The following is a 179,590-nucleotide window of genomic DNA, read 5'->3' as shown; positions in this document are numbered from 1 at the left end:
ATCATGTAATTTATTGGGAAAAATGGAGAATCAAGATTTTGTGACGATGTCAGCTATTAATTTTTTGAAGAAGGGGTGGCCGCTTCCAATTCTTTCAATGAATTTTCAATTTCTTGAACGTTCTTCAATAATTCATTTTTATTGGGTTCGATTTCCCGCTTCCAGTTCTCGATGACGACCTGAACATCCGAAATGAACGTTTTTACCGTTTCTTTGCTGATTTGTGAAGCTTCCATCGTGTCATCTTTAATATTTAGCATTTTTACCTTTAACTCATCAATTGTATTCTTAATATCTTCGGTATTCGTTTTGATGCGGGTCCGTAGGTCTTTACCTGAACTTGGTGTTGAAAGTAAGGTTGCCGCACCAGCTACTACTGTTCCGGTCAAAAAGCCAATTAGTAATGATTTTGCTTTCATTAGGATCACCTCATTTTATATTATGTTTTCGCTTTCCATGGTCTGAATCCCTGCTGAAAAAAGCATCAATTGGAAATTATGATAAATAGGGAGAGAAATACTATTGATATCAAAATACCATAATTTTCATCCTTATGGAAGAGTATCGACCATTTTATCTTTATATCACAAAAATATTTTTTTAAACTTAGAGAGTAAATATATAATATTTAAAAATAACTTGAAGCTTTAATAATATTGCTTCATATAAAGGGAAGAGCAGCATATAGATAATAAAAACAAGCTGTCGGAACATGGATGGCACTGGTGGGTAAAGAATGAAAATCATTTTTTTATTAGGTCTGGTATGCATGTGCGGAATGGGGTATTTTCTAAGGCGAGCTAAAACTCCTGGCATCTATCCGCCTAAGAGGGTGCTCCAGGCTAGAGCCTTCGCTATGGGCCTCCCCGGGGTTTTACTGCTTTTCATTTGGTTTATGTGGATATTGATTCACTGACAGATGAAGGATGATTCTGACTAGAGTTCCAGATTCATAAGATTGGAAAAAAAAGCACCGGATATTCCGGTGCCTTTTTAGGTATGATGATCCTGCTGCTTAAGCATTAATGGGTATATTTGATTTTCTTACGATGCCGTTCACAATTGGATAAATGATGACCATCGCAACTGTATTTAACAGTACGGCAGGAAGTACAACAGCGCCGAAAAGTGCAACGAAAGGCCCTGGAAGGGAAACGATATAATAAGCCGAACCAAGGAAGACAGCGCCGGAAATCATTGTTCCTACGGCAGTCAAGATACTAACGGTGACAACGGATGTTGAAAACTTCTTAAGACTGATGAATAAAAGGTAAAACAGAAAGGCTGTTGCCAATTTGTCTATGATATTTGGAATCTGTCCACCAGGAAATGTAGTCGTCATGGCAGAGATGGCTCCAGCAGCCAGGGCGACAATGAAAACATTCTTCTTCGCGGGAAACAGGGTAATCGCCAAAAACATCATCAACAGCATCATATCCGGTTTCATTCCAAGGAAGAATCCAGGTACGATAAAATGCAGGGCAGCCCCAATCCCGATTAATAGGGACAGTGACACAAGGGTTTTCGTTTTCATTTACTCATCTCTCCTATTCTCATCTCAACTAACATCTTTTCTTCAACAATGCACTATTGCCTGTTGCAAGAAGTTTAAAATAGTATATCATAAGACCTATTTTTTTAGAAGTTATATTTGTTTGAATTAAAGGATTTGAGCTTCCTTCGCTTTATACGATTCCTGGAATTTCTTCATGAAATCCGCAAGTTCCTGGCAATGGGATAGAGGGACAGCATTATAGATGGATGCTCTGCAGCCACCGATGGAACGGTGACCGTTCAGTCCTACGAATCCGGCTTGCTTTGCCTCTTTAAGGAATTGTACTTCCGCTTCTTCTGACGGAAGCGTGAACGTCACATTCATTAATGAACGGCTGTCCAGTAGGGCATGGCCTTTATAAAAACCATCGCTGCCGTCAATGGCATCATAAATGACTTTTGCTTTTTCAGCATTGACTTCAGCAATCTTTTCAACGCCGCCCTGTTCTTTTGCCCAATCCAACACAAGGGACAATAAGTAAATGGCCAATGTCGGAGGCGTGTTGTATAAAGAGTTATTTTTCGAATAGATAGAATAGTTCATCATGGATGGGATTTTGTCATTATCCGTAATTAAATCTTTACGGATGATAACGACCGTGATTCCCGATGGCCCCAGATTCTTTTGTGCACCCGCATAGATGATGCCGAATTTACTAACATCAATTTTTTTACTGAGAATATCACTTGACATATCAGCAACTAAAGGAATGCCGCCTGTTACCGGGAAGTCCTTCCATTGCGTTCCGTAAATCGTATTATTGCTTGTGATATGAAGGTATGCAGCATCATCATTCAATTGGATGTCTTCGACTTTAGGGATGAACGTATATTTTTCATCTTTGGATGAAGCGACAACAGCCGTTTCACCAACCCTTTTGGCCTCTTTTAATGCCTTTTCCGACCAAGAACCAGTTAGGACATAATCTGCCCTTTTCCCATCATTCAAAATGTTCATGGGAATCATGGAAAATTGTAGGCTTGCTCCTCCTTGAAGCAGGAGAACTTCATAATTTTCAGGAATTTCCAAGAGTTCTTTTAATGATTGAATGGCATGGTTATGAATTTTTTCGAATTCCGAACTTCTATGGCTTAATTCCATGACCGACATACCTGAATCCTCAATATTCAACCACTCGTTTTGGGCTCTTTGTAAAACTTCTAAGGGAAGGGCGGCTGGCCCAGCGTTAAAATTGCGTGCACGTTTCAATTTTTTTCCTCCTATGCGACTATGCGATAAAGTATTTGGGACTATTCATATATCCTACCAGAAAACTAAATTCAATAGGAGGAAAATTTAGAATTTTAGGGGACATTTCGTTTTGATGAGGGCCAATGCAAAAAGGTCCTCCACTTTGTGTGGGGACCAAATCGGGATCTTTGTTTTTCATGCAACCAGCGTGAGCTAGCGTTCAATTGCCGATCCTTTTAAAAGATAGGCTGTTTTCGCATACTTTGTTGCTATTTACCAAGTAAAGCGGTGTGGTTGATTTCCCCTTCAGATGCTCGCTTTCCGCGGGGCGGGCGGTGAGCCTCCTCGGCGTAAACGCCTGTGGGGTCTCACCTGTCCCGCTGCTCCCGCAGGAGTCTCGCACTTCCACTCCAATCAACCTTAAATAGTCTCGTTTTAAAAACAACAATCTTAACGAAAAGAGCCAAAAGCTATAACGAGAGGAAAAAGAAACCTGCATTGACCATCACGGTCTCATTTTAAATGCTGTGCAATGGAGTCGGCGATTTGTTTCAGGTCATCTGGTGTATAGTCGCTCGTATTCGTTTTCCAAACAGCCCCAAAGCCGTCTCCTTCACCATGCCGAGGAATCAAATGCATATGAAAGTGGAAAACGGACTGTCCTGCGGCTTCACCGTTATTATTTAGAAGGTTCAGGCCTACAGGTTGGAATTCCTGCTTCATGGCGCGGGCAATTTCCGGCACCACTTCAAAAAGGTTCTTGGCAATCTCAGGTGTCAACTCATAAAGGTTTTCCTTATGTACTTTAGGTATTACCAGCGTATGGCCTTTTGTTACTTGACTGATATCGAGAAAGGCCAATACATGTTCATTTTCGAAAACTTTGGAACTTGGGATATCCCCATTGATTATTTTGCAAAAAATGCAATCACTCATTAAAAACGCCCCTTTAAATAAATGTATTTGGTTAATCGTACCATAGCTTGAATCCTTGGGAAAAGGAAAAATCATAAAAACAGGATGCAACATAAGTTGCACCCTGCCTGTTGAAAAAGGGGTTTTTGCTTCAAAATTCGCATTAGCATAAATTCTCTGCGACAAACACCTCATCTACGGTTTAGTAAAATATGGTTATTATCTGATTAGAGATTTTCCATTCAAAGCAACCATCTCCTATATCTTTAAAGTTTCATCAACTTTCAAAGCATAATTGATAATTATTGAATGATTTTTCTGCTTTTACGTGCAAGAGAACCATCTCCTTGCTCGAAACGATTTTTTTAATGAAGCTTCTGGTTTAATTCAGTTATGCGTCTTTAACTGACACCTCATTTACAATATGATGTAAATCATTTGTAATAAAACATTTGGGTATTTCAGTGTAATACGTCTTTAACTGACACCTCATTTACAATATGATGTGAATCACACGTAATGACTAACCCCTTCTTCCTTATTTATGATGACCACCAAGCAGGGAAAATATAATTAGTTATTTATGGAAATTCAGTTCCGGGAACACTCGACTATATAAAAGCAGGAGAATTTGATAAAATGGAAATGAGAACCTCTATATAGAAAGGATCGTTTATATGTCCTTATTGGAAATAAAGCAATTAGTGGGTGGATATACGAAAACGCCCGTTTTAAAGGGAATAAGTTTTGACATTCAACCAAATGAGCTAGTGGGGTTAATTGGGCTCAATGGGGCTGGGAAAAGTACGACAATTAAACATATCATCGGACTTATGGAGCCGAAAGGCGGAAGTGTCTCGATTCATGGAAAAACTCTTGCACAGGACCCGGATACATATCGGAAACAATTCACTTATGTTCCAGAAACGCCAATCTTGTATGATGAGCTTACACTTGAGGAGCATTTAAAGCTTACGGCCATGGCACATGGTTTGGCGGAAGCCACATATAAGGAAAGGATGGGCGTTCTATTAAAGGAATTCCATATGGAAAAAAGGCTTAAATGGTTTCCGGCCCATTTCTCAAAAGGAATGAAGCAAAAGGTCATGATAATGTGCGCCTTTCTAGTACAGCCGTCATTATATATCGTCGACGAACCCTTCGTAGGTCTTGATCCATTAGGCATTCAATCCCTGCTCGATTTGATGAGGAAAATGAAAGAGAGCGGAGCGGGAATTTTAATGTCTACACACATACTGGCGACAGCCGAGAGGTATTGTGATTCTTTCATCATCCTGCATAATGGGGAGATTCGGGCAAAAGGCGATCTTGAGCAGCTTCGCAAACAATTTTCCATGCCGGGGGCAACTCTTGATGATTTATATATTCAATTGACGAAAGAAGAAATCGGTCATGAATAGTCAAAATCTCTGGAAGGAAAGATATTTAGGCTATATAAATGAAACGCAAAAATATCTGCGCTATATTTTTAATGGCCATCTAGTTTTTGTCATGGTATTGGTTCTTGGTGGTTTGGCCTATTATTACAGTGATTGGGTGAAGACATTGGACAGTGATTTCCCTGCTGAATTGATCATGGCCTTTGTTTTATCGATCATTGTGACCAGAAGCCCGATTAATACTTTTTTGAAAGAACCTGATACGGTATTCCTGCTTCCGCTTGAAACGAAGTTGAGTAGCTATTTCAAGAATTCACTGATATTAAGTTGGGTCATGCAGGGGTTTATTCTTCTGGTTGTCCTCATTGCATCCATTCCGATGTATTCGAAGGTCACGGGTGCAGGAGGCACTGACCTTGGAATCATCCTTGTCGTTTTGCTTATTTTGAAGTTCTTGAATTTAACCATGCGCTGGCAGGTGTTGAAATATCAGGATACATCAGTGAGCCATTGGGACTCTTTCATCCGTTTTTTACTTAACGGAGTGATTCTTTATTTCATCTGTTCGAGGGCAAATATACTGTTTGCACTTATAACATTTTTATTATTGTTAGGACTTTACATGTATTACCGAAGCGCAACTAAAGGATTTGTGCTTAAGTGGGAACGGCTGGTGGAGCTGGAAAACAAGAGGATGAATTCTTTCTATCGAATAGCAAACATGTTTACTGATGTTCCCCATTTGAAAGGAAAGGTAGCAAGAAGGAAATGGCTGGACTGGCTATTATCATTCATTCCGTATGGTGAAAAATCAACGTATACCTATCTTTATGCCCGTACTCTGTTGCGATCGAATGATTATGTGGGACTATGTTTTCGCTTGACTATCATTGGGTCAGTGATTTTAAGCGTATTCACTAACATATGGGCACATTTGATTGTAACCTTCATGTTCCTATTCATGACAGCCCTGCAACTGCTGCCGGTATGGAAGGCTCATGAATGGAAGGTATGGGTCTCATTGTATCCATTGCCAGCAAAAATGAGAGAATCTGCAGTCATAAAGCTAATTTCTTATTTCCTATTATTTGAGGACCTTGTCTTCGTTTTGATCCTCCTGGTAAAAGGGGAATGGATGTCCGCTGTAGCCGCCTTGGCAATGGGGCTTGTTTTCTTGCTCGGTTTTAAAATTTATGCAGCAAAGAAAATTAAAAACTTTTAAACAGAAGCTGATTTTTCATAAAATCAGCTTTTTCTTTTAAGAAATGAAAATTGAAACTAAAAGCCTCATATGTGGTATATACATATTTAACGGAGGTGTTAACTGATGGATGAATATGGACAAAAGGCATTATCGGAACTAATATCATGGAAAAAGAAAGTAGCCAAGAAAACCGGCAAGCTTGAGCGGTTGTCCAAAAAGGCGCAAATCAAAATGAATAGTTATATCCCAGACCGAGTGCACAAAATGATTACTGATAGTATTAAAGGGATGATTGAGGCCGTATTATCAGGTTCAAAATATATGTCTAAAGAAAAAAATGTAGTGCTTCTATCCTTACAGCAAAAAGAAGAATGGGTTGCGGAAACTGTAACGGCCTATCGGAAAACGGCCGTTATAGAAGGTGCGGGAACAGGAGCTGCAGGGCTTTTGATTGGATTGGCCGATTTCCCATTACTGCTTAGCATCAAGATGAAGTTATTATTCGAAATATCCCGTATATATGGTTTTGATCCAAATAAATATGAGGAACGCCTGTTCATACTCCATATCTTTCAGATGGCATTTTCGAGTGAGGAAAAAAAACTGGAAACATTACGGGTAATAGAAGAATGGGAATCAGGGAAATGGCCGGAAATAGACTGGCAAGAATTTCAGCAGGAATATCGCGACCACATCGATGTCATCAAAATGTTCCAGCTAGTCCCAGGGTTTGGGGCAGCTGTCGGTGCATATGCAAACCATCATTTGTTGGAACAACTTGGGGAGACGGCTGTCAATTGTTACCGAATCAGACTTCTAAAAGAGTAAGGGACGGGGGAGAACCCGTCCCTTACTCTTTACCGTAATAAAGATTCATTCCCCTTTTGCGATGATTGTTTCTTATTGTGATAGGTTACAGCTGCAGTGCCTAATATCTTGGCTGCAATGAGCATCGCTTTTTCATCGATGTCAAACAAAGGATGATGATGCGGATATGTATGTTCATTTTTTGGCTTGGCCCCCGTAAAGAAGAATGTACCTTTCACATTTTGTAAATAATAAGAAAAATCTTCACCTGTCATATCCGGGTCAATTTCCTCTGTAATTAAAACTTCCTTGACGGATTCAGTGCTTTCGATGAGGAATTTAGTTTCCTCAACATGTGGAATAACAGCTGGATAACCCTGAAAGTATTGATATTCATAAGTGCAGTCGGCAGCTAGGCAGGTTCCTTTAACAACCCGCTCCATTTCTTCGCTTATGAATGAACGGACATCTTCCTTGAAAGTGCGGACGGTTCCGATTATTCTAGCCTTATCCGCAATGACGTTAAAGGCATTATCCGCTACAAAGGAACCGACGGTAATGACTGCAGAATCTATTGGGTTAAGTCGGCGGCTTACGATTTGCTGTAGGGCCGTGACTAGCTGGGAGCCGACTACGATTGCATCACGGGTTTTATGCGGCTGGGCTCCATGTCCGCCCTGCCCTTGAATGGTGATTTCAAAACGGTCGGCAGCGGCCATAATGGGTCCATATGCGTATTGGACTGTTCCGGTAGGGATCGTGGCCCATAAATGGGTGCCGAAAATTACATCCACCCCATCAAGGCAGCCAGCCTCAATCATCGGTTTGGCACCTCCTGGAGCATATTCTTCAGCATGCTGATGGATAAATATATATTCACCTTCGAGCTCATCCTTCAGAACATTCAGGTTTTTTGCAAGGACAAGGAGTGTCGCTGTATGGCCATCGTGTCCACACGCATGCATTACCCCGGGTACGCAAGATTTATAGGGAACTTCTTTTTCATCCTGAATGGGTAAGGCGTCGAAATCAGCGCGCAAAGCCACGGTTTTACCAGGCTTATTGCCTGTTATCTTGGCAATAACACCATTACCGCCTACATTCGTCCGATGTTCGATTCCAATTTTTTTATAATATCCAGCGATGAAGGAAGCCGTTTGTGTTTCTTGAAAGGAAAGTTCGGGATGTTGATGGAGATAACGTCTGATGGAAACCATTTCTTCATATGAACCATCTAGAAGATCGTGTAATCGCTGTATCATTTTTCGCCTCCTAATGATTGGATTAATTGTAAATAGTATATCATATTCTGAAAGATCCAAAGTGAATTAAATACCTTGAGGAGATATATATCATGATTAAATATTCCTGGATTGCAATGGTTTTGATTTGCTTGCTGCTATTCTTTTTTTTGATGCAAGAAGTCCAGAGTGGGAAGCCTTTAGCATTCGATACATATTTTACGAAACTTATTTCCGTAGGTGAGAATACTTTTTCGTTCACATTCTTCAAGTCCATTATCCATCTTGGGAAATCCAAGTTCATTGGTTTTGGAAGCTTATTTTGTGTTCTATATTTGTGGATAATAAAGAAGGATTATTGGACCATGGCCATCTTCTCTATCGGTATGGCCGGGGGTGATGTATTAAATGAGTGGATAAAAAATCATATTAAAAGAGTGCGCCCAGAAAATCATTTAATGGAGATGGCTGGCTTCAGTTTTCCAAGTGGCCACGCAATGGTGGGCCTTATTTTCTTCAGTATGGTTGCTTATTTAATCATGAAAGAAATTAAAGGCAACTATTTGAAATGGGCAGTGGGGCTCGGTTTCGTTAGTCTGGTTCTGCTAATAGGGGTCAGCAGGATCGCTATGAAAGTCCATTTTCCAACTGATATCCTGGCAGGCTTTGCATTAGGAGCGGCATATATTTTAACCTTGTTTAAATTATATAAATACCCCGGGCTAAAGTACTTTGAAAGAAGGATTCAGATAAAATAATTGTAAATACCCGTTGCATTTCCCCGGAAATAAAGAAGGAATTTGTCGGAAGGTTATAGGTTCATATGACTTTTGGGCCGTCCCAAATAACGCTCTGTATTACTATGAATTCAAAGAGGCCCATCCATGAGGATGGGCCTCTTATAGAGCAAGAATGGATTATTCTTCAGAATCCTTCACCAAAGTATACTGCGTTACATAAGGTTCACCTGAAAACATCTTCTGGCTGGAATTCGTAACGGGAGCTTTGGAGTCGCCGATATGCGCCTTCTGAAAAGAACTGGATTTCTTCCAGTGCAGGAAATCGGTTTGTTTCTCCCAAATCGTTAAGATTACATAAGTTTCAGAGTTGATTGGCCGCAGTACACGAAGTGCGACGAAACCTGGTTCATTTTCAATGAATCCTGCCCTGTTTTTAAAACGATGTTCGAATACCGGCCTTCCTTCTTCACTGACCGGTATATTGTTCATGACTACATACCCATGATCCTGAAGGGTCCCTTTCCCATCAACTACTTCATACTTGCGTGGAGAGCTGAAGATCGTTTTACCTTCCGTTTCATGTAAAAGTACTGTAGTGTCTGGGTTTTGCATAAGTAATATATTTTCATTCGGATGCTTATCTTTTTTGCTTTTCAAAAAATTGAAACTGCCTGATGTGATGAATACATTCATAAATTCCCCTCCAATATCTATATAGTACCTGTATACCCATTTTACCCAATCAATATTGCTTTTACCATTTTCAATCTAACCAATAGACTTTGATACCGGTAAGATACTTATAAAAAAAGTCGATTTTCTGACAAATAAATAGGTTGGCTATACTTCTATTATAGAAAAGGCTATAGTTTAAGGAGATTCGATTTGAAATTCAACATCCTTCTGATATTCTATGTAGGTAATGAATAAAAATAGAAACGTGATTGCTTGAAAGGTGGATATTAATGTCTAAGGAAATTACGAATGATACATTTTTAAAAGCTGCAAGAGGAGAGAAAACGGATCATGTGCCTGTTTGGTATATGCGTCAGGCTGGCCGTTCACAGCCGGAATACCGTAAGTTGAAAGAGAAGTACTCCCTTTTTGAGATTACTCATCAGCCGGAATTATGCGCTTATGTGACTAGATTGCCAGTCGAACAATATGACGTAGATGCTGCGATTTTATATAAAGATATAATGACACCGCTACCAGCCATTGGTGTGGATGTTGAGATTAAGTCTGGAATCGGTCCAGTCATAGCCAACCCGATCCAATCGGTGACAGATGTTGAAAAATTAGGTGAATTGAACCCAGAGAAAGATATCCCTTATGTGTTGGACACGATTAAATTATTGACCACGGAGCAATTGTCCGTTCCTTTGATCGGTTTCTCCGGGGCACCGTTCACCATTGCTTCATACATGATTGAAGGCGGCCCATCCAAAAACTACAATAAAACGAAAGCTTTCATGTATTCCGAGCCAAAGGCCTGGTTTGCATTAATGGATAAGCTAGCGGATATGATCATTGTATATGTCAAGTCACAAATTAAAGCCGGCGTTAGTGCCATCCAAATCTTTGATTCATGGGTAGGTGCTTTGAACGTTGAAGATTACCGCGTTTTCATCAAGCCGATCATGACTCGTATCTTTTCTTCATTGCGTGAAGAAAATGTACCGCTAATCATGTTCGGGGTCGGCGCAAGTCATTTGGCACTTGAGTGGAATGATCTTCCGATTGATGTAGTAGGGCTCGATTGGAGACTGCCAATTACAGAAGCAAGACAAATGGGAATACAGAAAACGGTACAAGGTAATCTTGATCCTGCCCTTCTTTTATCATCATGGGATGTTATAGAAGAACGGACGAAAAGGATCCTGGATCAGGGCATGGAACAGGATGGCTACATCTTTAATCTGGGACATGGGGTTTTCCCTTCCGTAAATCCGGAAACGCTGAAGAGGCTGACTGCTTTCATTCATGAATATTCATCAAAAATGAAGTAAGGTGAGCGAACCATTTGCTAAAATTCCTTAGTTGGATGCACAATAAAAGAACGAAATCTTTAAATGAGGTGTAATTCCATGTCAAGAAAAAAAATGGGCCTTTTAGTCATGGCTTATGGTACTCCATATACTGAAGAGGATATTGAAAGATATTATACACATATTCGTCATGGGAGACGGCCAAGCGATGAATTGATTGCCGACCTAAAAGGCAGATATGAAGCGATTGGTGGATTATCCCCGCTTGCAAAAATAACGGAAGGACAAGCTGAAGCCCTTGAAAAGGAATTGAATTCCGTTCAGGAGGAAGTTGAATTCAAGGCTTATCTTGGACTGAAACATATTGAACCTTTTGTTGAAGATGCAGTGAAACAAATGCATGAAGATGGAATCAAAGAAGCGGTCAGTATAGTATTGGCACCGCATTTTTCAACATTCAGCGTGAAGTCTTATAATGGACGTGCCCAGGATGAAGCCGCTAAATTGGGGGACCTGACCATCACTTCCGTTGAAAGCTGGTATGATGAGCCGAAATTCATTCAATATTGGGTAGACCAAGTAAAAGAAGTAATCGGGAAAATGACCTCGGAAGAACGCGATAACTTCGCTTTGATTGTGTCGGCACATAGCCTCCCTGAAAAAATCCTGCAATCAGGAGATCCGTATCCAAATCAATTGAAAGAAACGGCAGACATGATTGCTGAAGGCGCAGGCGTTACCAATTATGCAGTAGGCTGGCAAAGCGCTGGACAAACACCTGAACCATGGCTGGGACCCGATGTACAGGATTTAACCAGAGATCTTCATCAAACAAAAGGTTATAAAGCTTTCATTTATATTCCTGTTGGCTTTGTTGCCGAGCACCTTGAAGTTCTTTATGATAACGATTATGAATGTAAGGTTGTGACGGAAGAGATTGGTGCAGGCTACTATAGGCCGGATATGCCCAATGTTAAACCTGAATTCATCGATGCTTTGGCCACAATCATTTTAAATAAATTACAGGAAAAATGATCAATCCATAGGGGAGATTGGTTTAACCATGCTTACAATGTGCACTACATATTTTCATATGAAATTGATAGATGCCATACACCAGGAAAAGCGAAGCTTTTTTTACGTTACCTGATTGATTTAAATAAATACCCTTTGAAAGAGTGGCTGTCCATTAATGAGGATGGCCATTTTTTCTCTAAAAAATTTAAAATTTAATTGAAAAGACTGAATACTTTTGATATGATATCGTTGAACATAATGACTATTTTGTCCGTTTGGTCAGGATCGAGGTGGGAAATGTCTGTTGATCGTAAAAAATTAATTTTAGAAGCCGCGACCAAGTCGTTTTCACTTTTTGGATATAAGGCAACGACGATGGATCAAGTCGCTAAAATTGCCAATGTGGGAAAAGGGACCATTTATACCTTTTATAAAAATAAAGAAGAGCTGTTTAAAGAAATCGTTCAGCGGATGATAGAGGAAATGAAATATGAAGCGGAACAATCTTTGGATGACCAACTCTCCTTTTTTGAAAATCTGCATCGGGCCGTATATCGAATTCTGGAGTTCAGGCAGGAACATCAATTATCTTTAAAACTTCTTCAGGAAGAGCGGGATATTGGTACGCCGGCCGTTCAGGAAATGGTTAATGAAATGGAAGAAGCCATTGTATCCTACATTAAGGAAAAACTAAAAATAGCGATTGATAAGGGCTATATACAGCCTTGCGATCCAGAGATAACAGCTTTCCTGATGCTAAAGATGTACCTTGCCCTGATTTTTGATTGGGAAAGGAACCATGCCCCATTAGAGAAAGAGGAAATTGCTGAACTATTTAAAATATACTTGTTCAAAGGATTATCCGTAAATTGATAATTCTATTTTTTTGCTGAAAGGCAATGAATCCCAATAAAAAGAAGAGATACCGTTCCTCGGTATCTCTTCTTTTTATTGGGGATGTTTTTCAGCTGCGAAACTGAAGGTTATATAAATTCATCCTGCTATTTGGGAAGCGGATGGTGGAACACAAGAATACTACTCTCCAGAAAGGCAATGATCACAGTGGTTTCCATAACATTCGTGCTGTTCTTCGATTTTTTTTCCGCATTCCATGCATTGTTTCGGAGGCAGGTTTTTAAAGAACTCAACGCTACTTTGAATCATGAACATCATCTCCTGAATTATTATTTTTATTATTCGCTTTTCTATGGTTTTATTGTATTATAACAGAATCTATATGTCAATGAATGTTTTATAACATAAGTAAAAAAGGTGAAATAAGGGCTAGAATAGTTTATATTAATGGGGAAGTCATTGAGAGAAAAAAAGGAGTGCCTAAGCATGAAAATCACCGTAATTGGCTGCTGGGGCGGTTATCCAGCTAAAAATGAGGCAAGTTCCGGCTATTTGCTTGAATATGAAGATTTTCGCATTCTGCTTGATTGTGGCAGCGGTGTTCTATCACAGCTGCAAAACCATATGAAGCCGGAGGATCTTGGTGCTGTTGTATTATCCCACTATCATCCGGATCATGTAGCGGATATTGGTGTCCTGCAGCACGCTGCGTTCATACAGCAGATATTGGGCAGCGAAAAAAGGACGATTCCCATTTTTGGTCATGATTTGGACGAAGTCGAGTTTGGTAAGTTAACTTATAAAGACGTGACAAAGGGGATAGCCTACACTGCTGATCAGCCTTTAACCATTGGACCGTGTAAATTTACGTTCATGAAAACAAATCATCCAGTCCCTTGTTTTGCAATGAGGATTGAAGCTGAAAATCATGCGATAGTTTACACAGGGGATAGTTCATATATGGATGAGCTGGCGGATTTTGCTAAAGATGCAAACGTTTTATTATGCGAAAGTAATTTTTACAGTGATATGGATGGTTCAAAGGCGGGGCATATGACGGCAAGAGAAGCGGGCATGCTAGCGGAAAAGGCTGACGTCCAGCTATTGCTGTTAACTCATCTCCCTCATTATGGGAATCTTGATCAACTGAAAAAAGAAGCATCCAAGGTATTCAAAAGGGAAATAGCTGTAGCTAAAACCAATCTCGAATTCCAACTATAAATGAAACATCAGTGATATGAAGTCTACAAGGAGGAACAACTGTGCTTTTTATTGATAATAAGGGAATTACCGATCCAAGAATTAACCTCGCCATCGAAGAATATGCGCTTAAACATTTAAATATAGATGAAACCTATCTTCTATTTTACATTAATCGTCCTTCAATCATCATAGGAAGAAATCAAAATACGATTGAAGAAATCAATGCCGATTATGTAGATGGAAATGGGATTACAGTTGTTCGCCGCCTTTCCGGGGGTGGAGCGGTTTATCATGACATGGGGAATCTCAATTTCAGTTTCATTACGCGGGATGATGGGGATAGTTTCCATAATTTTAAAAAATTCACCCAACCTGTAGTGGAAACGCTTGAAAAACTTGGAATACATGCTGAATTGAGCGGTCGTAACGATATTCTGGCTGAAGGAAAGAAAATCTCGGGAAATGCGATGTTTTCAACGAAGGGCAGAATGTTCAGTCATGGGACATTGCTGTTTCAATCAGAAATGGATCACATTGTATCCGCTTTAAAAGTGAAAAAAGATAAAATCGAGTCCAAAGGGATAAAATCAATAAGAAGCCGTGTCGGTAATATCGCTGATTTCTTAAAAGAACCGATGTCTGTTGAAGAGTTCCGTACATTCCTCCTGCAAAATATTTTCAAAGATAGCGGAAAGGTTACAGAGTACGTTTTAACGGAGAAGGATTGGGAGAAAATTCACAAAATCTCTGAAGAAAGGTATCAAAACTGGGAATGGAATTACGGAAAATCGCCTAAATTCAACTTGCAAAACTCACATAGATTCCCTGTGGGGTCTGTTGATATCCGCCTTGAAGTGAACAGGGGAATCATTGAAAATTGTAAAATCTATGGCGATTTCTTCGGGGTCGGAGAGGTTGCGGATATTGAACAAAAGCTTACTGGAACACGTTATGAAAAGGAAGCTATCAGCAGGGTACTAGATGAGACCGATGTTCGTCATTATTTTGGCAATGTAACGAAAGAAGAAATATTGGCACTAATATATTAAGCCACAAAAGCCGTCCCGACTTAATAGGACGGCTTTTGTGCCTAATAATGACAGTAATTGCTTGAATATGGATAAAATTGTTGCTGTAATAGCTTTCTTTTAATATAATAAAAATGTATTTAGTTCACCAAAAAAATGAATGACCATTCATTCATGGTATTTGCAGGGGAGGGAGAAAGTTGAATTTATCTGAACAGCTTCATCAAATGGCTATAAAAAAGGCGAATAAGCCAGCATATTACTTTATGGATCAATCCACTTCATATGGGGAATTGGATAAAGCCGTTACGAAGTTCGCAGACGAATTACATAGGCTTGGTGTTTCAAAAGGTGATAACATTGCGCTGTTATTGGGGAACTCTCCACATTTCATCATTTCGTTGTATGGGGCTATGCGAGCAGGGGCAACCGTCATTCCCGTCAATCCAATTTACACACCTGACGAGATTGGTTATATCCTGAATAATGGCGATGTAAAGGTTGTTGTGGCATTAGATAAGCTTTTGCCCTTACTAGAGAAAATGAACCCGATCCTCTCAAGCGTAGAACAATATGTTATTTGTGAAACGCAGCAGGATAATGGGGATATTAGCGAATTTAATATCTATCCGAAAATGAAATCGTTTACAAAAATGATCGAATCGGGGGATGACGGTTTTAAAGGGCCAGAACTGGATCCTGAAGATACGGCAATCATACTCTATACTTCCGGAACAACAGGGAAACCAAAGGGGGCCATGCTCACACATACCAATATATTTTCCAATGCGCATGATATTGGTGAATATTTAAAAATCTCGGAAAGTGACCGCGTCATTACGACATTGCCAATGTTCCATGTTTTCAGTTTAACGGTAGTTGTGAATGCCCCATTGATAAGCGGAGGTACGCTTTTAATTGTCCCGCAATTCAGTCCAAAGGAAATATTCAGGCAAATCAAAGAATATGGTGCGACCGTTTTTGCTGGAGTGCCTACGATGTATAACTTTCTTTTCCAATACCCGGATGCAAAAGAAGATGCTTTGAAGTCGTTGCGGATATGCATATCGGGCGGATCCGCCATGCCAGTGTCCCTTCTTGAATCATTCGAGCGAAAATTTAATGTCAGGGTTTCAGAAGGATATGGCTTATCAGAAGCTTCCCCTGTTACCTGCTTCAATCCTTTGGATCGTCCAAGGAAGTCGGGATCCATCGGAACCTCCATCCTTAGGGTGGAAAACAAAGTGGTCAATGAGCTTGGAGAAGAAGTGCCGATCAATGAGGTAGGAGAATTGGTTGTCAGAGGTCCGAATGTAATGAAGGGTTATTATAAAATGCCTGAAGAATCAGCTGCTGTCTTGAAAAATGGCTGGTTATATACAGGCGATTTAGCCAGGATGGATGATGAAGGCTATTTTTTCATTGTAGATCGTAAAAAGGAGCTTATCATCGTCGGTGGCTATAATGTCTATCCACGTGAAGTGGAGGAGGTTCTGTATGCCCATCCTGAAGTAGTTGAGGCAGCAGCCATAGGCGTTCCCGATCCCAATCAAGGGGAAGTGGTTAAATGCATTGTAGTAAAGAAAAACAATGCATTGACGGAAGAAGAACTGCTCGCCTATTGCTTGAAACACTTGGCCAAATATAAGGTACCGGCAAAAATCGAGTTTTTGGATGAACTTCCTAAAAATGCGACTGGTAAAATATTACGCCGATCCTTGAAAAACCATGTACTGCAAAACTGAATATTCATTGACCATCAGGGATCATTGCCTATAACCGGCATGGTCCTTATTTTGTACAAGCAAAGTGTAGCGGGCTGCATAAAATATATTGGAGAATCTTAAAACCTTGATTCTTGTTTCGAAAAGAGTTATGATTGTCATTAAAAATTTCCACATAATTGTAAGGAGGGGTTAGATGAGAGATGTAAAGCTTTTGGATATTTTTACACATCCCATTGCTCAAAAATACTTGAACCGTTCAGGCCTGGCACATGCAATTGCAGTAGCATACCATGCGTTTCACTTGGCAAACGAATATAATGTCGACCCTGATATTGCTGCTAAAGCTGGACTTTTGCATGATATGGGGCATTTCACCTGGTATCGCAATGGTAAATGGGATTATGATTTGTATAAACAAAATGATATTCACCCCATCAAAGGTGCAGAACGAGCACATAAACTGTTAATCCGCTTGGGAGAAAACCCGATAAAGGCAAAGACCATTTCCCTCGCCATTTTATTTCACACCGATTCGTTCTTACCTTCAAATGATATTATTCGTACACCGCTTCAGCAAGTCGTCAAATGGGCCGACGAAAAAGATGAAGAAGAAGGTGGAAAACACCATTATCGCAAAATTGATTTTCCCCGGGCAAAGGAGAGCATCATGAAACTTGATACGCTCATAGATGAGGAACAAAGAAAAAGGCTATCATCCTGAAGGTAAACGGATGATAGCCTTTTTACTGTCAGGAGGTACACTTTTTAAGCATTTTACAGTTTAAATTTGTTATCAGGTGAATTAATGATGTAAAGTATAGACCAATAGAACTATTCGCGGCGGCAATTTTAAAAAGTTATCGGATTAATAACAAATAATGAAAGTTATAGGTGATGTTATGAAGTCGATTAAGCTATTGATATATGGTGGTCAGGGAGGAATTGAGGAATTCATCGAAAAAGAAGAAGACATTAAGGCCATAGGGGTGACTGGAAATGAAATGGACGTTCTTGATTTTAATCACACATCATCAGTCATGCCAGATGTCATTCTTATTGATGCCCGGTCATCAGGGAAGTATGGACAGGAAGTCATGCCAATCTTAAAGGTAAAATATCCATCCACTCCTTTCATCATTTTTACTGCCCATTCAGAAGGTCATTATCTTATCGAAGCGATATGCCATGGTGCAGCAGGTTATGTGTTACAGGATGGCGGAATGAAACAGGTGCTGTCGGCAATCCGTCAATGTGCCAACGGTCAGATAGTTTATCCTGCTTCATTTAAAACAAATTTAATGAAGAAGCTGCAGCAGGATGCTGAAAGGTCAACAGTAACTTTGGATAAGGCAATCGAAAAATTGGGGGGCTTTTCTAAACGTGAGTATGAACTGCTTATCCTGCTGACCCAAGGTGAAACAAATCAGCAAATCTCAAAAAAGCTTTTTCTATCCGTCGGCACGGTAAAAAACTATATAAGCCGCATTTACAGAAAACTGAATGTTAATAATCGACCGGAGCTTATGGCACTTTTGTATAGTCTTCAAAAAAACGGGATAAAGGGGTGACTAATCCTACTCATGCCCGCCGTTCCGTAGTCGGCTTCTGACGAATTCACATTCCAAAAAATTTGATGAAACGAATTACATCAAATCAATTAGGTGGCGGCAAAGGGATTAATTCGCCGTTGCCTTAAACCTCCCGGCCCTCCGGTTTTTATAAAATATCCCTGCATATTCATCATTTCACCTCCTCGTATGCCCATACTATCCCGGAAGTGCATTTTTGCCTGAAGGAGTATTCTGTTAAATCATAAGGTTGATAATAGAAAATAAAACTAAACAAAATGATGGAGAGTGAAAGGAATAAATAATATAGAAGGGAAATGGGGTTCTAACCTGTCCATTTTGGATTAAACTATTAAGAGGGAGATTCGTTTAAGGAGGGGCAACATGGTTAGAAAATGGGCTGGAAGAGCGATTCTGTTATATATCCTTTATGCAGCGGCAATGTATTGGTATATTTTTTATGGAGCTGATACCTCGATTCCCGAAGCTTTGCGTGGAACTGCAGCAGATCCTGCAACATTCCTTAATGCAAGGGAACTAAAGCTTAGCGAAGAGTATTCAGGACTGCGGAATTTTATTTTTTTCGTATCCACGCCATATGAATGGCTGCTGTATTTCTTCATTTTATTATTCGGATTTTCAAAAGCATTTGAAAAGTCTTCAATAGCAGTCTCGAGGTGGAAAGCGGTCAGAACGGGCATCTACTTATTCTGGCTTTCCGTTATTTCTTACCTGGCACTGTTTCCGATCAGTTTCATTGGATATCGGATGAGCAGGAGTTACCATATAAGTACACAAAGTTTCACCTCGTGGATGAAGGATGGAGTCATCGAATTCTGGGTGAATTTCGGGATGATGTTCATCATCGTGTCCGTTTTGTATTGGTTAATGAAGAAAAGTGTGAAGAAGTGGTGGCTCTATGCTTGGATGTTGTCCATTCCATTTACCTTGTTCCTGATGTTTGTACAGCCTGTATTGATTGATCCGCTATATAATGAATTCTATCCGCTTAAAAATAAAGAGCTGGAAACGGAGATATTGGCACTTGCCTCACAGGCTGAAATTCCTGCTGAACACGTGTATGAAGTAAATATGGCGGAAAAGACAAATGCCTTGAATGCATACGTGACAGGCATAGGTTCCAACTCAAGGATAGTCCTTTGGGATACGACCCTGATTAAACTGAAGGAAGATGAAATCCTTTTTATCATGGCACATGAAATGGCTCATTATGTGGAAAAGCATATTTATATAGGGATTGCAGGTTATTTAGGACTGACTTTAATCGGTTTGTGGCTGACATCGAAAATCATGAATTTTATCATTAGACGCTGGGGCCACCTGTTAAAGGTTCGTTCTATTGACAGCATTTCTTCTCTTCCTTTATTTCTCTTAATAACGTCTGTGCTGCTCTTTGCTTCGAGTCCGCTGTCCAATTATGTTTCAAGATATCAAGAAACAAGGGCTGATCGTTATGCAATAGAAATGACCGGGGATAAAGAATCAGCAATCACGACGTTTCAGGAACTCACGAGGTCGGGCTTGAGTCAAGTCAACCCACCATTCCTGGTTAAATGGCTGCGGTATTCCCATCCAACCATGCTCGAGAGGATTTCAACGGTTGAAAATACAGATACAAAGGGTGATTGAAAGCCAGCTGAAAACCAGCTGGCTTTTTTCTTCTATATCGGAAAAATGTAAGTTTGTAAGTTGTTTTCAGAAAAAACTATTATTTTTAAAAATCTAAGGTTCTCTACTATAATAAATTAAATTCCCAGTTCGTTTTAAGGAGATCGGATATGTATAATGTACTTTTGATCACTATGGGCTCAGTGCTTGTTGCAGTAGCCTATAACTTATTTTTGATACCTCATTTAATTTTAAGCAGCGGACTTAGTGGACTTGCGATTATGTTCGGAATCATCACCCCGGTCAACACAGGGATATTGAATTTTCTGTTGAACCTGCCATTGCTCATTCTTGGATACTTGAAATTAGGGAGACGTTTTATCACCTATACGATATTATCAGTTGTCGTGATATCCGTCAGTTTATACTTCATTCCAGTTCACGGAATATCCACTGATCCGATTTTGTCTTCTTTATTTGGCGGAATCATATCGGGATTTGGTATAGGCATCATCTTTCGCGCTTCAGGTTCTTCAGGCGGTTTTGATATCATTGCCATGCTATTGGCAAAGAAGAGCGACTTTCCACTTGGTACATTGCTTTCAGTGATGAACGCAGTTGTGGTGGTTATCTCAGGCTTCATCTTTGGTTGGGATGCCGCCTTATATACGCTGATTTCCATTTATGCAGCAGGAAAGGTGATCGATACGATCCATTCCAATCACATTAAATTAACTTTGATGATCGTTACCAAAAAGAGTGACGAAATGAAAACCAAGCTCCTGACCAACCTTTATCGTGGGATTACAGTCATGGATGGTGAAGGTGCATATTCAGGAGAAAAGAGTAAAGTAATGATGACAGTCATAACACGTTATCAGTTAACCGATGTAAAAACGATGATAAAAGAAGTGGATCCGAATGCTTTTGTCAATATAACCGAAACAGCCGAGGTCATGGGGATGTTTCATAAAGAGTGATGATAATTAGAAAAGCCTCCCGACATTATGGGAGGCTTTTTTGATCATTAGGCTTTTTTTATTCATGCATTTTAATTGCCAAACTGTTTTAGTAAAACGTTCATTTCAGAACTTAGTTTTAAGAATAAAGGTTTGTTTTTCATATCCAAGGCTTCATCGATCTTTTTTGCAAGGATATTCTTTTTGGTAGTAAGGACGGCTTCCTGAATAATCATATCAATTAACATTTCCTGAACCACGGCATCGTTTTTCATTTCGCTCATTGATAAGGACTTCACTGACTCTGAATAAGATTTTTCATTTTTCAAAGTTACCACCCCTGACCCTTTTTATTATTATATGGATTTGAGTGGATAAAATCAACTGAAAATTTTAAAAATTTAAACATTATTAGAAAATGTGTCGTTTAGATGACGAAAAAGCCACTATATAAAAGAATTCTTAATTTTTTGTGAACTTCCTTTTTATGTTTAAGGGTTGTGCTATTATAGTGAGGAATTTAACATACATTTGCTATCCCCCTTCACTCTTCTTGGATAATGGGGAATGGAAGGGTACAAGCAATCAAGGGTATAAGCTTCGAAAAAGTAAAAGCGGTGTTTAGCAATGAGGAAGAGGTGGATTAAAATGAAGGAAAATAATCAGGGAATTATTGAGGAATTTGAAATTACGCCACATACACTAATGGTTTCACCAATCAATTACGGCAGTAAAATATATTCCCGTATCGTTGAAATGGAGGACGAGTTCATCTCCCCGTTTAAGCCCATGGAAATAATAAAGAAAAGCTGTGAGTTCTTCGGATCAAGCTATGAAGGACGCAAGAAAGGCACGAAACAGCTCATAAACATCACACATAAAGCACCGATCGCGATTGATCCGACCAGTTCGATTTTCTTCTTTCCGACTACATCTCCGTTGCGTCCTCAATGCATCTGGCTATCACATGAGCATGTGGCAACCTATGATCGCCTGGATTCCAAACATACAACCATCACATTCAGGAATAGACAAACCATCGATATAGCAGTATCATGCAGTTCTTTCGAAAACCAGCTGCACCGGACATCTTTTTTAAAAACGAAATTGATCCAGAGAATTGAGGAGACAAAGAGGAAATCCTTCTATCTGTTTTCCGATCCAAATGGGGCAAAGCCTTCAGAGGTTATGTCAAAGTATGTACCGCGTTAGAGGGTTTCAGGGATAACCATAAAAGAATGTAAATGGGATTCATTCAAAATTAAAGCAAGCCCTTCTTATTAAAGAAGGGCCCCGGAATTAATCCTCAAATAATTCATCCATTAAATCGTCAATCTCTTTTCTTAACTGCTTAGTGCCTTCTTTGGAAATGGTGATCGTATTACCATTGATAATCAGCATATCTCCTACTTTTGCTCCTTTGGGAAGGGCGCTTTTAGGAAAATCCTTTATGTCGCCGCCTTCGATTTCAACGACAGCGATCTTTCCCTCGAAGCGATCGATAATTCCTTGTATCATTTATTTCACCGTCTTTACAGTAATTTTCTGACCTGTAGAAGTAAAAATAATGTTACCTGATTTATCTGTGCGATAAGTTTTGGCTTTCACTGAATTCAACCGTTTTACAACAGTAGAAGTAGGGTGCCCATATCCATTTTTCCCTACACTGATTACAGCGTATTTCGGTTTTGCTTTGTTAATGAAAGCTGAACTTGTTGATGTTTTTGCACCATGATGGCCGACTTTGAGTACATCCACACTTGGTACCAGTTTTTTAGCCAGCATGTCTGACTCTGCTTTTACTTCAGCATCACCTGTAAACAAGAACGTTTTTTTGCCGTGTTTAAGTAAAAGGACTGCACTCCAATTATTTAAGTCAGACTTAGCATATTCTTTAACTGGTGCAATGAATTTAAGGGAATTATCCTTAGCTTTAGTGTTGATTTCCACGCCAGTCTGCGCCTTTTTTATTGTAAGCTTCTTCTGCTTAACAGCCGTTAAAAAGTCTTTGTATGCTTGTGTAGTATGAGAAACTTTAGGGGCATACACAGATTTAACATTAAGCGATTTAATCACATAAGCCAGACCGCCCACATGATCCGCATCTGGGTGAGTGGATACTAATGCATTAAGTGTTTTTACCTTTTGTTTTTTTAGGTAGGCTACAACTTCGTCGCCCTTTCCTTTACCGCCGCCATCGATTAAAACGTTTTCGTTACCTGTTTGGATAAGGATTGAATCCCCTTGTCCTACGTTGATGAAATGTACCTTCACATTTGAGGCTGCCTCGGTTGTTTTAAGTCCAGTGAATAAAGACAAAACAAGAACAGCGACCAGTAGAATATTTATTTTCTTCATTTTTTCCCCTCCAAATAATAATTTACCATGTTTAACCGAAAAAATGGGGATTTGGGCATGATTTTCTTGGTGATAAAAAAAGGGAGATGGGCGTCTGAATCATGGTTAGGTGAAATGGAACTAGGTATTTATGTCTAAGTGATAAAGCTATTAATTTACAGGTGAAAATCAATGGAAAATCTATTACTCCCAGAATTTTATAAGAAGAATGTTGAAAGTAATATAGAAAGTTAGGATTACCAACAAAATATTTTATTACAGAGAATGTTGATGAGTTTGTCTACTGCTTTTTTGGTTTGTACAATTTAAATGTTGATTTCCACTCCAGGAACTCGCTTTCAGCGAGCGGCCCCGGGAGCCTCCTCGGCGCTCTTTGCGCCTGAGGGGTCTCCCTTGGACACGCTTTTCTAAGCAGGAGTATCGCAGCTTTCGTTCCAATCAACTTTGTTTTAAAATTTAGATACAAATCCTTTTGGCTACAAATTAAACCATGCAAATAAAACATTGCATGGTTTTTATGAGAAATAAGGGATTGGGGAAATTTTTTTACGATTAAACAATGGGGGTATAAGTTTGTTGATGATTATTTCTTAATACAAAATATATAGACACCCACAATGCAACAACAATTTTGTTCAATGTTTCACAAACTATTCGCGAAAGGTTCTTATTTTTTTCTGAAAGTTCTTTTTTGATTTATACGTTTTATATCAAGAGATCGTTACTAGTAGATATAGGTATGGATATGCAATTAACAATCTTTTGCAAAAAAAACGTTATACGGACTCTAAAATGATAGTGTTGGCGAATGGTTATAATAGGCGTATAGGTGATTAAAATGACTAATTATGAACAGACGAGCCCGACCGGCCTATTATTCGTTAAGGAATGTGTCCTTAGAAATCGTTCAGTGCAAATCGTGAGTGATGTGATACACGGCAGGTAATGACATTGGTTACTTTAGCATTGATTTTTTTTTCCAAGCACCTCTTTCAATATAACTGTTTTCCTAACTTTCTCATCAATATGGGGAGTGCCCTTGGTTTGATGAGGGTGGAAACACCACTCCTACCTTTGCCAAGGAACATGTAGATAACTTTGATTTAAAGGTTCTCAAAACTAAAAGGTTAAGGATATATGCACTTTGATTACATAGGTTATGCCTTGATAGAAAAATGATATTTCATGGCGCTAATGTTTGTACTAGCCAATTATATTTTGATTATGGAATATTCATACAGGTGAATGTTACTTACAACGAAGGGCATCTGTATCCTTCCCGAAATGCTCCAAACACCCATATTTCACAAACATACCCATATTTCACAAACATACAAACATATAGTGGCGATGCCTGTAACCCGCTAATTCCTTGAACGGTGTTTTTTTTCGAAAAAGTAAGAACATAACAACTCTTCGGTTTTGTTGCGCAGGCGAGGATTGAAATAATTATGATGTTCCTCGTATCCTTTATATAAAAAACAATACATCGTGAAGGATTCATCGCGTTTGATTTCACTAACTTTAATATTCTCCTTGCGCAAATATCGCCTTACCTCGGCAAGTTCGTCTTGAACCACTTTTAAAATATGTTCGACTAGCTCCGAATAGGGCCTTTTTAATTTAAATGGACTAATTTCGATGACCTTGAGATCCCGGTTTAAGACTGTTATAACCATAGGGAGGTAGATGGCTTTTTCAATCATATTACGGTCATCTTCTGGAATGCGGGTCATCATGACCGCTCCTTTCTAATAGCACGGCTTTTAATATTAGTATGTATACCATGCAGGAAAAAGAACATTTGTTCTGTTTTTTATCCTAATGTATTTTCAGTGTATATGCAAGCTGATAAATCTAGAAATATTCGTTAACAAGATTATGTTTTCCGGAGTTAGGGAAAGTATGAAGGTATATGGGTAATAATTCTTGCAATTTCAGGGGAAAGTGATATATCTAAAATAAACAGTTTTTAATAAGTTTATGCTGCTTTGATAGCAGCATGTCGAGGGAGATAATTATGGATTTGGATACTATACGCGAGTGGTTTACACTTGATCATATATCTGCACTTATTCAGCAATATCGCTCATTCGGTCCAATTCCTGGGATCTTACTGCCGATGTTGGAAGCTTTTTTGCCCTTTTTGCCTTTAGTGGTGTTCGTGCTAGCTAACGCAACGGCTTTTGGGCTCTGGTGGGGCTTTTTATTTTCTTGGATTGGGGCGGTAGCGGGCTCTTATTTGATCTTTTGGATTATTAGAAGATATGGTCAAATGAGATTTTTCCGAGTTTTGCAAAAGCATAAACAGGTGCAGAGGTTGATGGTTTGGGTGGAAAGCCATGGATTCGGACCTTTGTTCATATTGCTCTGCTTCCCTTTTACACCTTCGGCCATCGTTAATATCGTGGCAGGACTTTCAAAAGTCAGTCCCTTGCAATATGGACTTGCAGTAGTGGGAGGGAAAGCGGTGATGATCTTTACGATCAGCTTCGTAGGTTACGATCTAGTATCCTTAATTCATAAACCTGTGCGTACGATCATTATCGGGATCGTCATCTTTATCCTATGGTATGTGGGGAAAAGACTTGAAGTCCGGTTAAATAAAAGCATGAAGAGGGAAGAGGGACAATAAATTAGTATATAAATGCAGTAGGGGTTGAACTAGATGGAAAAAACAAACAAGAATTCTTTATCCGATTGGATAAAACCAGCGATGATAGCTTTTGTTATTTACATCTTGATCCGTACATTTCTCTTTTCAAGCTATGATGTTGAAGGGAAGTCGATGCAGCCGACCCTAGAAGATGGAAATAAACTTGTCGTGAATAAAATCAATTACCATATTCATGATATCAACCGTTTTGACATTATTGTTTTTCATGCGAACTCACAAGAAGATTATGTTAAGCGAGTTATAGGCGTTGCAGGTGACCAAATTCGTTATAAAGATGATTGGCTTTACGTAAATGGTGAGAAAGTCGATGAGCCTTATCTTCAGAAATTCAAGGAAGGTTTCCCGGGACAGGATTTTACGGGTGATTTTACATTAAAAGAATTGACGGATGTGACCAAAGTTCCCGAGGGCAAGCTTTTTGTCATGGGTGATAATCGTCTTGAAAGTGCTGACAGCCGTCACTTTGGTTATATACCGGTTGAAAATGTTGTCGGTAAAGTGGATGTTCGATATTGGCCGGTCAAAGAATTCAATTATAGATTTACAGGTGAATGATCGTAGAAGCCCAAAAATTATGTGGGCTTTTTCTTTTGGGGAAAAACACGAACGTACGATTGGTGTTTTTTCAGGGGAAACGTTAAAATAATAGAAAGTAATTCTAATTGGAAACAGAAACCTAGTCATGGTTACTAAAGTATTTCTGGTATGATGGATCTAGATATTATGTTGTAAGGGGGAAAAAGAGATGTCACTCCGTTTTTTACTGGGAAGATCGGGTGCAGGGAAAACTTCGAATATATTGGGCGAAATTCGCTCCAAATTGGCAGAAGATCCCGAAGGAAATCCAATTATCTACCTCGTTCCTGATCAGATGACGTTTCTATCTGAATATAAATTAATTAAAACACCAGGCCTTGCCGGAATGATCCGGACACAGGTTTTTAGTTTTAGCAGGCTTGCTTGGCGCGTTCTTCAGGAGACCGGGGGGATGAGCCGGCTGCATTTGGACAGCGTTGGCGTTAATATGTTGATACGGAAGATCATGGATGATAAAAAGGAAGAATTAAAGATGTTTCGTCGTTCTGCTGATAAGCAGGGGTTCATTGCGCAGATGGAGCTAATGCTGGCTGAGTTCAAGCAGTATTGCATCCAACCTGATGACATTCAAAACTATTTGGCCGAAACCTCACAGGCCGGCAGCGGCATTCAGGATAAACTGCATGATCTTGAATTGGTCTATCAGGCTTTTGAGGATGAAATGGTTAACAAATATTTGGATTCCGAGGACTACTTCACTTTACTGATCGAGAAAATGGCTGATTCTTCCTATATAAAGGAAGCGGATATATATATCGATGGTTTTTATAGTTTGACTCCACAGGAATTATTGATTGTGGAAGAAATGATCAAGCTGTGCAGGAGTGTAACGATCTCGCTGACGTTAGATCAGCCCTATAGACAATATGCTCCGGATGATTTGCAGTTGTTCAGGCAAACGGGAAATCTATATCATCACCTTTATCAGGCTGGATTGAGGAATGGCATACCGATTTCAGAAGATCGGATCTTAAAAGGGACGGAAAGATTTGGAAAGAGCCCGGGACTGAATCATCTGGAAACTTATTTTGCCATTAGACCTGCCAAAGCGTTTGAGCAGTCGCCTGATGTAACGATCGCCCAGGCAGTTAACCGCAGAGCCGAGATTGAAGGAGTTGCCAGGGACATCTTGTCGCTGGTCAGACAGAAACAGCACCGTTTCAGTGATATTGCGATTTTAGTCCGGAATGGAGAAGCGTACGCAGATATTTTACAAACTGTTTTTCGGGATTATCAAATTCCCTTGTTCGTCGATTCCAAACGGACGATGCTGAATCATCCTCTAATCGAACTGATTCGTTCCACTTTGGAGATCATCAATGGCTATTGGCGTTATGAGCCGGTATTTCGTGCGATCAAGACGGAGCTTCTATTTCCGCTGCAAAATAACCATGATAGAATGCGCGAACAGGTAGATAAGCTGGAAAACTATGTGCTGGCCCGTGGCATTAAAGGAAGCAGGTGGACGTCCAAAGATCGTTGGACCTACCGGCGCTTCCGCGGACTGGAACTAGAGGACCGAAATCAAACGGATAAGGAAATGCAGCTTGAGCAAGAGTTGAATGAGCTGAAGCAATTATTTACCGAGCCTATCTTGAAGCTCTCAAAACGTGTTAAAAAGGCTGTTAATGGCAGGGAATTGTGTGAAGCCCTTTATCTATACCTGGAAGAATTGCATGTACCGGAAAAATTGGAAAAGCTGAAACAAGAGGCAGAAGAAGCAGGTGATCTGGTATCGGCAAGAGAGCATGAGCAAACATGGAATGCAGTTGTCGACCTATTGGACCAATTCGTTGAACTGCTGAGCGGGGAAGAGCTTTCCCTGAAACAGTTTGCAGTTATCATTGAAGCTGGTCTGGAGTCTCTTGAATTTTCTTTGGTACCTCCGGCAATTGACCAAGTATTGGTTGCCAATCTAGATTTATCCCGCCTGGATGATGTGAAGACAGCTTTTGTTATCGGCCTGAACGAAGGGGTTCTGCCAGGAAAAGCTGTATCTGATGGGATATTTTCAGATAGTGATCGTGAGGTGCTGCTGGCTGGTGGACTTGATGTTGCCCCAAGTTCAAAAGTGCGCCTGCTTGATGAGGAGTTTACAGCGTACAAAGCATTTACTACGCCTGCCGAGACCCTTTGTTTATCATATCCGCTTGCCGATGAGGAAGGGAAGGCACTTTTACCCTCATCCTATTTGAAACGGGTAAGGGACGTATTGCCCAACGTGTCCGATGTGTATTATATGAACGATCCGTCCGATCTTCCTGCTGAGGAACAGGTGAAATATGCTGCAAATCATGATGTGGCCCTATCGTACCTGGCTGCCCAATTGCAGCTGAAAAAAAGGAACTATCCAATCCATTCACTGTGGTGGGATGTATATAATGCCATTATGGATGATGAAACGGCCGGTCCCTCAGCAACTAAGGTTTTATCGAGCCTTTTTTATCAAAATAGAACAAAGAAATTATCTGGAGAAACAAGTAAGCAATTATACGGTGAGAGCATTCTTACAAGTGTATCCCGGATGGAAATGTTCAATAGCTGCCCGTTTTCCCATTATGCCGCTCATGGCTTGAAATTGAGGGAACGGCAAATTTTCCGATTGGATGCTCCGGATATAGGCGAGATGTTCCATGGCGCGTTGAAAATGATTTCCGATTATTTAAAGGAAAATGATATTCCTTGGTCTGCATTGACCCCGGAACAATGCTTGGAGCTTGCCAGAATTGCTGTGGAGAGACTTGCTCCTAAACTCCAAAATCAGATTTTGTTAAGTACGAACCGCCATCACTATCTACGCAGGAAACTGGAACATGTGATTGGACGTGCCTCTATCGTATTAAGTGAACATGCAAAGGTGAGCGGTTTTGCCCCAGTCGGATTAGAACTTGGATTCGGAAAAAATGGCGAGCTTCCCCCACTTTCATTCACGTTGAAAAACGGTACGAAGATGGAATTGATCGGGCGGATCGACCGCGTGGATAAAGCGGAAGAAGATGAGGGTGTCTATTTGCGTGTGCTCGATTATAAGTCGAGTGAAAAGGAACTGAACATGAGTGAAGTGTATTATGGACTCGCACTGCAAATGTTGACATACCTAGATATCGTCGTCACCCATTCCAAGTCGCTAATAGGAAAAGAAGCGGTTCCAGCCGGCGTTTTGTATTTTCATGTGCATAATCCCGTTGTCAAATCAAAGGGAATGCTCAGTTTGGATAAAATTGAAGAAGAAATTTATAAAAGTTTTAAAATGAATGGACTTGTACTAGATCATTCAAATGTCATTCAGATGATGGATACCACGCTTGATATTGAAAATTCGGGTAAGTCGGATATCATTCCAGCTGGATTTAAAAAGGACGGATCCCTCCTTGCGGCTTCCAAAGTTGCCAGCAGGGAAGAGTTTTCGCTTCTGAATCATCATGTGCGCCGTATTTATCAGGAAGCTGGTGATCGAATGGTCGATGGTGATGTGGATATAACGCCATATAAATTAAAGGAAAAAACACCGTGTACCTTCTGTTCCTTTAAATCTGTTTGCCAATTCGACCAGTCACTGGAGGAAAACCAATTCAGGAATTTGGCACAGAAGAAACAAAATGACGTTCTTGAGCTATTAAGGGGGGAGGGAGAGAACGATGAGTAAAACGAAAATTCCTGCTCTGCCAGGAGATGTGACTTGGACGGAAGATCAATGGAAGGCGATATGGGCTAAAGATCAGGACATTCTGGTTGCGGCCGCTGCAGGTTCGGGGAAAACAGCGGTGCTGGTCAATCGGATTATTCAAAAAGTCATTTCCGAAGAAGATCCAATCGATGTTGATGAACTGCTCGTCGTTACATTCACCAATGCCTCGGCTGCCGAAATGCGCCATCGGATAAGTGAGGCATTGGAAAAAGCGATCAATGATAATCCGCATTCACAGCATTTGCGTAAGCAGTTGAGCTTGATTAATCGTGCTTCGATTTCCACACTTCATTCCTTTTGTTTAGAGGTGATCAGGAAGTATTATTATCTGACGGATATCGACCCGGGCTTCCGGATTGCAGATTCTACTGAGATACAGCTGCTCCGTGATGAAGTGATGGAAGAGCTTTTCGAGGAGCAGTATGGCCAAAGTGATAATGAAGAGTTCTTTAATTTGGTTGATGCCTTCACAAGCGATCGAAACGATGATGCGCTTCAGAATATCGTTCGGTCGCTGCATGATTTTTCGCAATCGAATCCAGATCCGGCCCGATGGCTCGATGGTGCTGCTAGCATGTATGAGTTGGCAGATGATGATGGGATTGACGATCTTTCGTTTATCGATTCATTGAAGTTCGATATTGGCTTGCAATTGGACACTGCCAGGGACTTAGTGGAACGCTCGCTTAAGTTGACAAAAATCCCTGGAGGTCCGGCACCAAGGGCTGAGAACTATATAGCTGATCTTGCCCTGGTTGCTAAACTTTCGGAAGTGAAGGACCAATCCTGGAACGCTCTTTATGAAGAAATCCAAAATGTGAAATTTGGTACGGCAAAACGCCTTACTGGTGGAGATTTCATCAAAGAAGTTACGGATGAGGCTACCAAGTATCGTGATAAGGCGAAGAAGATCATCAAATCGTTACAGGAAGAGTTATTTTCCCGTAAACCCGAAAGCTATCTGCGGGATATAAGGGAGCTCAAGGGCTATGTCGATACACTTGTAATGCTTGTTAAACAGTTTGACGAGCGATTTTTTGCTGCAAAAGCAGAAAAGAACTTGGTGGATTTCGCCGATTTGGAACATTATTGTCTTCAAATTTTGACAGGGGAAACTGTGGATGGTGAACGAAAACCTTCAGCCGCAGCCGTAGAATACAGGAACCAGTTCAAAGAGGTACTCGTAGATGAGTATCAGGATACGAACCTTGTCCAGGAATCCATCTTAAAGCTGGTGACGGCTGATGGCGAATATAATGGGAATCTTTTCATGGTAGGCGATGTCAAGCAGTCCATTTACCGGTTCAGGCTTGCGGAACCGAATCTCTTCCTTGGAAAATACACACGTTTTACCCATGATGGTGTCGATTCCGGACTGAAAATTGATTTAAACCGCAATTTCCGGAGCCGTAAGGAAGTTCTCGATGGGACCAATTTTCTGTTTCAACAATTGATGGGCATTACAGTCGGTGAGATTGATTATGATGAAGATGCCCAATTGAAAAAAGGTGCTCCATATCCCGAAGACGATCCAAATCCGATTGAACTTCATTTAATCGATGGAACAGCCGATCCGGAAGCTCATTCGGAAACGGAAGGATCGGATGGCGGGTTTGAAGCCGAGGAGCTTGAAAAAGCGCAACTTGAAGCAAGGCAGATGGCCAAGCTCATCAAAAAGGCTATAAGCGAAAAGCATCGGATATATGATACGAAAACTCAAAAGTACCGATCTGCCACTTATCGAGACATGGTCATTCTTCTTCGTTCGATGCCATGGGCACCGCAAATCATGGAGGAATTTAAAAAGCAGGGCATTCCGGTATATGCCAATTTATCGACAGGGTATTTTGAAGCGACCGAAGTGGCCATCATGATTTCCTTATTGAAGGTGATAGATAACCCGCAACAGGATATCCCATTGGCTTCCGTTCTCCGTTCACCTATCGTTGGGCTGGATGAAGAAGAGTTGTCACAGGTGCGTTTATTCCATAAAGGAAGCTATTACGAAGCGCTAGCTGATTTTTACAGGAAGAGTGACCCTGAAGAACATCCGGGGCTTTATGAAAAAGCCTCTGCTTTTTATAAAAAACTCGTGAAGTGGAGGAAGCTTGCCAGGCAGGAAGCATTATCGGATTTGATCTGGCTCCTATACCGCGAAACGCAGTTTTATGATTTTGCAGGTGGGATGCCGGGTGGCAAACAGCGTCAGGCTAATTTAAGAGCGCTGTATGACAGGGCAAGGCAATATGAAGCAAGTTCTTTCCGCGGTCTGTTCCGTTTCTTGCGTTTTATAGAAAGGATGCAAGAACGTGGAGATGATTTAGGCGCAGCTCGGGCTTTAGGGGAACAGGAAGATGTGGTACGGCTGATGACGATTCACTCCTCAAAGGGGCTTGAGTTCCCGATCGTGTTCATCGCGGGCCTTTCCAAGCAATTCAATATGATGGATTTACGTAAGTCCTATTTACTGGATAAGGATTATGGCTTTGCGGCAAAGTATGTGAATTCAGAATTAAGGATCACTTATCCATCCCTTCCTCAAATGGCTTTCAAGAAAAAAAAGCAGCTTGAATTAATTGCCGAGGAAATGCGTGTCCTCTACGTGGCGCTTACAAGGGCTAAGGAAAAGCTTTATTTGATTGCCAGTATCAATGATGCTGAAAAAACGCAGCAGAACTGGAAAAGCAATGCGGCACATGGAGAGTGGCTATTGAAGGACTATGTACGGGCAGGTGCAAAAAGTTATCTTGATTGGATTGGTCCATCCCTTGTCCGGCATCGGGATTCTCTTGGTGGTGCTGGTCAAGGCTTGGAAATGGAGTCGCATCCATCGAATTGGTCCATTTCCGTCATTCCAAGTGAAGAGCTTGCTGTTCTGGATGAGGAAGAGGCGCTGGTTCAAGAGCAAATGCTTGATCATGTCCAGAAATCGGAGAAGGTCGGTATCACTTCCGAGTTTTATGATGATATCAAGGAACAGCTGGAGTGGGAGTACCCCGGACATGATGCGACGGTGTATCGTTCCAAGCAATCCGTTTCAGAACTAAAAAGGCAATATGAACTCAAGGACGAGCAAAGCTCCACAGAGTTGTTGCGTAAATTTAAACGGCCTATCACGAAGCGGCCGACTTTCATGCAAGAAAAGTCACTGACTCCTGCTGAAAGGGGTACGATTACACATTTAGTCATGCAGCATATCGATCTATCTAAAGAGATTACCATTCATTCGATTCAGGAACTGATCGTTGATTTGATTCAACGTGAGTTGTTGACGGAGGAACAGAAAGAAGCTGTGGACCCTGAGAAGATCGTCGATTTCTTTGACACTGAAATCGGGCAAAGAATGCAGAGGGCCGGGAACATTCGCCGTGAAGTGCCATTTACGATGTCGTTGCCTGCAAAGGAAGCTTACAGCGATTGGGCAGCTGGAGATGAAGAGATCCTTATTCAAGGTGTGATTGATTGTATCTTTGAGGATGAACTAGGTCTTGTGCTCCTCGATTATAAAACGGATACCATTACCGGCCGTTTTGCTAGCGGGTATGAAGGGGCTAAAGAGATTCTTGCCGATAGATACCGGATGCAGCTTCAGCTTTATACGCGGGCTGTTGAAGGGATAATGAATAAGAAGGTAACTGGCCGTTACTTGTTTTTCTTTGATGGCTCGCATATATTGGAAGTATAAGAGAGAAGGAGTGTCCCATTGATGTGGGACGCTTCTTTTTGGTTTAATAAACAGAATAGTTTGAAAAGACATAAGTGCTTACTATATACTAGTGGGGAAAAATACCTTTTTAAAGGAGTAGAGATGAGTATGACGAGTGAGATCAAGAGCAAGGGATACTTTGGTGAGTTCGGTGGAAGCTTCGTACCGGGTGAGCTTCAGGAAGTTATGGATACTTTGGAAACGGAATTCCTGAAATATAAGGATGACCCGGAATTCATTGAAGAGTTTCAATATTATCTGAAAGAATATGTCGGACGTGAAAACCCGTTAACACTTGCAAAGAATTTAACGAAAAAGGTTGGCGGGGCAAAAATATATTTGAAGCGTGAGGATCTGAATCATACAGGTGCTCACAAAATTAATAATGCGATTGGACAAATCCTGCTCGCTAAACGGATGGGTGCTAAACGAATCATTGCAGAAACGGGCGCTGGGCAGCATGGTGTGGCTACAGCTACTGCATGTGCGATGTTTGGCATGGAGTGTGTGATCTATATGGGTAAGCTGGATACGGAGAGGCAGGCATTGAATGTTTTTCGGATGGAATTGTTGGGGGCAAAGGTCGTAGCGGTCGAAAAGGGACAGGGACGATTGAAGGATGCCGTTGATGAGGCATTGAATGATTTGGTGCAAAACTATGAGAATACTTTTTACTTGCTTGGTTCAGCAGTGGGCCCGCATCCATATCCAACGATCGTTAAGCATTTTCAATCAATCATAAGTGAAGAATCAAAGCGCCAGATCCTTGAAAAGGAAGGAAAGCTGCCAACTGCCATCATTGCTTGTGCAGGAGGGGGAAGTAATGCAATTGGTGCTTTTGCTCATTATATCGATGAAGAAAATGTCCGTTTAATTGGTGTAGAGCCAAGTGAAGCACCAAGTATTTCGCAAGGTGTCCCGGCAGTATTGCACGGATTCAAAAGTTTGACGTTAGTGGACGAACAAGGGGAACCAAAACCGACATTTTCCATAGCAGCCGGATTGGATTACCCAAGCGTAGGACCCGAGCACAGTTTTTTGAAAGATAGCGGACGGGCGGAGTATGTAACGGTTAAAGGGGAAGAAGCTCTTGAGGCTTTTCAGGTAGTATCCAAAGCAGAGGGAATCATTCCAGCTCTCGAAAGTTCACATGCTCTAGCCCACGCCATGAAGCTCGCAAAAGAGTTAACAAGAGATGATATACTGATCGTCAATTTATCAGGCAGGGGAGACAAAGATGTCGAGCAAGTATTTAACATGTTAGAAAAATAGGCCGAATTTAAAAGCCTCCCTGGAAAGGGGAGGCTTTTTCTTAGACTAATTATTCCCTGCAATGGGCTGGTCGACCCCATTGACATCAAGGACATTACTACCATTCAGGCCATTGGCCGTAAAAACGATGGCAGCTGTGTTAGATGAACCAGATCCGGTGACAGTTTTGCTCGAAGATTTTGGCGAAATAACGGCTGCATCCCCGAATAGCAGGTTTCCTTCCGCGATATTGAATATTTGGACTGGACCGACAATAGCTGGCATATGAATTCCTCCTTTTAAAATTTAAGCGGTGGTGGTTGAATCCCCAATTGTTGTCTTTTCGGTCTTATTAGAAATCTCCCGAATGTGTTTCACTCTGGATTCCATACGTATATGACCGACATTCCCCACACCGACAACAGATGAGGTTGATATCCCGATTATATTGATATTGCCGACCCGTATGAAGGGATTCGGATTTGAAAAACTTGATATGACTGGTTCATTCAATCTAGGGATATAAATTGGTTTTTTAAAAATGTCATAGTCTTCGAAGTAAACATCCACTGAATCGAAAGTTTCGCTTTTCTTCTGGTCTGCCAAGGCAAATGATTTTCCGTCAATATAAGAACAGTCTCCAATCTGCAAGGTGGAGCTAAAAAGAACTGTCTGGGTAGATATAGACTTTACTTTGGACATTCTTGAAAACATCTCTTTTATCCTTTTGGAGCAAATGGGACGACTGGTCCGATGATAAGGGATTCCGGAGGTGTATCGAATGCGGAAGATAGTTGGACCGTTTGCACATCCCCTATTAGAAATAAAGCAGAGCTTGCTACACCGATAACTTTAATTTCACCTACGCAAAGCTGGTGATTGATTACATTAAACTCCATTTGGATTTCCTCCTGTCTCGGCTTGTGAATGGGTAATGAATTGAAATAATGCGTTTTGAATATCGGATTTTACCTTTTCCCTGATTTTTTCCTTGATATTATCCCTTTGCTCCGGGGCACGTTCCGCATAATTAAGATTATCGAAATACATATTGATTCGTTGATGAAGCTGGCGTTCGACGTCCTGCTTAATGAAGTCATGATAAGAGGGTTCCAATGATACTTTTACCTGGGTTTCCACATCGTGGATCATATTTTCCAAGTCTGAAAGTATATCGTTGTGAATTTCTTGGACAACGATTTCTCTGCCTGGAAATAGGTTCGGTGCAGGTGGAACGGGTTGGTTGTTGACGGCAAATTCATCAATGTTGTTTAGATCATTGGGATTTAAACCGATATTCAACGTTCCATCTAAAGATTCGACTTTTAACTGATCGAATTTATATTCAATTTTATCTACATGGATTGGCGGTTTATTTTTCAGCTCGGCAAGTTCATCTGTCAGGCGTTTGAGTTCGTGTTCAAGTTTCATGATCCGTTTATCCTGGGCTTCAAGAAAACACTGCATTTGTATGGAGTACGAATATAGATCCTGATTCACGATTCAACACCTCACCTTCAAAAAAAGTTAATTTTATATAAGACAGTATATGAAAAAGTTGAAGGTAGGTGAATGCCTATGAATTAGGACGATTAAATGGGACGAAACTGGTTACTGGGGTTACATCAGCTGCAACTCCGGGAGCAGGCTCAGTGAATCCACCGGTATTGGCTAATGTGGAATATGGTTTAATCACCCCGGCACTTCCTATTTGAAAAACGGATGAATTGGCGATGCTTTGAATTTTTATCATATTGATTTGTATGGTCTGGTGAATATTGAAGATCATGCTGACTCCTTTCTTAAAAACATTAGAGATTTAAGACCAGTGGCTGATCAATACCATCTGTATCATTTGTATTTGTGGTGCTATAGGCATTATATAGTGATATGGATTCACCTGTATTAAACGAGCCAGCACCCGAAAAAGTTTTCGCAACGGAATATGGACTAATTTTAAAGACGTCACCAATATGGACAATTCCACTGTTACTGGCATTGATGACTTGAACGATTCCTACGATGGCCGGCAAGAAAATCACCCTTTTTTTATTCTGGTTTTTCCCTTGAATCTCAGGCCATGAGCCTATCACTGAAGGGAGTTTCAATGTATTGTATGTTGACTCATGATTGATGTGATTCATCTGCCTACAAATATGTTGTTATATAACAATGGTGAATGTTATTGAAATCCCGATAACAGATATGGTAATATAACACTAATTCAGAATATTCAAATAAAATTAGAGGTGAGGAAATGAATGTACCATTAGTTTTATCGCATTTCTTGGATCGAGCAGCCTTACTATATGGCGATAAGAAAGCCATCATTGGAGATGACAAGGTTTTAACATACTTAGAGCTGAACGGCCGTGTAAACCAGCTTTCGAATGGTTTAAGGGACCTTGGAGTCAAAAAGGGTGATAAGGTGGCATATTTGGCACCTAACTCAATTGAAATGCTTGAAGGCTTTTATGGGGTCTTTCAGCTTGGGGCAGTAATCGTTCCATTGAATATCCGTTTGAAGCCTGCCGATTATGTATTCATTTTGAACCATAGCGATTCAAAGGTCCTTTTCGTAGATCAAGAATTGTATCATCTAATTTCCCCTGTCAAGGATGAACTTGAATCGGTGGAGCACATAATCGTTCATTATAAAAATGAAGAGATAAATGAAACCGATTACAACTATTGGCTGGAACGTTATGATAACAAGTGCTTCAACCGGGAGTCCGTGGATGAAAATGATGTTTCGAGCCTCCTTTATACTAGCGGGACCACAGGAAATCCCAAAGGGGTGATGCTGACTCATCGCAATAACTATTTACATGCCCTGGGTGCGATGCATCACTTCAGGGTCAATGACCGCGATACATATTTGCATGTACTTCCGATGTTCCATGTGAATGGGTGGGGTGCCCCATTTTATTATACGGCAAATGGTGCCACTCAAGTTTGTTTGAGGAAAACCAGCCCCGAAATGATATTTGAGGCATTGCAAAAACATAAGGTTTCCATAATGCATATGGCACCAACTGTTCTGAATTCCCTGTTTCAATATTATGAACGGAATGTTCCGAATCTCGAGCAGGATATCCGAATCGTCGTTGCGGGTTCCGCACCGCCACCTGCATTCGTTACAAGGGTGGAAAAAGAGTTAGGCTGGGAATTCATTCAAATTTACGGAATGACTGAATCAACACCGGTTAGTCTGATATCGCTGATTCGTTCTGAATTCGATGATCTTTCGGAAAAAGAAAAATACAGAATGAAGGCGAAAGCCGGTTATCCCATCATAGGCAGTGAGGTAAAGGTCATTCATGACAATGGTGAGGAAGTGGCCCATGATGGCGTGGATATCGGGGAGCTCATCGTCCGCAGTCATGGAGTGATGTTAGGTTATTGGAAAAATGAAGAAGCGACAAGACAGACACTGATAAATGGATGGCTGCATACAGGGGATATGGCCACAATCGATGAAAATGGCAATGTTGATATCGTTGACCGCAAAAAGGATATCATCATTAGTGGCGGAGAAAATATCTCTTCCATAGAAGTGGAAGGAATACTCTACGAACATCCTGACATTCTTGAGGCGGCAGTCATTGCCGTTCCGCATGAAAAGTGGGGAGAGACGCCGCATGCTTTCATTGTGCCAAAAACGGGCGTGAAATTAACGGAGGATGATATAAGGGCCTTTACACGAGAAAAACTAGCTCATTTCAAATCAGTTACCAGTGTGTCGTTCGTCGATGAACTCCCAAAAACGGCATCAGGGAAAATACAAAAAATCCATCTCCGTAATGATTACTGGGAATCTAAGGGGAAAATTGGCAGATTCGTTAATTGAAGCTCGCTAACGCTGTTCAGAAATGATCAGCGTTTTTTCTGTTCCCCTTTAAATTTCGGTTTCATTGTTGGATTAGGACGATCATTTTAGGAGCACTGGAATTGGAATTTGTTTCGATAAAAAGCTTCCTGTTTAGCGATAAAGTGTTACTATTATAAAATATTTCAAATTATTTCGATTTTTCTTTTTCATCATGTTGATTTTAAGAGTTTTGGATTGTGGGGGAGAGCATTGAAACGTATTCATTATAGCTGGGTTATTTTAATCATAACCTTCTTCTCGATTATTGTAGCGGGAATCGTTAGGTCATCATCGGGAGTATTCATCGTACCATTTGAAAGTGAGTTCGGGTGGGACCGGTCCGTCATTTCTTTAGCCTTCGCCATAAGTCTTTTTCTTTATGGATTATCGGGTCCATTCATGGCCGCTCTAATTGAAGTGCTTGGATTGAAGAAAATGATGGTATTGGCCATGTCCACTTTATTGGCAGGGATTTTCCTCACTTTTTTCATGGAGCATGAGTGGCAGCTCATTTTAATTTGGGGAATCATCATTGGATTGGGTTCTGGAGTGTTTTTAACGGTCTTGAGCCCATATGTGGCAAATCGTTGGTTCGAGAAGAGGCGGGGGCTGGCGGTCGGGATACTGACGGCAAGTACAGCCACAGGCCAGCTCATTTTACTTCCGGTTTTAGCCATCATCATTGAGAATTATTCATGGAGATGGGCGATCGGATTAATATTGATCCTTAGCTTGATCATGCTGGCAATCATCCTTTTATTCATGAAAAACAATCCGATGGAAGTTGGCACTCTTCCATATGGATTAGAAGAGGAAAGTCAGGAGGCAGTTATAGTCCAAAAGAAGAACCCCATCGCCATGGCTTTTCAGTCATTGATTGAAGCAGTGAGAGTGAAGGAATTCTGGTTATTGGCGGGGAGCTTTTTTATATGCGGACTTTCAACGAGCGGGTTGATCGGCACACATTTCATTTCTTACTGCATTAGTTTTGGTTTACCTGTTGTTACGGCAGCATCACTGCTATCTTTCATGGGAATTTTTGATTTGATTGGTACGACTGTATCCGGGTGGTTATCAGATCGTTTTGATAACCGTTGGCTGTTGTTTTGGTATTATGCTCTAAGGGGTGCTTCCCTCGTTTTACTTCCTTTTGCGCTAAATGAGGGCTCAATCGGTCTATTGATCATCTTCTCCGTTTTTTATGGCTTGGATTGGATCGCCACCGTTCCTCCGACCATAAGCATTTCAAGGCAAGTCTTTGGCATGGAGAAAAGCGGGATTGTATACGGTTGGATATTCGCGGCCCATCAGGTGGGGGCAGCAGTGGCGGCGTACGGTGGAGGGCTTATCTTCAAAATATTCAATTCCTATACATGGGCATTCTTCCTTGCAGGAATCTTTTGCTTATTGGGCAGCTTGTTTGTCATACTGATAAAAAAGCAAAAAGCGGTCACGAAAGTTAAAGATAGTGCAATGGAGTTATAGAAAAGATGTTAAATCCCTATGGATGAAAGGGGGTGTACCCTATGAAGGGCACAATGGTGCCATTGCAGGAAAATAAACGGATCGTAAGCATCGATGTTTTACGTGGATTAGCCATTTTAGGTATTTTTTTAGTGAATATGCCTTCTTTCCACTCTCCGCTCTTGTACATAGATGGTGAAGAGCGGTGGTCAGGGGGATGGGACAGGATTTTGTACAGATTCAGTGATATTGTCGCACAGGCCAGCTTTTATCCGTTATTCGCCTTTCTGTTCGGTTTCGGGGCAATCATACTAGCTGTAAGGACTGAAGAAAAGGGCATTTCATTTCCTTTACTATATATGAAAAGGCTAAGTTTCCTGCTGATACTTGGGTGCATTCATGCCTTTTTCATTTGGCATGGGGACATCCTCATTAATTATGCTGTATTTGGGTTTGCCTTTTTATTTTTTTATAAAATGAAGGGCAGGAATTTAATTCTGCTAGGCTCGGTTTGTTATGTCCTGTCTTTTGCGATATTGGGTGCACTATTTCTTATATTGGGCATTTTTGATAGGGAAGGGATGGCAATAACGACTGATTCGGCGATGATGAAACAGTCTTTGGAAGTTTATCAATCTGGTACATTTACGGACATAATGAGTCAAAGGGCACTGGATTGGTATATGGTGAACAACCCTTATAATGCCATTATCCTTTTTTTATCGATTTTTCCGTTTTTTTTAATTGGTGCAGGCGTTGCAAAACAAGGAATTCTCCAAAATCCAACCCAATATAAACGACAATTGAAAATGATTTCGATTGTAAGCTTGCTATTGGGCATGTCAATTAAGATTCTGCCATATGTGACGGTTTACCATTTTGGTACGATATTCGTGCAAGATTATTTGGGAGGACCATTACTTACGATTTTTTATATCACGGCAATTGCGCTTTTGGCGGAACAGGCAGGGGCTTTCCGCCTCTTACACCCGCTTTCGTATATCGGAAGGATGTCGATGAGCAATTACTTGTTCCAATCGATGGTAAGTACGGCCATTTTTTATTCATATGGACTTGGTTTATATGGATCCGTCTCTTATACGACAGGATTTGTTTTCTTAATAGCCCTGTTTTGCCTGCAAATTCTGCTTTCCTTAATGTGGATGGGGCTGTTTAAATACGGACCGATTGAATATATATGGCGTTTGGTTACATATGGTAAAAAACCGGTTATGCGCAGATAGGGACCTATTAAGAATATATGTAAATGATGTTCATTAAATTGTTGGTTTTTACCCATTCAGGTAGATCCTTAGTTTTGTTTTTTTGTAAAAGCCTATGATATGATGAAATGGAAACTGAACGGGGGGGCAAAAAAATGACACATATGCATATTACGGCTTGGGTTATCGGAATCATTCTTTTCTTTGTCACATATTCGATGCTTAAAGGTGGAAATCCGAAAGCGAAAATGCTACATATGATAACACGGTTGTTCTATCTATTGATTTTCCTGACTGGCGGTATGCTGATCACTGATTTTGGTGTTTACGCAGTAAAAATGATTGTTGGAATCATCGTGATTGCGGCGATGGAAATGGTGCTGGTCCGTACGAAAAAAGGGAAAAGCACAAGCGCCATGTGGATATTGTTCATCGTAGCGTTTGTATTCGTCCTTTATTTAGGGCTTTCGCTGCCACAAGGAATGGACTTTTTTTAATGCAGAATTGAAAACGGGTAAATGAGGATATCTCATTTACCCGTTTTCTTTTACCCATTATTGTGAATTCACTTTCTCAATGACGATCCTTTTTCCAGTGTTCAGGGTGAATTCAAAACGATCGTGATCCTTTTTCCCATAAGAAAAGTGGTGTTGGACGAGGCATATTTGGCTCTCGTTATCAAAGGTGAAGAAATTAACGCCGGACTGGTTAGGGACGGCCCTTAAAAAGGTGAGCTGGTTATAACTATATATACAATCATAAATAGAAAAATCAAGTGAATTCAATGTCGTTACAAATTGGAAAAAGGAATCATCGTTCAATTCTTCCAATAAACGTTCAAAAGAGTAGAGCAGTTTTTTGCGTATCCGAATGGGCTCATTTTCCCTTAAGAAGGTGATTTCCCGGTGAAGCAGGATTTTCCCCTCTTCTTCAACTACTCCTTGCTGCCAGCGCCCACCCCTGTACACTTCAATGATGCTATCAACGTGGTCTTCAATGGAGCAGGCCTCATCTGTTTCATCATCGAAAAAAATCCATTGTTGATTGATATTTTCCACTGTTCCTTCGGTAAAAGCTCTTGTTTGCCTGTTCATTAACTTGATTCGTTGTTGCTGACTCATACATATACCTCCAATAGTGGAATCCTCACCTACTTTTTAGTCAAAATCCAATGAAAATATAACTGTATATTTTAAAATATTATGGACAAATAACCATCTTTCCGTCTTTGCATAGGCTATGTTTAAACAAGGGATGCTTTGCTCAACAATTCATTAACAACGCCGGGCGATGTGGGCAGGGTAGTCCTACGGAATTGCTGATCGATACTTAGGGACTGTAAATCTTTTTTAAGACAGGGAGCCAATATATTTTTGTTGGTCCGGATAGAAAGGATGAAGTGTAAAATGTGTGGGATAACAGGCTGGGTGCATTTTCAAAAAGATTTACGGACAAAAACGAAAACAGTGGAAAACATGACAAAAACGTTGGCAAAGCGGGGGCCAGACGAGGAAAATGTTTGGAGCGAAGCCCATGCTGCCTTTGGTCATAAACGGTTAACGGTTGTCGATGCGGAAGGCGGAAAACAGCCGATGACGAAAAATCACGAAAACGGCAGATATACACTTTGTTATAATGGTGAGCTATATAACACCGAGGATATTCGTAAACAGCTATTATTAAAAGGATATTCCTTTAACGGTCATTCTGATACAGAAGTTTTACTAACTTCTTATATGGAATGGAAAGAAAAATGCATTGACTTGTTCAATGGGATTTTTGCATTTGCGATTTGGGATGAAAAGGAACAGAAATTATTCGTTGGAAGAGATCGCATGGGGGTAAAACCATTCTTTTACGCGGAAAGGGACGGCGGGTTCATTTTCGGATCGGAGCTTAAGGCCATCCTGGCCCATCCGGATGTTAAAACGGAGATTGACCGCGAAGGGTTGTCAGAAGTTTTTGGTGTTGGTCCATCCCGAAAGCCAGGTTCAGGCGTATTTCATAATATCCAGGAATTAAGGCCTGCCCATGCGCTAACCTTATCAAGGAAAGGCCTGCGGATTTGGAGATATTGGAATGTGAAAAGTGAAGAACATCGGGATACTCTTGATGAGACGGCCGATAAGGTTCGCTTCCTAGTCGAAGATGCAGTCACACGGCAACTTGTATCAGATGTTCCTCTTTGTACCTTCTTATCGGGAGGGCTTGACTCAAGCGCGATAACAGCCATTGCGGCTAACGCCTATCAAAAAGAAGGAAAAGGCCAGCTTCATACGTATTCCATTGATTATGAAGATAATGAGCGCTATTTTAAGGCAAATGATTTTCAGCCTAACTCTGATGGGTACTGGATTAAAAAGATGTCGGATACCTTTAACACGGTTCACCATTCATCAATCATCACTCAAGAGCAGTTGACGGATTATTTAACGGAAGCTGTCCTTGTAAAGGACCTCCCGGGCATGGCGGATGTCGATTCTTCTTTACTTTGGTTTTGTAAGGAAATCAAGCGGGATTTTGTCGTAGGCCTATCCGGCGAATGTGCGGACGAAATTTTTGGAGGTTATCCTTGGTTTCATCGTGAGGATGATTTGAATCGTGCTGGTTTTCCATGGATGAGATCGACCGGGGAGCGGGCATCTTTATTAAAAACGGAATGGCGTGAGAAATTGAAGCTGGAGGAATATGCGCAGGAAGCTTATTTGACCACCCTTGCCGAAACGCCTAAATTGGAAGGGGAAAGCGGTGTGGCAGCAAAACGGAGAGAGCTTTTCTATATGAACTTATTATGGTTCATGACGACGCTCCTTGACCGGAAGGACCGGATGAGTATGGGTGCAAGTTTAGAGGTGCGCGTGCCATTTGCCGACCATCGCCTTGTTGAATATGCATGGAACATTCCTTGGGAAATGAAAATGGAAGGCAACCGTGAAAAGGGTATTCTAAGGAAAGCGTTGGAGGGGCTGTTACCTGATGAGGTATTGTATCGTAAAAAAAGTCCATATCCTAAAACCCACAACCCTATATATACAGACCGTGTGCAGGCGTGGTTGCAAGACTTACTTACGGATAAAAACTCGGTCCTGCACGAGTTTTTCGATAAAAAGAAGCTAACCGATATAGTAGATTCCAAGGGTGCCGCTTTTAAAGTGCCGTGGTTCGGGCAATTGATGTCAGGTCCACAGTTGCTCGCTCACTTGGCACAAACCCATGTATGGTTCAAAGAATATGATATCCAAATAATCGATTGAAAAAAACGGGGCGGATGATTTTTCATTTGCCCCGTTTTCATTGCCTCAATAATTGAATGAGAGAATTTTATATTGATAACCACCCAATTCAAATTTACCTTCCTGGGTGGTTTCTTTTGTTCTTAAATCGGTTAATGTACGTCCTTTCAAATCAAAAGGAAGGGTAAAGGATTGCTGGACATCCGTCGGATTAATGAGGATCACGACAGAACGTTCTCCATTATACTTTTGGTAGGCCACGATATTTTCGTTACCGGCTGTATCAAGGAATTTGAACTTTCCATCATTGGCAAGTAATCTTTCTTCTTTTCGCAAGAGAATCAATGTCTTAATTTCTTTGAAAAGCTCAGTATTTTGTTTTTCTTCTTCCCAGACCATGCATTTTCGGCACCCTGGATCCATGCCTCCGGTTAAGCCGATTTCATCTCCATAGTATATACAAGGGCTGCCATTGAATGTCAAAAGAATTGCGTGGATGAGCTTGGCACGAGCTAGATCTTCCCCGCAATCCGTGAAAATCCGCGGTGTATCATGGCTTCCAAGAAGATTGAATGTCACGTCAAAAACATTGGTAGGATAACTGTGATAGATGGCTGTCATTTCTTCCGTGAACTCGCGTGCATTGATGGTTTGTGAAGCGACCAAGCGAAAAACTTGGTTGGTAAAGGGGTAATTCATGACAGCATCGAACTGATCGCCGCGAAGCCATGGCATCGAGTCATGCCAAATTTCCCCAAGAATATAAAGGTCAGGCTTTATATTTTTCACCGTTGTTCGAAATTCACGCCAGAATGGCTGATCGACTTCATTTGCCACATCGAGCCTCCAGGCGTCTATATCGAACTCCTTAATCCAATAAGCCGAGACCTCGAGCAGATATTCTTTCACCTCCGGATTCGCAGTATTCAATTTTGGCATCGATTCAAAAAAACCGAATGTTTCATAATTGGGCCTTTCCCCTCCCTTAAGTGGAAAGCTGTGCGGGTAGAACCAATCCTTATATTTTGATTTCTCCCCTTTTTCGAGTAAATCCTGAAAAGGGGGGAAGTAGTAGCCGCTATGGTTAAAAACGGCATCAAGCATGACCCGGATATTCCGTTTGTGGCATTCGGTTATTAGTGTTTTCAATGTTTCCTTCGTTCCAAATTGCGGATCGATACTCCGGTAATCAATTGTATCGTATTTATGATTGGAGTAGGCATGGAAGATTGGCGTGAAATAAATTCCGTTGATGCCGAGATTCTCAAGGTAATCCAAATGTTCAATGATTCCTTCGAAGTCCCCGCCAAAAAAATTATCCACGGCCGGTTCTTCACTTCCCCAGGGTATCACACCTTCCGGATCATTGTCGGGGTTTCCGTTCGCGAATCGTTCAGGGAAAATTTGATACCAAATTGTATCTTTGACCCATTCCGGTGCCCCGAAAACTTCATTTTGATGTAGATAGGGAATCGCGAAATAGCTTCCGGGATCTCGGGGGGGTTCTTTAAAGATGCCTTTTTCCGTGTAAATGGCACTTTCATCTTCCGAGGATACTTTGAACCCATATCGAATTCTTCGGTAGGGAGGCTTCACATAGATATGCCAATAATCATAACGGTTATCGCTGCCTGATAAACTCATGGGAAGTTCTTGGTACTGCCACTGACCATCACTATCTGAAATGTATGGATCCCCAAAGATCAATCCAGCTGAGGAGATATCTTGTTTCTTCGTACGTAGGCGGATATGTAGGGTTTCAGTGTTGATGGTATAGCCGTAATTGTCATTAGGTCTATGGTGTATGGATGAAAATTCCATTACAAAACCACTCCAATTCTATATGTATTTGGGGATGTGAAAAAGGAAACCTTCCGGCTGTTTATGAGGGGGGGGCACCATGAAGTTGCACTGAGCCAGGCTAAGTGTATTTCAATATGGTTATATACCCGATTTCAATTGAAAGAAGCACTTATTAACTAAAAAATAACAAAAAGTGTTCATCACTACAAGGAAATAAATACAACGAGGAAAATGTTGTAAAAACCAAAGGCGTTCATATAATGATAACAATAGCTTTGGCATCGCTTTCATTAAGTGGCTTTCTTTGAATGAATGAACTGAAAAACAGTATTATTTGGTGCTTTTGGACATGATAGAATAAACATTTTAAAAAGGAGAATGAAAGTGAAGAAGCTGATTTTTCATTTGTTCATGTCCATGTTTTTGATCGTTAGTGTAAGTGCTTGTGGTGCCAGTTCAGATTTGGAAAATGAAGTAGTAAAAGAAAATAAGAAAAAAGAAGACGAAGCAGCCAGCAATGAAGCGAAGCCGGAAAAATTGATCATTTGGGAGGAAAAAGGTAAAGCAGCGGCCCTAATGCCGGTTATTGAAGCTTTTGAAAAAGAATATGGAATCAAAGTTGAGCATGAAGAGCTTGAAATAGCTACCGAGATGTATGAGCGGCTTCGAAGTGATGGGCCAATCGGAAACGGAAAGGCCCCGGATGTCGTGACTTTTTCTCATGAAAAAGTCGGGCAAATCGTGAAGGAAGGCTTAATTCAGGAAATGAAGGTGAAAGATGAGGTATTGAATGCCTTCATTGAACCTTCAATTAGTGGGGAGATGTACCAAGATAAGGTATTTGGATTGCCTAAATCGGTAAACACATCCGTATTCATTTATAACAAAAAATTGATGGCTAAGGCTCCTGAGACGATGAATGACCTTTATAAAATGGCGAAGGAATTAAGAAAGGATAACGTGCATGGTTTCTATGCCAAATGGAATGACTTCCATGATTCTTATGGAGTGATCGCTGGAATGGGAGGTTATATTTTTAAAGATAAGAATGGAAAACTGGACCCTTCCGACATTGGTTTGAATAATAAGGGTGCCATAAAAGGGGCTGCGTACATCCAAAAATGGTATAGGGCGGGTTTGATTCCTAAAGGCGACAAGGCAGCGAACGAGAAGTTGTTCGTACAAGGGAATTTGGCTTCTATCATGAGTGACGGTGACTCATTTACCGGGCGAAAGGATACAGGAATTGCCCCCATGCCCGAATTGTCAAATGGTCAGCCAATGAAAACGTTGATGGTAATCAAAGGCTGGCATGTAACAGCATTCACAAAACATCCTTATTGGTCTACTAAGTTAGTTGAATATTTGACAAATGATGATAATGCAATGCAGCGTTATGATTTAACAGGGGAAATCCCTCCTAATAAATCAATCAAACACAATGCTGCCATCAATGAAAACGAAAGGGCACAAGCCATAAGCATACAATTACAATACGCTGAACCAGTGCCGAATATACCGGAAATGAATAGGGTATGGGGACCGATGAATGCAGCCATGGATGAAATAAGCACTCAAAAAGAAAAACCGAAAAGGGTCTTGGATAAAGCGGTTAAGACGATAAAAAAAGAACGTTGATCGTGTTCTGACTTTTCCGCTTATGTAACTATGACCAGTATCTCCAATTTGTCCCTTTAGTGTAAAGTTTTTTATAAATTGGATTTGACGTTAAGGGGTCAAAAGGCTAATCTTAAAGGCGTAAAGAGATAGCTAGGAGGAGAGCGGATATGGGAAAAAGAGTGTTATCACTCGCTTTAATTCCGTTGCTTCTTTTTTACGCCATTCCAGTAGGAGCAGCTGAAAAAGAACAACGAACTTGGAAGGATGAAATCGTATATTCATTATTGATCGACAGATTTTTCGATGGGAATACTCAAAATAACGGAGACGCGAACGTGAATGACCCTTCCACGTTTAATGGTGGGGATTTCGAGGGTGTCACGAAGAAACTGAATTATTTAAAAGATATGGGTTATACCGCTATCATCCTTTCACCGATTTTCGCTAATGATAAAAATGGCTATCATGGCGATTGGGTGGCAGATTTCTATAAGACGGATAAACATTATGGGACATTGAAAGAGTTTAAAAAACTCGTGAATGAGGCACATAAACGCAATATGAAGGTGATCATTGATTTTCAAGCAAATAATGTGGGTCCTGACTCCACGTGGCTGACCGATCCAAAAAAACAAGATTGGTTCCATGAAGAAAAAAAGATTTCCCAAGACAGTAGCCAAAAGGATTTGGAAACGGGCTGGGTCGATGATCTTCCAGATTTGAATCAAGATAATGAGGAAACAAGGAAATACTTACTTGATGCTGCCAAATGGTGGATAACGGAAACCGATATTGATGGTTACCGTATAAATAAAGTCCAATACGTAGCAAAAGATTTTTGGAAGGAATTTGTGGAAGCAGTCAAATCTGAAAAATCAAATTTCTATACAATCGGCGATGTACAAGGTGATGCAAATTTGATATCAAGCTACAAGAAGACGGGTATCGATGCTTTTATGGCTTATCCACAAAATGCTGAGCTACGGGAAGCATTTGCTGCACCCGATAAAGAATTGAAACCTGTTTTTAATGCGTTTGAGAAAAGCGAAGAAGAATTAGGGGGCAATGCCCAGCAGGCATTATTCATAGATACCCAGGGAATGCCCCGTTTTACAAAGGATGCAGCAGACCATAACGAAAATCCAGGTTCCAGATGGAAAATGGCGCTGTCGTATCTATATACGATGCCAGGGGTACCAATCGTATTTTATGGATCGGAAATTGCCTTAAATGGGGATATTGCCCCGGACAATCACAAGTTGATGAATTTTAAGACCGAACAGGAATTGGTGGAATATATAACAAAGCTTTCTGAGCTCAGAGACATGTACCCAGCGTTGGTTAAGGGGGATATGGAGCTTTTATATGAAAAAGGTGGAACTTCGGTATTCAAGCGTGTATATGGTGATGAAACGATTGTCGTCGCCATGAACAATACGACTGAAACTCAAATGATAAACCTTACTGATAAGGAACTTGAAAGAAATAAAGAGTTGAGAGGTATGCTGAATGGGGATCTGGTCCGCAGTAAGGACAACAGTTACTCTATCGTAATCGACAGGGAGACGACCGAAGTCTACACACTGTCACCTAAATCGATTATTAATATTCCTTACCTGTTTGTCATAGGATTGGTTCTTCTTATTTTTGGTATATTCATTGCATTGGTTATTAAGCGTTCAAAACGGAAACAACCAAAATAATCATATACCTCTCGATTGTCGGTAGCCGCCAAACATTGTCCCTAAGGCTTTGTGGAAAACAGGATCGGGAGGTTACAGCATGAATAAGACCTGGTGGAAAGAAGCGGTCTGCTATCAAATATACCCGCGCAGTTTCATGGATAGTAATGGTGACGGAGTCGGTGATATAAAAGGGCTGATTTCAAAGCTTGACTATTTGCAGGAATTAGGGATTGATGTTATTTGGATTTGTCCGTTTTATAAATCGCCCAATGCGGATAATGGCTATGATATTAGTGATTATCAAGCAGTTTCCGATGAATTCGGTTCAATCGAAGATATTGATCTGTTATTGAAAGATGTTCATGGACGTGGGATGAAGGTGATACTCGATCTTGTTTTGAATCATACAAGTGATGAGCACCCCTGGTTCGTAGAGTCACGTTCGTCCCGCGATAATCCGAAACGGGATTGGTATATATGGAGGGATGGGCAGGACGGTCGTGAGCCAAATAATTGGGAAAGTATCTTTTCCGGAAGTGCCTGGAAATTCGATGAAAGGACCAATCAATACTATTTACATTTATTTGCGGAAAAGCAGCCAGACTTAAACTGGAAAAATACTGATGTACGAAAGGCATTATTTGAAATGGTCAATTGGTGGCTAGATAAGGGAATCGATGGCTTCCGGATTGATGCGATCACGCATATTCATAAGCGTGATGGCCTTCCGGATATGCACAATCCTTATTGGCATCAGTACGTACCAGCGTTTGAAATGCACACCAATCAGGACGGGATTTTGGATTACCTTCAGGAGTTGAAAGAAGAGACTTTTTCTAAGTATGATATCATGACGGTCGGTGAGGCCAATGGCGTCAGGATTGAGCAGGCGGAAGAATGGGTCGGGGAAACGAATGGGAAGTTCAATATGATCTTTCAATTTGAACATCTTGGGCTTTGGAATAGGGGTCAGAATCACGACGTTGATGTTCAGGGGTTAAAGCGCACACTGACCAAATGGCAAAAGGGGCTGAAAAACAAAGGATGGAATGCTTTGTTTTTTGAAAATCATGACCAGCCAAGAAGTGTATCAACCTGGGGAAATGATCATCAATACTGGTTGGAAAGCGCAAAAATGATTGGGGCTCTATACTTTTTCATGCAAGGAACACCTTTTATTTATCAAGGCCAGGAAATTGGCATGACGAATGTCCAATTTGATTCGATTGATGATTATGATGATGTAGGAATGAAAAACTTTTACCGGATAGAGACCTCCAAAGGTCGTCCGCATGATGAAATCATGAACATCATCTGGCATAGCGGCCGTGATAATTCACGAACACCGATGCAATGGAATGATATCGAAAATGGGGGTTTCACGAAAGGAACACCTTGGATGAGGGTTAATTCCAATTATCGAGCCATTAATGTAGAACAGCAGAAAAATGACCCCTCATCCATTTATCATTTTTATAAAAAAATGATTGATCTTCGAAAAAAACATCAGGTCCTTGTTTATGGCGAATATGAATTATTATGGGAAGATCATCCTGAACTTTATATTTATACAAGAAACATGAATGAAAATTCAGTCATGGTAGTATGTAATTTTAGTATGAATCACCACCAAGTCGACCTCTCTTACTGGGGGGAAATGGAACTTTTGCTAGCTAATTATGAGGATTGTCCTCAGGTGCCCCTTATTGATTTACGTCCATATGAAACGAGGGTTTATCGCTATTAATTGGTAAATCACTTCTATGGTCTTGATTGGAAATCAGTTTAAAACCTATGTAGTTAGTCGTCTGACTTCTTGGTCTTCAATAGACATGCCATTTTTTTAGAAGCTGATCATACATCAGCTTCTTTTTGGATTTTAAAACAGAAACGAAAAAAACGGAAAAGTAAGTATTTTCTGAAAAATTAAACAAACATTTAAAAAAGTATGGATATAACTATCGAACTGAGTGTATTATGAATACATACAAAATGTATAAATATAAAACGAATATTAGAGAAGTGTTTATTGGTATTCACCTTGTATTAAATGAAGTCAATAAAGGCTAAGAGGGGAGAGGGGAAATGCATGGCCATAACAATAAAAGATGTGGCACAGTTAGCGAATGTTGCTCCTTCAACAGTTTCTCGAGTGATTGCAAACAATCCTCGGATAAGTGAAAAAACAAAGGTACGGGTACGTAAGGCGATGAGTAAATTAGGATACCATCCAAACTTCATTGCACGTAGTCTTGCCAATCAATCGACCAGGATCATTGGCTTGGTATTGCCAAGTTCGTCAAATGATTATTATCAAAATCCGTTTTTTCCGACGATCCTTCAGGGTCTAAGTGAAGGAGCTCAGGAAAATCATTATTCCCTGTTGCTAAGCACGGGAAAAACAGAAGATGAAATCTACGATGGAGTAGTGAATATGGTGCAGGGGGGGATGGTTGATGGAATTATCCTGATGTATTCAAGGATGAACGATCACATTCTGACCTATTTGAGAGCAAGGGCTTTTCCATTTGTGATCATTGGGAAACCCTATGATTTTCTCGAGGAGATAACGTATGTTGATAATGATAATGTCTTGGCTGCCGAACAGGCAACGGATTACCTCATACAGCTAGGGCATGAAAGGATTGGATTCATCGGAGGTGATGTAACCCTTGTGATGACCCTTGATCGTTTGTCAGGATATGAAAGGGCATTGAAGAGGGCTGGAATCGATCGAAGGGGGGAATATACCCTGCATGAAGATTTTTTGCATGAAGGGGGACAAGCAGCTGCAAAAATGTTACTATCCATCGATGAACCACCAACCGCTTTGGTGGTCAGTGATGATCTTATGGCACTTGGCATCGTGCATTCACTTCGCGAGATGGGCGTGCGCACTCCTGAAGAAATTTCAATCGTCAGCTTCAATAACGTTCTTTTCTCTGAACTGTCATTACCAGCCCTGACTTCCGTGGATATCAATATTTTTGATTTGGGATATCAGGCCGCTAAGGGCATCATTCAAATGCTGCAGACTGGAGATGCTCCCGCTGGGACCATCATTCCACATCATTTCGTGGAAAGGCATTCCTGCAGATCGATCAAGCAAGGTGCAATGGCGATGACTTATTAAACGAAAAGGGCATTGCATAAAAGCAATGCCTTTTTTTCCTAGAAATGTACACTGAAACTTTTGAATGCATGTACACCCGTTCCGTGTCTAACCAAATTATTCTCTTTAAGGTATTGAATGGCTTCAAGGACTTCCTCAAAGATCCCAGGTTCGAGGCCGAGTTGGTTGTGTCCGCCATATATTTTGGATACTGCCTTGATTTTTGCGATTTTTTCTAATGAATTCACAAGGTCTTCAGGGCTTGTAGAGGGATAAAACGCATAAACTGGAGTATCTGAATAAAGCAGGTCGCCAGTAAATAAATAACCTGTTTCATTATCCAAAATTGAGATGTGGCCAGGTGAATGCCCAGGTGTGTGATAAATGCCTAAACTGCGGTTCCCAAGAACAATCGTGTCCCCATCCGATAAGAGCCTATCAGGGGACCCCTGGTATGGCTTGTATGTAGAATGATCGAATGATTCGGGTATGGGGACAGTGATATCCCGGGCCATGTTCTTTCTTATTTGTTCCAAGGACAAACCTTCAATGCCGTTGATTAGCCAGTTGGCATCATCACCATGAACATAAATTGTATCATAATCCCCATGACTGCCAATATGATCCGCATGAACGTGTGTCGTCAGGACGATAATCGGAAGGTCGGTAAGCTGGTCTGTAATCCGCTTAATCGAACATATGCCTAATCCTGTGTCGATTAACGCAGCTCGGGTCTCCCCAAGTAATAAAAAGGAATGAACCTTCTCCCAATGACCATATTCACTGATTGCAAACGTTTCTGAGTCCAATTCCTGAACGGTGAACCATGGATCTACAATATTTTTCAAAAATGAATCCACTCCTTCCCATTCATATATTCCGCATTAACCGGAAATATCCTGCTTGAAAGATAAAAGCAGTGGATTTGTGATATCCACTGCTTTTGAAAGGGTAAAACTTATCCGTTTACCACGCTCCCGCCGTTTACGTGGATGACTTGTCCGCTGACATAGGATGAATCTTCACTTGCCAAATATACATAAGCTGGCGCTAATTCCTCTGGCTGCCCTGCACGGCCCATTGGAGTATCCTGGCCGAATTTGGCAACATCCTCTTCCCCGAATGAGGCAGGAATCAGCGGCGTCCAGATCGGTCCTGGCGCAACACCGTTCACTCTGATGCCATCTTTTGAAATGGAGTTCGACAGGGCCCTTGTAAATGCCAATATTGCACCCTTTGTTGAAGAGTAATCGATTAGTTTTGGGTTGCCTTGATAGGCTGTGATAGAGGTTGTATTTATGATGCTGCTTCCTTTTTTTAGATGCTTCAATGCAGCTTTAGTTAAGTGGAACATCGAGAATATATTCGTGCGGAACGTTTTTTCCAATTGTTCAGCTGAAATGTCAAGGATACTTGTTTGCACATGCTGTTCACCGGCGTTATTGACTAAAATGTCCAATCCGCCAAATTCATCAACCGTTTTTTTGACGACATCCTGGCAGAAGGCTTCATCACCGATATCTCCGGAAATGAGTAAACATTTCTGACCTTCTTTTTCAATCAATTCCTTTGTCGCTTTGGCATCCTCGTGTTCATCCAAGTATGCAACTGTCACATTCGCTCCTTCCTTGGCGTAATAAATGGCAACCGATTTACCGATTCCGCTGTCTCCTCCTGTTATGATTGCCGTTTTACCTTTTAGTTTGCCGCTTCCTTTATAGGCAGCTTTAACAGAATCAGGGTTCGGTTCCATTTTTGTTTCCAATCCAGGTTGATGCTGTTGATGTTGAGGTGGAAATCCTTGTTTGTTCTGATTTTGGTTTTGGTTAGTCATGATTAAAACGCCTCCTGTTTAATTATCTATGTTTTTTCTATTCCTTCTTTAGAAAAAAGAAAACATGGAAAAAATGACCAAATGATTATGGGTAATTATTTATATAACTAAGGGAACATGACTAGTCTTTCCATGTTACATGAAGGAGATTCATTTGAAGAATAAGGGGGAAGACGGCTATTGAGGCAATGCAAATAAAAAAAGACCCACCCAAAGGTGAGGCCTTCATACTTAGCGGTAATTTAAGAATTGTACATCAATGGAAAGATCAGCGCCCCGGATTGCGGAAATGATTCCTTGCAAATCGTCCCGGTTCTTACCTGTAACACGGATTTGATCATCTTGGATTTGGCTTTTCACTTTAAGACCGCTGTTTTTAATGATGGTATTGATTTTTTTTGCTTGTTCCTTATCGATGCCTTGAATCAGCTTAGCACGTTGGCGTACGGTTCCGCCAGAAGCTCCTTCTAATTTGCCATAGTCCAGGTTCTTGACTGGTACGTCACGTTTAATGAGTTTACTAATGAGAACATCCTTCAGCTGTTCAAGCTTATATTCATCATCGGACACTAAAACAAGATCTTCTTTTTCAATGGTGATGCTGCTTATACTCCCTTTAAAATCATAGCGTGTTTGTATTTCCTTCATAGCCATGGTAACTGCATTCGTTACTTCTGAAAAGTCTACTTTCGAAACAATATCAAATGAATTTTCCTTTGCCATCACTTACCTCCAGCAGGTTTTATTTCCTTTATTATAGAGAAAGTGTGATAGGAAGACAACTATCTAAACCATATTAAAAAAGCGAGGGGACAAGCCCCTCGCGTCATTTATGGTCTGTTTTCTTCGAATAGGAGTGCTTACCCGCAACAAGATTTTCCTGATAGGCGACATTTTTTTCAGCATTTCTCGCCTGGTTATCTTTTGGCCTTTTGTTGTCATCGGTTGTTTTTGACATAGAGAAAACTCCCTTCCATTATCTGATCAATATATATTGTTCACAATAATGAAAGGGAGTATGTATGTTTATGATTTCTCAGGGGTATCGTTTAAGAAGAAGAGAGCAATTGTACCAGGACCGGCATGTGCACCGATGACGGAGCCGATTGTATGGATCATGAAATTGGTTGTCCCGAATTCATTTTGAATGGCTTCCTTCCATTCCATGGCCGTCGCTTCATCATCACCATGACTGATGGCAATCGTTTGGTTTTTTAAATTTTTTCCTCTTTCGTGCATTAATTCGATTACACGTTTAATCAATTTCTTCTTGCCGCGTAACTTTTCCAGCGGAACAAGCTTCCCATCTTCTACATGCAATAACGGTTTAATGTTTAATAAACCGCCAACAAGGGCAGATGTTTTGGAGATGCGGCCGCCACGGGCCAAATAATCAAGGTTATCTACAGTGAATAGATGCTCCATATGCCGGGTTTGGAATTCTATGTCAGCTAGGATTTCTTCTTTAGTGGCACCGTTTGCTGCTAGATCTGCTGCTTTCTTCACAATTAATCCGACGCCCATCGAAGCGCATTTCGTATTGACGATTTCAATGTCAAGGTCAGGGTACTCTTCCTTCACCTGATTAAGAATCATCACTGCCGTTTGATATGTTCCTGATAATTCAGAGGAAAAGGCTATATATATCCCTTGTTTTTTCTCTTTGGCAAACTGTGTGAAAAGTTCTATTAAGCATTCCGGGGAAGCTTGCGATGTTTTCGGGGATTTTCCCTCAATCATCGCCTGATAGACTTCGTGAGAATTAATGGTAAGTAAATCTTCATAATTTTTCCCGTCAAGATGGACTTGTAAAGGAATTAATGAAACATTGTTTTCCTTATAGAAAGACAACGGCAAATCACATGCACTATCTGCAAGAATTGTGATAGCCATAATACACCTGCTTTCCTTTTTACAATTTTTAGAAAATGAGTGGACACTCTACAATTTAGTGTAGCACGTAACGGTAAAAATTCAATCTCTACGTAAATAGAATAAATAATTAAGGGTAAAAAGATAATAGAATAAGGGTGAAATGGAGGTTTTTAGGATGTACAGTGGTGAAATGAAGAAAATTATCATAGTTGTGGTCGGAGCATTACTGAATGCAATCGCAATGAACTTTTTTCTAATACCGGCAAACGTATATGCAAGCGGCTTTACAGGAGTGGCCCAGCTTCTATCGAGGATGATTGGTTCCTTTGCTCCTTTTAATGTATCGACAGGTATTCTATTGTTTTTATTGAACATTCCAGTAACGATCATTGCTTGGCGAAAGGTTGGAAAGTCTTTCACTTTTTATAGTTTCCTCAGCGTTGTCTTGATGTCCTTCTTTATGGAAATCATTCCGATTACACGCTGGTCACCTGACATATTATTAAATGCGGTATTTGGCGGCGTCATAGCTGCAGTAGGTGTGGGGATCACCTTGAAATACGGTGCATCGACTGGCGGAATGGATATTATCGCCATGCTCCTGTCACGGAAGAAAGACAAACCCGTGGGTACTTATTTATTTCTGCTGAATGGCGTGATCATTGTAACGGCAGGTGCTGTTTATGGACCGGAAAAAGCTTTGTACACACTTGTTACCCTTTACACATCGACCAGGGTCGTTGACGCGATTCATACACGACATGAAAAGCTTACTGCCATGATCATTACAAAGAAAAGCGAAGAACTTAAACAGGCAATCCATGCTAAGTTAGTTCGCGGGATCACAAGAGTTCCTGCAAAAGGGGCGTTCACCAACGAAACCAAGGAAATGTTATTGATTGTCATTACAAGGTATGAATTGTATGACCTTGAAAAGATCATTAAGGAAGTGGATCCACACGCTTTCACAAACATCATAGAAACTTCAGGCATTGTTGGAACTTTCCGAAGGGAATGATATGAACAAAAAATTAAGGCCATTACACTTCTATTACAAAAGGGAATATTTAGGCGCTTTAAGTTTAATGCCTGTATCAAACGGTTAAATCTTATATTGTAGCGCCAATTTAAAATCTTATGAAGGAGTGATAAAAATGGCTAACGACGAAAAAATGAGCAGACAGGAAGCAGGTCGTAAAGGCGGGGAAGCCACTTCTAAAAATCACGACAAGGATTTTTACCGGGAAATTGGGCAAAAGGGTGGAGAAGTCACGTCGGATAATCATGAGAAGGAATTCTATCAAGAAATAGGACAAAAGGGCGGAGAAGCCACCGCTGATTCCCATGGTAAAGACTTTTATAAAGAAATTGGTGAAAAAGGCGGTAAAGCACGAAATAACAATTAACAAAGCGAAAGCCTCCAGGAACCCTGGAGGCTTTCGCGTTATTTAGAGTGGTTTTCCAGCTCTTCCTGAAGTTCTCGCAGTTGTGCTTTTTCGGCCTCGCTCGTATTGGCAAAGGCTGATGAAAGAGCGTTTTTAGCGATTTCCTCTGTCTTGCGCTGGTCATCGTCATGCTCAGAGTGGAGAGCACTTTTAGCGATTTCCTCTGTCTTATGCCGGTCACCGTCATGCTCAGAGTGGAGAGCTTCTTCAACAAATTCCCTTGCCTTCTGGAATAAATTGTTTCCCATTAGAAGCCACCATAGCTTTGTTCTGACATAATTCTTAACCTGTCTTTTTCAGCCTCTTCAAACGTAGTGTGATAAGGGATTTTTTCGGCATGCCTGGCAACACTTTCTTTGCCTTGCTGTACAAATCGTTTAGATTTACTGCTTTTACCCATTCTTATCTCCTCCGATTCTGAGCGTTGTCGACAACGGAATGGAAGCTGTTGTCCATATTAGTTTGGCTTGAAAGAGAGATATTATGAAGGTAAAAAATGACGTATTAGGAATTAGGATTTTATGTTGAATTTTTCTTCGAGGAAGACCGCTATACCATCTTCTTCATTCGTCAATGTAGTCGTATTCGCTACCGTTTTTACAGGTGAAATCGCATTTCCCATGGCCACCCCGGTTCCCGCATAATCAAGCATTTCCAAATCATTATCTTCATCACCGAAAGCGATTATCCTGTTTTGAGGAATTTCCAGATAGTTGGATACACGTTTTAAACCTACGGCTTTACTTAACCCGCTTTTTATTATTTCGATGATATGAAAAGGCTCTGCCCAGCGGCGGTGATCGACCAATTCTGCATGGACATCGGATAAATGCTGGCGAATTTGCCCAACGAATTCACTATCTGTGTGAATGAGCATCGAAGTTGGGGAATCCTGAAGGTAATTGCGCAAGTCACCTGTCTTCATGGTCGGATTTCCTACATTGAACATGTTCATCAACTTTTCATCATGATAATGAACATAAACATCATCCCGGACTTCTGCGATGATGTTGTGATATTTAAACTGATCACACGCTTCAACAATATCTTTGGCAACACTTATATCCAATGGAGAGTGATATACCCCCCAGCTTGTATGTAATGGGTGATGGACGAAAGCGCCATTGAAATTAACGATGGGTGTAGTCAACCCCAATTCCCGGTAATAAAGTTCACTTGAGCGAAAAGGACGCCCGGTAGCGATCATAACTTCGTGTCCGTCTTCTTTTAGATTTAAGAGTGTTTTTTTAGTCCTTGAAGAAATGGTTTTGTTATCTGTAAGTAAAGTACCATCAAGATCCAATACGATTAAATGTTTCTCAGCCATGTACACACCTTCTGTTCTTTTTGATTTCATTATATGCAAATATTGTTAAGCCTATTTTAAAGTAAATGTAAATCTTTTTCATTCTTTATGCATTCCTGTATGATATTACTATATCCAAGATCATGATGATTAAAGCGAAGCTCAGGTTTAAGGAGTGGAATGATGAATGCCAATGCCATTTTGATAATGGTATTGAAAAGACCGGAACAAATTATTCGGAGGGGTTAACTTGATAATAATTGAAAAAGAACTAATTGGACATATTCCTGTATTGCACATAGGTGAAGGAACCACTTTCAATCAGGAATTGCCGGTTATTATTTTTATACATGGTTTCCAAAGTGCAAAAGAACACAATCTTCACTATGCTTATTTATTGGCAGAAAAGGGTTTTCGTGTGCTACTTCCCGATGTGATCCATCATGGGGAAAGGGGAGCTGGTTTGAGTGATTCCCAAATGATGCCCCGTTTTTGGGGAATGGTATTACAGACAATCCAGGATTTATCTTTGTTGAAGGATGATTTATTATCCCGAAAATTAATTGATCTTGGCAGAATTGGCGTAGCTGGTACCTCTATGGGGGGAATTGTGACTAATGGGGCCCTGGCTGCCTATGAGTGGATATCCGCCGGAGTCAGTTTAATGGGAAACCCATCATATGTCGCGTATGCAGAGCTCCAAATTACGGAGATTAAGAAAAGGAAAGTTAACTTCCCAGCTACTGATGAGGAAGTTTCCAATGTGATTGAACAGCTCAAGCCATTTGATTTGAGTCTGAATCAGGATAAGCTTTCAAACCGTCCGCTTCTTTTTTGGCATGGTGCCAAAGATCCGGTTGTGCCATATCAACATGCATATCGTTTTTATGAAGCTGTCAAAGCAGGGTATAATGAGGCAGATGAAAAAATTGATTTCATCCTTGATTCTAAGGCTGGACATAAAGTGAGTAGGGAAGGCGTAATTATGACTGCAGACTGGTTTGCAAAACATTTACTGTCAACTGTGCAAAATGCTTAAGTACTCACTCAAAATCTGTTATGATTCTAATATGGACATAAAAAATAGTCTAAAATGGACATAATGATGAAACCGACTATAAAACGAAAAGATTTTCCATAAAAGGAGTGATCGAAGTGGATCAAGATACAAAAGACATTATATTTGGAGCTTTGGAGCAGGTCATTGACCCTGAGCTTGGCATAGATATCGTTAATTTAGGCTTGGTATATGATGTGGATATGGATGAGGAAGGTCTGACTACCGTGACGATGACATTGACTGCCATGGGCTGTCCGCTAGCTGGCACAATCGTCGATCAGGTCAAATTGGTTCTGGAAGATATCCCAGAGGTAAAGGAAACGGATGTGAAGATTGTCTGGAGTCCGCCATGGACGAAAGACAAAATGTCCAGGTATGCTAAAATTGCATTAGGCATCAAATAATAACTCTATATAGAAATGAAAAGCCAGTCAAAAAACAGTGAACCCATTCAATTGAGTCACTTTTTATGGTCTGGTTTTTTCTAATACTTTCGGCTAGGAGTGGTTAATTGAACAGTCAAATTAAGGATTCATTGGACAGGCCACTAAGGGATTTAAGGATTTCAGTCATAGATCGCTGTAACTTTCGCTGCCAGTATTGCATGCCTGCTGAAATTTTTCATGAGAATTTTCAGTTCCTGCCTAAAAGTGAGCTATTAGCTTATGAGGAAATTGTAAGGCTTTCTAAAATATTCGCAAGCTTAGGGGTAAAAAAACTAAGGTTGACAGGCGGGGAACCATTACTCCGGAGAGATCTCACCACTCTGATTTCAAATCTCGTGAAAATTGAAGGTATTGAAGATATTGGACTGACTACGAATGGTGTCTTCTTGAAAAAACATGCCGTGAATTTGAGGGAAGCTGGTTTGCAGAGGGTAAATATCAGCTTAGATAGCCTTGATGATGAACTTTTCAAGAAGATGAACGGCAGGAATATCGGCATAAAGCCTGTTATTGAAGGCATCGCAGCTGCCAAGGAAGCTGGGCTTGGCGTTAAAGTGAATATGGTAGTGAAAAAAGAAACCAATGAATCTCAAATCCTGCCGATGGCCCGATTTTGTAAAGAAGAGGGCATTCAATTACGCTATATAGAATTCATGGATGTCGGACATACAAATGGCTGGCAGTTGAAGAATGTCATTACGAAAAAAGAACTGCTTGAAATGCTCCAAACCGAATTTGATTTAGAACCGGTTGAAGAAGATTATTTTGGAGAGGTGGCAAAACGCTACCGTTATAAGGGCACTGCTGCAGAAGTGGGCTTCATAACCTCGGTATCCGAGTCTTTTTGTTCAAGTTGTACACGTGCACGTCTCTCTGCTAATGGAAGTTTATATACATGCCTGTTTAATGGAAAGGGACATGACTTGAAGTCATTGCTCCGTTCCGGCATGGCAGATGAGGAATTGACCGGGTTCATCATTTCGCTTTGGAATCTTAGAGACGACCGCTATTCGGATGAGCGGACAGCGGGAACGGCCAAGAAACAGGAAAAAATCGAAATGTCATTCATTGGCGGGTAATATACAAATACTCCTTCTGAATAAAAAATGAAGGGATGGCAATTACGCCATCCCTTCATTTTTTATATAGTTAATTAGGAACTTCTAATGCCAGTCAATGGACGAAATCTAATTTTATGCTTTTTTTATGCATATTTATATTTTTTTATAGGAATCCATGGAAATGAAAATAATTAAATGGTCCTAGGGAAAATTCAGCCCTGAAATAAACGCCGATCATTTTCAGTCAGTACGGCATTATTTATTTACTGCTTTTTATGTGGGGTTTAATCGATGGTACAGATTTCTATTGGACAGTTTTCACAGTCGATTTCCTGTTTCAAAAAATCAAAGTCAAGAATCGTAATGCGTCCCTTTTTAATGGAGATGACATTGTTTTTCCTTAATTGAGATAGCATTCGATTGACTACCTCGCGGGATGTGCCGCAAAAATTGGCGAGTTCTTGGTTTGTAAAAGGAAGATTGATAACTTTTCCGTCTTCTGCTTCAGTGCCATAACTATTTGATAAACGGATAAGGGTGGAGTAAAAGGCACCTTTCTTGCCGTGCAGGAGCATATCGCGGAATTTAGCCTGATTTTTGCGGTTCTGAGCCGATAACCATGTCATCATCTCGACTGCAAGATGGCTATCTGAGGCGATTTTCTTTTCTAATGCTTCTTTGGAGATTACCGCAACAGATCCATCCTCCATCATCTTTGCATTCATCATATATTTAGGATTTGGAGAAAATAAGACTGTTTCCCCAACCAAATCATTCTCCGAACTAATGCGTATAGTTAATTCCCGACCGTCAGGAACAACCTTACTCACTTCTACTGTACCTTTTAAAATGTAATACAAATCACTTGCTGGGGTGCTCTCCTGAAAAAGGTAGCGCCCTTTTTCCATATGTTTAACTTGCTGTTTATTATCTAAAATGGAATGCATCCGATTAGATAACGATAATTCATTCATGCAAATGACCACCTTTCCAAATACCGTTAAAACTCACTTACTACCTTTGATTTAAACGGAAAAAACACTAACAGTCAACAACTTTGGATAATTCTAGGAGTTTAGGTGGATGAATTTTCATTTAAAATATTAGTTTAGAATTTTATAAAAATACATTTGATTTTATTTTTATTCAGTCTTATAATAATAGAATCAAAGAATGACAGGGACCTGAAATTATAGGAGATGGTTTTATGAACGTATCAATAGTAGGTGCAACGGGCTATGGGGGAATGGAACTAATAAGATTCTTGAATAATCATCCGCAATTAAAAATAAAATCATTGCATACGTCTTCCCAATTTGGCCGAAGTTTATCTGAAGAAAATGCACATTTAATGCATATGAAAGACAAATTAGAAGAAATTGTCCCGGAGGCGATTGCAAAAAAATCTGAAATTGTATTCCTTGCAACTCCTTCTGGTGTTTCCTCGCAAATGATTTCGGAATTTTCTGACCTCGACATTAAAGTAATCGACCTATCAGGTGACCTCAGGCTTCAAACTCCAGGTGAATATGAACATTGGTATAAAAAACCAGAGGCGCCTCGGCACATTATTGAAGAAGCCGTATACGGATTGTCTGAATGGAATGCCGAAGCAATAAAAAAAGCAGCGATTATTGCAAATCCAGGGTGCTATCCAACCGCATCACTATTAGGGCTTGCCCCTTTATTCACTGAAGGATTGGCCGGAACAGCTGCCGATGTGATCATCGATGCAAAATCCGGGGTATCCGGGGCGGGTAAATCACCCTCGGCAGTCACCCATTATAGTGAAATGAATGAGAACTTTAAGATATATAAGGTAAATCAACATCAGCACATACCGGAAATCGAACAACAACTTGGGAGATGGTCAACAGGTCTACAGCCGATTACCTTCAATACCCATCTTGTTCCAATGACAAGAGGGATTATGGCGACGATGTATATAAAGGTAAATCGGGAAACCTCAAATGTTGAATTAAAGGATTTATACGAAACCGTTTACGAGAACCACCCATTTGTCCGAATACAGCCCCTTGATCGCTTTCCATCAACGAAACAAGTATATGGATCGAACTTTTGCGACATTGGAGTTGATTATGATGAAAGAACAGGTAAGGTGACGGTGGTTTCAGTTATTGATAATTTAGTGAAGGGTGCTGCAGGGCAGGCCATACAAAATGCAAATATATTAATGGGACTAGAAGAAACGGCGGGACTATGGAACAGTCCGCTATATCCGTAAACTTTGGAGGGAAATAATGAAAACTTTACAGCCAGTTGAAGAAATCAAACAAATTCAAGAAGGGAACATTTTAATGCCCCAAGGGTTCAAAGCGTCAGGTGTACATGCAGGATTACGCTATTCCAAAAAGGACATTGGCATCATTTTAACGGATGTCCCAGCATCAGCCGCGGCGGTTTATACACAAAATGTAGTTCAAGCCGCTCCAATCAATGTAACGAAAGATAGCATTGCCGTTAATGGAAAACTTCACGGCATTGTAGTGAATAGTGCGTGTGCGAATGCTTGTACAGGTGAACAGGGTTTAAAAGATGCAAATGAAATGAGGAAGCTTGCGGCTCAAAAGTTCGGTTTGGAGGACCATTCATTTGCAGTGGCTTCAACGGGAGTCATAGGTGAATTCATGGAAATGGAAAAAGTAAAAAAAGGCATAGAGTCATTGCAGCCAGAAAATACACCTGAAGCTGCTGAAGCTTTTGGTACAGCCATTTTAACAACGGATCTTGTAACGAAGAGCTGTGGTTATGAAACCATTATTGACGGAAAAACCGTGAAAATGGGCGGTGCTGCGAAGGGGTCGGGAATGATTCATCCAAACATGGCCACAATGCTTGGTTTCATTACGACGGATGCTGTAATTGAACCGGATGATCTACAGCAAGCACTTTCCTCCATTACAAATGATACATTCAATCAAATCACGGTTGATGGTGATTGTTCAACGAACGATATGGTGTTAGTGCTCGCGAATGGAGAAGCGAACAATGAACCTTTGACACCTGACCATCCTGAATGGTCCATTTTCCTTGAATTATTAAAACAAACTGCCGAAAAACTCGCCAAACAAATTGCAAAAGACGGAGAAGGCGCCACAAAACTGATAGAAGTGAATGTTCATGGCATGCCAACGAAGGCAGATTCACAGATGATGGCGAAGACGATCGTTGGGTCGAATTTAGTGAAAACGGCGGCTTTTGGAGCGGATGCAAACTGGGGAAGAATCATTGCTGCAATGGGAAGAAGCGGAGTGGAATTCAATCCGGATCAAACAACGATCGTTTTTGGTGATATCGTCGTGCTTAATGATGGAGAGCCGATAATGTTTTCTGAGGTAGAAGCCAAAGCATACTTGGAGAATGAATGTATCATCATTAATGTTTATTTGAAAGATGGTAATGAATCAGGTACGGCATGGGGCTGCGATTTAACCTATGATTATGTGAAAATAAACGGGAGCTATCGTTCTTAAGAGGTGAAAAGTATGGACATATTAGTCATAAAGTGCGGCGGCAGCATCATTAATGAGTTATCGGATTCATTTTTCAATAGTGTTAAAGAGTTACAAAACAGCGGGTACCATATTGTCTTTGTGCATGGAGGCGGCCCTGATATAAATTCAATGCTTGAAAAATTTGAAATTGATCCAGTATTTGAAGATGGATTAAGAAAAACGACCACAGAAGTGCTGGGAATTGTGGAACTTATGCTGGCAGGCAAATCGAACCGCAGCCTCGTTCATAAATTGGAATCCCACGGCATCAAGGCAATTGGTTTAAATGGCTCTGACGGTGGAATTCTTACAGGTGATTATATCGATGAAAAGAAACTTGGAGCTGTTGGTGAAATACAACGAGTCAATACGGAATTATTCGGACTTCTATTCGAAAAAGGTTATTGTCCGGTATTGACGCCCATTTCAACAACCGAAGAAGGCACTAAATTAAATGTAAATGCGGATATGGCTGCAGGATCTGTAGCGAAGGCACTATCGGCCGATATGTGTTTATTTGTGACCGATGTTAAAGGGGTCTTGAAAAATGGGCAGATCATTGAGAGATTGAAAGAAACGGAAACGAAGAATTTAATAAAGGATGGAAGCATCCATGGGGGAATGATCCCGAAAGTCACTACAGCGTTGTCGGTGTTGAATAAAGGGATTGAAGAAGTGATGATCGTTAGTGGGAAAGATCATTTTTATCAAGGCGGACAATTCATCGGTACGAAATTTCTTCAGGAAGAAGGGGTATTTCAATGAGTAATATATTTCCAACATATGCAAGGTGGAACATTGAGCCAACAACAGCGTCAGGATTGAAGATTACGAGTATAGCAGGTAAAGAGTATCTGGATTTCACATCCGGAATCGGGGTTTTGAATCTTGGACATTGTCATGAGTTGGTAAAATCGGCCGTCACGGAACAGCTTAATAAATATTGGCATGTATCGAACATGTTTCAAAGTTCCCTACAGGAACGGACGGCAAAAATGCTGGCTGATGCCTCTGATTTAAGTCAGGTGTTCTTTGCCAACAGCGGTGCCGAGGCGAATGAGGCAGCTATCAAACTAGCACGTAAAGCTACCGGGAAAAGCAAAATTGTCACATGTCAGCAGTCTTTCCATGGCCGTACGTTTGCAACGATGGCTGCAACGGGGCAGGAAAAAATCAAGACTGGTTTCGGACCGATGCTAGCTTCGTTCGACTATGTTCCATTTAATGATAATGACGCCATGACTGCAGCCATCGATGAAAATACGGCAGCTGTCATGATTGAAATTGTTCAAGGAGAAGGCGGCATCCATGTTGTACAGCAATCATATCTGGACACAATTCAAAAACAATGTCAAAAACACGGAGCTCTCCTTATCATAGATGAAATTCAGACTGGAATAGGACGTACAGGCAAACCATTTGCATTCCAGCATTTCAATATCCAACCGGACATCATCACTACAGCAAAGGGGCTGGGAAATGGCTTGCCAATCGGGGCGATGATTGGGAAGGAAGCGCTATCTGAGTTCTTTAACCCTGGAAGTCATGGATCCACTTTTGGAGGTAATCCCGTTAGTGTCTCGGCAGCCGAAGCCGTGTTAAAGGAAATTTTCCAATCAGGGTTTTTAAAAGAAACCGTTAAAAAGGCCGAATACCTTGAAAGCGAATTGGCAAAAGCATTGAAGGACATGGAAGAAGTGAAAGAGATTCGCGGTCTGGGGATGATGGTCGGAATTGAATGTAAACAAGATGTCCAGGTGTTTTTAATGGAACTGCAAGAAGAGGGCTTACTTGTCTTGAGCGCAGGTCCTAAAGTGATTCGTTTACTCCCATCCCTGACAGTTACCGAATCGGAGATCGATATGGCGATAAAAAAAATTAAAAAAGTATTGGCAATAAAACAAACTATCTAAATTTATTGAATTTTTATGGAATGAAATGAATAATTATGCTATCGTATATATAAATATACATCATCTAAAGAGGTGGAAATCATGAAAAGCTATCTATATTTAGAGAATGGTTCCGTCTTTGAAGGGGAACTGCTGACTCAATCGACTGAAAAAACAATCACTGGAGAGATTGTCTTTTTCACAGGAATGACCGGATATCAAGAAGTGTTGACAGATCCTTCATATAAGGACCAGATTGTCATCTTCACATACCCACTGATCGGAAATTATGGAATCAATGAACATGATTTTGAAAGTAAGAAGCCGCATGTTGCCGGTGTGATTGTATATGAAGGGAATATGAGCCATTCCCATTATCAAGCTAAATATTCACTTGGTGAATATTTAGACAAGTGGAACATTCCTCTTTTAAGCCATGTTGACACAAGAGCGGTCGTTAAGAATATAAGACAGGAAGGTTCCATGCAGGCAGTCATCACAGCGGAAGAAAAATACACTGTCTTACCCGGACTAAATGGTTTATCAGCCCACGTTGCTGAGGTATCCACAAAGGTTGTCGAGTGCTTTGGGGAAGGCGACAAGCATGTGGTAATGATGGATTTCGGCTATAAAAAATCCATATTGGACTCATTGGTCGAGCAAGGCTGCCGAGTCTCTGTCGTACCATTCGATACTGAATTCGAACAAATAAAGGACTTGAAGCCAGATGGAATTTTGCTTTCAAATGGGCCTGGGGATCCAAAACAGCTTGAATACCTTTTAGGAAACATTAAAAAGATCATTACGAATTTTCCAACGATGGGCATTTGCCTCGGTCATCAATTAACGGCCCTTGCCCTAGGCGGAAATACAAAGAAAATGCTGTTTGGACATCGCGGTGCGAATCAGCCCGTGGTCGATTTGAAAACGAAAAAGGTGTATATGAGTTCGCAGAATCATAGTTATGAGGTTGATGAACCGAGCTTACAAGGAACATCGCTGCAAGTGAGATTCAGAAACGTGAATGATAACACGGTTGAGGGTCTCATGCATGAAGACTTGCCAATCTTCACTACCCAATACCACCCAGAGGCAAATCCAGGACCTATCGAGAGTTCATTACTATTCAACGATTTTTTACAAATGATAAATGATTATAGCGGGAGAGAAAAAGCTTATGCCTAAGGACGACACGATACAGACCATTTTAGTGATTGGTTCGGGGCCGATTGTCATCGGGCAGGCCGCCGAATTCGATTATGCAGGTACACAGGCCTGCCTTGCTTTAAAGGAAGAAGGATATAAAGTCATACTGGTCAACAACAATCCTGCAACGATCATGACTGATGATATGAATGCGGATGCTGTCTATTTCGAACCTTTAACGGTTGATGTTTTGGAAAAGATCATTTCCAAGGAAAAGCCGGATGGCCTGCTCGCTACATTAGGCGGTCAAACAGGATTGAATCTTGCTTATCAATTGGATGATGCCGGAGTACTTGAAAAATATAAAGTCAAATTATTGGGAACTCCGATCGACTCGATCAAAAAAGGGGAGGATCGTGAACTGTTCCGTGAGTTGATGTTTGAAATAGGTGAACCTGTTCCCGATAGTACAATTGTTCATACACTTGAAGAAGCGTTGGCATTTGCCGACAAAATCGGTTTCCCCATTATCGTTCGTCCCGCTTATACACTTGGCGGAACTGGCGGTGGAATTGCTGATTCACTTGACACCTTTAAGGAACTTGTACGGGGCGGGCTGCAAGAAAGCCCGATAACACAATGCTTGATTGAAAGAAGCATAGCTGGTTATAAGGAAGTAGAATATGAAGTTATGCGAGATGGCAACAATACGTGCATCACCATCTGTAATATGGAAAATATCGATCCGGTTGGGATTCATACAGGTGATTCGATCGTCGTGGCACCATCACAGACTTTATCGGACGATGAGTTTCAGATGCTGCGTGCCGCTTCCATTAAAATCATTTCTGCTTTAGGTATCATTGGCGGCTGTAACATTCAATTTGCACTTGATCCGAATAGCAAGCAATATTATTTAATAGAAGTAAACCCGCGCGTCAGCCGTTCATCGGCACTAGCTTCCAAAGCAACAGGTTATCCCATAGCCCGCATAGCTGCCAAGCTCGCTGTCGGCTACAATTTATCGGAGCTCATCAATCCAGTAACGAAAAGCACTTATTCAAGTTTCGAACCTGCTCTTGACTATGTAGCTGTGAAGTTCCCGAGGTGGCCATTCGATAAATTCACGAGCGCAAACCGCAAATTGGGAACACAGATGAAGGCGACTGGTGAAGTGATGGCTTTACACCGCAGCTTTGAGGGGGGAGTCCAAAAGGCCGTCGATTCTTTGGAATTGAAAACGATTGGGCTGCAGCTATCATCGCTGAAAAATAAAACGGTTCCTGAACTTTGGGGAAAGCTTGCCGAAAAATCTGATGAACGAATCTTTGTCATTTTTGAAATGCTTAGAAAAGGCGTGACGATTGAAGAAATCCATGAAGCGACAGCCATAGATTATTTCTTCCTTAAATCCTTTGCTACATTGATCCAAAACGAATTGGAAATTGAAGCTAAGGAAATCGATCTGGTAACAAGGGAAGAACTTCAATCCTACAAGGAAAAAGGCTTTTCAGATCGCTATCTTGCTTCTGTATGGAAAGTAAATGAAATGGAAGTGAGAGCACATCGGAAATCACTGGGCGTAACTGCTGTATACAAAACGGTTGATACATGTGCAGCCGAGTTCGAATCACATACGAACTATCATTATTCCACCTATTTTGGTGAGAACGAACAGAAAAAAACGGCTAAAAAGAAAGTGTTGATGATTGGCAGCGGCCCGATCCGCATCGGACAGGGAATAGAATTTGATTACTGTTCGGTTCACGGTGTTTATGCACTCCAGGATGAAAATGTCGAAACGATCATGATCAATAATAACCCGGAAACGGTCAGCACGGATTTTGCGACGGCAGACCGCCTATATTTCGAACCTTTAATTCTTGAATATGTTCTGAATGTAATAGAAGCGGAAGATATTGAAGATGTTATCGTCCAATTCGGTGGGCAGACTGCGATAAACCTGGCAAAAGGCCTGGAAGAATACGGTGTCAATTTGTTGGGGACTACATTCGATACACTTGATCAATTGGAAGACCGTGATCGTTTTTATCAGCTTCTTCAAAAACTTGATATCCCCCATGTACCTGGTTCAATGGCTAATGGTGAAGGACAATTAATTGCCAGTGCAGAGGCAATCGGTTTTCCAGTGCTCTTACGCCCATCCTATGTAATTGGCGGCCAGGGAATGGAAATCATCCGCTCCAAGGAAAGCTTATTGAATAGAATCTCAAATGGATCGGCACTTGTATATCCCGTGCTGATCGATTCCTATATTCCAGGGAAGGAAGCCGAAATCGATTTGATTGCGGATGGAAACGATGTATACATTCCCATCATTGCTGAACATATAGAGAAAGCAGGCGTCCATTCAGGGGATAGCATGGCATTATTGCCAGCTCAATCCTTGACGGATGATATCAAAGATAAAATGACCCTTTATGCTAAAAAACTAGTCAAGGAACTTGGATATAAAGGACTCATGAACATCCAATTTGTGATAGAGGGAAATAGTGTATATGTATTGGAAGTGAATCCTCGCGCCAGCCGGACAATTCCAATCATCAGTAAAGTGACCGATGTATCCTTGGTGCAAATAGCGACAAAAATATTGCTCGGGAAATATTCATTGTCGAATGTGTTCGATAAAACGGGTTTAATGGAAGAAATTCCATATGCTGTCGTCAAATATCCGGTATTCTCTACATTTGCACTAAGCGGACTTGATTCGAAGGTAGGTCCGGAAATGAAATCAACAGGTGAAGGAATCGCCATTGGAGAAACGGTAAATGAAGCGTTGACAAAAGTATTCCATGCTCAAAAATCTAAACATACTACAGGAGTTTATCAATCAGAATCGGTCCAATTAAGTGAAGAGTTGTTAGTGCAAATCAAAGAAGCAGGTTTGACATTGGGGAATTCAGAATTTGATAAATGGTTAAATGAAGGAAATGCGGCGGTCGTCTTGGCATATGGAACAACGGAAGAAGATAAGAAGCTAAGGTTACTTGCAGCGAAATACCGACTGCTTGCATTTACGGAAGAAGAGACTTTCAAAGCCTATCTAAAATCGGCAGAACGTGCTGATCCAGGGGTTACCTCGCTACAGGAATGGCTTGTACCATATTCGAAAGGAGTGTCACACGTATGAGTTCAATGACTGCACCGACACAAGCGAAGATTTTAAATGGAAAAGATTTTTTGACCATGAAAGAGTCTGCACCAACGGCAATTGCAGATTTGTTAAAACTGGCGCAGACCATTAAAGGCAAAATGCGAGCTGGTGAAGATTATACGCCTTTAAAAGGGAAAACGCTGGGGATGATCTTTGAAAAATCGTCTACCCGTACCCGTGTTTCTTTTGAGGTAGGCATGATGCAGCTTGGCGGTCACGCGTTGTTCCTAAGTGGAAATGACTTGCAAATTGGACGTGGTGAAACCATTTCCGATACCGCAAAGGTCCTTTCTGAATACATTGATGGCATCATGATTCGTACCTTCGAGCATGAAAAGATTCTGGAATTGTCAGAAAATGCATCTATCCCAGTCATAAATGGGTTAACAGATCTTGCACATCCTTGTCAGGTGCTTGCTGACTTCTTGACGATCATCGAGATAAAAGGGCAGCTAAAAGGCTTGAAGATGAGTTATATCGGTGATGGCAATAATGTTGCCAATTCATTGATGGTAGGCTGTGCAAAAATGGGAATGGATTTTTCCATCGGGTGTCCTGAGGCCTACAAACCTGATGAAAAGGTCGTCGCCTATGCCCAAAAAGTGGCAGAAGAGACTGGCAGTGAAATTGTGGTGACAACCTCAGCATCGGAAGCCATAAAAGATGCGGATATCGTCTATTCCGATGTATGGACCTCCATGGGGCAGGAAATCGAGAATAGTATCCGCTTAGAAGCTTTTAAAGATTACCAAATCAATGGTGAACTTGTAAAACTTGCTAAAGAGGATTATTTATTCATGCATTGCCTGCCTGCGCACAGGGAAGAAGAGGTAACGGCTGAAGTCATCGATGGACCTAATTCCGTCGTTTTCCACCAAGCTGGAAATCGTCTGCATGCCCAAAAGGCGGTTCTGGTGGATTTAATGTCATAACAAAAAAACGCCTGCTCCCTGAGCAGGCACTTTTTGATTCAAGCCGCTTTCCTGTATGTTCTTAATTTTTCTGACATGAATGTAAGGATACTGGTAATAATAACGGGGAAAGCATGTAAAAGGGGTGAAATCTATGGGGCAAAATCGCCAATTTAAGCCAGGTCAGAAGGCACCTAATAATGGGACCTACGTAGAAATCGGTGAAACGGGCAGCACGGTAGTGAATCCGAAAATGGTAAAGCTTGATGCAGGGGATTCTTTTCCTGAAACATCCAATCATAACCGGATTTGGACATATAAGCGGAAGCCATGAAACATCTAAAAGCAGGAAAAAGGAATGATCGCCATCCTTTTTCCTGCTTTTTCTATTCAAAGGAATAACCGAATATTTTCGAGATTTCCAAACAGCTCTTTCTTAAATAGTCGCTTAAGGGATCTTCATAATGATCTGGAATGCTTTCGGTGAACCCAACGGCAGTGATCGCTCCCAACAATTCTGAATTATAATTAAAAACCGGAATGGACATGGAGGAAACAGAAGGTACAAGAGGCTCTTTGGCAAAAGCTATTTTGTATTTCCGAATTTCATGATATTCATCCGTTTCTTTAAGGAAAGAGCCTGTAACATTACGATCTTTTTCAATCCATTCGGCTGTCAAGGAAGGATCCTGAAAAACAGTGAATACCTTTCCGGATGAGGATGATGGGGGAAGACGTGTACCTAACTGTGCCCCGATGTTTAAGTTTTGGTTGGAATTCCAAATTTTCGCCGTGATTGGTCCATCGTATGTCCAAACGGAAAAAAGGACTGTGCAAGAAGTATGGTGACTGATTTCCTGTAAGTAAGGAGTTATTCTGCTCGTGACATCCTCATTTCCTATTGCTGCCATGCCGTATTGAATCAGTTTGCTCCCAAGGTGATACATACCGGTTGTCTTATCGCGATATAGCAACTCAAGCTGAGTCAAAGTATTCAAATACTTATAGAGGTTACTTTTCGTTATTTCCGTTAATTCTTGAATATCAGAGAATCTTAAAGGAGTCCTTTGGGAAGCAAGTAAATCTATGATGCTCATCCCTATTTGTAATGATTGAATCGTCGAACCGGATTTTACGATTTCCATAAGTCAATCTCCCTAATCTGTTTTAATTTAGGTCTAGTATATCAGAATCTGTAAAATATAAATGGAATTTAACACGAAAAACCGCCGTCTGCTTGAAGCTATCAATATACTTTCCTTTTAAATAAAAAAATTCAGCTGATCCCGAAGTACTCATAATGGTGTAGATGATAACTTTTGCACAAAAATTCGCAATACTTCCTTGACAATATTCCGAAAATTAAGTTACTATTTATATAAATAGTGAACAAAGTTATCTATAAGTGAAAGTGATGAGTGTATAGCCATCCAAATGCTGGTTTGTGAAGTGAATCCAGCAGAATAGGATAGTTTGTGAAGTGAATCCAGCAGAATAGGATAGTGGCATCAAAGATTGGTTTTTAAAAAAATCTAGATGAAATAAAGGAGAATGAAATATGAAACTAGTAACATTCAGCAGTCAAGGATATAAACGTATTGGTGCAATTTACCCGAATAATGTAATAGTTGACTTGAACTATGCCTATCAAGCTCTACTTGAAAGCGAAGGGAAACTTCGCAGTGAACAAATCGCTGAAGCGTATGTCCCTGCAACAATGGAGGCGTTTTTACAGGGAGGGAATGAAAGCCTTTCCATCGCGAAAAAGGCAGCGGATTACGCATTGAACAATCGTGATTCCTTCAGACATAAATTGGTGCATGAAATTGAAAATATAAAGCTTGAGGCACCTGTCCAAAAGCCAGGCAAAATTATTTGTGTAGGACATAACTACCGTGAGCACATTGCTGAAATGGGTCGTGAACTGCCGCCGTTCCCTGTGGTATTCGCAAAGTTCGCTAATACAGTAATTGGTCCCCAGGATGATATACCGTTCTTCCCAATCTCTGAACAACTGGATTATGAAGCGGAATTCGCTTTTGTAGTCGGACAAAGGGCACGTAATGTATCTAAAGAAGATGCTCTTGATTATGTGGCTGGTTATACAATTGCGAATGATGTAACATACCGCGATATCCAACGGCGTACACTTGAGTGGCTTCAAGGGAAAACGGTTGAAGGAAGTGCTCCGATGGGGCCTTGGTTAGTCACTTCCGATGAACTATCCGATCCATCTGGCTTAAATGTCCGATTAACGGTAAATGGTGAAGAACGCCAAAAAACGAATACAGCCAACTTCGTATTCGATGTGAAGTATTTAGTTGAATTTTTATCGAATTTAATGACTCTTGAACCAGGTGACATCGTACTCACAGGAACACCTGGTGGGGTAGGAGTAGCCCGTGACCCACAAGTGTTCTTAAAAGATGGTGATGTTGTCAAAATCGAAATCGACAAAATAGGTTATCTTGAAAACCGTGTGCGACGTGTCGGGGAGGGAAAATAAAATGGCTTATCAGGAAATCGGGACATCAATTCAATCGGTTCAACAATCAATCGACCACATTCTTGAGACAGTGACAAACCTACCGGAAGAAACGATCAGATTTAAGCCGGCAGATGATGAATGGTCAATCATGCAGATACTTTCCCATTTAGCTGAGGCCATTCCTTATTGGTTAGGTGAAGTGGAAACTGTAATAGCGATGCCTGGAGCCAAATGGGGGCGTGGATTGCAAGATCCAGCCCGATTGGCAGCAGTTACCGATATTGACAAAATCGCTGTTGATGATGTCATGAAGCAAGTGGAGGAGCTTAAATATAAAGTGGAGAGCAGTCTCGGGGATCTTGATGAAGAAACACTATCCAAAGAATCGCCACACCGGAATTTCGCTAAATTCGGAAACAAACCAGTTTCTTATATTGTCGATCACTTCATCGATGAGCATGTTTCAGGACACTATGATCAAATTAAGCGAAATCTTTCTAAAATCCAGTGAGGAAAGATAAAAAAGAAAGCAGGGATAAATATGGCTGAAAAATCAGAATACATGGACAGTTCAATCGTAAAAGATTTTACAAAGGATATTCAGCAGTATAACCTTGGGCCACTGTGGGAAGCCATTCCCGCTTTGATGGACCATGAACCTAAACCTCATGCACATGCTTATTTATGGAAAGAAGAGCTTTTGACAAAAAAATTGATGGAAGCGGCTGAAATCTTCACACCTGACCGGGGAGGGGAGCGCAGGGCCATTTATTTTCAAAACCCTGGCCTCACTTATCGCCAGCCTTGGGGATGGGCTTCGACGACACAAACGCTTTATGCAGCAGTTCAGCTATTATTGCCAGGTGAAGTGGCACCTTCTCACCGTCACTCCCAAAGTGCACTTCGTTTCATTACGAATGGTGAAGGTGCCTACTCCATCGTGCAGGGAGAAAGGATATTCATGGAAGAAGGAGATTTCTTGATCACGCCTAAAAACCTATGGCATGGTCATGGACATGTTGGCGAAAAACCAATGATTTGGATGGATGCCCTTGATATCCCAACCATCTATTCCATAGGTGGCACTTTCTTTGAACCATATCCAGATCGGATTGAAACGCCTAAACGTCCGGATAATTTTTCAGAGCTCCGTTATCAAGGCGGAATGGTCCGTCCAGTATCCGACCGTTATTCACAAGTGGCACCGCTTGCCAATTACAAGTGGAAAGGCACAAAAGCAGCGATAGAAGGATTAATGAATTTCGAGCCGGACCCATATGAAGGTTTCGCCGTGGAATATATCAATCCATCAAATGGCCAAACTGCCAATCCGACGATGGGGGCATGGATGCAGAAACTTCCTAAGGGTTTCCATACAAAGGCACATCGCCATACCCATTCCACAATTTATCAAGTGCACCAAGGATCAGGCTATACAGTTATTAATGGAGTGCGTTTTGATTGGACCAAGGGAGATTATTTCGTCGTTCCGAATTGGGCATGGCATGAGCACGTTGCAGAAGCGGATTCTTACTTATTCTCGGTAAACGACCTACCAATAATGGAGAGATTCGATTTGGAACAGCAACAGGCATTAGACGCAAACAATGGTTACCAAAAGGTTGAAAGTGAATTCAAGCCTGTTTTGGTTTAAAAGTAATCTGTTTGGAACTTCAGCTTGCTCCTTATGAATATATGGAATGCCAGCCGAATGAAAACGCTTACTGTGGCATTGGTCCGCAACATTGGCTAACAGCAACTAATATAGGGGGAATTGATGATGAGCACAGAAAAAAAACCATTCATAGTTATCGGTGGGGGAATTGGCGGATTGGCAACTGCTTTAGGAATCGCAGAAACTAAACAGTATGTAAAGGTCCTTGAACAAGCTCCTGAATTTGGGGAAATTGGTGCAGGGATTCAGCTTGCAGCAAATGCCACCAATGTATTGCAGCGTTTAGGCGTCATGGATAAAATCAATGAAATTGCAGTATTTCCAAAAAGGTTGGTGCTGATGGATGCCTTTTCCGGCAAAGAGCTTTCCGCTTTGGATTTAGGTGATGTTTATAAAGAAAGATATGGAGCGCCGTATGTTGTCTTGCATCGTTCCGATTTGCATAAAGTACTGGCTGAAGCCTGTGAAAATAACCCGTATATTGAACTGGTTACGAATCAAACCATTATTGAAACAGTAGAAAATGAAGGTGAAGTTACGGTTACTGCTTCTAACGGGTCTAAACATTCAGGAACTGCTGTCATTGGAGCCGATGGATTATGGTCCAAGGCACGGAAACTTTTTGTGGAAGATCAACCGATCTGCTCTCAATATGTTGCATACAGGGGAGCGATTCCGATGGAAGAGGTTACAAGCCATGGAGATTTAGATGATGTATATATGTGGATTGGGCCAAACCTTCATCTTGTTCAATACCCGGTTAGAAGGGGGGAACTTTACAACCAAGTAGTGGTGTTCAAAAGTTCTCAATACACGGAAGAAAATGAAAAAACTGATCAATGGGGAACCCCGGAAGAAATGGACAGTGTATTTGCCGGAACATGTGAACTTGTTCAGAATGCGATTTCATTCATTCAAAGGCAACGCCGCTGGCCGATGTATGACCGGTTACCAATTGATAATTGGACTAAAGGAAGGGTTACGCTTACGGGCGATGCGGCACATCCGATGCTTCAATACTTGGCACAAGGGGCTTGCCAGGCTTTAGAAGATGCAGCTTATTTGTCAGATATGCTTCATATGCATGGGAATGACATTGAACGGGCATTTTTGGAATATCAAGAGGAACGTATTCCACGTACAGCTAATGTTCAAACGAGTGCAAGAATGTGGGGGGAAATCATCCACAATACGACCGATGCAGGCATCCTGCTCAGAGATACGATCCTTGCAGGACGCACGGATAAAGATTTCCAATTCGTCGATGAATTCCATGGTTATAATAAAACGGCCGTAAAAGCATAAGCCATTTTGTTACATCCAAATCAGGGAGTTTATACATTTTACAAATAGGTCTGCCTTTCTTCAATTTGAAGAAAGGTTTTTTCCGTTAATCCTCCATACCTCCTGCCTTTTTTATAACTTTCCTTTACATGGGGAAAATTAGAAGTATAATGAAAATATAAAGGTCAAAGTTGGTCAAACCGAGTGGTGATTCGTTCATGATATAGATGAATGGGAGGTTTATAAAAATGGATATTAACAATATGACGGAGAGAACCCAACAGGCGTTCATTGGCGGCCAGGAACTAGCCAAAGATAGAGGGAATCCCGAGTTGACGGAGCTGCATTTATTAAAGGCCTTAATGGAACAGGATGAAAGTTTATTAATCAGGATTCTATCGGAATCTGGTCAACCGATGAATCTATTTGATATAGAGCTAAATAAGGAACTGGATCGATTACCGGAAGTGAGCGGGAGTGTTTCCCAGGTTTACATGTCAACCTCCCTACAGCAAATTTTGACGGCTGCCGAAAAGGAAATGCAAATGTGGGAGGATGAATATTTATCTGTCGAACATATACTGCTTGCGTCGTTGCAGGTCAATAAAACGAATGTAAACAGGCTTTTTTCATCATATGGAATTGATTATGACAAAGCAAAACGGGTTATAAACGATATAAGGGGGAATCAGCGAGTGACTAGTCAAAATCCTGAAAGCACTTATGAAGTACTGAAAAAATACGGCAGAGATCTCGTTGCTGAGGTTAAGTCGGGGAAGGTAGATCCAGTAATCGGCCGAGATACGGAAATCCGTAACGTCATCCGGATCCTTTCACGTAAAACGAAAAATAATCCTGTATTAATAGGAGAACCTGGAGTAGGTAAAACAGCAATTGTCGAGGGGTTGGCACAAAGGATCGTCAGGAAGGATGTGCCGGAAGGTTTAAAGGATAAGACCGTTTTTTCACTAGATATGAGTGCACTTGTCGCAGGGGCCAAATTCCGCGGTGAGTTTGAGGAACGGCTAAAAGCGGTGTTGAGCGAGATCAAGAAGAGTGACGGTAAAATTCTTTTATTCATTGATGAATTACACACAATTGTCGGTGCAGGAAGAACGGATGGCGCACTTGATGCCGGAAATATGTTAAAGCCGATGCTTGCGCGCGGTGAGCTGCATTGTATCGGTGCAACGACTCTTGATGAATATCGGCAATATATTGAAAAGGACCCGGCTCTGGAACGCCGTTTCCAACAGGTTCTGGTTCCTGAACCGGATGTGGAAGATACGATTTCAATTTTGCGGGGATTAAAGGAACGGTTTGAAATTCACCATGGCGTCAGGATACATGATCGGGCAATCGTTGCGGCTTCTGTCCTTTCGAACCGATATATAACGGAGCGGTTTTTACCGGATAAAGCGATAGATCTTGTGGATGAAGCATGTGCGATGATCCGAATGGAAATCGATTCAATGCCATCCGAGCTGGATGAAATCACGAGAAAAGTCATGCAACTTGAAATTGAAGAAGCGGCCCTGAAAAATGAGGAGGACCCTCAAAGCAAGGCAAGGCTGGAAGTACTTCAAAAAGAACTATCAGAACTTCAGGATCAAGCGAATAGCATGAAATCAAAATGGCAAATGGAGAAATCAGCACTTCAGAAGGTGCAGGATAAACGTGAAGAGCTTGAGAAACTGCGTCATGAACTGGAACAGGCAGAGAATGACTATGACCTTAACCGGGCAGCTGAACTTCGGCATGGAAGGATTCCGCAGCTTCAAAAAGAATTGGAAACCATGGAAGACGAATTGGAAAAGGAAAAACAGGAATCACGATTGCTTCGCCAGGAAGTAACGGAGGAGGAAATTGCCTCGATTGTTGCAAGGTGGACCGGGATTCCGATAAGCAAGTTAGTGGAAAGCGAAAGGGAGAAGCTGCTTCGCCTATCTGATATCCTGCATGAACGCGTAATAGGTCAAGGAGAAGCGGTGGAACTCGTATCCGATGCCGTTTTAAGAGCAAGGGCGGGAATTAAAGATCCAAATAGACCAATCGGTTCATTCATTTTTCTTGGGCCGACTGGTGTCGGTAAAACCGAATTGGTAAAAGCTTTGGCAGAAACGTTATTCGATAGTGAGGAACATATGATTCGAATCGATATGTCGGAATATATGGAGAAACATTCCGTGTCCCGCCTTGTTGGTGCACCTCCTGGATATGTTGGATTTGAGGAAGGGGGCCAACTTACTGAGGCTGTCAGGAGAAACCCATACTCAGTCATATTATTAGATGAAATTGAAAAGGCACATCCGGAAGTCTTCAATATTTTGCTGCAGATGTTGGATGATGGAAGGATAACAGACTCCCAAGGCAGAACAATCAACTGTAAAAATACGGTGATCATCATGACTTCCAATATCGGTTCCCATTTCTTATTGCAGTCCAACCGGGAGGATGGTGGCATTGAAGAAGAAATAAAAGATCAGGTCTTTAAAGAATTAAGAGGCCATTTCCGTCCCGAATTTTTAAATCGCGTTGATGACATTGTTTTATTCAAACCTCTGACGAAACAAGAAATCGTTGAAATCGTGGATAAAATGGTTCATCAATTACAGGTAAGGTTAACTGAACAAAATATAGTCCTGAACGTCACAGAAGCGGCAAAGGAATTCATTGCGGACCAGGGATATGACCCAGTATATGGAGCAAGACCGCTGAAGCGGTTCATCCAAAAGCATCTGGAAACGAAAATCGCCCGTAAAATCATAGCTGGTAATGTTGAGCTTAAAGAAGGAATCACGATTGATCATGATCATGATGAATTGGTCCTTATATAAAAACGATGAAATGTAGTTTACACATAAGCAGAGTACGGTATAACAAAAAGGACATCCTAAAAAGGATGTCCTTTTTTGCTTCTTAATGTTGATGAGAGTCTTTAGCTGGCCCGGCAGGCAAGATAGCAGGGACGATACAAATCAGGATAGCAGCAGCTAATCCTAAAATCGTTCCCTGCGCAGCATCGTATGAAACTCCGATCATGGAAGAAACAACATATACAGTCATATGCATTAATAAGAATACCCAAAAAATTGCCCAAGCATAACGCATCGAATTTCACCTCATTCCACTACATTCATTTTTATCTTACCATAATTAATATACAGTTAAAACGTGTTTTTAATAATAACCTTTAAATAATCCAATACATTAAATCATAAGAGAACTTTTTCCGGCAGACAAGTTGGTTCCAAACTTCAAATGGGAACTCAAAGAGGAAAATAAAAACAAAAATCGTCCATGCTTGGTTAATTTAGGATAAAAAGTTAGGTGTTTCCACTTACCCTTTCTATATTTCTTCATAAATTAATATAGTAGTAATATTCCTTAAAGGAGTTTGAACGATGGAACAGCGAACTTTTCAAATTGATGACCAATGGAATATCATCTATTATCCAGAGCGGCCCAGTGGTTTTTCCGTAATGGTAATTGGAGACCGTAGTCATTTTGTCGAAAAAGACAGCAGCTTTTGGTTGCAGCATCCTGGCAGGCTGCAAATATTGGAATATTTAAAGGAATACGGATACACGCTATTTTCATCCAATTTTCACGGAGCCAACTGGGGCAGTCCTAAAGCACTGGACCTTTCCCTTAACCTATATATTCTTTTCATGAAAAAAGAAATAGTCAATCAAAGGGTTCATATATTGGCAGAGGGGACAGGCGCACTACTTGCCCTAAAGCTAATGAATGAACTTGGAAGTAAAATTCGGTCTGTTGTATTGATTGATCCGGTTTTTTCTTTGAAAGCACAACTTGAGAAAGAAAAGGAAAACAAGTTCTTCTATAAAAAGTGGCTGTCAGAGGTTGCTGCTGCATATGAGCTCGATCCGGCAGAATGTGAACAGCATATCCTGGACACTGAGGATTCAGTTATCGCAAAGAATATCCCCATGAAAGTGATTCAGGTTTTTGGAAGCTTACGGAAAGAGCAAGCCTCCCTTTATCGGCAAATCCAGCTGGCTAGGAAAGAAGATTTGCAACTGACGTATATATTGCCCGAAAAACGTTATAAAATTCCTTATCAAATACAAAAGTTTTTCAATGAGAATGAAGAGATTTTATGAGAAGTGATATATTTTTACAATAGTTTGCATACGATACAGCATCTAAAAAAACTAGACGTGCCGGGTAAAGTGGGCTTGATGGCATAAGAGGAGGCTGTATTTATGCAAACGAACATTGTCATTGGCACTTATCGATTTGTAGGATTCTATGTGACTCAATATTTTTTGAACCAAGGTAAAGAAGTAATCGGAATCGATTGGGCTGATTCCGAAGCAAGTCAGTATATTATGGAAGAAAAGGAACTTGAAATAGGCAGGAATTCAAATTATATATACTTCCCGATTAATAAACTTAAATTATTGGATATTTCACAGCAGGACACGGTGTTCATATCTCTTTACGATATTCAAAGTGGAAAATTGGACAAAATCGATTTTCTGATAGGCGAAATAGTTTCCTTCATTGAGAAATTCAAAAATGGCAAGGATGAAATGCCAAATTTCGTTCTTTTCATGCCCATTGAAAAAGATGACAGTATATTTCAGTCCATATTAAGCTCGATTCGTGAAATAGATTCTGCAAAAATCATATTCTTACCGACGATTTTTGGACCTTGGCAATCGGAAAACATGAGCTTTGAATCTGGAATCAATCAGCTTGGACAGTCTGATATCAATGCGGCAATTGCTGCCGAATATACCGGAGATGCTCTCTATATCACAGACTTTGTTAACGCTTTGGAACCAGTGCTTACCTCCTCTTCCGATAGGGACATCCAATTGTGCAGCAGTATAGATGACCATTGGAATAAGTGTGCCAAGTTGATATTTGGTGAAAGTATGGATTCATTCACTTCCCAATCAACAACTAAAATCAATAAAGGAACAATATTTGAAGTGCAATGCAAAATGGAACCAGAAGAAGGCATTGCTTTACAAAGAAAACATAATAAACGAATAAACTTACTTAAAAAGTGGAGAAAGCGAGACTGACTTGGAGAGCGATAACCAAACATGAAATCGATAGCTTTCGATATTAGGGAAGGGCAAAACTGTATATTTGCCTCTAATCTATATGTCTTGTACTATAATGTTCAAGGATAGGAATTTTCCTCAAAAGATATTCATGTTTTTATATGTGCGCCCTTTACGAAAGGGTGTTGTGGAATTATGATAATATTGAGCTTTATATGGCATCACAATGATCAATTGGATGAATATTCAAAAGATAGGGGGGAAACGCGAATGAGTTCAGATAAAACTCTTGAATTTATGGGAATCGCCATGAAATACTTCCCAGAGGCTAAAGCGAAGCTTGAAGCAAGCGGGATTCCATTCTCAATGGAGATGGCAGAGCCATTCATGGAGCTCTTTAAAAGCGTAATGCAAGAAGCTTATGAGCTTGGCAAACAAGATGCACAGCGTTAATTAAAGGCAGGCTGTCCGGTTAAAGGGCAGCCTTGATTCTTTACTCTTTTTTCAAGAACTTGGCGATCAATGGGTTCAGATCGATATTATCGATGGTCGGTTTGTATTGACTGTATATGTCCATCAATGTTTCAACGCTCTCCATCAATTGCATGTAATCAACCTTTGATTCCTCTTCTTGTTCCGGTTCAGCTTTCCTGCCAAACATCAAATTCGAAAAATGATCATCCGGGTTTCTTTCGCGGTTGCGATTGAAGATGTCCACAATGAATACCTCCTATACTCCCTTTATTTATAATGTATGTCCTAAAATTCCCTTGGCATAGGCGCTCGTCCGACTTCTGAAAGAGATTTCTTTAGCTTTTCAAACTGTTAACTCTTGCAAGGAAGTCTTTTTTTATATAAAATTAGTACCAGGTAATAATAGATGATTATAATAACTCATTAAAATATAAGGGGATGGCAAGATGAATGCTGGAATATTAGGGCTTGGCCGCTACTTACCCGAAAAAATCGTTACAAATGCGGATTTAGAAAAAATTATGGACACTTCCGACGAGTGGATCCGGACTAGGACGGGTATTGAGGAAAGAAGAATTGCAAATGATGATATTGATACATCAGATATGGCTTATGAAGCCGCAAAAGCTGCATTGAAAAATGCGGAAATTTCTGCTGAAAAGATAGATTTAATTCTTGTAGCAACTGTTACACCTGATCAGCCGTTTCCTTCTGTCGCTTGCATGATTCAAGAGAAATTGGGAGCTATGAAGGCAGCTGCAATGGATGTAAGTGCAGCATGTGCTGGTTTTATGTATGGAATGATCACGGCACAGCAATTTATTAAGACAGGTGCATATAAGCATGTGTTGATTGTCGGTGTTGAAAAACTTTCGAAAGTAACCAATTGGGAAGACCGTAACACTGCTGTACTTTTTGGTGACGGAGCAGGTGCAGTTGTACTTGGACCTGTATCTGATGGCAAAGGAGTCCTTTCCTTTGAATTAGGCGCAGATGGAACAGGTGGGAAGCACTTATTACAGGAAGGAGATTTCATTCAAATGAATGGACGTGAAGTATTTAAATTTGCTGTCCGTCAGATGGGGGAATCCAGCCTGGGTGTATTGGACAAAGCTGGTTTGACAAAAGAAGATGTGGATCTGCTTGTCCCGCATCAAGCAAACATACGCATCATGGAAGCGTCAAGGGAACGATTGGATCTCCCGCTTGAAAAAATGACAAAAACGATTCATAAATATGGAAATACTTCATCAGCGTCCATTCCAATTGCCCTTGTGGAAGAAATGGAAGCGGGTAGAATCAAGGACAATGACTTAATCGTCATGGTCGGTTTTGGTGGTGGCCTTACATGGGGAGCGATCGCTCTTAGGTGGGGTAAATAAAAGAAGAAGCAAAACGTAAGTGCTTTAAAAATAGGAAGGAGCCATTTTTAATGACTAAACGCCGTGTAGTTGTAACAGGTATTGGAGCAATCTCTCCAGTTGGTAATGATGCAGAAACTGGATGGAAGAATATAATCGAGGGGAAATCGGGAATAGGACCTTTAACTCGTTTGAATGCTGAAGAATTCCCCGTTAAAGTGGCTGCTGAAATCAAGGAATTTGATATAGAGACATATATAAATCGTAAAGAAGCGCGCAAAATGGACCGTTTTACCCACTATGCAATTGCCGCTTCCGTTATGGCATATAATGATAGCAAGCTGGAAATAACCGATGAAAATGCTGCACGTGTCGGGGTCTGGATCGGTTCGGGTATCGGCGGGCTGGAGACACTTGAAACACAGCATGAAAACTTTTTAAACAGAGGATATAAGCGGGTGAGCCCATTTTTCGTTCCAATGATGATTCCGGACATGGCAGCCGGCCAGGTTTCTATCTTACTGGGTGCAAAAGGCATCAATTCATGTACGGTAACAGCCTGTGCAACAGGAACAAATTCAATTGGAGATGCGTTTAAAGCCATTCAACGGGGTGATGCCGATGTCATGATCACAGGCGGGGCAGAAGCGCCAATCACGAAAATGTCTGTTGCAGGTTTCTGTGCAAATACGGCTTTATCGACCAATCCTGATCCACAAACGGCTAGCCGTCCTTTTGATCTTAATCGTGATGGTTTCGTAATTGGGGAAGGATCGGGAATTATCGTTCTGGAAGATCTTGAACATGCATTGAATAGAGGAGCCAAGATTTATGCTGAAATAGCTGGTTATGGCTCAACTGGAGATGCCTTCCATATTACCGCTCCGGCACCAGGTGGAGAAGGCGGGGCAAGAGCAATGAAAATTGCAATTGAGGATGCAGGTTTGAATCCGGAAGACATCCAATATGTGAATGCCCACGGAACGAGTACGCCATACAATGACAAATACGAAACGATGGCAGTCAAAGAAGTCTTTGGCGACCATGCTAATAAACTAGCAATAAGTTCCACTAAATCGATGACAGGCCATATGTTAGGGGCAGCTGGCGGTGTGGAAGCAATATTCACGATTCAGGCAATAAGGGACAGCATTTTGCCTCCAACCATCAATATTGAAACACCAGACCCTGAGTGTGATTTGGACTATGTTCCGAATCAAGCAAGGAAGGGCGAAATCAATGTAGCCATAAGCAATTCACTTGGATTCGGTGGACATAACGCAACCATTCTTTTCAAGAAGTATAAATAAGTTATGAAGGAAGGGCAGATCTTTTGGGATCTGCTCTTTTTATTTTTAAGGGAAAATGAAAATGCAAGGGATATAAAATGTGTCAACCGCCTTCTTGAAATCATACGATAGTCAAAAGAAGCGGGGGTGTATGGGAAATGGGAGTCATTTCAACCGATGAATGGATGAAGAAGGAATTCAACCGCCCGGTCAGGATGATGGAAAGACTTAAAAGTACATTCAACAATATCCTTGATGCGGACATGATTTATCATCATTTATTAAAGCATGGCATGTATTCGCCGAATCAAAAAACAAAACTCATATGGGAAGATTTAAAAGAAAATAATGCATGGGAAAAAACAGAAAGCTTGTTTACAGCTTATAAGAAGCTTTGGGGAGGGCCTGATGTTCCCATATATATTTTTCCGCTTATGTCTTCAGGAATATGGAATAAAAAAGTTGAAACGAAGTCAGGGTTGGCATTTAAAGATAAACTATTCCTTTTTTACGGCAAGGGGATGGCCGAAAAGGAAATGGAGGCCCTGTTGATTCATGAATATCATCATGTTTGCCGTCTGCATCATTTGAAAAAGGACCAAAAAGACTACACTCTCCTGGATACGATGATCATGGAAGGACTGGCAGAAAGAACGGTGGAAAAATATTTAGGAGCAAAATTTTTAGCGAATTGGACTAAGTTATATCAGGAAGATAAACTACGGGAATTTTGGATCAGGCATTTAGAGGAAAAGCACAAGATAAAACGTACAGACCCTCTTCATGATGCACTTCTGCTTGGGACGAAAGGATATCCATATATGCTTGGATACTGTAGTGGTTATTACCTGGTGAAAAATTTTGAACTCTCTGTGAAGAGATCATTTATTATCCAATCTGAAGAATTCTTATCAAAAAAGAGTTAATATATACGTTCTTTTTTTCTTAATCTGTTTTCTAGAATAGGAATAAATTGTATGGTTCCTGCCTATACTGATTGACAAACAGAAATTTGTTTAAGTGAGGGATGAATGATGCTATATCTTCATGATGTATGGGTTAACTGGTTTGAAGGAGAAGAAAACGGCTATAATATTTGTCATTTTCATGAATGGAGGAAGGATGACGGGATCGAACTATTAGATCAAGTTCCTTTGTTGAAAGTGTCTTCAACATTGTTCCACTACATAGAGAACGACTTGTCAGAATTACCTAAGCCATTGCTCAATGATGTTTATCAAAAAGCATATGCAAGGAAAAATCATGAAAGAATTCAGCTTGACTATTGTTTTATCGTGACTGATGGAAATGGAATTTTAGCTGTTGATACGATAGGTTATCATATTCCGATCAGGAAAAGCAGAATAATTCCCCGGCAGGAACAAATTGTTTATGACATGATAGAAAACCATGATGAGATGGATTACACCTTTACTGAAAAACCTACATCTGAGAAAGAATATCATATTTTGTCGCCGTCTCCCTTATTCATGAACGGTCTGACAAGAAAAGAGAGACAGCTTAAGCAATTGTTATTCATGGCCATGGACCAATTATTCACTGCGAAAAACACTGCTGAAATCCGTTATTGGTATACAGAATGGGCCCCTGAGAAATATGAAAACATTCAAGAAATGGATTTTCAGATAGCTTGGCTTGAGTTATATGAAGAAATGAAGGAAGGCTGGTCGGAGAAGCACCTTCAACTTTGTGAAAACCTTGTGAAGGGGCAGCCTTTTTTTGAAAAGCTTTGGCAAGTGGAGGCTGGCGATAGCCCATCGATATTATGAACAAAAAAGACGATCCGATGAGGATCGTCTTTTTTTTATCTCTTTCTGCCTAGTCCCATGCCATTATACATTTTTCTGATCATTTTATTGGCTTCAATATTCGCCTTTTCTGCACCGCGGTCCAGAATTTCATCCAATTCAGGTGAATCGATCAATTCATTAAAGCGTTCCTGGATTGGTAGGATTTCCCCAAGAACCACCTCAGCCAAATCACTTTTAAAGTCACCATAACCTTTACCTTCATACATCTCTTCAATTTCTGAATAGGATTTTCCACTGAAGATGGAGTATATGGACATCAGGTTGGAAACACCCGCTTTGTTTTCCTTATCATAACGGACAATACCTTCCGAATCGGTAACTGCGCTTTTGATGTTTTTTTCGATTTGCTTCGGATCATCCAATAAGGCAATCGTTGCCTTTTTATTAGGATCAGATTTGCTCATTTTCTTGGTTGGTTCCTGAAGGGACATGATACGGGCCCCTTCTGTAGGGAGGCTGATTTCCGGAATTTTAAAAATGTCATTATGCTTTTTATTGAACCGTTCAGCCAAATCGCGTGTCAATTCAAGATGCTGTCTTTGATCCTCCCCGACAGGAACCACATCTGTACTATAAAGGAGAATATCGGCAGCCATTAACGGCGGGTATGTAAGCAGTGCTGCGGATACCCCTTCTTTGCCAGCGGATTTGTCCTTGAATTGCGTCATTCTCTCAAGTTCCCCAATATAGGATATACTTTGTAAAATCCAGCCTGCCTGAGCATGCGCAGGTACTTCTGATTGAATGAAGATGGTATTCTTTTCAGGATCCAAACCAATGGCCAAATATAAAGCGGCCAATGTTTTAATGTTTTTCCTTAACTTAATGCGATCTTGTGGAACTGTAATTGCATGCTGGTCAACAATACAAAAGAAACATTCATATTCATTTTGTAAGTTAACGAATTGTTTCATGGCTCCGATGTAATTTCCTAAAGTAACGGAACCGGATGGCTGAATGCCGGAGAAAATCCTTTTCAACTGCTAGTCACTCCTCTAAATGCGTTTATTGATAAATGGATATTCGTTCTTCATTATTGTAAGGATAAATAGAAAATGAATCCACTTTCTTTGAAAGAAATGTGCGTGCTCCCGTGATGGGGAAAAACGCTCATTTAAATCTTGTGGAGGGCCGTTTTGTCCTGTATCGATGCCATTCTGAGAATACGAAATGTCCACTATACTGTATTTTAGCATTTATTCATATTAAATGTATAATCGAAACGGCAATCAAGCCGATAGATTGGATTTTCCGTTTCTTTATTTTGACATGGAAGAAATGAAGGGTTCAAGGAAAATCAAACCGTTTAACATATAGCACAATGAGCAGAGCATTTTAGGGAAGGATACTAACAAGGGAATACAGGATTATGATCGTATTCTTAAGGCTGAAACTTTATAAAGCAGTTTTTTAAATTATTTTTAATATATAGGAGTAAAGTGAATTGTTTGTGGTATTAAAGAAAGGGGTTTATTATATTTGTTGAATATTGATGACTGATGGCGAATGAGGTGGAGAAAATGAAACCATTGTGTAAATTGTTGATGACAGGTATGTGCATATTCCTGATTCAACAGCCAGTTCATGCGCAAGGCATGAATGAAACCAGGCAGGTGGCATTAGAAAATAAAGAATTGCCTGTGAGCGTACCGCGTTTTGTTTTTGATTCGGGGTTGAAATTCGACTACCCGGATGCTGTGCGCGGAATATATGTGACAGGTCCTGCAGCTGGCGGCAATAAATTGAATGAACTTATTAATTATGTAGATGAAACCGATTTGAATGCGATGGTCATTGACATTAAGGATGACAGGGGGAACGTTACGTATAAACCCGAAGATCCCGATTCTCCATATGCTGGGATCGGTAAAGACTACATAAAAAACCCAAGGTCAATGCTGAAAAAATTTGAGGATAAACAGATTTATCCAATTGCAAGGGTAGTCGTCTTTAAAGACTCCCATTTGGCCAAAGAGAAACCTGAATTGTCTTTTTTAGATGGAGAAAAGGTATGGAAGAATGGTCGAGGGGAAGCCTTCGTTAACCCATTCTTAAAAGAGGTGTGGGATTATAATGTCGGTATTGCCATTGAAGCGGCAAAGTTGGGTTTTAAAGAAATTCAATTTGACTATGTCCGTTTTCCCGAAGGATTCGAAAATAAAGAAGATGATTTGAAATATGATGTAGGTGAATATGATGAAGCGAAAGTGAGTAATACAGCTAAAAGGGTTCAGGCAGTGACTGATTTCGTAAGTTATGCGAGGGAACAACTGGAGCCATATGGTGTGGAAGTATCAGTGGATATTTTTGGATATGCAGCTACATTGCCTGAAGCTCCCGGAATTGGGCAAAACTTCACAAAAATCTCTGAAAATGTTGATGTAATTTCCTCGATGATCTACCCGAGTCACTGGACATCTTATTTTGGTATCGATAAGCCGGATTTGGAGCCTTATAATCTCGTTAAGGAATATGCAAAATTAGAGAACGGAAAGCTTAAGGAATTAAAAACACCACCTACTTCAAGACCTTGGTTACAAGACTTTACTGCCTCATATTTAGGAGAGGGGAATTACCAAAGGTATGGTAAGGAAGAAGTGGAAGCCCAAATAAAAGCATTGAAAGACAATGGTATTGATGAATACTTATTATGGAATGCAGCAAATCGATATACAAAGGGAGTAGACTATACCCCATGAAATAAGGATGACCTAGGAAGTTTCTTCCGGTCATCCATATTCTCTCTGAATTACCGCTTTTTATTCCCGCCAACTTGACTCCACCCTGACTGAATTCGTTTCGAATGATCGAAAATATGAGAGTGACGTTTCCCGCCAAACCATTTTTCGCCGATGCCATTCGTCACAACGCCATTCACGGCTGTAATGCCAATAACGCAAGCAGCGACTAAAAAAAAGTCCAAAAAGTAACTGATCATCAAAACCCTCCTAATATTTTCAAGCTATTCAAGTTCCATTGTAGTGGATAAGAAATAATCTGGAAAGTATAAACTAGCAAATGAGGAGATTAAATTATGAATTGGTACGAAAAGCTAAACCAGTATTTCCCTATTGAAGAGATGAAGTCCAAAGAACATATAGAAGTCCTTTTAGAAGATAAGCAGGAAATATATAAAAAAGATGAAGGTCCCGACCATGTTTTATTGTATGTGGAAGGGGAAGAGTTTATATTCATTGATTACCTTTTTGTATCAAAGAAATCAAGGGGGCAGGGACTAGGGAGGAAATTGATTCAAAAATTGCAAAAAAAGCAGAAAACGATCTTGCTGGAAGTAGAACCAGTACAAGAAAATGATGATGACACATTTAAAAGGCTGAAATTTTATAAAAGGGAAGGGTTCCGGCATGCCTCTTCGATCTCCTACAGCAGAAAATCGCTTGCCACCAAGGAGGATACGCCTATGGAAATCTTATATTGGCCCGCATCTCCATCTGTTGATGAAGAAGACGTATTTGATTTCATGAAAGAGATTTATTCTGAAATCCATACTTACAAAGATGATGATCTTTATGGGAAATCTTATCAAGATGTAGAGGATGTACTAAGCTTGAATGCAGGTCAGGAAACGGATATTTTTAAAGAGGTGCAAATTTGAGTAAAAGGGCCGGTTGTTTCACTGGCCCTTTTTAATTTGTCAAAAAGTGTCCCAGCAGAAAACAACCGGAACGTTTGCAAACTGTCTTTTCTTATTGTGCATATTTTGCATTAAAATGAATATCTAAATAGCTGATTTTTGAATTGTTTTTATTTTTGGAAATATATGTGCTAAAAGAATGGTTTTTAATGTAAAAGGAGGAATTTGCATTTGATTAAAGAAAATATATTAACATGATCTTGTTTATTGACAAAGATTGGGGGTAAATAAAAGTAAAGAGTTATTTAAAGAATCATGAGGGCCGTATTGAGAGTTAAATGAGAATGGTAGGTAGGTATTTTCAATTAGAAAAAGCAGTTTTAATGTATTACATAAAAAACGGAAAAAGCTATAGTACAGGCTAAACTAGAAGTTTAAAAGGATTTTTCCAAATATCAAAAAGGGTATTCATTTTAAATAAATTAGTGTATAATAAAGAAAATGAAATACTTAATTAAAATTATTTCAAATTAGAGTGGTACTTATGAATACTAATAGTAGATTTCCCCTCATAGATCACCGATTCTATATTTAGGGAGTGTGAGTAAACATGGTAACATTATATACATCACCTAGTTGTACTTCATGCAGAAAAGCAAAAGCATGGTTAGAGGAACATGAGATTGGATATAAAGAAAGAAACATTTTTTCAGAACCGTTAACGATTGATGAGATTAAAGAAATTCTTCGAATGACGGAAGATGGAACCGATGAAATCATTTCAACACGGTCAAAAACTTTCCAAAAGTTAAACGTAAATTTAGAGAGCCTGCCTCTTCAAGAATTATATAAATTGATCAAGGAGAATCCAGGTCTGTTAAGACGTCCAATTATCCTTGACGAGAAACGGCTTCAAGTTGGTTATAATGAAGATGAGATAAGACGCTTTTTACCACGTAAAGTCCGTACCTTCCAGTTACGGGAAGCACAACGTATGGTCAACTAATAAGGTCTTTCAAGCTCTGCCAGGAAATGTGCAGGGCTTTTTCTTTATACATAACGTTTCACTGATTTTTTTAACTTAATGAAGGGGAACATAAAAGAATCCTTAGGCGGCATCAGACGTTTTGGGTTTGCAGCAGGTCCCTTGACCCGGTCATCATTTAAAGAAAAAATAATGAATGCAGCTCATCATGCTGTGTATATAATAAGGCATTAATGGCAGTATTGAATAAAGCATTATGATAGTTGCATCAGGATGAATTATTTTATAGAATGAATGGAATATTAGGCAAACAATTGTTTTTTAGATAAGTAATGTTTTTTATTTCCCTTCTTCAAGGTTTTGTCATAAAATGATGTAAAATAGTCCGTTTTAATGACTATCATGATTTACAGTATTCACTTACGGGTAAAGAGCTTTTAAGAGCAATTTTCGCTTGGGGGTTATTATCCCTTCAAAATGAGAAAGGAAGGGAGAGGGGAATCATGGAAATCGAACGCATTAATGACGATACAGTTAAATTTTATATTTCCTATATAGATATTGAGGAAAGAGGCTTTGATCGCGAAGAAATTTGGTACAGCCGCGAGCGAAGTGAGGAGCTTTTTTGGGAAATGATGGATGAAGTGCATCAAGAAGAAGAATTCATGATTGAAGGACCCTTATGGATTCAAGTTCAAGCCCTTGAAAAAGGCTTGGAAGTTTTGGTCACAAAAGCCCAGCTTGCCAAAGATGGTCAGAAACTCGAGTTGCCTCTTTCAGATGATAAGTTAAGGGATTTGAATGTATCAGACAAGATGGATACGCTTATTGATCAACATTTTCATGGTAAAGATGAAGAAAGCGGTATGACATTCGAAGATGGTATGATTGAATTCATCACAACTTTCGAGGATTTTGAAGATGTCATTTCATTAAGCAAGCGTCAGGGCTTGGATGAATGGACGACAAAACTTTATGTTTATCAGAATAAATATTATCTTTATATCGAATTTTCCGAGGCGGAGATTGATGAGGAAGAAATCGATAATGTTTTAAGTCTTTTATTGGAATATAGTCAGGAGTCACCTATAACGGTGCACATGCTTGAAGAGTACGGGAAGATAGTTATCGAAAATGATGTATTCACAACGGTCGATAAATATTTCGCATAGACTGTTGAGGCCGATTTCAGTAGAAATCGGCCTTTTCGTCCAAGAATAAATGTTTTTGCCTTAGCATGGAGGTTTTTTAAATATGCCTGTGTTTGTTAATTGGAGGTAGTCTAGGTGAAGAATATAGTTGGCGTCGGTCTGCTTATTCTCTTGTTGGTCAGTACATGGCATTTTCTAATAAATGGCGTCGATGGCGGGCTGATTTTTTATTCTAGTCTTATATTGACCCTTTTCTTGGTGATAATTGGATTCAACATTTTCATGGAAAACCGAGATCCCATCCAGACCATAACATGGCTTGTTATTTTTGGCGCTTTCCCATTCATCGGTTTCATTTTTTACTTTTTGTTTGGCCGAAATTTTCGGAAAGAGAGGATATTTCGCAAGAAGTACTTTTTGGACAAACAGAGTTTCGTGAAAATAAGCTGCGAAGCGGATTATAATGAACGAATTAAGGAAATGGGCGAGAACCCTCAGCAGTTAATCACTCTTGCAAATAGGCTGGGGAATAGCCCTATTTCATTTCAGACTGAAACCCGGGTTTTAAGGAATGGTGATGAAACATTTTCCAATATCATCGAAGAATTAAAAAAAGCCAGGCATCATATCCATTTAGAATATTATATTGTTAGGGATGACCGCATTGGCAGACTGTTAAAAGACATCTTGATACAAAAAGTAAAAGAGGGGGTAGAGGTCCGATTTCTATATGATGCGGTTGGTTCTTGGAAGTTAGCACGTTCTTATATCGATGAACTGAAGAATGCGGGAGCCGAAATGGTGGCCTTTGGTCCGCTGCATCTCCCTTTATTAAATAATAAATTCAACTTTCGTAACCATCGTAAAATAATTGTGATAGATGGCTCTGTCGGTTTCATCGGCGGTCTCAATATTGGGGATGAATATTTGGGACAAGATCGGAAATTCGGTTCTTGGCGGGATACGCACCTTATCATAAAGGGGGAAGCTGTCAGGACTTTACAGCTCATATTTCTCCAGGATTGGTATTATAGCACCAATAATAGTTTTTTAAGTGATGAATATCTCATGGCCGGACTGCCGAACCATCACGGACATGGTGGAATTCAATTGATTGGCGGCGGGCCTGATAGTGAGTGGACGATCATAAAAAGCATTTTTTTTAAGATGATCACTTCAGCAGAAAAGTCCGTCTGGATAGCTTCCCCGTATTTCGTTCCTGATGACGATATCTTACAAGCATTGAAGGTGGCCGCCTTAAGTGGTTTGGATGTCAGGCTGCTCGTCCCGAAGAACCCCGATAAACGTATCGTATTTCATGCTTCGAGAACTTATTTTCCCGAATTGCTTGCTTCCGGAGCTCGTATATTCCAATATAATGAAGGGTTCATGCATAGTAAAATCATCATCGTGGATGATCAACTGGCATCAATTGGGACAACCAATATGGATATGAGGAGCTTTCACCTGAATTTCGAAGTCAATGCTTTTCTTTACCGGACAGAAAGTACTCAGCAACTGGTGAATGATTTTTTGGAAGATATAAAGGTATCCCAAGAAGTGGAGATTGGTGCGTTTTCCAAACGGAATTTCGGTTTGAAGGTTTTGGAGTCCACTTGCCGATTGCTTTCACCCCTTCTTTAGATACTTTCTTTGATGCCGATAAGGCATTTTTTTTTTTTTTCGGATTAAAAGGAATCCTGAGCAAAACAGGCGAATGTAGTGGATGAGGAGGAGATATATGCTAACTGCTATGAAGAAAGATGGGACATGGGTTACCCTTCCTGAAAAGATACCGGCAAACGTGATTGATGAATGGAGAAAGTCAGCAGATTATTACTGTCCATGCTGTAAGATGGAAATGACCATCAAGGCGGGAAAAGTCAGGATCCCGCATTTTGCCCATAAAAATAGTTCGTCATGCCGCGCTTCTTCAGAACCGGAATCCGCCTATCATTTATTGGGAAAAAGAAAATTATTTCAGTGGTTCTTATCACATGGTTATCAAGTGGTTTTAGAAGCCTACCTTCCCGAAATTAAGAAAAGGGCTGATATTTTGGTTGTGATAGGAGGTAATCGCTATGCAATAGAATTTCAATGCTCAGTTATCCCCGAGGTTGAATTCATTGAAAGGACAAAAGCCTATCAAAGCATAGGCATCAAGCCAATTTGGATCCTTGCTGCAAAACGCTTAAAAAGGAAAAGTTTGTATGAATTCAGTTTATCCCGCTTCCACTGGCTCTTCGTCACCGGCAGCTTCCATCACCCTTTTCTTTGGATGTATTGCCCGGAAACGGATCATTTATCAGTATTGAAGAACCTCACTCCTTTTACCCCCAGAACCGTCTTTGCCGAATTGACAACAGCTTCATTAAGGTTCCTTCCCCCAAGTCGTGCATTGCCCCAAAACTGCTTTAGATTCCCTTTTCTGCCCGCATGGAGATATAAACGAAATGGCTGGTCCCTCCATCGGGTGAAAACAGCACGGAGATCCGATCCTTTTTTCGAAGGGCTATATTTACATCATATTTCACCTGCGACACTTCCAATTGAAGTGGGTGTACCGGTCAGAGGGATGCTGTTGATCGAAACTGCCTCGATCGAATGGCAGGCATGGTTATACATGGATGTGTTTCATGAGAAAAGAACAGGGGAAAAGATTTCTATGGCTGATATTATCCATAATTTTAGAAAGCGTTCAACAAAAGGTGGAATAAGGTTCAGACCGTTGCCATTGCTTCATGAAAAACCCATCGAGTATCCTGTAGGTCAATATATCATGCTTTTGATGAAATTTGGTTATTTATCAAAACTGAAAGAAGGGGTTTTTAAAGTTGAAAGGGAAATTACCCCTCCCTTCACCAGTGATCAAGCTCAAATTATGGAAAAAGATTTCTATGATAAGCATAAATTGATGATGGAAAAGGGGAATATCCAGTATAATCAGTGATAACATCTCTATTTATCTTGAATTCAGATGAAAGGGCAGGATTATTTTTGTTAATGGAGAAATAGTAATAAGAACTGGGAATTAAGAAAACTTAAGAAAGAATGAACGCCGAATGAAGTATTGCAGCGTTCGATCCGGTTTAACGATTTAGCCCAATGGCAAGTTTCTATAGAATGGGGAGGAATTTTTTTATGGCACAGGAAACAAAAGCAAATACATTACCTTCAAGAAGTGAAATAGCTCCTGAAGATACATGGAGACTGGAAGATATCTTCGCAACCGAGGAAGATTGGGAAGCTGCCTTCAAAGCGGTAAAGGAAGACCTCAAGAAGGCGGAAGCACATAAAGGGACGTTGGGGGAAAGCGCAGAAAAATTATTTGCGGCCCTTCAATTCCAAGATGAGGTATTCGAGAAGCTGGGGAAAGTTTATTCTTATTCACATATGCGCAATGATCAAGATACAACCAATCCTTTTTATCAAGGGATGGAGGATAGGGCAAAAGCTTTATACGCCCAGGCAGCAGCTGCGTTTTCATATATGGTTCCTGAACTATTGAGTATTGATGAAAACAAAGTGGAAGGTTTTTTGGAAGAAAAAGAAGATCTGAAATTATACAAACATTCTTTAGAGGAAATCAATCTTCAGAGGCCCCATATCTTATCTGCAGAGCAGGAAGAATTATTGGCGCAAGCATCAGAAGTACTTGATGCATCGGGCAATACTTTCGGTATTCTAAACAATGCCGATTTGAAATTCCCGACCATTAAGGATGAAGAGGGAAATGAAGTTGAAATCACTCACGGAAGGTATATCAGTTTTCTTGAGAGTGAAGATCGCCGTGTACGTGAGGAGGCATTTAAAGGGGTATACAGCAAGTATGGTGAGTTCCGTAATACATTTGCTTCAACCCTGTCAGGTGAGGTGAAAAACCACAACTTCAATGCCACGGTTCGAAAATATGATTCAGCACGCCAAGCGGCGTTAAGTAATAATAACATTCCGGAGACCGTATACGATAATCTCGTTAAAACGGTCAATGACAACTTGCCATTACTGCACCGTTATCTTGATTTACGTAAAAAAGTACTGCAATTAGACGAACTTCATATGTATGATCTATTCACCCCTCTTGTTAAAGAAGTGAAGATGGAAGTGACATATGATGAGGCCAAAGATTATGTCCTTAAAGGTCTTGCTCCGCTTGGGGAGGACTATTTGAACGTTTTGAAAGAGGGATTTGAAAATCGTTGGGTCGATGTGCATGAAAACAAAGGGAAACGAAGCGGTGCCTATTCTTCTGGTACATATGGGACGAATCCTTATATTTTAATGAATTGGCAAAATAACGTCAATAACTTATTCACGCTCGTTCATGAGTTTGGGCATTCGGTCCATAGCTACTATACACGTAAATATCAGCCATATCCATATGGGAATTATTCCATATTTGTAGCGGAAGTTGCATCGACCTGTAATGAAAACCTGTTGAACGATTATTTACTGAATTCAATCGAAGATGAAAAGAAACGCATCTATTTATTGAATCATTACCTGGAAGGTTTCCGCGGCACACTGTTCAGGCAAACGATGTTTGCAGAGTTTGAACATACGATTCATTTAAAAGCTCAAAATGGGGAAGCGTTGACAGCGGATATGCTTACTAAGGAATATTATGAGCTGAACAAGAAATACTTTGGAGAGAACGTGACCATTGATGACGAAATCGGTTTGGAATGGGCGCGTATTCCACACTTCTACTATAATTACTATGTTTATCAATATGCAACAGGGATCAGTGCAGCAACAGCATTGAGCAAGCAAATCCTTGAAGAAGGAGAGCCCGCCGTCAAAAGGTATCTGGAGTTCTTGAAGTCAGGAAGTTCTGATTATCCGATTGAAGTGCTCAAAAAGGCTGGCGTCGATATGACAAAAGCTGAACCCGTACAAGAAGCCATGAATGTATTCGAAGAAAAATTAAATGAGTTGGAAGAGCTTTTGAATAAATAAGATGTGAAAAGGACCCGAGCACTTCGGGTCCTTTTCAACTATATGCATGTCCGTCATAATCCTTTAAATCGATTTCTCTGATTTACACTATGAAGAATTATGAAGAAAACAAAAAATAGAATAGGGGAGGTAAAATACAGAGGAATGAGGTTCATGATACCGAGCAGCTGGACAAATAGCGACCCTATCAAGAGTATGAGTAGTATAAAGCCTTTCAATTTGGTCACCTCCAACTGGCCGCAGTAAAAGCTCATCTGCGCTTTATTAGATAGTATGTTTTAAAATAAGCAGTATTCTAAAAATATGACAATAATGTGAAGCTGCGCACAAAGTTCTTGCTTTTAAGGTGTATAATCTGCTATAGTACAGATATAGAAGTTATCACATCCCAAACATATACCCCTTTGTTTGTTCGTCGTGAAATTTCTCCTATCCCCTTATTCGCATAAATAGATGAAAAACCCCAGCAAATTTCGTGATTTGCCGGGTTTTTTCATTTGCAGAAAAGTAAAAGGTACAAAATGACGCCGGTTGTAACAAAAGTTGTACGAAAGATTAGGAAATAAGAACAAATGATTTAATATTTTGTGATTTGTTTCACAATTAAATTCATTCCCTTGCTTATCAGATATCAAAAACACTTATGGCTTTGAACTTAAATAGGCTCTTATTTAGCTATATATACAAGAAACAATAATTAAAAAATGAAAATTATATATTGTGAACAATTAGTGAAATGTTACACAAACAGTTGAAACATAACTGAGTTATCTGTTATATTATTTATTGTGAAGTGAATCACAAACAAACTTATACCCCTTTGTTTGATCGTGAAAAATTTCTCCCATCCCCTTATTTTCTTATAAAAAAACCATGCAATCTTTTGATTAGCATGGTTTTAAACAAAAAAGCAGTCAAATTCATGACTGCTTCTTTGTATATCTCCAAAACGTTCCGTATTTAGCAGGAATCTTTTCTGCCAACTGTTTTAAAACAAGCTTTTTCATTTCCAACTCGACGTTACTCTTATTCATATTATAAACAGTTTCAATTTCCTTTGTGGCCACTAGTTTGAAACAGCTTAAAAATTCTTCGAGAGAGGGGGGTTTTGCAGGGGCTGGCAGACCATTGAGCATATCTTCTAAAATTTGAACATATACCTCGTAAGAATAGACACCTGAAACTTTTATTCCCTCTTCCTCAATATTTTGATTGAAAAAGACAAGGGAAGGTATTTCCGTCACTTCCATTTCGTTAGTGATTTTCATGTCACATTGAAAGCCTTTGGCTGCACTGGAAGAATTGATGTCATAAAGGAATTCCTCCACATCCAGTCCAACCATATTGGCACATTCGGTCAAGACTTCGATATTGGATATATCCTTTTTTCCTATGAATACATATTCTTGAAGCTGCCTTAAAAAGCGAATGGCCAATTTACGCCCCTGCAATTCCGCTGCTTTTATTGCGATGGAAGCTGTATATGGAGAAGAGATTGGGTTTTCAGACCAAAGGCTCCCGTCGCAGGACATTCCCGAGCGGCTGGCTGTCTTTTCCCAAACCTGAGCAATGTTTTCATAATTTTTATTTTTCCCCATATTAAGAGAATCGATTTTACCGCTTAAAACATGGCGTAAACTGAACAATTGGCCATATTCTATCTGTAATTTCCTAATAATTGGTTCTAAGCCCCAGCATTCGGGACAAAGCGGATCAACAAAAACATAAATTTCAATTGGCTTTTTTCCTTTATCATAGCAATGCTGCGTCTTGATCCAATCGGAAATATTGAAAACTGGTTTTTGTGCGCTCAACTGTCTTCTCCTTTCCCGTCAGTTCCGGATGTATTGATCATATGCTGTGCCGTCAAATAGAGGCGATGATAGAAAAACTCCCTAATCTCACCCTCAAGGCCAATTTCGTCCATAGCTTGATACATGCATGAGAGCCATGCTTTCGCACGTTCTGGCGTAATTTCAAAAGGTATATGTCGAGCCCGCAACATAGGATGGCCATGCTCTTCGGTATATAGAGAGGGACCGCCTAAATATTGAGTCATAAATTGTTTTTGCTTACGGACCGTTTCAGTTAAATCGTCAGGGAATATTGGCTGCAGATCCGGGTGCTGACTAACGTTGGAGTAAAACACATCAATTAATTTGTGTAATTGCCCTTCTCCAATTAATTCATATGGTGTAGGGTTCCCTTGCATCATGTTGATTACTCCTTTTAAAGAAAGATGGTTGATATTTATTCATATTTTATCAATGACGTACTGATATAACAAATATATAGCTTAAAGAAAATTTTACATCTGTAGTATGACACAGGGGAATGATCGGAGATTACACCTTTGGGGGGCTTTCCCATTTGTTCTGGAGAAGCATATATAGACATGAAAAAAACTGACCCGTCACAAATAAACAGGGTCAGCTTGCTTTAACTTAAAAATGTGCCATAAACTTTTTGAACATAATTCTGAGTTTCTTTAAAGGGCGGGATGCCGTTATATTTATCGACATTTCCCGGCCCTGCATTATAAGCAGCAAGGGCAACCTGGATGTCTCCGTCATATCGTGCCATCATTTGACTTAAATATTTACTCCCGCCCATGATGTTTTGTTCTGGATCGGTTGCATCATCCACCCCAAGGCTTTTTGCAGTTGCTGGCATTAACTGCATAAGGCCAGCGGCACCCGCATAACTGGTGGCTTCAGGGTTGAAGTTCGATTCTTGTTTAATGACAGACTTAATCAGTTTTTCCGGGAGGTTATATAAACTGGCTGCCTGGCTGATGATATGATCATAGTTTTTGGCGGTTTCGCTGCTGCTCTGTTTGTTAGCATTGGCAGCGGATATCGGGTTGATGTTCATGGATGTTAGGCCGCTGGGTTGAAGAAAAGATTTCGTTTCAGCTTCAACATTGGATAATAAGGAACCCAATTTCTGCGAAGTGCTTTCAAGAGCATCTCCCGAAACCAGTTCCGAGAGCATGTCCTGGAAAACGGATCGAGATGAATTTTTGCTTGTGATGCTGCCATTTGTGAATTGCTGGATTGCCTGCAATTCCATAAACGTTTTGAAATCTTGGATTTTCAAACTCTCCACCTCCGAATGGGTTCAAACAGGATTATTCCTGGAATTTGGCGCGATAAAACCTCTTAACCTTATTTTCGGTTTCCCTTACCGGAATTTGAAGGGTTTCAAGGAGATTCAGGAAGTTTTTTTTCCCTGCTTTTGCATCCGTCACTTCATATTCAAGCTCAAAGTCTTCCTGATTCAAATACGAACTATGATCTAAAACAAGTAAACCCTCTTTGTAAGGAAATTCAAGGCGGTCTGTCTTTAGTGTCCCGAAGCAGGTAACATCTTTTGGATCAATTCCGCATTCAAGGATTAGATGTTGGATCTCGCCATCAGGGAATGTGTTCTGATTCAGAAATGCATATGCGGTTCCTTCATGAATATCTTGATTCGTTTCCAATAGTCCCTCTGTTGCGGGCTGTTTTAAAGTCAGCTCGTAACGCCCGTTTTTCTCCCGGATCCTAAGCGCGGAATCTAGGCTTTTCAAAGTGAATCCAAGTGTATCGAAGTAATGATTTTTCTGGGTTTTAAAGTTCGATGCCCCAAGATGAAAGTATTTGATCAGTTGACGAAATTCTTTTTCGCTTAAAAGGTTTTTAAATTCAATTTCAATATGCTGGTTCATGTGCTCCATCCTTTCTGGCTGATTCTTAGGTTAATCATATAAGAACCATTCCAGCTGTCAAATTGAATTCAATAATTTTTTGCTATTGTACTTGAATATTTAGGAATCAATTGCAGGATATGATAAAATATAAACGTTGAGCACGAAAAATGGATTATCGTATATATAGGAATTTAATACATACTTTTTGCTAGAAAAAGAAATAGGATCCAGCGGTGAATTGACATAAAGTCATGTGACTGCTGGATTTAGGAGAGCGTTCTGCCCATACCAGAGTTGAACAGGCGCTTTTTAGATAGATATAGGTGGTGTGGCAATGGAGAGTTGGGACGATTTCTTGGCGCCTTATACTCAGGCTGTCGAAGAATTAAAGGTTAAGCTAAAGGGATTAAGGAAACAGTTTGAAAGAGAGAATATTCACTCGCCGATCGAATTTGTAACAGGAAGGGTAAAGCCGATTGTCAGCATTTTGGATAAGGCGAGCCTGAAGGATATTCCCATTGATAAATTGGGAACTGAAATTCAGGATATTGCAGGGCTTCGCATGATGTGCCAGTTCGTGGATGATATCGAACAGGTAGTTGAACTATTACGAGGCCGCAATGACTTCGAGATAGTCGAGGAGAGGAATTATATTTCCCATAAAAAAGCAAGCGGCTATCGTTCTTATCATGTTGTAATCCGCTATCCGGTCCAGACGATCCATGGCGAAAAAAATATCCTTGCCGAAATACAAATCAGGACTCTTGCGATGAATTTTTGGGCGACGATCGAACATTCTTTAAATTATAAATATAAAGGCATTTTCCCGGAAGATATTCAATTGCGACTCAAACGTGCAGCGGAAGCGGCCTTCCTGCTTGATGCAGAGATGTCGCAAATCCGTACGGAAATCCAGGAAGCACAGCGTCTTTTTTCCAGGAAGAAAGATTCTTGAACGCATAAATGGGTAAACGAGAAGAAATCTAATTTGTGAGGTGGTATTACATGAAATTTGCGATAACGTCAAAAGGAGATGCGAAATCGAATACTTTAATGCAAAGGATGCGTACGTATCTTCAGGACTTTCATTTGGAATATGACGAAGATCAGCCGGATATTGTCATTTCTGTCGGTGGTGATGGCACTTTATTATATGCTTTTCACCGTTATAAGAATCGATTGGATAAAACTGCCTTTGTCGGTGTACATACAGGACATCTTGGTTTTTATGCAGATTGGACCCCTGATGAAATTGAAAAATTGGTGATAGCTTTAGCGAAAACCCCATTTCAAATAGTGGAATATCCATTGCTCGAAACGATTGTCCGTTATCAGCATGGAGGGCGGGAAGCAAGATTTTTGGCGTTGAATGAATCGACGGTCAAAAGTGTGGAAGGGACGCTCGTCATGGACGTTGAAATACGCGGCCAGCATTTCGAGACGTTCCGTGGAGATGGTTTATGCATTGCGACGCCATCCGGAAGCACGGCATATAATAAGGCGCTTGGCGGGGCCATCGTCCATCCATCAATCGATGCCATCCAGATTACCGAATTGGCATCCATTAATAACCGGGTGTTTAGGACTGTAGGATCTCCGCTTCTGCTGCCGGCACATCATACGTGTATGTTCAGGCCGGTCAATGCGGTCAATTTTCAAATTACGGTCGACCATTTGTCCTTGCTTCAGGAAAATGTAAAGTCGATACAGTGCCGAGTTGCAGATGAAAAGATCCGATTTGCCAGATTCCGCCCTTTTCCTTTCTGGAAAAGAGTGCATGATTCATTTATTGCTAATTAAGGAGATAGATTCACCTCATGTCAAATCAAAACTTTTCTTTGACCTGGTCGGTTTTTGAAGAGGATTCTGGCTCTTTATTGCGAGAGTTTCTCAGCAAATGCGATATTTCAAAACGAGCATTAACGGATATTAAGTTTAAAGGTGGATATATCCAGTTGAACGGCGAAGAAGTGACCGTAAGGGAACGGATTGAAACGGGCGACATCGTCACCGTCATATTTCCGCCGGAGCAGGCAAGTGAAGGCCTTTTGCCGGAACCCATCCCCCTGAATGTCAGATATGAAGATGAGTTTGTATTGGTGGTGGCTAAGCCCCCTTCCATGAATACCATTCCTTCCCGTGAGCATCCCAACGGCAGTTTGGCGAATGGCTTGGCGGGTTATTATAGGAGGGCGGGAATACAGGCGACGATCCATATAGTTACACGTCTTGACCGGGATACATCAGGTTTGGTTTTAATTGCCAAGCACCGGCATATCCATCACCTTTTAAGTGAGCAGCAAAAATCAGGACAGGTTAAACGGAGATACCAAGCCGTAGCTGAAGGAATCGTTGAAGGACCTGTAGGAGAGATAGTGGCGCCAATCGGACGAAAGTCGACCAGCATCATTGAACGGGAAGTCAGGGAGGATGGCCGGTATGCCTGTACCCTATTTAAGGTATTGGCACATACAGGGTCCCACACATTCCTTAATTTGGAACTCAGGACAGGGCGCACACATCAAATCAGGGTCCATATGGCCCATATTGGCCACCCGCTGGCTGGTGATGATTTATATGGAGGGAACAGGAGAGGTATCCCTCGCCAAGCCCTTCATTGTTTTGAATTGAAATTTTTACATCCTTTCACGAAGAAGATGATGTTGTTTCAAGAAGAGTTACCAGAAGATATGACCCGTTTGCTCGAAGGAAGTAAAGGGTGGGATTCCTGACTTTATATCCGGGCTGCAATAAACAAAACCACTTCATAGACTCAAAAAAACTCACCAAGATGGCGAGTTTTTTTGGTTAATCAAAAGATGTCCTGAATTTTCCCGCTATATATGGCATGGAAGAAGGCACCTCTTGAAGATCCATTTCGGGATAACGGACAGCCGTCAGTTTTCCACCGAAGACGCAGCCTGTATCAATATTATAAGTATGATTGACTCTTCTAGCTTCAGGGACTGGTGTATGTCCATATACGATCCAGGTTTCCCCTTTGTATGATTGTGCCCAGTCTTTCCTGACCGGTGACCCATCGGGATGTTTGGAGCCATTGATATCACCATAGAGGACAAAGGTTTTTACCTTATTGCTATATTGGCCAATATAGTCACTGCGAATTCCTGCATGGGCAATGATCAATCGCCCTTCATCAATGAGTTGATAAAGTGGGGAACGTTCATACAGATCCATGAACTTTTTTCGGATCTTCTTCTGATCCCGAATGTTCAGTGATTCATATTCAGCTACAGTAGTCTCTAAACCGTGTGATATTTGAACTTTATTGCCTGAAAAATAACGATACAATTTATTGCAATGGTTACCTGGGGCATACCTTGCTATATTTTGGTTAATGACTAATTCATGGACAACCTCTATTACTTGAAGGGAATTTGGGCCGCGATCGGTTAAATCGCCTACAAAGCCGAGAATTCTTCCGGAGGGATGTACAGGAAACCCAGTCTTCCATGTATAGCCCATTTTTTCGGTCAGCTGCCTGAATTCAGCGAAACATCCATGAATGTCCCCTATGATATCGATGTTCATTTGACACACCCTTTGTTTGTTTTGTATATGTTTATGGTATTAGTATAGTATTATTAAAAAAAATAAAATATAAACGAGGAAATGAAAAAATATGTTTTAGGAGGTGTATGGTTATGGAGGAGATGAAGGACCGGGAGCGGGAGAATAGTCAAATGAATAACGAGCTTTTGCTTGAAGCGCTTAAAACGGAAAGTCTAGATCGGTTCCGTACTGAGTTCCTTGAAATGCATCCATATGATCAGGCTCAATTTTATACAAGCTTGTCAGATGAATTAAGATCCGTCGTTTACACATATTTGTCACCGGAAGAAATGGCGGACCTTTTTGAAAATATAGAAATTGATGAAGAGGATTACGAAAGCCTGTTGGCTGAAATGAATCCTTCTTATGCAGCGGATATGCTTTCCCATATGTATGCGGATGATGCGGCTGACGTCCTGAATGAAATCAATGATGAGCAGGCCGTCAGCTATTTGACCATCATGGATGATGAAGCGGCAAGTGAAATCCAGGAGCTTCTGAACTATGAGGAATCTACAGCGGGTAGTATCATGACGACAGAATTCATTGCCATTGAAGCAAATGAAACCGCCCGATCAGCCATGCAGATCTTGAAAAGGGAAGCTCCGGAAGCGGAAACGATTTATTATGTGTTCGTTACCGATCAGGATAAGAAGCTGCTTGGTGTTTTATCGCTCAGGACATTGATCATTGCTGATGAAGATGCTTTAATCGGTGATTTAATGGATGACAGGGTAGTTTCCGTCCCTGTATCTGAAGACCAGGAAGAGGTGGCACGAAAAATAAGGGACTATAACTTCCTTGCCGTGCCGGTCGTCGATTTCCAAAACCATTTATTAGGGATTATAACCGTTGATGATATCATTGACGTCATGGATGAAGAGGCATCCGATGACTATTCTAAACTGGCAGGTATCTCTGATCTTGATCATGTTGATAAGAGTCCATTTTCCGCTGCAAAAAAACGGCTGCCATGGTTGGTCATCCTTTTGTTTTTAGGCTTGCTGACTGCAAGTTTGATCGGCCGATTCGAAGAGACACTAAGCCAAAAAGCGATTCTTGCTGTATTTATTCCATTGATTGGCGGCATGGCTGGAAATACAGGAACACAAGCCTTGGCAGTAGCGGTGAGAGGAATCGCAACAGGTGAATTAGAACAGGAAAGCAAGTGGAAACTGGTCCTTCGAGAGGCTGGAACTGGCCTTATTATTGGCCTGACATGCGGAATTGCCATCATTTTCATTGTATATTTTTGGCAAGATGATTTAATGCTGGGGTTGTTGGTTGGTATTTCCATTTTCATAACTCTGATCGTTGCCACACTTGCTGGTTCAATCGTCCCGCTTCTCATGCATAAAATGAAAATCGACCCAGCGGTAGCTTCAGGTCCTTTCATTACAACAATCAACGACCTTATCAGTATTCTTATTTATTTCGGATTAGCAACATTATTAATGGGCTATCTACTATAAGTCAAAGTAGGCCCTCTTTGGAGGGCCATTCCCTCAGGACTTTAGAAAACGGTGTTTTTATCAAAGGAATTTTGATATACTATCATTAGTAGCAGGTACTAATAACTTGTATTAAAAATAGGAGGTCACATACAATGACTTTTTCATTAGAAGGAAAAACGTTTGTCATAATGGGTGTTGCGAATAAAAGAAGTATTGCATGGGGAGTTGCCCGTTCCTTACATAAAGCAGGTGCAAAGCTGATCTTCACTTACGGAAAAGACCGTACGGAAAAAAGCGTTAAGGAACTATCTTCTACATTGGAAGGAGAGCCTTCCACCATTTTACAATGTGATGTAACGAAGGATGAAAGCATTGATGAATGTTTTGCGGCGATTAAGGAAGAAACAGGTATCATTCATGGCGTGGTACACAGTGTCGCATTTGCTAACAAGGAAGAGCTGGACGGTGAGTTCGTCAACACGAGCCGTGAAGGGTTCTTGCTTGCCCATAATATCAGTTCATTCTCTTTGACGGCTGTAGCTAAAGCGGCGAAGGAAATCATGACTGAAGGCGGCAGCATCGTCACAATGACGTATCTTGGCGGTGAACGGGTCATGCCAAATTATAATGTAATGGGAGTGGCTAAGGCCTCGCTGGAAGCCAATGTCCGTTACCTGTCAAGTGATCTTGGTAAAGATAACATCCGAGTGAATGCAATTTCGGCCGGTCCAATCCGTACCTTATCCGCTAAAGGTGTCCGTGACTTCAATACAATTTTAAAGAAGATTGAGGAAGAAGCACCGCTCCGTCGTACAACGACTCCGGAAGAAGTAGGGGATACGGCAGTATTTTTATTAAGTGACATGTCCCGCGGAATTACCGGGGAAAATATCCATGTGGACTCCGGTTATCATATAATTGGATGATAAAAGGGGACTCTTTAAGGTCCCCTTTTTAATTTTTTGAACTGTTATCATCCTGTCCATCAAAGATTGGTGTTAATGTTTGTTTTCCGGTATCTTGAAGAATTACATCGATTTTAATCGACTTAATCGAATCTTCATCTAAAGGGATCCTTCCTCCTGTTTCGATTTTTCTCCAAGTTTTAATATCCTCTCGATAAAGTGTTTTCGATAACCTAAACAGGTCCAGCCCTCTTTTTTGTGTATATTGATATGTGTAATTTATTTCTTTCTTGATAGAGCGTATTAATTCTTCTTCATATTCTTTGTGTGTTATGCCATTTTTCAACATGTCAACACTTGCTTTAATCTTCATTTTTATATGAAAACGAACTTTTCCGTTTTTTTCTACGATAGGTGTTATCTTAGCCTTCTTTTCGAACACAATAATTGATGTTTCCCTTTCCGTTCCAGAGAAAAGGGTAACGTTATCACGAACAAAATGTTTGTTCACTAATCTTGCACCATTCATCACCTTTTTAGGCAGAATGGCCATTATTTTATTTTCTGAAATAACAGCGATGTTATCCATTAATAAAGCCTTCTTTTTTTCTTTCTGCCCGGTCCATTGCTCCGTAATCTTTAGTTGGGGAATTGAAACGTAATAAGCAGGTTCGTCCAGCTCAATGAGAATCTCTCTTAAATTTATCGGTGGGATAAAAGAGCTTTGATTATAGTTCCCCTTTGGATCGCTTAATTTTGAAAAAGCCAAGGAAATGTTTTCGATAGGGGAAATAAGCATGGCATCTTTAACCGCACCCTTAGTCATAAAAAAGTAAATTCGGTAGCGTGTTTCGCGATAACGGTCCAATAAATCAAGCGTATATTTGAAGTTTCCAGTTTTAATGGCTTCTTCCGATAAAATAACAAAAGAAAGATGTCCCCAATAAATACGCCGATCTGACGTATGATATAAATTAAACAAGGCTTCATCGAGAGTATCTCCAGTAGCACTTCCGACATCTGCAGCGTTTAGGGTACTGGGATCTCCACCTGATTCGGATTTTGCCAGCCCTTGCAGATTAATGATTTGAAGGTGAGCGACGACCTTTCCGTCTTTATAATCGATCCCCAATCCATTTGCATAAACAAGTCGTTCAGGTTCATTTGAATCCCAGCAACCAGAGAGAAAGGAAACACTTAATAGTATTAGAATGAATCTGTACCTCATTTTTTTCCATCATCGCCTTTCCTCGTGGGGTCTTTAGAAGAAAAGATAGAAGGGCGTTTTTTATTCAAAGCGGAAGGAACCCTAAAAAGTGTTTTTGCAATATTGGACCAACTTAAGTTAGCAGTTACTTCCATATAGGGAACACCTAATATTCGTATATTACTCACATACGCACAGAGAAATAGCGCTAAAAGGATGAATGAGAAAAGACCTAAAAGAGAGGCGGAAATAATAGCAACCAGCCTAATTAAGCTAATGACCCCAATGATCGATTGATTGACGAGTGTAAAAGTAGCTACAGCTGAGCCTGCAATCACAACAAGCATGGCAGGACTTGTTAAACCGGAACGGATCGCAGCATCCCCAATAATTAAAGCGCCCAATACACTTAATGTTGGACCAATCGATGTAGGTAATCGCATCCCGGCTTCTTTGAATATTTCAAAGACGATGACCATCGTAATGGCTTCAAGTGAGGTGGGAAGTGGCAGACCCCTTCTTGATTCCACTACTGTGGCCAGTAATATCAGCGGGAGCTGGTCTTGATGAAAGGTGGTTAAAGCGACCCAAAAACCTGGTAATAGAGCAGCAATAAAAATGCCGAATAATCGAAGCACCCTTTCAAATGAAGCGTAAATGGACGTGTATTCATTATCTTCGGATGTTTTTAAGACAATGAAGAGGTTAATGGGTGTAATCATTGTGTAGGCAACACCATCAATTAAAATTAAAACCCTTCCTTTTAACAGGCATTGTACGGCAAAATCCGGTTTTCCCGAATAGTCATGCCTTGGAAAAAGTATCGCAGGTTGCTCTTCAATCAATCCCATAAATTGATTGCCTCCATATATCCCATCCACATCAATTGCTTCAATTTTCCGAGATATTTCTTGAACCATATCAGGATTAGATATGTCCTCCATATATAAAACAGCGACTTTAGCCAAAGTTCTCCTGCCCACCTCGAAGTATTTAACGCTTAAAGAATTTGTACGCATTCTCTTCCTGATTAAAGCCACATTGATGGACAAATCTTCAATAAAATTATCTCTCGGTCCTTTTATCGTTACTTCTGACGTTGTTTCCTCTGGATTACGTTGAGGGCGATTTGCTATGTTTACAGATAACAAAAAACCGAATTCTTCTATGTAAAGTAACAATCTTCCGGAGTAGATATCTGCGAACAAATTCTCCTTTGTATTCACTTCAGTAAGTTGTGGAAGATAAAGTGAAGCTTTTATTTCGTTAATTGTTATTTTCCCTCTTGGATATTTTTCGAAAAATAATGTTAGCCTTTCAAATACGAGATTATTTAATAATTCAGTATCGACAAGTCCTTCACATCCAATTACTGTAATTTTTATCGGTGATTCATCACGATATACACTGGTTTGAAAAAAAACATCTCCTGAGTTTTGAAAAATTTCTTTTAAATCGGATTCATTGTTTATCATGAGTTTATCCGGTTTTTCCAGTTTCCTATTCGGACTGGATGCTTGTCGGTTCTTTTTTTTGAACATCGGATGTGGACCCCCTTTTTCTTCGATTACTAAACAAAACAAATAAACTTAAAAGGATGGAAACGGCTAAAAAGAAAAATAAGGTAATCGGCAAAACAAATGTTTTTATAAAGGAATATAGAACAACATCGCTGAAGCTAAATGAAGTAGAAATGATAAGGAAAATAGAATAGGTTAGGAGCAATATGATTTTGTTTCGCTTCTTTTTAATGGATAGTACTTCGAGTGATAAAAATAGGAAAAAGGAAACACGAATAAAGGCTCCTGTTAACCATTGATAAATCGACAAGAAATCAAGATGCTCAATGAATCTCCCTAATGTGACTAATCCCCACTGCTCAAAGGCAGGAAACTTTTGCCTTGCGGCTTCGACTGGGCCGAATTCTACAATGGAGCCAATAAGCGGCCCAAGAATAAGCCATGTAAGGATGATGGAATTTATAGCAAAAACCTTGAATTTTAGTTTTCCATGGACTTTTTGCTGCATTAAAAGTATGACAATCAATTCGATAAGGCCAGACAAGGGATAAATAATACCTGCAAAGACAGGGGACCATCCATTTTCAAGGATGGGTTTCAAAAGTGAATAATCTTTAAATTGTATGTTCGTGATTGCAACAAAAAAGCCAAACACAAGGACGGCCATCAATACAAATGTATTTGTAATAGCGATCGTTTGTATGTTTGTTGAGGCAAGGAAAAAGCATAAACCAGTAAATAAGATGATTTCATATATCGAAGGAGTTATGGGCAAATAGGAAATATTTGTCCATACAACCATCTCTTTTAATGAAACCGCAGCCAAAAAAGCGAAAAAGAGACTCATGGTAAAGGATAAAATCCTGCCTGTTACCTTCCCGATATTTTTTTCCACCCAGACAAATATATTTGTCTGGCCTGTGGCTTTATGGATATAGAATAAGAGAAAACACCAAATCAAAATCAGGCCAAGAGCAAGTAGAACAGAAATCCACGCATCCCTTTTGGCCGCCTGTAACAAATGAGGAAGGATCGTTACATGATTTTTCAAGCCGACAGCCGTCATCATGATTAAAGATAGTTGTACGGTTGAAATCTTTCCACTTTTTTTCATCTTCATATACTCCTTTAATAACTCGATAGCTTTAGTTTTCTCCATTAATCCCCAACATATCCAAGATAAGTTGATGTCCTTTTTTTAGGGAGCGGCACATCTTCAGCATAAAGGAGGGCGAATCTCATATAAATGATACATAGAGGATATTCATTATTTGCGAGAATCGGCAAAAACCTGCTTTCAACCCTATTCGTGAAAAAGAAGGAGGGGAATCATGGACGTGAAGAAAGTTGGTATGCCTAGTGCCTTTGGAAAACAAACCATACACAATCCGCTGAAGAGAAATATTGATTTGACTGAAAAAAATATCAGCACTTCATATACTGCAGAGGAATTGGTGGAGCTGTTGTCCCGGCTTCCAGCCTTTGCACCTAAACCTGTTTGTAAGTTCATCATCAATGACCGTACACTGTTTGGGAAATTGGAACAAAAAAATGAGTCCAGTTTGTTCATAAGGCATAAATTCGGGAAAAAAGTTGTCCAATACCATATGGAGCAGCTGCAGTCTGTGGATATCCTGAAATATTAAGGAGGGTTTTCATGTCAGAGAAAAATGGCGATAAGGAATCCAAACCACTTTTATATGTCGATCAAGCAAAAATATCAGATCAGCGTGGGAATATGCAAAGTGATTTTCGAACGAAAAAAGCTACACCTCAAGACAGCGTTGAGCCTGAACCCGAACTACAGGAAACCGAGCAAAATGAAGAAAAAATCGAAAAAGTCAAACGGGAATTCGGTGTTTATGATGCCATGATGGAAATTGAAAAAGAGATTACGGGATTAAGAAAAATCACCGAACAATATGCACCTGAGCAAACTCCGGTTGAACAAATGGAACATCCTGAACAAATAGAACCAGAAAACGAAAAACCAGTTAAGAGAAAAAGGAAAAAGGTGGAGAAGAAAGAATCTTCCCGCGACATCATTTCCCGCCTATCCAATCATCAAGGTTTTCCAAAGCCATTATGTGAGGCTATTGTAAACGGAAAAACGATTCAGTTTCATGTGTTGGGAATGAAGGGGGAATCAGTGAAGATTAAAAGAGGGAAGCATATTCGTTTCGTGGACCTGCCGGATATCATCGATGCCAAAATAATTGAAGTACCTAAGTGAAGGAGCAATATTAAATGTTTCCCCCACAAAATGAATTTACCTTATTTATAATATTAGGATTGGCTTCCTTCAGGCTGACACGTTTGATTGTTTTCGATAAAATCATGGAGCCGCTGCGCCGCCCCTTTTTTAAAGAGATTGAGGAAAAAAATGAAGAAGGGGATGTGGAAATATTTTTAATGCCCAAGGAGAAGGGCCTGCTTGGCTGGATTGGACAATTGCTAAGCTGTTTTTGGTGCGTGGGTGTCTGGGTTAGCCTTTTTCTGGTTTTCCTTTATATCCAACATTGGTTTATTGGCGACGTATTGACATTTATCCTTGCCGTAGCAGCAGTAGGCGCAATCATTGAGGTTATAATCAGCAAATTTATGGACATTTGATTGGAAACAACTTGTCTCTTCGTTCATATAGTATGGTATAGAACTTAAAGGAGGAGTCATAAATTGAATCAGAAACAGAATCCATGGGCTTATGCAAAACCGATTAAAAAAGATCAACCGGTCAAAATCAAGAAAGACTGTGGCTGTAATAATAACAATAAAAATAAAGGCTATTGATTGAATAAACCTTTCCATTTCGGAAAGGTTTTTTTATTTCCTAATCCTACCATTCATAAAAAAACAGTTAAACAAGAAAATAACAATAGAACGAAAAATTAGGATGTGAATCTATGTTCAGACAAGGAAGATATTTTAAGGGCAGCTTGCTGGTTTTTATGGTTGTTTTGTATGTGCTTACTGGATGCAGCAATCATAATGATGGAAAAACGGAGAATTTAGCAATGATTAAGCGTACGAATCCTGAACCGATGGATATCATTAATGGAATGGATGGGAAGGATGAAAAGGGACTGATCTCAAAGGTCAAGGAAACAGTTGCTAATGAAGACTCCATCTATGACGTAATCGTCGTGAAAAACGAAAAAAAGATTATCGTCGCTTATAAAGTTAAGCATCTGCAACGTTTTCATATGAAGAAGATTGAAAAGACCGTGACTAAAAATCTGGAAGAGAAGTTTCCCGAAAATGATTTTATCGTATCGAGCGATTATAAAATCTTTTTGGAATCTGTAAGATTGAACGAGTTACTCAAAGAAAAAGATGTACCCGAGAAAAAGGCAAGGAAGAAGTTCAAGGAAATTGAAGAACTTCAAAAAGAATTAACTTAGAAGAGAGGTTCAGCTATGAGTGGCAAAGAGAAAACGACCCCACAGCAGAATGCGTATCAAGAGCTCCAAGGGAAGCATGAAATTAAAAGACCAATAGTGAGGAATTGTTTGAAAGCCTTTTTAGTAGGTGGCATTTTCTGCATGGTCGGACAAGCCATTTCCTACTTCTATATTTACTTTTTCAACTTTACGGAACAGACAGCCGGTGGTCCTACAACTGCCACCATGGTGTTCCTGGCCCTATTGATGACCGGTTTCGGATTTTATGATCGCATTGGCCAGTTCGGTGGAGCAGGAAGTGCCGTCCCTGTTACAGGATTCGGTAACGCAGTCATTTCTGCAGCAATCGAACATCGGACGGAAGGTTTTGTACTTGGTGTTGGATCCAATATGTTTAAATTGGCCGGATCTGTCATTTTATTTGGAGTATTTTCAGCCTTTGTCGTGGCGTTGATAAAAACAATTTATCAAATGAGTGGGGGCTAAGCGGTGTTAAAGGGAGAACAAACATGGATGTTTACCAATAAACCGGTCATCTTGGAAACAGGGGTAACAGGCGGGCCATTTGAAGCAAATGGAGAAATCGCGGGTGATTTCGATATCCTATACGGCGATTTGTGGATGGAGCAGGAATCATATGAGAAGGCACATCGACATTTGATGGAAAAAGCGGTTGAGCTTGCATTGGAAAAAGGTAAGATCAACAAGGAACAGGTACAATTTTTTTTGGCGGGTGATTTAATCAATCAGGTTACACCTACAAGCTTTGCAGCCAGAACTAATGGGATTCCATATTTTGGCTTGTTTGGAGCCTGTTCCACTTCAATGGAAGGGCTTGCTCTAGCTGCCTTTATCACTAATTATGGCGGGGCTAACTATGTGTTGACAGGTGCCTCGAGCCACAATGCAGCTGTAGAAAAACAATTTCGCTATCCAACTGAATATGGAGGGCAAAAACCACCTACAGCTCAATGGACGATAACAGGAGCGGGGGTGGCGCTGGTTGCTCCTGATGGAAGCAAGCAAGGCGAATTTCCCCACATTGTCTCGGCCACTATCGGGAAGGTCATTGACATGGGATTGAAAGATCCTTTCAATATGGGGGGAGCGATGGCCCCGGCGGCCGTCGATACGATACTTGCCCATTTCAAAGATACTGGTTTGACCCCGGATGATTATGATTTCATCATTACTGGTGATTTAGGGCAAATTGGGTGGAAGACAGCGATTGACTTATTAAAGCAAAAGGGCTGTGACATCAATCAGGAAAAATTCAAGGATTGCGGATTGATGATTTTTAAAAAGGATCAGCCTGTTTTGGCTGGCGGGAGCGGTGCGGGATGTTCGGCAGTGGTTTTATACGGTCATATATTAAATGAGATGATTTCTGGCAAATATAAAAAAATCCTGCTTGTCGCAACAGGAGCATTATTGTCACCACTTTCCGTCCAGCAAAAAGATACGATTCCGTGCATTGCCCATGCGGTGGCCATTGAATATGGGATGAATTCATGAAAAAGGAGAGATTTGGATGTTAGCAATGTTTTTTTGGGCCTTTGTCATCGGTGGCTTGATCTGTGTCGTCGGCCAGCTTCTTTTCGATGTTGCTAAGCTGACACCGGCACATACGTTAAGCTTGTTCGTTGTAATAGGAGCTGTTCTTGGCGGATTTGAATTATATGCGCCTCTAATTGACTTTGCCGGTGCTGGAGCGACCGTACCGATCGTTTCATTTGGCAACTCGCTGGTGAACGGGGCGATGATAGAATCGGAAAAACATGGGCTCGTTGGCGTACTGACAGGTATGTTTGAAATTACGAGTTCCGGTATCTCTGCTGCAATCGTCTTTGGATTCATCGGAGCTTTGGTTTTCAGGCCAAAAGGATGAATAAGCGGAAATAGGCAGCCTGGACTAGGACATGGCCTATACATATTTGTCCAGACCTACATATGTTATCAGTAAGCTTTAGCGAGAGCGAGGTGATATGTATGTTTGGTTTTGGTGGCTACGGTTGTTGTGGCGGCGGCGGTTATGGCTACGGCGGCGGTTATGGCTACGGTGGCGGTTCCACTTTTGCGATAATCGTTGTATTGTTTATTCTATTGATCATTGTAGGGGCTTCTTTCTGCTGCTAAGGTAAAAGGAATAGGCAGAAGAAGCCTATTCTTTTTTTGTTTGGACCTAGCACCATTTTTCTGATAATGCCATAGGATAGGTACAGAAAAGGGAGGGGCTTAGGTATGGATAATAACTTTTTCAAGAACATAGAAGGTAAAACGGGCGTAAATATGAAAGATGTATTAGAATTGGCAAACTCGCTGCAAGGAGCCAATTTCAAAGATGAAACAACTGTTAGAAATGTCATTAAGCGTGTTTCAAAAATAGCGAACAAACCGGTCAATAAGGAAATGGAAGATAAAATCGTCCATTCCATCGTAGCTGAAGGGAATAAACTGGATTTCGGTACTATTTCTAATATGATAAATAAAAAGTGAAAAAAGGCCTGCTATCATGCAGGCCTTCAGTTTTTTTAAAAAAAGTTGCAGTTGCTTCCAGAAATTTGCCGACTGCCTGCCAAACTCCTCGCCATAAGCATCTAGCAGTGTTCCGACAAGTTCGTTTTTCGGCAGGAGTATCGCAAATTGCTTATTTTAGTAAGGGTTTCATAAAACAGTGAAAATCTAAAATATAAGACCATCTTGTTTTATCCTTCCATTTCCCAAGATGGAGAGCATCAGCTTTTGGTCAAAGCTTCAAAAAACGTGATGGATGGGCGGCCCGTCCGCGTCTAGTTTGCAGGATGGAAAGGTAAAGGTCCTTTTTAGCCCTGGTTGCCGCTACATAGAGCAATCGTCTTTCCTCTTCAAGAGGGGATAGTTCCCCTTTACGGTAAGATTCAAGTGCGAAATCATGAGGAATGCTGCCATCGACAGCAGCAAGAACATAAACCGTGTTATATTCAAGCCCTTTGGAACGGTGTATGGTGGTAAGCTGTATAGCATCCTTAAAATGTTTCGATAGCTGTTTAATCTCTTGCACCATCGCAGTCATATGATCGACATGTTCAAGGAAAGCGGCGACGGTGGGAAAACGATTTGCTGCCACCTTTAAGTCACGGATGTCATCGGATCCTTTTTCCAGGTTCGCATCATTCCCGCGTTTTTTTACATATTCCTGGTATCCTAAATCTTTCTCGATGATTTCTAAAGCTACGAGTGGAGACATAATTTTTAAAGAGCGGATCTGTCCTGGAATCGTTTTTAATTTTCGTTCTTGAAAAGCATGTCCTGTCTTAACAAAAGCAAATGCATCGATAAAATCACAATCCTGCAATATTGTCATTGCTTTTAACTCCTGTAATATACTTTGCTTTAAGAATAAGGAGGAAAGGACATCTGATGCTGCCTTGCTGTCATGAGGAAACAAACTCAAGCGCATAAAGGCAAGCATGCCGCGGATGACCTTGCGCTGATAAAACGAATCCGCATCCTTTTCAATGACGAATGGCAGGTTGGAAGCGGCTAGCCGTTCAAAAATGGCCCTGGACATCGTATGTGTCCTGTACAATACTGCAAAGTCCCCAGGGTTTGCTCCCTTGGATATTTTTTCTTGGATATCGGATACGATCATCGTTGCTTCCAATTCCTCATCATAAGGATAAAATAAAACAGGAGGGTTTCCTGAATCATGCTGTGCCCTCATCTTTTTTTCCATCCGGTTCTGGTTGCGCTTGATCAATCGGTTCGCTGTAGCGACAATTTCATGGGAGGAGCGGTAATTCTCCGTCAGCTTCACAACTTGGGATTGAGGGAAATCATGATTGAAATTCAAAATATACTTCGGATCGCTTCCTCGGAATGAATAGATGGATTGATCATCATCTCCAACTGCACATACATTTTTTGATTCAGCAGAGAGGAGTTTTATCAATTCATATTGAACTTTATTGATATCCTGAAATTCATCTACCAAAAAATAGTTAAACCTTTGCTGATATTTCTTTAAAAAATCCGGGTGATTTTTTAAAAATACATAACAGCCTACAAGCATATCATCAAAATCATACTTCCCTGTTTGCTTTTTATATTCTTCATATTTCTTATATAAAAATAAACATGATTTCTCCCAATCGTCCTTAGGGTGAATATCTTCTGGAAAGGCCAAAGAGTTTTTCCAAAGTCCGATTTGCTGAAGGGCTTGATCATATGCAAATTCCTTATCATCAAGTTCCAATTCCCTTCCAGCTTGTTTCAATACCTTTTCTTTTTCCCATTCCCACTTCAATAGAAAATCGCGCTGCCATTTAGCTGGTTCATGGAAAATGAGGATTTTATAAAAGATGCTATGAAAGGTCCCGCTAACGATTTGAGAAACAAGGGAAGGCGTCATATAGGGATAGCCGAGCAGACGCTGCTGCATTTCCTTTGCGGATTTTGCCGTAAATGTTACAAGCATGATACTTTTTGGATCAATTTTTTTCACTGTAAGCATATAGGCAGTGCGTACCGTCAATACGCGGGTTTTCCCGCTGCCTGCTCCTGAAAGGACGAGAATTGGACCATCGATCGTCATTACCGCCTTGAGTTGCTCTGCATCGAGTACAACCCCTGATGAGGATAATTCTTGAAAGTATGGTTCCTCTGATTGTGAAAGACCAAATGGTTTATCTGAAAATTTCGGATTGCCGGTTATGGGACGGCTTTTAAGGAAAGGTTCTGTAATGGTTTTCGTTTCCGTAATGGTTCGTGATGTTGGAATCCTAAATCCATTCTGTTCCATATATTCTAATGGCTTGTCCTCGTTCATCTGTTCTGAAATGGGTATTTCACAGGGTCCCTGCGACGGGTCACTATGATAAAAATAAGGTGTCTCATGGATTCCAATAAATAATTTCACTGGTTTATGACAAATGATACAAGAAAGCTGATCACGTTTTCCTTTTTCAAAAAGTGTCTGCAGCTCACCAGCTGAAACGGTATGTAAATGTACGATTTCATTGCCAGATTTTGCTTGATTCATATAAATGGATACCTCTAATCTATTAAAAATATCGGCAATACTCATCATACCAGAAGATTAGGAAAAAAGAATGCGGAAATCATGTTTAAATTATGGTTCCGGATGGGTAATTGAATGACAACATAACTATTTTAATATAAGGAGGGATTACTATGGGATACATAGCACCTGTCACACAATTTGATTATATTCAATATGCTAACCGGACTGTCGAAGCTGCAGAGAAAGTAAGAATTGTTAAAGGAACGGCACCCATTCAACCTATCCGTTTTGATCAGATGTTGGAAAGGGAAAGGGAAAGCATTGGAGGATTACTACAAATTCAAGATAATAATCGGGTAAGTACATATGGAGCAGGTACATATAAAGATCAAGTGGGCATGAAGGCAAGTGAAGATTTTACGGCCGGAATGACAGGAAAAGGAAGGTTTATCAACAAATGTGTCTAGTTTCTCCATGAAAGACAAAAGAGGACACGTGAAGTGTCCTTTTTGTATTGATTTTTTTTAAAGAATGTCAATTTCCACGATTAGAGCTAACAATAGTTGCAGTAATAGTTGGATGTTTAAAGCGACTTGTGCATCAGTGGTTGTAATGTCGATATCACGGCTGTTTTCAACAATTGTTTTTTGGCGCGTGATTTGTTGAACATTAGAAGATTGGATTAATTCTTGAGTGATCCTATCAGCATTATCAGAATCTGAAATGGAAATGCTTACGATGACCGCGATAGCAGCTTGTAGGGCAGTTTGTAGAGAAAGGGCCGCTTTAACATCCGTTGAAGTGACATTTACATTACAAGAATCTTTAATGTAAATAAGTTCTTCAGAAAGCTGCACTTGATTATTATCCTGTTTTGCCTCTTGGTCAATCTGTGTTTCCTCATCGTTACAGAATCCTGTCAGGGGATGTCTGGAAGCGGAATCTAGAGCCGACCATGATCTTTCAGAATCATCATGAGTGTTACAATTGCTACGATATACATTTTGGTTCATGTTGTTTTTTCCTCCTTAGGTTTTATTCCCTATTAAAATATGCTTTGATGATTAATCGGGTTGGACGAATAAATCAGTTAATTCGTCTATTTTTTAAATACTTAGAGAAAGTATTAGTGTGTGGGGGATGAATAATAAAGAAGCTGGAGCTTTAGGAATGAAATGTATGTGCTGCTATGTCTCGGTTTACTTATTTCTCGCCAGCAAGTAGGGTGATAATGGTGCGTCATTTATTTTTGGAATCCGTGAATTTATTGTGAATGGAATTTGTAACTGGATTAACATCATGTTCCGTGATGTTCTTTTCTTGGTTAATGATTTTTTGTGATTGCTCTTGTAAATGACGAATGGTTTCTTTAAGGTTGTTTTTCTCTCTCTCAGTTAGATCGACTTTTTCCTTTTTGAAGCCATATTTTCTCATAGTCCTCGAAACCAGCAGTTCCATCAGTCTTTTTTGAGACTCCTCCAGATTAAAATCATTGTTACCCATAAAATTTTCCCTCCTTCTTGCTTTCTATATATAGAATATGTATTTTTGCGGAGATTGCCATTGAACGCAAATGTTTTTTTTTATAAAATTATATATAAGTCCATGGACGAACAAAAAAGCTGTCCAATCAGAAGACTGAAAGGACAGCTTTTTTTATCGTAAAATGGTTTTCTTCATCGTTTTATGGGGAATGCCAGCATCCATGAATTCGTCGGAAACGATCTCATACCCTAATTTTGAATAGAAAGGGATAGCATGCACCTGGGAATCAAGCTTCAATTGAGGCACTTCCTGCTGGATGGCGTATTCCTCGATGGCATTCATGATCATGGCGCCGGCACCATTCCTACGGCCCGAGGATAGTACACAAATGCGCTGTACTTTACCGATGTTATCAATGACCCTGAAGCGGCCGGCACCAATTGGCTGATGCTGCTCATCATATAAAACGAAATGTGTGGACTCTTTTTCATATTCATCGATCTCTTCTTCAAGAGGGACGTTTTGTTCTTGGACGAACACTTTTTTTCGAATCAAATATGCATTTTCAAGCTCTTGGCTGTTCTCTGCGATTTTTACAAACACGAAATCATTCAGCTCCTAATCTAAATGTTTCATAAACGGTCCATGCCCCATCTTCAAGTTGATACAGCAAGTGAACTCGTTTAACCTCTTCTTCATGGCTGATGTCAAGCATGCTTAATTGGCCTAAAACATCAGAATGCTCATTATCCGATAAATCTTGAGCTATGGTAATATGCGGGACAAATGCATATTCACTTTCACTTTTTATGAAGTCCTCATTGTTAAGTGCATCATGAAGCTCTTGAAGCCCTTCGGATAATTCCACTTTGAAATAAATAGTATTGCTTACGGGTTGGAAAGACTTCGTTTTCGTAACGCTCATCGTAAAAGGGCTGCACTTTTGAGCAATGCCTTTTAATTGTTCCGCGATTGTTGAAATTTCCATGTCAGTCGCTTCGAACGTTGGTTTAAGCGTCAGATGCGGTGGTATGAAAGCATATTTCGTATCATACCGTTTGCGATAGGAGTTAGCTAAATCTTGAAGTTTTTTTGAAGGGAAAATTGCAACACCATATTTCATAATAAAACCTCCTGATATTTTTTTATTGTTGTATTATAGTTGGACATGTTTTTACTTGAAACCATCTCAAAGAGATGATTTCGAGTAAATTAGAACATTTCCAATAGTGCTCGTTTTAAATCTGCCTGCCAGTATTTCCAAGTATGATTACCTTCAAATTCTTCATAGAAGCAAGGAAATCCTTTTTGGTTTATTAATTTATGCAATTCCCTATTTGGTTCTATGAAGTTTGCCTTGTTGCCCTCCGTCGTCGGAACAGCTGTTTCACCGGTCCCGATCACATGATAAAGTTCGAGGAGATGCGGATCCTCAAAATTACGTACAGCGTCCATTACTGCTTCATTGGCAAGTGGCGACTGCATGATGCATTTCCCGAATGTATGCGGGTATTGCAAAGCGGCCAATAAAGAAACTGTACCGCCAAGAGAGTCACCGATCAAAGTTCGACCATGTCCCATTTGATAGGTTGGGAATTCATCATCTAAAAACGGGACAAGTTCATGGGCAAGAAAACGTATGTATGCAATGTGCTGTTCCCCGTCCGGATGATATTTGCGCCTGCGGTCAAAGCGGTCCTTATAGGGAATGCCGACAATGATGATATTCTCGATCTCATCGTTCCCTAACAGTTCATCTGCTACCCGACCAATTCGGCCCATTTGAAAATAATCACGGCCATCCTGAGCAATCACAAGCGAATATTTATACAATGGCGAAAAATTAGCAGGCAAGTAAACAAGCAGTTCCAATTCTTCAGCTAAAGCTTCGCTTTTAAACATGTACTCTTTAATTGTGCCTTTGCGTAAACTCATTTTCCCGCACCTCAATGATAAATAATAATGAAAAACAACTTACTTGATTATTTTAGCATAGCCTTGCGACTTTTTCCCGTGACAAGAATTTAGAATATAAAATTTTCGTTATATTTTCTAAAAATTTAAATTATAAGGTGCTATAATACAAGGATATAGAAAAATAATACAAAAAAGGTGGCGAATAAAATGGCAGATGTACATGTACACAGCAGGGAAGTAACAAAGGCAGCTAAACGAACATTATTGGAGCGTGGTGTCAGCGTAGAGTCAATTGCAAAAATCGTTTATGAATTGCAGATCCCGTATAAAGCTGATCTTAAGCTGGAGGAATGCATCCACAGCGTTGAGCGTGTCCTGTTGAAAAGGGAAATTCAACATGCCATTTTAGTCGGTGTCGAGCTGGATAAACTGGCAGAGCAAAAAAAGCTATCAGAACCCCTGCAATCGATTGTTGAGTCTGATGAAGGGCTATTCGGTGTGGATGAAACGATAGCCTTTGGTGCAGTACTCGGATACGGAAGCATTGCTGTAACGACCTTTGGCCATTTGGATAAAAATAAAATAGGCGTCATACACGAACTCGATAAGAAGCAAGAAGGAATCGTGCATACCTTCCTGGATGATATCGTTGCAAGCATTGCCGCGAGTGCCGCCTCAAGGTTAGCTCATCGTCTGAGGGATGAAGAAGAATCGTTAACTGAACAGGAAAAGGACATCCAGGAAGAGGAAGAGTTAATAGGTTGAACCATGATTAACAATCTTCATCCAGACCTGTCAAACCTGGTCTTAATGATGCGGGCAGAAAGGATATTGGCTACTTTAAATGTCCGTTTTGTCTGCCTTAGAAAACAGAATGCGTGAATATGGCCTGGATAAACCTCAAGCACTTGAATTTTCCGCTGCGTAATCTTACCTTGTTCGGAGAGATAAATTATCTCCAATGGAGCATTTTCTTCCATATGTTTACGAAGTATATATTTCATTCCCTGTCACTCCTTTGCTGACTTGCTTGCTATCATTATATGCGAACATACGTTTTGTATGCAAGTGAAAAGGGAACGTTAGTTCTTTTTTTGTGTTGAGATAAAATATTTCCTTCCCAATTAGTCATTACATACGACAAGTTAGCTCAGTGGGAGATCACTTCATTGACGGGGAAGGCTGGTCGTTTTTCACTCCACATAAAATTAACGATTTCAAGTTAATAAAGCTTACGAGATGAGAAGTTACTGAGAATGGAATTTATGAGATAACCAACCGCAAAAGTCTCATTTTGTCCGTCAAAAAGAAAAAGTGATAATTCCTCAAAAAACAAAAAAGATAGTTGCAAATGCGTATTGCAAAAAAAGTCATTCTTCAAAAGACAAAAAATACCTTCTTCAAAAGAAGGATATGCCGCCTCCATTTCAATTAACGTAAACGGAGATGATATGGATATTGTTAATGACTTCTTTGGAAAAAAATCAAGACCTATTGGACTATCGGTTACTACAATCCTTCAGTTACAAGCAGGAGATCGGGTACAAGTAATATTTAGCGCAGGCGCAAACGGAGAAATTTTAGCAGAGGCACCTTTAACCAACTTTCAAGCTGCTAGATTCCCCTCTCCTATGTAAAGATCTTTTCCTGTCTTTTCTTTGCTTAAATCTTAGATTGAGCACATAGACATCATATTTGTTAATTAAAGTTGAGAAAATCTTATATGTAGGAGCCTAGAATTCTCCTCATAAATGGGTAGTTGGATTCTATTCTGAGAAATTTTTGGGTCAGATCCTGCTGGCTTCTTTTCTTCTTTGACTTTGTTCAAAAAAAGGTTATCGGGAAAAATAGTAAATTCTATTGAACAAGTTCATAAAAACAATGACCATACTCAGTGTCAGCTCCCAGTGTTATGGCTAAAATAAAGACAACAACAGTATCGGACTACAAAGAAAAGATACCTTCTCAATTGGGCTTCTTTACAAAATCTGGAGATAATGGATATAGGGAACTCATTAAGATGTAATGGTTTAAATATTGAACGAATTCTTACAAGCTTTCAACTTTCAAGGATTAACTTCCCAGGCCACTTTACGATAAAAACTTTTTTAGCAAAACTACTTGTTTTATTTTGAATACCACTATATAATAAATCTTGTCCAGTAAAGAAGTCAGCAACTAATTACGGTTTAAAAGCAGCTCTAAAGAGCTTGATTTACATATTGACTTGTTAGCTCAGTGGGAGAGCACTTCCTTGACAGGGAAGGGGTCGTGGGTTCGAATCCCTCACAGGTCATCAACTAACAAAGGCTTAAATCCTTGATATAACAAGGATTTGGGCCTTTTTGTTTATAAAGAATTAGTTCATTTTGTATTATTTACTCAATTGGTGGCGGATTGAGCAGCATTTAAACGTATTACAGGACAAGGCAAAGCCTTTCGGTGGTTAAAAAGAAGACCATCTTTTAGGATTTTCTTTAAAAGGTACATAATCATGTTCTTCGGAAAAATCCACTTTACTATAATGTGTTGGGTTACCTTTACGGCCAAATACCATGCACGGAAATTTTTAACTGTGTGATTTTAATATCTCTACAGTTTATTATATTGATAAAGGAAGAAGAATTTAATCTACTACTAGAATGAAGTAAGTCTTTAAAAGGGAAGTGATAGTTAAATGCTTTATATAAGCGATATCGAAAAGATAATTAATAACACATTAAACGAGCACAATTTGGATATTATTCATGAATTTGACAATAACCTAAGCGCTCCTATGAGTTATAACGTATCGACCAATACTATAAAATTCAATTACCTTCAAGTTAATGGTTATAAAGGGAAAATTAGAATTAAAGAGACAGAGGAAGACTTTGTTAAAATTATTCTTTATCGTATGATTGGTTATTATTTAGATTTTAAGAAAAACAAACATGATTTAAGGATTTTAATGTATGGTCACGAAGAAGAAAAAGAAAAGCTAAAATCTGAAATAGAAACTAATGCTTGGGATTATGGAAGAACATTTGTACCTGAACAACTATTGGAGTCATATGATAAAGTTCGTGAATTAGATAAAATGCTAATAAAATAATGTACTCTAAGAAAATGGAGACCCGATTTTAAACTAAAACAAGAAAAAGAAGCCTCCTTGGAGAATCTCTCTGGAGCTGACTTTTGATTGATTAAACTGATATCCAATAATACAAGACCCAGAGAAAGAGGAGTTGTCTTAGCAAGCTTGATGAATAAACAAGTAGAAAATCACGTTCAAAGTTGTGCTCAATTTTTAAGAGAAAACATGGAAAAGCATATCGATTACTTGACTAAAGACATACACTGGACTGAACATACTTCTGAAGAAAGGTTTTATGAACAACAAATACTAGATAAAGAGGAAAGAGAATTATTGTTTGAAGTGGGCTACAGAAAACGATTGCGTAGATAAGTATTATGACCTGTTCATTCAAATTTGTTTATAGCAGTAATTTTTATACAGCAGACCATAATTACGATGTTTTTACCAACCAAACTTGAAGAATTTAAACGATAACAATTTCTTGCAAGCATCCAAATCTATACGCATAACATTGACGGTTTCTGTTAATACGATCATATACATTGTAGCGTTAGGAAGAGGGAAATCAACCACACCGCTTTACTTGGTAAATAGCAACAAAGTATGCGAAAACAGCCTATTCAAAAATATGGGCAGGTTAGTTGAAGATCATTTTCAATAAAATGACATATATAAGCCATTTCCATACAAAGATGTTGTAATATAAAAGGACAAGTAGGAGGTTGAGAAGATGAAAACTTTTGAGTTAAAATCAGGAACAAAAGTAATAATAGATGAAAGTAGAATAGTAATAGAAAGAACAGGTGGAAAAAGTGCAATGAAGGGTTTGCTTGCAGGGCGAGCAATGGGGCAAATGACCATAAAAACGTCAGCAGTGACTGGGTTAATTCACTTTGCTGACTATTTAATGATTTGTGCTTTTGGACTCCCTACTCCTAATGATTTTAAATTATCCAGCGTGGCAGAGATAAAACAATACCCTAACTGTATTGTGGCAAAAGAAAGTGAATTAGAAGAGTTATATCAATTTCTCAATGGATTTATCAAGTAATGATTCGATAAAAGGCTTACCTTTAAGGTAAGTCTTTTTGTTATGAGGTTTCCATATAGGAAAATAAAATACAACTGCTTTGGTTTTTGAAAAGGTAATTTACGTTATAGTTCAAATACAACTGGTTGTCATTTGAGCAATTAATAAATCGAAGCTCCTGTTCCCTAACTGGTCAGTGGAAGAAAATGAAACGATTAGTCACCATGATAATTTGTAGCAGGCCACCTGCTCACCATCTTGCTCACATATGTGCTAACATAATTATTGTTTTGAGCCTTTTTCTTTAACTGATTTGATATCAAGAAACCTTGGAATATCAATTTTTTTACATTTATTTAAAACAAATTGCCGGTCTATTATATGAAACAAATTGATAGGGTTGGGGTCGTGGGTTCGAATCTCTCACAGGTCATCAACTGCCAAAGGCTCAAATCCTTGATATAACAGGGGGCTGGGGCTTTTTTAATTTTTCATTTCCATTTATATTCCTGTGTGTTTATGCATTGCACAAAGTTGTACAGAAAACTGCGCGTGATGTTGAATCGTTCGTTGCATGACGTTACCCACTTTGATAAACTATGCAGAAGTGCATTTCACTTTGATTGTTGGGATTTACTATCGAGTGGCATAGATAAGATGTATGATCTTTACATAAATCAGGGCCTGTAAGCGGTGGGTGCTCCTTTACTGCATTCACTGCAGACTTGTGGAAGTAAGGGGATAAAGGGACAAAACTCATTGCATGATGATACAAAACCTTAACAATTTAAATGTGTTTCTAAGACAAGACCATCTGTTCCCTCATACAGCAGGAGTTGTATGGGGGCTTGTATTTTATCAAGAATTTTCTGTTTAGTTGACTATACAGTAATAAAATAAGGAGGAAGCAATGAACAATTATAAATTGACCATTCAATACGATGGCGGGCGCTATAAAGGCTGGCAACGACTTGGTAATAGTGATGATACGATTCAAGGGAAAATAGAAAATGTATTAACGGAAATGGCGGGGGAGAAAATCGAGATCATCGGATGCAGCAGAACGGATGCCGGTGTACATGCCCTTGCTCAAATCGCCAATTTTAAGATTGGGGAAAATCTGACTGAAGCTGAAATCATGAATTATTTGAATAGGTATTTACCAAGAGACATCAGCATTGTCGAGGTCAGGCTAGTTCCTGATCGTTTTCATGCCCGTTATAATGCTAAGGATAAAACCTATTTGTATAAGATCTGGAACGAGCCATATACAAATCCTTTCATGCGCAAATACAGTATGCATGTAGAGAAAAAGCTGGATATCACAAGAATGAAAAAAGCATGTCAACATTTTATAGGTGTACATGATTTCACGGCTTATTCAAATGCAAAGTCTAAGAAAAAATCCATGGTGCGTGAAATATATTCCATAGATATAGAAGAAGATGCCGGATTCATCCAAATTACAGTTCGAGGCGATGGATTTCTTTATAATATGGTTAGAAAGATTGTCGGGACGTTGATAGAAGTTGGGTTGGGTGAAATAGATGCTGGAAATATACCAAGCATTTTAGAGTCAAAAGAAAGAATCCAAACGGGCCCTATGGCGGAGGCAGCTGGGTTATACTTGGTGAAGGTTGATTTTTAGACAAATATTGATGCATCGGTTAACGCATGTAAAGTGTACAGGCAGTAGATAAAGGGAAGTAATGGAATAGAACGAAAAAAGGAGAGATTTTCATGAGATTGGCAGGAAAGAAAGTAATCAGTCTTGTGCACCATGAATTTGAGGATTTAGAGCTCTGGTATCCGATTTTACGATTAAAAGAAGAAGGAGCGATTGTTCACCTCGCTGGAGAAAAGGCAAATGAAACATATATAGGAAAATATGGTGTGCCAGCTATATCTGATTATGAGTATGGCAGTATTAAAGCTGAAGAATATGATGCCATACTTGTACCGGGGGGATGGGCACCTGACAAAATTCGCCGGTTTCCTGAAGTGATATCACTTATCCAAAGCATGGAAGAAAATAAAAAAACCATCGGGCAAATTTGTCATGCTGGTTGGGTATTGATCTCCGCTAAAATTTTACAAGGGAAGAATGTAACGAGTACACCGGGCATTAAAGATGATATGGAAAATGCAGGGGCGACTTGGATAGATAAGCCCGTCGTCGTAGATGGTAACCTTGTATCAAGCAGGCGTCCACCTGATCTACCGGATTATTTAAGGGAATTGATAAACGTGATTGAAAAGAGTTAATCACCATAGTCGTGAAAAAGTGGTTTTTTCTTCTGGAAAAACCACTTTTATTATTCCTGCCATCCAATTACGCGAATGCGATATATTTAACGACAATTGATCATGATTCCCGCTGAAAGGCAATGGATTATTCCCTTGATTGATCCTTAATCAAATCAATATACAAATTCCCTTTTGTTCCTACGACAGCATAAGAAATGTCAAAAACAGAAAGGTTTCTTTTTTTGAGCTCAGCCATTAACCATTCATCATCGTAGGTTTGTTTGGATAAATTTTCGTATAAGATCTTCCCATCATAGATCATCTCTATCGGTACAGTTCCAGCTGAGGCCACTAAAGCTATATCCTGCTTGGTGGTATTTTGGTATTGTGTTTTTTTTAATACAGAGAGGGAGCCATTTATCTCTAAAATGGCACACTCCACTTCTTCTAAATTGAAGATATCCTTTCCCCGCAAAGCCTGTTTAAGAGAATCCAGTGAATACCCCATCCGCTGCATTGGCTCTTCGAGGATTTTTCCTTTTTGAATTAAGGCAACAGGTTCTCCAGCGATCCATTTTCCGAAGCGCGGATTTCGAACCGCTACAAGATTCAGTATAAAAACGATGGAACCCATAATAATAATTGCAATGATAGGATACAGGAATTTAACTTTAATATTGAATGCTAGATTTCCTGCAAGTGTCCCCATCGTAATTGAAGCGATATAAAGGTGATAAGTCCTTTGGGAAATCGTCTGTTTACCGAGCAGATGGACAAATACCCATAATAAAATAAAAGCTATAAAGGGTCGAAAGATGATTTCAACAAATCCTTGCATGACTATTTCTCCCTTTTAAAAATCACGACAGTTCGTAATAGTATGTTCTTACAGCAAGCCCATTATTCTGTAATTTAAAAAGGAAAAAGACAGGAAACTGTCTTGCTTCTTTTTATTTGGTTCTATAAATCGATGGATATGTTTACTTAGTATCGATTAAGAAATTTCTTCGAATAATAGTATCAAAATACATCTGTACGGGGGTATGTTTTGAGAAATATTCGGGAAATTTTCATTGACGATTTAAAAAGCATTTATAAAAATTTCTTTGTTTGTATCGTAGTAGTTTTTCTCATGTTCATCCCTTCCATTTATGCGTGGTTTAATATTGTCGCATCTTGGGACCCGTATGCAAATACGGAAGGAATTCTTGTCGGCGTTGCCAATAATGATAAAGGTGCGGAGTTAAATGGCGAAGCCGTGAACATAGGCAAGGAAGTCGTAGAGGGGTTAAAGGAGAATAAGGATTTAGGCTGGAGATTCACTTCGGAAAAAGAAGCGAAAGCTAAGGTGGAAAAGGGGGATTATTATGCATCCATCATCATTCCGGAGAACTTTTCCGAACATATTGCGACAATCATGACCGATGTCCCTAAAAAGGCGAAGATTGATTACTATGTGAATGAAAAAATCAATTCCATTGCTCCTAAAATTTCGGCAGCGGGTGCGAACAGCATTGTGGACAATGTGAGCAAAACCTTTATCAAATCGGCCAGTGGGAGTATCCTTGCGATATTTAATGAACTGGGAGTCACCCTGCAAAATGAGTTGCCGACAATTCAAAAAATGAAGAATATGGTGTATTTATTAGAGGGGCAACTGCCTGAGCTTGAACAAAATATCAAAACCGTTCAAACACATGTTAAAAAGGCTGAAGATATCATTAAGAAGGTCAATGATGGATTGGATTCAATAGAAGGAATAACGTCCCAGAAGGACAAATTGGTATCGGACGTTTCTAGTTATGTAGAGTCAACAAGGCAGGCATTCGAAGGAATCGCTCCCCTCTTGAAAAATGATATCGCGAACATCAGGAGCGATAATGAATCCGTTTTAGTACTGGCAAACCGGCTAACGGGTCAGGATTTGCCTGACAATGAGTCGAATCAGCTAGTGGAACAAGGGGTAACGAGGATAAATAAAGAGTTGTACCTTTTGGACAGTATGTATAATTTATTGGTGAGAGTCAATCAATTTAATGAGAAAAACTTGCTTCAGCCAGAAATACAGCTAGTTGATGAATTAAGGGATAATACTTCGAACCAACTTCAAGCGCTGAATGACCGAGACTATGGCAATCTTATCGAACTTGGCGGGAACAATGATCAAGTTTTGACAAGCTTCCAGGAAAGTTATTCAAAGGAAACAAGACCAAAATTCAATGAAATCTGGAACGAAACGGAATCAATATTGAATAATGTCCAGGTTACGATGGCGGAGGGAACCAAGGTTCTTCCTGAGGTGAGGACGCTGTTGAATGAGACCAATCGAACATTGGAAACACGTACAGGGGATATCGATAAGTTAACGAATAAGTTTCCGGAAATCGAAACGAAAATAAAGGCTCTAGCTTCTAAAATGAGGGAAATCGATAAGTCTTATGATATGGAAGAAGTGATCGATTTCCTAAGAAATGATATTGAAAAAGAAAGTGAATTTTTTTCAGAACCGGTGCTGCTCAATAAACACAGTCTTTTTCCGATTCCGAACTATGGATCCGCCATGTCCCCTTTCTTTACGGCCCTTTCCCTTTGGGTCGGCGGTACAATATTGATTTCCATGCTTAGCGTGGGTGTTTCTCAAAAAGTTTACAGCCCGTATCAAATTTATATCGGGAGGTATCTTATTTTTTTCATCATTGGGGTAATGCAGGCTCTTAGTGTTTCCATTGGGAATATCATCTTTATCGGTGTTTATGTAGCGGATAAGTTTGAGTACATCCTATTTTCCGTTCTGATAAGTACAGTATTTACACTCATTGTCTACACCTTCGTTTCCGTTCTTGGAAATGTTGGAAAAGGGATAAGCGTGGTCTTGATGGTCCTTCAAATATCAAGTTCTGGCGGCACTTTCCCCATTCAAGTCACACCGCCCTTTTTTCAACATATTAACCCTTACTTGCCATTCACCTATGCTGTGGGTTTACTTCGTGAATCCGTTGGGGGAATAACATGGAGCGTAGCTGGCAAGGACATTTTTATCCTGATTATCTTTTTAATAATCACGCTCATATTAGGTATCATTTTGAAAAAGCCACTGCATGCAAGGACACAAAAAATGAAGGATAAGTTGTATGGAAGCAGGATTTTTTAAGGTTATAAAAGTGGATATAAAAATTAGCCTGAACCCTTACATGGGCTCAGGTTTTTTATTTCTGAATGGAATTTGCCCATATGTATTTTTGTGTGAGTTTGGAATATTTATCAATACAATGACAATCTAATAGAAAGATACCGATAAATTAGAATTTTTGCATTTTTATAGTTGACAAAAACCATTGGATTAATCATTATTAAGAAATAATGTTTAGTAAATCGATGCGATATAAAAGTGGGGTGACCATATGTATTTAACAATAGATGGCATTGAAAAAAGTTTTAAGAATGAAAAGAAAGAAAGCATAAAGGTGCTCGATAAGATAAACCTAGAGGTCGAGAAGGGAAGCTTCGTTTCAATCGTCGGCCCTTCAGGGTGTGGTAAATCCACACTCCTTTATCTGGTTGCCGGCCTTGATAAGGCAGATGCAGGGGAAATACGTGTAGCTGGGAAAAAAGTGATGAAGCCAGGTCCGGAACGGGTCGTAGTATTTCAAGAGGCGGGGTTATTCCCTTGGTTGACGGTACTTGAAAATGTTACATACGGATTGAAGTTAAAGAAGATTCCCAATGAAGAGGCTAAAGCAAAGGCATTGGACATTTTAAAAATGGTTCACCTCAGCCGATATGTTGACTCCTATCCACATCAACTATCGGGGGGCATGAAACAGAGGGTAGCCATCGCAAGAGCGTTGGTGATGGAACCGGATATCCTGTTGATGGATGAGCCATTCTCTGCGCTGGATGAGCAAACGAGGATGGTCTTGCATAAAGAACTGCTCGAAATCTGGAGAAAAACTAAAGTGACAATCTTTTTCGTTACCCATAATATTCGTGAGGCTGTTCAGCTTTCCGAAAAAATCATCGTCTTTGCAACCCGTCCCGGGAAAATTAAAGAGACGATTTCCGTCCCTTCGATGAAAGATGGAGTTATGCCGGATAGTGTAACTTTGCATACAGAACAAAGGGTTCTATCGATTTTACAGGAGGAAATTGAAAAAGTGCTGAAGGAGGAAATGGGGAATGATTACAGCTTTAAGACGAATCATATTCATCGCGATGATAGCGGGGATATGGGAAGTCACATCTAGACTTTCCAGTCTTCCGGAATTCATGTTCCCAAGCCTGACCCAGGTTTTGGAAACTCTGTTTAATGGACTGATGAGCGGACAAATAACTGAAGCCATCGGAAAAAGCCTTGGCCGTATCCTGATCGGCTTTACGATTGCCATTATAGTAGGTCTAATATTAGGATATTTCATTTGGCGCTTTAAATTGGTTGAAGACACTCTAGGATTCGTCGTGACGGCCTTACAGTCCATCCCGAGTATCGTGTGGTTCCCTTTAGCGATCATTTGGTTTGGATTGAATGATTTTTCGATTCTCTTTATCGTCACCATCGGCGCAACTTGGACGATGACGGTTAATGCAACAAGTGGCTTCCGGAATGTACCCCAGTTGTATCAGCGGGTTGCCAAAACATATGGATCGACCGGGTTTCATTTTCTTCGCACCGTGATTTTACCAGCATCCGTCCCGCAAATAATATCCGGTCTCCGAATTGCATGGGCCTTTTCCTGGCGTGCACTGATGGCAGGTGAATTACTTGGCGGGGGAGGCGGTCTTGGGCAATTGCTGGAAATGGGCAGATCACTGGGACAAATGGATTTGGTCATCTCCGTGATGATCATCATCGCAATCATCGGAACAATCGTGGATAATGTTGTCTTCTCCCGCCTTGAACGTAATGTTCAACTGAAATGGGGAGTGAAGTAACGGTCGTTTAATAAAATAATAGTTCAAAAGGAGAGAAAAGTATGATGAAAAAATCATTTTTTGCCCTTATTCTGTCTGTGTTGTTAATCGGAATAGTAAGCGGATGCACTCAGTCCAGAAGCAATGATGAAGAAGGAGAAGGTTCTGGGGGGAAATCCGTGAAAATTGGGTATTTTCCTAACTTAACCCACAGTGCAACGATCATTGCACTCGAAAAGGGCTTTTTCAAAGAAGAGTTCGGTAAAGATGTTAAGATTGAAACCAAAACAGTGGCCAATGGAGGATTATTCATGGAAGCAATGGCTACAAACGCCATTGATGTCGGAACGGTCGGGCCTGGTCCATTGCTTAACTTTTACGTGAAAAACCCTGAATACCACTTGATCTCCGGGGCTGTTAATGGAGGAGCCGTACTAGTGGCCAGCGAGGGCAGCAAAGTTACGGATTTAAAAGATTTGGGCGGTAAAAAGGTAGCGATTCCCGTCATTGGAAGCACACAGGATGTCATGCTAAGGAAGGCCCTTCAAGATGTTGACTTAAAGCCGACTACGAATGGGGGGACGGTTGAGCTGTATGCGGCCGCACCTGCTGACACAACCGCGCTTTTTGTCCAAAAATCTGTCGATGCAGCAGCAACTCAGGAACCATGGGGTTATGTATTGGAAAACCAGGCAAAAGGAAAGTTATTGCTTGACTGGGATCAATTTGCATGGGGGAAAGATTCACCTAACACGGTAGTGGCTGCAAGCCAGAAGTTCATGGATAAAAAGGGGTTCGCTGCTTCTTATTTGAAGGCGCATGAAAAAGCGGTGAAGTTTATACAAGACAACCCTGAAGAAAGCCAAGAGCTGGTTATTAAGCATTTGAAGGAACTGACTGGAAAAGAATTAAGTAAAGATGAAGTGGCTTCAGCATTTTCACGCCTTGAAGTGACGACTGAAGTTAATGAGCAAGTCATTCAGGAAATGGCAGACATAAGCAAAGAAGCTGGTTATATCCCTAGCAATGATATAAAAGGCATGATCGATTTATCAATTCTTGAAGAAGTGTCCAAATAAATTGAAACAAGCAAGCGCCTCAGTCATCCTGGCTTTGGCGCTTTTTTTGTAATCAGGTAAAGGCAGAATTATTCCATTGCATTGCGCCTGGGAATATAATCATGCATGTAACCACGGCAGGTCATGAAATCCCTGTTATGGGCATACTTGATCCAACGCTTGGATAACGTGATCAACCTCATCCCAGGAATGGATGGTAGCGCCTGAAGCCAGTGAATGTCCCCCACCATTGAATTGACGTGCGACTGAAGCGATGGGAATGCTCCGTGAACGTATCCTGACACGGATTTCAGAAGGATATTCGATGAAGAAAGCCCAGATTTTATTGCTCCTGACACTCGATAGCGTGTTAACTAAATTCGAAGCTTCAATTCGATCCACGCCATACATATTTAACAGATCCTCCGTAATAATGAAGTAAGCTACCCCTTTATCGGTTACATTGAAGCTCATGAGGATGTCTGTTTGAAGTCTTGAAGCGTTTTTCGTCTTTATATTAAGGCTGTTATGGATTCTTTCGGGATGAATATGATAAGTTCTTAAGTGCGAAACCATTTTTAATGTCCTGGAAGTTGTATTCCCATTCATGAAATTACCTGTATCACTAATTATTCCTGCATAAAATGATTTAGCCGCTTCTTTATTCATGATAAAGCCTTCCGGAGATTCCAAGAATAAATCAACAAGCATTTCACTGGCAGAGCTATAAGAAGGGTCGACCCAGGAAAAATCACCAAACTGCTCATATTCGGGGTGGTGATCAATCTTGATTAGCATGTCCCCGTGATCATATCGTGAATCACTGATCCGTGAAATGTTGGCAGTATCACAAACAATCACTAAGGCACCTTTGTATTTGTTATCGGAAATGACATCCATATCACCAATGAATAGAAGCTTATCCACTTCCTCGCCTACCGCATAGACTTCTTTAGAAGGATAGGAATGCTTCAAAAGCTTCTTTAAACCGATTTGTGATCCCAATGCATCGGGGTCCGGATTAACATGGCGATGAATGATAATTGTGTGGTATTTCTTAATCGCTTCGATTATTTCCGCTTTTTTATTGTTCATATCGTCATCTCCTTTCAATCTTTCCTTGTCTGTCGAGTGATAATCGATAGTATGAAAAATTCATATATTGACAATTATGCATATTCAATCATCCCATGCCTCACGAATAAAGGCAATTTCCGATTACTATGGATTGAGGGCTGTATTTTTATATTAAACGGGAAGTATGCTAATGAGTATTTCAGTGGAAGTAATGAAAACACCAGAACAAAATTATTGCAAAATTCAAAAAAATAGACTATACTAAATTTACCAAACCGATGACAGCAAGTTACCTTGCTGCATGGCCGGCTTGTCATAAAACTGGAATCCATAAAAGTTGACTTGGTTCACTTGATCTTCCTTTGCAGGAAGACAGTTCGTGGATAGGGGTCAGTGAAACATTCAATGTAATGACATTGTTGGTTTTACTGGCTCTTTTTTGTGTTTCCCGACAGTTTGAAAGGGGTGATGATATGAATGGAGCTTTGGAAGGAGTCAGGATTATCGATGTATCCCGTGTTTTGGCGGGGCCGTTTTGTTCAATGATCCTCGGTGATTTGGGTGCCGATGTTATTAAAATCGAGCATCATGAGGCAGGGGATGAAACGAGAGGATGGGGTCCGCCATTCGCCCAAGGGGAAAGCGCTTACTATTTATGTGCCAATCGAAATAAGCAAAGCATGACCTTGAATTTAAAGTCGGAACAAGGGAAAGAAATCTTCCGGAAGTTGGTGTCTTCAGGGGATATTGTGATTCAAAATTTCAAGACGGGCACGTTGGAAAAAATGGGGCTGGGTTATGAGGGTTTAAAGGAAATGAACCCCAAACTGATCATGGCCTCGATTACGGGATTTGGTTTAACCGGACCTTATAAAGATTTGCCTGGCTATGATTATATCATTCAAGCGATGAGTGGTTTGATGAGTATCACAGGAGAAAAAGATGGAAGCCCCGTGAAGGTCGGGGTGGCCATAGCTGACATATTGACTGGCTTGTATACATGCATTGGCATTTTAACCGCTTTGCATCATAGGGATGAAGCGGGGGAAGGACAGGAAATTGATATTTCGTTAATGGATTGCCAGGTTTCTTCATTGGTGAATGTCGCCAGCAACTATTTATTCAGTGGCCAGACCCCTGAACGAATGGGAAATCAACATCCCAATATCGTTCCATACCAAACGTTCCGGACAAGTGATGGGGAGCTTGTTGTGGCTGTAGGAAATGATGATCAGTTCAGGAGATTTTCAGCCGTTATCGGCAGACCTGATTTAGCCGAGCAGGAACAGTTTAAGCATAATGAAAAACGTTTGCTGAACAAGGAAGGATTAATACCGATAATAGAGGATTTGTTGAAAGGAAAGACAAAGAAAGAATGGAAAAAGCTATTTGATGATGCAGGTATACCCAATGGACCGATTAATGATATCGCAGAGATGTTCGAGGACCCGCAAATCATCGCAAGAGGCATGTTGGTGAACATGGAACATCCCACAATCGAAGATCTTAGAGTGACGGGATCGCCACTGAACCTTTCAAAAACACCGGTTACGATGAGAAAGCATCCGCCACTGTATGGTGAGCATACCGGTTCCATTCTGGCTGAAATTGGATATAGTCCAGACCAAATAAACAAATTCAAGGAAAATAAAATTATTTAGGAGGAATTTTAATGATGAATTTCGAATTAACAGAAGAGCAGCAAAGTGTGAAGAAAGTGGTAAGGAAATTTGTTGATAAGGAAATTATCCCATACATTCAAGAGTGGGATAGGAAAGGTCAATTCCAGCCGCATATTTTAAAAAGGTTAGCGGAATTGCAGTTGATGGGCGTTTGTATACCTGAAGAGTATGGTGGAGTCGGAATGGATTATAATACGCTTGCCATCGTTTGTGAAGAGTTGGAGCGAGGCGATACGGCTTACCGAACTGCAGTTTCTGTACATACAGGGTTAAATAGCATGACCTTGCTGCAATGGGGGACGGAAGAACAAAAACAGAAATATTTAGTACCGCAGGCAAAAGGGATCAAGATTGGCGCTTTTGGGCTGACTGAACCGAATGCAGGGTCTGATGTTGCGGCTATGAAATCAACGGCAAAACGTGTTGGGGACCATTATATCTTGAACGGGTCAAAAACATGGATTTCGCTCTGTGATTATGCAGATCATTTCCTCATTTTCGCCAAGACGGATCATGATGCCGGTTCAAGGGGAATCACTGCTTTTATTGTGGAACGGACTTTCGAGGGAGTGGAGTCGAAAGCCATTAAAGGGAAATTAGGAATTCGTGCCGGGAATACAGGCGAAATCTTTTTAACCGATGTAAAAGTTCCGGTCGAGAATAGGCTCGGTGAAGAAGGTGAGGGCTTTAAAATTTCCATGTCGGCATTGGACAGCGGCCGGTTTACAGTGGCCGCAGGTGCTGTAGGGTTAATTGAAGCAAGCCTGGAAGCAAGCTTGAAATATTGCCATGAACGAAGTACATTCGGAAAAGAGATTGGCAGGCATCAGCTCGTTCAACAAATGATTGCCAAGATGACCGCAAATTTAGAGATTTCCAGATTGCTGGTCTTTAAAGCGGGTACCTTGAAAAATCAAGGAAAAAGGAATACGAAGGAAACTTCACTTGCAAAGTGGATATCATGTAATGCTGCTAACGAAGCGGCCAATGATGCGGTTCAAATTCATGGTGCCTACGGATACTCGGATGAATATCCAGTGGAACGTTTTCTGCGGAATTCAAAAGCCCCGGTCATTTACGAAGGAACCCGTGAGATTCATACTGTAATGCAGGGCGAATACGCACTTGGCTACAGACAAGATAAAGAGCTTCGAAAGCAATTGCCTGCATGGCCCTTCGAGCAGGTTTCCGTCCATTAACTATAGATAGAGGAGATCAGATGATGAACACATACTTTATTGCAGGGCATGCAAAACTTCCACAAGGGATGGCGGCGAGAAATTTATATGATTCCATCACGATCACGGTAGAGCTTGACTTTAAATATGGTGTAATAGTCGAGGCTTCCTGTACACTTGCTACAGAACATGGCAGGGAATTCATTCGTCAACTGCTGCGCGGTTATTGCCTGAAAGATGGTATCGAAGAATTGATTGATCGTGTACAAATGCATTATCGTGGAAAGGCTGGTCAAGCCATTCAAGCAGGGCTGAAGGATGTGTATGCACAGTTCGAATCGGTCTCCGTTAAATAAGCGAAACTGGGAGGATCCTACCGTATGTAAAAGGGTGGGATCCTTTTTTATAGGTTCGGGTACATCGCAAATAAGTCCACTGTCATTATAAATGGCAGTGTTTTTCATTGTTTAAGGAACGGTACATTTGAATGGATATAACGATCGTGAAAATTTTTTAAAAAAACAAAAAACTCGTCCCTTTACGACGAGCTTGTGTTTTTATTGAAAATTGGACTTTAAAATAAATCTTAATATCCAGTGAAAAAAATTAGTTGTACATTAAAACGGAACCAAGAAACTAGAAGCAACATTCCCGTTTATTTCGAAAGTTATTGCCGCAAAGCCAACTGCAGTTGTTGGAGGAACACCGGTTTCTGTTGCAGCGCCTTTGTCTGTTGCATATGGAACACCGGTTTCTGCTGGTGCACCTTTGCATACGGCAAGTGGACCTCCTCCTGCTAGTGCACCTTTGCGTATGGCAAGTGGACCTCCTCCTGCTAGTGCGCCTTTGCGTATGGCAAGTGGACCTCCTCCTGCTAGTGCGCCTTTGCGTACGGCAAGTGGACCTCTTCATGCTAAAGCAACGTTTAGTGCGTCTGCGGGAAGTTCGCTTATTATTGTTGTTTTTACGTGAAGAACGGCCTTTTGAACAAGGGTCATTATACATGAAATCGCCTAACCCGAAGGAATTGGCTCTATCTACCGCATTTTGTATATTTTGAATGATATCAGACATATTTAAATATCCCCCTTTCTATACATTAAACTATGCGCTTGTACGTAATATGCCAGGGATAATAGCACAATTTTTAATGAAAATTTGTTTTTGGTGACACCCCTCGCTTTTTTTCATAATTTAATATGAAAGTGAAAGGGAAGTGAAGGGTTGTATGAATTCTGACAAGAAGCTGCCTGTGTACCAGCTTTTTATTCCACCAGTTAATTTAAGGGAACTTCGCAGAGATATATGGTGCAATGATCCTTTACCGGCAAAGTTAACACTTAACAGAAAAAAACTGGATATTGATATTGTTTACCGTGGCTCACATATCCGCGGTTTTCCCAAAAAATCCTATAATGTAGTCTTTTATAAACCTAATACTTATAAGAATGCCAAGGAAGTTCATTTAAATGCCGAATATAAAGATAAATCTTTACTAAGAAATAAATTATCTTTAGACTTTTTTGCGGATATAGGCACCTTATCGCCGAACTCCCAGTTCGTTTTCCTGAATCTGAACGGAAAGGACGAAGGGATATACCTAGAATTGGAATCGGTGGATGAATATTATTTGAAGAAAAGGGGGCTGCCCAAGGGTGCTATTTTCTATGCAGTGGATGGTGATGCCAATTTCTCATTGATGAGCGATTTGGATAAAGGAATCAAAAAATCATTGGAGATGGGCTATCAAAAAAAATGCGGGACAGCAAAGGATGAATTATATTTACAAGAGTTGATCCTCCAAATCAATACAATTTCAAGAGTGGATTTTGAAAAGGAAATCGTAAAATATGTCGATGTGGAAAAGTACCTGCGCTGGCTGGCCGGTGTCATATTTACGCAAAACTATGATGGGTTCGTTCATAACTATGCCTTGTATCGAAATGGAGATACGGGACTCTTTGAAATGATTCCATGGGATTATGATGCGACATGGGGCAGGGATGTTAATGGGAAAGTGATGGAAGAGGATTATGTGGGAATCGAGGGATTCAATACATTGACTGCTAGAATCCTTGATGTAAGAGGATTTCGTGTCCGGTACCAAGAACTTCTTAAGGAAATTTTGAACAATCATTTTAACGTGGACTATATGAAACCTATCATTCAGGAAATGCATGATCAAATAAGACCTTATGTTTCAAAAGATCCATATATCAAGGGGAATATTGTGAAATTTGATAATGAGCCCCAATTCATCCTGGAATTCATTGAGGCCCGTGCAAAGTATATAAGTAGCCGGCTGCATAAATTGGATTAATAATTCCTTTCTTATAGTGAAGGAACAATGATAAATTTACCGGCATGAGTGTTGAAAGAAAAGCATTCATGCTTTTTTACATGCGATTCCATTTGCTTTTCTATACCATTACAGCTATGTTTGATAGAAAGATATAATCTAAAGTAATGAAGGATGGGAATGGATTGACTAATCATAGCCGCAAACCGGCATATATATACACGTTTACATGCAGCCCTGACGAACGCTCATTATCTAAAATGGAGATGCGCTCGTTCTTTGGCTTTGAGACTTCAGGGAATATTTTGAAAAGTGATATAGCAATTGAACCGAGCAGGAGCCCTTTTATAAAAGGGCGGGTCGATGTCATGTTTGAAGGGGAAAGCATATCCGAAATCGTTGAGCAAGTGAAAGGTATTCATTTGCCTGATTCGACATTCAAAGTATTATTCGTAAAAATTAATGATTTGAATAAAGACGTAAAAATAGATTATGATGGACAGCGTGAAATTGAAAGGGAGATAGGCTGGCATATTCAGGGGGATGCCGATGTGCGCAATCCTGATCAGGTCTTTGGAATCGTGACCCTTGGCGGACGATGGTATTTTGGGAAGTATGTCAAGCCTGAAGCGGTTTGGTTAAAACATATGAAGAAGCCCCGGGAATATTCGACAGCGCTTAGCACAAGAGTGGCAAGGGCCATTGCTAACATAGCCGTTCCACATCCGGATGGAGTGAAGGCAATTGATCCATGCTGCGGAATTGGAACGGTATTGGTAGAAGCCCTATCGATGGGGATCAATATTGATGGCCGGGATATCAACCCGCTTGTTACCGACGGTTCCAGGGAGAATATTGCCTATTTCGGCCTCGAAGGTGATGTAACTACAGGTCCGATTTCGGAGGTCACCAGTAAATATGATGTAGCGATTATCGATATGCCTTACAATTTATATACACATGCGACGCCAGAAGATCAGCTATCGATCCTTAAACATGCCAGAAGCTTTGCTGACAAGGTCGTCGTCGTAACGATCGACACGATGGATCATATGATTGAAGAAGCAGGATTTGAAATTGCTGATCGCTGTGTGGCCAGGAAAGGCGTTTTTTCCAGAGAGGTTGTAGTGTGTGTGTAGGTTCCATCATCAAGAAAAGGCAGAAATCTTTGAATGGATATGGACTTACCCTGTCAAGTTGACAACTAAAAAAGGCTATGCTGCCATCTGACCCGATATTCAACCGGTGCCGGATGGCGGGCAAGCCCCCTTTAAAATTAAGTTTTAAACTTGACTAAATTCCCGGTGTAGATGAACTTTCAGGAATATTTTCATAGTCTGATGGATTAAGATTATGAACCGATCCATCTGTTACACCATTGATAATACCCATTAGCCCTGTTTCAACCGTTTTTACGAGCTGGCCTTTCTTTTTTTGCCCAAAGTTTTGTGTTTGACCACTAACTTCAAATAGAACCGTCCCACTTCCGTTTAAAGCAAAAGTCCCTAAAGCAGTTCCTGGCAGGTCAATTGATTGATCGTATAGTGAAATATTTGTAAACACTGAATTCCCTTTTGCTTGTAGTGCGTTATACGCAGTAAGTGTCAACTGACGGGAGAAATCATATTTAAAATTATCTGCATACTCTGCATATTTAGCCCCTTCGGGAGTGCTTGGGTTAGGAACGAATTTTCCTGATATTGACATGGTCACACGCTCATCAGTTCCTTCGATATATGGGAACCCTTGATGATGAAGATCGATAAAAACATCCACTTTCCCGAATTTCGACTTTAACCCTTTATATGTGTCACGTACCGTTTGCGCTTCAGGTGTAATAAACCAGCCCGGCTTTTCAGATGCCCCCGGGAAGTCTTGAGGCTTCGGTACATAGTTCAGGTTAGGATTAAAGTCACGGTTAACATCAAATCCCGGTTTGCTAGCATAGTCGTCGCCTGATCTGGGAGTAGTGTAATAGTTCCAAGTAGGTTTCACATTAGAAAGTTGGGGGAATTTCCCTACAACCTCAGACCATGTCATCTCATTTCCACGACGATCAAGCTCTGAGCCGTCTACGTTCATCATTGGAATAGCAACAATTGTTAGTTCATCAAGCACTTTCTTTACCTCAGGTGAGCTACTTTGACCAAGGTTTTCAAGAATGTTCAATAACGCAACAGTTCCTGTTTTTTCATTTCCATGAATTTCACTTTGAATAAGAACGACTTTGTCACCATGACCGACAGTCACTTTTTGAATGGAACGACCCTGATTTGTTTGTCCAGCGACTTCTACTTTGACTTTCCCTGCACTCACTTGCTCAAGTTGATTTAATTTTTTTACAAGTTCGTCATAATTAAGGAATGCTTCGGTGGAGAGATTCGTTCCACCTGTCGGATTTGGTCCTCGTTCAGCTAAGCTGACATTTGGGCCAAGTAATGCTGCGGCTACAACTGTTGAACTTAAAACCTTTAAAAATTTCCTTTTCACATTCATTCCCCTATTCTGAAAATATTTAATATTCAGAAAAGTAATTCTTCACTTTCTCTTCCTTTTCCTGTTCGATTAATTAAAACGCTCAAATAGACCTATGTATTTCAGCTTCAATGTGATTTACTTTTTGGAAATAGTAAAATCCCCTCCAAGTGTGAGTGTATCATCTACGGATTGCCAGTAGCCTTTTACATTTTCCACTTAGTGGGGATAATATCAATTCCCGCGTTTCTTGATGTCATTTAGCTTGATAATGAACTACATTTTCAACGAGTTGTTTCGTGACCTTCCCCTGATATTCCAAATAATCCAAGTGGCCAATGATTTCTGACATGACGAGCGGGAATTCCGCAATATATTTTTGTTTGTAAAACTCCTTTGCCAGTTCATTGCCGGTAGAAATTCCGGATTCTATCAAGCTAAGGATTTTTTGTGATTTTCTCTCTATGCTGTTGAGCCTTTTTTCAATCAAATGACCAGGTTGTTCAATGATGTTTCCATGACCAGGAAAGAGAAGATTCACCTGTAATGCCAAACATCGTTTTAATGAATCGATATGATCTACAAGAGTCAGCATTCTATTACCGTTTTCATCAGGTTCGATCAAGGCATTGCTTGATATATGTTCAATCAATAAATCACCGGCAAGAAGCCGTTTCCCTTCCTGGTCAAGAAAAGCAATTTGATCCGGTGCATGCCCGGGAAATTCGATCACTTCAAAATTCAGCCATTGTTTTTCCGTGATTGCGATGATGTCACCATTCAGTTTTTGATCTTTATTATTATCGACCGCGTTGAATAGGTAAGCCACTTGTTTATCTCCAAGTTCACCACAGCCCATCTCAATGTAAAGCTGCTTATAGAATTCAATTCTCATACTTAAGAAGTCAGGGTCCCTTTTTAAACGGGGGATGGATTTAGAATGGGCATAAACGGGAATCGGATGGAGTTCGGTAATCCGATTGACCAAGCCAACATGGTCTCCATGGTGATGGGTTAATAAAATTCCCGTAATATCTCCAACGGTAAATCCATTTTCGTTTAATGTTTGCTGAAGGGCATTCCAGCAGACGTCATCATTCATGCCTGAATCGACTAATGTTAAAGATTCATCCTGCTTAACTAAATAAAAGTTTATACTTTTTAAAGATAAAGCGCTTGGAGCTATGATTGGATAAATATTAAATGTTGTTTTCGTTTTCATGAACGTCCCATATCCTCCTAAATCGAGATAAACTTCATCTGGAAAATTGTTGTATTACTAATGACAGAATAGATTTAATGGGTTATTATTCTATGATTAGTTGAATGAATTGAAACTGTCAAGCGGAAGCCTCCTTGTAAACGGGAAAATTAATAGTAGAATGATTGGAAATAGATGGTCTATTTATCTAGTTTATTTTAAAATTGAATAAACAAGCTAGTAATTTAGCCAATATTCTATAATTAATTGTTGAGTGACGAAAACTGAAGGTGAAAAATGGTGCAAGAATGCGTTAATGGAATGAAACGATATAGGAGGTTATGGTTTGAAGCCAAAAATTTATATTACAAGGAAATTGCCGGAACAAATCATCGAAGGTCTTAGTCGGACATATAATGTCAGGATGTGGGATCAAGAGGATATACCGGTCCCTAGAGAGGTCCTTGAAGGAGAAATGAAAGAAGTCGATGGGCTGCTTTGTTTATTGACGGAACAAATCGATGAGTCACTGATTCAACGGGCGCCTAACCTGAAAATCATCGCGAATATGGCAGTGGGCCATAATAATATTGATGTTCGAAGTGCAACAAAACGGGGCATCATGGTCACGAACACACCGGGGGTTTTAACGGAAACGACAGCTGATTTAACCTTCGGCTTGCTGCTTGCAACGGCAAGAAGGATGATGGAGGCAGAAGATTATTTAAGGAGTGGAAAGTGGGAAACATGGTCGCCGATGCAGCTGACCGGACAAGATGTACACGGTGCAACGCTTGGTATAATCGGTTTGGGTAGGATTGGGGAAGCCCTTGCAAAAAGAGCTAAGGGATTTGAAATGAACTTGGTTTATTTTAATCGAAGCCGTAAATATGAACAGGAAAAAGAATTAGGAATCGAATATCAGTCCCTTGAAAAATTGCTCCAAATATCGGATTTCGTTTGTGTCATGCTGCCGCTCACACCGGAAACCACTTATATGATTGGCAAGGAGCAGCTTGAATTAATGAAAGGGACGGCTGTGCTCATTAATACAGCAAGAGGCGGGATTATCGATGAAAAGGCCTTATACCAGGCGCTGGAAAACCGAGAGATTTGGGCGGCTGGATTGGATGTATTCGAAGAAGAGCCAGTCCCTGTGGATCACCCGCTGCTAACATTGCCCAATGTCGTTACACTGCCGCATATTGGGAGTGCCAGCATTGCCACAAGATTGAAGATGGCAGCTCTTGCCGTACAAAACTTGATGGATGGATTATCTGGTGATACTCCGCGTAATTTAGTATTGTTGAATAAATCAAAATGACTCTGAATATGGGATTCGGAATGCCCTCATCCCGAATGACTGGCTAGCCGAGACCCCCAGGCGCTCGCTTTGATGAGGCTTGGGAACGGTCGGCGGAAAGGGAGCGGATTTCAGAAATGCAAACTGGCTTTTCTTCGAGTTTGTCTAGAGTTTGAAATGACTCCAAAATGGGGTCATTTTTTATGGGGAATTGATTGGACCTTTTATAGCCTTACTTTGGATAGTAGCATCCTCAAATATATTTCCTGATTTAAGATTTTTCCTTTTTGGAAGATTTCTGAGTTTTGAACATTACTTAATTGAATTCTCGAGGGAAGAATCCAATTCTAGGGGATGCATACTTATCGTAAATTGTTCGGATCTTTTGTAAAATAAAGAAAGTCGAGTTTTATTAAGGAAAAACAATTAGTTGAAAGGGATAGGGGTAATAATGATTGAAATGAAGGAAACGATATCATCAGGCAACGAAATGACTAAATCCAAAAGGCTGTTGATGGCTCTTATGCTGGGGTCTTTTGCAGCGATTGGGCCACTGTCACTTGATATGTATTTACCGGGTCTTCCCACACTGGCGGAGGATCTGAAAAGCAGTACGTCTTTAGCGCAGCTGAGCTTGACGGCCTGTTTGTTAGGATTGGCTTTAGGCCAAATTTATTTAGGGCCGCTAAGTGATGCAAAAGGAAGACGGACACCGTTAATCATATCTTTATCCATTTATTGCATATCCTCTCTGTTATGCGCCTTTGCTCCAACCATTGAATTGCTTTTATTATTACGTTTTATCCAAGGTATTGCTGGAGCGGGGGGCATTGTCATTTCAAGGGCGATAGTTCGCGATCTTTTTTCAGGATCGGATTTGACCAAGTTCTTCTCCATGTTAATGCTGGTGAATGGGGCCGCTCCGATATTGGCTCCGGTTTTTGGCGGTCAGCTTTTGCATTTCACGTCTTGGCGGGGAGTCTTCGTTGTCATTTCAGTATTAAGTATCATTATGGTTGCAGCTGCATTTTTTGGGATAAAGGAAACTTTAACGTTTAATCTCAGAAGTGCAGGTGGGGTAAAAGATACTATCAGGACATTTGGGAACTTATTGAGAGATCGCGTGTTTATGGGCTATGCTTTTTCACAAGGATTCATAAGTGCCGCCATGTTCGCTTATATTTCCGGATCGCCTTTTGTTCTCCAGAACATTTATGGCGTTTCTCCACAGACCTTCAGTTTGATTTTTGCAATAAACGGAATTGGGATCATCATCGCTTCACAAGTTGCCGGGAAGCTTGCCGGGAAGGTTAAAGAAGAAAAACTGCTTCAAATGGGATTATGTCTAGCATTGTTTGGAGGAATGTTACTACTTGCCTCAGTCCTTCTCGAAATTGGGTTGGCAGGAATCTTGGTCGCTTTATTCCTCTCCGTCTCCAGCGTCGGTATTGTCGGTACTACGAGTTTTTCTTTAGCGATGCAAAATCAGAAAAAAACAGCAGGCAGTGCTTCGGCTTTAATTGGCCTCCTTCCTTTTATATTAGGATCACTAATGGCTCCCTTGGTGGGACTAGGCTCAGGTGAGTCACCCTTGCCTATGGGAATTGTGATGGTAAGCTGTCATGTCATCGCCATGTTCGCTTATTTAATCCTTGCCCGTCGTGGGTTAAGGCGAGTTTAATTAGGAAAAGCTGAAATCCTTGATGTGGATTTCAGCTTTTTCCTTTAGGGGCGTAAGTATGAATCATAATAGCGATTCTGCTCCATCGATATAAACTTCCGTGCCCGTAATATGGGAAGACATGTCCGATGCTAGAAACAATATGAGATCACCAGCTTGTTCGGTACTCCCCGCTTTTTTCGCCAGGGGCTGAGAGCCTTGCGGATATTCAATGGGAATCCTGATTTTTTTTAAGCTTTCATCTTCCGGGAATGTGTTATCGTGAATGTTCGTATCGATGGAGCCGGGACAAATGGTATTTACCCTGATTTTATATCTTGCCAATTCGAGTGCAGCCATTTTCCCAAAAGCGACTTGACCAGCTTTGGATGAACTATAAGCGGAAAAACCAAAATTCTTGAAATATCGGTTTCCATTGATGGAGCTGTTGATTACGATGCTGCCACCCGTTTCCTTCATGTAGGGAATGGCGTATTTAATGGTGAGAAAGGTGCCTTTGAGGTTGATGGCATGTGTCTGATCCCAATCTTCTGGCTTTATATCTTCTATAGGGGCAATCACTCCGTTAATGCCTGCGTTTGCAAATACAAAATCAATTTTCCCAAACTGTTCATGGGCCTTCTTGTAGGAATGTTCAACTTGCTCAGCCTTGGAAACATCCGTTTTAATGACTAATGCCTTTCGACCAAGGTTTTCCACTTCGTCCTTCACTTTTTCCGCATTTTCGACTGTACGGTCAAAAAAGATGATGTTCGCGCCGTTTTCAGCTAGTTTCAGTGCGGCACCCCGGCCAATTCCCGACCCTCCACCGGTAATGATGGCAACTTTGTTTTTCATTAATTCTGTCATAAACTTCACACGCTCCTTTTCATTTTGCTTTCCCGTTAGGGAGTATGTAGAAACATCATGGCAGTGGCATTATAGAAAAATTATAAACGAACATTACCTAAAAAATCCAATTTAAACAGTTGCGAGTGTTCATTATACTTTGTTTTTCAGTGAAATGTCTGTATATTGAGGACATATTCAAGTTAGCTTGAAAGGGGATAGGAATTTGATAAGATTTGGGGTAATAGGTACAAATTGGATCACGGAACGATTTTTGGAGGCTGCAAAGCATGTAGAGGATTTATCGTTAACCGCCGTGTACTCACGTACAGAAGAGAAAGCCAAGGAATTTGCCAATAAATACGGAGTACATACGACTTTTACGAATTTAGAAGCAATGGCCGCCAGCAATGAAATCGACGCTGTATACATAGCAAGCCCTAATTCTCATCATTGCAGGCAAGCCGTGTTGTTTTTACAAAATAAAAAACATGTATTATGTGAAAAACCAATGGCTTCAAATGCTGCAGAAGTAAGGAAAATGATTGAGGCTGCAAAACAAAATGATGTGCTATTGATGGAAGCGATGAAATCGACCATCATGCCGAATTTCGAAAGCATAAAGGGGAATCTGGATAAAATCGGGAAAGTACGGCGTTTCTCGGGAAGCTTTTGCCAATATTCATCTCGATATGATTCGTATAAACAAGGCACTGTGCTGAATGCATTCAATCCTGAATTCTCCAGTGGCTCTTTAATGGATCTTGGTATTTACGTACTCTATCCGCTTGTTGTTCTGTTCGGTAAACCAAATAAGGTACATGCATCAGGAACGATGCTTGAATCAGGAGTCGACGGGCAGGGTACGATCCTGCTTTCCTATGATGAGATGGAGGCAGTCGTCATGTTCTCCAAGATTACTGAATCCAATTTGCCTTCGGAAATTCAAGGTGAACATGGAAGCATCATCATTCAGAAAATTTCAGGACCGCAAGCGGTGGATATTAAGTATCGGGATGGAACAAATGAAAATATTTCGGTAAAACAGGATATGCCTACCATGTATTATGAAGCGAAAGAGTTTGTTGAATTGATACAGCAGAGGAAAATGGAGTCCGATATAAATTCGTATGCGAATTCACTATTGACTATGGAAATCATGGATGAAGCAAGAAAGCAAATCGGAATCGTCTTTCCTTCAGACCGCTTATAAGCATATGAGTGGACATGGCCAATAAGGAAGGGGAAAAATGGATGTTACTGATAACCCGTAATTGGGTAGAATTTAATACAGGGATTATTTTATTGTTGGGGGAATGGACATGAAATGCAAAATTAATCGTAATGCAGCTAAGGTCTTACAAAAAATGCTGAACACTGAAGAAGCGAAAGGGAAAATGATTCGTGTATATATCACCCATATGCATGGCGATCATGCCCATTATGACATGAAACTAGATACACCGGCAGAACATGATGAAATCGTCAAAACAGATAAAGATATCGATATTTTACTGGATTCACGTGAAGAATTTCTGGATGGTGTCTGGATAAAATATTTTTATGTACCTGAAGAAGGCTTTGAAATCACGAACCCTTCTAAAGAACCGCACGGACATCATCACCACTAAGAGTAAAGGGGGAGGATTGCATGAATCAAAAATACGAAAAGATCTTTCAAACATATAAATTTCCATCAGGGGTAGAAGTGAAAAATCGTATCATGATGGCTCCTATGACCACTTATTCTTCGGATGATCAAGGCTTTGTAACCGATGATGAACTGGCCTATTACGCTGAGCGCTCGGCTGGTGTAGGAGCGGTGGTCACGGCATGTGCCTATGTATCTGCTGGAGGAAAGGGATTCCCAGGCCAGCTTAGTGCAGATGACGATTCCTTTATCCCATCCTTGAGAAAACTAGCCGAAACGATCCAGTCCAACGGGTCAAAAGCGATTCTGCAAATATATCATGGAGGCCGGCAAAGTCCGCCGGATTTATTGCCTGATAACCAACCTGTTTCTGCAAGTGGCATTGCTTCAAACGATGAAGCACCTGTACCGCGGGAAATGAGTGAAGACGAAATACAAGAGGTTATTAAGGCATTTAGCGAAGCAACAAGAAGGGCCATCGAAGCAGGATTTGATGGTGTGGAAATCCATGGTGCCAATACGTACTTGCTTCAACAATTCTTCTCGCCACACTCGAACCGTCGTACGGATAACTGGGGCGGGACACTGGGACAACGATTGATTTTCCCGCTTACCATTGTGAATGAAGTCGAGAAAACGGTTGCTGGGCATGCGAGAAAGCCGTTTATCATCGGCTACCGCCTTTCTCCTGAAGAAGGCAGCAACCCTGGAATCACTTTAGATGATACGATCCAACTCGTTGACAGACTAGCCAATCAAAACCTGGATTATCTACATATATCGGTAGGTCACTTCTGGAATGGCTCATTCCGTGAGAGTGATAGGACAAAGTCACGCATCGTTAAAATTTACGATAAAGTAGGTAATCGTATCCCTGTGGTCGGTGTAGGATCACTGCATACACCTGATGAAGTAGCAGAAGCTATGGAAACGGGTGTCCCTTTTATCGCCCTTGGGCGTGAGCTTCTCATGGAACCGCATTGGATTGAAAAAATCAGGTCTGGAAAAGAAGCGGAAATACGGACTACCCTCTCCAAAAAAGATCAGGATGAACTGGTCATTCCAGATCCGCTTTGGGAAAAGTTGATTGGGATAAAAGGTTGGCTCCCGGTTGTGGAGTGATTGTTAATGTCTTGAATAATATGTTACCCGTCCTCCAAAGGAGGACGGGTTTTGTATGTGTACATATGAAACTAACAACAGATGTAAGTCATTGGTCCTTTGCCAAAAGTGAGATTGATTCTGGATTTATTCATTCTTCATAGTGGATACTATCTTTAATGCAAAGTTTATGTAGGCAAATATGAATGAAAGTAATATAATCATATTAATATTTGTACCTATAAATAAAATGTATTATCATCAATTTCATAAGTTGGTATGAAAACGGAGGGGTTGTAATGAAATTTCCACACGATTTTTTATTCGGAGCAGCTTCTGCTTCTTTTCAAATAGAAGGAGCATGGGATGAAGATGGAAAAGGTATAACGAATTGGGATGTCTTTTCAAAGATTCCAGGGAAAACATTTGAAGGTACAAACGGGGATGTAGCGATAGACCATTATCATCGTTACAAAGAAGATATTAAATTAATGGCAGAAATGGGACTTGAATCGTACCGGTTTTCCATTTCATGGGCACGTATTTTGCCGACAGGTGACGGGGAAGTAAACGAAAAAGGCGTGGAATTTTATAATAATGTCATTGATGAATGCTTAAAATATGGGATTGTTCCATTTGTTACGCTGTATCATTGGGATTTGCCTTTGACGCTTGAACAAGATGGGGGATGGACGAATAAGCGAACAGCTGAAGCATTCATCAAGTATGCGGAAATTTGCTTTCGCGCTTTCGGAGACCGCATCAAACATTGGATCACGTTTAATGAAACGGTTATGTTTTGCGGTCTGGGCTATTTAAAAGGAGCGCACCCGCCTGGAATCCAAAACGATGAAAATAAATACTTTCAAGCGACACATTATGTTTTTTATGCACATGCAAAAGCGGTAGAGGTATACAAGTCACTGAATCATTACGGTGAAATTGGGATTACCCATGTTTTCCTGCCTGCTTATAGTATAAATGACAAACATGAGAATGTATTGGCTGCTCGGCATGCCAATGAATATGAAACTTTTTGGTATTATGACCCTATTTTAAAAGGTGAATATCCAGCTTATGTGGTTGAGCAATTAAAGGAAAAAGGCTGGACTCCAAGTTGGACCGAAGAAGAACTGGATACGCTAAAAAGAAATGCGGGGAAAAATGATTTTATTGGACTCAATTATTACCAGCCCATTCGAGTGGAAAAAAATCGGGAAGCTGTTTCAAACATGGAGCATTCAAGAGAAACATCTACTCTAGCTCCAGGGAACCCGTCTTTTGATGGCTTTTATCGGACCATAAAAATGGATGATAAAACATATACAAAATGGGGCTGGGAAATCTCACCTCAAGGATTTTTAGATGGGCTGCATATGTTAAAAGAACGTTATGGTGAAATTAAAATGTATGTTACAGAGAACGGACTTGGTGATGAGGATCCGATTATCGATGGTGAAATAGTGGATGTTCCCCGTATTAAATATATTGAGGAACACTTAAAAGTGATTAAACGTGCAATCAAAGAAGGCATCCATTTAAAAGGATATTACGCATGGTCTGTCATTGATCTATTAAGTTGGTTAAACGGGTATAAGAAGCAATACGGATTTATTTACGTGGATCATCATGATCAGTTAAACCGGAAAAAGAAGCTGTCGTTTCATTGGTATAAGCATATTATCGAGACGAGAGGAGAAGAGCTGTAAACTAAAAAGAAAACTTCTTGATTTTAATCAAAAGGTTTTTGTGTATATAGAGCCTGAGACGAAAAACAAAATTAGGTTTATAGGGCATGTTTTGAGCAATCTTTCTCAAAACATGCTTTTTCTATTGTAATCAAGGTTTCCGGCATGGGGAATTAGTCCAAAGTTCAAACCTCCTGATTCGTAGTCTGAATCTCCAGCTTCAAATTAACCAGACTGGAAGTATGGTCCCGGATTGTAATGGAAATGTAAAAAGACAAAAAAATTGTAAACAAATGTTAATATTACTAACAATGTACAGTTTAACGTTTTACTGTATAATGTTGAAGCGTGGTCGAGACCATGTCAAATAACTTAACAAAGGAGATTACATATGACGATTATTTCTTAGTTTTGAAAAGTCCCCCGCATGGTTTGTCTCGTTGAAACAACCTACAATAGTTAGATTCATTTCAATCAAGTAATTTCCTCAAGAATGAAAGAATGTCATTTTTCCTGATGATGGTAGATTCATATTTGAAAAAACGACTAAGGATGTGAGTTTGAAAAGGATGATAAAAGATTCTAGATTTCAAGGGTATAATATGAAGGGTTTTCAAAAGGACGTAACGGCAGGATTGGTTGTAGGTGTTGTAGCCATTCCTTTAGGATTGGCTTTTGCAATTGCTTCAGGCGTCGAACCAATATATGGGTTATATACGACAATCATCGCTGGAATCCTCATATCGATTTTGGGTGGCTCCAAGTATCAAATTGGAGGACCAACCGGGGCGTTTGTTCCTTTATTATTTGGAATCGTCATGCAATATGGGTATGAAAGTCTGCTTATTGCCGGGTTTTTAGCGGGGATGATATTGGTCTTGATGGGTCTTCTTAAGTTGGGCAATTTGATGAAGTTCATTCCCCGTCCAGTCATTATTGGATTTACAACAGGAATTGCGATAATAATCTTTTCAGGGCAAATTGCCAACTTCTTTGGCATGAAAGTGGAAAAACATGAAGCGTTCATGGATAACATGAAGGAACTGGTGATTAAAGCAGACACGATCAATATATATAGTGTGTTTGTTGCGATTATATGTTTTGTCGTCATACTGCTGGCACCTAGACTCCTGCCCCGGGTGCCGGGACCGCTTCTGGGCCTGCTGCTATCAACAATGGCAGCCTACTTTTTATTTCCCGATAAGGTGGCCACGATTGGTTCCACGTATGGAGCGATTCCGAAAGGTTTTCCGGAATTCCAAGTGCCGGAGCTTTCAGTGGAAGTCATTATCACACTCCTTCCCGTTGCGTTTACAATTGCTTTGTTGGGCGGTGTCGAGTCATTGTTATCCGCTACCGTGGCCGATAACATGGGGGGAACCAAGCATGATAGCAATAAGGAATTGGTTGGGCAAGGAATTGCGAACATCGCAACCCCATTCTTCGGCGGGATACCTGCAACAGGTGCTATTGCCAGGACAGCTACCAATATTAAAAGCGGGGCAGTCTCCCCGATGTCCGGAGTCATTCACGGTATTGTCGTTTTACTGGTTTTGCTGGTGCTTTCTCCATATGCAGCACATATACCTTTGGCTAGCATGGCTCCCATATTGATGTTTGTTGCCTGGAATATGAGTGAAAGAAAGGAATTCGCTCATGTATTGAAAACGAAGACGACAGATTCTGCGGTTTTGCTGGTCACCTTCCTCGTAACTGTCTTCACTGATTTAATCATGGGAGTGGGAATCGGCTTATTGATTGCATTCATCACCTTCATTGCAAAAATGAGCCACACGTTAAAGGTTAGGGAAAGAAGTCATGAGATTACTGAGATTGTTCCAATTGATAATTCGGAGTCAAAAATCAATGTGTATAACTTGGAAGGCCCTCTCTTCTTTGGTTCGATAGACGTCCTGGAGTCATCGATATTGGAGAACTTGGATAATAAGACGAAAGTGTTGGTATTAAGCATGCGCCGGGTAACATATATGGACACTTCAGCAGAGGCTGCGCTATTGGCGATTGTTAATCGCATCGGTAAATATAAGGGGAAATTAATCATTTCCGGAATCCAGCAGCAACCAAAGGAATTGTTACTCAGTACAGGTTTGTATCATAAGATAGAAAAACAGCACTTTTTTAAATCGAAAGAAGAGGCCCTGTATTTTGCCAAGAAGCAGTTGAAGGGCAATTCGGATAAAGTAGTCTAATAGATTCATCCTCGAAGTCACCTTTTAGGATAGTTATGTTATAGTATCGTTAACAGTAGATTTTAAAAGAAGGTGACTATCTGGGTGAATGTATATCGGATTGGACAGCTTGCTGAACTTGCGAATGTTTCGCGAAGAACCATTGACTATTACACACAATTAGGAATGCTGAACTATGAAAAAACTGGGTCAAGATATCGATATTACACAGAAGATGCTTTAAATCGTCTTCAAATGATTAATCGGTATAAGGAACAGAATATGCCGTTGACTGAAATCAAGGAACGGTTACAAGTCTTGTCTGAAACCACAGTTGAGTCCGAGCAAGTCCTCTTGATGGTGGACAAGATATCTACAGATCTTAAAGGACTGGAGAATGAATTGCTTGAATTAAAGCCGTTACTGGAACAGCTCGATGAACAGCAATTAACATATGCTGCACAACAGCTTTCCGTTCGGGGCAGCTCTTTATTGAGCATCATTGCCATGCTCACTTAAGCTAATTGCCGAGTTCAACAAAAAAGACCTGATTGGGTCTTTTTTTGTTGAACTGGTGATTTGAAAGTCTATATCCAAACTCATAACCTGAGCTTTATACGATAGCGGTACTTATTTTTGCTTAACTGACTCTATAAATCTTTTTTCGATAAAGATGAAGGATATAAGGGAATGGAAAAAGAAGAACTTAAATATCTACTACTATATGATGAGGTGAAAGGGAATGATTGGATCAATAGTTACGACGGTAAAAGGACATCTTCAAGGTACTATGGAAAACGATATATGCGTTTGGCGTGGAGTCAGGTATGCTAAAGCGCCGGTCGAGGCACTGCGTTTCCGCTCACCGGAGCCAGTTGATAAGTGGAGCGGTGTCATCGATGCAGTGGATTTTGGTACCATTCCCCCGCAGCCGATGGATCGGGCGGTAAGAACAGGAATGGCCGGAAATGAAAAAATGGATGAAGATTGTTTGTTCCTGAATATTTGGTCACCTAGAGCTGATGATAAAAAACGCCCGGTCATGGTCTGGATTCCTGGAGGAGCATATATAACGGGAGCTGGATCCCTTGATATGTACAATGGACATTTACTGGCTAAAAATGGAGATGTAGTCGTAGTAAGCATTAACTATAGGCTGGGGGCACTGGGGTATCTGGACTTTACCGAGTTGGCAGGTGATAGGGAAATATTTGAAACCAATTTAGGTTTACGTGATCAAGTTGCGTCTCTTAAATGGGTTAAAGATAATATAGAAGCGTTTGGCGGCGACCCTGATAATGTTACGATATTTGGTGAATCAGCTGGAGGCAATGCGGTTACCACTTTACTTACTGTTCCATCAGCGAGAGGTCTTTTTAAACAGGCCATTGCAGAAAGTCCCGCTCCAACATCTGTTTACGGAAAAGGATTTGCGCGCCAATTCAGTGAACGGTTCCTTGAGATATTGGGCATTGGAAAGAATGAAATCCATCGGTTAAAAACACTTCCAGTTCAACAGATTGTCGCGGCCTCCTACCAACTCTTGCGGGAAAACTCACAAGCCATGCCGGGCTCACTATCCTTTGGACCTGTCGTAGATGGTGCCTTCCTGCCCGATTATCCACTAGATTCGATTCGATCCGGAAAAGCAAAGGGAATACCCTTGCTTATAGGAACAAATAGGGACGAAGCGACATTATTCGAACAGATGGATCCCCCTTTGATCCCGACTAATGCGGCAATGATTCATAAAATGTTCGAAAATACAGACCCTGAGGCGAAAGAGCGAATTACGAATGCTTATATAAACTACCCAGAAAAGAAAGCTGTGCTTGGCATTGGCCGTGATGCGACCTTACATATTCCCTCGGTTTGGTATGCGGAGGCATACAGCAGCTTTGAAAAAAAAACTTGGATGTACCGTTTTGATTATAAAACGGCGGCAATGTGCATAAGTAAATTAGGGGCGACGCATGGTATGGAAATCCCTTTTGCCTTCCAGACTTTCGACTCGGCATTTGGGAAACGGATCACTTCATTTGGTTCAAGGTCAGCTGCCCTAAAGGTTTCCCACAGAATGCAGGGCCATTGGGTTAACTTTGCGAAACATGGAAACCCAAATCCCCCGGAAGGTGAAATTTGGCCGAAATATGATGAAACCAACCACTACACCATGATTTTTGATAAAAAGGATTATATTGAAAAAGACCCTGACAGGATGATAAGGTTGGCATGGGAAGGGGTGGGGATTTACAAGTGAAAAATAGTGGATGGGAAGAAAGCGGGGAGAACTTGGATATCAACAATTTCATGTCAACGAAAGATTATGCGGGAATTTTGGATCAGGAAGATCCATTAGTTTCTTACAGAGAAGGGTTCTATTTGAATCCATGGATGAGTTGTCATTGGAAGATTGGAAAAGGTATGGAATAGACGGCTGGGTCCTAGCCCGGCAGATTATATGAAAACTATGAAAACAAAAGGGGAATCATTGCCTGGAATGGGAGCAACATATGGAGAAAAATAAATTGCATCGTGAATTATCATCGAGTCAAATCACAATGATTGCCATGGGGTGTGCAATTGGCACCGGATTATTTTTGGGGAGCGGTCTTGCGATTTCTACGGCAGGTCCAAGTGTACTTATCAGCTATGCAATTGGTGCATTCATTGTCCTTCTGCTGATGGGCTGTTTGGCGGAAATGACTGTAGCCCACCCAACATCGGGATCCTTTGGGACCATTGCTGAAAAATATATAAGTCCATTTGCGGGTTTTGTTGTGAGATATTCATATTGGATAGCTAATGTCCTTGCCATCGGTGTCGAGGTGAGTGCCATCGCTGTTTATATGAAATATTGGTTCCCGGATGTACCTTGGAGCGTTTGGATTTTCCTTTTTGCTGCACTGCTAATCTATGTAAATGCGACGAGTGTCAATACATTCGGGAATTTTGAGTATGTATTTTCCATGATCAAAATCAGCGCCATTGTCATATTCATACTACTGGGCGCCTACGTGGTGTTTGGCGCCGAACCGTCAAGCGGGATCGGTGTAGAGAACTATGCCAATGATGGCGGTTTTATGCCTTTCGGTTTTTGGGGGCTCTGGGTCGCCATATTCATTTCTCTCTTCAGCTTTTTAGGAACTGAGTTGATTGCGGTGACGGCGGGGGAAGCGAAGGATCCGGATATTGCCGTCCCTAAAGCTTTGAAGGCAACTGTCTTCAGGCTTGCCACTTTTTATTTACTGACAATCGGGATCATGTTAATGATTGTACCTTGGCAATCGGCCGGTATTGATAAAAGCCCATTTGTTAGGGTAATGGAAATCCTGAATGTTCCCGGTGCATCGGGGATCATGAATTTCATTATTTTAACCGCTGCAATATCTGCAATGAACAGTCAATTATATGCCTCCACCAGAATGATATTTTCATTATCCGAGCAGAAGCAGGCTCCAGCCTTATTTCAAAAAGTGAGCAATAAAGGAGTCCCGGTAAGAGCCCTCCTCATATCCACTTTGGGCATATTTCTTGCTGCAGGAGTAAAGGTCCTGCTTCCTGATACTTCATATGCATTCATGATGGGCATATCGATGTTCGGAGCCATTTTTACCTGGTTCATGGTGTTCATTTCCCACTTATTTTTCAGGAAGAGGTGGGAGAAATCGGGGGGACGCAAATTACCGGTTAAAATGTATGGATTTCCATATCTAACTCTACTTGGTGCATTTCTTTTGTTTGCTTTGACGGTATCCACCTGGTTCACTGGCCCGTTTAAAATTGTACTCCAGTTCGGTGTACCATGGCTGATCTTTCTTTGCATTGTTTATGTATTGATGTCGAAAATCAAAAGAATGTAAAGGGAAAGAGGGATAGTATGGATAAGGGTCCAAGAGATGAACACCGTTCGGAAGAAAGTATGGTAACTGATTTTGAAAAAGATATGTCCTATGGGGACTACCTGCATTTAAATCAAATATTATCAAGTCAGCATCGGCTTTCCGGTCATCACGATGAAATGTTGTTCATCATCATTCACCAAACAAGTGAATTATGGATGAAATTGATCCTCCATGAATTGACTGCAGCAACAGCCCTTATTGAGGCAGGATGTTTGGAGCCTTCCTTTAAGATGCTATCCCGAGTGGCCAGGATCCAACAGCAACTTGTTCAATCCTGGAATGTACTTTCGACCTTGACACCATCCGATTATATGGAATTCCGGGAGAAACTAGGAAACTCTTCAGGGTTCCAATCATATCAGAACAGGTTGATAGAATTTGCAATGGGTCAAAAGAATTCGCAAATATTGGCCGTTTTCCGTCACAAGCCCGAGCTTTATGAGTCGATGATGGCAGCCTTGAATAAACCTAGTATTTATGATGCGGCTATAGGGGCTTTGGCTACAAGAGGGCTTCCCATTGATCAATCGGTCCGCAACAGGGATTGGTCTGTAATTTATCAGGGAAATGCAAGTGTTGAAAACGCGTGGCTGACAGTTTACCGTGATGTGCATAAATATTGGGATTTGTATGAATTGGCCGAAAAGCTTGTTGATATTGGAAGTCAACAACAGTTCTGGAGATTCAATCATATGAGCACCGTCGAACGGATCATCGGTAATAAAAAGGGAACTGGCGGATCGTCCGGTGTAAGTTATCTGAAGAAAGTGGTCGAACAGCCATTTTTTCCTGAGCTTTGGACATTAAGGACCAAACTGTAAGCTTGGACTTGCGGGAGAAATACATGAATCAATGGTTAGATATTTTAAAGCGCCTGAATGAAAATACGCTATATTGGCCAGGAGATACGCAATATTCATATCGGCTGAATTCATCAATGGCTGAAGGGTCAACTGTCAATGTAGGGTAAATCCGGATGAGTACCCATTAGGAACTCAAATGGATGCCCCCTTTCATTTTGATGGAAATGGAAAGAAATCCTGTATATTGGCACTGCTACTGTGGTAGATGCAGCTGAAGCATTGGCATGAAAGATTTTGAAGGCATAGAGGGGGCCGGCAGTTGCTGACAAGAGGTCAATGGAAGGGTTGGTCCTTGACGGACTGGAGCCTGGACTGTACGACTTGGCCGCATTGCCGGTTGCATGAGGGGAAGGAAGCGAGTCCGGTCAGGGCCGCTGTGAAAAGGAAAGGCAGATGGGGAGAGATAAGGATGGGCAAAATTGGAGTTTATGGATCTTCCTTCGATCCGGTCACGAATGTGCATTTATGGACAGCATCAACCATTTCGCATCGTGCAAAGCTAGACAAGGTGATTTTTTTACCTTGCGCAAATGGCCGTATCGATAAACAGATGAAAACGAGCAATGAACACCGTTGGGAAATGCTGAATTTGGCAATAGGGGGCAACCCGCTGTTCGAAGTTAGTGATTATGAAATCAATGAACGCGCCGGAACGAGTAAACAATATACTTGGTACACGATGGAATATTTTAAAGCACGATTTCCAAATGACGAAGTTTATTTCATAATGGGTGCAGATTTACTTGAAGATATTGATAATCAAGAGTTACCGGTACACTTACGATGGAAATTCAGGGAAAAATTGATTGCCAATCATAAATTCATCGTCATGGCACGGAATGGGATCGATATGTTGAAAATTATATCCAAAAGTCCATTGCTAAGAAATTATGATGATGGCAATACATTTCACCTTATAGATAAAGGTCTTTCCATGGAAATCAGTTCTACATATATAAGGGATGAATTCGCGATGGGCGGGGAGCCAAGATATTTACTGCCTGATCAGTGTTATCAGTATATCGTGGACAATAAGCTGTATCAAAAAGCATCAAATTCATAAGTGTTGGCCAGGTATTAAAGGGCTCGATCTCCCCGTTGGATCGAGCCCTTTTCGTTTGAGAAGTTTGTATTAAAATAAAAGTACATGTTTATTTGTAAAACGCAGTTGACAACTTGGTATACTTTGTTTTATGTTAATATAAATAAATTCAGAATATTTGCTGATCAGAGAACTGAAGGCATACTATCTCCAAAAATAAAAAGGGAAGTAGTGTGCTTTTTTTGTTGCAAAAAACAGGGGGGATTCCATGAAAAAATTTATGGTATTATTGACAAGTTTGATTTTAGCCTTCGGTGTACTTGCAGGATGCAACTCGGAAAAAACGGAAGGGGACGGGTCATCAAGGTCAGTCGAGCTACTGAATGTGTCATATGATCCGACACGGGAACTGTACCAGGAATTCAATGAAGCGTTCGTGAAGCACTGGAAAGAAGAATCCGGTCAGGATGTAACGATTCAACAATCACATGGCGGATCTGGTAAACAGGGCAGGGCCGTTATTGATGGATTGGAGGCGGATGTCGTTACATTGGCATTGGCCTATGATATTGATGCCATTTATGAAGCGAGTAACCTATTAGCAAAGGATTGGCAAAAACGTTTACCGGAAAACTCGACACCATACACATCAACGATTGTGTTTTTGGTGAAAAAAGATAACCCTAAAGGCATTAAAGATTGGGATGATCTTATTAAAAAGGATGTATCCGTCATTACACCAAATCCAAAGACAAGCGGAGGGGCAAGGTGGAATTACCTGGCTGCCTGGGCTTATGCGGAGAAGAATTTCGATAAGGACGAAACAAAAGTGAAGGATTTCATGAAAAAGCTTTATCAGAACGTTGAAGTCCTGGATTCAGGGGCCCGCGGTGCAACCACTACTTTTGTAGAAAGGGGTATTGGTGACGTACTTATCGCTTGGGAGAATGAAGCCTATTTAACACTGGAAGAATTCGGTGATGACAAATATGAAATCGTCAATCCTTCCATCAGTATATTAGCAGAGCCACCGGTAGCTGTTGTCGATGAAGTGGTCGAGAAAAAAGGAACAAAGGAAGTGGCTGAAGCTTACCTGGAATACCTATATACGGATGTCGGTCAGGAAATTGCCGCGAAAAACTTCTATCGTCCAAGGGATGAGAAGGTTCTGGCTGAATACGAAGACCAATTTGCAAAAATCGATATGGTGACTGTTGAAGATACGTTTGGCGGCTGGAAAAAGGCCCAAGAAACACATTTTAATGATGGCGGTACATTTGACGAGATTTATCAACAGTAATAAGCATGAAGGAGAAGATGGCTTTATCGCCTTCTCCTTCATAAATCGGAAAAAGAGCTGAGGCGAAGCTATGAATATAGTGACAGAAGGTAAACAGACGAAAAAGAGGACCATACCCGGTTTTGGATTGACGATGGGTTTTACGTTACTCTATCTTTCCATCATCGTTTTGATTCCGTTATCCATGGTTTTTCTAAACACATTTTCAATGGGGCTTCAGGACTTTTGGGCGACCATAACTGAGCCGAGGGTTGTTGCTTCGTATAAATTGAGTTTCCTGACAGCGTTAACTGCGGCCTTTGTGAACGCAGTTTTTGGTGTGTTAATTGCCTGGGTGCTTACTCGTTATGAGTTTCCCGGCAAACGGATCATCGATGGACTGGTGGATTTGCCTTTTGCCCTCCCGACTGCCGTGGCAGGAATTACTTTGACCACCCTGTACTCACCGAACGGATGGATTGGGCAATTTTTCGGCTTTAAAATCGCTTTCACTCCTGCCGGAATCATCATCGCCCTAATATTTATCGGCCTTCCATTCGTGGTGCGGATGGTTCAACCGGTGCTTGAAAATATCGAAAAAGGGATGGAAGAAGCGTCTGCTTCTTTAGGGGCGAATCGAATGCAGACATTTACTAAAATCATCTTCCCGGAATTGATTCCAGCGATATTGACTGGTTTTGCACTTTCGTTTGCGAGAGCACTTGGAGAGTATGGGTCCGTAGTCTTCATTGCCGGAAATATGCCGTTTAAAACGGAGATTTCCCCGCTGATCATCATGACAAAGCTTGAACAATATGATTATGAAGGGGCAACAGCTATTGCGGCCGTCATGCTCATGATTACATTTATAATTTTGTTCACCATCAATATCTTGCAATGGTGGACCGGCAAAAGGTATTCAGGGAAGTAGGAGGAAATATGATGGAACATGGTAATTCAGTGGTTGCTGAAACGAAGCACCCAGTCAGCATTACGAGAAACGCAACAAAAGAGCCTAAATCGATACAATGGGTCCTTATTTCAATTGTATTGCTATTTTTGACTTTGTTTTTAGTTGTCCCATTAATCGCAATCTTTGTAAAGGCTTTTGAAAAAGGTGCAGAAGCCTATTTTGCGGCCATTGCCCATCCTGATTCCTTGGCTGCGATTAAGTTAACATTGATCGTTGTCCTCATCACCTTGCCACTTAATGCCATATTCGGGATTGTGGCTGCGTGGACCATAACAAAATATGATTTCAAGGGAAAAAACTTCTTAATAACACTGATAGATTTGCCTTTTTCCGTTTCACCCGTCATTGCTGGGTTGATTTTTGTTCTTCTGTTTGGCTTACATGGAACATTTGGTCCGCTGTTGCAATCCTTTGACATTAAAGTGATATTTTCAGTACCGGGGATTGTCATCGCTTCCATTTTCATCACCTTCCCATTCATTGCACGCGAATTGATCCCGCTCATGCAAAGTCAGGGGACGTCTGAAGAAGAGGCTTCACTCACGCTGGGTGCTGGAGGGTTTAAGACATTTTGGTATGTGACGCTTCCCAATATAAAATGGGGACTTCTATATGGAGTCATCCTTTGCAATGCAAGGACAATCGGAGAGTTTGGGGCTGTATCGGTCGTATCGGGCCATATACGGGGCATGACCAATACGATGCCGCTTCATATTGAAATCTTATACAATGAATATCAATTTTCGGCTGCATTTGCCGTTGCATCCCTGATGTCCATCTTTGCAATCATGACCTTGATCATTAAAGGTTTCATAGAATGGAAAACCGACTTTAAATCAACCAAAGCGAGTTAGGAGGAATGAAATGAGTATCATCATTGATAATGTTACAAAATATTACGGGTCCTATCAAGCACTCCAAAACATCAATTTGGAAATAAAGAGCGGTGAACTCGTAGCCCTCCTTGGACCTTCCGGATCGGGGAAAACGTCATTACTGCGTATCATCGCCGGTCTTGAACAAGCAGAGAACGGAAGGATCCTCTTCAATGAAGAGAATTATACGCATAAACATGTAAAAGATCGAAATGTGGGATTCGTCTTTCAGCATTACGCCCTTTTTCGAAATATGACGATTTTTGATAACATTGCCTATGGATTAAAGGTCCGCCCTAGAAAAATAAGGCCAAGTAAAAAAGATATTGAACAAAAAGTCACTGAATTGCTTCAGCTTGTAAAGTTGGAAGGATATAAAGATCGTTATCCATCCCAATTATCTGGCGGCCAGCGGCAGCGTGTCGCATTGGCAAGGGCACTTGCGGTTGAACCGAATATCCTTTTGCTTGATGAACCATTCGGGGCATTGGATGCCAAGGTTCGCAAAGAACTTAGGCGTTGGCTAAGAAGGCTTCACGACGAATTCAATGTTACGAGTGTGTTCGTGACGCATGATCAAGAAGAGGCGATGGATGTTGCCGATCGGGTGGTAATCATGAATGAAGGGAAAATTGAACAGATTGGAACTCCGGAAGAAGTATATGATCACCCTGAAAATCCTTTTGTTTATGATTTCCTCGGCAGTGTCAATCTATTAAAGGGCAACGTCCATAAAGGAAAATTGGTAACTGGGAATGTGGAAATGAATGCCCCGGACATTGAAGATGGAATGGGCACTGGTTATGTAAGGAATCATAACTTTATCATAGAAAGAGAACCATCGGAAAAGGACTCGATCGCATCCATCATTGACCATATCCATACGATTGGCCCCATCGTCCGGATAGAAGTCATTCGTCAGGATACAAACGAACCGCTGGAAATCGAACTGACGAAAGAACAATATTTGAATCTGGGAATAAGCAAAGGGGAAAGGGTATATGTCCGTCCAAAAGAATTGAGAGTTTTTGTCGACTTTATGGCTGGGATTTAAGAATGGGTCGAATATTGACGGGAAAACCGCTAAGAGCGGTTTTTTTTAGTTTTTTTAAGGATGCTGACAGGAGGGACTTCCCGTAAAGGTAAATAAGCTGCAAACTGTTATAAAAGGGCTTCCTTGCAATCGGAAATGGAGAGTTTTTACCCGTCAATAGTCTATGGTCACATAGTGCCATAGACTAGATAAAAAGTCTTGCATCAAAATAAGAAGAGTGTTATGTAAGATATTGGATGTTATATCACGAGAAAAAGTCGAATTTTAATGTTTAATGTTAAAATTGAAATATAATTGTAATATTGTTATTACGCATTTGACAAAATCTGATGATATACTACGACTTAGATGAAAACATAGTAGAGTTTAAGAAATGTTTTAATATAATCACAACGTTAGAAGATTACATAAAGAGTAAAAAAAATAGAGAAGAGTTCCCAGCAATTTATTTTGACTAATGATTTTTCTTAGAGAAAAAGAAGTGGGTCGATGGAAATGCAAGGGGAGGAAAGCAGGGGAAATGAGTTTGAAGAAAAAACTTATCGTATTGAACACGACAATTATGCTTGGATTAGGGAGCGCTTTTGCCATACCGTCTGTCAAAGCTGAATCTATCTCGGATATTCAATCACAACGCACAGGAATACAATCGGATATTTCAGAGGCAGAACAAGTTATTCAGGAATTGAAAAAAGAACAAACGAAGATGAATGCACAAATTGCCCAGATAGAATCGGCAATGAAAGAAAATGACCAAAAAATCAAAGATACTAAACAAGAAATTAAAGACACCGAAAAAGACATAGATTCTTTAAAGAAAGAAATTAAAGCGTTGGAAGAAAGAATCGCAAAACGCGAGGAAGTCTTGAAAGAGCGCGCGCTTTCATTCCAAGAGAGCGGCGGGGACGTAGAGTACCTGGAAGTTGTTTTAGGTTCTAAAAGCTTTGGTGAATTCGTTAATCGTGTTGGAGCGGTAGCCACCATCGTGGAAGCTGACCAACAGATTCTAAGAGAACAGGAAGCGGATAAAGCTGACTTAGAAAAAAAACAAGCGACTGTTGAGAAAAAATTGCAAAGCCTAAAGGATATGGAAGTAGAACTTAAGGGCATGCAATCTCAAATTAAAGATCAAAAAGCTGAAACTGTCAAAATGAAGGAAATCGTTGAAAAGAAAGAATCGGAAACAACGGCCCTAAAACAATCTTTAGAGAATAAAGATGCCGGTTTAGAATCACAAATTGCGTCCATTCGTGAAAATATCAAAAAAGAGGAAGAACGTAAAGCAGAAGAGAAAGCGGATCTTGACCGTGCTGCTGAAGAAGTGAATTCTTCAAATTCTTCCAATGATGGATCATCGAGTTCTTCCAATGACGGATCATCAAGTTCTTCAAGTAAAGAATCAACAAGTGCTTCTAAAGCTGAATCGTCAGCATCTGGTTCGTCTAAAGGTGAAGCATCATCTAATTCATCTAAAAGCAGTTCCGTTGATAAACCTGCAGCAGCTAGTAAGCCAGCAGTAAGTAAAACTGAAACATCAAGCAAGCCTAGCAGTGCAAATACAGGCTCTGCCATTACAGCCGGTTATAAATATATCGGTAACTCCACTTATAAATTTGGTGGCGGAAGAACGGCATCAGATATCGCTAACGGTCTTTTCGATTGTTCAGGATTCGTTGCATGGGCTTATAAACAAGCTGGTGTGAACCTTCCAGCAAATACGGGTGCATTGACAAGTGCAGGACGTCAAGTATCCAAGAGTCAAATGCAACCTGGAGATTTAGTGTTTTTCAATACCTACAAAACTGATGGGCATGTCGGTATTTATGTCGGCGGCGGCAAATTTATCGGTTCCCAAAGTTCAACAGGTGTTGCGATCGCCAATATGGAAAGCGGATATTGGGCAAGTAAATTCAACGGCCGTGTCGTTCGTGTAAACTAATCGTTCTTTAAGTAAGCGGGGGAGTAAATGCCCCTGCTTATTTTTTTTGAAAAAAATCGAAAAAAATGAAACTTATTTTGAAATTGAACGTAAATACTATAAGATAAAACAAGGATAGGTGATGTGGACTTTCAGTAAATCTGGGAAAACATTTATAGAATCAACATTCCATACTATTAAACGGAGGCAAAAAAAACATGATGAAAAAATTTATGGCTGCATTACTTACAATTACACTAGCATTCTCGCCAGTCGGCACTTATGTATTCCAAGATCATTCGGAGTCAGTCGATGCAAGGGGTTACAAGTCCGGAAAAAGAAGTTTTAACAGCAACAACAATAACAAATCAAATTTCCAAAATAAAGAAACTAAGAAGTCCGATGCTACTACTGCTAATAAAGCCAAGACTGGAAATACATTCTCAAAAGGCGGCTTAATGAAAGGAATTATGCTAGGTGGACTGGCAGGTTTACTTTTTGGTAGCCTATTCGCCAATATGGGAGCCCTTGGTTCTATACTTGGTCTATTAATCAACGTGTTAGCGGTCGTTGTATTAATCGTTGTAATCCGTAAAATATTCACATATTTCAAAGATAAGAAGAAGAAAGAGGATACAAACCCATGGAGAGGCTAAAGATTTCCGAACAAGATATCATCAATGCGGTTTGTGTTTACATTGCCCGTAAAAAACAGGTACAACCCAATGAGGTAGAAGTGGAGTTAATGTTTGATGATGATTATGGCTTTTCGGCGGAAGCGTTCGTCGATGGCCGGAAACAAGTGTTAATTACCATCAACTTGATAGAAGCGCTTCGCTTATGGCTGGATGAATATATGAATAAAGATCCATACTCTGGTATTGAACTTGTATTGGATGATGAAGAAGGCATAGTGGCTTTAGTAAGTGAAAGTAATAGATAAGGAAAAAAGGATGCCGTTACGGCATCCTTTTTTTATTTAATAAGGCACAAGGCGATCTATGCGGAGGAAAAGGTTAAAAAAGAAATAGAAAAATAGTAAAGCGAACTAAGCAAAATCCTAGATTACCAACACTTATTTCAAACTCAAAAATATATATTTTCCATTTGTTGCAAAAAACGGTCCGTGGAAGTAGGATTGATATATGTTCAAGTCAAAGGAGGAGAATTAGTGAAAGGTTATATTGAAGATATCATTTTTTTAAATGAAAAGGCCATAAAGTTCGGCAATGAAAAAGTGGAAGCGATAATTGCGCCATCTTTAGGAAGCAATCTGCTTTCGTTGAAGTACAAGCACAAGGATATTGAGTTGCTGCGCACTCCGGATAGCGTGGAAGAGTATAAAAAAGCTCCCATTTTATATGGAATGCCAATCCTGTTTCCTCCTAATCGGATTGAAGGTGGTCAATTTACATATAAGGGGACTGTATATAAGTTTCCAATCAATGAAATGAAAAAATCCAATCATATTCATGGTTTTTTGCATGACAAGCCGTGGCAAGTCTGCAAAAAGGAAGTGAACGGGAAAGCAGTGGTCATTAATACTGAATTTTCAAGCAGCGATTTTGATCTAAAAGGCAGCTTTCCACAAGATATCATTGTGAATATGTCTTTCTCTTTAAAGGCAGAAACATTGGAAATACAATTGGAAATCACCAACAAGGGCATTGAACCCTTTCCATGGGGAGCAGGTTATCATACCGTATTCAATTTTCCATTTGGAACAGGGAGTAAATTGGAGAATTGCAGAATATCACTTCCTGTCAATAAACATTGGGAGTTGAATGAAAGGTCATTGCCCACTGGTGCAATTCATGAAACGGACAATACATTGGAAATCCAAAATGGTATTAGTTTGGACGGCAGGCAATTTGATGACATATTTGGCTATGATGAGGAAAGAGCGCTGGAAAACGAGTGCATACTTACTGACCGAGAGGCTGGCATACAGGTCATCTATCATGTCGATCGACATTTTAAGTTTTGGGTATTGTTCAACCAGCAGGGGTTTGTCTGTCCCGAACCATATACATGGGTAACGAATGCTCCTAATTTGGATTTGTCTGCAAAAATGACTGGATTGCGGGAGTTATGCTCAGGGGAAACGGTTCAGCTGAAAACTAGATTGATTATGAAAGATATATAAAAAACACCTTGGCATCCATAAGTGCCAAGGTGTTTAAGGTTATGCTTTTTTTCTCATCCATAATGGGTATAGGACGATTCCGAATACATATAATGCTATGCCAAGTATGAATGTATTCATATCAGCTGTACCTGTCTTGATGACCCAGATCGAGTAAATTAACGCCAGGATGGTAATGATGCCATCACGTACCCTTGAGCCTTTCATGATGTCATAGGTTTCCCCAGTCATGACTAATTTCAATTGATACAGAACCGAAGCAAGATACGGGATCAAGTAAGCGAGTGTAGCGACAATCATCGAGAATTGATAAGCTTCCAAAATCGTACCCGAAATAGTGGAGAATAAGAATATCTGTGTCATGATATTTGTTATTGTCATAGAACGGACGGGTGTGCCATTTTTGTTCGCTTTCGCAAAATAGGCCGGAAACAGGTCCGATTTCGCTGCCTGGTAAGGAACCTCTGATGCAACGACAATCCATCCGATTGTAGATCCCAATAAGGAAATGACGGCAAGAGCAGCCATTAAATACGTACCGCTTGAACCAACTACAGCTTGCAATGCGTCAACAAGCGGTTTTTGAGATATTTTCAAATCGTCTTGCGATATGGCACCCATCGTCAATAAAGTAATGCCGATATAAATGGCAACTGCGATAAGTAAACCAAGGATCGTCGCTTTCTTTACATCATTTTGTGACTTGGCGCGGTTTGACAGCATGACTGCGGCTTCAATACCGATGAAAGCCCATAATGTTGAAATTGCAGCAGCATTCACTTGATCACCTAAAGAGATTGCAGATCCCGCCTTATCATAAAATTCAGCTCCGTTCCCTAGGTTGGAAGTATCGAAAATGAAAATCGTGATAATGATGAAAAATAAGAATCCAAGCACTTTGGTAACCGTGGCAAAAAGATTCATTTTCCCAGCGCTGTTAAAACTTCTTACCAAGATTGCCTGAATCCCCCAAAGGGCAACGGAACATACCGCAAATGTTAATGCTTTACCCAGTTCAAGTTGAAACGACCCGGCTGTATAAATCACTTTCGCACTATGCATCACCGGGAAAAACGTTGATAGGTAACCAGCAAATGAAATGATGACAGAAGCTGTCGCAGCCCAATTCGCAGCCCAATAGCCCCATGCCATGCTATAACCTGAAACCCTTCCTTTAGCAGGGGATTTAAATAATGATTGAGCATAACTTTGCGGTCCAGCTTTCAAATCAGGTTTCCGCACTGCCAGGTTACCAAACACCAAAGCTATTAGAAAAACTCCCAGTCCAGTAACGATCCATGCCAATGTGGCCCCTAATGGACTGGATACCTGTGCTAATTGAGCAGGGAGCATGAAAATTCCGCCGCCGACCATATTCCCAATAACGAATGTGGTCAAAATCAATAAACCCCATTTTTTATTTACCATTTATATCGAACCTTTCTTAAATAGGTGTGTGTTTATACCGACAACTTATACTAAAATAGTATATCTCAAATAGTTTAGTTTGGTAAAGTGGTAAATAAGTAAAATGTAAAACGCAGACTAATCAGAAAATTATAATTTTCATTGACAAAACGAGGGAATTGGATTATATTAGTAAATACCAAGTTAGTTGGTAAGAATAATGTGGTTTTCCTTTGGTTCGTGTTTTTCAATAACATATGCAACTCCTAAATATTGCCGATTAGTCAACTAAAGGCACCCTTACATCTACTTCTGATAGATGGCGGGTGCCTTTTATCTTTTATTAGTGAGGGGAGGGGAATGTGGAGTTCCTATTAACTGGCTATTCTTATACGGAAAGTAATGTGAGGATATGATAGGTAAACCAACTTCCTCAAGAAAACATGGAAAGCGGGAAGCGTACGGGCGCTTTAAACAGTAGGCATGAAACGAAACTTTATTACCAGTAGTGAAGGGGAGATATTATGGAAAAGAAAGAAGAATTGAAAATCAGGCATATCATTTCAAGCTTGGAAGATCTGCAATATGGATCCGTGATAATAACCATACATGATGGTGAAATCACACAGGTGGATACAACCGAGAAGAAACGATTCCCATTAGTGAAGGGCAGGGCAGTTAAATCCAGATGAATATTCGTTAGTAACGGGGCTTTCGATATGAAGGCTCTTTTTTATGCAAAAAATTATTCAATTGGAATTTAGAAGAAGATTGTACTGCATTCAACATGGTAGAATAAGTTAGGGGATAAGGGAGTTTTTTATAGGGATTTAAATGATATCTAAGGGAGGAACAGGAAATAGATGACCTTACAAACTATAGAACATGATATCTTGGCATTAATTGAAACATTTAATGGGAAAATCGCATATAAAATTGAAAATGGTCATGGGGAAACGATTGGATACCACGAGAATGAATCCTTTCAATCAGCGAGTCTTATCAAAATACCGATGATCATCGAAGGTTATCGTCAAAGTGAACAAAAGAAAATCTATTTGAATCAACCAGTGACCATCCCGCCTAATGAAGTGACAGGGGGATCTGGGGTTCTGCATGTCTTATCGAATAAAGTATTTTTAACTGTTGAGGATTTATTGACATTGATGATAACTGTTTCTGACAATACATCCACGAACATGATGATGAACCTGCTGGGATTTGAGGAAATTAATCAATGCATCAAGGATCTTGGTTTGAAAAACACTGTCCTTGAACGAAAAATGCAGGATTTTAAGGCATTAAAAGAAGGGCGCGACAATACCATATCGGCGGAAGATACGATTACCTGCCTGAAAGCGATACATACAGGAAACTTTTTAACGAAAGAAAGCCAAGAAAGAATATTGCGTGTATTTGACAATCAACAATTAAGGGATAAACTTCCTTCACTGATGGGCAAAGGGGTCAAGGTAGCAAGCAAAACTGGTGGAATTCGCGGAGTTTCCCATGATTGTGCAATCATTCGTTCAGAAACACAAACAGTCTATGCTGCAGTTCTTACTGAAGATATGAAATCAGAGGAAGAGAGCCGTCAAGTGATCAGTAAAATTGGAAAATTGATATATGATGATATTGTCGCAGAATAAACAGTCAGTTTGAATATTTTTGGAAGTGCGGGAAGTCTTTCGTGATTTCACGCTCTTCGATTTTGGCTATAGAGGGGTCAGTGAAGAATGTTAAATGAAAGGAAAATGAAGCGGGGAAAAACCTTGAAAAGCGCGATGAAATTGGGCGTAATGAGTGTTGTTATATTACTGGGGTATTTTGGTTTTTTACACATGAAAATTCAAGAAAGCATTCACCAGCAAATTCCTGAAAATGCCGATTACCTCATTATTCTTGGAGCAAGGGTCAAAGGTTCGGTTCCATCATTATCACTACAATACCGGATTGATAAAGCTGCAGAATATTTAAAGGCCAATAAACAAACAGTGGCCATTGTATCTGGCGGAAAAGGACCGGGGGAAGATATATCGGAAGCGAAAGCAATGCAACAGGGGCTAATCGCCCAGGGAATTGAAGATGCGCGCATCATGATGGAAGACAAATCTACAACAACTCACGAGAATATTGTTTTCTCAAAAGAACTCATTCCTGATACAGCAGCTACAGGATTGATTGTAAGCAATGACTTTCATATCTACCGGGCAGTTGAAATAGCAAGAAAAGAAGGCTTGGACATGAAGGGGATGCCGGCAAAAACACCAAAAGTGTCACTGTTGAAATCATATACCCGTGAATATCTTGCAATTACCAAATACTATTTATCAGAGTTGATTGGGAGGTAACATCCAGAGGCTAAAGATGGGAGGTTGCTTTCTTTACTCAACTTCCACGACAACATAAGGAACTTCCCAGAAGTCTTTCTCTTGATATAGCTCCTTAAGTGTCTTAAAAACGGGAAAACCCGTATAGGAAATCTCGACTTGTTCATCAGCATCCACTTCTTCCACATCTATATCATCAACAAAACCAAGTTGATCATTGCTTTCCATTAAATAAAATCCGAGTGCCTCATACCCGCTATAGGCTACAATTACCTTACTGTCAAAACCGTTATTGGATACCTTGTAATATTTCATTGATTGACCTCCTTGTTGATCATCCTTGGTACTGTTTCTTATTACTCTGATATACCCATTTATTAATATCTGAATCATTAAATTGGATAAATAAAGAAAATGGGAAGGAGAAAAGAACTGAAGCCGTCTTTAAAATATCACTGGATAATTTGCTATCTTCATCAATTCATGTTACTCTAATAAAGAATTGTTTTTGATTGTGGAAGAGGATACTGATTATTTTCCAAATGATTAAAAATAGTAATACAATGTGTGTTATGCACTAGGAGGCAACAACAATGGAACAAGGTACAGTTAAATGGTTTAATGCAGAAAAAGGTTTTGGATTTATCGAACGTGAAAACGGAGACGACGTATTCGTACATTTCTCAGCTATCCAAAGCGAAGGCTTCAAATCTTTAGACGAAGGTCAAAAAGTAACTTTCGACGTTGAGCAAGGCGCTCGTGGAGCTCAAGCAGCTAACGTTCAAAAAGCTTAATTTCTAAATTAAATCGTAACCGATATGAACAGACTTCCTCAATGGGAGTCTGTTTTTTATTATGCTAAAAAATGAAAGCGAAAAAAATCCCACTCTGAAATGAGTAGGGTTTTAGTGACTTGTCATTAAGCTTTTTTTAATTCCTCTTCAAAGAAAAAAGTAGTTGGATGTTCTTTAACAGTGTAAGAATATCTCTTCATGTTTTTTACATATGCCCATTTATTAATGGTTACTGATTCATTAGTATCCTGAATAGTTACTGTTTCACCAGTATTATACTTATTGCTTCTCAATTTAGCCACCCTCTTTATTAATAGTATAACATATTTGCGAATGAAAGATGTGTTCAAGATGTTCCAATGATATATTGGGGTTGAAAAATCAGGCTATGTATACGGAACTAGCCCAATTATTTTGGCTGTACAAAACTAAAAGCCTGAGGGTGATTATAAAGGTGCATAAAAAAACAGCCAATGTTCCGAAGTAATTCAGGAATCATGCGGCTATATATCTGAAGAATTCAAGAATTTCAGTTATTTAAAACGCCCAATCCCCATTACGGAAGACAGGTTCCGAAGTGCCGTCCTGTTTGATGCCGTCGATGTTGGCTGGAAACGTTGATATATAAGGGTTTTGTGGATATTGAAAGAAAGGATAAAAATGGATAATGACAAAAACGCTTTTTTTATGACCACTGCGTGCTTCAAAAATTTTATGGACATAACTTCCGAAAATGGTTACATCTTGTCAACAGGCAAGAAAATTTGTATTGGAACTCATCAACTTTGAAGGGAAAACACTAGATGAACTTATTGATATATACCATTTTATTTTGATAAGGAAATAAAAGAACTTTCCAAGAAAATTAGGTGATATGTCTGCCGTCTTCATATCGCCTTAATAGGCTTATTCAGTTGGTTACAGTGTAATAAATGTCTAAGATAAACTTATTAATTTATTACACTGTAATTATTAATGTCAAATATAAAAGATGATTTTAATAATATAGATAATCGTTATTTTCATATTTTTCTCAATTTTTGGTAAAAACAGATTACTTATACATTTAAAGATAGTTATAAATGTATATGTAACATTTTCAAAAAAAGAGGAGTGAATTTTATGAGAAGACTTATGAGGAATAGCGTATTATTAAGCACCATTCTTGTTTTTCTGATACCAGTTAGTGCAAATGCTTATAATACATTTAAAGGGCATAAAATGACTTCAGGAATTGGAAACCATGGTAAAAGTACAAAGTTTTATTGCGTTGATTCATCTGCAAGTACGTACTCTACAAAAATAGCAAATTCATTTGACAGGTGGATATATTCTTCCGAATATGCAGGAATATTAACCCCAACATCTTATAAAAAGACAACAACTAAGAGTGCTAGCACTATTGATCATTATCGCGTAAACTCTCTTTCAAATCTTGGAAAAGGTGTTGCAGGAGTAACTTATTTTTATGTTAACCAAACAAAGGTTCTTCCGCAAAATCAAAACTGGTACTGGTCAAAGATTCAATTAGCCAAAGATGTACTAACTAGCTATCCCAAATACCAACAAGTAACTATTAGTCATGAAATTGGGCATACTTTGTTGCTATTTATCAAGTAAAGAGGTGTGGTCGATTTCCCCTCCAGATGCTCGCTTTCCGCGGGGCGGGCGGTGAGCCTCCTCGGCGTAAACGCCTCTGGGGTCTCACCTGTCCCGCTGCTCCCGCAGGAGTCTCGCACTTGCGCTCCAATCAACCTTAAATCGTTTAGTTTTTAAAAACAACAATCTTTACGAAAGGAGTGAAGGAAAATGAAAAAGAAGAAATTTGTATTTTTTTGTTTGTTATCATTTTTCGCTTTATCAGCGTGTAGTAATACAAATGATGAATCTCAAAATAAGGAACAAGATGAATCTAGACTTACGGCTGAAAACGATAAACCAAGAGGTTCTACTAAAGAAGAAGGTGATACAGATAGTGAAGAAGCTTCTGTGGATATGGATAACGTAACCGTTGCAGATGCTCAACTTTCTTTTATTTTTAGTTATGATGATGTAGAACATTTAATGAGAGATTCAGGACTTTCCGTTGAAGGCGAAGTTGTAGCCACTGAAAACTACGTACTTATGGATGAAGAAGTTGGATTTGGTAGTCCATTTACAAAGCTAACTTTTAAAGTTAACCAAGTTTTAAGTGGTGACTCAAGTTTAGAAGGACTAGAAATAACAATATTAGAAGGAGGTGGGTATATTACCGCTGAACAAGATGGTATGAAAGATAAATTTGCAGATTTAACAGAAGAGGAATTAAAGGAAACATCTTTTGTAATATATAATGGGCATAGACCGTCTGTAAAAGGTGATATATTGGTTGCCTTTCTAGCGAAGGGTAGCTCTGAAACTGGATTTGAATATTACTCATTTATTGGAGCATATCAATCTAAATTTGAATATGATGAAAATAGCAAAAAATATGTGAGACCATCTGAGAATTATGATGAATGGGTAGCGGGAGTGAATACAAGAGCGGAAAGGAGTGATATTGAAGAACTGATACAAATAGAAGAAGATATTAATGATGAGGTGACTAAATTAGTAGAAGAAGCGGAATAAACATAATATTGCTTATAGAGAAATTTACTTGATGAACAATGGCCCCATATCAATCCTAGAATGGGTCTTTTTAGAGTACAAAAAATTGAACCTTCGATAGTCCAAAGATTTATTTATGATTTGGTAGAAGAAACTGCTTTATGTTCTAATACGATTAAGAAAATTATTGATATGTTGAAGGTTGTTTTTAGAAAGGCTGTTAGTTTAAAGCTAGTAAATGAAAATCCAGTTTTAAATGTAACGTTGCCAAAGAGAAACAATCTTGAAATGACCGCTTGGGATACTGAACAGGTTGAATATTTCATACAACAGTCAAAGAAGCATCGATTTTATACGGTCTATTTAATTGCGTTATTAGGTGAAATAACGGGATTGAAAAAGGAGAGAATCGTTGTTGTCGGACATAAGCTGAAGCATGGTCAAAACTTCAATGATTATGATTTAGTTGTTTGTACACGCTATGGTAATCCACTGGATTCTGCTACTCTTTCCAAAAGACTTAAAGCCCAAGCAATAAAGCTAGGGTTACCTACAATCCGTTTTCATGATTTAAGACATACCCTTGTAACGATGCTAATCAAACAAAATGTGAATGTAAAGGTCATCTCGGAGCGAGTTGGACATACATCCATTCAAATTACGCTAGACAAGTATAGCCACGTGCTTCCTAGTATGCAGAAACACGTGGCTGATGAACTTGATAATTTGTTTAAAATTAAAGAAATGTGACCATTTTTGTGACCACCCAAGGTTCTAGACCTTCAAAACCCCTCTATATCAACGCTTTAATTAAAACGCCCAATCCCCATTACGGAAGACAGGTTCCGAAGTGCCGTCCTGTTTGATGCCGTCGATGTTCATTTTCTCTGATCCAATCATGAAATCGACATGTGTAAGGCTTTCATTCAGTCCATTTTCTGCAAGCTCTTCTGGACTCATGTTTTTTCCGCCTTCAATACAGAAAGCATAGGAGCTGCCGATAGCGAGATGGTTTGAAGCATTTTCATCGAATAATGTGTTAAAGAATAAAACATTCGATTGGGAAATCGGTGAGTTGAATGGAACAAGTGCCACTTCACCAAGATAGTGTGAACCCTCATCCGTTTCAACCAATTGTTTCAGGATTTCTTCCCCTTCCTCTGCTTTTACTTCAATGATCCGTCCTTCCTTAAAGGTCACGGAAAAATTATTAATGATGTTGCCACCGTAACTAAGGGGTTTCGTACTGGAAACCGTACCATTAACACCTGTTTTCAATGGAACCGTAAACACTTCTTCGGTAGGCATGTTAGCCATGAATTCATGACCCTGTACGTTGATGCTTCCTGCTCCGACCCATAGGTGTTTGTCGGGTAACTCGATTGTCAGGTCTGTTCCAGGAGCCGTGTAATGCAATTTTTGGTAATGCTTGTCATTTAAATAATCAACCTTTTCATGCAGGGTATCATCGTGTTTTTTCCAGGCCTCCACAGGGTCCTTCACATCAACACGAACTGCTTTGAAAATGGCTTCCCATAGCAGATCAACGCGTTTTCCTTCTGCCTCTTCAGGGAATACTTTATCAGCCCAAGCCTCTGAAGGGACGGCAACGATGGACCAGCTTACTTTATCGGATTGCATATACTGACGCCACTTCTTCAGTGCAGTCCCGGATGCTTTTTGGAAGTTGGCAATCCTTTCTGGCTTTACACCTTTTAATAAGTCAGGGCTGGAGGAGATGACGGATAGATAGGCAGCTCCGTTTTCTGCAAGTTCGATCGTTTCTTCCGCTCGCCACTTTGGATACTCTTGGAACACCTCATCCGGAGCCAGTTCATATTTGGTACGTGAAACAATATCGTCATTCCAATTAACGATGACATTACGCGCACCGTTCTCATAAGCCTTTTTTACAATGAGACGCACAAGGTCAGCACCCTCTAATGTTGTGTTTACGACAAGGGTTTGATCTTGTTGGATGTTAACACCGACTTTTACGGCAAGTTCTGCATATTTTTCTAAATTCGTTTGAAAATCACTCATCATTTCAAAACTCCTTTTCCATTTTCTACATTTATAATTGTACTTAATTGTCATATAAAAAAGAAACTTTTTACATCGTTTGTGAAAACTTATAGGTATTAGACGAAGGGGTTCATTATAACCGGCAAGGAGATGAAACAGTTAAGGCTCATTCACTTTAGCACAAACCCCGGCACCATTTTCGTATGAACCACCTCGAGTAGCAGCCGGTTTGTCTACCTTGCATTCTACCAAAATTATCGAAGGAAAGACTATTGAAAAGGTTTGAATAATTGAATAATTTGATTATTTGGGACAGTGAACAATGAACTGAAAGAAAGAGGGCCTCTTTTGAACTGCACCCCAATTGTTAGACAACATCTAACAATTGGAGGTGCAGTTTTTTTGACTAAATATACGATAGACGAAAAATCAAATGCAGTTTTA

At 40.3% G+C, this 179,590-nt stretch carries 178 protein-coding genes, 1 tRNA gene and 2 pseudogenes; 123 read left to right on the top strand and 58 right to left on the bottom strand.

Annotated elements, in window-relative coordinates; genetic code table 11:
* Positions 1–56: 56 nt before the first annotated feature.
* Positions 57–419 carry a YtxH domain-containing protein gene (locus ACFRAK_RS14305; RefSeq protein WP_387596431.1) on the bottom strand — a complete coding sequence of 121 codons (363 nt, stop codon included), beginning with the start codon at positions 417–419 and terminating at the stop codon, positions 57–59.
* Between the two features lie 317 nt (positions 420–736).
* Here ACFRAK_RS14305 and yhzF point away from each other — a divergent pair, with 317 nt between their 5' ends.
* On the top strand, positions 737–916 hold the full coding sequence (gene yhzF / locus ACFRAK_RS29820) for a membrane protein YhzF (protein WP_483878287.1): 180 nt from the start codon (positions 737–739) through the stop codon (positions 914–916).
* Between the two features lie 99 nt (positions 917–1,015).
* On the opposite strand, the gene ACFRAK_RS14300 is transcribed toward yhzF, so the two are convergent.
* From ACFRAK_RS14300 to ACFRAK_RS14290, 3 genes are all read right to left on the bottom strand, one after another.
* Positions 1,016–1,534: a tryptophan transporter gene (locus ACFRAK_RS14300; RefSeq protein WP_076367276.1), complete on the bottom strand. Its 519-nt coding sequence runs from the start codon at positions 1,532–1,534 to the stop codon at positions 1,016–1,018.
* Between the two features lie 126 nt (positions 1,535–1,660).
* The gene (gene serC, locus ACFRAK_RS14295; RefSeq protein ID WP_394571905.1) at positions 1,661–2,764 is read right to left on the bottom strand and encodes a 3-phosphoserine/phosphohydroxythreonine transaminase; all 1,104 of its coding nucleotides are present in this window, start codon (positions 2,762–2,764) and stop codon (positions 1,661–1,663) included.
* Between the two features lie 495 nt (positions 2,765–3,259).
* Complete coding sequence (locus tag ACFRAK_RS14290; RefSeq protein ID WP_387596425.1) at positions 3,260–3,682, bottom strand: HIT family protein; 423 nt, start codon at positions 3,680–3,682, stop codon at positions 3,260–3,262.
* 656 nt (positions 3,683–4,338) lie between these two features.
* Between ACFRAK_RS14290 and ACFRAK_RS14285 the strand changes: the two genes are divergently transcribed.
* The 3 genes from ACFRAK_RS14285 (at position 4,339) to ACFRAK_RS14275 (ending at position 7,093) form a co-directional block, all read left to right on the top strand.
* A complete protein-coding gene (locus ACFRAK_RS14285; protein ID WP_192203642.1) occupies positions 4,339–5,082 on the top strand; it encodes an ABC transporter ATP-binding protein in 744 nt (247 codons plus the stop codon).
* Positions 5,075–6,283 carry an ABC transporter permease gene (locus ACFRAK_RS14280; protein WP_394571903.1) on the top strand — a complete coding sequence of 403 codons (1,209 nt, stop codon included), beginning with the start codon at positions 5,075–5,077 and terminating at the stop codon, positions 6,281–6,283. Before ACFRAK_RS14285 ends, ACFRAK_RS14280 begins: the two co-directional genes overlap by 8 nt.
* Positions 6,284–6,388: 105 nt before the next feature.
* Entirely contained in the window at positions 6,389–7,093 is a 705-nt protein-coding gene (locus ACFRAK_RS14275) for an EcsC family protein (protein ID WP_387596419.1), read from the top strand.
* Positions 7,094–7,122: 29 nt separating this feature from the next.
* On the opposite strand, the gene ACFRAK_RS14270 is transcribed toward ACFRAK_RS14275, so the two are convergent.
* Positions 7,123–8,334: a M20 family metallopeptidase gene (locus tag ACFRAK_RS14270; protein ID WP_387596416.1), complete on the bottom strand. Its 1,212-nt coding sequence runs from the start codon at positions 8,332–8,334 to the stop codon at positions 7,123–7,125.
* A gap of 92 nt (positions 8,335–8,426) precedes the next feature.
* Here ACFRAK_RS14270 and ACFRAK_RS14265 point away from each other — a divergent pair, with 92 nt between their 5' ends.
* Positions 8,427–9,071 carry a phosphatase PAP2 family protein gene (locus ACFRAK_RS14265; RefSeq protein ID WP_387596413.1) on the top strand — a complete coding sequence of 215 codons (645 nt, stop codon included), beginning with the start codon at positions 8,427–8,429 and terminating at the stop codon, positions 9,069–9,071.
* A gap of 159 nt (positions 9,072–9,230) precedes the next feature.
* Here ACFRAK_RS14265 and ACFRAK_RS14260 read toward each other — a convergent pair whose 3' ends face one another.
* Positions 9,231–9,746, bottom strand: a complete 516-nt coding sequence (locus ACFRAK_RS14260) for an antibiotic biosynthesis monooxygenase family protein (protein WP_387596410.1) — start codon at positions 9,744–9,746, stop codon at positions 9,231–9,233.
* Between the two features lie 272 nt (positions 9,747–10,018).
* Between ACFRAK_RS14260 and hemE the strand changes: the two genes are divergently transcribed.
* The 3 genes from hemE to ACFRAK_RS14245 all read left to right on the top strand — a co-directional run bounded on the left by hemE (position 10,019) and on the right by ACFRAK_RS14245 (position 12,931).
* Positions 10,019–11,062 carry a uroporphyrinogen decarboxylase gene (gene hemE / locus ACFRAK_RS14255; protein WP_387596407.1) on the top strand — a complete coding sequence of 348 codons (1,044 nt, stop codon included), beginning with the start codon at positions 10,019–10,021 and terminating at the stop codon, positions 11,060–11,062.
* A gap of 78 nt (positions 11,063–11,140) precedes the next feature.
* Positions 11,141–12,076 (top strand): ferrochelatase, encoded by a 936-nt coding sequence (gene hemH / locus ACFRAK_RS14250; RefSeq protein ID WP_387596404.1) that lies wholly within the window; start codon positions 11,141–11,143, stop codon positions 12,074–12,076.
* Positions 12,077–12,355: 279 nt separating this feature from the next.
* On the top strand, positions 12,356–12,931 hold the full coding sequence (locus ACFRAK_RS14245; RefSeq protein WP_260284571.1) for a TetR/AcrR family transcriptional regulator: 576 nt from the start codon (positions 12,356–12,358) through the stop codon (positions 12,929–12,931).
* Positions 12,932–13,093: 162 nt separating this feature from the next.
* Here ACFRAK_RS14245 and yhfH read toward each other — a convergent pair whose 3' ends face one another.
* Positions 13,094–13,222 carry a protein YhfH gene (gene yhfH / locus ACFRAK_RS14240; RefSeq protein WP_076367255.1) on the bottom strand — a complete coding sequence of 43 codons (129 nt, stop codon included), beginning with the start codon at positions 13,220–13,222 and terminating at the stop codon, positions 13,094–13,096.
* Between the two features lie 177 nt (positions 13,223–13,399).
* Here yhfH and ACFRAK_RS14235 point away from each other — a divergent pair, with 177 nt between their 5' ends.
* From ACFRAK_RS14235 to ACFRAK_RS14205, 7 genes are all read left to right on the top strand, one after another.
* The gene (locus tag ACFRAK_RS14235; RefSeq protein WP_394571902.1) at positions 13,400–14,134 is read left to right on the top strand and encodes an MBL fold metallo-hydrolase; all 735 of its coding nucleotides are present in this window, start codon (positions 13,400–13,402) and stop codon (positions 14,132–14,134) included.
* A gap of 41 nt (positions 14,135–14,175) precedes the next feature.
* Entirely contained in the window at positions 14,176–15,165 is a 990-nt protein-coding gene (gene lplA / locus ACFRAK_RS14230) for a lipoate--protein ligase (RefSeq protein WP_394571901.1), read from the top strand.
* Positions 15,166–15,344: 179 nt separating this feature from the next.
* Complete coding sequence (locus tag ACFRAK_RS14225) at positions 15,345–16,889, top strand: fatty acid--CoA ligase family protein (protein WP_394571900.1); 1,545 nt, start codon at positions 15,345–15,347, stop codon at positions 16,887–16,889.
* A gap of 175 nt (positions 16,890–17,064) precedes the next feature.
* A complete protein-coding gene (locus ACFRAK_RS14220; protein ID WP_034314654.1) occupies positions 17,065–17,592 on the top strand; it encodes an HD domain-containing protein in 528 nt (175 codons plus the stop codon).
* Between the two features lie 178 nt (positions 17,593–17,770).
* Positions 17,771–18,439: a LuxR C-terminal-related transcriptional regulator gene (locus ACFRAK_RS14215; RefSeq protein WP_394571899.1), complete on the top strand. Its 669-nt coding sequence runs from the start codon at positions 17,771–17,773 to the stop codon at positions 18,437–18,439.
* 384 nt (positions 18,440–18,823) lie between these two features.
* Entirely contained in the window at positions 18,824–20,089 is a 1,266-nt protein-coding gene (locus ACFRAK_RS14210; RefSeq protein WP_387596389.1) for a M48 family metallopeptidase, read from the top strand.
* 149 nt (positions 20,090–20,238) lie between these two features.
* On the top strand, positions 20,239–21,048 hold the full coding sequence (locus ACFRAK_RS14205; RefSeq protein ID WP_260284579.1) for a YitT family protein: 810 nt from the start codon (positions 20,239–20,241) through the stop codon (positions 21,046–21,048).
* 71 nt (positions 21,049–21,119) lie between these two features.
* On the opposite strand, the gene ACFRAK_RS14200 is transcribed toward ACFRAK_RS14205, so the two are convergent.
* Entirely contained in the window at positions 21,120–21,356 is a 237-nt protein-coding gene (locus ACFRAK_RS14200) for an IDEAL domain-containing protein (RefSeq protein ID WP_349729014.1), read from the bottom strand.
* A 319-nt stretch (positions 21,357–21,675) separates the two neighbouring features.
* Between ACFRAK_RS14200 and ACFRAK_RS14195 the strand changes: the two genes are divergently transcribed.
* Positions 21,676–22,239: a competence protein ComK gene (locus tag ACFRAK_RS14195; RefSeq protein ID WP_260284580.1), complete on the top strand. Its 564-nt coding sequence runs from the start codon at positions 21,676–21,678 to the stop codon at positions 22,237–22,239.
* 87 nt (positions 22,240–22,326) lie between these two features.
* Here ACFRAK_RS14195 and ACFRAK_RS14190 read toward each other — a convergent pair whose 3' ends face one another.
* The 3 genes from ACFRAK_RS14190 to ACFRAK_RS14180 all read right to left on the bottom strand — a co-directional run bounded on the left by ACFRAK_RS14190 (position 22,327) and on the right by ACFRAK_RS14180 (position 25,121).
* Positions 22,327–22,545: a DUF3006 domain-containing protein gene (locus ACFRAK_RS14190; RefSeq protein WP_387596385.1), complete on the bottom strand. Its 219-nt coding sequence runs from the start codon at positions 22,543–22,545 to the stop codon at positions 22,327–22,329.
* Positions 22,546–23,385, bottom strand: a complete 840-nt coding sequence (locus ACFRAK_RS14185) for a ComEC/Rec2 family competence protein (RefSeq protein WP_387596382.1) — start codon at positions 23,383–23,385, stop codon at positions 22,546–22,548.
* Positions 23,386–24,749: 1,364 nt separating this feature from the next.
* Positions 24,750–25,121, bottom strand: coding sequence for a YhjD family protein (locus ACFRAK_RS14180; RefSeq protein ID WP_192203659.1), 372 nt, complete (start codon positions 25,119–25,121; stop codon positions 24,750–24,752).
* 284 nt (positions 25,122–25,405) lie between these two features.
* Between ACFRAK_RS14180 and ACFRAK_RS14175 the strand changes: the two genes are divergently transcribed.
* The 5 genes from ACFRAK_RS14175 to trpB all read left to right on the top strand — a co-directional run bounded on the left by ACFRAK_RS14175 (position 25,406) and on the right by trpB (position 35,325).
* Positions 25,406–26,020 carry a TVP38/TMEM64 family protein gene (locus ACFRAK_RS14175; RefSeq protein WP_387596379.1) on the top strand — a complete coding sequence of 205 codons (615 nt, stop codon included), beginning with the start codon at positions 25,406–25,408 and terminating at the stop codon, positions 26,018–26,020.
* A gap of 33 nt (positions 26,021–26,053) precedes the next feature.
* A complete protein-coding gene (lepB, locus tag ACFRAK_RS14170; protein WP_394571898.1) occupies positions 26,054–26,617 on the top strand; it encodes a signal peptidase I in 564 nt (187 codons plus the stop codon).
* Positions 26,618–26,807: 190 nt separating this feature from the next.
* Complete coding sequence (gene addB, locus ACFRAK_RS14165) at positions 26,808–30,305, top strand: helicase-exonuclease AddAB subunit AddB (protein ID WP_394571897.1); 3,498 nt, start codon at positions 26,808–26,810, stop codon at positions 30,303–30,305.
* A complete protein-coding gene (gene addA, locus ACFRAK_RS14160) occupies positions 30,298–34,032 on the top strand; it encodes a helicase-exonuclease AddAB subunit AddA (protein WP_394571896.1) in 3,735 nt (1,244 codons plus the stop codon). The genes addB and addA overlap by 8 nt, the downstream gene beginning before the upstream one ends.
* Positions 34,033–34,161: 129 nt before the next feature.
* The gene (gene trpB, locus ACFRAK_RS14155; protein ID WP_387597154.1) at positions 34,162–35,325 is read left to right on the top strand and encodes a tryptophan synthase subunit beta; all 1,164 of its coding nucleotides are present in this window, start codon (positions 34,162–34,164) and stop codon (positions 35,323–35,325) included.
* Positions 35,326–35,370: 45 nt separating this feature from the next.
* On the opposite strand, the gene ACFRAK_RS14150 is transcribed toward trpB, so the two are convergent.
* The 6 genes from ACFRAK_RS14150 to ACFRAK_RS14125 form a co-directional block, all read right to left on the bottom strand.
* A complete protein-coding gene (locus ACFRAK_RS14150) occupies positions 35,371–35,589 on the bottom strand; it encodes a spore germination protein (protein WP_387596368.1) in 219 nt (72 codons plus the stop codon).
* A gap of 21 nt (positions 35,590–35,610) precedes the next feature.
* A complete protein-coding gene (locus ACFRAK_RS14145) occupies positions 35,611–36,006 on the bottom strand; it encodes a spore germination protein GerPE (protein ID WP_387596365.1) in 396 nt (131 codons plus the stop codon).
* Positions 36,007–36,023: 17 nt separating this feature from the next.
* Positions 36,024–36,203, bottom strand: a complete 180-nt coding sequence (locus ACFRAK_RS14140) for a spore gernimation protein GerPD (protein WP_260283961.1) — start codon at positions 36,201–36,203, stop codon at positions 36,024–36,026.
* Positions 36,193–36,804 (bottom strand): spore germination protein GerPC, encoded by a 612-nt coding sequence (gerPC, locus tag ACFRAK_RS14135; protein ID WP_387596362.1) that lies wholly within the window; start codon positions 36,802–36,804, stop codon positions 36,193–36,195. The genes ACFRAK_RS14140 and gerPC overlap by 11 nt, the downstream gene beginning before the upstream one ends.
* A gap of 76 nt (positions 36,805–36,880) precedes the next feature.
* Positions 36,881–37,093 carry a spore germination protein GerPB gene (locus ACFRAK_RS14130; RefSeq protein ID WP_387596359.1) on the bottom strand — a complete coding sequence of 71 codons (213 nt, stop codon included), beginning with the start codon at positions 37,091–37,093 and terminating at the stop codon, positions 36,881–36,883.
* A 22-nt stretch (positions 37,094–37,115) separates the two neighbouring features.
* Positions 37,116–37,337, bottom strand: a complete 222-nt coding sequence (locus ACFRAK_RS14125) for a spore germination protein (protein WP_387596356.1) — start codon at positions 37,335–37,337, stop codon at positions 37,116–37,118.
* Between the two features lie 224 nt (positions 37,338–37,561).
* Between ACFRAK_RS14125 and ACFRAK_RS14120 the strand changes: the two genes are divergently transcribed.
* From ACFRAK_RS14120 to ACFRAK_RS14105, 4 genes are all read left to right on the top strand, one after another.
* Positions 37,562–39,154, top strand: coding sequence for a long-chain-fatty-acid--CoA ligase (locus tag ACFRAK_RS14120; RefSeq protein ID WP_387596353.1), 1,593 nt, complete (start codon positions 37,562–37,564; stop codon positions 39,152–39,154).
* A gap of 231 nt (positions 39,155–39,385) precedes the next feature.
* The gene (locus tag ACFRAK_RS14115; RefSeq protein WP_387596350.1) at positions 39,386–40,660 is read left to right on the top strand and encodes an MFS transporter; all 1,275 of its coding nucleotides are present in this window, start codon (positions 39,386–39,388) and stop codon (positions 40,658–40,660) included.
* 41 nt (positions 40,661–40,701) lie between these two features.
* A complete protein-coding gene (locus ACFRAK_RS14110; RefSeq protein ID WP_394571895.1) occupies positions 40,702–41,883 on the top strand; it encodes a DUF418 domain-containing protein in 1,182 nt (393 codons plus the stop codon).
* Between the two features lie 134 nt (positions 41,884–42,017).
* Entirely contained in the window at positions 42,018–42,359 is a 342-nt protein-coding gene (locus ACFRAK_RS14105; protein ID WP_387596344.1) for a YisL family protein, read from the top strand.
* Positions 42,360–42,416: 57 nt separating this feature from the next.
* On the opposite strand, the gene ACFRAK_RS14100 is transcribed toward ACFRAK_RS14105, so the two are convergent.
* A complete protein-coding gene (locus ACFRAK_RS14100; RefSeq protein ID WP_076367203.1) occupies positions 42,417–42,983 on the bottom strand; it encodes a DUF2777 domain-containing protein in 567 nt (188 codons plus the stop codon).
* 285 nt (positions 42,984–43,268) lie between these two features.
* Between ACFRAK_RS14100 and asnB the strand changes: the two genes are divergently transcribed.
* Positions 43,269–45,116 carry an asparagine synthase (glutamine-hydrolyzing) gene (asnB, locus tag ACFRAK_RS14095; protein ID WP_387596341.1) on the top strand — a complete coding sequence of 616 codons (1,848 nt, stop codon included), beginning with the start codon at positions 43,269–43,271 and terminating at the stop codon, positions 45,114–45,116.
* Positions 45,117–45,161: 45 nt separating this feature from the next.
* Here the strand turns inward: asnB and ACFRAK_RS14090 are convergent, their stop codons facing one another.
* Positions 45,162–46,916 carry a glycoside hydrolase family 13 protein gene (locus tag ACFRAK_RS14090; protein ID WP_394571894.1) on the bottom strand — a complete coding sequence of 585 codons (1,755 nt, stop codon included), beginning with the start codon at positions 46,914–46,916 and terminating at the stop codon, positions 45,162–45,164.
* A gap of 366 nt (positions 46,917–47,282) precedes the next feature.
* Here ACFRAK_RS14090 and ACFRAK_RS14085 point away from each other — a divergent pair, with 366 nt between their 5' ends.
* The 4 genes from ACFRAK_RS14085 (at position 47,283) to ACFRAK_RS14070 (ending at position 53,336) form a co-directional block, all read left to right on the top strand.
* Positions 47,283–48,536 carry an extracellular solute-binding protein gene (locus ACFRAK_RS14085; RefSeq protein WP_394571893.1) on the top strand — a complete coding sequence of 418 codons (1,254 nt, stop codon included), beginning with the start codon at positions 47,283–47,285 and terminating at the stop codon, positions 48,534–48,536.
* 149 nt (positions 48,537–48,685) lie between these two features.
* Complete coding sequence (locus ACFRAK_RS14080) at positions 48,686–50,221, top strand: alpha-amylase family glycosyl hydrolase (protein WP_394571892.1); 1,536 nt, start codon at positions 48,686–48,688, stop codon at positions 50,219–50,221.
* 79 nt (positions 50,222–50,300) lie between these two features.
* The gene (locus ACFRAK_RS14075; protein WP_394571891.1) at positions 50,301–51,950 is read left to right on the top strand and encodes a glycoside hydrolase family 13 protein; all 1,650 of its coding nucleotides are present in this window, start codon (positions 50,301–50,303) and stop codon (positions 51,948–51,950) included.
* Positions 51,951–52,292: 342 nt separating this feature from the next.
* Entirely contained in the window at positions 52,293–53,336 is a 1,044-nt protein-coding gene (locus ACFRAK_RS14070; protein WP_387596326.1) for a LacI family DNA-binding transcriptional regulator, read from the top strand.
* A 38-nt stretch (positions 53,337–53,374) separates the two neighbouring features.
* On the opposite strand, the gene ACFRAK_RS14065 is transcribed toward ACFRAK_RS14070, so the two are convergent.
* The 5 genes from ACFRAK_RS14065 to ACFRAK_RS14045 all read right to left on the bottom strand — a co-directional run bounded on the left by ACFRAK_RS14065 (position 53,375) and on the right by ACFRAK_RS14045 (position 57,042).
* Positions 53,375–54,163, bottom strand: coding sequence for an MBL fold metallo-hydrolase (locus ACFRAK_RS14065; RefSeq protein ID WP_387596323.1), 789 nt, complete (start codon positions 54,161–54,163; stop codon positions 53,375–53,377).
* 110 nt (positions 54,164–54,273) lie between these two features.
* On the bottom strand, positions 54,274–55,149 hold the full coding sequence (locus ACFRAK_RS14060; RefSeq protein ID WP_387596320.1) for an SDR family oxidoreductase: 876 nt from the start codon (positions 55,147–55,149) through the stop codon (positions 54,274–54,276).
* A 231-nt stretch (positions 55,150–55,380) separates the two neighbouring features.
* Complete coding sequence (locus ACFRAK_RS14055) at positions 55,381–55,872, bottom strand: YajQ family cyclic di-GMP-binding protein (protein WP_063232211.1); 492 nt, start codon at positions 55,870–55,872, stop codon at positions 55,381–55,383.
* A gap of 103 nt (positions 55,873–55,975) precedes the next feature.
* Complete coding sequence (locus ACFRAK_RS14050) at positions 55,976–56,107, bottom strand: DUF3941 domain-containing protein (RefSeq protein ID WP_192203682.1); 132 nt, start codon at positions 56,105–56,107, stop codon at positions 55,976–55,978.
* A 68-nt stretch (positions 56,108–56,175) separates the two neighbouring features.
* The gene (locus tag ACFRAK_RS14045; protein WP_387596317.1) at positions 56,176–57,042 is read right to left on the bottom strand and encodes a DegV family protein; all 867 of its coding nucleotides are present in this window, start codon (positions 57,040–57,042) and stop codon (positions 56,176–56,178) included.
* A 157-nt stretch (positions 57,043–57,199) separates the two neighbouring features.
* On the opposite strand from ACFRAK_RS14045, the gene ACFRAK_RS14040 reads away from it, so the two are divergent.
* Positions 57,200–58,042: a YitT family protein gene (locus ACFRAK_RS14040; protein WP_387596314.1), complete on the top strand. Its 843-nt coding sequence runs from the start codon at positions 57,200–57,202 to the stop codon at positions 58,040–58,042.
* Between the two features lie 136 nt (positions 58,043–58,178).
* Positions 58,179–58,427: pseudogene (locus ACFRAK_RS14035) on the top strand (KGG domain-containing protein); the annotation flags it as partial.
* A gap of 41 nt (positions 58,428–58,468) precedes the next feature.
* On the opposite strand, the gene ACFRAK_RS14030 reads toward ACFRAK_RS14035, so the two are convergent.
* The 3 genes from ACFRAK_RS14030 to ACFRAK_RS14020 form a co-directional block, all read right to left on the bottom strand.
* Positions 58,469–58,717: a DUF3813 domain-containing protein gene (locus ACFRAK_RS14030; protein ID WP_387596311.1), complete on the bottom strand. Its 249-nt coding sequence runs from the start codon at positions 58,715–58,717 to the stop codon at positions 58,469–58,471.
* Positions 58,717–58,869: a hypothetical protein gene (locus tag ACFRAK_RS14025; RefSeq protein ID WP_164468789.1), complete on the bottom strand. Its 153-nt coding sequence runs from the start codon at positions 58,867–58,869 to the stop codon at positions 58,717–58,719. Before ACFRAK_RS14025 ends, ACFRAK_RS14030 begins: the two co-directional genes overlap by 1 nt.
* Positions 58,870–58,980: 111 nt before the next feature.
* Positions 58,981–59,796, bottom strand: a complete 816-nt coding sequence (locus ACFRAK_RS14020) for a Cof-type HAD-IIB family hydrolase (protein ID WP_387596308.1) — start codon at positions 59,794–59,796, stop codon at positions 58,981–58,983.
* 229 nt (positions 59,797–60,025) lie between these two features.
* Here ACFRAK_RS14020 and ACFRAK_RS14015 point away from each other — a divergent pair, with 229 nt between their 5' ends.
* The 3 genes from ACFRAK_RS14015 to moaA all read left to right on the top strand — a co-directional run bounded on the left by ACFRAK_RS14015 (position 60,026) and on the right by moaA (position 62,360).
* On the top strand, positions 60,026–60,814 hold the full coding sequence (locus tag ACFRAK_RS14015; protein WP_394571889.1) for a prolyl oligopeptidase family serine peptidase: 789 nt from the start codon (positions 60,026–60,028) through the stop codon (positions 60,812–60,814).
* Positions 60,815–60,930: 116 nt separating this feature from the next.
* Entirely contained in the window at positions 60,931–61,239 is a 309-nt protein-coding gene (locus tag ACFRAK_RS14010; RefSeq protein ID WP_192203688.1) for a metal-sulfur cluster assembly factor, read from the top strand.
* A 107-nt stretch (positions 61,240–61,346) separates the two neighbouring features.
* Positions 61,347–62,360, top strand: coding sequence for a GTP 3',8-cyclase MoaA (moaA, locus tag ACFRAK_RS14005; protein WP_387596302.1), 1,014 nt, complete (start codon positions 61,347–61,349; stop codon positions 62,358–62,360).
* A gap of 266 nt (positions 62,361–62,626) precedes the next feature.
* On the opposite strand, the gene ACFRAK_RS14000 is transcribed toward moaA, so the two are convergent.
* The gene (locus ACFRAK_RS14000; protein WP_260283982.1) at positions 62,627–63,316 is read right to left on the bottom strand and encodes a Crp/Fnr family transcriptional regulator; all 690 of its coding nucleotides are present in this window, start codon (positions 63,314–63,316) and stop codon (positions 62,627–62,629) included.
* Positions 63,317–63,549: 233 nt separating this feature from the next.
* Here ACFRAK_RS14000 and argC point away from each other — a divergent pair, with 233 nt between their 5' ends.
* The 8 genes from argC (at position 63,550) to ACFRAK_RS13960 (ending at position 73,315) form a co-directional block, all read left to right on the top strand.
* Positions 63,550–64,587, top strand: a complete 1,038-nt coding sequence (argC, locus tag ACFRAK_RS13995; RefSeq protein ID WP_387706484.1) for an N-acetyl-gamma-glutamyl-phosphate reductase — start codon at positions 63,550–63,552, stop codon at positions 64,585–64,587.
* Positions 64,588–64,603: 16 nt separating this feature from the next.
* Positions 64,604–65,836 (top strand): bifunctional ornithine acetyltransferase/N-acetylglutamate synthase, encoded by a 1,233-nt coding sequence (gene argJ / locus ACFRAK_RS13990; RefSeq protein WP_394571888.1) that lies wholly within the window; start codon positions 64,604–64,606, stop codon positions 65,834–65,836.
* A 12-nt stretch (positions 65,837–65,848) separates the two neighbouring features.
* On the top strand, positions 65,849–66,622 hold the full coding sequence (gene argB / locus ACFRAK_RS13985) for an acetylglutamate kinase (protein ID WP_387705824.1): 774 nt from the start codon (positions 65,849–65,851) through the stop codon (positions 66,620–66,622).
* A complete protein-coding gene (locus ACFRAK_RS13980) occupies positions 66,619–67,770 on the top strand; it encodes an acetylornithine transaminase (RefSeq protein ID WP_387596289.1) in 1,152 nt (383 codons plus the stop codon). Before argB ends, ACFRAK_RS13980 begins: the two co-directional genes overlap by 4 nt.
* Positions 67,771–67,851: 81 nt before the next feature.
* Complete coding sequence (locus ACFRAK_RS13975) at positions 67,852–68,934, top strand: carbamoyl phosphate synthase small subunit (RefSeq protein ID WP_387596286.1); 1,083 nt, start codon at positions 67,852–67,854, stop codon at positions 68,932–68,934.
* Complete coding sequence (locus ACFRAK_RS13970; protein ID WP_394571887.1) at positions 68,927–72,046, top strand: carbamoyl-phosphate synthase (glutamine-hydrolyzing) large subunit; 3,120 nt, start codon at positions 68,927–68,929, stop codon at positions 72,044–72,046. The genes ACFRAK_RS13975 and ACFRAK_RS13970 overlap by 8 nt, the downstream gene beginning before the upstream one ends.
* Entirely contained in the window at positions 72,043–73,002 is a 960-nt protein-coding gene (gene argF, locus ACFRAK_RS13965; RefSeq protein WP_387596280.1) for an ornithine carbamoyltransferase, read from the top strand. The genes ACFRAK_RS13970 and argF overlap by 4 nt, the downstream gene beginning before the upstream one ends.
* 133 nt (positions 73,003–73,135) lie before the next feature.
* Positions 73,136–73,315 (top strand): YjzC family protein, encoded by a 180-nt coding sequence (locus ACFRAK_RS13960; RefSeq protein ID WP_034314546.1) that lies wholly within the window; start codon positions 73,136–73,138, stop codon positions 73,313–73,315.
* A gap of 52 nt (positions 73,316–73,367) precedes the next feature.
* On the opposite strand, the gene ACFRAK_RS13955 is transcribed toward ACFRAK_RS13960, so the two are convergent.
* Positions 73,368–74,126: an IclR family transcriptional regulator gene (locus tag ACFRAK_RS13955; protein WP_260283990.1), complete on the bottom strand. Its 759-nt coding sequence runs from the start codon at positions 74,124–74,126 to the stop codon at positions 73,368–73,370.
* Positions 74,127–74,539: 413 nt separating this feature from the next.
* On the opposite strand from ACFRAK_RS13955, the gene ACFRAK_RS13950 reads away from it, so the two are divergent.
* The 5 genes from ACFRAK_RS13950 to clpB all read left to right on the top strand — a co-directional run bounded on the left by ACFRAK_RS13950 (position 74,540) and on the right by clpB (position 81,265).
* A complete protein-coding gene (locus ACFRAK_RS13950) occupies positions 74,540–75,487 on the top strand; it encodes a fumarylacetoacetate hydrolase family protein (protein ID WP_394571886.1) in 948 nt (315 codons plus the stop codon).
* 1 nt (position 75,488) lies between these two features.
* A complete protein-coding gene (locus ACFRAK_RS13945; protein WP_387596272.1) occupies positions 75,489–75,980 on the top strand; it encodes a DinB family protein in 492 nt (163 codons plus the stop codon).
* Between the two features lie 30 nt (positions 75,981–76,010).
* The gene (locus ACFRAK_RS13940) at positions 76,011–77,123 is read left to right on the top strand and encodes a cupin domain-containing protein (protein WP_387596269.1); all 1,113 of its coding nucleotides are present in this window, start codon (positions 76,011–76,013) and stop codon (positions 77,121–77,123) included.
* Between the two features lie 126 nt (positions 77,124–77,249).
* Positions 77,250–78,449: an FAD-dependent monooxygenase gene (locus tag ACFRAK_RS13935; protein ID WP_387596266.1), complete on the top strand. Its 1,200-nt coding sequence runs from the start codon at positions 77,250–77,252 to the stop codon at positions 78,447–78,449.
* A gap of 227 nt (positions 78,450–78,676) precedes the next feature.
* Complete coding sequence (clpB, locus tag ACFRAK_RS13930) at positions 78,677–81,265, top strand: ATP-dependent chaperone ClpB (protein ID WP_387596263.1); 2,589 nt, start codon at positions 78,677–78,679, stop codon at positions 81,263–81,265.
* 82 nt (positions 81,266–81,347) lie between these two features.
* Here clpB and ACFRAK_RS13925 read toward each other — a convergent pair whose 3' ends face one another.
* Positions 81,348–81,539, bottom strand: a complete 192-nt coding sequence (locus ACFRAK_RS13925; protein ID WP_387596260.1) for a YjzD family protein — start codon at positions 81,537–81,539, stop codon at positions 81,348–81,350.
* Positions 81,540–81,832: 293 nt separating this feature from the next.
* Here ACFRAK_RS13925 and ACFRAK_RS13920 point away from each other — a divergent pair, with 293 nt between their 5' ends.
* The 3 genes from ACFRAK_RS13920 to ACFRAK_RS13910 all read left to right on the top strand — a co-directional run bounded on the left by ACFRAK_RS13920 (position 81,833) and on the right by ACFRAK_RS13910 (position 83,923).
* Entirely contained in the window at positions 81,833–82,555 is a 723-nt protein-coding gene (locus ACFRAK_RS13920; RefSeq protein WP_387705833.1) for an alpha/beta fold hydrolase, read from the top strand.
* 102 nt (positions 82,556–82,657) lie between these two features.
* Positions 82,658–83,488 (top strand): Rossmann-fold NAD(P)-binding domain-containing protein, encoded by an 831-nt coding sequence (locus tag ACFRAK_RS13915; protein WP_387596254.1) that lies wholly within the window; start codon positions 82,658–82,660, stop codon positions 83,486–83,488.
* Positions 83,489–83,740: 252 nt separating this feature from the next.
* The gene (locus tag ACFRAK_RS13910; RefSeq protein WP_034314525.1) at positions 83,741–83,923 is read left to right on the top strand and encodes a ComZ family protein; all 183 of its coding nucleotides are present in this window, start codon (positions 83,741–83,743) and stop codon (positions 83,921–83,923) included.
* Between the two features lie 40 nt (positions 83,924–83,963).
* Here ACFRAK_RS13910 and ACFRAK_RS13905 read toward each other — a convergent pair whose 3' ends face one another.
* The gene (locus tag ACFRAK_RS13905) at positions 83,964–84,188 is read right to left on the bottom strand and encodes a hypothetical protein (protein ID WP_387596251.1); all 225 of its coding nucleotides are present in this window, start codon (positions 84,186–84,188) and stop codon (positions 83,964–83,966) included.
* 202 nt (positions 84,189–84,390) lie between these two features.
* Between ACFRAK_RS13905 and ACFRAK_RS13900 the strand changes: the two genes are divergently transcribed.
* From ACFRAK_RS13900 to ACFRAK_RS13885, 4 genes are all read left to right on the top strand, one after another.
* Complete coding sequence (locus ACFRAK_RS13900; RefSeq protein ID WP_260284000.1) at positions 84,391–85,326, top strand: beta-ketoacyl-ACP synthase III; 936 nt, start codon at positions 84,391–84,393, stop codon at positions 85,324–85,326.
* 50 nt (positions 85,327–85,376) lie between these two features.
* Positions 85,377–86,615, top strand: coding sequence for a beta-ketoacyl-ACP synthase II (gene fabF / locus ACFRAK_RS13895; protein ID WP_192203708.1), 1,239 nt, complete (start codon positions 85,377–85,379; stop codon positions 86,613–86,615).
* Between the two features lie 137 nt (positions 86,616–86,752).
* A complete protein-coding gene (locus tag ACFRAK_RS13890) occupies positions 86,753–87,520 on the top strand; it encodes a DUF2268 domain-containing putative Zn-dependent protease (RefSeq protein WP_387596246.1) in 768 nt (255 codons plus the stop codon).
* Positions 87,521–87,628: 108 nt separating this feature from the next.
* The gene (locus ACFRAK_RS13885) at positions 87,629–88,384 is read left to right on the top strand and encodes a YjbA family protein (protein ID WP_192208171.1); all 756 of its coding nucleotides are present in this window, start codon (positions 87,629–87,631) and stop codon (positions 88,382–88,384) included.
* A gap of 35 nt (positions 88,385–88,419) precedes the next feature.
* Here the strand turns inward: ACFRAK_RS13885 and trpS are convergent, their stop codons facing one another.
* On the bottom strand, positions 88,420–89,406 hold the full coding sequence (gene trpS, locus ACFRAK_RS13880) for a tryptophan--tRNA ligase (protein WP_098371292.1): 987 nt from the start codon (positions 89,404–89,406) through the stop codon (positions 88,420–88,422).
* A gap of 573 nt (positions 89,407–89,979) precedes the next feature.
* Between trpS and ACFRAK_RS13875 the strand changes: the two genes are divergently transcribed.
* Positions 89,980–91,125 (top strand): putative glycoside hydrolase, encoded by a 1,146-nt coding sequence (locus ACFRAK_RS13875; protein WP_387597151.1) that lies wholly within the window; start codon positions 89,980–89,982, stop codon positions 91,123–91,125.
* Between the two features lie 50 nt (positions 91,126–91,175).
* Here the strand turns inward: ACFRAK_RS13875 and ACFRAK_RS13870 are convergent, their stop codons facing one another.
* The gene (locus ACFRAK_RS13870) at positions 91,176–91,364 is read right to left on the bottom strand and encodes a hypothetical protein (protein ID WP_192203711.1); all 189 of its coding nucleotides are present in this window, start codon (positions 91,362–91,364) and stop codon (positions 91,176–91,178) included.
* 96 nt (positions 91,365–91,460) lie between these two features.
* Here ACFRAK_RS13870 and ACFRAK_RS13865 point away from each other — a divergent pair, with 96 nt between their 5' ends.
* The 6 genes from ACFRAK_RS13865 (at position 91,461) to pepF (ending at position 99,116) form a co-directional block, all read left to right on the top strand.
* Positions 91,461–92,042 (top strand): GNAT family N-acetyltransferase, encoded by a 582-nt coding sequence (locus ACFRAK_RS13865; RefSeq protein ID WP_387596242.1) that lies wholly within the window; start codon positions 91,461–91,463, stop codon positions 92,040–92,042.
* Positions 92,043–92,631: 589 nt separating this feature from the next.
* Complete coding sequence (spxA, locus tag ACFRAK_RS13860) at positions 92,632–93,027, top strand: transcriptional regulator SpxA (RefSeq protein WP_034314502.1); 396 nt, start codon at positions 92,632–92,634, stop codon at positions 93,025–93,027.
* Positions 93,028–93,509: 482 nt separating this feature from the next.
* Positions 93,510–94,178, top strand: coding sequence for an adaptor protein MecA (gene mecA, locus ACFRAK_RS13855; RefSeq protein WP_260284003.1), 669 nt, complete (start codon positions 93,510–93,512; stop codon positions 94,176–94,178).
* A gap of 114 nt (positions 94,179–94,292) precedes the next feature.
* Positions 94,293–95,801 (top strand): cardiolipin synthase, encoded by a 1,509-nt coding sequence (cls, locus tag ACFRAK_RS13850; RefSeq protein WP_387596238.1) that lies wholly within the window; start codon positions 94,293–94,295, stop codon positions 95,799–95,801.
* Between the two features lie 97 nt (positions 95,802–95,898).
* Entirely contained in the window at positions 95,899–97,107 is a 1,209-nt protein-coding gene (locus ACFRAK_RS13845) for a competence protein CoiA (protein WP_394571885.1), read from the top strand.
* A gap of 191 nt (positions 97,108–97,298) precedes the next feature.
* Positions 97,299–99,116, top strand: coding sequence for an oligoendopeptidase F (gene pepF, locus ACFRAK_RS13840; RefSeq protein WP_394571884.1), 1,818 nt, complete (start codon positions 97,299–97,301; stop codon positions 99,114–99,116).
* Positions 99,117–100,036: 920 nt separating this feature from the next.
* Here pepF and ACFRAK_RS13835 read toward each other — a convergent pair.
* From ACFRAK_RS13835 to ACFRAK_RS13820, 4 genes are all read right to left on the bottom strand, one after another.
* Positions 100,037–100,930 (bottom strand): ClpXP adapter SpxH family protein, encoded by an 894-nt coding sequence (locus ACFRAK_RS13835; protein ID WP_387596229.1) that lies wholly within the window; start codon positions 100,928–100,930, stop codon positions 100,037–100,039.
* Positions 100,927–101,331 carry a globin domain-containing protein gene (locus tag ACFRAK_RS13830; protein WP_260284005.1) on the bottom strand — a complete coding sequence of 135 codons (405 nt, stop codon included), beginning with the start codon at positions 101,329–101,331 and terminating at the stop codon, positions 100,927–100,929. The genes ACFRAK_RS13835 and ACFRAK_RS13830 overlap by 4 nt, the downstream gene beginning before the upstream one ends.
* A gap of 224 nt (positions 101,332–101,555) precedes the next feature.
* Entirely contained in the window at positions 101,556–102,224 is a 669-nt protein-coding gene (locus ACFRAK_RS13825; protein WP_387596226.1) for a lytic transglycosylase domain-containing protein, read from the bottom strand.
* A gap of 22 nt (positions 102,225–102,246) precedes the next feature.
* Complete coding sequence (locus ACFRAK_RS13820; RefSeq protein ID WP_387596223.1) at positions 102,247–102,825, bottom strand: CYTH domain-containing protein; 579 nt, start codon at positions 102,823–102,825, stop codon at positions 102,247–102,249.
* A gap of 316 nt (positions 102,826–103,141) precedes the next feature.
* On the opposite strand from ACFRAK_RS13820, the gene yjbM reads away from it, so the two are divergent.
* Genes yjbM through ACFRAK_RS13805 form a run of 3 tightly spaced genes read left to right on the top strand, consistent with a single transcriptional unit; the run spans position 103,142 to position 105,539 of the window.
* The gene (gene yjbM / locus ACFRAK_RS13815; protein ID WP_034314484.1) at positions 103,142–103,762 is read left to right on the top strand and encodes a GTP diphosphokinase; all 621 of its coding nucleotides are present in this window, start codon (positions 103,142–103,144) and stop codon (positions 103,760–103,762) included.
* 50 nt (positions 103,763–103,812) lie between these two features.
* Positions 103,813–104,607 (top strand): NAD kinase, encoded by a 795-nt coding sequence (locus ACFRAK_RS13810; RefSeq protein ID WP_053534153.1) that lies wholly within the window; start codon positions 103,813–103,815, stop codon positions 104,605–104,607.
* 17 nt (positions 104,608–104,624) lie between these two features.
* Entirely contained in the window at positions 104,625–105,539 is a 915-nt protein-coding gene (locus tag ACFRAK_RS13805) for an RluA family pseudouridine synthase (protein ID WP_394571883.1), read from the top strand.
* A 76-nt stretch (positions 105,540–105,615) separates the two neighbouring features.
* Here the strand turns inward: ACFRAK_RS13805 and prpE are convergent, their stop codons facing one another.
* Positions 105,616–106,359: a bis(5'-nucleosyl)-tetraphosphatase PrpE gene (gene prpE, locus ACFRAK_RS13800; RefSeq protein WP_394571882.1), complete on the bottom strand. Its 744-nt coding sequence runs from the start codon at positions 106,357–106,359 to the stop codon at positions 105,616–105,618.
* Between the two features lie 122 nt (positions 106,360–106,481).
* Between prpE and mgtE the strand changes: the two genes are divergently transcribed.
* Both mgtE and fabI read left to right on the top strand, forming a co-directional pair.
* Positions 106,482–107,852, top strand: a complete 1,371-nt coding sequence (mgtE, locus tag ACFRAK_RS13795) for a magnesium transporter (RefSeq protein WP_394571907.1) — start codon at positions 106,482–106,484, stop codon at positions 107,850–107,852.
* 134 nt (positions 107,853–107,986) lie between these two features.
* Positions 107,987–108,760, top strand: coding sequence for an enoyl-ACP reductase FabI (gene fabI / locus ACFRAK_RS13790; protein WP_260284012.1), 774 nt, complete (start codon positions 107,987–107,989; stop codon positions 108,758–108,760).
* A gap of 28 nt (positions 108,761–108,788) precedes the next feature.
* Here the strand turns inward: fabI and ACFRAK_RS13785 are convergent, their stop codons facing one another.
* From ACFRAK_RS13785 to ACFRAK_RS13775, 3 genes are read right to left on the bottom strand one after another with little or no spacing between them, the layout of a single operon-like run.
* Complete coding sequence (locus ACFRAK_RS13785; protein ID WP_387596211.1) at positions 108,789–109,967, bottom strand: Ger(x)C family spore germination protein; 1,179 nt, start codon at positions 109,965–109,967, stop codon at positions 108,789–108,791.
* On the bottom strand, positions 109,964–111,487 hold the full coding sequence (locus ACFRAK_RS13780; protein WP_387596208.1) for a spore germination protein: 1,524 nt from the start codon (positions 111,485–111,487) through the stop codon (positions 109,964–109,966). Before ACFRAK_RS13780 ends, ACFRAK_RS13785 begins: the two co-directional genes overlap by 4 nt.
* On the bottom strand, positions 111,447–112,580 hold the full coding sequence (locus ACFRAK_RS13775) for a GerAB/ArcD/ProY family transporter (protein ID WP_394571881.1): 1,134 nt from the start codon (positions 112,578–112,580) through the stop codon (positions 111,447–111,449). The genes ACFRAK_RS13780 and ACFRAK_RS13775 overlap by 41 nt, the downstream gene beginning before the upstream one ends.
* Before the next feature lie 217 nt (positions 112,581–112,797).
* Here ACFRAK_RS13775 and ACFRAK_RS13770 point away from each other — a divergent pair, with 217 nt between their 5' ends.
* The 9 genes from ACFRAK_RS13770 to spoVIF all read left to right on the top strand — a co-directional run bounded on the left by ACFRAK_RS13770 (position 112,798) and on the right by spoVIF (position 117,363).
* Positions 112,798–113,112 carry a hypothetical protein gene (locus ACFRAK_RS13770; protein ID WP_387596202.1) on the top strand — a complete coding sequence of 105 codons (315 nt, stop codon included), beginning with the start codon at positions 112,798–112,800 and terminating at the stop codon, positions 113,110–113,112.
* Between the two features lie 11 nt (positions 113,113–113,123).
* On the top strand, positions 113,124–113,699 hold the full coding sequence (locus ACFRAK_RS13765) for a hypothetical protein (protein WP_387596200.1): 576 nt from the start codon (positions 113,124–113,126) through the stop codon (positions 113,697–113,699).
* Between the two features lie 14 nt (positions 113,700–113,713).
* Positions 113,714–114,079 carry a DUF1360 domain-containing protein gene (locus ACFRAK_RS13760; RefSeq protein ID WP_260284018.1) on the top strand — a complete coding sequence of 122 codons (366 nt, stop codon included), beginning with the start codon at positions 113,714–113,716 and terminating at the stop codon, positions 114,077–114,079.
* Positions 114,080–114,369: 290 nt separating this feature from the next.
* Entirely contained in the window at positions 114,370–114,867 is a 498-nt protein-coding gene (locus ACFRAK_RS13755) for a YhcN/YlaJ family sporulation lipoprotein (RefSeq protein WP_387596196.1), read from the top strand.
* Positions 114,868–114,882: 15 nt separating this feature from the next.
* Positions 114,883–115,353, top strand: coding sequence for a stage V sporulation protein AC (spoVAC, locus tag ACFRAK_RS13750; RefSeq protein WP_387596193.1), 471 nt, complete (start codon positions 114,883–114,885; stop codon positions 115,351–115,353).
* A 3-nt stretch (positions 115,354–115,356) separates the two neighbouring features.
* A complete protein-coding gene (spoVAD, locus tag ACFRAK_RS13745; protein ID WP_387596190.1) occupies positions 115,357–116,382 on the top strand; it encodes a stage V sporulation protein AD in 1,026 nt (341 codons plus the stop codon).
* A 16-nt stretch (positions 116,383–116,398) separates the two neighbouring features.
* Positions 116,399–116,755 (top strand): stage V sporulation protein AE, encoded by a 357-nt coding sequence (gene spoVAE, locus ACFRAK_RS13740; RefSeq protein WP_387596187.1) that lies wholly within the window; start codon positions 116,399–116,401, stop codon positions 116,753–116,755.
* A 101-nt stretch (positions 116,756–116,856) separates the two neighbouring features.
* Positions 116,857–117,003, top strand: a complete 147-nt coding sequence (locus tag ACFRAK_RS13735) for a YjcZ family sporulation protein (RefSeq protein WP_260284326.1) — start codon at positions 116,857–116,859, stop codon at positions 117,001–117,003.
* A gap of 105 nt (positions 117,004–117,108) precedes the next feature.
* Positions 117,109–117,363: a sporulation-specific transcription regulator SpoVIF gene (spoVIF, locus tag ACFRAK_RS13730; protein WP_260284023.1), complete on the top strand. Its 255-nt coding sequence runs from the start codon at positions 117,109–117,111 to the stop codon at positions 117,361–117,363.
* 250 nt (positions 117,364–117,613) lie between these two features.
* Here the strand turns inward: spoVIF and ACFRAK_RS13725 are convergent, their stop codons facing one another.
* Complete coding sequence (locus ACFRAK_RS13725; protein WP_387596183.1) at positions 117,614–119,887, bottom strand: ATP-dependent helicase; 2,274 nt, start codon at positions 119,885–119,887, stop codon at positions 117,614–117,616.
* A gap of 152 nt (positions 119,888–120,039) precedes the next feature.
* Here ACFRAK_RS13725 and ACFRAK_RS13720 point away from each other — a divergent pair, with 152 nt between their 5' ends.
* Complete coding sequence (locus ACFRAK_RS13720) at positions 120,040–120,336, top strand: hypothetical protein (RefSeq protein ID WP_387596180.1); 297 nt, start codon at positions 120,040–120,042, stop codon at positions 120,334–120,336.
* 57 nt (positions 120,337–120,393) lie between these two features.
* On the opposite strand, the gene ACFRAK_RS13715 is transcribed toward ACFRAK_RS13720, so the two are convergent.
* From ACFRAK_RS13715 to ACFRAK_RS13695, 5 genes are all read right to left on the bottom strand, one after another.
* The gene (locus ACFRAK_RS13715) at positions 120,394–120,882 is read right to left on the bottom strand and encodes a spore coat protein (protein ID WP_387596177.1); all 489 of its coding nucleotides are present in this window, start codon (positions 120,880–120,882) and stop codon (positions 120,394–120,396) included.
* A gap of 226 nt (positions 120,883–121,108) precedes the next feature.
* Positions 121,109–121,372 carry a hypothetical protein gene (locus ACFRAK_RS13710; protein ID WP_260284029.1) on the bottom strand — a complete coding sequence of 88 codons (264 nt, stop codon included), beginning with the start codon at positions 121,370–121,372 and terminating at the stop codon, positions 121,109–121,111.
* 153 nt (positions 121,373–121,525) lie between these two features.
* Positions 121,526–121,957, bottom strand: coding sequence for a GNAT family N-acetyltransferase (locus ACFRAK_RS13705; RefSeq protein WP_387596174.1), 432 nt, complete (start codon positions 121,955–121,957; stop codon positions 121,526–121,528).
* Between the two features lie 4 nt (positions 121,958–121,961).
* Positions 121,962–122,477, bottom strand: a complete 516-nt coding sequence (locus ACFRAK_RS13700) for a YjcG family protein (RefSeq protein ID WP_192203739.1) — start codon at positions 122,475–122,477, stop codon at positions 121,962–121,964.
* 89 nt (positions 122,478–122,566) lie between these two features.
* Positions 122,567–123,289 carry an alpha/beta hydrolase gene (locus ACFRAK_RS13695; RefSeq protein ID WP_260284031.1) on the bottom strand — a complete coding sequence of 241 codons (723 nt, stop codon included), beginning with the start codon at positions 123,287–123,289 and terminating at the stop codon, positions 122,567–122,569.
* Between the two features lie 189 nt (positions 123,290–123,478).
* On the opposite strand from ACFRAK_RS13695, the gene ACFRAK_RS13690 reads away from it, so the two are divergent.
* Entirely contained in the window at positions 123,479–124,036 is a 558-nt protein-coding gene (locus tag ACFRAK_RS13690; protein WP_387596170.1) for a phosphatidylglycerophosphatase A family protein, read from the top strand.
* A gap of 17 nt (positions 124,037–124,053) precedes the next feature.
* On the opposite strand, the gene ACFRAK_RS13685 is transcribed toward ACFRAK_RS13690, so the two are convergent.
* A complete protein-coding gene (locus tag ACFRAK_RS13685) occupies positions 124,054–124,275 on the bottom strand; it encodes a hypothetical protein (protein ID WP_260284032.1) in 222 nt (73 codons plus the stop codon).
* A 354-nt stretch (positions 124,276–124,629) separates the two neighbouring features.
* Here ACFRAK_RS13685 and ACFRAK_RS13680 point away from each other — a divergent pair, with 354 nt between their 5' ends.
* The 7 genes from ACFRAK_RS13680 to ACFRAK_RS13650 all read left to right on the top strand — a co-directional run bounded on the left by ACFRAK_RS13680 (position 124,630) and on the right by ACFRAK_RS13650 (position 129,645).
* Positions 124,630–124,908, top strand: a complete 279-nt coding sequence (locus ACFRAK_RS13680) for a hypothetical protein (protein WP_394571880.1) — start codon at positions 124,630–124,632, stop codon at positions 124,906–124,908.
* 587 nt (positions 124,909–125,495) lie between these two features.
* Positions 125,496–125,567, top strand: a tRNA-Val gene (locus ACFRAK_RS13675).
* 381 nt (positions 125,568–125,948) lie between these two features.
* Positions 125,949–126,365, top strand: a complete 417-nt coding sequence (locus ACFRAK_RS13670; protein WP_394571879.1) for a hypothetical protein — start codon at positions 125,949–125,951, stop codon at positions 126,363–126,365.
* Between the two features lie 87 nt (positions 126,366–126,452).
* Entirely contained in the window at positions 126,453–126,719 is a 267-nt protein-coding gene (locus ACFRAK_RS13665; RefSeq protein WP_394571878.1) for a hypothetical protein, read from the top strand.
* 361 nt (positions 126,720–127,080) lie between these two features.
* Entirely contained in the window at positions 127,081–127,401 is a 321-nt protein-coding gene (locus ACFRAK_RS13660; RefSeq protein WP_192203754.1) for a hypothetical protein, read from the top strand.
* 889 nt (positions 127,402–128,290) lie between these two features.
* On the top strand, positions 128,291–129,028 hold the full coding sequence (gene truA / locus ACFRAK_RS13655; protein ID WP_387596158.1) for a tRNA pseudouridine(38-40) synthase TruA: 738 nt from the start codon (positions 128,291–128,293) through the stop codon (positions 129,026–129,028).
* 92 nt (positions 129,029–129,120) lie between these two features.
* Positions 129,121–129,645 (top strand): type 1 glutamine amidotransferase domain-containing protein, encoded by a 525-nt coding sequence (locus ACFRAK_RS13650; protein WP_387596155.1) that lies wholly within the window; start codon positions 129,121–129,123, stop codon positions 129,643–129,645.
* Between the two features lie 127 nt (positions 129,646–129,772).
* On the opposite strand, the gene ACFRAK_RS13645 is transcribed toward ACFRAK_RS13650, so the two are convergent.
* The gene (locus ACFRAK_RS13645; RefSeq protein WP_387596152.1) at positions 129,773–130,465 is read right to left on the bottom strand and encodes a DUF421 domain-containing protein; all 693 of its coding nucleotides are present in this window, start codon (positions 130,463–130,465) and stop codon (positions 129,773–129,775) included.
* Positions 130,466–130,675: 210 nt separating this feature from the next.
* Here ACFRAK_RS13645 and ACFRAK_RS13640 point away from each other — a divergent pair, with 210 nt between their 5' ends.
* The 4 genes from ACFRAK_RS13640 to ACFRAK_RS13625 all read left to right on the top strand — a co-directional run bounded on the left by ACFRAK_RS13640 (position 130,676) and on the right by ACFRAK_RS13625 (position 135,614).
* A complete protein-coding gene (locus tag ACFRAK_RS13640; protein ID WP_394571877.1) occupies positions 130,676–132,778 on the top strand; it encodes a YhgE/Pip family protein in 2,103 nt (700 codons plus the stop codon).
* Between the two features lie 250 nt (positions 132,779–133,028).
* Positions 133,029–133,871 carry an ABC transporter ATP-binding protein gene (locus ACFRAK_RS13635; protein ID WP_260284040.1) on the top strand — a complete coding sequence of 281 codons (843 nt, stop codon included), beginning with the start codon at positions 133,029–133,031 and terminating at the stop codon, positions 133,869–133,871.
* Positions 133,804–134,556 (top strand): ABC transporter permease, encoded by a 753-nt coding sequence (locus ACFRAK_RS13630; RefSeq protein ID WP_076367033.1) that lies wholly within the window; start codon positions 133,804–133,806, stop codon positions 134,554–134,556. Before ACFRAK_RS13635 ends, ACFRAK_RS13630 begins: the two co-directional genes overlap by 68 nt.
* Before the next feature lie 41 nt (positions 134,557–134,597).
* Positions 134,598–135,614, top strand: coding sequence for an aliphatic sulfonate ABC transporter substrate-binding protein (locus ACFRAK_RS13625; RefSeq protein WP_394571876.1), 1,017 nt, complete (start codon positions 134,598–134,600; stop codon positions 135,612–135,614).
* 135 nt (positions 135,615–135,749) lie between these two features.
* Here ACFRAK_RS13625 and ACFRAK_RS13620 read toward each other — a convergent pair whose 3' ends face one another.
* A complete protein-coding gene (locus tag ACFRAK_RS13620) occupies positions 135,750–136,688 on the bottom strand; it encodes a DHH family phosphoesterase (RefSeq protein WP_387596142.1) in 939 nt (312 codons plus the stop codon).
* A gap of 455 nt (positions 136,689–137,143) precedes the next feature.
* Between ACFRAK_RS13620 and ACFRAK_RS13615 the strand changes: the two genes are divergently transcribed.
* Genes ACFRAK_RS13615 through ACFRAK_RS13605 form a run of 3 tightly spaced genes read left to right on the top strand, consistent with a single transcriptional unit; the run spans position 137,144 to position 139,886 of the window.
* A complete protein-coding gene (locus tag ACFRAK_RS13615; RefSeq protein ID WP_387596139.1) occupies positions 137,144–138,331 on the top strand; it encodes a CaiB/BaiF CoA transferase family protein in 1,188 nt (395 codons plus the stop codon).
* Positions 138,332–138,345: 14 nt separating this feature from the next.
* Positions 138,346–139,551 (top strand): acyl-CoA dehydrogenase family protein, encoded by a 1,206-nt coding sequence (locus tag ACFRAK_RS13610; protein WP_192208176.1) that lies wholly within the window; start codon positions 138,346–138,348, stop codon positions 139,549–139,551.
* A gap of 23 nt (positions 139,552–139,574) precedes the next feature.
* Positions 139,575–139,886, top strand: coding sequence for a DUF3870 domain-containing protein (locus ACFRAK_RS13605; protein ID WP_260284044.1), 312 nt, complete (start codon positions 139,575–139,577; stop codon positions 139,884–139,886).
* 661 nt (positions 139,887–140,547) lie between these two features.
* Here ACFRAK_RS13605 and ACFRAK_RS13600 read toward each other — a convergent pair.
* Positions 140,548–140,604: pseudogene (locus ACFRAK_RS13600) on the bottom strand (hypothetical protein); the annotation flags it as partial.
* A 154-nt stretch (positions 140,605–140,758) separates the two neighbouring features.
* On the opposite strand from ACFRAK_RS13600, the gene ACFRAK_RS13595 reads away from it, so the two are divergent.
* Together ACFRAK_RS13595 and ACFRAK_RS13590 are read left to right on the top strand one after the other, a co-directional pair.
* Positions 140,759–141,850 carry a CotH kinase family protein gene (locus tag ACFRAK_RS13595; protein WP_387596136.1) on the top strand — a complete coding sequence of 364 codons (1,092 nt, stop codon included), beginning with the start codon at positions 140,759–140,761 and terminating at the stop codon, positions 141,848–141,850.
* Between the two features lie 146 nt (positions 141,851–141,996).
* The gene (locus ACFRAK_RS13590; protein WP_387596134.1) at positions 141,997–142,968 is read left to right on the top strand and encodes a TRM11 family SAM-dependent methyltransferase; all 972 of its coding nucleotides are present in this window, start codon (positions 141,997–141,999) and stop codon (positions 142,966–142,968) included.
* Between the two features lie 154 nt (positions 142,969–143,122).
* On the opposite strand, the gene ACFRAK_RS13585 is transcribed toward ACFRAK_RS13590, so the two are convergent.
* Both ACFRAK_RS13585 and ACFRAK_RS13580 read right to left on the bottom strand, forming a co-directional pair.
* Positions 143,123–144,319 carry a M14 family zinc carboxypeptidase gene (locus ACFRAK_RS13585; RefSeq protein ID WP_394571875.1) on the bottom strand — a complete coding sequence of 399 codons (1,197 nt, stop codon included), beginning with the start codon at positions 144,317–144,319 and terminating at the stop codon, positions 143,123–143,125.
* Between the two features lie 241 nt (positions 144,320–144,560).
* Positions 144,561–145,526, bottom strand: a complete 966-nt coding sequence (locus ACFRAK_RS13580; RefSeq protein ID WP_394571874.1) for an MBL fold metallo-hydrolase — start codon at positions 145,524–145,526, stop codon at positions 144,561–144,563.
* A 325-nt stretch (positions 145,527–145,851) separates the two neighbouring features.
* Here ACFRAK_RS13580 and ACFRAK_RS13575 point away from each other — a divergent pair, with 325 nt between their 5' ends.
* Both ACFRAK_RS13575 and ACFRAK_RS13570 read left to right on the top strand, forming a co-directional pair.
* Positions 145,852–146,829, top strand: a complete 978-nt coding sequence (locus ACFRAK_RS13575) for a 2-hydroxyacid dehydrogenase (RefSeq protein WP_387596125.1) — start codon at positions 145,852–145,854, stop codon at positions 146,827–146,829.
* A gap of 439 nt (positions 146,830–147,268) precedes the next feature.
* Entirely contained in the window at positions 147,269–148,489 is a 1,221-nt protein-coding gene (locus tag ACFRAK_RS13570) for a multidrug effflux MFS transporter (protein WP_394571906.1), read from the top strand.
* Between the two features lie 63 nt (positions 148,490–148,552).
* On the opposite strand, the gene ACFRAK_RS13565 is transcribed toward ACFRAK_RS13570, so the two are convergent.
* Complete coding sequence (locus ACFRAK_RS13565; protein WP_387706142.1) at positions 148,553–149,338, bottom strand: SDR family oxidoreductase; 786 nt, start codon at positions 149,336–149,338, stop codon at positions 148,553–148,555.
* Between the two features lie 205 nt (positions 149,339–149,543).
* Between ACFRAK_RS13565 and ACFRAK_RS13560 the strand changes: the two genes are divergently transcribed.
* From ACFRAK_RS13560 to ACFRAK_RS13465, 20 genes are all read left to right on the top strand, one after another.
* Positions 149,544–150,530 carry a Gfo/Idh/MocA family protein gene (locus tag ACFRAK_RS13560; protein WP_387706140.1) on the top strand — a complete coding sequence of 329 codons (987 nt, stop codon included), beginning with the start codon at positions 149,544–149,546 and terminating at the stop codon, positions 150,528–150,530.
* A 109-nt stretch (positions 150,531–150,639) separates the two neighbouring features.
* Positions 150,640–150,948: an iron-sulfur cluster assembly accessory protein gene (locus ACFRAK_RS13555; RefSeq protein ID WP_387596116.1), complete on the top strand. Its 309-nt coding sequence runs from the start codon at positions 150,640–150,642 to the stop codon at positions 150,946–150,948.
* Positions 150,949–150,968: 20 nt separating this feature from the next.
* The gene (locus ACFRAK_RS13550) at positions 150,969–152,090 is read left to right on the top strand and encodes an NADH-dependent flavin oxidoreductase (RefSeq protein ID WP_394571872.1); all 1,122 of its coding nucleotides are present in this window, start codon (positions 150,969–150,971) and stop codon (positions 152,088–152,090) included.
* Between the two features lie 278 nt (positions 152,091–152,368).
* The gene (locus ACFRAK_RS13545) at positions 152,369–153,778 is read left to right on the top strand and encodes a GH1 family beta-glucosidase (protein WP_387596111.1); all 1,410 of its coding nucleotides are present in this window, start codon (positions 152,369–152,371) and stop codon (positions 153,776–153,778) included.
* A 548-nt stretch (positions 153,779–154,326) separates the two neighbouring features.
* On the top strand, positions 154,327–155,967 hold the full coding sequence (locus tag ACFRAK_RS13540) for a SulP family inorganic anion transporter (protein WP_387597142.1): 1,641 nt from the start codon (positions 154,327–154,329) through the stop codon (positions 155,965–155,967).
* An 84-nt stretch (positions 155,968–156,051) separates the two neighbouring features.
* Positions 156,052–156,465 carry a MerR family transcriptional regulator gene (locus tag ACFRAK_RS13535; RefSeq protein ID WP_192203773.1) on the top strand — a complete coding sequence of 138 codons (414 nt, stop codon included), beginning with the start codon at positions 156,052–156,054 and terminating at the stop codon, positions 156,463–156,465.
* Positions 156,466–156,688: 223 nt separating this feature from the next.
* Positions 156,689–158,206, top strand: a complete 1,518-nt coding sequence (locus tag ACFRAK_RS13530; protein ID WP_394571871.1) for a carboxylesterase/lipase family protein — start codon at positions 156,689–156,691, stop codon at positions 158,204–158,206.
* A complete protein-coding gene (locus ACFRAK_RS13525) occupies positions 158,203–158,379 on the top strand; it encodes a hypothetical protein (protein WP_387596105.1) in 177 nt (58 codons plus the stop codon). The genes ACFRAK_RS13530 and ACFRAK_RS13525 overlap by 4 nt, the downstream gene beginning before the upstream one ends.
* Positions 158,380–158,459: 80 nt before the next feature.
* Entirely contained in the window at positions 158,460–159,809 is a 1,350-nt protein-coding gene (locus ACFRAK_RS13520; protein WP_394571870.1) for an amino acid permease, read from the top strand.
* A 17-nt stretch (positions 159,810–159,826) separates the two neighbouring features.
* Entirely contained in the window at positions 159,827–160,672 is an 846-nt protein-coding gene (gene kynA / locus ACFRAK_RS13515; protein WP_394571869.1) for a tryptophan 2,3-dioxygenase, read from the top strand.
* Positions 160,673–160,695: 23 nt separating this feature from the next.
* A complete protein-coding gene (locus ACFRAK_RS13510; protein WP_387596097.1) occupies positions 160,696–160,821 on the top strand; it encodes a hypothetical protein in 126 nt (41 codons plus the stop codon).
* A gap of 302 nt (positions 160,822–161,123) precedes the next feature.
* The gene (gene nadD, locus ACFRAK_RS13505) at positions 161,124–161,777 is read left to right on the top strand and encodes a nicotinate (nicotinamide) nucleotide adenylyltransferase (RefSeq protein WP_387706130.1); all 654 of its coding nucleotides are present in this window, start codon (positions 161,124–161,126) and stop codon (positions 161,775–161,777) included.
* A 247-nt stretch (positions 161,778–162,024) separates the two neighbouring features.
* A complete protein-coding gene (locus ACFRAK_RS13500; protein WP_394571868.1) occupies positions 162,025–163,056 on the top strand; it encodes a sulfate ABC transporter substrate-binding protein in 1,032 nt (343 codons plus the stop codon).
* Between the two features lie 70 nt (positions 163,057–163,126).
* On the top strand, positions 163,127–163,966 hold the full coding sequence (gene cysT, locus ACFRAK_RS13495) for a sulfate ABC transporter permease subunit CysT (protein ID WP_387596088.1): 840 nt from the start codon (positions 163,127–163,129) through the stop codon (positions 163,964–163,966).
* Positions 163,967–163,977: 11 nt separating this feature from the next.
* On the top strand, positions 163,978–164,862 hold the full coding sequence (gene cysW, locus ACFRAK_RS13490) for a sulfate ABC transporter permease subunit CysW (RefSeq protein ID WP_387706126.1): 885 nt from the start codon (positions 163,978–163,980) through the stop codon (positions 164,860–164,862).
* 10 nt (positions 164,863–164,872) lie between these two features.
* Complete coding sequence (locus ACFRAK_RS13485) at positions 164,873–165,937, top strand: sulfate/molybdate ABC transporter ATP-binding protein (RefSeq protein ID WP_387596085.1); 1,065 nt, start codon at positions 164,873–164,875, stop codon at positions 165,935–165,937.
* 526 nt (positions 165,938–166,463) lie between these two features.
* Positions 166,464–167,876 (top strand): C40 family peptidase, encoded by a 1,413-nt coding sequence (locus tag ACFRAK_RS13480; RefSeq protein ID WP_483878286.1) that lies wholly within the window; start codon positions 166,464–166,466, stop codon positions 167,874–167,876.
* 200 nt (positions 167,877–168,076) lie between these two features.
* Positions 168,077–168,511, top strand: coding sequence for a hypothetical protein (locus ACFRAK_RS13475; RefSeq protein WP_192208180.1), 435 nt, complete (start codon positions 168,077–168,079; stop codon positions 168,509–168,511).
* Positions 168,499–168,798: a YxcD family protein gene (locus ACFRAK_RS13470; RefSeq protein WP_098371236.1), complete on the top strand. Its 300-nt coding sequence runs from the start codon at positions 168,499–168,501 to the stop codon at positions 168,796–168,798. The genes ACFRAK_RS13475 and ACFRAK_RS13470 overlap by 13 nt, the downstream gene beginning before the upstream one ends.
* 228 nt (positions 168,799–169,026) lie before the next feature.
* Complete coding sequence (locus tag ACFRAK_RS13465) at positions 169,027–170,001, top strand: aldose 1-epimerase (protein ID WP_394571866.1); 975 nt, start codon at positions 169,027–169,029, stop codon at positions 169,999–170,001.
* A gap of 39 nt (positions 170,002–170,040) precedes the next feature.
* On the opposite strand, the gene ACFRAK_RS13460 is transcribed toward ACFRAK_RS13465, so the two are convergent.
* The gene (locus ACFRAK_RS13460) at positions 170,041–171,429 is read right to left on the bottom strand and encodes an amino acid permease (RefSeq protein ID WP_342615297.1); all 1,389 of its coding nucleotides are present in this window, start codon (positions 171,427–171,429) and stop codon (positions 170,041–170,043) included.
* Positions 171,430–171,932: 503 nt separating this feature from the next.
* Between ACFRAK_RS13460 and ACFRAK_RS13455 the strand changes: the two genes are divergently transcribed.
* The 3 genes from ACFRAK_RS13455 (at position 171,933) to ACFRAK_RS13445 (ending at position 173,759) form a co-directional block, all read left to right on the top strand.
* Positions 171,933–172,100: a YezD family protein gene (locus tag ACFRAK_RS13455; protein ID WP_098371233.1), complete on the top strand. Its 168-nt coding sequence runs from the start codon at positions 171,933–171,935 to the stop codon at positions 172,098–172,100.
* A gap of 171 nt (positions 172,101–172,271) precedes the next feature.
* Positions 172,272–173,057, top strand: a complete 786-nt coding sequence (locus ACFRAK_RS13450; RefSeq protein ID WP_387599382.1) for a serine hydrolase — start codon at positions 172,272–172,274, stop codon at positions 173,055–173,057.
* A gap of 87 nt (positions 173,058–173,144) precedes the next feature.
* Positions 173,145–173,759, top strand: coding sequence for a YdcF family protein (locus ACFRAK_RS13445; RefSeq protein ID WP_387599385.1), 615 nt, complete (start codon positions 173,145–173,147; stop codon positions 173,757–173,759).
* 33 nt (positions 173,760–173,792) lie between these two features.
* Here the strand turns inward: ACFRAK_RS13445 and ACFRAK_RS13440 are convergent, their stop codons facing one another.
* Positions 173,793–174,053, bottom strand: a complete 261-nt coding sequence (locus tag ACFRAK_RS13440; RefSeq protein ID WP_387599388.1) for a hypothetical protein — start codon at positions 174,051–174,053, stop codon at positions 173,793–173,795.
* 278 nt (positions 174,054–174,331) lie between these two features.
* Between ACFRAK_RS13440 and cspC the strand changes: the two genes are divergently transcribed.
* Positions 174,332–174,532 carry a cold shock protein CspC gene (gene cspC, locus ACFRAK_RS13435; protein ID WP_010331195.1) on the top strand — a complete coding sequence of 67 codons (201 nt, stop codon included), beginning with the start codon at positions 174,332–174,334 and terminating at the stop codon, positions 174,530–174,532.
* Positions 174,533–174,657: 125 nt separating this feature from the next.
* Here cspC and ACFRAK_RS13430 read toward each other — a convergent pair whose 3' ends face one another.
* Positions 174,658–174,825 (bottom strand): hypothetical protein, encoded by a 168-nt coding sequence (locus ACFRAK_RS13430; protein WP_179086028.1) that lies wholly within the window; start codon positions 174,823–174,825, stop codon positions 174,658–174,660.
* A gap of 829 nt (positions 174,826–175,654) precedes the next feature.
* Here ACFRAK_RS13430 and ACFRAK_RS13425 point away from each other — a divergent pair.
* From ACFRAK_RS13425 to ACFRAK_RS13415, 3 genes are all read left to right on the top strand, one after another.
* Positions 175,655–176,152: a hypothetical protein gene (locus ACFRAK_RS13425; RefSeq protein WP_394571865.1), complete on the top strand. Its 498-nt coding sequence runs from the start codon at positions 175,655–175,657 to the stop codon at positions 176,150–176,152.
* A gap of 189 nt (positions 176,153–176,341) precedes the next feature.
* Complete coding sequence (locus ACFRAK_RS13420) at positions 176,342–177,142, top strand: hypothetical protein (protein WP_394571864.1); 801 nt, start codon at positions 176,342–176,344, stop codon at positions 177,140–177,142.
* A gap of 60 nt (positions 177,143–177,202) precedes the next feature.
* On the top strand, positions 177,203–177,871 hold the full coding sequence (locus ACFRAK_RS13415) for a tyrosine-type recombinase/integrase (RefSeq protein WP_394571863.1): 669 nt from the start codon (positions 177,203–177,205) through the stop codon (positions 177,869–177,871).
* A gap of 60 nt (positions 177,872–177,931) precedes the next feature.
* On the opposite strand, the gene ACFRAK_RS13410 is transcribed toward ACFRAK_RS13415, so the two are convergent.
* Complete coding sequence (locus ACFRAK_RS13410; RefSeq protein WP_387600244.1) at positions 177,932–179,164, bottom strand: aminopeptidase; 1,233 nt, start codon at positions 179,162–179,164, stop codon at positions 177,932–177,934.
* Positions 179,165–179,590 lie beyond the last annotated feature (426 nt).

The sequence above is a fragment of the Peribacillus sp. NPDC056705 genome (assembly GCF_043656335.1).
Note: the sequence above shows the minus strand (reverse complement) of the source record. Positions and strands in the feature narration are given on the sequence as shown.

Coding starts and splice junctions, on each gene's coding strand:
- ACFRAK_RS13845 (WP_394571885.1), top strand. CDS start 95,899: ATGCTAACTGCTATGAAGAAAGATGGGACATGGGTTACCCTTCCTGAA.
- ACFRAK_RS13565 (WP_387706142.1), bottom strand. CDS start 149,338: ATGACAGAATTAATGAAAAACAAAGTTGCCATCATTACCGGTGGAGGG.
- ACFRAK_RS13650 (WP_387596155.1), top strand. CDS start 129,121: ATGAGATTGGCAGGAAAGAAAGTAATCAGTCTTGTGCACCATGAATTT.
- yhfH (WP_076367255.1), bottom strand. CDS start 13,222: ATGATTCAAAGTAGCGTTGAGTTCTTTAAAAACCTGCCTCCGAAACAA.
- ACFRAK_RS13810 (WP_053534153.1), top strand. CDS start 103,813: ATGAAATTTGCGATAACGTCAAAAGGAGATGCGAAATCGAATACTTTA.
- ACFRAK_RS13695 (WP_260284031.1), bottom strand. CDS start 123,289: ATGAGTTTACGCAAAGGCACAATTAAAGAGTACATGTTTAAAAGCGAA.
- ACFRAK_RS14245 (WP_260284571.1), top strand. CDS start 12,356: ATGTCTGTTGATCGTAAAAAATTAATTTTAGAAGCCGCGACCAAGTCG.
- ACFRAK_RS14210 (WP_387596389.1), top strand. CDS start 18,824: ATGGTTAGAAAATGGGCTGGAAGAGCGATTCTGTTATATATCCTTTAT.
- asnB (WP_387596341.1), top strand. CDS start 43,269: ATGTGTGGGATAACAGGCTGGGTGCATTTTCAAAAAGATTTACGGACA.
- ACFRAK_RS13425 (WP_394571865.1), top strand. CDS start 175,655: ATGAGAAGACTTATGAGGAATAGCGTATTATTAAGCACCATTCTTGTT.
- trpB (WP_387597154.1), top strand. CDS start 34,162: ATGACGAGTGAGATCAAGAGCAAGGGATACTTTGGTGAGTTCGGTGGA.
- ACFRAK_RS13450 (WP_387599382.1), top strand. CDS start 172,272: ATGACCTTACAAACTATAGAACATGATATCTTGGCATTAATTGAAACA.
- ACFRAK_RS13415 (WP_394571863.1), top strand. CDS start 177,203: ATGGGTCTTTTTAGAGTACAAAAAATTGAACCTTCGATAGTCCAAAGA.
- ACFRAK_RS13545 (WP_387596111.1), top strand. CDS start 152,369: ATGAAATTTCCACACGATTTTTTATTCGGAGCAGCTTCTGCTTCTTTT.
- ACFRAK_RS14030 (WP_387596311.1), bottom strand. CDS start 58,717: ATGGGAAACAATTTATTCCAGAAGGCAAGGGAATTTGTTGAAGAAGCT.
- ACFRAK_RS13605 (WP_260284044.1), top strand. CDS start 139,575: ATGAACACATACTTTATTGCAGGGCATGCAAAACTTCCACAAGGGATG.
- ACFRAK_RS13770 (WP_387596202.1), top strand. CDS start 112,798: ATGGACGTGAAGAAAGTTGGTATGCCTAGTGCCTTTGGAAAACAAACC.
- ACFRAK_RS13485 (WP_387596085.1), top strand. CDS start 164,873: ATGAGTATCATCATTGATAATGTTACAAAATATTACGGGTCCTATCAA.
- ACFRAK_RS14120 (WP_387596353.1), top strand. CDS start 37,562: ATGAATGTACCATTAGTTTTATCGCATTTCTTGGATCGAGCAGCCTTA.
- ACFRAK_RS14290 (WP_387596425.1), bottom strand. CDS start 3,682: ATGAGTGATTGCATTTTTTGCAAAATAATCAATGGGGATATCCCAAGT.
- ACFRAK_RS13735 (WP_260284326.1), top strand. CDS start 116,857: ATGTTTGGTTTTGGTGGCTACGGTTGTTGTGGCGGCGGCGGTTATGGC.
- cysW (WP_387706126.1), top strand. CDS start 163,978: ATGGAACATGGTAATTCAGTGGTTGCTGAAACGAAGCACCCAGTCAGC.
- cspC (WP_010331195.1), top strand. CDS start 174,332: ATGGAACAAGGTACAGTTAAATGGTTTAATGCAGAAAAAGGTTTTGGA.
- lepB (WP_394571898.1), top strand. CDS start 26,054: ATGGAAAAAACAAACAAGAATTCTTTATCCGATTGGATAAAACCAGCG.
- ACFRAK_RS14075 (WP_394571891.1), top strand. CDS start 50,301: ATGAATAAGACCTGGTGGAAAGAAGCGGTCTGCTATCAAATATACCCG.
- nadD (WP_387706130.1), top strand. CDS start 161,124: ATGGGCAAAATTGGAGTTTATGGATCTTCCTTCGATCCGGTCACGAAT.
- ACFRAK_RS14025 (WP_164468789.1), bottom strand. CDS start 58,869: ATGGGTAAAAGCAGTAAATCTAAACGATTTGTACAGCAAGGCAAAGAA.
- ACFRAK_RS14110 (WP_394571895.1), top strand. CDS start 40,702: ATGAAGGGCACAATGGTGCCATTGCAGGAAAATAAACGGATCGTAAGC.
- ACFRAK_RS13580 (WP_394571874.1), bottom strand. CDS start 145,526: ATGAAAACGAAAACAACATTTAATATTTATCCAATCATAGCTCCAAGC.
- ACFRAK_RS14080 (WP_394571892.1), top strand. CDS start 48,686: ATGGGAAAAAGAGTGTTATCACTCGCTTTAATTCCGTTGCTTCTTTTT.
- ACFRAK_RS13670 (WP_394571879.1), top strand. CDS start 125,949: ATGCTTTATATAAGCGATATCGAAAAGATAATTAATAACACATTAAAC.
- ACFRAK_RS14020 (WP_387596308.1), bottom strand. CDS start 59,796: ATGGCTGAGAAACATTTAATCGTATTGGATCTTGATGGTACTTTACTT.
- ACFRAK_RS13870 (WP_192203711.1), bottom strand. CDS start 91,364: ATGATCAGTTACTTTTTGGACTTTTTTTTAGTCGCTGCTTGCGTTATT.
- ACFRAK_RS14045 (WP_387596317.1), bottom strand. CDS start 57,042: ATGGCTATCACAATTCTTGCAGATAGTGCATGTGATTTGCCGTTGTCT.
- ACFRAK_RS13555 (WP_387596116.1), top strand. CDS start 150,640: ATGAAATGCAAAATTAATCGTAATGCAGCTAAGGTCTTACAAAAAATG.
- ACFRAK_RS14205 (WP_260284579.1), top strand. CDS start 20,239: ATGTATAATGTACTTTTGATCACTATGGGCTCAGTGCTTGTTGCAGTA.
- ACFRAK_RS13460 (WP_342615297.1), bottom strand. CDS start 171,429: ATGGTAAATAAAAAATGGGGTTTATTGATTTTGACCACATTCGTTATT.
- ACFRAK_RS13935 (WP_387596266.1), top strand. CDS start 77,250: ATGAGCACAGAAAAAAAACCATTCATAGTTATCGGTGGGGGAATTGGC.
- ACFRAK_RS14195 (WP_260284580.1), top strand. CDS start 21,676: ATGAAGGAAAATAATCAGGGAATTATTGAGGAATTTGAAATTACGCCA.
- ACFRAK_RS13955 (WP_260283990.1), bottom strand. CDS start 74,126: ATGGAAATCGTAAAATCCGGTTCGACGATTCAATCATTACAAATAGGG.
- yhzF (WP_483878287.1), top strand. CDS start 737: ATGAAAATCATTTTTTTATTAGGTCTGGTATGCATGTGCGGAATGGGG.
- ACFRAK_RS14140 (WP_260283961.1), bottom strand. CDS start 36,203: ATGGAGTTTAATGTAATCAATCACCAGCTTTGCGTAGGTGAAATTAAA.
- ACFRAK_RS14270 (WP_387596416.1), bottom strand. CDS start 8,334: ATGATACAGCGATTACACGATCTTCTAGATGGTTCATATGAAGAAATG.
- ACFRAK_RS14145 (WP_387596365.1), bottom strand. CDS start 36,006: ATGTCCAAAGTAAAGTCTATATCTACCCAGACAGTTCTTTTTAGCTCC.
- ACFRAK_RS14100 (WP_076367203.1), bottom strand. CDS start 42,983: ATGAGTCAGCAACAACGAATCAAGTTAATGAACAGGCAAACAAGAGCT.
- hemH (WP_387596404.1), top strand. CDS start 11,141: ATGTCAAGAAAAAAAATGGGCCTTTTAGTCATGGCTTATGGTACTCCA.
- ACFRAK_RS13915 (WP_387596254.1), top strand. CDS start 82,658: ATGCAAACGAACATTGTCATTGGCACTTATCGATTTGTAGGATTCTAT.
- ACFRAK_RS13690 (WP_387596170.1), top strand. CDS start 123,479: ATGGCAGATGTACATGTACACAGCAGGGAAGTAACAAAGGCAGCTAAA.
- ACFRAK_RS13445 (WP_387599385.1), top strand. CDS start 173,145: ATGTTAAATGAAAGGAAAATGAAGCGGGGAAAAACCTTGAAAAGCGCG.
- yjbM (WP_034314484.1), top strand. CDS start 103,142: ATGGAGAGTTGGGACGATTTCTTGGCGCCTTATACTCAGGCTGTCGAA.
- ACFRAK_RS13910 (WP_034314525.1), top strand. CDS start 83,741: ATGAGTTCAGATAAAACTCTTGAATTTATGGGAATCGCCATGAAATAC.
- ACFRAK_RS14185 (WP_387596382.1), bottom strand. CDS start 23,385: ATGAAGAAAATAAATATTCTACTGGTCGCTGTTCTTGTTTTGTCTTTA.
- ACFRAK_RS13865 (WP_387596242.1), top strand. CDS start 91,461: ATGAATTGGTACGAAAAGCTAAACCAGTATTTCCCTATTGAAGAGATG.
- ACFRAK_RS13510 (WP_387596097.1), top strand. CDS start 160,696: ATGAATCAATGGTTAGATATTTTAAAGCGCCTGAATGAAAATACGCTA.
- addB (WP_394571897.1), top strand. CDS start 26,808: ATGTCACTCCGTTTTTTACTGGGAAGATCGGGTGCAGGGAAAACTTCG.
- argB (WP_387705824.1), top strand. CDS start 65,849: ATGGACATATTAGTCATAAAGTGCGGCGGCAGCATCATTAATGAGTTA.
- ACFRAK_RS13900 (WP_260284000.1), top strand. CDS start 84,391: ATGAATGCTGGAATATTAGGGCTTGGCCGCTACTTACCCGAAAAAATC.
- ACFRAK_RS13885 (WP_192208171.1), top strand. CDS start 87,629: ATGCTATATCTTCATGATGTATGGGTTAACTGGTTTGAAGGAGAAGAA.
- ACFRAK_RS13550 (WP_394571872.1), top strand. CDS start 150,969: ATGAATCAAAAATACGAAAAGATCTTTCAAACATATAAATTTCCATCA.
- ACFRAK_RS13475 (WP_192208180.1), top strand. CDS start 168,077: ATGAAAAAATTTATGGCTGCATTACTTACAATTACACTAGCATTCTCG.
- ACFRAK_RS14040 (WP_387596314.1), top strand. CDS start 57,200: ATGTACAGTGGTGAAATGAAGAAAATTATCATAGTTGTGGTCGGAGCA.
- ACFRAK_RS14060 (WP_387596320.1), bottom strand. CDS start 55,149: ATGACTAACCAAAACCAAAATCAGAACAAACAAGGATTTCCACCTCAA.
- ACFRAK_RS14300 (WP_076367276.1), bottom strand. CDS start 1,534: ATGAAAACGAAAACCCTTGTGTCACTGTCCCTATTAATCGGGATTGGG.
- ACFRAK_RS13960 (WP_034314546.1), top strand. CDS start 73,136: ATGGGGCAAAATCGCCAATTTAAGCCAGGTCAGAAGGCACCTAATAAT.
- ACFRAK_RS13725 (WP_387596183.1), bottom strand. CDS start 119,887: ATGAATCAAGCAAAATCTGGCAATGAAATCGTACATTTACATACCGTT.
- ACFRAK_RS14105 (WP_387596344.1), top strand. CDS start 42,018: ATGACACATATGCATATTACGGCTTGGGTTATCGGAATCATTCTTTTC.
- ACFRAK_RS14050 (WP_192203682.1), bottom strand. CDS start 56,107: ATGTCAAAAACAACCGATGACAACAAAAGGCCAAAAGATAACCAGGCG.
- mecA (WP_260284003.1), top strand. CDS start 93,510: ATGGAAATCGAACGCATTAATGACGATACAGTTAAATTTTATATTTCC.
- ACFRAK_RS13830 (WP_260284005.1), bottom strand. CDS start 101,331: ATGATGCAAGGGAACCCTACACCATATGAATTAATTGGAGAAGGGCAA.
- ACFRAK_RS13570 (WP_394571906.1), top strand. CDS start 147,269: ATGAAGGAAACGATATCATCAGGCAACGAAATGACTAAATCCAAAAGG.
- ACFRAK_RS14280 (WP_394571903.1), top strand. CDS start 5,075: ATGAATAGTCAAAATCTCTGGAAGGAAAGATATTTAGGCTATATAAAT.
- ACFRAK_RS13645 (WP_387596152.1), bottom strand. CDS start 130,465: ATGCAAGGATTTGTTGAAATCATCTTTCGACCCTTTATAGCTTTTATT.
- ACFRAK_RS14305 (WP_387596431.1), bottom strand. CDS start 419: ATGAAAGCAAAATCATTACTAATTGGCTTTTTGACCGGAACAGTAGTA.
- ACFRAK_RS13920 (WP_387705833.1), top strand. CDS start 81,833: ATGGAACAGCGAACTTTTCAAATTGATGACCAATGGAATATCATCTAT.
- spoVIF (WP_260284023.1), top strand. CDS start 117,109: ATGGATAATAACTTTTTCAAGAACATAGAAGGTAAAACGGGCGTAAAT.
- ACFRAK_RS14055 (WP_063232211.1), bottom strand. CDS start 55,872: ATGGCAAAGGAAAATTCATTTGATATTGTTTCGAAAGTAGACTTTTCA.
- ACFRAK_RS13530 (WP_394571871.1), top strand. CDS start 156,689: ATGATTGGATCAATAGTTACGACGGTAAAAGGACATCTTCAAGGTACT.
- ACFRAK_RS13715 (WP_387596177.1), bottom strand. CDS start 120,882: ATGAACCAAAATGTATATCGTAGCAATTGTAACACTCATGATGATTCT.
- ACFRAK_RS13610 (WP_192208176.1), top strand. CDS start 138,346: ATGAATTTCGAATTAACAGAAGAGCAGCAAAGTGTGAAGAAAGTGGTA.
- ACFRAK_RS13520 (WP_394571870.1), top strand. CDS start 158,460: ATGGAGAAAAATAAATTGCATCGTGAATTATCATCGAGTCAAATCACA.
- ACFRAK_RS14090 (WP_394571894.1), bottom strand. CDS start 46,916: ATGGAATTTTCATCCATACACCATAGACCTAATGACAATTACGGCTAT.
- spxA (WP_034314502.1), top strand. CDS start 92,632: ATGGTAACATTATATACATCACCTAGTTGTACTTCATGCAGAAAAGCA.
- ACFRAK_RS13660 (WP_192203754.1), top strand. CDS start 127,081: ATGAAAACTTTTGAGTTAAAATCAGGAACAAAAGTAATAATAGATGAA.
- ACFRAK_RS14220 (WP_034314654.1), top strand. CDS start 17,065: ATGAGAGATGTAAAGCTTTTGGATATTTTTACACATCCCATTGCTCAA.
- ACFRAK_RS13410 (WP_387600244.1), bottom strand. CDS start 179,164: ATGAGTGATTTTCAAACGAATTTAGAAAAATATGCAGAACTTGCCGTA.
- addA (WP_394571896.1), top strand. CDS start 30,298: ATGAGTAAAACGAAAATTCCTGCTCTGCCAGGAGATGTGACTTGGACG.
- fabI (WP_260284012.1), top strand. CDS start 107,987: ATGACTTTTTCATTAGAAGGAAAAACGTTTGTCATAATGGGTGTTGCG.
- spoVAC (WP_387596193.1), top strand. CDS start 114,883: ATGAGTGGCAAAGAGAAAACGACCCCACAGCAGAATGCGTATCAAGAG.
- ACFRAK_RS13970 (WP_394571887.1), top strand. CDS start 68,927: ATGCCTAAGGACGACACGATACAGACCATTTTAGTGATTGGTTCGGGG.
- ACFRAK_RS14150 (WP_387596368.1), bottom strand. CDS start 35,589: ATGCCAGCTATTGTCGGTCCAGTCCAAATATTCAATATCGCGGAAGGA.
- ACFRAK_RS13820 (WP_387596223.1), bottom strand. CDS start 102,825: ATGAACCAGCATATTGAAATTGAATTTAAAAACCTTTTAAGCGAAAAA.
- ACFRAK_RS13455 (WP_098371233.1), top strand. CDS start 171,933: ATGGAAAAGAAAGAAGAATTGAAAATCAGGCATATCATTTCAAGCTTG.
- ACFRAK_RS13975 (WP_387596286.1), top strand. CDS start 67,852: ATGAAAAGCTATCTATATTTAGAGAATGGTTCCGTCTTTGAAGGGGAA.
- clpB (WP_387596263.1), top strand. CDS start 78,677: ATGGATATTAACAATATGACGGAGAGAACCCAACAGGCGTTCATTGGC.
- argJ (WP_394571888.1), top strand. CDS start 64,604: ATGAAAACTTTACAGCCAGTTGAAGAAATCAAACAAATTCAAGAAGGG.
- ACFRAK_RS13785 (WP_387596211.1), bottom strand. CDS start 109,967: ATGAGGTACAGATTCATTCTAATACTATTAAGTGTTTCCTTTCTCTCT.
- truA (WP_387596158.1), top strand. CDS start 128,291: ATGAACAATTATAAATTGACCATTCAATACGATGGCGGGCGCTATAAA.
- mgtE (WP_394571907.1), top strand. CDS start 106,482: ATGAAGGACCGGGAGCGGGAGAATAGTCAAATGAATAACGAGCTTTTG.
- ACFRAK_RS13875 (WP_387597151.1), top strand. CDS start 89,980: ATGTGCATATTCCTGATTCAACAGCCAGTTCATGCGCAAGGCATGAAT.
- hemE (WP_387596407.1), top strand. CDS start 10,019: ATGTCTAAGGAAATTACGAATGATACATTTTTAAAAGCTGCAAGAGGA.
- ACFRAK_RS13890 (WP_387596246.1), top strand. CDS start 86,753: ATGGGAGTCATTTCAACCGATGAATGGATGAAGAAGGAATTCAACCGC.
- prpE (WP_394571882.1), bottom strand. CDS start 106,359: ATGAACATCGATATCATAGGGGACATTCATGGATGTTTCGCTGAATTC.
- ACFRAK_RS13625 (WP_394571876.1), top strand. CDS start 134,598: ATGATGAAAAAATCATTTTTTGCCCTTATTCTGTCTGTGTTGTTAATC.
- ACFRAK_RS14190 (WP_387596385.1), bottom strand. CDS start 22,545: ATGATACAAGGAATTATCGATCGCTTCGAGGGAAAGATCGCTGTCGTT.
- argC (WP_387706484.1), top strand. CDS start 63,550: ATGAACGTATCAATAGTAGGTGCAACGGGCTATGGGGGAATGGAACTA.
- ACFRAK_RS14180 (WP_192203659.1), bottom strand. CDS start 25,121: ATGACCCGCATTCCAGAAGATGACCGTAATATGATTGAAAAAGCCATC.
- ACFRAK_RS13765 (WP_387596200.1), top strand. CDS start 113,124: ATGTCAGAGAAAAATGGCGATAAGGAATCCAAACCACTTTTATATGTC.
- ACFRAK_RS13470 (WP_098371236.1), top strand. CDS start 168,499: ATGGAGAGGCTAAAGATTTCCGAACAAGATATCATCAATGCGGTTTGT.
- ACFRAK_RS13720 (WP_387596180.1), top strand. CDS start 120,040: ATGGGATACATAGCACCTGTCACACAATTTGATTATATTCAATATGCT.
- ACFRAK_RS14285 (WP_192203642.1), top strand. CDS start 4,339: ATGTCCTTATTGGAAATAAAGCAATTAGTGGGTGGATATACGAAAACG.
- ACFRAK_RS13540 (WP_387597142.1), top strand. CDS start 154,327: ATGATAAAAGATTCTAGATTTCAAGGGTATAATATGAAGGGTTTTCAA.
- ACFRAK_RS13980 (WP_387596289.1), top strand. CDS start 66,619: ATGAGTAATATATTTCCAACATATGCAAGGTGGAACATTGAGCCAACA.
- ACFRAK_RS13780 (WP_387596208.1), bottom strand. CDS start 111,487: ATGTTCAAAAAAAAGAACCGACAAGCATCCAGTCCGAATAGGAAACTG.
- ACFRAK_RS13760 (WP_260284018.1), top strand. CDS start 113,714: ATGTTTCCCCCACAAAATGAATTTACCTTATTTATAATATTAGGATTG.
- ACFRAK_RS14265 (WP_387596413.1), top strand. CDS start 8,427: ATGATTAAATATTCCTGGATTGCAATGGTTTTGATTTGCTTGCTGCTA.
- ACFRAK_RS14130 (WP_387596359.1), bottom strand. CDS start 37,093: ATGATCTTCAATATTCACCAGACCATACAAATCAATATGATAAAAATT.
- argF (WP_387596280.1), top strand. CDS start 72,043: ATGAGTTCAATGACTGCACCGACACAAGCGAAGATTTTAAATGGAAAA.
- ACFRAK_RS13420 (WP_394571864.1), top strand. CDS start 176,342: ATGAAAAAGAAGAAATTTGTATTTTTTTGTTTGTTATCATTTTTCGCT.
- ACFRAK_RS13440 (WP_387599388.1), bottom strand. CDS start 174,053: ATGAAATATTACAAGGTATCCAATAACGGTTTTGACAGTAAGGTAATT.
- ACFRAK_RS14260 (WP_387596410.1), bottom strand. CDS start 9,746: ATGAATGTATTCATCACATCAGGCAGTTTCAATTTTTTGAAAAGCAAA.
- ACFRAK_RS13775 (WP_394571881.1), bottom strand. CDS start 112,580: ATGAAAAAAAGTGGAAAGATTTCAACCGTACAACTATCTTTAATCATG.
- ACFRAK_RS14175 (WP_387596379.1), top strand. CDS start 25,406: ATGGATTTGGATACTATACGCGAGTGGTTTACACTTGATCATATATCT.
- ACFRAK_RS13615 (WP_387596139.1), top strand. CDS start 137,144: ATGAATGGAGCTTTGGAAGGAGTCAGGATTATCGATGTATCCCGTGTT.
- spoVAE (WP_387596187.1), top strand. CDS start 116,399: ATGTTAGCAATGTTTTTTTGGGCCTTTGTCATCGGTGGCTTGATCTGT.
- ACFRAK_RS13700 (WP_192203739.1), bottom strand. CDS start 122,477: ATGAAATATGGTGTTGCAATTTTCCCTTCAAAAAAACTTCAAGATTTA.
- ACFRAK_RS14070 (WP_387596326.1), top strand. CDS start 52,293: ATGGCCATAACAATAAAAGATGTGGCACAGTTAGCGAATGTTGCTCCT.
- ACFRAK_RS14215 (WP_394571899.1), top strand. CDS start 17,771: ATGAAGTCGATTAAGCTATTGATATATGGTGGTCAGGGAGGAATTGAG.
- ACFRAK_RS13635 (WP_260284040.1), top strand. CDS start 133,029: ATGTATTTAACAATAGATGGCATTGAAAAAAGTTTTAAGAATGAAAAG.
- ACFRAK_RS13620 (WP_387596142.1), bottom strand. CDS start 136,688: ATGAACAATAAAAAAGCGGAAATAATCGAAGCGATTAAGAAATACCAC.
- ACFRAK_RS13940 (WP_387596269.1), top strand. CDS start 76,011: ATGGCTGAAAAATCAGAATACATGGACAGTTCAATCGTAAAAGATTTT.
- ACFRAK_RS13500 (WP_394571868.1), top strand. CDS start 162,025: ATGAAAAAATTTATGGTATTATTGACAAGTTTGATTTTAGCCTTCGGT.
- ACFRAK_RS13685 (WP_260284032.1), bottom strand. CDS start 124,275: ATGAAATATATACTTCGTAAACATATGGAAGAAAATGCTCCATTGGAG.
- pepF (WP_394571884.1), top strand. CDS start 97,299: ATGGCACAGGAAACAAAAGCAAATACATTACCTTCAAGAAGTGAAATA.
- ACFRAK_RS13590 (WP_387596134.1), top strand. CDS start 141,997: ATGAAGGATGGGAATGGATTGACTAATCATAGCCGCAAACCGGCATAT.
- fabF (WP_192203708.1), top strand. CDS start 85,377: ATGACTAAACGCCGTGTAGTTGTAACAGGTATTGGAGCAATCTCTCCA.
- ACFRAK_RS13950 (WP_394571886.1), top strand. CDS start 74,540: ATGAAACTAGTAACATTCAGCAGTCAAGGATATAAACGTATTGGTGCA.
- ACFRAK_RS13755 (WP_387596196.1), top strand. CDS start 114,370: ATGTTCAGACAAGGAAGATATTTTAAGGGCAGCTTGCTGGTTTTTATG.
- ACFRAK_RS13630 (WP_076367033.1), top strand. CDS start 133,804: ATGATTACAGCTTTAAGACGAATCATATTCATCGCGATGATAGCGGGG.
- ACFRAK_RS14000 (WP_260283982.1), bottom strand. CDS start 63,316: ATGAATGAATTATCGTTATCTAATCGGATGCATTCCATTTTAGATAAT.
- ACFRAK_RS14235 (WP_394571902.1), top strand. CDS start 13,400: ATGAAAATCACCGTAATTGGCTGCTGGGGCGGTTATCCAGCTAAAAAT.
- ACFRAK_RS13595 (WP_387596136.1), top strand. CDS start 140,759: ATGAATTCTGACAAGAAGCTGCCTGTGTACCAGCTTTTTATTCCACCA.
- ACFRAK_RS13805 (WP_394571883.1), top strand. CDS start 104,625: ATGTCAAATCAAAACTTTTCTTTGACCTGGTCGGTTTTTGAAGAGGAT.
- cysT (WP_387596088.1), top strand. CDS start 163,127: ATGAATATAGTGACAGAAGGTAAACAGACGAAAAAGAGGACCATACCC.
- ACFRAK_RS13945 (WP_387596272.1), top strand. CDS start 75,489: ATGGCTTATCAGGAAATCGGGACATCAATTCAATCGGTTCAACAATCA.
- ACFRAK_RS13925 (WP_387596260.1), bottom strand. CDS start 81,539: ATGCGTTATGCTTGGGCAATTTTTTGGGTATTCTTATTAATGCATATG.
- ACFRAK_RS13710 (WP_260284029.1), bottom strand. CDS start 121,372: ATGGGTAACAATGATTTTAATCTGGAGGAGTCTCAAAAAAGACTGATG.
- kynA (WP_394571869.1), top strand. CDS start 159,827: ATGGATAAGGGTCCAAGAGATGAACACCGTTCGGAAGAAAGTATGGTA.
- ACFRAK_RS14275 (WP_387596419.1), top strand. CDS start 6,389: ATGGATGAATATGGACAAAAGGCATTATCGGAACTAATATCATGGAAA.